This is a genomic window from Latilactobacillus parafuchuensis (genome assembly GCF_055271665.1).
This window is the reverse complement of sequence record NZ_CM143875.1, coordinates 1,843,925-2,074,610: the sequence shown is the minus strand read 5'-3', so window position 1 is coordinate 2,074,610 and position 230,686 is coordinate 1,843,925. Positions and strand designations below refer to the sequence as shown.

At 41.4% G+C, this 230,686-nt stretch carries 215 protein-coding genes, 1 tRNA gene, 1 other RNA gene, 2 pseudogenes, 1 CRISPR repeat array, 1 riboswitch and 2 other annotated features (2 of these 223 cut by a window edge); of the genes and pseudogenes, 93 read left to right on the top strand and 126 right to left on the bottom strand.

Translation table 11 applies throughout. The annotated features are described in order from the left end of the window. On the top strand, window positions 1-789 hold the 3' portion of the coding sequence (gene pepT / locus ACVPPQ_RS10240) for a peptidase T (protein ID WP_463494500.1). It extends 453 nt beyond the left edge of the window; the window shows 789 of its 1,242 coding nt (coding positions 454-1,242); its start codon lies off the left edge, out of view; it ends in the stop codon at window positions 787-789. Window positions 790-851: 62 nt separating this feature from the next. On the opposite strand, the gene aroD is transcribed toward pepT, so the two are convergent. Next, a complete protein-coding gene (gene aroD, locus ACVPPQ_RS10235; protein WP_463494498.1) occupies window positions 852-1,580 on the bottom strand; it encodes a type I 3-dehydroquinate dehydratase in 729 nt (242 codons plus the stop codon). A 205-nt stretch (window positions 1,581-1,785) separates the two neighbouring features. Between aroD and aroE the strand changes: the two genes are divergently transcribed. The 9 genes from aroE to ACVPPQ_RS10190 all read left to right on the top strand — a co-directional run bounded on the left by aroE (window position 1,786) and on the right by ACVPPQ_RS10190 (window position 10,251). Continuing rightward, window positions 1,786-2,649 carry a shikimate dehydrogenase gene (gene aroE / locus ACVPPQ_RS10230; RefSeq protein ID WP_463494496.1) on the top strand — a complete coding sequence of 288 codons (864 nt, stop codon included), beginning with the start codon at window positions 1,786-1,788 and terminating at the stop codon, window positions 2,647-2,649. A gap of 2 nt (window positions 2,650-2,651) precedes the next feature. Continuing rightward, window positions 2,652-3,647: a 3-deoxy-7-phosphoheptulonate synthase gene (gene aroF, locus ACVPPQ_RS10225; protein WP_463494494.1), complete on the top strand. Its 996-nt coding sequence runs from the start codon at window positions 2,652-2,654 to the stop codon at window positions 3,645-3,647. Between the two features lie 7 nt (window positions 3,648-3,654). After that, complete coding sequence (gene aroB, locus ACVPPQ_RS10220) at window positions 3,655-4,722, top strand: 3-dehydroquinate synthase (protein ID WP_463494492.1); 1,068 nt, start codon at window positions 3,655-3,657, stop codon at window positions 4,720-4,722. A gap of 11 nt (window positions 4,723-4,733) precedes the next feature. Beyond that, on the top strand, window positions 4,734-5,909 hold the full coding sequence (aroC, locus tag ACVPPQ_RS10215) for a chorismate synthase (protein ID WP_463494490.1): 1,176 nt from the start codon (window positions 4,734-4,736) through the stop codon (window positions 5,907-5,909). Window positions 5,910-5,922: 13 nt separating this feature from the next. Continuing rightward, on the top strand, window positions 5,923-7,221 hold the full coding sequence (gene aroA / locus ACVPPQ_RS10210) for a 3-phosphoshikimate 1-carboxyvinyltransferase (RefSeq protein ID WP_463494488.1): 1,299 nt from the start codon (window positions 5,923-5,925) through the stop codon (window positions 7,219-7,221). Continuing rightward, on the top strand, window positions 7,222-7,782 hold the full coding sequence (locus tag ACVPPQ_RS10205) for a shikimate kinase (RefSeq protein ID WP_463494486.1): 561 nt from the start codon (window positions 7,222-7,224) through the stop codon (window positions 7,780-7,782). A gap of 118 nt (window positions 7,783-7,900) precedes the next feature. Beyond that, a complete protein-coding gene (locus ACVPPQ_RS10200) occupies window positions 7,901-8,527 on the top strand; it encodes a TetR/AcrR family transcriptional regulator (protein ID WP_463494484.1) in 627 nt (208 codons plus the stop codon). A gap of 209 nt (window positions 8,528-8,736) precedes the next feature. Continuing rightward, a complete protein-coding gene (locus tag ACVPPQ_RS10195; protein ID WP_463494482.1) occupies window positions 8,737-9,183 on the top strand; it encodes a GNAT family N-acetyltransferase in 447 nt (148 codons plus the stop codon). A 132-nt stretch (window positions 9,184-9,315) separates the two neighbouring features. Continuing rightward, window positions 9,316-10,251, top strand: a complete 936-nt coding sequence (locus tag ACVPPQ_RS10190) for an alpha/beta fold hydrolase (RefSeq protein WP_463494480.1) — start codon at window positions 9,316-9,318, stop codon at window positions 10,249-10,251. On the opposite strand, the gene ACVPPQ_RS10185 is transcribed toward ACVPPQ_RS10190, so the two are convergent. Continuing rightward, the gene (locus ACVPPQ_RS10185) at window positions 10,248-10,421 is read right to left on the bottom strand and encodes a hypothetical protein (RefSeq protein ID WP_463494478.1); all 174 of its coding nucleotides are present in this window, start codon (window positions 10,419-10,421) and stop codon (window positions 10,248-10,250) included. The two genes, ACVPPQ_RS10190 and ACVPPQ_RS10185, sit on opposite strands and share 4 nt — an antisense overlap. A gap of 129 nt (window positions 10,422-10,550) precedes the next feature. Here ACVPPQ_RS10185 and ACVPPQ_RS10180 point away from each other — a divergent pair, with 129 nt between their 5' ends. The 4 genes from ACVPPQ_RS10180 (at window position 10,551) to ACVPPQ_RS10165 (ending at window position 14,609) form a co-directional block, all read left to right on the top strand. Next, window positions 10,551-11,150 (top strand): superoxide dismutase, encoded by a 600-nt coding sequence (locus ACVPPQ_RS10180; protein WP_463494476.1) that lies wholly within the window; start codon window positions 10,551-10,553, stop codon window positions 11,148-11,150. Between the two features lie 809 nt (window positions 11,151-11,959). Then, window positions 11,960-12,256, top strand: coding sequence for an ArsR/SmtB family transcription factor (locus ACVPPQ_RS10175; RefSeq protein ID WP_463494474.1), 297 nt, complete (start codon window positions 11,960-11,962; stop codon window positions 12,254-12,256). A 195-nt stretch (window positions 12,257-12,451) separates the two neighbouring features. Next, window positions 12,452-13,822, top strand: coding sequence for an MFS transporter (locus ACVPPQ_RS10170; protein ID WP_463496364.1), 1,371 nt, complete (start codon window positions 12,452-12,454; stop codon window positions 13,820-13,822). 436 nt (window positions 13,823-14,258) lie between these two features. Continuing rightward, window positions 14,259-14,609: a hypothetical protein gene (locus ACVPPQ_RS10165; protein ID WP_463494472.1), complete on the top strand. Its 351-nt coding sequence runs from the start codon at window positions 14,259-14,261 to the stop codon at window positions 14,607-14,609. Window positions 14,610-14,742: 133 nt separating this feature from the next. Here ACVPPQ_RS10165 and ACVPPQ_RS10160 read toward each other — a convergent pair whose 3' ends face one another. After that, on the bottom strand, window positions 14,743-15,213 hold the full coding sequence (locus tag ACVPPQ_RS10160; protein WP_463494470.1) for a hypothetical protein: 471 nt from the start codon (window positions 15,211-15,213) through the stop codon (window positions 14,743-14,745). Window positions 15,214-15,470: 257 nt separating this feature from the next. On the opposite strand from ACVPPQ_RS10160, the gene ACVPPQ_RS10155 reads away from it, so the two are divergent. After that, window positions 15,471-17,483: a hypothetical protein gene (locus tag ACVPPQ_RS10155; RefSeq protein WP_463494468.1), complete on the top strand. Its 2,013-nt coding sequence runs from the start codon at window positions 15,471-15,473 to the stop codon at window positions 17,481-17,483. After that, on the top strand, window positions 17,471-18,091 hold the full coding sequence (locus tag ACVPPQ_RS10150; RefSeq protein WP_463494466.1) for an ABC transporter ATP-binding protein: 621 nt from the start codon (window positions 17,471-17,473) through the stop codon (window positions 18,089-18,091). The genes ACVPPQ_RS10155 and ACVPPQ_RS10150 overlap by 13 nt, the downstream gene beginning before the upstream one ends. 608 nt (window positions 18,092-18,699) lie before the next feature. Here the strand turns inward: ACVPPQ_RS10150 and ACVPPQ_RS10145 are convergent. Beyond that, complete coding sequence (locus tag ACVPPQ_RS10145) at window positions 18,700-20,136, bottom strand: C69 family dipeptidase (protein ID WP_463494464.1); 1,437 nt, start codon at window positions 20,134-20,136, stop codon at window positions 18,700-18,702. A 132-nt stretch (window positions 20,137-20,268) separates the two neighbouring features. Here ACVPPQ_RS10145 and ACVPPQ_RS10140 point away from each other — a divergent pair, with 132 nt between their 5' ends. The 4 genes from ACVPPQ_RS10140 to ACVPPQ_RS10125 all read left to right on the top strand — a co-directional run bounded on the left by ACVPPQ_RS10140 (window position 20,269) and on the right by ACVPPQ_RS10125 (window position 22,725). Next, window positions 20,269-20,460 (top strand): 2-hydroxymuconate tautomerase, encoded by a 192-nt coding sequence (locus tag ACVPPQ_RS10140; protein WP_025084036.1) that lies wholly within the window; start codon window positions 20,269-20,271, stop codon window positions 20,458-20,460. Window positions 20,461-20,590: 130 nt separating this feature from the next. Continuing rightward, window positions 20,591-21,502, top strand: coding sequence for a hypothetical protein (locus ACVPPQ_RS10135; RefSeq protein ID WP_463494461.1), 912 nt, complete (start codon window positions 20,591-20,593; stop codon window positions 21,500-21,502). Between the two features lie 32 nt (window positions 21,503-21,534). Continuing rightward, window positions 21,535-22,272 carry a metallophosphoesterase gene (locus ACVPPQ_RS10130; protein WP_463494459.1) on the top strand — a complete coding sequence of 246 codons (738 nt, stop codon included), beginning with the start codon at window positions 21,535-21,537 and terminating at the stop codon, window positions 22,270-22,272. Between the two features lie 162 nt (window positions 22,273-22,434). Further along, window positions 22,435-22,725, top strand: a complete 291-nt coding sequence (locus ACVPPQ_RS10125; protein ID WP_413476212.1) for a hypothetical protein — start codon at window positions 22,435-22,437, stop codon at window positions 22,723-22,725. Between the two features lie 109 nt (window positions 22,726-22,834). Here ACVPPQ_RS10125 and ACVPPQ_RS10120 read toward each other — a convergent pair whose 3' ends face one another. Further along, window positions 22,835-23,821 (bottom strand): FUSC family protein, encoded by a 987-nt coding sequence (locus ACVPPQ_RS10120; protein WP_463494456.1) that lies wholly within the window; start codon window positions 23,819-23,821, stop codon window positions 22,835-22,837. Window positions 23,822-23,912: 91 nt separating this feature from the next. Then, complete coding sequence (locus ACVPPQ_RS10115) at window positions 23,913-24,455, bottom strand: cysteine hydrolase family protein (RefSeq protein WP_463494454.1); 543 nt, start codon at window positions 24,453-24,455, stop codon at window positions 23,913-23,915. A 121-nt stretch (window positions 24,456-24,576) separates the two neighbouring features. Between ACVPPQ_RS10115 and ACVPPQ_RS10110 the strand changes: the two genes are divergently transcribed. Next, on the top strand, window positions 24,577-24,981 hold the full coding sequence (locus ACVPPQ_RS10110) for an Lrp/AsnC family transcriptional regulator (protein WP_463494452.1): 405 nt from the start codon (window positions 24,577-24,579) through the stop codon (window positions 24,979-24,981). 8 nt (window positions 24,982-24,989) lie between these two features. On the opposite strand, the gene ACVPPQ_RS10105 is transcribed toward ACVPPQ_RS10110, so the two are convergent. Beyond that, window positions 24,990-26,015: a zinc-binding alcohol dehydrogenase family protein gene (locus tag ACVPPQ_RS10105; protein ID WP_463496363.1), complete on the bottom strand. Its 1,026-nt coding sequence runs from the start codon at window positions 26,013-26,015 to the stop codon at window positions 24,990-24,992. A 169-nt stretch (window positions 26,016-26,184) separates the two neighbouring features. Between ACVPPQ_RS10105 and ACVPPQ_RS10100 the strand changes: the two genes are divergently transcribed. Continuing rightward, window positions 26,185-26,535, top strand: coding sequence for a winged helix-turn-helix transcriptional regulator (locus ACVPPQ_RS10100; RefSeq protein WP_463494448.1), 351 nt, complete (start codon window positions 26,185-26,187; stop codon window positions 26,533-26,535). A gap of 109 nt (window positions 26,536-26,644) precedes the next feature. Further along, window positions 26,645-27,562 carry a zinc-binding dehydrogenase gene (locus ACVPPQ_RS10095; RefSeq protein ID WP_463494446.1) on the top strand — a complete coding sequence of 306 codons (918 nt, stop codon included), beginning with the start codon at window positions 26,645-26,647 and terminating at the stop codon, window positions 27,560-27,562. Here the strand turns inward: ACVPPQ_RS10095 and ACVPPQ_RS10090 are convergent. From ACVPPQ_RS10090 to ACVPPQ_RS10080, 3 genes are all read right to left on the bottom strand, one after another. Continuing rightward, window positions 27,551-28,435, bottom strand: coding sequence for a helix-turn-helix domain-containing protein (locus ACVPPQ_RS10090; protein WP_463494444.1), 885 nt, complete (start codon window positions 28,433-28,435; stop codon window positions 27,551-27,553). The two genes, ACVPPQ_RS10095 and ACVPPQ_RS10090, sit on opposite strands and share 12 nt — an antisense overlap. A gap of 284 nt (window positions 28,436-28,719) precedes the next feature. Then, window positions 28,720-28,911 carry a hypothetical protein gene (locus tag ACVPPQ_RS10085; RefSeq protein WP_463494442.1) on the bottom strand — a complete coding sequence of 64 codons (192 nt, stop codon included), beginning with the start codon at window positions 28,909-28,911 and terminating at the stop codon, window positions 28,720-28,722. 160 nt (window positions 28,912-29,071) lie between these two features. Further along, window positions 29,072-29,878 carry a Cof-type HAD-IIB family hydrolase gene (locus ACVPPQ_RS10080; RefSeq protein ID WP_463494440.1) on the bottom strand — a complete coding sequence of 269 codons (807 nt, stop codon included), beginning with the start codon at window positions 29,876-29,878 and terminating at the stop codon, window positions 29,072-29,074. 135 nt (window positions 29,879-30,013) lie between these two features. Between ACVPPQ_RS10080 and ACVPPQ_RS10075 the strand changes: the two genes are divergently transcribed. The 3 genes from ACVPPQ_RS10075 to ACVPPQ_RS10065 all read left to right on the top strand — a co-directional run bounded on the left by ACVPPQ_RS10075 (window position 30,014) and on the right by ACVPPQ_RS10065 (window position 32,202). Continuing rightward, window positions 30,014-30,361: a metal-sulfur cluster assembly factor gene (locus ACVPPQ_RS10075; RefSeq protein ID WP_025082550.1), complete on the top strand. Its 348-nt coding sequence runs from the start codon at window positions 30,014-30,016 to the stop codon at window positions 30,359-30,361. Between the two features lie 77 nt (window positions 30,362-30,438). After that, a complete protein-coding gene (locus tag ACVPPQ_RS10070) occupies window positions 30,439-31,221 on the top strand; it encodes a class I SAM-dependent methyltransferase (protein ID WP_463494438.1) in 783 nt (260 codons plus the stop codon). Between the two features lie 18 nt (window positions 31,222-31,239). Further along, window positions 31,240-32,202, top strand: a complete 963-nt coding sequence (locus ACVPPQ_RS10065) for an ABC transporter permease (protein ID WP_463494436.1) — start codon at window positions 31,240-31,242, stop codon at window positions 32,200-32,202. A gap of 58 nt (window positions 32,203-32,260) precedes the next feature. Here the strand turns inward: ACVPPQ_RS10065 and fni are convergent, their stop codons facing one another. From fni to mvk, 4 genes are read right to left on the bottom strand one after another with little or no spacing between them, the layout of a single operon-like run. Then, complete coding sequence (gene fni / locus ACVPPQ_RS10060) at window positions 32,261-33,310, bottom strand: type 2 isopentenyl-diphosphate Delta-isomerase (RefSeq protein WP_463494434.1); 1,050 nt, start codon at window positions 33,308-33,310, stop codon at window positions 32,261-32,263. An 11-nt stretch (window positions 33,311-33,321) separates the two neighbouring features. Continuing rightward, window positions 33,322-34,392, bottom strand: coding sequence for a phosphomevalonate kinase (locus ACVPPQ_RS10055; RefSeq protein WP_463496362.1), 1,071 nt, complete (start codon window positions 34,390-34,392; stop codon window positions 33,322-33,324). 56 nt (window positions 34,393-34,448) lie between these two features. After that, window positions 34,449-35,426, bottom strand: coding sequence for a diphosphomevalonate decarboxylase (mvaD, locus tag ACVPPQ_RS10050; protein WP_463494432.1), 978 nt, complete (start codon window positions 35,424-35,426; stop codon window positions 34,449-34,451). A gap of 26 nt (window positions 35,427-35,452) precedes the next feature. Beyond that, the gene (gene mvk / locus ACVPPQ_RS10045; RefSeq protein ID WP_463494430.1) at window positions 35,453-36,397 is read right to left on the bottom strand and encodes a mevalonate kinase; all 945 of its coding nucleotides are present in this window, start codon (window positions 36,395-36,397) and stop codon (window positions 35,453-35,455) included. A gap of 145 nt (window positions 36,398-36,542) precedes the next feature. Here mvk and ACVPPQ_RS10040 point away from each other — a divergent pair, with 145 nt between their 5' ends. The 7 genes from ACVPPQ_RS10040 to nth all read left to right on the top strand — a co-directional run bounded on the left by ACVPPQ_RS10040 (window position 36,543) and on the right by nth (window position 50,257). Then, the gene (locus tag ACVPPQ_RS10040; protein WP_463494428.1) at window positions 36,543-40,097 is read left to right on the top strand and encodes a PD-(D/E)XK nuclease family protein; all 3,555 of its coding nucleotides are present in this window, start codon (window positions 36,543-36,545) and stop codon (window positions 40,095-40,097) included. Continuing rightward, window positions 40,090-43,806 (top strand): helicase-exonuclease AddAB subunit AddA, encoded by a 3,717-nt coding sequence (gene addA / locus ACVPPQ_RS10035; protein ID WP_463494426.1) that lies wholly within the window; start codon window positions 40,090-40,092, stop codon window positions 43,804-43,806. The genes ACVPPQ_RS10040 and addA overlap by 8 nt, the downstream gene beginning before the upstream one ends. Before the next feature lie 227 nt (window positions 43,807-44,033). Further along, the gene (locus ACVPPQ_RS10030) at window positions 44,034-46,862 is read left to right on the top strand and encodes a helicase C-terminal domain-containing protein (protein ID WP_463494424.1); all 2,829 of its coding nucleotides are present in this window, start codon (window positions 44,034-44,036) and stop codon (window positions 46,860-46,862) included. 77 nt (window positions 46,863-46,939) lie between these two features. Next, entirely contained in the window at window positions 46,940-47,416 is a 477-nt protein-coding gene (locus ACVPPQ_RS10025; protein WP_463494422.1) for a cell wall elongation regulator TseB-like domain-containing protein, read from the top strand. A gap of 121 nt (window positions 47,417-47,537) precedes the next feature. Beyond that, window positions 47,538-48,836, top strand: coding sequence for an asparagine--tRNA ligase (gene asnS / locus ACVPPQ_RS10020; protein ID WP_025082559.1), 1,299 nt, complete (start codon window positions 47,538-47,540; stop codon window positions 48,834-48,836). 129 nt (window positions 48,837-48,965) lie between these two features. Continuing rightward, on the top strand, window positions 48,966-49,589 hold the full coding sequence (locus ACVPPQ_RS10015) for a DnaD domain protein (protein WP_463494419.1): 624 nt from the start codon (window positions 48,966-48,968) through the stop codon (window positions 49,587-49,589). Between the two features lie 17 nt (window positions 49,590-49,606). Continuing rightward, entirely contained in the window at window positions 49,607-50,257 is a 651-nt protein-coding gene (gene nth / locus ACVPPQ_RS10010) for an endonuclease III (RefSeq protein WP_463494417.1), read from the top strand. A 58-nt stretch (window positions 50,258-50,315) separates the two neighbouring features. Here the strand turns inward: nth and ACVPPQ_RS10005 are convergent, their stop codons facing one another. Further along, window positions 50,316-52,583, bottom strand: coding sequence for a transglycosylase domain-containing protein (locus tag ACVPPQ_RS10005; RefSeq protein WP_463494415.1), 2,268 nt, complete (start codon window positions 52,581-52,583; stop codon window positions 50,316-50,318). 5 nt (window positions 52,584-52,588) lie between these two features. Further along, entirely contained in the window at window positions 52,589-53,224 is a 636-nt protein-coding gene (recU, locus tag ACVPPQ_RS10000) for a Holliday junction resolvase RecU (protein WP_106483217.1), read from the bottom strand. 75 nt (window positions 53,225-53,299) lie between these two features. On the opposite strand from recU, the gene ACVPPQ_RS09995 reads away from it, so the two are divergent. The 15 genes from ACVPPQ_RS09995 to ACVPPQ_RS09925 all read left to right on the top strand — a co-directional run bounded on the left by ACVPPQ_RS09995 (window position 53,300) and on the right by ACVPPQ_RS09925 (window position 66,240). Further along, entirely contained in the window at window positions 53,300-53,860 is a 561-nt protein-coding gene (locus ACVPPQ_RS09995) for an SLOG family protein (RefSeq protein ID WP_463494412.1), read from the top strand. Between the two features lie 61 nt (window positions 53,861-53,921). Beyond that, complete coding sequence (gene gpsB / locus ACVPPQ_RS09990) at window positions 53,922-54,314, top strand: cell division regulator GpsB (RefSeq protein ID WP_463494410.1); 393 nt, start codon at window positions 53,922-53,924, stop codon at window positions 54,312-54,314. Window positions 54,315-54,352: 38 nt separating this feature from the next. Next, an RNA gene (gene rnpB / locus ACVPPQ_RS09985) (RNase P RNA component class B) lies at window positions 54,353-54,714 on the top strand. 78 nt (window positions 54,715-54,792) lie between these two features. Further along, on the top strand, window positions 54,793-55,935 hold the full coding sequence (locus tag ACVPPQ_RS09980) for a THUMP domain-containing class I SAM-dependent RNA methyltransferase (protein ID WP_025082565.1): 1,143 nt from the start codon (window positions 54,793-54,795) through the stop codon (window positions 55,933-55,935). 107 nt (window positions 55,936-56,042) lie between these two features. Further along, complete coding sequence (locus ACVPPQ_RS09975; protein WP_463494408.1) at window positions 56,043-56,996, top strand: NAD(P)-dependent oxidoreductase; 954 nt, start codon at window positions 56,043-56,045, stop codon at window positions 56,994-56,996. A 361-nt stretch (window positions 56,997-57,357) separates the two neighbouring features. Further along, complete coding sequence (locus tag ACVPPQ_RS09970) at window positions 57,358-57,729, top strand: GntR family transcriptional regulator (RefSeq protein ID WP_463494406.1); 372 nt, start codon at window positions 57,358-57,360, stop codon at window positions 57,727-57,729. Continuing rightward, window positions 57,722-58,594 (top strand): ATP-binding cassette domain-containing protein, encoded by an 873-nt coding sequence (locus ACVPPQ_RS09965; RefSeq protein ID WP_463494404.1) that lies wholly within the window; start codon window positions 57,722-57,724, stop codon window positions 58,592-58,594. Before ACVPPQ_RS09970 ends, ACVPPQ_RS09965 begins: the two co-directional genes overlap by 8 nt. Continuing rightward, the gene (locus ACVPPQ_RS09960) at window positions 58,587-59,366 is read left to right on the top strand and encodes a hypothetical protein (RefSeq protein WP_463494402.1); all 780 of its coding nucleotides are present in this window, start codon (window positions 58,587-58,589) and stop codon (window positions 59,364-59,366) included. Before ACVPPQ_RS09965 ends, ACVPPQ_RS09960 begins: the two co-directional genes overlap by 8 nt. 60 nt (window positions 59,367-59,426) lie before the next feature. Beyond that, window positions 59,427-60,149 (top strand): ABC transporter ATP-binding protein, encoded by a 723-nt coding sequence (locus ACVPPQ_RS09955; protein WP_463494400.1) that lies wholly within the window; start codon window positions 59,427-59,429, stop codon window positions 60,147-60,149. A gap of 4 nt (window positions 60,150-60,153) precedes the next feature. After that, complete coding sequence (locus ACVPPQ_RS09950) at window positions 60,154-61,521, top strand: FtsX-like permease family protein (protein ID WP_463494398.1); 1,368 nt, start codon at window positions 60,154-60,156, stop codon at window positions 61,519-61,521. Between the two features lie 96 nt (window positions 61,522-61,617). Next, a complete protein-coding gene (locus tag ACVPPQ_RS09945; protein WP_463494396.1) occupies window positions 61,618-62,499 on the top strand; it encodes an ABC transporter ATP-binding protein in 882 nt (293 codons plus the stop codon). After that, window positions 62,496-63,260: an ABC transporter permease gene (locus ACVPPQ_RS09940; RefSeq protein ID WP_463494394.1), complete on the top strand. Its 765-nt coding sequence runs from the start codon at window positions 62,496-62,498 to the stop codon at window positions 63,258-63,260. Before ACVPPQ_RS09945 ends, ACVPPQ_RS09940 begins: the two co-directional genes overlap by 4 nt. A 43-nt stretch (window positions 63,261-63,303) precedes the next feature. Next, window positions 63,304-64,071, top strand: a complete 768-nt coding sequence (locus tag ACVPPQ_RS09935) for an ABC transporter permease (RefSeq protein ID WP_463494392.1) — start codon at window positions 63,304-63,306, stop codon at window positions 64,069-64,071. Window positions 64,072-64,112: 41 nt separating this feature from the next. Continuing rightward, window positions 64,113-65,495, top strand: a complete 1,383-nt coding sequence (locus ACVPPQ_RS09930; RefSeq protein ID WP_463494390.1) for a hypothetical protein — start codon at window positions 64,113-64,115, stop codon at window positions 65,493-65,495. Between the two features lie 37 nt (window positions 65,496-65,532). Continuing rightward, window positions 65,533-66,240 (top strand): ABC transporter ATP-binding protein, encoded by a 708-nt coding sequence (locus ACVPPQ_RS09925; RefSeq protein ID WP_463494388.1) that lies wholly within the window; start codon window positions 65,533-65,535, stop codon window positions 66,238-66,240. A 165-nt stretch (window positions 66,241-66,405) separates the two neighbouring features. Here the strand turns inward: ACVPPQ_RS09925 and ACVPPQ_RS09920 are convergent, their stop codons facing one another. From ACVPPQ_RS09920 to cls (ACVPPQ_RS09900), 5 genes are all read right to left on the bottom strand, one after another. Next, entirely contained in the window at window positions 66,406-67,419 is a 1,014-nt protein-coding gene (locus ACVPPQ_RS09920; RefSeq protein WP_463494386.1) for a lipoate--protein ligase, read from the bottom strand. A gap of 105 nt (window positions 67,420-67,524) precedes the next feature. Further along, entirely contained in the window at window positions 67,525-68,490 is a 966-nt protein-coding gene (gene nrdF / locus ACVPPQ_RS09915) for a class 1b ribonucleoside-diphosphate reductase subunit beta (protein WP_463494384.1), read from the bottom strand. Window positions 68,491-68,541: 51 nt separating this feature from the next. Then, complete coding sequence (gene nrdE / locus ACVPPQ_RS09910) at window positions 68,542-70,713, bottom strand: class 1b ribonucleoside-diphosphate reductase subunit alpha (RefSeq protein ID WP_463494382.1); 2,172 nt, start codon at window positions 70,711-70,713, stop codon at window positions 68,542-68,544. 90 nt (window positions 70,714-70,803) lie between these two features. Next, window positions 70,804-71,034, bottom strand: coding sequence for a glutaredoxin-like protein NrdH (gene nrdH / locus ACVPPQ_RS09905; protein WP_463494380.1), 231 nt, complete (start codon window positions 71,032-71,034; stop codon window positions 70,804-70,806). 321 nt (window positions 71,035-71,355) lie between these two features. Then, entirely contained in the window at window positions 71,356-72,813 is a 1,458-nt protein-coding gene (gene cls, locus ACVPPQ_RS09900; protein WP_463494378.1) for a cardiolipin synthase, read from the bottom strand. Between the two features lie 221 nt (window positions 72,814-73,034). On the opposite strand from cls (ACVPPQ_RS09900), the gene ACVPPQ_RS09895 reads away from it, so the two are divergent. Next, entirely contained in the window at window positions 73,035-73,445 is a 411-nt protein-coding gene (locus tag ACVPPQ_RS09895) for an EbsA family protein (RefSeq protein ID WP_463494376.1), read from the top strand. An 80-nt stretch (window positions 73,446-73,525) separates the two neighbouring features. Here ACVPPQ_RS09895 and ACVPPQ_RS09890 read toward each other — a convergent pair whose 3' ends face one another. Next, entirely contained in the window at window positions 73,526-73,741 is a 216-nt protein-coding gene (locus tag ACVPPQ_RS09890) for a cold-shock protein (protein WP_463494374.1), read from the bottom strand. 156 nt (window positions 73,742-73,897) lie between these two features. Between ACVPPQ_RS09890 and ACVPPQ_RS09885 the strand changes: the two genes are divergently transcribed. The 17 genes from ACVPPQ_RS09885 (at window position 73,898) to ACVPPQ_RS09805 (ending at window position 92,203) form a co-directional block, all read left to right on the top strand. Continuing rightward, complete coding sequence (locus ACVPPQ_RS09885; RefSeq protein ID WP_463494372.1) at window positions 73,898-75,571, top strand: formate--tetrahydrofolate ligase; 1,674 nt, start codon at window positions 73,898-73,900, stop codon at window positions 75,569-75,571. A gap of 69 nt (window positions 75,572-75,640) precedes the next feature. Continuing rightward, complete coding sequence (lspA, locus tag ACVPPQ_RS09880) at window positions 75,641-76,096, top strand: signal peptidase II (protein WP_463494370.1); 456 nt, start codon at window positions 75,641-75,643, stop codon at window positions 76,094-76,096. Then, window positions 76,089-76,994: an RluA family pseudouridine synthase gene (locus ACVPPQ_RS09875; RefSeq protein ID WP_463494368.1), complete on the top strand. Its 906-nt coding sequence runs from the start codon at window positions 76,089-76,091 to the stop codon at window positions 76,992-76,994. The genes lspA and ACVPPQ_RS09875 overlap by 8 nt, the downstream gene beginning before the upstream one ends. Window positions 76,995-77,166: 172 nt before the next feature. Continuing rightward, window positions 77,167-77,715 carry a bifunctional pyr operon transcriptional regulator/uracil phosphoribosyltransferase PyrR gene (pyrR, locus tag ACVPPQ_RS09870; RefSeq protein ID WP_463494366.1) on the top strand — a complete coding sequence of 183 codons (549 nt, stop codon included), beginning with the start codon at window positions 77,167-77,169 and terminating at the stop codon, window positions 77,713-77,715. A gap of 150 nt (window positions 77,716-77,865) precedes the next feature. Next, window positions 77,866-79,170 (top strand): solute carrier family 23 protein, encoded by a 1,305-nt coding sequence (locus ACVPPQ_RS09865; protein ID WP_463494364.1) that lies wholly within the window; start codon window positions 77,866-77,868, stop codon window positions 79,168-79,170. After that, complete coding sequence (locus tag ACVPPQ_RS09860) at window positions 79,163-80,101, top strand: aspartate carbamoyltransferase catalytic subunit (RefSeq protein WP_463494362.1); 939 nt, start codon at window positions 79,163-79,165, stop codon at window positions 80,099-80,101. Before ACVPPQ_RS09865 ends, ACVPPQ_RS09860 begins: the two co-directional genes overlap by 8 nt. Next, window positions 80,085-81,374, top strand: coding sequence for a dihydroorotase (locus ACVPPQ_RS09855; protein WP_463494360.1), 1,290 nt, complete (start codon window positions 80,085-80,087; stop codon window positions 81,372-81,374). The genes ACVPPQ_RS09860 and ACVPPQ_RS09855 overlap by 17 nt, the downstream gene beginning before the upstream one ends. Window positions 81,375-81,377: 3 nt before the next feature. Continuing rightward, a complete protein-coding gene (locus ACVPPQ_RS09850) occupies window positions 81,378-82,454 on the top strand; it encodes a carbamoyl phosphate synthase small subunit (protein WP_463494358.1) in 1,077 nt (358 codons plus the stop codon). 19 nt (window positions 82,455-82,473) lie between these two features. Then, window positions 82,474-85,656 carry a carbamoyl-phosphate synthase large subunit gene (gene carB / locus ACVPPQ_RS09845; protein ID WP_463494356.1) on the top strand — a complete coding sequence of 1,061 codons (3,183 nt, stop codon included), beginning with the start codon at window positions 82,474-82,476 and terminating at the stop codon, window positions 85,654-85,656. Window positions 85,657-85,723: 67 nt separating this feature from the next. Next, window positions 85,724-86,509 carry a dihydroorotate dehydrogenase electron transfer subunit gene (locus tag ACVPPQ_RS09840; protein ID WP_463494354.1) on the top strand — a complete coding sequence of 262 codons (786 nt, stop codon included), beginning with the start codon at window positions 85,724-85,726 and terminating at the stop codon, window positions 86,507-86,509. Window position 86,510: 1 nt separating this feature from the next. After that, window positions 86,511-87,431: a dihydroorotate dehydrogenase gene (locus ACVPPQ_RS09835; RefSeq protein WP_463494352.1), complete on the top strand. Its 921-nt coding sequence runs from the start codon at window positions 86,511-86,513 to the stop codon at window positions 87,429-87,431. Then, window positions 87,432-88,148: an orotidine-5'-phosphate decarboxylase gene (gene pyrF, locus ACVPPQ_RS09830; protein ID WP_463494350.1), complete on the top strand. Its 717-nt coding sequence runs from the start codon at window positions 87,432-87,434 to the stop codon at window positions 88,146-88,148. It abuts the gene before it with no gap. After that, a complete protein-coding gene (gene pyrE / locus ACVPPQ_RS09825; protein WP_463494348.1) occupies window positions 88,148-88,786 on the top strand; it encodes an orotate phosphoribosyltransferase in 639 nt (212 codons plus the stop codon). Before pyrF ends, pyrE begins: the two co-directional genes overlap by 1 nt. A 203-nt stretch (window positions 88,787-88,989) precedes the next feature. Next, window positions 88,990-89,487: an RNA polymerase sigma factor gene (locus ACVPPQ_RS09820; protein ID WP_463494346.1), complete on the top strand. Its 498-nt coding sequence runs from the start codon at window positions 88,990-88,992 to the stop codon at window positions 89,485-89,487. Continuing rightward, on the top strand, window positions 89,477-90,157 hold the full coding sequence (locus ACVPPQ_RS09815; RefSeq protein ID WP_463494344.1) for a zf-HC2 domain-containing protein: 681 nt from the start codon (window positions 89,477-89,479) through the stop codon (window positions 90,155-90,157). Before ACVPPQ_RS09820 ends, ACVPPQ_RS09815 begins: the two co-directional genes overlap by 11 nt. A 20-nt stretch (window positions 90,158-90,177) precedes the next feature. Next, the gene (locus ACVPPQ_RS09810; RefSeq protein WP_463494342.1) at window positions 90,178-91,053 is read left to right on the top strand and encodes an ABC transporter ATP-binding protein; all 876 of its coding nucleotides are present in this window, start codon (window positions 90,178-90,180) and stop codon (window positions 91,051-91,053) included. After that, complete coding sequence (locus tag ACVPPQ_RS09805; protein WP_463494340.1) at window positions 91,046-92,203, top strand: ABC transporter permease subunit; 1,158 nt, start codon at window positions 91,046-91,048, stop codon at window positions 92,201-92,203. The genes ACVPPQ_RS09810 and ACVPPQ_RS09805 overlap by 8 nt, the downstream gene beginning before the upstream one ends. A 71-nt stretch (window positions 92,204-92,274) precedes the next feature. Here ACVPPQ_RS09805 and ACVPPQ_RS09800 read toward each other — a convergent pair whose 3' ends face one another. Further along, entirely contained in the window at window positions 92,275-93,990 is a 1,716-nt protein-coding gene (locus tag ACVPPQ_RS09800) for an NFACT RNA binding domain-containing protein (RefSeq protein ID WP_463494338.1), read from the bottom strand. A 142-nt stretch (window positions 93,991-94,132) separates the two neighbouring features. Between ACVPPQ_RS09800 and ACVPPQ_RS09795 the strand changes: the two genes are divergently transcribed. Both ACVPPQ_RS09795 and ACVPPQ_RS09790 read left to right on the top strand, forming a co-directional pair. Then, on the top strand, window positions 94,133-94,555 hold the full coding sequence (locus tag ACVPPQ_RS09795) for a MarR family winged helix-turn-helix transcriptional regulator (RefSeq protein WP_056949984.1): 423 nt from the start codon (window positions 94,133-94,135) through the stop codon (window positions 94,553-94,555). Window positions 94,556-94,654: 99 nt separating this feature from the next. Then, window positions 94,655-95,524 (top strand): DegV family protein, encoded by an 870-nt coding sequence (locus tag ACVPPQ_RS09790; RefSeq protein WP_025082595.1) that lies wholly within the window; start codon window positions 94,655-94,657, stop codon window positions 95,522-95,524. 42 nt (window positions 95,525-95,566) lie between these two features. On the opposite strand, the gene ACVPPQ_RS09785 is transcribed toward ACVPPQ_RS09790, so the two are convergent. Beyond that, window positions 95,567-96,094 (bottom strand): DUF1836 domain-containing protein, encoded by a 528-nt coding sequence (locus tag ACVPPQ_RS09785; protein WP_025082596.1) that lies wholly within the window; start codon window positions 96,092-96,094, stop codon window positions 95,567-95,569. A 152-nt stretch (window positions 96,095-96,246) separates the two neighbouring features. Here ACVPPQ_RS09785 and trhA point away from each other — a divergent pair, with 152 nt between their 5' ends. From trhA to thiT, 5 genes are all read left to right on the top strand, one after another. Then, window positions 96,247-96,894, top strand: coding sequence for a PAQR family membrane homeostasis protein TrhA (trhA, locus tag ACVPPQ_RS09780; RefSeq protein ID WP_463494335.1), 648 nt, complete (start codon window positions 96,247-96,249; stop codon window positions 96,892-96,894). A gap of 29 nt (window positions 96,895-96,923) precedes the next feature. After that, complete coding sequence (locus ACVPPQ_RS09775; protein WP_463494333.1) at window positions 96,924-97,766, top strand: DegV family protein; 843 nt, start codon at window positions 96,924-96,926, stop codon at window positions 97,764-97,766. 285 nt (window positions 97,767-98,051) lie between these two features. Continuing rightward, window positions 98,052-99,458, top strand: a complete 1,407-nt coding sequence (locus ACVPPQ_RS09770; RefSeq protein WP_463494332.1) for an NAD-dependent succinate-semialdehyde dehydrogenase — start codon at window positions 98,052-98,054, stop codon at window positions 99,456-99,458. Window positions 99,459-100,175: 717 nt separating this feature from the next. After that, window positions 100,176-101,237: a tyrosine recombinase XerS gene (xerS, locus tag ACVPPQ_RS09765; protein ID WP_463494330.1), complete on the top strand. Its 1,062-nt coding sequence runs from the start codon at window positions 100,176-100,178 to the stop codon at window positions 101,235-101,237. A 69-nt stretch (window positions 101,238-101,306) separates the two neighbouring features. Next, window positions 101,307-101,403, top strand: a riboswitch (TPP riboswitch). Window positions 101,404-101,450: 47 nt separating this feature from the next. Further along, complete coding sequence (gene thiT, locus ACVPPQ_RS09760) at window positions 101,451-102,056, top strand: energy-coupled thiamine transporter ThiT (protein WP_463494328.1); 606 nt, start codon at window positions 101,451-101,453, stop codon at window positions 102,054-102,056. 49 nt (window positions 102,057-102,105) lie between these two features. On the opposite strand, the gene ACVPPQ_RS09755 is transcribed toward thiT, so the two are convergent. From ACVPPQ_RS09755 to parE, 7 genes are all read right to left on the bottom strand, one after another. Next, window positions 102,106-103,911: a heavy metal translocating P-type ATPase gene (locus ACVPPQ_RS09755; RefSeq protein ID WP_463494326.1), complete on the bottom strand. Its 1,806-nt coding sequence runs from the start codon at window positions 103,909-103,911 to the stop codon at window positions 102,106-102,108. Window positions 103,912-104,046: 135 nt separating this feature from the next. Next, a complete protein-coding gene (locus tag ACVPPQ_RS09750) occupies window positions 104,047-104,976 on the bottom strand; it encodes a manganese-dependent inorganic pyrophosphatase (RefSeq protein WP_463494324.1) in 930 nt (309 codons plus the stop codon). Window positions 104,977-105,030: 54 nt separating this feature from the next. Continuing rightward, window positions 105,031-105,996 carry a LysR family transcriptional regulator gene (locus ACVPPQ_RS09745; protein ID WP_463494322.1) on the bottom strand — a complete coding sequence of 322 codons (966 nt, stop codon included), beginning with the start codon at window positions 105,994-105,996 and terminating at the stop codon, window positions 105,031-105,033. Between the two features lie 125 nt (window positions 105,997-106,121). Continuing rightward, complete coding sequence (gene pflA, locus ACVPPQ_RS09740) at window positions 106,122-106,931, bottom strand: pyruvate formate-lyase-activating protein (RefSeq protein WP_463494320.1); 810 nt, start codon at window positions 106,929-106,931, stop codon at window positions 106,122-106,124. A 112-nt stretch (window positions 106,932-107,043) separates the two neighbouring features. Further along, entirely contained in the window at window positions 107,044-109,305 is a 2,262-nt protein-coding gene (pflB, locus tag ACVPPQ_RS09735) for a formate C-acetyltransferase (RefSeq protein WP_463494318.1), read from the bottom strand. Between the two features lie 282 nt (window positions 109,306-109,587). Continuing rightward, entirely contained in the window at window positions 109,588-111,996 is a 2,409-nt protein-coding gene (gene parC, locus ACVPPQ_RS09730) for a DNA topoisomerase IV subunit A (RefSeq protein ID WP_463496361.1), read from the bottom strand. Window positions 111,997-112,061: 65 nt separating this feature from the next. Continuing rightward, complete coding sequence (gene parE / locus ACVPPQ_RS09725) at window positions 112,062-114,071, bottom strand: DNA topoisomerase IV subunit B (RefSeq protein WP_254680084.1); 2,010 nt, start codon at window positions 114,069-114,071, stop codon at window positions 112,062-112,064. 201 nt (window positions 114,072-114,272) lie between these two features. On the opposite strand from parE, the gene plsY reads away from it, so the two are divergent. Continuing rightward, window positions 114,273-114,899 carry a glycerol-3-phosphate 1-O-acyltransferase PlsY gene (plsY, locus tag ACVPPQ_RS09720; RefSeq protein WP_463494316.1) on the top strand — a complete coding sequence of 209 codons (627 nt, stop codon included), beginning with the start codon at window positions 114,273-114,275 and terminating at the stop codon, window positions 114,897-114,899. Between the two features lie 8 nt (window positions 114,900-114,907). Here plsY and ACVPPQ_RS09715 read toward each other — a convergent pair whose 3' ends face one another. Then, window positions 114,908-115,687 (bottom strand): ABC transporter permease, encoded by a 780-nt coding sequence (locus ACVPPQ_RS09715; protein WP_025082608.1) that lies wholly within the window; start codon window positions 115,685-115,687, stop codon window positions 114,908-114,910. Beyond that, window positions 115,671-116,330 carry an ABC transporter ATP-binding protein gene (locus ACVPPQ_RS09710; protein ID WP_463494313.1) on the bottom strand — a complete coding sequence of 220 codons (660 nt, stop codon included), beginning with the start codon at window positions 116,328-116,330 and terminating at the stop codon, window positions 115,671-115,673. Before ACVPPQ_RS09710 ends, ACVPPQ_RS09715 begins: the two co-directional genes overlap by 17 nt. Window positions 116,331-116,480: 150 nt before the next feature. Between ACVPPQ_RS09710 and thiD the strand changes: the two genes are divergently transcribed. After that, a complete protein-coding gene (thiD, locus tag ACVPPQ_RS09705) occupies window positions 116,481-117,281 on the top strand; it encodes a bifunctional hydroxymethylpyrimidine kinase/phosphomethylpyrimidine kinase (protein ID WP_463494311.1) in 801 nt (266 codons plus the stop codon). A gap of 226 nt (window positions 117,282-117,507) precedes the next feature. Here the strand turns inward: thiD and ACVPPQ_RS09700 are convergent, their stop codons facing one another. The 8 genes from ACVPPQ_RS09700 to hisS form a co-directional block, all read right to left on the bottom strand. After that, entirely contained in the window at window positions 117,508-119,361 is a 1,854-nt protein-coding gene (locus ACVPPQ_RS09700) for a DUF2207 domain-containing protein (protein WP_463494309.1), read from the bottom strand. Further along, window positions 119,358-120,260, bottom strand: a complete 903-nt coding sequence (locus ACVPPQ_RS09695; protein ID WP_463494307.1) for a deoxyribonuclease IV — start codon at window positions 120,258-120,260, stop codon at window positions 119,358-119,360. The genes ACVPPQ_RS09700 and ACVPPQ_RS09695 overlap by 4 nt, the downstream gene beginning before the upstream one ends. 130 nt (window positions 120,261-120,390) lie before the next feature. After that, on the bottom strand, window positions 120,391-120,972 hold the full coding sequence (locus ACVPPQ_RS09690) for a tyrosine-type recombinase/integrase (protein WP_463494305.1): 582 nt from the start codon (window positions 120,970-120,972) through the stop codon (window positions 120,391-120,393). 339 nt (window positions 120,973-121,311) lie between these two features. Then, window positions 121,312-122,151: a YitT family protein gene (locus ACVPPQ_RS09685; RefSeq protein WP_463496360.1), complete on the bottom strand. Its 840-nt coding sequence runs from the start codon at window positions 122,149-122,151 to the stop codon at window positions 121,312-121,314. A gap of 108 nt (window positions 122,152-122,259) precedes the next feature. Continuing rightward, window positions 122,260-122,778 carry a peptide-methionine (S)-S-oxide reductase MsrA gene (gene msrA, locus ACVPPQ_RS09680; protein WP_463494303.1) on the bottom strand — a complete coding sequence of 173 codons (519 nt, stop codon included), beginning with the start codon at window positions 122,776-122,778 and terminating at the stop codon, window positions 122,260-122,262. Beyond that, window positions 122,778-123,209, bottom strand: a complete 432-nt coding sequence (gene msrB, locus ACVPPQ_RS09675; RefSeq protein WP_463494301.1) for a peptide-methionine (R)-S-oxide reductase MsrB — start codon at window positions 123,207-123,209, stop codon at window positions 122,778-122,780. Before msrB ends, msrA begins: the two co-directional genes overlap by 1 nt. A 340-nt stretch (window positions 123,210-123,549) precedes the next feature. Continuing rightward, window positions 123,550-125,331 (bottom strand): aspartate--tRNA ligase, encoded by a 1,782-nt coding sequence (gene aspS, locus ACVPPQ_RS09670; protein WP_463494300.1) that lies wholly within the window; start codon window positions 125,329-125,331, stop codon window positions 123,550-123,552. Then, complete coding sequence (gene hisS / locus ACVPPQ_RS09665) at window positions 125,331-126,635, bottom strand: histidine--tRNA ligase (protein WP_463494299.1); 1,305 nt, start codon at window positions 126,633-126,635, stop codon at window positions 125,331-125,333. The genes aspS and hisS overlap by 1 nt, the downstream gene beginning before the upstream one ends. Window positions 126,636-127,024: 389 nt before the next feature. Between hisS and ACVPPQ_RS09660 the strand changes: the two genes are divergently transcribed. Then, a complete protein-coding gene (locus tag ACVPPQ_RS09660) occupies window positions 127,025-128,353 on the top strand; it encodes an N-acetylmuramoyl-L-alanine amidase (RefSeq protein WP_463494297.1) in 1,329 nt (442 codons plus the stop codon). 51 nt (window positions 128,354-128,404) lie between these two features. Here ACVPPQ_RS09660 and cls (ACVPPQ_RS09655) read toward each other — a convergent pair whose 3' ends face one another. From cls (ACVPPQ_RS09655) to ezrA, 20 genes are all read right to left on the bottom strand, one after another. Then, complete coding sequence (cls, locus tag ACVPPQ_RS09655) at window positions 128,405-129,841, bottom strand: cardiolipin synthase (protein ID WP_463494296.1); 1,437 nt, start codon at window positions 129,839-129,841, stop codon at window positions 128,405-128,407. Between the two features lie 12 nt (window positions 129,842-129,853). Beyond that, the gene (locus ACVPPQ_RS09650) at window positions 129,854-130,651 is read right to left on the bottom strand and encodes an amino acid ABC transporter substrate-binding protein (protein ID WP_463494294.1); all 798 of its coding nucleotides are present in this window, start codon (window positions 130,649-130,651) and stop codon (window positions 129,854-129,856) included. 4 nt (window positions 130,652-130,655) lie between these two features. After that, window positions 130,656-131,291 (bottom strand): amino acid ABC transporter ATP-binding protein, encoded by a 636-nt coding sequence (locus tag ACVPPQ_RS09645; RefSeq protein WP_463494292.1) that lies wholly within the window; start codon window positions 131,289-131,291, stop codon window positions 130,656-130,658. A gap of 12 nt (window positions 131,292-131,303) precedes the next feature. Continuing rightward, complete coding sequence (locus tag ACVPPQ_RS09640; RefSeq protein ID WP_463494290.1) at window positions 131,304-131,948, bottom strand: amino acid ABC transporter permease; 645 nt, start codon at window positions 131,946-131,948, stop codon at window positions 131,304-131,306. Window positions 131,949-132,104: 156 nt separating this feature from the next. Next, window positions 132,105-132,328 (bottom strand) — a binding site (T-box leader). A gap of 48 nt (window positions 132,329-132,376) precedes the next feature. Then, window positions 132,377-133,171, bottom strand: coding sequence for a septum site-determining protein MinD (gene minD / locus ACVPPQ_RS09635; protein WP_056950026.1), 795 nt, complete (start codon window positions 133,169-133,171; stop codon window positions 132,377-132,379). A 2-nt stretch (window positions 133,172-133,173) separates the two neighbouring features. Beyond that, window positions 133,174-133,845, bottom strand: coding sequence for a septum site-determining protein MinC (locus ACVPPQ_RS09630; RefSeq protein WP_463494288.1), 672 nt, complete (start codon window positions 133,843-133,845; stop codon window positions 133,174-133,176). Window positions 133,846-133,861: 16 nt separating this feature from the next. Continuing rightward, window positions 133,862-134,392, bottom strand: coding sequence for a rod shape-determining protein MreD (gene mreD, locus ACVPPQ_RS09625; RefSeq protein WP_463494286.1), 531 nt, complete (start codon window positions 134,390-134,392; stop codon window positions 133,862-133,864). Window position 134,393: 1 nt separating this feature from the next. Further along, the gene (gene mreC, locus ACVPPQ_RS09620; protein ID WP_463494284.1) at window positions 134,394-135,254 is read right to left on the bottom strand and encodes a rod shape-determining protein MreC; all 861 of its coding nucleotides are present in this window, start codon (window positions 135,252-135,254) and stop codon (window positions 134,394-134,396) included. 154 nt (window positions 135,255-135,408) lie between these two features. Further along, on the bottom strand, window positions 135,409-136,413 hold the full coding sequence (locus tag ACVPPQ_RS09615) for a rod shape-determining protein (RefSeq protein WP_413476280.1): 1,005 nt from the start codon (window positions 136,411-136,413) through the stop codon (window positions 135,409-135,411). Between the two features lie 162 nt (window positions 136,414-136,575). After that, a complete protein-coding gene (gene radC / locus ACVPPQ_RS09610; protein ID WP_463494281.1) occupies window positions 136,576-137,232 on the bottom strand; it encodes a RadC family protein in 657 nt (218 codons plus the stop codon). A gap of 75 nt (window positions 137,233-137,307) precedes the next feature. Next, window positions 137,308-137,955: an HAD family hydrolase gene (locus ACVPPQ_RS09605; RefSeq protein WP_463494279.1), complete on the bottom strand. Its 648-nt coding sequence runs from the start codon at window positions 137,953-137,955 to the stop codon at window positions 137,308-137,310. Continuing rightward, window positions 137,948-139,261, bottom strand: coding sequence for a bifunctional folylpolyglutamate synthase/dihydrofolate synthase (locus tag ACVPPQ_RS09600; RefSeq protein WP_463494277.1), 1,314 nt, complete (start codon window positions 139,259-139,261; stop codon window positions 137,948-137,950). The genes ACVPPQ_RS09605 and ACVPPQ_RS09600 overlap by 8 nt, the downstream gene beginning before the upstream one ends. A gap of 127 nt (window positions 139,262-139,388) precedes the next feature. Next, window positions 139,389-142,037 carry a valine--tRNA ligase gene (locus ACVPPQ_RS09595; RefSeq protein WP_463494275.1) on the bottom strand — a complete coding sequence of 883 codons (2,649 nt, stop codon included), beginning with the start codon at window positions 142,035-142,037 and terminating at the stop codon, window positions 139,389-139,391. 56 nt (window positions 142,038-142,093) lie between these two features. After that, window positions 142,094-142,306 (bottom strand) — a binding site (T-box leader). Window positions 142,307-142,341: 35 nt separating this feature from the next. Further along, window positions 142,342-142,968 carry a redox-sensing transcriptional repressor Rex gene (locus ACVPPQ_RS09590; protein ID WP_463494273.1) on the bottom strand — a complete coding sequence of 209 codons (627 nt, stop codon included), beginning with the start codon at window positions 142,966-142,968 and terminating at the stop codon, window positions 142,342-142,344. Between the two features lie 80 nt (window positions 142,969-143,048). Then, window positions 143,049-143,525 (bottom strand): universal stress protein, encoded by a 477-nt coding sequence (locus ACVPPQ_RS09585; RefSeq protein WP_463494271.1) that lies wholly within the window; start codon window positions 143,523-143,525, stop codon window positions 143,049-143,051. Between the two features lie 427 nt (window positions 143,526-143,952). Further along, the gene (locus tag ACVPPQ_RS09580; protein WP_463494269.1) at window positions 143,953-144,456 is read right to left on the bottom strand and encodes a hypothetical protein; all 504 of its coding nucleotides are present in this window, start codon (window positions 144,454-144,456) and stop codon (window positions 143,953-143,955) included. 93 nt (window positions 144,457-144,549) lie between these two features. Next, complete coding sequence (locus ACVPPQ_RS09575; RefSeq protein WP_463494267.1) at window positions 144,550-144,903, bottom strand: hypothetical protein; 354 nt, start codon at window positions 144,901-144,903, stop codon at window positions 144,550-144,552. 223 nt (window positions 144,904-145,126) lie between these two features. Continuing rightward, entirely contained in the window at window positions 145,127-146,344 is a 1,218-nt protein-coding gene (thiI, locus tag ACVPPQ_RS09570; RefSeq protein ID WP_463494265.1) for a tRNA uracil 4-sulfurtransferase ThiI, read from the bottom strand. A gap of 24 nt (window positions 146,345-146,368) precedes the next feature. Beyond that, on the bottom strand, window positions 146,369-147,517 hold the full coding sequence (locus ACVPPQ_RS09565) for a cysteine desulfurase family protein (RefSeq protein ID WP_463494263.1): 1,149 nt from the start codon (window positions 147,515-147,517) through the stop codon (window positions 146,369-146,371). A 133-nt stretch (window positions 147,518-147,650) separates the two neighbouring features. Then, window positions 147,651-149,354, bottom strand: a complete 1,704-nt coding sequence (ezrA, locus tag ACVPPQ_RS09560; protein WP_463494261.1) for a septation ring formation regulator EzrA — start codon at window positions 149,352-149,354, stop codon at window positions 147,651-147,653. 360 nt (window positions 149,355-149,714) lie between these two features. Here ezrA and rpsD point away from each other — a divergent pair, with 360 nt between their 5' ends. After that, window positions 149,715-150,326: a 30S ribosomal protein S4 gene (gene rpsD / locus ACVPPQ_RS09555; RefSeq protein WP_463494259.1), complete on the top strand. Its 612-nt coding sequence runs from the start codon at window positions 149,715-149,717 to the stop codon at window positions 150,324-150,326. A 65-nt stretch (window positions 150,327-150,391) separates the two neighbouring features. Here rpsD and ACVPPQ_RS09550 read toward each other — a convergent pair whose 3' ends face one another. After that, window positions 150,392-150,991 (bottom strand): DUF1054 family protein, encoded by a 600-nt coding sequence (locus ACVPPQ_RS09550; RefSeq protein ID WP_463494257.1) that lies wholly within the window; start codon window positions 150,989-150,991, stop codon window positions 150,392-150,394. Window positions 150,992-151,056: 65 nt separating this feature from the next. Between ACVPPQ_RS09550 and ACVPPQ_RS09545 the strand changes: the two genes are divergently transcribed. Continuing rightward, complete coding sequence (locus ACVPPQ_RS09545) at window positions 151,057-151,506, top strand: YueI family protein (protein WP_463494255.1); 450 nt, start codon at window positions 151,057-151,059, stop codon at window positions 151,504-151,506. A 187-nt stretch (window positions 151,507-151,693) separates the two neighbouring features. Here the strand turns inward: ACVPPQ_RS09545 and gshAB are convergent, their stop codons facing one another. After that, a complete protein-coding gene (gene gshAB, locus ACVPPQ_RS09540) occupies window positions 151,694-153,976 on the bottom strand; it encodes a bifunctional glutamate--cysteine ligase GshA/glutathione synthetase GshB (RefSeq protein WP_463494253.1) in 2,283 nt (760 codons plus the stop codon). Between the two features lie 118 nt (window positions 153,977-154,094). On the opposite strand from gshAB, the gene ACVPPQ_RS09535 reads away from it, so the two are divergent. The 3 genes from ACVPPQ_RS09535 to ACVPPQ_RS09525 all read left to right on the top strand — a co-directional run bounded on the left by ACVPPQ_RS09535 (window position 154,095) and on the right by ACVPPQ_RS09525 (window position 156,527). Further along, complete coding sequence (locus ACVPPQ_RS09535; RefSeq protein WP_106483185.1) at window positions 154,095-155,369, top strand: replication-associated recombination protein A; 1,275 nt, start codon at window positions 154,095-154,097, stop codon at window positions 155,367-155,369. A 318-nt stretch (window positions 155,370-155,687) separates the two neighbouring features. Further along, window positions 155,688-155,963 (top strand): hypothetical protein, encoded by a 276-nt coding sequence (locus ACVPPQ_RS09530; protein WP_025083651.1) that lies wholly within the window; start codon window positions 155,688-155,690, stop codon window positions 155,961-155,963. A gap of 72 nt (window positions 155,964-156,035) precedes the next feature. Beyond that, window positions 156,036-156,527: a universal stress protein gene (locus ACVPPQ_RS09525; protein ID WP_025083652.1), complete on the top strand. Its 492-nt coding sequence runs from the start codon at window positions 156,036-156,038 to the stop codon at window positions 156,525-156,527. Window positions 156,528-156,605: 78 nt separating this feature from the next. On the opposite strand, the gene ACVPPQ_RS09520 is transcribed toward ACVPPQ_RS09525, so the two are convergent. The 3 genes from ACVPPQ_RS09520 to ACVPPQ_RS09510 form a co-directional block, all read right to left on the bottom strand. Next, complete coding sequence (locus ACVPPQ_RS09520; protein WP_463494250.1) at window positions 156,606-157,454, bottom strand: helix-turn-helix domain-containing protein; 849 nt, start codon at window positions 157,452-157,454, stop codon at window positions 156,606-156,608. Between the two features lie 274 nt (window positions 157,455-157,728). Continuing rightward, on the bottom strand, window positions 157,729-158,382 hold the full coding sequence (locus tag ACVPPQ_RS09515; protein ID WP_463494248.1) for an HAD family hydrolase: 654 nt from the start codon (window positions 158,380-158,382) through the stop codon (window positions 157,729-157,731). Between the two features lie 26 nt (window positions 158,383-158,408). After that, window positions 158,409-159,383, bottom strand: coding sequence for a DUF2785 domain-containing protein (locus tag ACVPPQ_RS09510; RefSeq protein WP_463494246.1), 975 nt, complete (start codon window positions 159,381-159,383; stop codon window positions 158,409-158,411). A gap of 198 nt (window positions 159,384-159,581) precedes the next feature. Between ACVPPQ_RS09510 and ACVPPQ_RS09505 the strand changes: the two genes are divergently transcribed. After that, window positions 159,582-159,962, top strand: coding sequence for a YxeA family protein (locus ACVPPQ_RS09505; RefSeq protein WP_463494244.1), 381 nt, complete (start codon window positions 159,582-159,584; stop codon window positions 159,960-159,962). Between the two features lie 228 nt (window positions 159,963-160,190). Further along, complete coding sequence (locus tag ACVPPQ_RS09500) at window positions 160,191-160,793, top strand: nitroreductase family protein (protein WP_463494242.1); 603 nt, start codon at window positions 160,191-160,193, stop codon at window positions 160,791-160,793. Between the two features lie 235 nt (window positions 160,794-161,028). Here the strand turns inward: ACVPPQ_RS09500 and ACVPPQ_RS09495 are convergent. The 4 genes from ACVPPQ_RS09495 to ACVPPQ_RS09480 form a co-directional block, all read right to left on the bottom strand. Next, window positions 161,029-161,118, bottom strand: a tRNA-Ser gene (locus tag ACVPPQ_RS09495). Window positions 161,119-161,247: 129 nt separating this feature from the next. Further along, window positions 161,248-162,057: a Cof-type HAD-IIB family hydrolase gene (locus ACVPPQ_RS09490; protein WP_463494240.1), complete on the bottom strand. Its 810-nt coding sequence runs from the start codon at window positions 162,055-162,057 to the stop codon at window positions 161,248-161,250. Between the two features lie 135 nt (window positions 162,058-162,192). Then, window positions 162,193-162,969 (bottom strand): PhzF family phenazine biosynthesis protein, encoded by a 777-nt coding sequence (locus ACVPPQ_RS09485; protein WP_463494238.1) that lies wholly within the window; start codon window positions 162,967-162,969, stop codon window positions 162,193-162,195. Between the two features lie 3 nt (window positions 162,970-162,972). Beyond that, on the bottom strand, window positions 162,973-163,935 hold the full coding sequence (locus ACVPPQ_RS09480; RefSeq protein ID WP_463494236.1) for an ornithine cyclodeaminase family protein: 963 nt from the start codon (window positions 163,933-163,935) through the stop codon (window positions 162,973-162,975). 92 nt (window positions 163,936-164,027) lie between these two features. Between ACVPPQ_RS09480 and ACVPPQ_RS09475 the strand changes: the two genes are divergently transcribed. Then, a complete protein-coding gene (locus ACVPPQ_RS09475) occupies window positions 164,028-165,422 on the top strand; it encodes an aminotransferase-like domain-containing protein (protein ID WP_463494234.1) in 1,395 nt (464 codons plus the stop codon). Between the two features lie 54 nt (window positions 165,423-165,476). Here the strand turns inward: ACVPPQ_RS09475 and ACVPPQ_RS09470 are convergent, their stop codons facing one another. From ACVPPQ_RS09470 to folB, 7 genes and pseudogenes are all read right to left on the bottom strand, one after another. Next, window positions 165,477-166,031, bottom strand: a complete 555-nt coding sequence (locus ACVPPQ_RS09470) for a cob(I)yrinic acid a,c-diamide adenosyltransferase (protein ID WP_463494232.1) — start codon at window positions 166,029-166,031, stop codon at window positions 165,477-165,479. 129 nt (window positions 166,032-166,160) lie between these two features. Continuing rightward, a complete protein-coding gene (locus ACVPPQ_RS09465; protein WP_463494230.1) occupies window positions 166,161-166,547 on the bottom strand; it encodes a DUF805 domain-containing protein in 387 nt (128 codons plus the stop codon). Window positions 166,548-166,695: 148 nt separating this feature from the next. Continuing rightward, complete coding sequence (locus tag ACVPPQ_RS09460; protein ID WP_463494228.1) at window positions 166,696-167,202, bottom strand: NUDIX hydrolase; 507 nt, start codon at window positions 167,200-167,202, stop codon at window positions 166,696-166,698. Continuing rightward, a complete protein-coding gene (folP, locus tag ACVPPQ_RS09455) occupies window positions 167,199-168,284 on the bottom strand; it encodes a dihydropteroate synthase (protein WP_463494226.1) in 1,086 nt (361 codons plus the stop codon). The genes ACVPPQ_RS09460 and folP overlap by 4 nt, the downstream gene beginning before the upstream one ends. Next, on the bottom strand, window positions 168,274-169,602 hold the full coding sequence (locus ACVPPQ_RS09450) for a bifunctional folylpolyglutamate synthase/dihydrofolate synthase (protein ID WP_463494224.1): 1,329 nt from the start codon (window positions 169,600-169,602) through the stop codon (window positions 168,274-168,276). The genes folP and ACVPPQ_RS09450 overlap by 11 nt, the downstream gene beginning before the upstream one ends. Window positions 169,603-169,611: 9 nt before the next feature. Beyond that, a pseudogene (folE, locus tag ACVPPQ_RS09445) lies at window positions 169,612-170,677 on the bottom strand (GTP cyclohydrolase I FolE). 2 nt (window positions 170,678-170,679) lie between these two features. Beyond that, window positions 170,680-171,045 (bottom strand): dihydroneopterin aldolase, encoded by a 366-nt coding sequence (gene folB, locus ACVPPQ_RS09440; protein WP_463494222.1) that lies wholly within the window; start codon window positions 171,043-171,045, stop codon window positions 170,680-170,682. A 288-nt stretch (window positions 171,046-171,333) separates the two neighbouring features. On the opposite strand from folB, the gene ACVPPQ_RS09435 reads away from it, so the two are divergent. Further along, complete coding sequence (locus tag ACVPPQ_RS09435) at window positions 171,334-171,990, top strand: hypothetical protein (RefSeq protein WP_463494220.1); 657 nt, start codon at window positions 171,334-171,336, stop codon at window positions 171,988-171,990. Between the two features lie 18 nt (window positions 171,991-172,008). Beyond that, complete coding sequence (locus tag ACVPPQ_RS09430; protein WP_463496359.1) at window positions 172,009-172,842, top strand: DNA/RNA non-specific endonuclease; 834 nt, start codon at window positions 172,009-172,011, stop codon at window positions 172,840-172,842. A 198-nt stretch (window positions 172,843-173,040) separates the two neighbouring features. On the opposite strand, the gene ACVPPQ_RS09425 is transcribed toward ACVPPQ_RS09430, so the two are convergent. Next, window positions 173,041-173,802, bottom strand: coding sequence for a LytR/AlgR family response regulator transcription factor (locus ACVPPQ_RS09425; protein WP_463494218.1), 762 nt, complete (start codon window positions 173,800-173,802; stop codon window positions 173,041-173,043). Between the two features lie 161 nt (window positions 173,803-173,963). On the opposite strand from ACVPPQ_RS09425, the gene ACVPPQ_RS09420 reads away from it, so the two are divergent. Further along, the gene (locus tag ACVPPQ_RS09420) at window positions 173,964-174,800 is read left to right on the top strand and encodes a helix-turn-helix domain-containing protein (RefSeq protein ID WP_463494216.1); all 837 of its coding nucleotides are present in this window, start codon (window positions 173,964-173,966) and stop codon (window positions 174,798-174,800) included. Window positions 174,801-175,049: 249 nt separating this feature from the next. On the opposite strand, the gene ACVPPQ_RS09415 is transcribed toward ACVPPQ_RS09420, so the two are convergent. The 30 genes from ACVPPQ_RS09415 to ACVPPQ_RS09270 all read right to left on the bottom strand — a co-directional run bounded on the left by ACVPPQ_RS09415 (window position 175,050) and on the right by ACVPPQ_RS09270 (window position 204,885). Continuing rightward, window positions 175,050-176,318: a sensor histidine kinase gene (locus ACVPPQ_RS09415; protein WP_463494214.1), complete on the bottom strand. Its 1,269-nt coding sequence runs from the start codon at window positions 176,316-176,318 to the stop codon at window positions 175,050-175,052. A gap of 285 nt (window positions 176,319-176,603) precedes the next feature. Further along, complete coding sequence (locus ACVPPQ_RS09410; RefSeq protein ID WP_463494212.1) at window positions 176,604-177,875, bottom strand: glycosyltransferase; 1,272 nt, start codon at window positions 177,873-177,875, stop codon at window positions 176,604-176,606. 166 nt (window positions 177,876-178,041) lie between these two features. Then, window positions 178,042-179,166: a non-hydrolyzing UDP-N-acetylglucosamine 2-epimerase gene (wecB, locus tag ACVPPQ_RS09405; protein ID WP_463494210.1), complete on the bottom strand. Its 1,125-nt coding sequence runs from the start codon at window positions 179,164-179,166 to the stop codon at window positions 178,042-178,044. A gap of 231 nt (window positions 179,167-179,397) precedes the next feature. After that, window positions 179,398-180,732 (bottom strand): SpaA isopeptide-forming pilin-related protein, encoded by a 1,335-nt coding sequence (locus ACVPPQ_RS09400; protein ID WP_463494208.1) that lies wholly within the window; start codon window positions 180,730-180,732, stop codon window positions 179,398-179,400. A gap of 171 nt (window positions 180,733-180,903) precedes the next feature. Then, window positions 180,904-182,640: a SpaA isopeptide-forming pilin-related protein gene (locus ACVPPQ_RS09395; protein ID WP_463494206.1), complete on the bottom strand. Its 1,737-nt coding sequence runs from the start codon at window positions 182,638-182,640 to the stop codon at window positions 180,904-180,906. Window positions 182,641-182,935: 295 nt separating this feature from the next. After that, window positions 182,936-183,577, bottom strand: coding sequence for a hypothetical protein (locus tag ACVPPQ_RS09390; protein ID WP_463494204.1), 642 nt, complete (start codon window positions 183,575-183,577; stop codon window positions 182,936-182,938). A gap of 22 nt (window positions 183,578-183,599) precedes the next feature. Next, the gene (locus ACVPPQ_RS09385) at window positions 183,600-184,238 is read right to left on the bottom strand and encodes a hypothetical protein (RefSeq protein ID WP_463494202.1); all 639 of its coding nucleotides are present in this window, start codon (window positions 184,236-184,238) and stop codon (window positions 183,600-183,602) included. Between the two features lie 55 nt (window positions 184,239-184,293). Then, window positions 184,294-184,914 (bottom strand): hypothetical protein, encoded by a 621-nt coding sequence (locus ACVPPQ_RS09380; RefSeq protein WP_463494200.1) that lies wholly within the window; start codon window positions 184,912-184,914, stop codon window positions 184,294-184,296. Between the two features lie 24 nt (window positions 184,915-184,938). Beyond that, window positions 184,939-185,595 carry a hypothetical protein gene (locus ACVPPQ_RS09375; RefSeq protein ID WP_463494198.1) on the bottom strand — a complete coding sequence of 219 codons (657 nt, stop codon included), beginning with the start codon at window positions 185,593-185,595 and terminating at the stop codon, window positions 184,939-184,941. A gap of 22 nt (window positions 185,596-185,617) precedes the next feature. Next, a complete protein-coding gene (locus ACVPPQ_RS09370; protein WP_463494197.1) occupies window positions 185,618-186,244 on the bottom strand; it encodes a hypothetical protein in 627 nt (208 codons plus the stop codon). Between the two features lie 34 nt (window positions 186,245-186,278). Then, the gene (locus ACVPPQ_RS09365) at window positions 186,279-186,938 is read right to left on the bottom strand and encodes a hypothetical protein (protein ID WP_463494195.1); all 660 of its coding nucleotides are present in this window, start codon (window positions 186,936-186,938) and stop codon (window positions 186,279-186,281) included. Window positions 186,939-186,960: 22 nt separating this feature from the next. Further along, a complete protein-coding gene (locus tag ACVPPQ_RS09360; RefSeq protein WP_463494193.1) occupies window positions 186,961-187,599 on the bottom strand; it encodes a hypothetical protein in 639 nt (212 codons plus the stop codon). 42 nt (window positions 187,600-187,641) lie between these two features. Then, complete coding sequence (locus ACVPPQ_RS09355) at window positions 187,642-188,271, bottom strand: hypothetical protein (protein WP_463494191.1); 630 nt, start codon at window positions 188,269-188,271, stop codon at window positions 187,642-187,644. 34 nt (window positions 188,272-188,305) lie between these two features. Then, window positions 188,306-188,962, bottom strand: coding sequence for a hypothetical protein (locus tag ACVPPQ_RS09350; RefSeq protein ID WP_463494189.1), 657 nt, complete (start codon window positions 188,960-188,962; stop codon window positions 188,306-188,308). A 22-nt stretch (window positions 188,963-188,984) separates the two neighbouring features. Further along, window positions 188,985-189,449, bottom strand: a complete 465-nt coding sequence (locus ACVPPQ_RS09345; RefSeq protein ID WP_463494187.1) for a hypothetical protein — start codon at window positions 189,447-189,449, stop codon at window positions 188,985-188,987. 216 nt (window positions 189,450-189,665) lie between these two features. After that, entirely contained in the window at window positions 189,666-190,328 is a 663-nt protein-coding gene (locus ACVPPQ_RS09340) for a hypothetical protein (RefSeq protein ID WP_463494185.1), read from the bottom strand. A gap of 3 nt (window positions 190,329-190,331) precedes the next feature. After that, the gene (locus tag ACVPPQ_RS09335; RefSeq protein ID WP_463494183.1) at window positions 190,332-192,086 is read right to left on the bottom strand and encodes a T7SS effector LXG polymorphic toxin; all 1,755 of its coding nucleotides are present in this window, start codon (window positions 192,084-192,086) and stop codon (window positions 190,332-190,334) included. Between the two features lie 5 nt (window positions 192,087-192,091). Next, complete coding sequence (locus ACVPPQ_RS09330) at window positions 192,092-192,358, bottom strand: hypothetical protein (RefSeq protein ID WP_463494181.1); 267 nt, start codon at window positions 192,356-192,358, stop codon at window positions 192,092-192,094. 24 nt (window positions 192,359-192,382) lie between these two features. Beyond that, a complete protein-coding gene (locus ACVPPQ_RS09325) occupies window positions 192,383-192,706 on the bottom strand; it encodes a hypothetical protein (protein ID WP_463494179.1) in 324 nt (107 codons plus the stop codon). A 3-nt stretch (window positions 192,707-192,709) separates the two neighbouring features. Further along, window positions 192,710-193,036 carry a DUF4176 domain-containing protein gene (locus tag ACVPPQ_RS09320; RefSeq protein ID WP_463494177.1) on the bottom strand — a complete coding sequence of 109 codons (327 nt, stop codon included), beginning with the start codon at window positions 193,034-193,036 and terminating at the stop codon, window positions 192,710-192,712. A gap of 22 nt (window positions 193,037-193,058) precedes the next feature. After that, window positions 193,059-196,991, bottom strand: coding sequence for a type VII secretion protein EssC (gene essC / locus ACVPPQ_RS09315; protein WP_463494175.1), 3,933 nt, complete (start codon window positions 196,989-196,991; stop codon window positions 193,059-193,061). Window positions 196,992-197,000: 9 nt separating this feature from the next. Next, window positions 197,001-197,558, bottom strand: coding sequence for a hypothetical protein (locus ACVPPQ_RS09310; protein WP_463494173.1), 558 nt, complete (start codon window positions 197,556-197,558; stop codon window positions 197,001-197,003). Next, the gene (gene essB, locus ACVPPQ_RS09305; protein WP_463494171.1) at window positions 197,542-198,699 is read right to left on the bottom strand and encodes a type VII secretion protein EssB; all 1,158 of its coding nucleotides are present in this window, start codon (window positions 198,697-198,699) and stop codon (window positions 197,542-197,544) included. The genes ACVPPQ_RS09310 and essB overlap by 17 nt, the downstream gene beginning before the upstream one ends. Then, complete coding sequence (locus ACVPPQ_RS09300) at window positions 198,683-198,961, bottom strand: EsaB/YukD family protein (protein ID WP_463494169.1); 279 nt, start codon at window positions 198,959-198,961, stop codon at window positions 198,683-198,685. The genes essB and ACVPPQ_RS09300 overlap by 17 nt, the downstream gene beginning before the upstream one ends. Window positions 198,962-198,963: 2 nt before the next feature. Further along, window positions 198,964-199,452 carry a hypothetical protein gene (locus ACVPPQ_RS09295; protein WP_463494167.1) on the bottom strand — a complete coding sequence of 163 codons (489 nt, stop codon included), beginning with the start codon at window positions 199,450-199,452 and terminating at the stop codon, window positions 198,964-198,966. Then, the gene (gene esaA / locus ACVPPQ_RS09290; protein ID WP_463494165.1) at window positions 199,427-202,684 is read right to left on the bottom strand and encodes a type VII secretion protein EsaA; all 3,258 of its coding nucleotides are present in this window, start codon (window positions 202,682-202,684) and stop codon (window positions 199,427-199,429) included. The genes ACVPPQ_RS09295 and esaA overlap by 26 nt, the downstream gene beginning before the upstream one ends. Window positions 202,685-202,761: 77 nt before the next feature. Further along, window positions 202,762-203,052 carry a WXG100 family type VII secretion target gene (locus tag ACVPPQ_RS09285; protein ID WP_463494163.1) on the bottom strand — a complete coding sequence of 97 codons (291 nt, stop codon included), beginning with the start codon at window positions 203,050-203,052 and terminating at the stop codon, window positions 202,762-202,764. A gap of 193 nt (window positions 203,053-203,245) precedes the next feature. After that, window positions 203,246-203,716 carry a GAF domain-containing protein gene (locus ACVPPQ_RS09280; RefSeq protein WP_463494161.1) on the bottom strand — a complete coding sequence of 157 codons (471 nt, stop codon included), beginning with the start codon at window positions 203,714-203,716 and terminating at the stop codon, window positions 203,246-203,248. A 65-nt stretch (window positions 203,717-203,781) separates the two neighbouring features. Then, window positions 203,782-204,150, bottom strand: a complete 369-nt coding sequence (locus ACVPPQ_RS09275) for a hypothetical protein (RefSeq protein WP_463494159.1) — start codon at window positions 204,148-204,150, stop codon at window positions 203,782-203,784. Between the two features lie 18 nt (window positions 204,151-204,168). Continuing rightward, window positions 204,169-204,885: a DNA alkylation repair protein gene (locus ACVPPQ_RS09270; RefSeq protein ID WP_463494157.1), complete on the bottom strand. Its 717-nt coding sequence runs from the start codon at window positions 204,883-204,885 to the stop codon at window positions 204,169-204,171. A gap of 143 nt (window positions 204,886-205,028) precedes the next feature. On the opposite strand from ACVPPQ_RS09270, the pseudogene ACVPPQ_RS09265 reads away from it, so the two are divergent. Next, window positions 205,029-206,404, top strand: a pseudogene (locus ACVPPQ_RS09265) (amino acid permease). Between the two features lie 147 nt (window positions 206,405-206,551). Here ACVPPQ_RS09265 and ACVPPQ_RS09260 read toward each other — a convergent pair. Continuing rightward, window positions 206,552-207,097 carry a helix-turn-helix domain-containing protein gene (locus tag ACVPPQ_RS09260; RefSeq protein WP_254680292.1) on the bottom strand — a complete coding sequence of 182 codons (546 nt, stop codon included), beginning with the start codon at window positions 207,095-207,097 and terminating at the stop codon, window positions 206,552-206,554. A 261-nt stretch (window positions 207,098-207,358) separates the two neighbouring features. On the opposite strand from ACVPPQ_RS09260, the gene ACVPPQ_RS09255 reads away from it, so the two are divergent. Next, window positions 207,359-208,648 carry a D-serine ammonia-lyase gene (locus tag ACVPPQ_RS09255; RefSeq protein WP_463494155.1) on the top strand — a complete coding sequence of 430 codons (1,290 nt, stop codon included), beginning with the start codon at window positions 207,359-207,361 and terminating at the stop codon, window positions 208,646-208,648. Window positions 208,649-208,665: 17 nt separating this feature from the next. Further along, entirely contained in the window at window positions 208,666-209,994 is a 1,329-nt protein-coding gene (locus tag ACVPPQ_RS09250; RefSeq protein ID WP_463494153.1) for a GntP family permease, read from the top strand. Window positions 209,995-210,097: 103 nt separating this feature from the next. On the opposite strand, the gene ACVPPQ_RS09245 is transcribed toward ACVPPQ_RS09250, so the two are convergent. The 6 genes from ACVPPQ_RS09245 to ACVPPQ_RS09220 form a co-directional block, all read right to left on the bottom strand. Then, the gene (locus ACVPPQ_RS09245) at window positions 210,098-210,868 is read right to left on the bottom strand and encodes an ABC transporter permease (RefSeq protein WP_463494151.1); all 771 of its coding nucleotides are present in this window, start codon (window positions 210,866-210,868) and stop codon (window positions 210,098-210,100) included. Between the two features lies 1 nt (window position 210,869). Beyond that, a complete protein-coding gene (locus ACVPPQ_RS09240; protein ID WP_463494150.1) occupies window positions 210,870-211,796 on the bottom strand; it encodes an ABC transporter ATP-binding protein in 927 nt (308 codons plus the stop codon). After that, window positions 211,793-212,107, bottom strand: coding sequence for an ArsR/SmtB family transcription factor (locus ACVPPQ_RS09235; RefSeq protein WP_025083919.1), 315 nt, complete (start codon window positions 212,105-212,107; stop codon window positions 211,793-211,795). The genes ACVPPQ_RS09240 and ACVPPQ_RS09235 overlap by 4 nt, the downstream gene beginning before the upstream one ends. A 254-nt stretch (window positions 212,108-212,361) precedes the next feature. Continuing rightward, window positions 212,362-213,243 (bottom strand): DNA/RNA non-specific endonuclease, encoded by an 882-nt coding sequence (locus ACVPPQ_RS09230; protein ID WP_463494148.1) that lies wholly within the window; start codon window positions 213,241-213,243, stop codon window positions 212,362-212,364. A gap of 30 nt (window positions 213,244-213,273) precedes the next feature. Continuing rightward, window positions 213,274-213,711: a GNAT family N-acetyltransferase gene (locus ACVPPQ_RS09225; RefSeq protein ID WP_463494146.1), complete on the bottom strand. Its 438-nt coding sequence runs from the start codon at window positions 213,709-213,711 to the stop codon at window positions 213,274-213,276. 226 nt (window positions 213,712-213,937) lie between these two features. Further along, the gene (locus ACVPPQ_RS09220) at window positions 213,938-214,366 is read right to left on the bottom strand and encodes a GNAT family N-acetyltransferase (RefSeq protein WP_463494144.1); all 429 of its coding nucleotides are present in this window, start codon (window positions 214,364-214,366) and stop codon (window positions 213,938-213,940) included. Window positions 214,367-214,593: 227 nt separating this feature from the next. On the opposite strand from ACVPPQ_RS09220, the gene ACVPPQ_RS09215 reads away from it, so the two are divergent. Beyond that, window positions 214,594-215,466, top strand: a complete 873-nt coding sequence (locus ACVPPQ_RS09215) for an alpha/beta hydrolase (protein ID WP_463494142.1) — start codon at window positions 214,594-214,596, stop codon at window positions 215,464-215,466. 265 nt (window positions 215,467-215,731) lie between these two features. Here ACVPPQ_RS09215 and ACVPPQ_RS09210 read toward each other — a convergent pair whose 3' ends face one another. Next, on the bottom strand, window positions 215,732-216,940 hold the full coding sequence (locus ACVPPQ_RS09210; protein WP_463494140.1) for an MFS transporter: 1,209 nt from the start codon (window positions 216,938-216,940) through the stop codon (window positions 215,732-215,734). A 275-nt stretch (window positions 216,941-217,215) separates the two neighbouring features. Between ACVPPQ_RS09210 and ACVPPQ_RS09205 the strand changes: the two genes are divergently transcribed. Next, window positions 217,216-217,410, top strand: a complete 195-nt coding sequence (locus ACVPPQ_RS09205; RefSeq protein WP_025083923.1) for a helix-turn-helix transcriptional regulator — start codon at window positions 217,216-217,218, stop codon at window positions 217,408-217,410. Between the two features lie 23 nt (window positions 217,411-217,433). Beyond that, window positions 217,434-217,805, top strand: coding sequence for a hypothetical protein (locus tag ACVPPQ_RS09200; RefSeq protein WP_463494138.1), 372 nt, complete (start codon window positions 217,434-217,436; stop codon window positions 217,803-217,805). Between the two features lie 409 nt (window positions 217,806-218,214). Here the strand turns inward: ACVPPQ_RS09200 and sufB are convergent, their stop codons facing one another. The 10 genes from sufB to cas9 all read right to left on the bottom strand — a co-directional run. Further along, window positions 218,215-219,624 carry a Fe-S cluster assembly protein SufB gene (gene sufB, locus ACVPPQ_RS09195; RefSeq protein WP_025083926.1) on the bottom strand — a complete coding sequence of 470 codons (1,410 nt, stop codon included), beginning with the start codon at window positions 219,622-219,624 and terminating at the stop codon, window positions 218,215-218,217. Then, window positions 219,624-220,115, bottom strand: a complete 492-nt coding sequence (gene sufU / locus ACVPPQ_RS09190; RefSeq protein WP_025083927.1) for a Fe-S cluster assembly sulfur transfer protein SufU — start codon at window positions 220,113-220,115, stop codon at window positions 219,624-219,626. The genes sufB and sufU overlap by 1 nt, the downstream gene beginning before the upstream one ends. Then, window positions 220,102-221,340: a cysteine desulfurase gene (locus tag ACVPPQ_RS09185; RefSeq protein ID WP_056950202.1), complete on the bottom strand. Its 1,239-nt coding sequence runs from the start codon at window positions 221,338-221,340 to the stop codon at window positions 220,102-220,104. Before ACVPPQ_RS09185 ends, sufU begins: the two co-directional genes overlap by 14 nt. Beyond that, on the bottom strand, window positions 221,321-222,622 hold the full coding sequence (sufD, locus tag ACVPPQ_RS09180; protein ID WP_463494135.1) for a Fe-S cluster assembly protein SufD: 1,302 nt from the start codon (window positions 222,620-222,622) through the stop codon (window positions 221,321-221,323). Before sufD ends, ACVPPQ_RS09185 begins: the two co-directional genes overlap by 20 nt. 11 nt (window positions 222,623-222,633) lie before the next feature. Then, window positions 222,634-223,416: a Fe-S cluster assembly ATPase SufC gene (gene sufC, locus ACVPPQ_RS09175; protein WP_025083928.1), complete on the bottom strand. Its 783-nt coding sequence runs from the start codon at window positions 223,414-223,416 to the stop codon at window positions 222,634-222,636. Between the two features lie 178 nt (window positions 223,417-223,594). Beyond that, entirely contained in the window at window positions 223,595-223,810 is a 216-nt protein-coding gene (locus ACVPPQ_RS09170) for a hypothetical protein (RefSeq protein WP_025083929.1), read from the bottom strand. Between the two features lie 20 nt (window positions 223,811-223,830). Further along, a CRISPR array of direct repeats spans window positions 223,831-224,724; the repeat unit is 36 nt; unit sequence GTTGATGAACTCATTGATTTGATACTCTTCTAAAAC. 1 nt (window position 224,725) lies between these two features. Next, window positions 224,726-225,421: a type II-A CRISPR-associated protein Csn2 gene (gene csn2, locus ACVPPQ_RS09165; RefSeq protein ID WP_035439041.1), complete on the bottom strand. Its 696-nt coding sequence runs from the start codon at window positions 225,419-225,421 to the stop codon at window positions 224,726-224,728. Beyond that, the gene (gene cas2 / locus ACVPPQ_RS09160; protein ID WP_056950500.1) at window positions 225,418-225,723 is read right to left on the bottom strand and encodes a CRISPR-associated endonuclease Cas2; all 306 of its coding nucleotides are present in this window, start codon (window positions 225,721-225,723) and stop codon (window positions 225,418-225,420) included. The genes csn2 and cas2 overlap by 4 nt, the downstream gene beginning before the upstream one ends. Then, window positions 225,701-226,606, bottom strand: a complete 906-nt coding sequence (gene cas1, locus ACVPPQ_RS09155) for a type II CRISPR-associated endonuclease Cas1 (RefSeq protein WP_463494131.1) — start codon at window positions 226,604-226,606, stop codon at window positions 225,701-225,703. Before cas1 ends, cas2 begins: the two co-directional genes overlap by 23 nt. 246 nt (window positions 226,607-226,852) lie before the next feature. After that, window positions 226,853-230,686, bottom strand: partial view of a type II CRISPR RNA-guided endonuclease Cas9 gene (gene cas9, locus ACVPPQ_RS09150; protein WP_463494129.1) — the 3' portion only. 261 nt of this gene lie beyond the right edge of the window; 3,834 of the gene's 4,095 nt are visible here — the last part of the coding sequence; its start codon lies beyond the right edge, outside the window — the gene reads right to left on this strand; its stop codon occupies window positions 226,853-226,855.

Here is a 230,686-nt window from a genome sequence, read left to right as displayed (position 1 = left end):
GAAGTCATTACCGCCATGGATTATTTAATCCAACATCCAGAAGTTAAACATGGCGACATCAAGATCGGCTTAGGACCAGATGAAGAAATCGGCACTGGCGCTGATCACTTTGATGCTAAAGATTTCGCCACTGATTTTGCTTACACAATGGATGGTGGTCCAATTGGTCAACTTGAATATGAAACATTTAACGCCGCTGGGATGAAAGTTGATATTCAAGGTAAGAACGTGCATCCTAGTGAAGCCAAGAATATCATGATTAATGCGATTCAGGTTGCGGTTGATTTCCAAGATGCTTTGCCACAAGATGAAGTCCCTGAAAAGACTGATGGTCGTCAAGGGTTCTTCCATTTATGTAACTTAGAAGGCACGGTTGATGAAGCTCATATGGATTACATCATTCGTGATTTCGAACGAAATGGTTTAGAAGCTCGGAAAGCAGTTGCCAATAAGGTCGTTGATCAAATGAACGCTAAATACGGTGAAGGCCGTGTCGTTGCCACTATTAAAGATCAATATTACAACATGGCTGAAATTCTTAAAGATCATATGGACGTGGTTAACTTGGCAAAAGATGCCATGGAAGCCATCGATATCAAACCATTGATCGAACCCGTACGTGGTGGGACAGATGGTTCTAAGATTTCATTCATGGGGATTCCAACACCAAACGTCTTTGCCGGCGCTGAAAACATGCACGGTCGTTACGAATTCGTTTCAATCGAAACGATGGAAAAAGCGGTTGATACAATGTTGAAGATGAACGACTTAAACGTTGAACGTAACTAAAAATAAAAGTTAGAAAAAGCCTATCTCGAACTTGAGGTAGGCTTTTTTGGTTGGATTAAAGGTTAAAGTAAGCTTTTTAATTGGTCAATCGGTAACTGGCCAGAGGCGCTTGGTGTCTCAAGATACCCAAACGTTAGACAACTGCCAAACTGGCCACCGAGAATTCGAGAAGCTTGGCCCAGTTCCGACATCGCCATCGTAATTAATGGATGCGGATCTTGTTCAGTGAATTGGCGCGTGACGTCTAAGAGGCGCATTGTATCACTTTTAGTTTGAGCAGTTGTCGCCAGCTTAACGATGTCAATCACCGGTTCGGCGGCCATTGCGGCTAATTCTTGTTGTAAAATGGCCGTTGGTTTAGTCGCAACTAAATCGTGTTGGCTTAAAATCACTTGGTAGCCTGCAGTTTGTGCGAGTTGACCTAGACTTTGGCGCGTTGCGAGTGGAACGTGCCATTCAAGGTCAATTAGTTGACCGATATGTTGTTTGATTAACGTTTGATAAAGTGTTTGATAGGCCGCTAGATTACCGTTAAATTGGCCGCCGTCATGTTTAGTACGGATTGTCAGAATCAACGGCCGATCAATTTGATTAATGAGTTGTGCCGCGGTTAGTAGATCAGCGGGAACTTGCCAAGCATCTAACCGCCATTCAACGAAATCGATGGCGCTTAGTTTAGCGGTAACTTGTTGAATGAGTCTGTGACAATCCACCAAATTTTGGGGACTGATTGAAACGGCGGTTTGGATTGTGCCGGTTTTAAGTACGGGTTCGTGAACATTTAGAGTCATCTGTATGACTTCCTATCCTTTTTAATAGTTTTCATGAAAATTTCTTTTAAGCTAAATTAAGGCTCGTCTTTATTTTAGCGAAAGAATCGGGAATAGGCAATTTAAAGATTAATGAGCGTTAAATAGTATAGCCCCCTAATGAATTCTAAAAAGGGATTTAAAAAATAAGCAAATTACAGTATGATAGTGGGTAGAGGTATTCGCAATGATATCAGGTCAGACAGCTCTTTACGGACTAGTTGCACATCCTGCGCGACATAGTTTATCCCCAAAAATTCAGAACCAATGGTTTTCAGAAAAACAGATTGATGCGCGCTACGCCGCTTTTGATACCCAAGCAAGTGCTCGCGAAGTGGTTCAAGCGATTCAGACACTCGGGATTGCCGGCGTTAATTTATCGATGCCCTATAAACAGGCGTTGTTTCCGTTGATCACTGAATTAAGTTCAACGGCCCAATTGATTGGCGCCATTAATACGGTTAAAAATCAAAACGGTTATTTAAGCGCAACTTCGACTGACGGTGCTGGTTTTTGGCAAGCCTTTAAACGGGTCAATCCTAACCAGCCAGTTCAACAGCTAGTTGTTCTGGGGGCTGGTGGTGCTGCGCTAGCGGTAATCGAAGCGGCCGGTCGAGCAGGCGTGCAACAGGTGACCGTTTTTAAACGGCAAAATGCAACTTTTGCGCAGGTTCAAGCGCAATTACAAGCGATTAGTCGCTATCATGATTTAACGATTGAAGTTGTACCCTATGAAGCAACTGCGCTGATGACAACTGCTTTAAAAACGGCTGATTGTGTGGTTAACGCCACCAATATTGGCATGGCGCTAACCCCTGGCTTACCAATCGAAGCGGCATTGATTGACCAGATTAAACAACAAGCCGTCGTCGTCGACTTAATCTATGCGCCACAAGCAACCGCCTTTTTAAACAAGTGTCGGCAACGGCAATTAGTTTGTCAGAACGGGTTAGGGATGCTCATCGAACAAGCCGCGTTGAGCTTTCAATTCTGGATGGGCCAAACAATTGACACCACCAATATGTACCAACAATTAATGGAGGAATTTTAATTATGATTATTCAATTTAAAACTAGTGCGCCCCAAACTTTAATTCAAGCCTTTTGTGACCGCCAAACAGCGGCCGAGAAAGTCGTTTACCAAGTGAAACACCATGTCGCTATCATCGGTGCTAAAGCAGTCACGTTAACTGATGACGAACAGGCCAATGTTGATTCTATCAGTAATGATGATCCCAGCGCGGTATTAAGCAGTCGTTTGTTCCAACCGGAAGAGACGATTATTAAACTACCCCACACTGAAATCGGGGGTCGTGAATTTACGATGATGGCGGGGCCTTGTTCCGTCGAATCAGCCGATCATATTATGGCGATGGCCAAAGTCGCTAAAGCCGGTGGCGCCACGTTACTCCGTGGGGGTGCTTATAAACCGCGGACATCACCTTATTCATTCCAAGGAATGGGCGAAGAAGGCCTAATCGCATTACGCAAAGCGGCCGATGCCAACCAGATGGACGTGATTACCGAAGTCATGGACGAAACACATGTCGATTTGATTGCTAAATACACAGATGTTTTCCAAATTGGTGCCCGAAATATGCAAAACTTCTCATTATTAAAAGCAGTTGGTAAAACCAACGTTCCCGTCGCTTTAAAACGCGGGTTAGCAGCCACCGTTGATGACTTATTAAACGCGGCCGAATACATCGCCGCCAACGGTAACCAACAAATCATGTTACTCGAACGCGGGATTCGGACGTTCGATAATAAATATACGCGGAATACGTTCGATTTAAACGCGGTACCGGTGTTACAAAAATTAACGCATTTCCCAGTGATCGTTGATCCAAGTCACGCCACTGGCGAATGGGACCTAGTGACCCCAATGGCGCGCGCAGGTGTCGCAACGGGCGCTAGTGGGATGATGGTCGAAATTCATGACGATCCCGAACACGCTTTTTCGGATGGTCCCCAAGCCTTGAAACCAGCGACTTATTTGAAAATGTGCGAACAAGTTCAAGCGATTCATACGTTAATGCAAGAATGGTAGGCTGATCATGACAATTGTGGACGTTCAATTGACCCATAAACAATATCAAGTTAAAATTCAAACCGGTCTTGCGGCTCAATTTGGGACTGAAGTGGCCGCCGTTTGGCAACCATGCCGCATTGCTTTGGTGACCGATACGACGGTTGGTCCGCTGTATCTAGTGCAAGTGCAAACACAATTAACCGCGGCTGGCTTTCAGGTCTTACCAATCACGGTCCCCGCGGGTGAAAAATCAAAATCGTTGGCACAAACAGCGTTATTGTATGAACAACTCTTAACCGCGGGTTTTAATCGTGGTGATGGTGTGATTGCTCTCGGTGGGGGTGTCGTTGGCGATTTAGCCGGCTTCGTGGCCTCAACTTATATGCGCGGGATTCGCTTCATTCAAATCCCAACGTCTTTATTAGCACAGGTCGACAGTAGTGTTGGTGGCAAGACGGCGATTGATTTACCTGCTGGTAAAAATCTAGTCGGGACTTTTTATCAACCGGATTTAGTGTTGATTGATCCAGAGATGCTGGCGACGTTAGCACCCCGCCATTTGGTGGAAGGGTACGCCGAAATTGTCAAAATGGCCGCTTTAACGGGTGGCGATTTTTGGCAACTGGTTAACCTGATCCAAGAGGCAACTGGAATTTTGGCGCATGCTGAAGCGTTAATCACTAAGAGTATTGCGTTCAAAGCGCAAATTGTGATGGCCGATGAACAAGAAGGTGGTCAACGCCGGATTCTAAATCTGGGCCATACGATTGGGCACGCCGTTGAAGCTTTAGCGGACGGCCAATTGATGCACGGTGAAGTAGTCAGTATTGGACTGGTCGCCATCGCGCGAATTTTCGAACAAAAAGGGTTAAGTCCACAAGGATTAACTGATCAACTAATTAATTTATTACAATCGGTTGGCTTACCCGTAACGACGCCCTATTTAACGGATTCACGGTTATTGGAACGGATTAGCCATGATAAGAAGAATCAAGGCCAAGGGTTACATCTGATTTATTTGGCGCAAGTCGGCCAACCACGGGAAATTGTTGTCCCACAAACCGATGTGCAAGCTTATTTAGGGTTAGATTAGGAGAAAATGATATGCGCTATATGACAGCTGGCGAATCACACGGCCCGCAATTAACTGGGATTATCGAAGGCTTTCCGGCCGGATTAACCATTGATATCGATTTGATTAATCAACGCCTGGCCCAACGTCAAGGGGGTTACGGACGTGGTCAACGGATGCAGATTGAAGCTGATCAAGTCGAAATCATGGGTGGTGTACGCCATTTGGTTACATTAGGTGCACCGATTTGTTTGGTGATTCAAAATCGCGACCACGCTAATTGGGGTGTGATTATGGCGCCAACCGAAACGGGTGATGCGGTGCAAGACCGCAAACGTTCCATTAGCACGCCACGGCCCGGTCACGCTGATTTAGTTGGCGGTCTTAAATACCAACAGACCGACCTGAGAAACGTCTTAGAACGTTCCAGTGCGCGGGAAACAGCGATGAGAGTGGCGATTGGCGCATTGTGCGAACAATTGTTAGCGCAACTCGATATTTCAGTGTTAGGTTATGTCACGGGGATTGGTTCGTTTACAACGCAACCGGTCGACTTATTAGCCCCTGATTTAGCTGAATTACGGGCCAAGATTGAACATAACGACTTACGGTTATTGAACGACTCGGATGATCAATCGGCCATCGCTGTGATTGAAGCTGCCAAAGCAGCACGGCATACGCTCGGTGGGACGGTTCAAGTGTTAGCGACGGGGTTACCAGCCGGACTCGGTGATTATACGACTGTAGGTTCAAAACTAGACGGTCGTTTGGCGCAAAGCATCAGTAGTATCAACGCGATTAAAGGCGTCAGCTTTGGCGATGGTTTTGCATTAGGTCAGCTAGCCGGCAATCAAGCGCAAGACCCTATCGAATGGGCCGCGGCAACAGGCTATACCCGAGCTTCGAACCATTTAGGCGGTCTTGAAGGTGGCATGACTAACGGCTTGCCACTCGTGATTAATGCGGTCATGAAACCCATTCCGACTCAGATGAAACCGTTAGCGACCGTTGAGATTAACCAACATCAACTGGCCGCAGCCTCGACGGAACGTTCGGACGTGGTCGCGGTGACCGCCGCCAGTGTCGTGGCCGAAGCGATGACCGGCATTACGTTATGCGAAGTGATTTTGGAAACGTTTGGTGGTCAAACCGTCAGTCGGTTACAAAGTCGCATGAAAGCCTATCGACAAGAACTACTGGAACGCTAATCGGAGGACGACTATGACCCACGTTTTAAATCAGTTTCCCCAACAATTAAATGGTCAAATTCAGGTGCCCGGTGACAAAAGTATTTCTCATCGCGCGCTGATTTTTGGTGCGGTCGCAAACGGTCGAACAACGATTACCAATTTATTGCTCGCCGAAGACACCCGCAGTACGTTAACGGCGTTGCAAGACTTGGGCATTCAGATTGAACAAAAGGGGACGCAAACGATTGTGACTGGTCAAGGTGGCTTTACCTTTCGGCCACAACAAACCACGTTGCAAATGAACAACGCCGGTACCGCCACCCGCTTGTTATTAGGGTTATTAGTCCGGCAACCACAAGCTTTAACGTTGATTGGTGACCAATCATTATCACAACGGCCAATGCAGCGGGTATTAGCGCCACTCAATCAAATGCGACAGCAAGTAGCGGATAACAAAACGGTTCATTTGCCGATCATAATTCTGGCTAATCAACAACTTGAACCGCTTGATTATCAATTACCAGTGGCGAGCGCTCAAGTTAAAAGCGCTCTGATGTTGGCGGCGATTCAAGCTCCGGGGACCAGCCACATCACGGAAATTGCGCAAACCCGCGATCATACCGAACGACTATTGCGCCAATTTGGAGGGCAGGTGACGACTACAGGGTTGCAGCATACTTTAACCGGTCCCCAACAATTGACGGCCACGGATGTGATCGTCCCAGGCGATTTCTCGGCGGCGGCCTTTTGGTTAACGGCTGGCCTGTTGGTGCCTAATAGTCGAATTAACTTGCCGCAAGTCGGCGTCAACCCCACTCGAACCGGTTTTTTAACGGTCCTAGCGTTAATGGGCGCGACTATTGAACAAACCCAACTATCGGGACCAGAATTTAGCGAACCATTTGCTGACTTGTCAGTAGAAACTCAAGCTTTAACCGGGATTGAAGTATCAGCGACATTGATTCCGAATGTCATCGATGAATTACCGTTAGTCGCTTTATTAGGCACCCAAGCCAGTGGTCAAACGATTGTCCGCCATGCGGCTGAATTACGGGTCAAAGAAACCGACCGGATTTGGGCAATCGTGACTGAACTGCGAAAGCTCGGTGCTAGTATTGAGGAATTACCAGATGGGTTTATCGTGACTGGTCCAACAGTCCTGCATAAGACGAGTCAAGTGCCGCTCAATAGTCATGGCGATCACCGAATCGCGATGATGTTAGAAATTGCTAGCTTACTGACGCCAGATACATTACAATTAGAAGCAACTGATGCAATCGCCATTTCGTATCCAAATTTTGAAAATGATTTACAGGGGTTGATTAACTAGATGCAGCTGATTTTAATTGGATTTATGGGGTCTGGTAAAACGACCATCGCTCGGAAAGTCGCCCATTATTTTAAGTCTCAATGGGTCGATCTTGACCGTTACATCATCGAGGAACAACAAATGAGCATTAATGATATTTTTGCGTTGAAGGGTCAATCAGCCTTTCGCGAAATGGAATTTAATGCGCTCCAACAATTGATTAAACAAGACGGCGTGATTGCAACCGGCGGCGGGATTGTCGATAATGCACAAACCCGTTACTTGTTGCAACAAAGCGGGATTCCCGTCTTTTATTTAAATGGCACCTATGAAGCCCATTGGCGCCGAGTCTCACGCAATGATCGACGACCACTGGTCAACGCGTTAGGCCACGATGGGTTACGGGAGTTATATTACGAACGACGGCCCAAATATTTTCATATGGCGGACTACACGATTTATTTCCAACATAAAACGCCCAACATGATGTTAGCCGAAATTGAGAAACAATTACCCAGAATCGTACAAAAACACGCCAAGAGATTGGCGAAAAAAAGTGCTAAAAAAGTGATGTCAAGTTAATGGTAATGATCGAATAGTCTAAAATAAGGGCTATTTTTTTTGTGGCGAAGAACGAGACAGTGCTGTATGCTATAATTAAACAAACCGACAGTCTGTTTAATAGGGAGGTGTCTATCAGTTGGCTAGAAATAAGTATCCGGAGAAAACTGTTGAAAAAATATTAACCGTTGCAAGAGACCTTTTCTTTCAAAAAGGGTACGATCAAACGACAATGCAGGATATTATTGACCAAGGACTCAGCAAAGGGGCGATTTACCATCATTTCAAATCGAAAAAAGAAATATTTGATCGAATGATGGTGAATCTTGAACAAACCGTAGTGCCAGAAATGAATCAATCACAGAATGCTTGTGAGCAGTTAAAACAATTATTAGGGCAACGGCTGATTGATACGACTAAAATTAATTTATTAAAAAAGGCCCAATCGTTATTTGAGGACCCAAAAGTTTTTGGTGAGTTATATTTTCTAAATATGCAGCAAACGACGCAACAGGTTCAACAATTTATCGTTGCTGGTAATCAAGATGGTTCGATGCATTGTGAGTTTCCGCAAGAAACAGCAGAGTTAGTGGTTCAGTTTTTTAGTATTTGGATTGGCACAGGATTGTATACGGTCACTCAAACACAATTTGAACGAAAAGTACGCTACTATCAAAACTTATTTCATTATTTCGGGGTTGAATTATTAGATGAACATCTGATGGATGAATTAAATCAGTATTATCAGAAGTTCACAGCTGTTTAGAAGCTGTTTGAGTTTTGGACTGTATAATTGAGTAGTAAACTTATTCATTAGCGCTCTTAATTTCATTTGAATACAAAATAAATTCTGGGGAAAGTACGTTCTTGTACTAGATTAATTTTAATTTTTTAGCATGTTTTGAGATCAATCTATCTTTTTGAAATACCAATGATTTTGGATTAATAAAAAATTATGAATTGAGGGTATGGTGTATGTTAAGAAAGATGAAAATGAGTGATTTAGAAAGTTTAAGAGAGTTAAATGCTACACAACTAGGCTATGATGTACCTTTAGAATTGACGAAGAGGCAAATGAAAAAATTACTTGCTGATACTGAAAAACATTTTTTTCTGGTGTGTGAAGATGATTTATTAGGTGAGGTAGTAGGCTATGTTCATGCAGAGCTCTATGAAAACATTTATTCGGAATCGATGTTCAACATATTAGCTTTAGCAGTTTCAAAGAAGTCAGAGAAAAAAGGTGTTGGTAAATCTCTGATGTATGGTGTTGAAGATGAAGCTACTCTTAGAAATATTTCAATGATTAGGTTAAATTCTGGAGAAAACAGAATCGAAGCACATCAATTTTATGAACATATAGGTTACCATTCAGATAAACTTCAAAAACGTTTTTTGAAAAATCTGAATGAATTAAAATAAGAAAGGGACAAGCATGATTAGAAGGAAGGAGAAGATTGAATCCAGAATTAGTAACGGCTATTTAGAAGCCGTTTAATTTTTAGATTATACAAACCGCTAGTCTGTATAATCCATATGTATGGAGGGATTACGATGATAAAAAAAGAAGTCATTAATATTAAAGGTCGAAAATATGGCTACCTATTGTGTGAACAAGCACCGTTTAACCACCCCGTGATTTTATATCTACATGGTGGTCCGGGCAGTCCTGAATATCCAATTTTTCAAACACGGTTAGATAGTGATTACTTACAAGCCTTCAATGTTTGTTACTACGATCACTACGGCTGTGGTTTATCATACGTCAAAAAGCCAACACTGACATTCAATGACTTAATCCAAGATGTGGCGGTGATGGCCACTTACTTGATTCAAAGATATCAGGTTGGCAAAGTATTATTAGTGGGACATTCGTTTGGCTCATACATAGGCATTCAAGCAGCCTATCAATATCCAGAATTATTTAGCGCCTATGTCGGGATTGCCCAATTGGTTAATTCACGTGAATCGGAAGCCAAAATTTATGAACACTTATTAGCGTTATGTCAGACACAAGGCGACTTCAAAAATGTTAACCTATTAAGAAAAAACCAACAAGCCGTTAAAGACCTAACATCGCATTATTTAGCGAAAGTTAAGGGACGCATTATTGCACAATATGGGATTGGACTAACCGTTAAACCGCAAGAACCACATTTTATGATTCGGAATCTACTTAAATTTCGAATCTATTCGGTTAAGAATAAACTTGAGTATATTAAGGGGTTACTGGCAACTTCAAGTATTTTATTACCAGACGTTAAAGAAATTAATATATCGGCTATTCAGCAATACAAAATACCTATTTATTTGATTCATGGACAACATGACTATCAAATAAATAGGGGAGTGACGAAGACTTATTACGCATCAATTAATGCGCCCTTTAAACAAATGATTCACTTCAACCATTCTGCGCATTTTCCAAATTACGAAGAGCCCGAACGGTTCAATCAATTAATGTTATCTATTCAGGCCATGTTTAATTAAGGGTGACGAGTACCCTGATTTTTAATCGCTAAAGTAAAGGCGCAGATGATCAGAATTAAGCCACTAATGAAGAGCGGGGCTGCCCAGTTTTTTAACAGTGTCGTGCCAAGAACGGGTAGGATACCGCCTAACAGTGCTAAGATTACGATGACTGATTTACGAGATTTCATAATGGTACACCTCCTATTGATTTATCATTAGTATAGCACTGCGATGATAGCGTTTACAATTAATGAGCGTTTGATTAGCGCTTTCATGATTAATTTTAGTACAATAAGGATAGAAGAGGAGGGCTTACTATGACATTTAAATTACCAGCGTTACCGTATGAATATACGGCGCTAGAACCGTATATCGACTCTGAAACGATGCACCGCCACCATGATAAACACCATAAAGCGTATGTGACTAAGTTAAACGCAGCACTTGCTAAACATCCCGACTTAGCGGGAAAATCATTACACGATTTACTAAAACATATTGATGATCTACCCGAGAAGTTACAAGCACCAATCCGTAACAATGCAGGCGGGCACGCTAATCATACCTTATTCTGGCGGATGTTAACGGCGGATGCACCACAAGCGCCAACTGGCGAATTATTGGCACGGATTGAAGCCAGATTTGGCACGTTCAAAATTTTCCAAGAAGAATTTACGGCGGCCGCGATGGGTGTTTTCGGTTCTGGCTGGGTGTGGTTAGTGTTAGATCAAAATCATGAATTACAAATTATGACGACCGCTAATCAAGATTCACCAATCATGACCGGCAACTTGCCAGTATTAGCGCTCGATCTTTGGGAACATGCTTACTATCTGAAATACAAGAACGAACGCTTAGATTACGTCCAGAATTTTTGGAAAATCATCAATTGGCCATTAGTGGCGGAATTGGTTTAATGTTAAACGTGAAACGCCTTTTACCGATTTGGGTAAAGGGCTTTTTTTGACGGACGAATTTACAATTGAAGTGCAACTAACCCAATAAATCGACTTATGTCACAGGTTCTATTGATTTTTTAATTGTTGTTCATAGTTTTTAACACAAATTTTAGTATTATTTGTAGCCAATAACTTCACAATAATTACAAAAGTTACAGTAATAACATTTAAGGAATTACATGGATTAACAACGCTTTAAGCAAAAGTGGCATTGGAAAACCAAGAGAAATAGTAAATATGATAAGGATGCAGAAAAAGAAAACTTGTGCTAAATTTTTTTCAAGATTGTTTTGAAAGACATCATTCAAATCCGCCATTTCTTTAATACTTCAAGTACTTATTATTATAATGTTTCAGGCTTTATTACCAATGAGAATTCCGACTTACTTTTCTTTCACTGGAAGGATAATAAACTACTATTCGTATCATACGAAAATTTTATTTCCCAGTATATTATGCATACTTGCTATTACGGTTTTGAATTTTGGCACATTGAGATTGGAATCAATTTTTAAGAACAATGATTTTCCACTCGCTCTATTATTTAGAAAAGTGATTACAGTTATCAATATTTGGATTCAGTTATTCTCATGGATATTATTATTTTATTTCTTTGATTATATTCAAGCAGGCAGGATTGCTTTTTCAATTATTAATTTTGGTATGTTAACTGCAATCGCAATTAAAATACTAAAGTTCTTTAAAACCTATTTAGCTGGTGATGGTTAATTCTTGAAAAAAATTTTTTTTCAAGTAGAATATTAGGCATGCAGATAAATATAGACGATAATTCATTAGAAAAACAAAGCATCAATATTTTTAAGGCTTTAGCTGATCCGGTTAGACTTGCAATTATTAGTTATTTAAATAATTGTGATCGGGAGATTGCTTGCGGGGAGGTCGGAAAAGCGATTAATATTAGTAAATCTTCGGGATCGTATCACTTTAAATTGTTGCAAGACGCGGGTCTGATAACGGCTAGAAAAGAAGCGCGCGAAAAATATGTACAATTAAACTATCAAACATTTGATAAGTTTGTCATAGGTTTTTTCGATAATATTTAGAAGTACTTAATTTAAATTTTGAGAGCAATTCATTAGTAACCATACTAAGAATTGTTCTTTTTTTGTTGGTTCTATATTGCCATGAAAAATAAAGAGTGGTATTGTTAGATAGTTCAAAAACCTTTGAACTATTTAACAATAAAAAACAGCGCTGATTTTTATTGCAAAAGCAATTCCGATAAGGAGTATACAGAAATGAATAATAGCAAAGTGAATACGACATGGATTTTAGGATTAACATCTTTGGGGTTCTTTATGTCAATGATGGATTCAATGATTGTCACAACGGCCTCAACGGCAATTAGAAATGATTTTAATATTTCTGTCAGCACGCTTCAATGGGCACTAAATGCGTATAATATAACAATTGCCGCAGTTTTATTAGTTGGTGTAGCTCTAGGCGAAAAGTTGGGTAGAAGAAAAGTATATAATTGGGGCATCTCAATTTTTACGATTGGCTCAATATTATGTGGTCTGTCAGGCAGCATTCAATTTTTGATTGTTGCTCGCATTATTCAGGCGATTGGGGCTTCTGTAATGACGCCAATGTCAATGGCAATTTTATCAAATACGTTACCTGTGGCCGAACGTGGGAAAGCGTTAGGAATCTGGAGCGGTATCGGTGGCTTAGCACTAATTGTTGGCCCCTCATTGGGTGGCTTGATTGTCGCCAAACTTGCCTGGCAATGGATTTTTTGGATCAATGTGCCAATTGGCATCGTTGCGGTTTATTTATCGCATAAAATACTTCCGGAAAGTATTGGTAATAAAAATAAAATTAATATTCTTGATGCCATATTAATAATAGTGACTTTTTCAGGAATAATTTGGTCGTTATCAGAAATGACATCAAATTCAATTAGAAGTATTCCCATGATAATCGGCATTATCAGTATTATTTTTGGAATCATTTTTGTGTTTAGACAAAATATTGAAGAGACGCCAATGGTGCCATTAAACTATTTTAAATCAGGAACATTTACTGGGGGAAACATCGCTACTTTTCTTTTATACGCTTCAATGTATGGTGTTGTTTTCTTCCTTCCACAATATTTACAAATTGTAAATCATTCAAACCCGCTCGTAGCAGGGTTACAATTGTTACCTTGGACTGGGACGTTAGTGATTATCGCACCCTTTGCAGGAGCGGCTGTTGATAAATTTGGTGAGCAGTTGATTGCGACTGTCGGTTTAGGATTGCAAGGATTAGGCTATTTATTGATTGTGCTACTTTTAAAACATAATGCCAACTATTACAGCATGATAATGCCGCTTGCTATATCCGGTTGTGGTCTTTCAATGGCGGGCCCAGCATTACAAAAGAGTGTCTTGGGGTCTGTCGATAAAACTGATATTGGTAAAGCATCAGGAATCTATAACGTCTTTAGATTACTCGGTGGCGCGGTTGGTACAGCAATTTCGGTTATTGTATTCTACCGGTTTGGCAGCATTATTAATGCATTGATGGTCACAAATGGTTTTGTTGCGGTGATGTTGTGTTCTGCGATATTATCATTCAGCGGTGTTTTGTTTTCAATAAACTTTAGAATGATGGCTTTTAAATAACACACTAGTCCAATTCGAAGAAGATACGTTATTGACTAACTAGCATATGAAAATAACTGGCACTAATCAGTTATAAAAGTCACTTTATAAAAATTGGTCTGTGTCGTAAATTGAGTCAGTCAGTCAGTCAGTCAGTCAGTCAGTCAGTTGCAATCACTAACTAAATGATTGTTAATTCGCTTTATTTTTATTAAAAATAGTAATTTGGTAGGGTTGATATTCATTTAGGCTGTCAATATGAAGTTCAGATTAACAAGTTTTAAAAATAGAATAGACCAATGATTAAAGGTGGATAGACTGTCAACGTCTTTAATTATATATGTATAATTAATTTGTGATTTTAGATTGCTATTTAAATGAAAATAGTTGTTATTTAATGGTGTAACACGCCTTGAATAGTAACCCTAAAAATTGACTAGTGGAGGATTAATGACGCATGATTAAAAATATTGAAATGGTAAATACAACGATGGTTGGCATCATGCAAAGCTCAAATGCTGGTTCGCCAGTCGTTGACGGTGCATTGAACGCGATGTTATTGAAGCAATTAAAAGACGGATTAGGCCAAGCGATTGTCAAAACGATGACGATTAAGATGGTTGATGTTGACGAATTAAAAGTAGATTCAAATAATGAAACCTTGGTTTTGATCAACAATCGGGTCTTAAAAAGTACCACAGTCCCAGCAGAATTACTGGGAAATCACTATTTAACGTATGATAATGAAGATTTAGAAAAGAATTCGTTTGAAAACTTTATTGAGAATGTTAAGAAAATGTTGTCGTAGGTTCATTGTTCAAGAACAAAAAAATTGCTGATATATAAAAAAGAACGCTATATTTGAACATAGCGTCTCACTGTTTGTAAACCATAAAATAGCTGATTCTTGCGAGATGACGGCTATTTTTTTGTGATCAAAATCAATCAAATATATTAAATTTCTTTCGATTAGCGCGAACGAGCCGCTTATGTTTGTAATAGATCATTAGAAGCACTGCCAGAAGAACGGTGTTAATGATACGGAGAACTAAAGCGATATAAAATCCAACCTCAACCCCCGCATGAACTTGCCAAATCTTCGTAATGAAAGTGAAGTAAAAGAAAAAGACTTCGGATACCCATCCCGTGACAATACTAATCGTAGTGATATTCGTTTTATAACCGATTAAATAAATAAAAAAACTAGCAAGAAAAAGTAAAACGATAATAAGGGCGGAAGTGACTTCAGCAAACAATGCCATAATACTTAAAAACCTCGAAACACCAAAAATAACATACAACTCTAAAACATTAAAAATGGCGACCACAATCATTATTGTCCGTCTGATTAATAACCAACGTCCTGAAATAAATGATTCAGGTGTCAAGTTATCGAATAAGCCTTTAAACATCAGTGAAGACCTCCGGGTTAATAAAATAAATCAATTGTTAAATTATACCATAGTGAAATTTAGGGTTTAATCAGGATGATTTAACGCTGTCTATCTTTTAGAAAATAATCTGTCCGTTTGATTCGGGACAGCACTGCAATAAAACGCTTGCAATCTAATTTTAAACGAGTTATATTTTTGCTATAATTAAATCTATTTTCCAGTTGTTGACATCAATTGAACTCAATATTTTGGCAATATTGAAGGTGGGGGTCGTTATGAAGTGGCTTAAAAATATTTTGGCAGGACTCGTATTGTTGATTGCAACATTGTTATTAACGCAATTTATGAGTGGGAAAGCGACTGAACAATATCTCTACCAAAATACGACGCAGTTAAATGTGGTTTATGACGCCAATCGGTTTGATTATCAAAAATTTATCAAAACCGTAGAAGATTTGAAGAAAAATAATATCACGGTTTCCCAGTATAACTTTACATCTGAAAAAAGTTTGATGATCTATACGAATAATCCCGCGAAGTTTAAGGGCAATCAACGTGGTGAAATGGCGATTAAAACGTATCCCTTCAAAGCAATTAATAATATTGGAATCGGGACGGTTTTTTATATTCGAGGGAATGCCCAAAAAGTAGTGAATGAATTGAGTCAGTTTGGGCAAGTCTCTGCTAGCCCGATGAATCAAGCTAACATTACTAATTTTAGCGTTATGACTCTCGTTGTAGGTTTGTTTTTAATCATCTTATTGGTTATTTTGATTGTCATCTTAATTCAAAACAATAAAAAAATGATTTTAATTCAAAAAACACTGGGTTATGGGGGGCTTGAGTCGCTAAAAGTCTCAATTAACCAGAATAAATGGTTCATCATCAGTTTATTAATGGGTGGCTTGTTGGGAGTCATTACTGGTAGGTTATCTGGGTATCGATTACCACTAAAATTCTATGGTCTATTGTGGCTTGCAATCGGATTGTTGACACTATTGGTTGTCATGTTCCAAGCGAGTCTCTTTTTAATCTATTATCACTTTGTCGGTTTTGAACAACAGCAACAAGCTACTAAAAAAGGCTGGTTGCTCATTTTAATGCTCGTTTTTAGTGTCTTCATCGCACTTTCTTTTCAGATGGTCAATCCAATTGTTACGTCGTTAAATAAAGTTCAGACTGAGCGTCGAGGGATGAAGCAGTGGCAAGCAACTAAAAATTTGTATAAAACGAATGTCACCAATCAATTGAACCGAGATAATCAGTCTGAAGAACAGGCGTATATAAAAAAAGCCGAAGCTTATTACCATCAAATTAGTCGAAAAAAGCGCACATTTATTATGAGTGCTCATAATTTTTCAGTGATGGAGATTGATGCAACCACTAAGTTGCCCGTCTATATTGGCCAGCGAACAATGCCGAATGAAACGTTGGTCGATTATATCACCAATCCGTTTGGTAATTCGGTGATGGCGGATACCAATTATTTAAAACGTCAGAAAATTAAAATTAACGATCCACATTTTTATCAGCATCAGTTTGATGGTGATATTGTATACTTGCTGGTTCCTGAAAAGTATCAACGGTACGATCCAAAAATTATTGAAAATTACACGAGTGATGCAAAAGCGGGAATCAAATATCGACGGGTACCACAATTCAAAATTGTTCATACAGCAAATCAACAAGCTTATTTTACGTACAATGTTGACTTGGGTAATCCAGATAGCGGGAATCAAATAGTGGACCCAATAGTAGTTGTCTTCAATCAACATTTAGTAGATCAACAGACTTTTGGTAACTTAATTACAGTGGATGGGGGCCTTTTCTATCAAACACAAGACGGTGCGCATGCTTTTGACAGTTTATTACCAACCATTAAACAGGTGGGTCTTAGTAATACGCTGAATGCTTCGATTTCTGTTTATCAAGCTCATAGTCAGTATCTAGCCACGTTAAAAGCGACCTTACTTAATGGCGTATTGAACCTGATTTTGTTAATACTTATTGATAGTTTACTCGTCAAAGAGTTAATCACGTTTTTTATTGAACTAAATCAGAAACGCTTAGTGGTTAAATGGGTATTAGGGTATCCAAAAATAGCTTTATTGGTGGATAGTGCATTTTGGCCAATATTGATTATTTTAGGAATTGCTGTGGGGTATCAAATAATCGCTTTTAACATTGCGAATTTTGCGTTAGCGATATTTTTAATCGTGATCAGCTTGTTGCTTTATGAGTACTTGTTAATGCGTCTATTGAGGAGGAATCAGCCATGGTCGAACTAATTGTCGATAAGATTAGTCAAAAGATTGATGGAAAATCAGTTTTAAATCAAATTTCTTTTGAGGTGCATGCTAATGATTTTGTGGTAATCACGGGTAGGAGTGGGTCTGGGAAGACAACGCTCTTAAACGTCATCAGTGGTTTGACACGGCCTGATTCCGGTCAAGTTTATTTAGATGGTCAGTTAATTGGAAAAAATATGCAAAAGATTTGGCGTAATCAAATCGGGTTTATTTTTCAGAATAATTTACTTTTGGAGAAATTAACGGTTAAGCAAAATATCTTAATGGGTGCTAAATTTAATAAGTCTCTATCAGATCAAGAAATCCGCGACTTATTGGCAAAAGTTGGGATGCCAGACGTTGACATCTCGCAGCGTGTCAGTACACTAAGTGGTGGGGAACAGCAACGCGTCGCGCTATTGCGAACGTTAGTCAAAAGGAATGAGCTTGTTTTTGCTGACGAGCCAACTGGTAATTTAGACGATGAAAATGCCAGAAAGTTAGTCGAAATCCTTAAAAACTGGAGTTTGGTAGAACAACATGCGGTCGTCATGGTGACACATAACCTAGCGTTTATCACGTATGCGACAAAGCACGTGGCAATATGATAATGAGCGCATAAATCTATAGAAATAGCCCATTCTCGATGTCGTAAAATACATTGGGAATGGGCATTGTTTTATTTAATTAAATGGGCTAAGTACGTTACTAGTTGGTTCTTACCCTTAGTGTAACTATCCTGTTTCAAAACAACTTAAAGTAGCGCTATTTAAGTCGATTCGAAGTCAGTTAAGGGCCATCAATAAAAGAAGGAACCGACACCCACAGTAAAGAAAACAACAGCAAATAGCAGACTATTTGATAAGGATAACATAATAAAGGGAGAGGTCTGCTTACTACCTTCGACTTTAAGTTTAGTAAAAGTTCGCCAGGTGATTGCTAATTGCCAGATACCGATCAATATGAAAATAATACCAAATATAGCCATAATATGAACATCTCCTTTGTGATTAATATAACATTTATAAAAAGTACTATCAATACTAAAATAATAATATTCATATGGTTTTATAATATATTTTTATTAAATTTTGTGAAATGTTATACTTATTTATAAACCTACTAATATGCTTTACAAACTAGTGGGCTGAACAGGGATTAAGCATCATACAAGCAAAAAAAACAGCCTAATTATAGATTAGGCTGTTTTTTTATTTTATAAATTAATATCTGTTGTAAAATTCAATGGTGACAAACCGGCACTATCCGTAATTAATTTTGCGGTTAGACGTTCCATCTCGTGTTGTGCGAGCGCCGCGGCTTGCGCGGAACCTTTAGTTAGTATGGCTGTTCGTTGGGTTGCGTCGGTCACGTTAGCGACGGCCTGATCGGTTTTAACAATCGTTTGAACCATTAAGCTGTTAATCTGTTTTTGAGTTTGTTCTAAATCTTTGGCGAATTTGGCATAGTGCGCATCGACTAAGATGCCGGCCAATTTGTACGTCCAATAAATTGAATCGGTTGAATAATCTTTGGTGCCTTTTTGGTAATTGACGGGCACGTCATCGGCACCGGCATAGAATGGTACGTAGACACTTTGTGCGGTGACGCCCATCGCTAACCAGTGCAAACCGCTGACATCAACCGGCAAGTTAGGCCGTATTTGTAAGATATGTGATTCTTGCGTTTTAGCTAAACTGACGGGTCGGAAAGCGTGTTTCTCCTGGGGTGTGCCATGGCCGATTGGATCATAAACAGTGCCTTCATAATGCGATCCGAGAATTTTAGCAACATCTTCAACTTGAATGGGAGCATCAGCTTGCCGTAAGAAAGGTAGGTTAAAGTCTTGTGGTGTTTGTTCAACAGAAGGCGTCAACAAGTGTTGGCCGTACCAAACCCGTGGCGTGTTATAGATTAAATCACTTTGATCTTTTGTACCAAAAATATCGCGGAAGTTAAACGGCGTTCCCGGTTGCCATAAATGATTATTGGCAGCAAAGTCTTGAATGCCATCAGAGAACATAAAGTGTTCGGGTTGGTTGAAATCAACGACCTGAATCGCGAGTTGATTGGCGACGACGGCGTAACTATCATCAGGAATCCGTTGGGCCATCCAATGGTGGCCACTGCCGGTTTCTAAATACCAAACTTCATCAGCGTCGGCGAATAAAATCCCATTGCTTTCTGTTGTTCCGTATTGACTAACGATATCACCGAGTCGTTGCACACCTTCGCGCGCGGTTTTGATATAGGGTAAGACAACGGTGATTATTGCTTCTTCAGCAATTCCATTAGTGACGTACGGGTCAAAACCTAAGACACGACTATTGCTATACGCACTTTCGGTACCACTCATTGACACGCCGTATTCATTAATGCCGTCTTCTTCAAACAAACCAAATTCATCAGTCCATTCTGGTGTAGCGGTGTATTTGGCACTTTCGAGTGGGAGATCAATGGTAAAACCCGTGTCTTTGGAAACAAAGTGGGGTGCTTGTTGAACGGTTTGCCGGGGATGAATCGTTAAATGTTTTGGCCAAGCGGCTTGGCTGTCTTCGTTGCGGGCAATCATTGTGGAACCATCCGCAGTGGCTTTTTTACCGACTAGTACGCTGGTACAAGCGGTTAATTGACGATAAAGAGAGGTACTCATAATCATTCCTCCAATTAAATTTAGATTTCTACCTAAGTATAACGCCTTTTACGTGAAAACACAGTAATAACCATTGCTCAAACCGGGAAAAAACGGCATAATAAAAGGAACACAGTAAAAGGAGGCAGACACATGCCATTAGTACACATTGACCTAGTTGCTGGTCGGAGCCAAGCGCAATTGAAACAATTATGCATCGACGTGACCGAAGCAATCTCTAAGAATACCGGTGCGCCTGCAGAACACGTTCACGTGGTCTTAAATGAAATGCAACCCGATCGTTATTCAGTCGGCGGCGTTTTGAAAAGCGACGAAGCTAAATAATGAACTGAAAAGGCAGCCTTTATGGGCTGTTTTTTTAATCTTTTAATACAATGCTTACTTCTCAGTAGATTGTGAGATACTTAGTGTAAATAAAGTGCGAGTTAAGGCAATTAAAATAAGGAGTAAATCAATGAATAATGAGAAGATGGTCATCAATTGGTTGAAGCAATGTCAAGCAACCGGCGTTTTACCTTGGGAGTATGATTTTAAGCAAGAGGTTTTTGGTCAAAAATCTTGGACACTAGTTTTCAATGAGAATCCAGTTAAAAGGGTTTTAGAAAAAGATAGTGGCTTTTACGGTAATCCGAGTTGTGAAACGGAAGATTCGATGTTAGCACAAGCTATCTATCAGATTGTCTGGCAAACCTATAGTAAAAATGTGATTCATGAAGTGCCAGGTGACTGTGGTGCAGATGTCATGAATTCATTTTGGATGTTATTTAAAAATTTTACAGTTAATCAGGGGGGTTCTTTTTTTGAAGCAGCACAAGAAATCTATCCTAGATCTCGGTTCCCCAATAAAGGCGTATTCAGTGATGAGGACGAAAAATCCAGAAGATTATTGGCAGCTTATCAGCTATATGGGGCTAAGAAAGGTGATACTTGGAGTTCACTGATATTAAAAAACTATGAAACTGAATTTAAGGTGCTCGATAATCAAAATTTACAAAAACTTGCAAAACTCTCACATACGATTGGCAATTTTACGCCAACGCCTAAAGGATTTAATTATACTGGGACAAATGAAAGGCATTTAAAACACAACGATTCATACAATACATGGTCTGAAGCCCTGCATAATTTGAAAGACCTTGACGATTGGAAAACGCAGCGCTATCTAGACTGCTCAAGTTGGGCTGAGTATTGTGAGAAGTTCTTAATGGCTGATTATGAAACAGAATATGCTTATGAAAAAAGACCTGAGCAGCAAGATGCATTTTTAGAACAAATTAATCTGGCAATCGAAAATCGAGGTAAGCAGATTATTAAGATACTTTGTGATCAGTTGGGTTACAAATACTTGGAAGCTAACGATTTTTAGAATAGTTATTTAAACCCTAAAGGAGTGAGTCTATGGCAACTTATGTGATTTCTGATGTTCACGGCGAATATCAAAAATTGACCGATATGTTGGTTAAAATTGATTTCAAGGATTCCGATACGCTTTATCTACTGGGCGATATGATTGACCGGGGGAAACAAGGGCTAAAAGTTGTCCAACTTGCCATGCAAATGCCTAATATTGTGACACTCATGGGTAACCATGAATACATGGCAATCAAGCCAATCAATTGGTTATATCGAAATGATATGCAACAATTCGCCAATATGCCAACTGACTTAAAAGAAAACTTTGTTGAATGGTTAAATATCGGCGGTCAGTCAACCATTAATGAGTTTCAAGCAATTAGTCATGCTGAACAAGGCGGCCTTTGCCAATTTCTAAGTCAGTGTTTACCGTCTAAAGAATTAACCGTTAATGGCCGTCAATTCGTGTTAGTACACGCGGGGATCGATCATTTTGCACCGACAAAAGCACTAAGTGATTACCACATGGAAGAATTGATTTTTAATAAACCAGCTTACTACTTAACCTACTTTGACGATCGATATTTGGTGACCGGGCACACGCCGACCAGATATATTATGGAAGAAGAATTAAATCTTGCGCGCGGCGTTGTTGATCGAAGTGGGCACCAATATGATAAAATTGTTAAAATGAACAATCATATTGCAATCGACTGTGGTTGCGGGTACGGCGGGCGACTCGGTGCCATTCGATTAGATGATTTACAAGAATTCTACGTTTAAGAAATAAGTAGTAATCCGCTATATTTGATAATGAGTCAATAAAACCGTGAGGCCTAAAATAATGGCTTGACGGTTTTATTTAATTTGTTTGCAAAAACGTTTACAAGGTGCTATGGTGACGTTGGATAATGTAATCATATCATTAGTAAAGGTGGGATTATGATGAAAACACGTGTTGTACCAGCAATTAGTGAGGTCAATCTCTTGCCAAATTTATTTATCGCGATTAATTATCAAAATGGCATTACTAAGTATGTCCGGAGTACATTTAATCAAAATGAAGTGACTAGTTTACGACAGGGAATCCACAATGGGTTTGGCGCCACGCAACTGACACCGGAGTATTACTGGATTGGCAGTGAGATTAAGATTAATGAGGATAACACTTTTACGGTTAACGGCGAACAGTATGATGGCAATCACCTGTACCGCGAAGGGTTAAATCATTATTAACAGGGCACATATTTCTAATGAAGTCCTTAAAATTCATTAATTAGCGACTAAATCTAAAAGGCCGGTTATCCCGAATTAATGGGATAACCGGCCTTTTAGTATGAATGTGTTAAATACTTTCAGGATCAATTTGTTTGGTTTGATACTCGTAAAGCATAATACCAATCACACCAATTAAAGTACCTAATAGGATTGACAGGATTCGTGAGCGAATGAGGACTAGCCCGGATTCTGGTTTAAGTAATTTAAATAGAATGAGGGCAATTGGTGTTGTAAAGAAATTACCCAATAAATAACTTTTCGGCATTGTAAAGCAGATTAAGCCCATTAAAATAACGGCCAGAACCGATAGAATCAAAACGGAGTCGATGGTTAAATAGATGGCTAGGGAGGCTGTGCAACCGATAATCGCCGCCAATACATAGTGTTGTTGTCGTTGTTTCGCCGTGGCCACATTTTCTGATTGGAGAACGGTGATCGCCGCGACTAACACCCAATAATAATTGGGTAAGTGTAAATTATAGCCACAATAATAGGCGATGAAGGCAAACGAAGCATAGTTTAACGCTTTGATTGTGACTTGGCGATTGTGTGCGAACCAGCGAATGTTGGTTGGATTAATCGGATATTTTTCATAGCGGTGATTTTCAAATAGAATTAACAGTGCTGAAATCAATGTGCCGATTAACGCAAAAACGACTAACATGAAGCGTTGTTTGAATGGTAATGCAGATAAACTGGTCAACATGCCATTAATCATCAGTAGAAAAAAGCCACCGGGTCCGACGTAATGGTTGATGGCCATTAGGTATTGGACGGTAAACGCTAAAACGCCAATCCAAATGAGACCCACCCAAGGGATTGCGGCAAGGATGATGCTGATTAAAAATGAAGTCAGCGCCAGTAGATCGATTAAAATAATTTGGTCGATGGTTTTTTCTTGATTGGCGGGAACGTAATTCATGAGTAGTAAAGCGCCAAAACAAGCCATGACGGATAACCAATTATTGTGAAATAGTTGGCCTAATATCAGTGGGATAGCCATTGAAAGCATTCCCAAAAGGGTGTGAACAGAACGACGTGAACAATTAAACATAGATAGACTCCTAAAAAATCAAATTTTAACAGCCTAACATAAAAATAGGGGGTAGGTCAAGGGCTTTTTGAAACGGTCTGGCTAGTTATTGCTATTGACTTAGGAAATGTTGAGTTGTCATTACTTGGGCGAAAGGTTGCAGAGCGGACAGAAATGCACTTTGGACGTTAGCAGCGGAAACTTCAAGGCCATCATATATTAAATTTTTAGTGGCTGTCGTATCTGCAATCAAAATTGGTTGGTAGCCCAATTCTTGACTGGCACGAGTGGTTGAATCAACACACATATGAGTCATCATACCGGTAATCACTAATTGTGTGACGCCAAGTTCGGTCAGCGTTTGTTGTAGGTTTGTTTGGTAGAAGGAATTGGGATAATGCTTTTCGATGATAACTGAAGTTGGTTGATTGTTTAATGCGGGCTGTAATAAACTACCGGTGGTTCCAATACCAAAGAAGTCCGCATTCGAGTTATTTTTGAGATGTTGTATATAAATGATTGGTAAATGATTCGCTAAAAAATGTTCTTCTAATCGATTGATTTGATGTAATGCTTTTTCAGGTTGGGCAAGTGTCATTTTACCACCTTTAAAGTAATCATTTTGAACATCAATAATTAATAAACCTTGTCGCATAAAGGCCACCTAATTTCGTTATTATTTGATATAGTTGAGTATAACAATCTGCTTTGATTAAGTAGAGTAGCTACTGAAAGGAATAATCTCGATATTCTTTCAAGATGAAAAGGTGACTTTAATGGATAATATTGATCAACAGATTTTAGAAATATTAAACAAAAATAGTAAACTAACGAACAAAGAAATTGGTGCAACCGTCCATTTGACGGGTCAAGCGGTAGGTAGTCGTATTTTAAATTTGCAAGACAAAGGGATTATCAAGAGATTTTGCATCGAAATAAATTATCCGCAAACCCAGTTTGTTCGACTTTTTATGGATTCCAATCAATATGCTAAAATCGAAACTGAAATTAATCGTTATCCTGAGGTAACTGGTTTATATAAAGTCACGGGCCAAGCCTGCTACATGGTTATCGGGCATTTTTCAGAATCGGCTTTGGCGATGTTTATTGAGACCATTTCTAAATGGGCGCGATACAGTGTTGAAACGGTTGTGGCGGATAAAATCAATAAAATGGTTTAAAGTTCTATTTAATCATCCCAGCCAACTAGTGTGACTTTACCAACCATTCGACCGGATTCAACATCGGTATGGGCCTTACGCATTGTTTCAGCATTGATAGGTGAGTATGTTTCTGTTGCAATGGGTGCTAACTTTTGTTGATTGTACAGTTGACTAATATGGTCTAAAATCGTATGTTGACTAACCATGTCAGTCGTTTGGTAGTAAGATTTACTGTACATCCATTCCCAGCTGAAGGTGGCTCGTTTTTTAGTGAGCTGTTGTAAATCAATCAATCGATGATTTTCGGTAGTCGCAGCGATTTGGCCATCAGGTTTAATGAGTGTGGCAATTTCATGCCAATGAGCATCAAGATTGTTTAGATTTAGAATGTAATCAACCTCTTTAAAACCTAATGATTGAACTTGAGAGACTAGATCCTGATGATGATTGACATTGAAATCTGCACCTAATTTTTGAACCCAGTCGATTGAGGTCGGTTTTGAAGCTGTTGCAATCACGGTTAATCCTGCTAGTTTTGCTAATTGAACAGCAATTGAACCGACACCACCGGCACCATTGATAATTAAAATTGTTTTATGACGATTATCAGCAATGGACCAACTAATCCTTAATTTTTCAAAGAGTGATTCGTAAGCTGTTAAACCAACCAGTGGCACTGCAGCAGCCTGCTTATCTGTTAGTTGACTGGGCGCGTGGCCCACCAAGCGTTCATCAACAACTTGAAATTGTGCATCACTACCAGAACGCTTAAAATCACCGGCATACCAAATACGGTCACCTGTTTGAAAGAGCGTACTTTGACTGCCAACAGCTATCACAAGTCCAACGGCATCCCAACCGATTACTTTGGGATGTACCAAGCGATTATGACGGCCATTTTGACGAACAAAAGTATCAACTGGATTAACTGAAACACCAGTCACCTTAATGAGTAAATCATGCGCTTGGGGTTCAGGAATTGTCAGTAGTAGATCTTCGAAACTGTCCCGATTGTTAATTGGTAAATGTTGATAGAAACCAACTGCTTTCATTTTTGTAGTCATTTTGATGCCTCCTAATATAATCTTATCTTAACTGTTTTTAGCACATTGTTAAGACGTGAATTTAAAGACACTAGGTGCAGTTTAATGCACCTATAATCAGATTAGAGATGGTGGTATGATGGTAATAATTATCTGGTTCTAGACAACGGAGGTTCATATGACGAAACTATATGATTGTGATTTAGGCTGTCCTGTTCAAAATACCTTACAATTTATCGCTGGAAAGTGGAAAAGTGTGATTTTATACCATATTTTTCAAAATAACGTGCTCCGTTTTTCTGAACTTCAATCTAAATTGCCATATGTGTCAAAGCGAATGTTGGCGAGACAGTTGGCTGAATTGGAACAAGATGGGATTATTAACAAACGCATCTACCCCGTGGTTCCGGTTAAGACTGAGTATCGTATGACACCGTTTGGTCAAACATTATTGCCAGTAATCACGGCAATGGAACGGTGGGGGAACAATTATACAAAGCAAGTCAGCGCAAATAAAGACTCAATCTGAAATTAAGATTGGGTCTCTATTTGGCTAATTATCAGAACTCTGATTATTCTTTTGGTTGATAATTTTGTATGGTTAAGGGGTTCAAAATATTAATCAGGAGTTGAGTGTGATGCAACAGATTATTCAAACCGATTTCAGTGGGGTTGATGGGCTTCAAATTAAGACCGTTGCCGAAAGCCACTTGACGCCGTTGTCCGTTAAAGTTAACACCAAATACATCCCAGTTTTGCCGTACGATTGGATGACTGAATATGGTCTGTTAAAGACGATTCGACCGGTTAAGTTGCCGATGGTGATTGGCTACGGATTCGGCGGAATCGTCGAATCAACTGGCTTGTTACGCGATCATCAGTTAGTGGGTAAAGCAGTAATTGGGGTCCAACCGACGGGCTCGGCGCAAACCGTGATTAATGCGCAACTGCCCCCCTTACTTTTTGAGGTTCCGCCAAAAGTGGCCTTAAAAGATGCAGTGACTTTAATTGGTGGGGCGGACGCCGCCTTGCACGCTGTTCATTCGATTAAGGCTAATTCAACTGATGTCGTACTAGTGACCGGTGCATCAGGGGGTGTCGGGAAGTATCTGATTCAACTGTTGAAATTAGCCGGCGCAACGGTGATTGCGTTAGCCAATCCAGATAATCGTGTCTTTGTTCAATCGCTAGGGGCGGATGTTGTTTTGAATTATCAAGCGGATTTAGCGGGCCAATTGACTGGAACAATCGTGCCTAATAAAGTGATTGATACGGTTGGCCGCCCAGAATTACTCCAAACAATTACAACCGTTTATGAGCAGTTGACGATTTTTTCGTTATCCTTGACTAACTTTAATCCGCCGAAACCGAACCAAAGTTTTAAGTTTAGTAATGGTTCAATCGGAATTAGTGGGTATCACCAACTGTTGGACTTATTAGCGACTGGTCAGATTCAGGCGCAGATTCAAACTGTTTATCCGTTTGAAGACGTCAAAAAAGCCCATTTAGCTGCTAAAAATGGGCATGCACGTGGGCGAATTCTATTAGCGTTCTAAATCGTGATAGGGTGCTGTCTTGAAAATTGTGCTCAAGGTCTGACTCTGGTTCAGCGCGCGTTGTGCTTCAGGAGACTGTTGATTGGCTGTATAGAGTTGTGCCAATAGAAAAAAGAGGTCAACCAACATGTAATGTGACTTGTGCTGTGTAATCCATTCGACACCCTGATCAATCAAAATAATTGCTTTCGCATCAGCATGTGATTGATGTAAGCGTAAAGCGAATAAGTAATAGAGGCTATTTAGATTTTCATCATATTGTGTGACTGGTTGCTGTTCGAGCGCGGTGAGCGCCAATTCAAAATAAGCCCAACCACTTTCGATTGTCGCCACTGGTTGCGTCGGTTTGGTTTCAAGAAAAGCGATACTGGCTAGAATCAAAATTTCAGTGGGGGTCATCAATGTTTTTTGCGTTGGATGGGTATATTGATAAGCCAGATGTAAATCGCGCAAACTAGCTTGCGTTGCATGTAAGGCCTGTTCCGTCGCGATAGCTTGATAATAGTAATAGGTTTGTAAATCTTGATCAGTGAATAATCGATCAACTAAACCATCTGTTGCTAAATAGGTCAGCATCTCCGCATAATCGTGTTGATCGCACAGGGTTTTAATCGTCACGTTGAAACTTGATAGTGCAGTCACTTCGGGATAGTGACTCAGCATGATCCGATCCATAGAAATATGGAGTTTGGTACAAATTTTGGCGAGCAGGACTGCATTCGGGATGTAACGCCCTTTTTCAAGGCTGCTGATCATCGATTGCGCACAAATATCGGCCGCTAATTGTTGTTGCGACAGATGTTGCTGGTTGCGTTCAGTTGCAATTCGTTGACCGAGTAATTCTGCCATTGTTTGTTCGGATTCAGTTGCCATCTGTATCACGCCTCATCTCAATTTTAATCTAACGGTACCATGTTAATGTCAAAAATGAAAGTAGGTGATGATGATGCCTGTTTTAATCCTGATTTTAGTAGTGATGTTGTTTTTTAAAACGAGTCTCCAACAAATGAGTATTCTGGTATTAGGGGGTCTTGCGGGGCTCTGGTTAATCAGAGCTTTGTTAATTATATTGGTGGTTTTAATTATTAGTGTCGTACTGAAAAAGAAATTCGGCATGCGATAGAGACTCACATGCCGAATTGATTATTTTTAAAATATCACATAAAGAGCGTGTACAGACCAACAATCGCCAAGATGACCCCAATCGAAATCCCTGAATATAATGCGATTGGCATGAATGGTGAGATGTCTTTGTCGGCAGATACTTTTAATTCTTTGAAAGCCCTATAAGTGGCATAAATTTCAAAGAGTCCGACAGCGAGCATAAAAATACTAATAAAGTTGTTCATGATAAATTCCTCCAGTTCAAACATTTTAATAAAGCGTTCCCATGGCGCTGTCTTTAATATAGAGCCACTGTTAGTGATTGTCAACTTTAAATATCCATAATCGCAAATAAATAAAACACTCCTTATGAATTAAATAAGGAGTGTTTTATAGTGTTTGTGTTTAAGCTAAATTAAAATACTGAATCAAGTAATTCGCAACGCCATCTTGTGCGTTGGTCAATGGTGTCACATCGTTGGCGATCGCTTTGATCGGTGCAATCGCATTATGCATGGCGATCCCTAAGCCAGCATAGTCGAGCATTTCTAAATCGTTACTTTCGTCACCGAAGGCCAAAATATCATGTTGATCAATCTGATAATAATCAGCGAGATGGGCAAGGCCCTTAGCTTTTTGGATACCATGGTGGACAATCTCTAAAACGCTGGCGGGACCACCCCAAGTGTTGACGTCGACTTGTGGAAATTGGTCCAGAATCATTTGGCGTAAAGCTACTTGATCACTGCGTTCGACAAAGACCGTAATCGCGGTTGGATCTTGTTGCAATGAATCGCGGGTTAGTAATTCGTCGCGTTTTAGGGTGGCGGGGAAGAACGAAAAAGTATTCGGATAAGCTTGATCTGCGAGAAACATGGTTTTACCTTCAGCGGCAACCATTTGAATTTTGAACTGGTCTTTGAGTTGTAAGAGTGCAAATACGATGTCTTTATTGACGGTGTATTGATATTCGTCGGCCCATTTTTGACCGGGAATGTGAGCGAGTGCCCCGTTGAAGTTGACCATCGGTGAGGTTAAGCCTAATTGTTGATAGAAGTTTTGACTCAACCGGTTAGGCCGGCCAGTGACGATACTGACAATGTGACCAGCAGATTGAAGTTCGGTTAAGGTTTGTGTTGTTTTAGGACTTAATTGTGCGTCCTGATTTAATGTGGTGCCATCTAGGTCCAGTGCGATTAATTTGCGTTGCATATGGCCCTCCTTAAAAAATGTCTATAGCTTATTATTCTAGGGTTTAATTGAACATCTGTCAATCAAACTAAGTTGTATCTACGGGCGCTAACCAGTATAATAAAGCTCATAGAGTGATTGTAGGAGGCAGAATTAATGGCTAATGAACCAATCGATAACGCACAAACAGATACCGCCGTTGAAGAATTGAAGGATCGGATTCTGACGGCGCTTGAAACCGTGATTGATCCGGAACTGGGAATTGATATTGTTAATTTAGGCTTAATTTACGGGTTGAACTTAGATGAGAACGGCCTTTGTACCATTGATATGACGTTAACGACGATGGGTTGCCCTTTAACTGATGTTTTAACGGATTCGATCCATAAGGCTTTGGCAGATGTCCCCGAAGTGAAAGAAGTCAGTGTTAATCTTGTTTGGTATCCAGCTTGGGATACGAGCAAAATGTCACGGTATGCCCGAATTGCGTTAGGCATTCGTTAAGCGGCTTAAGTAAACCTGCTCTTTTTGGAGGAGGTTTTTTCTAATTGAGGTCAGTTTAATCAGGATGGGAACAACTTATGCAAAATTTAACCTATGAACAACAACTAGAACAAAGCCAAGTTTGGTTTCAAACGGTGCCAGCGATTCAAAACCAGATTGACGCGATCCAAGTCAGTTTACAACATTTAAAACAGCGTCAACTACCGCTGCATAATTTGCCGGTGCTGGGAATTGATGAAGCATTATATTTAGAACTGTTATTGCAAGCGGCACAGGGGGCTTGGTCAACGGTGACTGAAGCCCAGTTATTGGCCCGAATTCGCCAAACAGACCATTTATTACGCAATTTTCGGCAATACATTCAAAATCAATTCGGGATGTGGGCCTATGTGACGCAAGATTTAACCCAAACGATGGTCCAACAGTTACCGAATTGGCGGTTTTTAGAGATTATGGCCGGTAATGGCTATATTAGCGCGGGATTGCGCGCTGCTGGCGCTGAAGTGGTCTGTACGGATAGTTTAGCGTGGACGGCTGAAAACGAGACAGGGCGCCAATTGGTGACCACCGTTGAGGCCTTGGATGCGCAACAAGCGATTGCGCAATACGGTTCGTCAGTCGATGCGGTTTTGATGTCATGGTCGCCGAATGGGGTGCCAATTGATAATGTGATCTTAGAACAACTCCGGCAAATGCCAGTACGACCGGTTTTATTATGTCTAGGGGAACGTTTTGGGGCCACGAATAGTACCGAATTTTGGCAGAATGCTCAATACCATAATGATCGACGAATTTCACAGATTAATCGGTATCTACGGCCGTTTGATTTAATGCGCGACCGGTTTTATTGGATTAATTAGGATAGAGGAGGAATCGATTTGCGTTATAAAAAAATCGCACTCGATATATTATTAGTAGTGGTCACCTTGTTAGGCTTGTTAGTCATCAGTCAACGGGCGAAGGCCAACTACAGTCAGCGGTTAAACCACAACAGTTTATCGCAAAAAGCGGTGATTTTTAAACCGAAAACGAATCAAACGATTCAAACCACGTTACAAGCAATTGAGAAGGCTAAATTAACCAATTTCCAAATTCAATTTAACGTTAACCAACGTTTTTCATATATTTATGCGCAAGGCAAGGTGTCATCGGTGCCGATTAAAGAAGGCCGTTTCTTCTCGAGTTATGATTTTAAATCGAGTGTGCCAGTCGTCGTGGTCGGTCAATCGCGCGCGGCTGATTTATACCAACCGACGAGCCAGGCCTACTATCAATATCACAAACAATATTTGTCAGTTATCGGCGTTGTTGGGACCAATCAGGCAACGTCACTTGATCAACACGTCTTTGTTTCGGCGTCACCTAAATACGTGATTAATGATCGGCCGCTCAGTGCGGTCACGGTTTTAGTCGATGATCAACAGATTGGTGCTCATCTTAAAACGTACAAGAAGATTTTCAAGACAACTAAGGTCAGTTATTTAACGCCGAAGAGTACGCCGCTATTAGGTTTAAATTGGTTGAAGAGTAATAGTCCGGTTATTCTAGGGTTGTTGGGCTTAGTCTTAGTATTGTTAATCATCACCCATCTCTTTGCTAAAGTTGTCAATGGGTATCAAACGCAAAAGGGCTTAGATCAAGCCTTGTATCGGCGCTATCGAAGTGGGCAAACTCAATTATTTGCCGCCCATTTATTGGTTAGCACGCTGATTGGTTTTTCGATTGGCGCTTGGTTCTTTTATTTGACCCAGCAAACCGTTATTTTCGGAGGGCTGCTGGTGATTGATTTAATCGCAATCGGTTATTTCTATAGCCGGATGCGGCGTTTGACCAGTCAATAACTTAAAAAGCCAATACTTAATTCTCGATTGAGAATTAAGTATTGGCTTTTTTGATGTTTTATAACGTTAAATGGCGTTCATTTAGATAGTGGCGTAATTCGGGTGATACGATTAGTGGCGCTTGTTTGAGTTCGGTTAGGTTATGCACCCCGAGCATCGCCATAATCGCTTGAATTTGGGCTTGCCACGCTAAAAGCTTTTCAGCCGTTACCGTGGGGCCGTCTTTTAGAATCATGTGCAAGAATTGACCGGAAACCCCGACGGCTGTCGCACCGAGGCGCAACGCTTTAATCACGTCGAGTGGGTTACGAATGCCGCCAGAAGCGAGAATCGTCAGGTCATTTTGAAACCCTTGCGATTCAAAGAGTGATTCAACGGTTGATTGACCCCACCCTTCGAGATAGTCGTAGGCTTTATCGGGGCGGCGTTCATTTTCAATCGTCACGAAGTTGGTACCGCCACGGCCGGAAATATCAATCGCTTGGACCCCGATGGATTGGAGTTGCGCCATCGTTTCAGCGCTCATCCCAAAGCCGACTTCTTTGACGATGACGGGGACCGTCAGTTGGTCGACAATCTCAGCAATTTGATCGAGCCAGTAGAATTGGCGATCACCTTCGGGCATAACGATTTCTTGGGTCGTATTGACGTGGATTTCTAACGCATTGGCATTGGTCATCGCCACAGCTTGTTGGGCTACGGCTAAATCGTTACCAGCACCAATATTACCGAGGACAAAACCTTCCGGATTGTACTCACGAATAATGGTAAACGTATCAACTAAACTCGAATCTTTAACCGCCACGGATTGCGAACCAGTCGCCATCGGTAAACCAGTAATTTGGGCGACTTGGGCGAGCTGGGCGTTAATTTTCTTAGTTTGTTGGCTACCACCGGTCATCCCGTTGATGTAGAAGGGACTGTCCCAGTGATTGGGACCAAACTGCGTACTAATATCAACGTCGGCAATCGCAATTTCTGGTAAGCTTTGGTGAATAAAACGCAGACCGTCGAAATCATTTTGACGCGTTTCTTCATGAAATTTTTCAGCCAAAAAGACGTGTTCATCTTTCCGGTGTGATTGGATGGATTGTTTAGGTCTAACCATTGTTTGAACTCCTAGTCAACGAGATGAACGGCGAGGTTCAATCGTTCAATTTGATTGTCGTGCCATTTTTGGAAAAGGGGGGCAGTTTCGATTGCGCGATCGATAATCACAATCCCGCAATCGCCACCACCAGCGCCAGATGTTTTGGCTGCGCCACCGATTTCTTCGGCAAGTTTCCCCATTTTTTGAAGAATCCGAGTCTCAATCGCCACGTGGCTAAAATTAGCTAACTGTTGTAACAAAACCCGGTTATGGCGTAATTCAGTTTGGATTTTCGTTAAATCTTGTTGGTGGAAACCAGTGATCATTTCGTCTAAACAAGCTTTACTATCGTTTAAGAAGGTTTGGTAGGCCGCTTGTTTTTCAATTTTAGCCAAGGCAATTTTATCGACTAAATGCGAGGTTGAAGCCGGCGAACCCGTCCAACCAATCAGGAGCGATAATTCTGCCGGTGGCGTTAATAATTCGATTGAAAGTGCGGGCCACGGCATTTTTAACAACTCTTTTAACGTCGTGGTTGGTCGAACTTGAGCCAACCATTGTTTATCGAAAGATCGGTAAGCGACCCAGCCACCATAGACGCTAGCTGCAATGTCGCCTAAAGAACCATTGCCTTGGACATCTAAATGGGCGATGGAAGCGAGCTTATAGAGTTCATCGTTGGTTAATTGTAAGTCATAGAACGCGCAGAGTGCTTTAATGGTAGCGACGGTAACGGCAGCCGAACTGCCTAAACCGTATTTTTTACCGTCTTCGGAATCTAAATCGCTGTTGACCCGTAAGTGGTAGACACTCAGTGTTTTCCCAACCTGGCGCGCATATTGTTCGGTTAATTTAATCGCTGATAAAATGTAATGGAAGGGATTATCCCGATTATCAAAAACCATTTCGTCGCCTTGTCGTTGCCAAAATAAAGAATTTTCTTGGTATTGTTTCGAAACAATACTGCCGTATTCATGACTCTCTTCAATTGAAACTGTTACAAATTGATTGAGCGCCACAATAATAGCCGGAAAACCTGTTTCTACTACCGCGTATTCGCCGGCAATGTAGAGTTTTCCGGGTGCTTTAGCCGTTATCAAACCATCAGAACCTTTCACATATCATCTTTAATAGTCATTTTAAGTGTTGCCGCGTGTCATTGTTGAATTGTAATCCCCGGCCCAGGTTTAGCAACTAAGAGCTGTTCGGGTTTAAAATAACGTCCGAGCGCTGTTAGAATCTGGGGGGTTTCTTGGCTGGTACAAATCACTTTTACGTTGGGACCAGCGTCCATAGTATAATAGCAAGAAATACCCTGTTGGCGCAACTGCTGTACGACTTGAATCGCTTGGAGGGTTTCTGGTTCAAAATAAGTGAAAGGCGGTGTCGCACTTAGGGTTGTTGCGTGCATTTGCATCGCGCTTTGTTCGGCCAATTGACCGACTAAATTTATATCTTTCTTAATGATTGCATCGCGCATTTTCGGCATCGCGGTTTCAGCCGTTTCGACCCAACTAGGGTAGTAGGGCGAGGTTGCAACGACATTGGCCATCCCAGCGCGACTGGCAACGGCTTTTTCACGGTCATTTAAGACAATCGCGATCATTTGAATGTCCCAATCAACCGTTTCTTGTAACGGGACGGCAAAAGAATCGGTATCGTTGGTGCCCCGTTGCCATTCGACAAAGCCGCCGTAAATTGAACGGGTCGCTGAACCAGAACCGCGACGAGCGAGTCGGGAAAGTGCGCGCCGGTCTAAATCGAGACCAGCCGCTTTGCTAGCGGCCGCGGCTAGTGCGGCGTAACCGGAAGCAGAAGACGCTAAGCCGGCCGCATTCGGGACGTGATTGATGGTTTCAATTCGTGCGTGTAAGTCGAAATGGGCTTGTTGGCGAATTAAATCGAGAAACTGGCTCATCTTAGTGTTGGTGGCCGCATCTGCAGGTGCTTGATTGAACAGGATTTGATCGGCTGTCAATTCAGTAGAGAAAGTGACCGTTGTATCCGTATAGAAATGGTCGAGGGTCATCGAAAGACTGCTGTTGTACGGAATAATCAGTTCCGGATTTTGTTTACCCCAATATTTAATTAACGCAATGTTTGTATGTGCTCTGGCAGTGGCTGATTGCCCCATAAGTGTTTACCCCAATTATTGTTAAGTTAGTTTTGTAAATCTGGTAGTGCTTGAATCCAAGTTTGAATAGCGCCAGCGTTCGTTAAGGTTTGTGCTAAGTGGTTAGCCGCTTCTTGAGTGTCCGCTAAGGCAATGATGCAGCCGCCACGACCACCACCGGTTAATTTAGTGCCGAGACTGCCAGCTTGATTGGCAATTGTGATTAAGCGGTCCAGTCGTTGATTACTAACACCGAGCGTTCGTAAATCAGTTTGCGCAGCGGTCAGATTTTGACCTAATTCACTGAGCTGATTATGCGCAATGTTGGCGGCAACGGCCGTCGTTAGTTGGCCAAGATGGTCAATCACTGGTTGCGTTTGGGCTGGATTACCTAATAAGCGGTTCTGGACGCTTTGAACGGCCGTCCCCGTTTGGCCTTTTTGACCACTGTCAGCGATTACCAGGTAACCATTTAAGTTGATGGGTAACGGCTGCGGTTGTTGGCCTTTAACGTACCATAGTGGCGTGGTGGCGCCAGTGGTGGCCGCGTCGATGCCACTTGGATTACCGTGAATCATATTTTCAGAAAGGGTCGCCAATTTTAGAAGTTGCTGATGATCGATTGGCCGGTTAAAACAATCGGCCAATCCGCGAATAATGGCAATCGCCGTTGCGGCCGAGGAGCCCATCCCGCGTTCGGGGGGCAGTTGACTATCAATCGTTAATTGAAACGGGACTTGGCGATCGTTGAATCGTTGCCAGAGTTGCTCAATTAAGTATTGAATGCCTTTCATCTGACCGAAAGCTTGGCTGAGTGGGCCCGTATAATAGGCACTTTGAATTTGGGGTTCAGCCAATCGTTCGTCGACGGTCACCGTGACTTTTGCTTGGACCGCAAAAATGGGCAGTGCGATGGCTGGCTGACCGTAAACGACGGCGTGTTCACCGATTAAAATAATTTTAGCGTGACTTAAGCCCACACCAGTTTGCATAAATATCACCTATCGTATTGAATTGACGAATCTAATCGTTACTTTACTACTATACTGCAAATTATAGAAGACGGCTACTGGCTGTTTGAAAATGACATAATGTGACTCCTATGTATGGTAAAATAGCTGCAAAGGGGTGGTAGTCGTGAGTTTAAAGTTTATTCTAGGCCGAATTAGTGCCGATCATCATCAAACATTGGTCACTAATTTAAAACAATCTTTAGAAAAAACACCGAATGATCGGTTTTTTTATTTAGTACCGAACCATATTAAATTTGAATCGGAAGTTTCGATTCTAAAAGAATTACAAGGTGACGAAGTTAATTACGTTGCCTCTTCACAAGTCCAAGTTTTTTCATTCACCCGATTAGCTTGGTATTTTATGAAGAATACACCATATTATCAAATTCCCCGGATTTCAACGGCCGGGTTAAATATGTTGGTTTACCGCTTGTTGCAAGAACACGCTGACGAATTGGTCTTATTTGGTGGCGAGGTCAATCAAACGGGGTTTGTCGCACAACTCACCAAACAATTACTCGAATTGAAAGTCGGTTGCATCACGCCGGCGGATCTGACCCAGATTGCAACCAACCTAACGGAACGCCAAGTTGAGTTAACGGCTAAGTTGCACGATTTAACCATTATTGCGACCGCTTTTGAAGCAGCGATGCAAAAACAATTTATCGAAAATACGGCGATTATTGACGCGCTAGCCGACTATTTACAACACCAAGATTTACATAATTGCCATTTCTACGTCGAAGGCTTTGCGCAATTAACGGCCCAAGAACAAGCTTTAATGAAGGTCTTGATGCAACAAGCTGATTTATCGGTGGCGCTCATTTTAGACCAGCCGTATGTCGATCAAAAACCGGATGCCTTGAATTTTTTCTATCAAGCGGGGCAGACCTATTATCAACTTTACCAACAAGCACGCAATAGTCAGGTAGCGGTGTTATTAGACCAGGTGGCTAGTGTTAAACGGGTATCGCCTAGTCTACAAGCGCTCGATGATTACTGGGTCAGTTCCCAAAACTTCGGGCAGTTGCCGACACCCCCAAGTGACGTTGCTAAACAGATTAAAGTGGTGGCGGCCGACAATCGTTATAGTGAACTCCGCTTTGTGGCGCGTCAAATTCGTGAATTAGTGCGGACCGGTCAATATCGGTATCGTGATTTCTTAATTTTGACGCGGCATTTAACGCCTTATCAGAACATGATTACGCCAATTCTAACCGAATATGAAATCCCGTATTTCTGCGACTTACCGGAAACGATGGCGGCGCATCCGCTCGTTTCAATGTTAGAAGCCTTATTCGCGGTCAAGGATCACTATTATCGTTACGAAGATGTCATGGCGTTATTGAAGACCACCTTATTATTGCCTAAGACGGCGACGGGTGACTATCAAGCCGTCGCCGATTTTAGAGCGGATCTTGATTTGTGTGAAAATTTAATCTTAAAAAGTGGCTATGAAGGCCATGACTGGTTAGCGGATCGCGATTGGCAATTTTACCGATTCGGTTCGTATCAAGAAGGGACGCGCACCACGCAAGATGAGGCTTTAACCGAACGAATTAACCGGATTCGTCATTTTGTGAAAGAGACATTACCGCCATTTTACCGGCGTTTAGATGCGGCGAAAAATGGGCGCCAAGCCGCGCAGCTTTTATATCAATTTCTAGTCGATCAAGGAGTTGATCAACAACTTTTGGCGTGGCGGGATCAAGCGTTAGCAGACGGCCAAGTGGCCCAAGCTGGTAAACCAGAACAAACCTGGACGACCTTGATGCAGATGCTGGATGAATACGTGACGTTATTGGGGGAAAGACCGTTTGATGTGACCGATTTCTGGAAGCTCTTATCGGCCGGATTTGCTCAAGCACAATACGCCCAGATTCCATCGACGCTTGATCAAGTCGTCTTATCGGAATCGGGGATGGTTCAGACTAAGCAACGACAAATCACGTTTATGATTGGTTCGACTGATCAGGTGATGCCGGATATCGTTGAAGATAGCGCACTCTTAACTGACCAAGATCGGTTAAATCTGGTGACCGGATTAACGGCGGACCAATTCTTAGGGGAAGCCAGTCAAGCGCAGATGCAATTCGAACCCTATTTGAACTACTTAGCTTTTTTAAGTAGTCAACAAGCGGTTTATTTTACTTACCCATTAAGTAGTGGTGATGGGACTAATTACCAACTATCACCGTACGTTCAACGGATTCAACAACACTTTAAATTAAGTACGGAGCACGTGTTAGCCGAACCAGCCCTGGCGACGCAACCGGCGATTAGTGGTTCGTGGCGCAGTTTATTAAGTGATTTGATTCAAGTCAGTCGTCAAGCACAAGAACAGCAGTTACCGATTCCGACTGACTGGTTGGCGGTTTATCAATTATTAGTTCAAAAGCCAGCGAGTCAGTTTTTAACGCAACAATTATTACAGAGTTTACAATACCGCAATCAACCCGTCGCTTTGACGCCGGAGATTGTCACCGGATTGTACGGTCAAACGATTCATACCTCGATTTCTAAATTAGAAGAATTTTACCAAAATCAATACGCTTATTTCTTGAAATACGGGTTGAAGTTGAACGAACGGCCCGTTTTTGAATTAACACCAGCCAACACGGGCGATTTCTACCATCAATTAATGGATCAATTTATTAAAGGGATTCAACAGCAAGCCTTAACGTTACCGCAATTGGATGACGCGCAGATTAATACGTTAGTTGACCAATTATTACAAGCGGCCTACGAACAACCTGAATTTAAAATTCTCACTAAGACGGCGCGGATGGGTTATATTCGCCAACAACTTAGTCAGACGATTAAACGGGTCGGGTTAGCGCTGCGTGACCAAAGTCAACGGACGCAATTGACGCCGTTAGCGACGGAAGTGCTCTTCGGACAAGTCGGAATTGATACGGGCTTGCAGGGGTTAGACTTTACGTTACCGGATAATCATCAAGTCAAAGTCCGCGGTAAGATTGACCGGATTGACCAATTAACGATTAACGGTCAAGCTTACTTAGGGATTGTTGATTATAAATCGAGTCAACACCGTTTCAATTTCCGGGATGCTTATTACGGACTGGCGTTACAAATGTTGACCTATTTGGATACCGTTTTGCAAGATCAAGGCGCGATTTTACCGGCCAAGACGGCCGTCAAACCGGCGGGAGCTTTTTATTTACACCTCCAAAACCCAACGTTAACCTTAAAACAGTTAACCAAACAAAAAATGGCGCAACTACAACAAGGCCAACTCGATCAACTATTATTGGATCAGTTCAAATATAACGGCCTGATTTTAAACGATGAAGAATTATTGACCAATTTAGATACGGCGTTAGAAAGCGGCCAATCACCACTATTTGCCTTTAGCAAATTGAAGAGTGGCAAATTTAGTTCCAAGCAACTGGTCACGATGAACGAATTAGAGTTATTGATTGCCCATAATGAAAATCTCATTCGAGAAGCGGGTCAAGCCATTTTTGCGGGGGCCAACGCCTTGAATCCGATGATGCGTCCGGATCGGACCAACGCTTTAACGCGGTCACCGTTTAAATCAATCTTCCAGTTCGATGCGATGTTACCGGAAAATAATTATCGACAACTGGAAGCTTTAGAAGCCAAAGATATTTTGCAAAAATTAACCGAGAAAAATGAAGGTGATCAACATGAGTAAACGGCAATTTACACCAACCCAAGCAGCGGCAGTCACGCATAGCGGTCACGATATTTTAGTTTCTGCATCGGCCGGTTCTGGTAAAACGACGGTGCTTGTCGAACGCGTCATTCAAAAAATTCTGAAAGGGACCAACGTTAACGAATTGTTGGTCGTCACCTTTACTGAAGCGGCCGCTTCTGAAATGCGGCAACGGATTCAAACCGCTTTACGCGAAACGAGTTTAGCAACGGATGATCACGCGGTGCAACAACGCTTACGCCAACAATTGAGTTTAGTGGCCACGGCCCAGATTAGCACCTTACACGCGTTTTGTTTACAAGTCATTAAACGGTTTTATTACGTGATTAAACTCGATCCGGCTTTTCGATTATTAAGTGATGAAGCGGAACGACTATTATTAGCCGATCGGGTCTGGCAACAAGTGCGTGAGGGGTATTACGAAAAAAATGATGCGTTATTCTATGATTTAGCCCAGAATTTTTCGAACGATCGCAACGATGACGGTTTAACGACGATTGTTTTTGATTTATTGAATTTCGCCAATGCCAATCCAGATCCATTAGGGTGGCTACACGCGTTAACGACCCCGTATGCCGTTCCGGAAGCCGGTATTACAAGCAGTGACTATTTCCAACAGGCGATTTTACCGACGTTACAGCGGACGATTAGTACTTGTTTAGAAGATTTGAAGGAAGCGGCCGAACTGAGTACCACTAGTGAGAAGCTAACGGTATATGCGGAACAAATTCAAACCACACAACAATTATTGACCGCGATTCAAACCGATTCAGCGCAATTAACGTGGGCCCAGTGGAAAATGCAATTGACGGATGCGCAGATGGGCCCCGCCAAGCGGACTAAAAAATTAGACGAGACTGAACAAGTGGCCAAAGACCGGCTCAAAGATGATTTAGACCACGTTAAAAAGAGTCTCGAAAATTTATTGAACACCTATTTTGTCTTTGACGAAGCCCAAACAACCACGATTCAAAAATCAGCGGGGCAGTTAGTCGGTAAATTAGTTGAAGTGACCTTAGCCTTTCGCAAAGCATTCCAAGCTGAAAAGAAACGGCGCCATCTATTAGATTTCGGTGATTTGGAACATTTTTGTTTAGCAATACTGACTAGCGAGACGGCGGAATCGCAAGCCGCTCGTCAATATTATCAACAACAATTTAGTGAGATTCTAGTGGATGAATACCAAGATACTAATCAACTGCAAGAAACGATTATTCAAGCCGTTTCATCAGCCGAACCCCGCAACGTCTTCATGGTTGGGGATGTGAAACAATCGATTTATGCCTTCCGCTTAGCTGATCCGAGTCTGTTTATCGGCAAGTACGAGGCTTTTGCGCAACCGAATCAGGACGGCGAACGGATTATTCTCGCTGAAAATTTCCGTTCACGCCGTAATATTGACGATTTCGTCAATTTAATTTTCCAACAAATTATGGATGTTAAATTGGGCCAGATGACGTATGACGAAAATGCCCAGTTGGCCTACGGTGCGACCTATTATCCGGACGAGATTCCGACTGCGCCAACCGAATTATTGTTATACGAAACCAAACCAGCCGAGCTGGCTAGCGGTCCCGCCCTTGACAAGAGTGAAGGCCAAATCATTGCGGTCGCCAAACGGATTAAATCGATGATTGACCAACAAGAAACCATTTGGGATCGCAAAACGCAAGAATTGCGGCCGATCACGTATCAAGACATTGTGTTGTTGACCCCGACGCGCAGTAATAACTTGCTGATTCTGGATTATTTCCAACGGTTTGGCTTACCAGTCGTGATTAACGATGCCCAAAATTATTTTCAAACGACTGAGATTCAGATTATGTTGTCGTTATTGAAAGTGATTGATAATCCTAATCAAGATATTCCGTTGGTCAGTGTCTTGCGTTCGCCGATCGTCGGTTTGAACGAAAATGAACTGGCCTTGATTCGGATTAACGATAAAACCGATGATTATTATCAAGCAGTTTTTGATTTTATTGCGAATTTTAATGACCAAAAGGTCGGCCAACTCGGCCAACAAGTGATGCGCAAGTTAACCAACTTCCAACAGTTGTTAACTGACTTACGGGCGATTGCGAGTCAACAATCACTAGTTGAACTGATTTGGACGATTTATCAGAAGACGGGTTTCTTGGATTACGTCGGTGGGATGCCAGCTGGTCGGCAACGGCAAGCTAATTTGCACGCGCTCTATCAACGTGCCGCGACCTATGAAGAAAATGGCTTTAAAGGGTTGTTCCAATTTATTCAATTTATTGAACGCCTCCAGAAACAGGATAAGGATTTAGCCCAACCGACGAGTCTTGAAGATCAAGATGCAATTGCCGTCATGACGATTCACGGGAGTAAAGGGTTGGAATTTCCAGTCGTCTTCTTGATGGATGCCAGTCATCAATTTAACGAACAAGATTTACGGCAGAACTACGTTTTAGATGATCATTCGGGACTGGGTATTGTTTATTTAGATAACGCTAAACGACTGAAGGTCCCAACCTTGCCAGAACTGGCCATCGTTGCCCAGAAACGACAAAAATTACGCGCTGAAGAAATGCGGAAATTATACGTGGCTTTAACGCGAGCGGAACAACGACTGATTATTGCCGGCAGTTGTGATAATCAAGCACAACTGATGCAACAATGGCAAAAGGCGCAAAATAGTGGTTCATTAATCTTAGACGTTGGCGTCCGCAACGCTAGTAATTCGTTGCTAGATTGGATTGGATTGAGTTTAATGCGCCATTCACAGGCCAAAGACTGGGTCGACCAGTACCAACCGTTCTTACCGTTGAGTGGTGACCAAACCGAATTTGAACTGACTTTTGTCAATCAAATCGGCCTCGGTATGGTGCCGGGCAGTCTGCAAAAAGATCAAGATTGGGGCAAGCAACGACAAAAAGCGCTGCAAACGATTGATTTAACGACTGAACAAGCCCAAGCGGTGGTCGCGCAACTTGATTTCACGTATCCAGATCAGGTTGCGACCGCAACGACGGCGTATCAATCCGTTTCGGAAGTCAAACGATTGTTTGATGATCCGGATAATTTGAGTTTAGGCCAGTTAACGTTTGCCGCGGAGGAAGCCCAAGAAACGCACCGCTACGTTAATGATCAGTTAGCTAAACCGCAATTCCTGCAAACCGTCGTGCAACCGACCGCGACTGAAATTGGGACGGCGACGCATTTAGTGTTGCAAGAACTCGATTTAACCGCGCCAATCACCACGTCCAGTGTGCAAGCCTTAATTGATCAATTGGTGTTGGCCAATATCTTAGCCGCCACCGTTGCTGCTAAGATTAATGTGGCGCATATTTTGACCTTCTTTGAAAGTGCGTTAGGCCAGATTATTTTAGCGAATCCAACGCAAGTTAAACGGGAAGTGCCGTTCTCACTCTTATTACCGGCTGCGACCCTTTTCAAAGGGATTCAGGAGTCACCAACGGATTCGGTCTTAATTCATGGGATTACGGACGGCTATGTTTTGACCGATGACGCTTGTTACTTATTCGATTACAAAACCGATTATGTTGATTCGCAAAATCAAACCGCAGCCATCGCACAAATTAAGGCCCGGTATGCCGGTCAATTAAATCTGTACAGTGCAGCTTTAGCCCAGATTTTAAAACGGCCAGTGACTCATCGATACCTTTATTTACTATCGATTGGTGAGCTTGTGGTGTTAGATTAATTTTGAATAGCAAACGCGGGCGGGAGCAATCCCGCCTTTTTTGATGGGTCAATCCAGACCACGACCCAGTTTCCGGCTTTCAATCCGGAATAGTTCCATGTATAATCATCTTAGAGAATAATGGCGTCTTCAGATCACCAGTCCTGTGGAAACGGAATGGACTGTTCAATCTTGAAACGGCATTGTATAATTGTTCATAATTAATTCAGTAAAGTATTGGTGACAGCATGAATCGAGAGACGATATACGCCGTTGTCGATTTAGAGACAACCGGCACGAATATTAAAGACGGGGATCGCATTATTCAATTCGGGTGCGCCCTTGTTCAGAATGGGAAAATCATTCAAACGATTTCCCAAGATGTTAATCCATTAAGAGATGTTCCTAATAAAATTCAACATTTAACGCATATCAGTGCTGATCAATTGGAATTTGCACCGATTTTTGAAGATTTAGCGCCGACCTTAGTTGAAATATTATCGGGTACTGTTTTTGTGGCCCATAATATTAACTTTGATTTACCCTTTTTAAATGGTGAACTGGCCAGAGTCGGGCAAGAACCGTTAGAATTGGACGGGATTGATACCGTTGAATTGGCCCAAATTATCTTGCCGGAAGCCCCTAGCTATCGGTTACAGGATTTGACCCAACTGTTGTCGATCGAGCACGACAATCCGCACCAAGCCGACAGTGACGCCCTCGTAACCGCTAAATTATTGTTGAAACTGATGGCCCGTCTACGCGAGTTGCCACTAGTCACATTGGCGAAATTGAGTGAACTCGGAACGGGGTTATTACGCCAGACGGGGGATTTGTTTACCGCCATCTATGACCAGATGCAAGAACAATCACAACCGTTAATCCCAGAATTACTGATTCGCGAAAACATTGCGTTACATAAAGATCAACCGACAGACTTTGCCCTTTATCCAGGCGAACAATACGCTGCCGAATACCCACACGATGAAGCCGCTAAAAAGGCGCTTTTAAAACCGCACCTAAAATGGCGGAAGGCCCAAGCGACCATGATGGACTTTATCGCCGATAATTATCAATCCGAACAACCACAACCGATCCTAATTGAAGCGGCGACTGGGTTAGGGAAGACCTTAGGGTACTTGTTACCGTACAGTTATTTGATGTCTAGCACGAAAAAATTAGTCGTTGCGACGTCAACCACGCTATTACAAGACCAGATATTAACCCAAGCACGGCCGTTATTAGAGAAGTTGATTGGCCGCCCAGTATTGGCCGAAGTGGTCAAAAGTCCCCGCCACTATATCGATTTGCACCGGTTTACGTTATCGTTGCAACTCCCACATAAGAATCGTTTAACCCGGTTACTCCAGATGAAAATCTTAATCTGGTTGACCCAAACCGTCACCGGTGATTTAGACGAGTTGAACTTAACCAGTTATCAAACGCCGTTCTTTATTAATATTCGGCACCGTGGCGTGGCCTCACTCGATCCGCAGGCGCCATTCTATCAAGATGATTTCTTGCGTCGGTTAACCAAACGCCAACAACAAGCAGAATTATTAGTGACCAACCATGCTTATTTAGCGGAACATGCTGGTGACCAACAAACATGGGGTGAACGCCCTTATTTAGTGGTCGATGAAGCCCAAAGTATGATTTTTAACGTCCAATCGATTGCCCAACAGACATGGTCATTATCCCGCTGGCAATTGTGGGCGCAAAAAGGGCTCCAATACACAACGACCACGCAGAGTAACAATCTAGCGACCTTATTTCCACCTAAAACGGCTGAAAATCGTTCGTTAAAATATCTGCATAAAACATTAACCAAACTGACTCGTACACTGACGGCGCTCGAGACCTATTTAAAAACGAGTTTTGATGTGCGTGACCAACAACGGCCGATTACGGATCGGTATTTGAATCCTGATGAAGTCATCCAATTCGTCAACGGTTGTCAACGTGAGTTTAAACAGTTGAACCGGGAATTATTGACGATTCAGGACCATTTCTTAGCGTTGCGCTATAGCTTGGAGCAACAACTCGAACGGTATGCGGCGAGTGATTTAAGTGTTTGGCAAGCCTTTGAAAATGAAATCAATTTATTGTTGGCCGATGTTGAACATTACCAACGGTTTGAACAGTTATTCATTGCGGTTAAGCCGCAGGAACAACACGCTTTGTCGATTCAAAGCATTCAACCGGCGCAACCCAGCCAACTACCACAGTTTAAGCTCCAATGGCAATTGGTTTCGGCTGGCACTCAGATGCAGTCGTTGTTACAACATTTCGAACCCGTGACCTTAACCGGCGCGACACTGGCGGTTAATGGCCAATTCACGTATTTGAAACGTGAATTTGGTTTCGATGACGATCAACCATTAATGACTAAGAAATTACGGAGTCCGTTCCGTTTCAAACAACAAGCCCGTTTCTTAATCGCCACAGATGGTCCGGTGCAAAAAGAGTTAACGCCTAACGATTATCAACGCCAAATTGCGCGCCAAATTTTAACGCTAGTCACCAATAATCCGCACCAAACATTGATTCTGTTTAATGCGAATCAAACGCTTGAACAAGTCTATTACGCGTTGGCGCACGCCGGATTAAGTTTGGATCGCGAAGTGTTAGCGCAGGGGGTCACCGGGAGTGCTGAAAAAATTACCAAACGGTTTATGTTAGGGCATGACGCCGTCTTGTTAGCGACGAGTAGCTTCATGGCGGGAATTGATTTTCCGGAATCAGCGCTTGAAATGGTGATTTTAGTCCAATTGCCCTTTGATGCACCCAATGCGGTACAGACCAAAGTTCGATACGCGCAATTAACGGCGCAAGGGCAAAATCCGTTTAAAGCCGAAGCGTTGCCTAAAGCGACGATTCGATTCCGGCAAGCATTCGGTCGGCTAATTCGCACGTCGGATGATCGCGGCGTCTTTGTTTGTTTAGATCCACGCTTGTTGACGACCCAGTATGGTCAACAGATGTGTCGGGCTCTGCCGGCTAGTTTGCCACAAAAAGCGGCCCCGGTAACCACGATTCGTGAACTAATTGATCTGTTTTGGTTAAATTCAGACTAAATTCGCTTGATTTGGCAAAGTAAGCCTTGCATTTTTGCTATAATAAAATTATCCGAATAAACGGGGAGAGAAAACACGTGCGTAAATACAAAAAATGGCTCTGGATTGTCCTGCTACTCGTTGTGATGGGCGCCATGTTGATGATTTATCATCAAGCTAGATTACCAGACACGACAGCCGAGAAAAAGGCCGTTGCGATTGCTGAAAAATATGCTAAATTAAAGAACCCCGATGATTTCTACACGTATCATCGTAAGAATACGTATTATACGGTTAGTGGGCAAAATAGTGAGGGCCGTGGGATTTACGTCTTGATCAATGAAAAGGGCAACCACGCCACGGTTTATCGCCAATCAGCCGGGATGACCAAAAATGAAGCACTCGAGAAAACTTGGTCGACTAAAAATCCTAAAAAAGTGTTGAATATTAATTTTGGGATGTTCAAGAATAAACCGGTTTGGGAAGTGGTTTATCGGACGAATAAGGGCCGTTTGTGTTATTTAACGTTAGATTTTAAATCGGGCGATACCGTTCAATTGATTGAAAATATCTAAATTTTTTTACGAATAAATGCCAATTTAAGCTGTGACAATCAGTGTTTTGTTATATAATGATGATTATCAGTTATTTTTGGACTGTTTTATTGAAATGAATAGACATAAGGAGACCGAGTAGATGGTTAAACAAATCAGTATTATCGATGCTAAAGACCATGTCGATGAAGAAGTCAGAATCGGCGGTTGGTTAACTGACAAACGTTCAAGTGGTAAGATTTCTTTCTTACAATTGCGTGACGGCAGTGCCTTTTTCCAAGGGGTTGTGGTTAAAAGTCAAGTCAGCGAAGAAGTTTTCCAATTAGCGAAAGATTTAAAACAAGAATCAAGTATGTGGATTACGGGTGTGATTCATGAAGATACGCGGTCACATTTCGGTTACGAAATTGAAGTGTCAAACATTGAATTAGTCGGTGAGAGTGGCGATTATCCAATCACACCTAAAGAACACGGTGTTGAATTCTTATTGGATCACCGTCATTTATGGTTACGTTCGAAACGGACTTTTGCAATCATGCAAATCCGGAATGAAATCATTCGGGCGACTTATGAATTCTATAACCAAGAAGGTTTCATCAAGATGGACCCACCAATCTTGACTGGTAGCGCGCCAGAAGGCACTACTGAATTATTCCACATTGAATATTTCGAAAACGATGCTTATTTAACGCAAAGTGGCCAACTATACGCTGAAGCGGGCGCCATGGCATTCGGAAAAGTCTTTACGTTTGGCCCAGTTTTCCGGGCTGAAAAATCAAAGACGCGTCGTCATTTAACTGAATTCTGGATGATTGAACCCGAAATGGCCTTCATGAATCAAGACCAAAGTTTAGAAGTCCAAGAAAAATACATCGCTTATTTGGTTCAAAACGTCATTGATCATTGTGAATATGACTTGAATTTATTAGATCGTGATATTGATCAATTAAAGAAATATACACAACTCCCTTATCCACGAATTTCGTACGATAAAGCGATTGAAATGTTACAAGCAGCTGATTTTGACGTTAAATGGGGCGATGATTTTGGTGCGCCTGATGAAACTTATTTATCAGATCAATTCGAACAACCGGTCTTTATCATGAACTATCCAAAGGCCATCAAACCATTCTACATGAAACCACATCCAACGCGTGATGATGTCTACTTATGTGCTGACTTGTTAGCACCAGAAGGTTACGGCGAAATCATCGGTGGTAGTGAACGTGAAACGGATTACGATAAGTTAGAAGCTGAAATCGTTAAAATGGGCTTAGATTTGAAAGACTACGAATGGTATTTAGACCTTCGTCGTTACGGTTCAGTCCCACATTCTGGTTTCGGTTTAGGACTAGAACGGGCGATTACTTGGATTTGTGGTATTGATCATTTACGTGAAGCCATTCCATTCCCAAGAATGATTAACCGGATCCAACCTTAATCCCTTTTAAATCGGACAACCAACAAGACGCATGATGGTCCTCAAGTGAGGATTATTCAGACGTCTTGTTTTTATGTGGTAAGATTGGTTACAATGATAGTAATGACACTGAATAAAGTAGGCTAGAATATGAATGAATTAAATGCGTTTTTAAACGGAGGCCAAGTGAGCATCTCACGACTACTGTTGCAGGAGTATCGAACACTCAAGATGTCAACCGATGAACTAACCGTCTATTTGCAGCTCACTGATTTTGCTAGCCAAGGGGATCAGTTCCCGGATTTAGCGTTGATCGGCGAACGGATGCAGTTGCCGGCAAAGACAATCTACGAGTTAGTCCATCGTTTGATTCAAAAAAAGTTAATCACGTTAGAATCGCGTGAAAATGAACAAGGTCAGGCCGTCGACCGCTATGATTTAACGCCAACACTCATGAAATTGAGTATTCTTGCGATGCAAGCCGAACAAGCGGTCCAGGCTGATTTAGATCAGAATCAACGCGCCATGATTTTTAATCAAGTCGAACAATTATTCGGCCGACCATTATCACCGTTAGAAACGGAGATTATTGCTAATTGGTTGGATTTAGACCGGTACAATCCCGATTTGATTCAATTAGCGGTGCGCGAGGCTGTTTTTAATCAAGTTTATTCATTGAAATATGTCGATCGTATTTTATTAAATTGGCAAAAGCAAAATATTAAAACCAAGGATGACTTGCAGTATTATCAGCAGAAACATCCCCGATTTTAATTGAAAGGGTGAGTTAAATGTTATCTAAAACAAAAACGCGTTGGGCTTTTGGCCAATTGTACACGTTAATTCCGGATGCTAAAGGGGCATTGGTGGCTGATTCACCATTTCAGTTGTTAATCGCGGTGATGTTGAGTGCGCAGGCGACCGACGTATCGGTTAATAAAGTGACCCCCAAATTATTTCGGGATTTCCCGACAACAACGAGTTTTGCAAACGCGTCTCTGCAGTCGATTGAAGCGGACATTCACTCAATTGGGTTGTATCATAACAAGGCGAAACACATTAAAACCTGTTGCCAACAATTGATTGCCGATTTTGGTGGCGAAGTGCCCCAAACCCATGCTGAATTAGAACAACTCGCCGGCGTCGGTCGTAAGACCGCCAATGTTGTTCTGGGTGATGCGTTTAACGTGCCCTCATTTGCTGTTGATACCCACGTCACTCGAATTGCTAAACGGTTGCGAATCAGTGCCCAGAATGCGTCAGTCACTCAAATTGAACGTGATTTTCAGGCTAAGTTACCCGAAAGCGATTGGGTTAAAGCCCACCACACGTTAATTTTATTTGGCCGGCAATATTGTACGGCACGGAATCCAAAATGTCAGCAATGTCCTTTATTGACAATTTGTGCTGCCGGTCAACAATATTTAGCCGATCGTGGTTAGCACAATAGCACCATAAAAATAAGCTAGGCCATTCAGACGAATAGGCCTAGCTTATTTTTTATTGGCTTGGTGTGGTTGATAGGTCGCCACCAGAAGTTGATTGAGAGCTTGAAGAGGTGCTTACTGAATTAGTTGGTTCGGAGCTCGTCGATTCGGCAACCGATGAGGAACTGGTCTCAACCGGTTCAGAACTGCTCGTTTCAGCAACACTACTTTCGGAACTACTTGAACTCGTTGACGAACTCGTCGAAGAGCTACTCAATATACTTTCAGAGAAGCTAGAACTACTACTTGAACTACTGCTTTCTGTGGTGGTTGTCCCTTTAATATACAATTCGCCATTTTTAGCAATGACGTTGCTAGGCATCGTCCAGTCACTGTTGGTACTATTTTGAGCAAGATAGACCATCATTGAACGATAGATATAAGCCGCAACGTTTCGTTCACTCATCGTTAAACCGTTCTTTAAAGGTTCATCATAACCGGTCCAAACCGTTACCGAGTAATCCTTGGTGTAACCGGCAAACCAGCTATCCTTAGCTAAGTCAGAGTTAATGGCGCCAGCTGAGTTGGTGACTTCTTCGTCAGAATAATTGGTTGTCCCGGTCTTAGCGGCTTGGTATAATCCAGAAATTTGTGCGAGTGTCCCAGAACCTTTGCTGATAACGTCTTTTAACATATCGGTAATCATGTAGGCTGTTGAACTCTTCATGGCCTGAGTGCCCTCAGAATCGTAATTATGGGTAATGCCATCGGCCGTCACGACTTTGTTAACATAGGTTGGTTTATAATAAGTCCCACCGTTTGCAAAAGCACCGTAAGCGGCTGATTCTTGCAAGGTTGACACATTGCCGCCAATCCCATAAGAGAACCCAGCATCAGTCGGGATTGTAATCCCAAGACCTTCCACAAATTGGCTCGCTTTCGTCATCCCGACGTCGGCCAATAATTTAATGGCAGGGACGTTTCGTGAATTAGCTAAGGCGTTGCGGGCAGTAATTGTCCCGACATATCGGTTATCAAAGTTATGCAATTGAACACTTGTCCCCGGATAAGTGTAGGGTTCATCGACCAATTTGTAGCCGGTTGAATAATTGAGATATTCAATCGCTGGTGCATAATCCATCAGTGGTTTCATCGAAGACCCGTTACTACGACCGGCTTGAACGGCGCGATTATAACCGAGTTGGACATTCCCAGTTTTCCGACCACCAATCATAGCGACGATTTTACCATTATTGGGATTGGTAATCGTGACCGCGGTTTGCAATTTATCATCAGGGAAGGGAATACTACTATCATCGTTGACAGTTGTATAGAGTTTCTTCTGGGCATCCATATCGATGTTGGTATAAACCTTTAACCCATCAGTATAAGGATTGTAGCCTTTTTTCTTAAGATCGGTAATGACTTCTTTCACGTAAGCATCGGTTGCTTTATCGTCGGTTGACGTATTAGCGGCGTCTTTCTGGGCAACTAAACCAGTCGCGATTGGGACGGCTTTAGCCGCTGTCGCTTCGGCGGCCGTGATTTTATCATTACGAACGAGCGCGTCTAACACTAAATCACGCCGGGTTTTAGCGGCTTCTGGGTGTAAATAGGGGTCATAGCCAGCCGGTGATTGTGGCATACCAGCCAATAATGCCAATTGCGGTAAACTCAATTCTTTTAAAGTTTTACCGTAGTAATAGTCGGCGGCCGTGCCCATTCCGTTGACACCATTATTCATATAAACCTTATTAATGTAAAAAGTTAATATTTGATCCTTAGAATATTGCCGTTCAACTTGTGCGGCTAACCAAGCCTCTTGCGCTTTACGTTTGAAAGTTTGGTCGGATACTTTTGTAGAAAAAACGGATAGTTTAACGAGTTGTTGGGTCAGGGTACTACCACCTTGTAAACCAAGCGATGATTTCCCCGTAACGTTGGAAACTGCCGCCGAAGCAATCCGAATCGGATCGACCCCGAATTTTTCTTTATAGAACCGGCGATCTTCAATTGAGACGACGGCATCTTTGAGCATGGTTGGAATCTGTTCACTTGATGCGCGGGTGCTATTGGCGAGTCCTAATTTCTTGAACGCTTTATTATCACTTGTATAGAGGGTTGATGAATTGACACTCTCAAGATCTGACTGGGTTAATTTGGGCGCATCTTTAGCATAATAAGCAAAGAGCCCAATTCCCGCGAGGATTAGCACAACAACGGCTAAAATGCCCCATTTAATAATGCGCCAGAATAACGACTTCTTTTTCTTGGTAGTTGGTTTCTGGTTGGTTTTCTTGTGTCGTGCGACACGTGAGTTACCGGTATTTTTATCGGACATGATGATTAGTTACTCCTTTTGACTTGGTACGCAATTAATTGATCAACCGCGCTTAGATAGGGAATTGTGGGATTAAGTTGATAATTAATCTCGTAGCCCTGTTTAATCACAATTTCAAGTGGAATTGATTTACGAGCGCCGTCTGCTTGCGCGTCCCAGCGGGTAATGAGTTCACTAGCGGGCAATAGGAACAACCGTTGCAAGGGAACGAACTTCATAATGACAAAACAGATACCACCTTGTTGTAAGCAAGCGCGAAAATGTTCAATTTGATGCTGATGAAAATTACGAAACGGGAAGGCCGTTTTATTTTTGGTTTCTTTGGCTTCGAAATCAAGATAACGCCCTTGATAAATCCCGTTATAATCGGTCGTTGAAGCTTGTTTAAAATAGGCCTCTTTAATCACGGCCTGGCTACGCGCTGGATAATCGACCTTTACAATTTGAATCGGGGTCGGTTTCTTATAGACGACAGCCATTGATTGGCTTCGATAATATTGATTACTATCGTTTAATTCTTCTTCAAGCGACATACCCCGCTTACCAAATAACGTGGTTGCTTTTGGTCGGGTAGCTTGCTTTTTAGACTGCGGTACTTCATTATTTAAGTAAGGTTGTCCGTTTGGATAATGAAAGGCCATCGAAAATCACGCTCCTGTGCAATCATTATAGCAATATTCAGGTGATTTTAAAATCATTAGGTAGGAGGCAAGACCATGCAACGTTTATGGGTCACTGGCTATCGAAGCTATGAATTAAGTGTTTTCGGCGAAAATGATGAAAAACTTAAAGTTATTAAATATTCTTTAAAAAAACAATTAACAAATTTCTTAGATGACGGTTTGGAATGGGTAATTACGGGCGGTCAAATGGGGATTGAACAGTGGAGCTTAGAGGTTGCCCAGACATTAAAGGCCGATTATCCGGATTTAAAAACGGCGTTGATGTTACCATTTAATGATTTTGGTCAACAATGGAATGAGCAAAATCAAGCTAAGTTGGTGCAGTTAAAGGGCCAGGTCGACTTTTGTGAGCCGGTCTCGAATGCGCCATATTCTGGGCCACAACAATTGAAACAGTATCAGCAGTTCATGTTAAGTCATACCGACGGCGTGCTGTTATATTACGATCCGGAAGCAGAAGGTAAACCTAGCTACGATTATCAAGCGATTGGCCAGTACCGAGGTCAGACGGATTATCCGTTAAACCAAGTCGATTTCTTTGAATTACAGGATGTCGCGAATGAATTAGCGGAGCTAGAGAATCTAAAGTTTTAATTCTAGGTTATCTTTGCTATAATTACATGTATGAAGCGTTTATTATAAATGAGGTGTCAATATGGATAATCAAATCAAAGTCGAATTAGACCCAACTGAAATATTAAAAAAAGAATTTAAAACAAAGATGCGCGGTTATGATTCAGAGGAAGTCGATGGTTATTTAGATTTAATTATCAAAGATTACCAAAGCTACCAAGAAGAAATCACGCGCTTGACGGCTGAAAATACCCGTTTATTTAACAAGGTTGAAGAATTAAACAAACAGTTGAATGCTTCTGATAGTGTTAAAGAAAATGCACCACAACAAACATCAGCAGCGACGAACTATGATATTTTGAAGCGTCTTTCTAATTTGGAACGCCACGTTTTTGGTGCTAAGTTAAGTGATCAAAATCAAGCAGGTCAAACAAGAGTTCAAAATCATTCTCAATTTAATGATACAAATATGTAATAGTGTGGTATAATAGTTTACATTGATTAAACATTGTAAATCTTGAGTAATCGCGGTCTACATCAGTAGGCTGAGGAAGGTCCATGCCCGCACAGGCTGAGATGCTTGTAGTGTTCGTGCCTGGCCCAATAAGCCAGGGTACCTTAATTGGTAACGGCGGAAAACGCGCTAAAACTTCGGTCATGCGTTAATATCCTTAAATAGTGCCACAGTGACGGAGCGGTTGGGGAAACCCAAACGATGGAACGAGGTAAACCCCGCGAGCGAGTAACCCAAACTTTGGTAGGGGCGTCTCATTTATGGAAATGAACTAAAAATGAGAGTTCGTAAGAACAGATAGATGATTACTGAAGGAACTTTCTTCCTGGGAAAGTTCTGGAACAAAACATGGCCTATAGAGGTTTACAATCAGGTGGCTTGGGCTTTTGCCCAAGCTCTTTTTATTTAAAAAATATTTTCCTAAGGGGATCTTTAAAAAATGACTTACCAACTATATGCAACGATGGCAAGTGGTATTGAATCAATCACGGCAAAAGAATTACAAGATTTAGGTTATGAAACACGTTCTGATAACGGTCGGGTTTATTTCGAAGGTGATTTAACCGATATCGCCCGGACCAATCTTTGGTTACGAAGTGCTGATCGGATTAAGATTGCGATTGGTCAATTCGAAGCAAAAACCTTTGATCAATTATTTGAACAAGTTAAGGCGTTACCTTGGGATGACTTTTTGCCATTAGATGCTGCTTTTCCAGTTGCTGGTCGGTCAGTCCGGTCAACACTTCACAGTGAACCAGACGTTCAAGCCATCACGAAGAAGGCGATCGTTGATAAGTTAAGTAGTGTTTATCATCGGCGGACGCGTTTAGCTGAAACCGGGTCAACTTATCCGTTAGAAGTCAGCATCCTAAAAGATTTCGTGACGATCAGTTTAGATACGACTGGGGCTAGTTTATTTAAACGGGGATACCGTCTTGAAAAAGGGGAAGCACCTTTAAAAGAAAACTTTGCGGCATCATTAATTCTCCTATCACGTTGGCACAATGATATGCCATTTGTCGATCCAACGACTGGTTCAGGTACGATCGCGATTGAAGCGGCCTTAATGGGCCATAACATTGCACCCGGTATGCAACGCCAATTTGCGTTTGAAGAATTTGATTGGCTAAAACCAGAAATTCTAGCGAATGTTAAAGAAGAAGCGCAATCACTCGTTAAGATGGATGAACCCTTAGAAATCTTCGGTTATGATATTGATCAAAATATGATTGATATTGCCCGTTTAAACGCCCAAAAAGCCGGGGTACTCCATCAGGTTGAATTTAAACAATTAGCCGTTAAAGATTTTAAAACCGATTTAACCAACGGGGTTTTAATTGCGAATCCACCTTACGGGAAACGGATGAGCGATCAAGAACAAGCACGGGCATTATACAAAGAAATGGGTGACACTTATCGTTCAATGAAGACTTGGAGTAAATACATTTTAACGAGTGATTTACAATTCCAAGAATCTTACGGACAACGGGCCACTAAGCGTCGGAAGCTCTACAATGGTCGGATCCAAACTGATTTATTCCAATACTGGGGTCGTCCAGTTTGGCCACGTGCTGAAAAGTAATAAATATAATTATAAAAGTATTCCACTAAATTTAGGCGGAATGCTTTTTTATTTGGTAGAAATCTATTATACTTAAGATTACTTCAATACAAGGTGAGGAATTTATCGTGACCAATATATTAGCAGCGGAAAATATTCCCGAAACAGCACGCATTGAATTAGCACAACAGGGTTTAATGATTATCAATCGCGCGGACGTATCGCAAGCGCAATTGGCGGAAATTGATATTATGTTTGGTTGGAATAAGGTGATTGGCCCCCAAATTTTGGCAATCCCTAATCATCGGTTGAAATGGATTCAAACCGCGACTTCTGGCATTGACTATTTGCCATTGCAAACATTGATTGACCAGAACATTTTAGTGACGAATGCGCGGGGCATGCACGCCGTACCGATTGCCCAAACCGTTATGAGTTATTTATTGTATTTTACACGCGGTATTTATCAAAGTTTAAATGCGCAGCGTCAACATGTTTGGGATCATCATCCAATCGGGCAAAGTACCATGACACTTGAAGGTCGCACGATTTTAATTTTTGGGACTGGTCAAATTGGTGAAAAAGTTGCCCAGTATGCGCAAACGATGGGGCTTAAAACCATCGGCGTTAATCGTAATGGTGAATCCATTAATTATTTCGAACAAATCGTGACGACTGAAACGGTTGATCAAGTTTTGGAACAGGCCGATTTTATTGTCAACGGTATGCCACTCACGCCTGAAACCACCGATTATTTTAACGCTGATTTCTTTGCAAAATTAACGGCTGGCACTTATTTCTTTAATGTCGGCCGAGGAAAATCGGTCAACGAAGCCGCATTAATGGCTGCTTTGAATGCCAAACAGTTGGCCGGTGCAGCGATTGATGTTGCCCAAAATGAACCGTTAGTCGCTGATTCACCACTCTGGTCAACGCCTAATTTAGTCATCACACCGCATATTTCTGGTTATATTCCAGATTTGCACGATCGGGTGTACACCATTTTTGCCCGTAATTTGCCCACTTTTTTAGCAGAGGGTCGTTTAACCTACAATACGGTTAGCTTGACGGAAGGTTATTAATTGAGTGCCCACACCCGCGGTTTGATTCTGAGCATTAGCCTAGTTTCGTGAATAAGTCCGGTTTATGGGCTTGTTTACGAAACGTCGCTAAGCACAGGAATCAGTGGGTGTGGGCACGTTATCAATTGCCTATCAAGTTGAAAAATCCGATTATCCTAAACTTAGGGATAATCGGTTTTTTTGATTTGAACGGAAATTGATGAGTTTTGGTGCGCGTCAAAAATATTGTTCGGTTAATATCAGAATACGACGACTGATGTCATAACTTCTTTTTTTGATTGCATAGTTGACTTTTGAAACTTTGCTGTTATAGTTAGTTACATAACCAACTAACCGAATAACGTAAACAGGAGGTGTTAGCGTGTTATTTGAATTTAATAACGACGAACCACTCTATCGTCAAATTGCGAACCAGATTGAAGAGGGCATCTTTACCGGCATTTTCCCGCCGGATAGCCAAGTGCCATCGACGACCGAATTATCGCGGCAATTCAATTTAAACCCGGCGACCGTGTTGAAAGGCATGAATCAATTAGTGACGGCTGGCTTGATTGAAAAGAAAAGAGGACTCGGGATGTTTGTGACTGAAACAGCACCAGCACAAATTACAGAAAAAAGACAAGCGGCGTTTTATCAACAACACGTCCAAGCCTTAGTCAAAGAGGCCAAACAACTGAACTTAACAAAAACGGCGCTACTGGCCTTAATTGAAAGAGGGTATGATCATGAATGAGCTAAAATTAACGCAAATTACGAAACAATTTGGCCACCAAGTTATTTTGGATGACATTAATCTAACGTTTAAACCAAATACGATTTATGGTTTATTAGGCCGTAACGGGGTCGGCAAAAGTACCTTATTGAACATTATCACCAATCGGATTTTTGCCAGTAGCGGGACGATTAGTTGGCAAGGTCAATCACTAACTGGCCGCGATCATCCGGTACAAGCGTTCTACTTGATGTCAGAAACCAACTTGTTCTCTAAAGAAGAACGGCTTCAAAAAATTATTAAAAATACCGCTTTGTTACAAGGCCAGTTTGACGAAACTTTATCAGCAGAAATGATGACGGCTTTTGGCTTGAATCCGAAGAAGAAGTTAAGTCAATTATCTACCGGTTATCGAACGATTTTTAAAGCGATGCTCGCCTTATGCGTGCCAGCCGAAGTTGTCTTTTTGGACGAACCGATTCTGGGGTTAGATGCGAATCATCGCGAAATGTTGTACCAATTCATTTTAAAGGCGTACGAAGAACGGCCACGGACGATTGTCTTAGCGACCCACTTAATCGAAGAGATTGCTAATTTAATCGAACACGTTGTGATTTTGAATGAAACCCAAGTCATTATTGATGAACCTCTGGAGACAGTGCTAGCGAAGAGTTATCGGATTAGTGGTCCAGAGGAAGTCGTCCAAGCGTATTGTCAGGAATTGAACCAACTGGCAACGGAACAGTTGGGAACGTTGTATATCGCTTATATTTACGATCAATTGCCAACTGAACGTGAGATTCCAGATCGACTAACAATCGAACACGTTGATTTACAACAAACCTTTATTAAATTAACTAACGAACGGGGGAATCGTGATGTTTAAAGCCATGTTACGTTACAGATTAACAGAATTATGGAGTACCGTGCTTAAAACGCTACTCGGTGTATTCATGACAGTGGTTGTGGCCGCGATTATCGCCGTGGGTGTCAGTCTGTATCAACACGTCGATTTTAGCTGGATAGAGTACGTGAGATTTATTGCTTATGCCATGGTTTTTGGTGGGCTAATTGCCAGTCAAATTGTAATCGTGATTGCTGCATTCACATCTGTTAGACCATTTTTTGAATTTGGAATTCAAAATGGCGTCTCCCGGCAAACGAGTTACGCCACACAATTGGTTACTTTGTTTAGCACACAAACCGTTACCTTCTTAATCGGTTACTTATTAGCCGTCTGGATGAATTATAATGCCTCATTAGCTTTTCTATTAGCGCCACGAATTGTCATCATGGTAATCCTAGTTGGCTGGTTACTTTTAGCCAGCGCCCTTCAAATCAGTAGCTTCATGACGTTATTTGAAAAGAAAATGTGGTGGGTCATCTTCGTCATCTACATTGTTTGGTCCGTCGTCTATAATCAATATCTTGCACCCATTCTGACGAGCATTTTACCAGCGTGGGCCAAAGCATTATCATTTGACGTTGTTGTCATCTTTGGTGATACACAGTCGGCTGATAGTATGCTTCACGCCAGTCAACAACCTATGGCTTGGATCAACTTACTGATTAGTATCCTAGTGCCACTCATTATCGCAGGTGTGTGCCAACATTTCATGCAAACTCGGCGGTTAGCGTTTACGTTAAGAAAAGACTAAACTGCAAGTGCCTGTTAATAGGGTCCCTGATGGACATCCAATATAGGGAGGATTACTACTATGAAAACAGAAGTCATTACTGCTCAAGGTGTTTCGAAAGAAATAGCACTGGGTCATAATCAGCTTATTAGTATCTTTAAAGATGTTTCACTAGCGACCTATGCGGGAGAATTTTTGAGTATCGTTGGACCGTCTGGTAGTGGTAAATCAACATTATTAAAAACATTATCCGGGTTATTACCACCAACTTCTGGTGAAATCAGAATCAATCAAATCGATCCGTATCAATTACGACCCTCACAAGTCGCTAAAATGCGGCGAAGTGACATCGGTTTTATTTTCCAGTCCTATAATTTAGTGCCAGCCTTACCAGTTTTTGAGAATATCGTGTTGCCAATGCGTCTGTCAGGTCAAAAAATTGATCGACAAGTGGTGGCCGATTTATTGAAAGATATGCGGTTTAAGGCTGATATGAATAGTTTCGTTAGTAGCTTGTCAGGTGGTGAACAGCAAAAAGTCGCGATAGCGCGAGTCTTATTAACCAAGGCCAAAATTATTTTTGCGGATGAACCAACCGGCGCAGTCGATTCAGTATCCAGGGAGATTATTTTCAAGTTACTCAAAGACTTGGCCAATAATGGCGCCTGTGTTGTGATGGTGACACATGATATTGAATTGGCGACCAAGACCGACCGGACAATGGTGTTAAAAGACGGTTGTATCAAACCGGTATTCACTAGGCCTAACAGTCAGGCGCTATTGAATGCTATTGAAGCGGGGTAATACGATGTTTAATTTAATCCGATTACAATTCAGATATTCGGCCTCAAAATGGCTGGGCACCTTATTTGTATTTAGTGCCGCAGGAAGCATCATTGGTTTTAGTTTGATTGGGGTCGATTCAACAGTGACGGCTCATTTGGATAAAGGTCTTAATAATCCGATTATCTTTTTTACATTACCAACGATGTTTGGCGTGCTGACACTGATTCTAATCATTAACGGCATAACTCGATTATTAATCAATAATTTTAAAACTGAATATACTTTATGGACGACAGTTGGCGCTAATCCAAATCAATTATCACTATTAATTAGCGGTCAAATGACAATAACCAGCCTGATAGGCGCGATAATCGGTTATTTTTTAGCGTATCCAATTGTGGTTAGTGCTTATTCATGGATTCGAACAACACCTGGTATGTCAATTTTTCCAAGGATGCAATTTCAATTTTCTATACAATCATTTACACTGACCTTGTTAGCTGTTGGCGTCATTAGCGCCGTGATGAGTTTTATTGATGCTAGAAGGATTTTCCAAAAGAGCGCAGTAAGTTCTCAAAAATCAAGAAATAATAGTCGATTTTGGTTAACCAACATTTGGCGCTGCATCAATGTCAGTGGACTCATTTATTTATACAGTTTGTTTTATAGAAACCCGAGCATTGTTCGTCAATTATTTGCAGAAGATAATCATGATTCATTAGCCAATAACTATACACAGCTTTTTATCGGGATTACAATCTTAACCAGTGTTACGTTTAGTTTGGTGGCCCCAATCCTATTACCGAGTGTTGTTCAATTAATCTCTAAAATAGTGCCCAGCCGTTTAATGAGAACTGCTAAGACCGCCTATTGGCAGGTGATTGGCAAGAAAACGTATCTTAGTTCACTGGTCGTGCCGTTATTTATGTTATCGTTGCTGACTTCCTTTTTTACCTATTTAGCATTTGATTTAGCAAATATCGCAGCTAAACGAAGTTTGTCAGAAATCATCGGCACACTAGCCTTGTTTTTAGGGGGGCCACTGTTAATCATTATTGCTAATATTATTTCAATCACGATTATTACAAGCGAACAGCGTAATGCCAGTTTACAGCAACTGCAGATTTTAGGGTTTACTTTTAAAAATTTGATAGCTGAAAAATGTGTAGAAGCCCTGTTCTACGGGGGCGTAATTTCGATAACCGGGATACTTAATAATGCATTTTTATTTGGCGCTATATTAAAAGCTGCTCGGAATACCAACATCACTGTCAATGATAGTTGGTTATCAATCAGTTATTGGCCGCTTCTAGCAGGTATCGTTGCGTTTATATTCGTGATCACGATTGATTTGAGCCACATTTATCGAATTAGTATTAAACCAGCATGACTATTAGTGATTTCAAGATCACTAATGATTGAAATGAACCCCATAGCTTAACTGTCTGTAGGGTTCTTTTTTATATCCAGAATAGGGGGGTCCGGTATGATAACCGTTAAAAATATAGTTGTTTCTTTTTCGAAAAGACAGGTGATTAAAAAGGTTTCTTTTCAGGTCAAAGAGGGGGCCGTTGTCGGTTTGATCGGTCCCAACGGTGCTGGTAAAACCACCATTATGAAAACGATTTTGGGTTTATTGAAGTTTGAAGGGGCGATCCAAATTAACGGTAGTGCGGTAACGGTTAATAACCATCAGGCTTTAACCAAAGTGGGCGCCTTGATTGAACACCCCGCCATTTACCCCTTTTTAACTGGTCGCCAAAACCTGACGCTTTATTGTAAAAATCAACAGGACGTGCTGGACCTCGTCACTTCGTTGGAAATGACGGCCTATATTGATGATAAATCTAAGCAATATTCATTAGGGATGAAGCAAAAATTGGGGATTGCGATTGCGTTACTAAATCAACCTGAGTTTGTGATTCTGGATGAACCGATGAATGGCTTAGATATTGAAGCAACGATTCTAGTGCGTCAGATTATTAAAAAATATGCGGATGGGGGAACCTCATTCTTAATTTCAAGTCATATCTTAAGTGAACTCGAAAAAGTGATAACGGATGTTGTTTTAATTAATAATGGTGAAATATTAGTTGAAAAACCCATTACCGAACTCATTCAAAATGAGCATCAGCAATATAAACTGGTGACTAATAATCTGGCTAAGACGGTTGCACTATTGGATGCTAACGGCATTAAAAGTGAGAACAACGAAACCTATTTAACAATCGACGCGAGTCGTATTTTAGAAATACAACCAATCATTTATGCGCACGGTATTCAGTTATTGGAATTAGCGCCTATTACAATTGACTTTGAAGAAGTGGTTGTTAACGTTTTGAAAGAGCGGGAGGTCAACCCGAAATGATGCGAAATTTGGCGCAGGAATGGTTTAAGGTCAAACATCAAAAAAGTTTTTACTATGGTATTTTGATGCTGTTTGGCCTGATGCTTTTTACGGTATTGATGGATAGTGACGATCAAGTGTCGTTTCTGATTGTTCAAGGCTTTGGTGCTAGTCAATGGATTGCTTTGATTCTAGTCGTGTTTAGTGCAAACTTATTTGCAATGGAGTATCAGAATAACACGTTGCTGACTTTATTTTATAAAAGCCCAACGAAAAGGGCTATTTATTGGGCTAAATTGATGATTATTTTAGGCTATAGTGGCATTTTACATGTTTCATCAATCGGCTTTACGATTCTGCTTAAGCTGTTTTTCTATCCCAATCAATATCATTGGTTTTCGACAGTGACTGGCAACCATTCTTTATTGAAAACGCTTTTAAAACTAACAACGATCAATTTGATGGCCTCGCTCTTAATGATTTCAATGACTATTTGTCTAATCTGTTTATTTAAAGTGAACGTCGTTGCAATCAGTATCGGCGTGGGGATTGTCTTCTTAGGTCAAGCAATTTCAGGCGGACTCATACAGTCAGCCGGAGATTTAGTGTCGTTACTCAAGTGGAATCCGTTTAATATGTTGAATTTATTAGGGCAATTGGCTGATCCCAGTTTTAGGGCGATTACGAAATTGAATAATCCTCAAATCATGATTGGGACGGCAGGCTATACGCTACTGTTTCTAGGGTTAGGGTATCGACTGTTTAAACGAAGTCACAATTAACTTAATAAAGACCCAATACTAATCGTCAAAAAGGAGCTAGATGATGGCAGATAGTTTATTTCAAGAATACTACAAATTTTTCCATAAAAAGATGGTCTGGTATGCCCCCATTCTATTAATACCGTTAATGCTTTTGGCATGGCTGTTATTTAAATTTGAATTCAGTCGTTACTTAGTGATTAGTTCCTTTCTAGCGGGGCCGTGGATTGAAATGCTGTTAGTAGTCATTGGTGCGGGCATCTTTTCAATGGAGTTTCAAGAGGGCACCATTCTGACATTGCTGTATAAAGCGCCGAATAAACGGGACATTTATTTTTCAAAATTTTTAGTGATTTTTTGCTACGATGTTGTTTTACACGTAATTGCTTTTGGCTTAACAATTGGCCTATCATTGATCATCTTTCATGGCCAGGTTGATTGGTTCGCAGTTTATCAGTATCAGCAGCCACTGATTGTTAATCTGATATTAACCCTGTTGGTGGGGCTAGTGGCGTCACTTTTGACAATCGCTTTGCTTTTTTTCTTTTCAAGTCTATCTAAAAACAATTCGTTAGCGGTGGTCATCAGCTTTGTGCTGATTTTTATGGGCCAGGGTTTGTCGGATAATTTATTAAATAAATACGAGACCTTCGATTTTATCATTAAATGGAATCCGCTAAATATGTTGAACCTACAGAATCAGTATACGACCTACGTTGTTTACCATGAGTTAACACAATTAAGTAATCTGCAAATTATCGGTGGGGCTTTATGTTATACGCTCGTATTTCTCGAGTTCGGGTACTTAATCTTTAGCCATCGGAAATTTTAAATAACGTTAAGTCGTCAATCAAAATAGGTCAGGAGGGCATCATGCTTAAATTAATAGTGAAGTCATTTATCAAGCATTGGCAGATTTGGTTAGCCGTATTACCCCTTTTTATTGTTTCGGGATTCGTTTTTAGTACGATATTGACCATCTTGAATGCCATCAAACTGGTTGGGCCGAATACCTTAAGCGCCGAATTTGATTATGGCGTCTTTTTTGAAATGCCAATGTTTGTTGGGAGTCTCGTCATATTGCTACTAGCAAGGAACGCGATGAAACAATGTATTGATCTTTTTGATGAGACGAACGATATCTTAATGCTTTTGGGGGTTTCACCACGTCAATTGAGCGTTATTATGACTGGACAAATGTTATTGGTTGGGCTGCTGGGTGCGCTGATTGGCAATCTCTTTGCTGTCAAAGGGGCGCAAGCTTTTATTAATGGCTTACCAACGATTGATCGCCACGCACTCGCGCAAATGCCCTTGCAATTTTCAGGGCAGGTGGTCTACGTGACCCTATTGCTACAAGCGATGCTGATTACGATTACGAGCTTGTTGTATTGTCTTAAAAACTATCAACAACGAAAAGGCCGATTATCGGTTACTAATCAATTGGCCAAACAACGGCACCCTGGCTTGTTTAGTGGTAGCGTATCGCTTTTATTCTGTCTAGTTGTAACCGTCATGCTATATATCAAAGCAGTGCCTAATCCAGCTGACGTTAAAGCTTATACCAGCAGTATGGCAAGTTCAATGAATCTATTATTGCCGGTCTGGCTGGCGTTACTAATCGGGATGAACTTTTTAATTCGACCCCTTTTTAAAGGGATCGTGAAGCGCATCGTTGATTTACCAAGTATCACAAAACAGCCTATGTTACGTTCAGCTTTTGATAATATGCAATACAATGTCGAAGGTTTAATTAAATTAAGTCGGCCCGTGATTGTCATTACGTTATTAGTCGGCAATTTTATTGCGTTATTTCTCAATACTAAATTATTGATTGATGGTCAAAATAGTGGAGACTATCTATATGATTTAATCTTTAATCTGTTGTTTGTATTTGGCGCACCAATCATCATTAGTCTTGCTAACGTACTGACTTCGATTGGTTTGTTTAGACTAAAAACCAGAACAGAATCAGCCCAATATTTCTTTTCGGGTTGTCCGCCAAATTGGCTATTTAAATTAAAATTAATTGAAATCGGAACGGCGTCGTTGATTTCAGTTTTAATCACTTTGTTCGGGACATTTCTGTTTGCAATTCCGCTATTACGGGTGACGTTTTTAGGGGGCGGCAATATTTTTAAAGCCAATTGGACCGTTAATTGTGCACTCACGTCCGGCGCATTCTTGCTCTTTTTTGGCTGTTTTACTCTAATTGACGGATTAGCGTTACGGACGACTAAAAAATATATTGAATGAACCAAGTAAGCAAATTATTTAAAGGGAGCTGATCAGCATGCATCAAACCGTGATTTCAATGACGCATCTCAAAAAAGAAATCGAACTGGCTAAAAATAAACAATTACTCGTACTTGATGACCTTTCTTTTGACGTTCAAAGGGGTGAGTTTATCTCAATTGTCGGGCCATCAGGTTCTGGTAAAACGACGTTGCTCTACTGTATTTCAAGTTTATTACCGCCAACGACTGGAACGGTCTTGATTAACGGACAGAATCCGTATGATTGGAACGCAACAAAACTAGCAACGTTTCGGCGCAAAGAAATTGGGTTTATTTTTCAACATTTTCAGTTAATTCCCGCGCTAACGGCTTACGATAATCTGGTATTACCGGGAACGTTAAACGGCCACCGGATTAAACCGGCCACCGTTGCTGCTTTGACCAAGCGATTAGAACTGAAGGCTGAGTTACATCAATCAATCGATGCCTTATCAGGTGGGGAACAACAAAAGGTGGCGATCGGTCGCACTATTTTGGCAGATCCTGATATTATCTTTTTAGATGAACCGACTAGCGCCTTAGACACGCATTCTCGGCTGTTGGTGATGACGCTCTTACAGGAATTAGTGACAACCGGGAAAACCATTGTGATGGTAACGCACGATTTAACGCTAGCGAGTCAATCTTCGCGGGCAATTGTGTTAAAGGATGGTCATATTCAAAAAATAGTTGAAGCGCCGACACTGGAGACGCTGATTTTCTAACTAACTAAAGAGTTTTTGATATAAGTCGCAATACGCTTCTTTATCGCGCACCAGAACTCATCAATTTCCGTTCAAATCAAAAAGTCGTCTATCCTTAGTTCGGGATAGGCGACTTTTCAACTTGATACTCAATTGATAACCGAGTTCTGTTACAGCTTTTTTGATTTATTGGGCTAACAATGTCACTAATTCGGTTTTGGGAATTCCCGTAAAATAGGGAGTGGTATCAATATCAGCCAAGGCTTCAGTTAAGTGTTGGCGATCATAAATTGTCCCTTGTAGTTGCTTAGCTAATTCATTCGCATCACCAGACCCGAAGAAATCGCCATAGAACTTCACGTTAGCGATTTTACCCTGTTCGATGAGTAAACGGGCATCAATCGTGCCAAAATCGAAATGCTGGCGTTTCTGGACGGTTGAGTTGGGTGATTTACCATAAACCCAATCCCAGTTACTATAGACGTCGTTAAAGAGTTGATCGATACCTGTTTGGTCAGCATCGGTTAATTGATATTGGCGCTCACTGATGGCGGCTAAATCGGTGGCGTGGAATAAGTTTAATAATAAAACATCCCGAAATTCTTCGGTCGTCATCTTTTGATATTGTGGATCAACGTGCGGTTTAAGATTTGTCACGCGTTGGCGAATTGACTTAATCCCTTTCGAGGCGATTTTATCCGCTGGCACGTTGAGGGCTTGGGTTAAAACATCTAAATCGACATCCCACGAAAGCGTGCCGTGTGAGAACGTTTTGCCATTCTTGGTGTACATTGCATTGCCGGAGAATTTCTTACCCGCAACTAACATATCATTACGACCAGAAACTTCCGCCGAAGTCGCGCCCATCTGGTGGAGCGCATCAACGATGGGTTGCGTGAAGGATTTAAAGTCGCCGAATTGTTCTGAATCAGCATCCACCACAAAACTAAAACAAAGGTTGCCTAAATCTTGATAAATCCCACCACCACCGGATAATCGGCGGGTAACGGTTATCTTGTGGTCTGCTACGTATTGTTGATTGATTTCTTCAAACGTATTTTGATTGCGGCCCACGATGATGCAGGGTTTTTCAATATAAAAGAGCAACAAAGGTTCATCGAAATGTTTTTGATTCATTAAATATTGTTCAGTCGCCAAGTTGCGACGAATATCATTAGATTGCATAACAACGTAATACATCAAACAGGACTCCCTTCATGATTAACACGCTTTCATTATACCTTAGTTGGCGATAATCGGGGATTAAAAAAGACCGAAATTCACTTGGAATTTCAGTCTAAGAATTTATTCGAAATGGTAGTCGCTATCACTCATGGCCTCAACATTACCCAGACGGTAACCATTACCGACTTGGGAGAAGAAATCATGGTTGGCGGTCGAGGTTGACATCCCGTTTAAAATTACGGGATTGACGTCTTCAGCGGTATCGGGGAAGAGCGCACCTTGGCCAAGGTTCATTAAAGCTTTGTTGGCGTTATAGCGGAGATAAGTTAGGACTTCTTCAGTCCAACCAGTCCCGTCGTAGACTTCGTGCGTGTATTTCTCTTCGTTGGCGTAGAGATCGTACAATAAATCGTACATCCAATCTTTCAAACTATCCTGTTCGGTGGCTGGTAATTCGTTAAACCCTAATTGGAATTTATAACCGATGTAAGTACCATGGACGGATTCATCGCGGATAATTAACTTGATGATTTCAGCGACGTTGGCCAGTTTGTTATTGCCTAAATAATAGAGTGGGGTGTAGAAACCGGAGTAGAATAAGAAAGTTTCTAAGAAGACACTGGCAATTTTTTGTTGGAGTGGCGTGCCATTTTGATAAATATCATTAATCTTGTTGGCTTTATATTGGAGATATTGATTCGAATTGGTCCATTCGAAAATTTCGTCAATTTCACTCGGTGTATTCAAGGTTGAGAAAATCGATGAATAACTTTTAGCGTGGACCGATTCCATAAATTGAATGTTATTGAGGACGGCTTCTTCATGTTGGGTCCGGATATTAGCACGCAAGCTCGCCATCCCATCTTGTGATTGAAGGGTATCAAGTAAGGTTAAGCCACCAAAGACGTGGCCAACAATCCATTTCTCTTGATCGGATAGGTCACGCCAATCGTCTAAATCGTTAGATAATGGAATTCGGGTATCTAACCAAAATTGTTCGGTTAATTTTTCCCAAGTGGCTTTATCGATTTGATCTTCAATTTGGTTCCAATTAATTGCAATGTAATTCTCTGAATTTACTGTCATTTCAATTGACTCCTTTTAGTATGTATCCGGGGCAAGTTGCCCCTTGACTGACTAGATGGTACAGCTTTCACAAGCATTTGCGCCAACTTCATTTTCATCATCAGTGTATGTCCGGATGTAGTAAATTGATTTGATGCCTTTATGATGCGCATAGTTTCTTAAGATGTTTAAATCACGGGTCGTCATCTTATCCGTGCGGCCATCTTTCCATTCGTATAAACCGGCCGGAATCGTTGAACGCATGAAGAGGGTCATACTCATGCCTTGATCGACGTGCTTTTGAGCAGCGGCGTATATATCAATGACCTTGCGCATATCAATATCGTAGGCTGATTCATAAAATGGCATCGTTTCGTTTGAAAGACCGGGAGCTGGATAGTAAATCGTTCCAATTTTCTTTTCTTGGCGGTCTTCAACGCGGTTGACAATTGGTTGGAGACTAGCAGAGGTATCGTTAATGTATGAAATTGAACCATTTGGTGCAACAGCCAAGCGGTTTTGATGATATAAACCGTCCGCCATAATGGCATCGCGTAAAGCTATCCAATCCGCTTTAGTGGGGATAAAGATGCCTTCAAAGAGGGCTTTAACTTGTGTTGATTGTGGGGCCCAGTCTTCATTCAGGTATTGGTCGAAATAAGTGCCATCAGCGTATTTGCTCTTATCAAAGTTGGCAAAGGTTGTATGGCGTTCTTTCGCAATCTTATTCGAAGCTACGAGTGTCCAATAGTTGAGTAACATGAAATAATTGCTGGTAAAGTCGATTGATTCGGGTGAACCATACAACATTTGGTGAGTCGCAAAATAGGTATGCAAGCCCATGCCACCTAAACCGATGGTGTGCGCCAGTTCGTTACCATGCGCCACTGATGGCACTACATCGATATCTGAATGATCCGTGACATAAGTTAAGGCGCGGACCATGGCTTCGATTGAATGCCCAAAATCAGGTGACGTCATCATATTGGGGATATTCGTCGAACCTAAGTTACAGCTAATATCAGTCCCTAAGACGTCATATTCTTGACGGTTATTGATTTGTGAAGGGGTTTGAACTTGTAAGACTTCTGAACAGAGGTTACTCATGATGATTTTACCGTCAATTGGATTGGCTTTATTGGCCGTATCAATATTGACGATGTACGGATAACCTGATTCTTGTTGTAATTTACTGATTTCATTTTCTAAATCACGGGCTTTAATCTTCGTTTTCTTAATTTGATCGTTAGCGACTAAATTATCGTATTCTTTGGTGATGTCGACGTATGAGTAAGGGACACCGTATTCTTTCTCAACACCGTAAGGGCTGAAAAGATACATATCGGCATCGTTGGCAACCAGTTCGTAATACTTATCTGGCACGATTAAACCGAGTGACAGGGTCTTTAAACGGTACTTCTCATCGGCATTTTCCTTCTTAGCCCCCAAAAAGGCAATGACATCGGGATGGAAGGCGTTTAAATAAACGACACCGGCCCCTTGACGTTGACCGAGTTGGTTAGAATATGAGAATGAATCCTCCAATAATTTCATGACCGGTAAGACACCACTAGCAGCGCCATCAATCCCTTTAATCGGATCACCAGCACCACGTAAGTTAGACAGGCTAATCCCAACGCCGCCACCAATTCGGGATAATTCGAGTGCAGAATTAATCGTCCGGCCGATGGAGTTCATGTCATCAGTGGTTTGGAGTAAGAAACATGAAACCAATTCACCCCGGCGTGAACGTCCGGCGTTTAAGAAGCTAGGGGTGGCCGGTTGGTAACGTTGATGCACCATTTCGTCTGCTAGATTCATGGCTAAAGTTTCATCGCCATCTGCGAAATACAAAGCGTTGACGAAAATCCGGTCTTTAAAATCTTCTAAATAGAAACTATTATCATTTGTTTTCAAAGCATATTGTGCGTAAAATTTATAGGCAGCCATGAAAGATTTGAAATGAAAATCTTGATCAATCAAATATTGATTGAGTTGGTCCATAAAAGTGATTGAATAAGCTTTAAGAAAATCAGCTTCATAATAGTTTTCAGTGACTAAATAATCTAAACGGTCTTGAAGGGACTTAAAAGTCACCCTATTGGGTTTAACGTTTTGGTCTAAGAACGCATCGAGCGCTTCTTGATCCTTATGTAACGGAATTTGACCGTCAACCGGAATATTAATTTGATTATTGAGTTCATAATAGGTGACATCTTCAGTACGGATTTCTTTTAAAGACATTGTTAAGCACCACTTTCTGCGAAATTAAGGTTTAAAAAAAGGGAAAGACTAACTCAAAATACGAGTTAGTCTAACAAAAGGGGAAAAGAATTAGATTGCTAGTTTTTGTAGTTCAGCAGGTCTAAAACCAGAAAAGCTTTCAATTCCGTCAGCTTCTAAAACGGGAACGGCTTGAAAGTCGTTTTCGCGTAAGTAATCGATATATTGGGGTTCGTCGTTAATATTATGTTCAATAAAAGTAACGTCGTGTGTTTCCAAAAAGTGTTTCGTCATCCGACATTGGGGACAACCGTTTTTAGTGTATAACGTAATGTTTGCCATGTTCATTTAACTCCCTTGATAAAACTAATTGATAAAAATAGTATACCGTTTAGAAAATCAAGTTGCAATGATTTAACACCATATATTGTGTTTAAATAAAAAACAGCCCCTATTGCTAGGGGCTGTTGCCGAATAATTAATTGAATCTCACTTGAACTGTTCACTTATAAAGTTAACCATAATCACTACTAAAGTCAATGGCTATTTTTAAGTTTTGAACCGTCAATATTGATTAAACCGTGTGGCACTAGTATTTAGTTTACAATAAAAAATGATGAGCAACTTAATAACTAACAATTTAAATATTTTTACCCGAACATTTTATAAAATGGGGGAGAGTAATCGTGAAAATTTCTGTTTAAAACGGAGCCATTTAGATTGTTCGCTGATTATTTCGTCGGTTAATAACTGCGCGTGTTGCATGTCGGCTTCGTAGATGGTTTCGAGTTGGGCAGCGACTTTCGGATCATAGATGAACGCGTTGGCTTCAAAATTGAGTTTGAAACTGCGAATATCCATATTGGCCGAACCAACCGTACTGATATGACCATCCATCACCACCGTTTTGGCGTGTAAGAAACCATTTTGGTAACTATAAATTTTAACCCCAGAGGCGTGTAATAACTGACTATAATATTGCGTTGCCCGGTAGATGAACGGGTGATCTGGCATATTAGGAACCATAATCCGAACGTCGACACCGGACATTGCAGCCGTCGTTAGCGCATCAATAATACTATCATCTGGAACTAAATAAGGGGTTTGGATCCAGAGCCGTTTTTTAGCGGTACTAATCATTTTCAAATAGCCGAGTTTAATTTGTTCATCGAGTTTATCCGGCCCACTGGAAACAATTTGCATGGCCGCCGATCCCCGTTTAGAGACGACTTCTTTTGGAAATAAATCTTGAGAATAGGGGAGTTGCACCTTGGTCTCAACACTGGCGTTCCAATCCATTAAAAAACGAACCTGTAAGGCTAAAACGGCATTCCCCGTGACACGCATATGGGTATCACGCCAATTACCGAATTTCTGGCTGCGCCCGAGATATTGATCGCCGACGTTAAAACCACCGATGTAACCAATGTTACTATCGACGACGACCACTTTCCGATGATCACGGAAATTTAGCCGGAAATCAGTGATCGAATGTTTAGAACTGAAGAAGGTGCGGGCGTGACCGCCAGCTTGTTCGAGTGGCCGCCACCATTTTTGCGTTGCCCCTTGAGAACCCCAAGCATCGTATAAGACGTTAACGGTGACGCCGGCGTTTGCCTTTTCAACTAATAATTTTTGTAAATCATTGCCGATTTGATCGTTGTAGATGGTGTAATATTCAATATGGATACTTTTTTGAGCTTGGCGGATGTCATTGAATAGGGCCGCGAATTTTTCTTGACCATCCGTGTATAACGTCACGTGGTTGTCTTTTAAGACGGGGGCGTTGTTAATATTTAAGAATAAATTGACCATTTCAGTTGCTTCACTAGAGAGCATCTTTTTAGGCAATAATTCATTTTTACGATTTTCTTGACGTTGAATATCAACCAACGCTAAAATCCCATCGTTAATCTGAGATTGACTTTGAAAAATCTTTTTACGTGATAAGCCACGCCCGGTAAAGAGGTATAAAATAAAACCACCAACCGGTAATAAAATTAAAACTAATAACCAAGCCCACGTTGCGGCGATGTCCCGTGGTTGGCGTAAAACAGTTATGATGGCGAGAACTGCGTTAATAAAAATAACTAAACTACCAATTTCGACTATTAATGCCAAACGATCACTCCTTTAATACGATTAAACTTCTTTAACAGTTTACTAAAAAAATGGTGAAAAAACCACGACTTAGACTGAAGCGTTGATGTTAAACAGTAGAATGTCACAATCAAAATTATCGTTAGTTTCATTATATAGTTTAATCATTCTTAAAGTTTATCGCAATCCGCTGACAAGCCGACGTTATTAATGGTACTATGAAAACACTAAGGAGTGTGCTCATGCAAAAATCGCTAACAATCCGTTATCAACCAGGTTACGCTTATTCGATTACGACGTGGTCTTGGATTGGCTTTATCTATCTACTGGCTTTAATCGTCCAACTCGAACTCATTAATTTAAATTGGCAATCAATTACGATTGCGCTGATTGCGGTTATTTTAACCATTGTTAATATTGGGGGATATCAAGTGAAAGTGACCCCAACAACAATCAATTTAAAACGACCGGTATTTAAACGGCACCGCACAATTGATCGTGAGAAACTGACGCAAATTACGGTCCAAAAACACGGCCTTTTAATAACAACGACTGAATTAGACTATCAACCTGAACAATTATTGTTACGGGTAAAAAGCAAGCAACGGTTAGTGACCGCTTTAAAAGAAGCCGGTTGGCCAGTTGTCGAATAAATAAAATAGGCAACGCACCCATTTTTAGGGTGCGTTGCCTATTTACATACATTTAATAATGAATCATCGTTAATTATCAATTAGTCTTGTGGGGGTTCAATTTTTTGGACATTGGCTGCTTGTAAGCCGCGGGCGCCTTCTTTGACTTCGAATAAAACCACGTCATCTTTATTGAGGGACTTATAACCATCAGTCTGGATTGCGGTAAAATGAACGAAAATTTCCTCACCATCTTGGTAACTGATGAAGCCGTACCCCTTAGCATTGCTAAACCACTTCACGATTCCTCGTTCCATCACAATCCCTCCTTAAAATCCACGCATTAACAGCGCACCCTTATTCTACCACGCTGGTTGACAACTGTCGAAGATAAACTTTATTGAAACTAATCTGCCAATTCCGTACGAAATCGGCTATAATATGTTTATCGTCAATAAAAGGAGTGGGCCAGCATGTCAGATATTCAAATTGCACAAGCAAATGAAGCAACTGAAATTAAACCAATTACAGCAATTGCCGAACAAATCGGGTTACAAGCTACGGAATTGGAACAATACGGACCTTACAAAGCAAAAGTGAACTTTAAAGCCATTCAACGGCTAAAGGACCAACCAAATGGTCAACTGGTTTTAGTGACCTCGATTAATCCAACGCCAGCGGGTGAGGGTAAATCAACCGTCACGGTTGGTTTGGGAGATGCTTTACGGCAATTAGACAAGTCTGCCGTGATTGCCTTACGCGAACCGTCATTAGGGCCTGTGATGGGAATGAAGGGGGGCGCAACTGGTGGTGGCTATGCGCAAGTCGTTCCAATGGAAGATATTAATCTTCATTTTACCGGCGATATGCACGCCTTAACATCAGCGGTCAATACCCTTGCGGCTTTAATCGATAATCATATTCAACAGGGTAACGTTTTAAACATTGATCCTCGCCGGATTATTTGGAAACGGGCTTTAGATATTAATGATCGGGCCTTACGCCAAGTTGTCATTGGTTTAGGCGGTCCGGTGCAAGGGATGCCTAGACAGGATGGTTTTGATATTACGGTGGCCAGTGAATTAATGGCAATCTTATGTTTAGCAACCGACATTACCGATTTAAAAGCCCGAATTAGTCGAATTGTGATTGGTTATCGTTTCGACCGTGAGCCAGTAACCGTTGCTGACTTGAAGGTCACGGGTGCGATTACGATGTTATTAAAAGACGCGTTGAAACCCAATTTAGTCCAAACGCTTGAACATACACCAGCGTTAGTCCACGGCGGCCCGTTCGCCAATATTGCGCACGGCTGTAACAGTATTTTAGCGACACAAACGGCTTTGAAATTAGGCGATATCGCGATTACCGAAGCCGGCTTTGGGGCTGATTTAGGTGCTGAAAAATTCTTGGATATTAAAGTGCCACAATTAGGCCAGACACCGGATGCTATCGTGATTGTCGCGACGATTCGGGCTTTGAAATATAACGGTGGGGTGGCATTAACCGATTTAACCACTGAAAACTTAGGCGCGTTAGAATCTGGTTTTAGTAATTTGGCCAAACACATCGCCAACATGCAACGTTATGGTGTGCCGGTTGTCGTGGCCGTTAACGAATTTACAAGCGATACCGAAGCTGAAATCAACTTATTACAAGAACTTTGTGAACAAAAAGGCGTTAAAGCCGTGGAAACCAGTGTTTGGGCAAACGGCGGTCAAGGCGGATTAGCATTGGCGCATGAAGTACTCACTGCATTGGACCAACCGAAAGATTTCCAACCTTTATATGATGCTCAAGCGGATATTAAAACCAAACTCAATACGATTGTCACTAAAATTTATGGTGGCCGTGAGGTGGTCTTTGAAGGTAAAGCCATTAATCAATTGAAACAAATTGAAAAGAACGGTTGGGGCCAACTACCGGTTTGCATCGCTAAAACCCAATATTCATTATCGGATAATCCGAAAGCCTTAGGGGCACCAACTGATTTTACCGTTCACGTCCGTGAACTAATTCCAAAACTTGGGGCTGGGTTTATCGTGGCGATGACCGGTGCCGTTTTAACCATGCCCGGTCTACCGAAAAAGCCGGCCGCTTTAAACATGGATGTGACGGCGGATGGCCAGATTTCTGGGTTATTCTAATATTCGAAAGTGATTGACATCAGTGCTGTTTTTAAGGACAATGTTAATCAGTACGAATAGGGGGAAACCGTGGTGTTATATTTAATTTTAGTTTTTTTAGTAATTGGTAGCGATCAACTACTAAAGAGCTGGGTGGTTGGCCATCTTAGTTTTGGCGCGTTTAAAACAATCGTACCCAACGTTTTTGGATTAACGTATGTTCAAAATGATGGGGCGGCTTGGAGTATTTTACGCGGGCAACAATGGTTCTTCTATCTGGTCACCATCGTGGCGGTTGGCGTGATTGGGTACTTATTTTACACCTCTGAGCGGTCTGAAAGATTATATCGCATTGGGTTAGCATTAATGCTGGCCGGTGCGATTGGGAATTTTATTGATCGGTTACATCTAAAGTACGTTGTTGATATGTTCCAACTAGATTTTATTAATTTTCCAATCTTTAACATTGCGGATATGGCGTTGACCTTTGGCGTACTCTGTGTGTTAATCGCAATTATGGTGAAAGAGAAAGTGACTCATGACTGAAAAAAAACAAGTAACAATTACAACTGAAACGGGCCGAATTGATAAGATTTTGCCCCAACTACTGACTGATTATTCACGGTCACAAATTCAACAGTGGTTTAAAAAGGACTTGGTGCAAGTTAATCAAAAACCTTGTCAATCTAAATATAAAGTCGCTGCTAACGACGTCGTCACCATTGAAATCCCGGATCCCGTAGCGCTTGATTTGGTGCCCGAAGATATTCCGTTAGACATTGTCTATGAAGATGATCAAGTGTTAGTCGTTAATAAACCCCAAGGGATGGTGGTGCATCCCTCAGCGGGACATCCCAACGGCACGTTAGTCAATGCATTGTTAGCCCATACGCCGTTATCTGAAATCAACGGCGTTTTCCGGCCCGGAATTGTGCACCGAATTGATAAAGACACCTCTGGTTCATTGATGGTGGCTAAAACCAACGAAGCGCACGAATCGTTATCGGCTCAATTAAAAGCCAAATCGAATTTGCGCGAATACGTGGCGTTAGTTCACGGTAATTTCGAAGAGGATGAAGGCACCATTGACGCGCCAATTGGCCGTTCAAAAGTTGATCGGATGAAACAGGCGATTGTGCCTGATGGTCGTCCAGCGGTCACTCATTTTAAGGTCGTTGAACGTTTTAATGATTTTACGTTGATTAGATGTCGTTTGGAAACCGGTCGGACCCATCAAATTCGGGTCCATTTAGCGTATATCAACCGCCCGGTCGCCGGCGATCCCGTCTATGGTCCGCGTAAAACATTACCTGGCAAAGGCCAATTTCTGCACGCTGCCATTCTGGGCTTTAAGCATCCCGTTACTGGGGAACAACTTAAATTTGAAGCGCCATTACCCGCTATTTTCGAAAGAACTTTGCAGCAATTACGCGAAAACAATTGACATTTAAACAACAATTCGATATGCTAATAACAACATAAATAGAAACCTTTAAATTGGTCCCGTGAGGCCCAGAAGGTACGGTGAATAAGTGGTGACGACGCAATCTGTCTAGAAGCCACAACTGTAACCTCCTGGCTAACTGGCCGGGAGGTTTTTTGTTTGGAAGGAGCGGATGATGATGGTTAAAGAAGTTGTTGACAGTACGACTATGAAACGCGTTTTTACCCGAATTACGTATGAAATCATTGAACAAAACAAGGGGATTTCAGACCTTGTCTTAGTGGGCATCAAAACCCGCGGCGTCTTTATCGCTCACCGGATTGCCAAGCGGTTAGAACAATTGGAAGGTATTACGTTACCAGTTGGGACGCTCGACATCACTTTGTATCGTGATGATCAACATGATTTGAATTCGCAAAATGAACCCCAAATTAATGGCAGTGATATTCCGATTGATATCACCAATAAACACGTCATTCTAATTGATGATGTTTTGTACACGGGTCGGACAATTCGCGCAGCACTCGATGCGCTGATGGATCTTGGTCGCCCTAAAAAAATTTCCTTAGCAGTTTTGGTTGATCGCGGTCATCGCGAATTACCAATTCGGCCTGATTTTGTCGGTAAAAATATTCCAACCGCTTTGACGGAGCAAATCAAAGTCGCAATGGAAGAAATTGACGAACATGATGGCATTACGATTGAAAAATTAACTAAATAATCATTAACCGTTTAATTGACTCCAGAGAGAGCAAAAGGGTTTGTTCGAAATCGTAGCGTGCACAGCACACTGTCCTTTCAGCAAGCAAAAGACACGCTCTCAAACTAGTAGCGTGTCTTTTTTTACGGTTTAATAGTTGGAGGAAGCAATATGACAAAAGAATCTTTTAGAAATCCAGACGCCGTGTTAGACATTAATGAACGACCAAGTACCGGGAAATGGATCGGCTTGTCCATTCAACATATGTTTGCGATGTTTGGTTCAACTGTCTTAGTCCCAATTTTAGTTGGGTTAAACCCCGGGATTGCCTTATTCAGTTCAGGGGTCGGCACGTTAATGTATATCATGATTACTAAAGGTAAAATTCCAGCTTACATGGGTTCCAGTTTTTCATTCATCGTGCCCATGCTGGCCTTGATGAAAACCACCGGCTATCCCGGAATTGCACAGGGGACGATGGCGGTCGGTGCAGTTTACCTGATTGTTTCAGTCATCGTCGGGTTAATCGGCTCAGGCTGGATTGACAAGGCCTTACCACCAATTGTAGTCGGACCGATTGTGATGGTCATCGGCTTATCCTTAGCAGGGACCGCCGCTAAACAAGCGACTATCGATAGTGCAGGCCATTATGACTTGAAATTCTTCGCGGTCGCCATCATCACCTTACTGATTACAATTGCTTTCAATATGTATCTAAAAGGGTTCACGAGCTTAATTCCAATTCTTCTCGGAATCGTTTGCGGCTACATTGTCGCAGTTTTGTTCGGGATTGTCGATTTCCAACCGGTTATGGAAGCGGCTTGGTTCAAACTACCCGATTTCCAAATTCCATTTGTCACTTATAAGCCCGGTCTATACTGGGGCGCCATTCTCAGTATGGCACCAATCGCGTTTGTCACAATGACGGAACACATGGGGCACATCATGGTCCTCAATAAATTAACCAAACGGAATTTCTTTAAAGATCCTGGTTTGCACCGGACATTAGCGGGGGATGGGACAGCTTCCATCATCGCGGCTTTCGTCGGAGGTCCTCCCGTTACAAGTTACGGTGAAAACATCGGTGTGTTAGCCATTACCAAGGTGCACAGTGTCTGGGTATTAGGCGGTGCCGCCTTCTTCGCCATCATCTTCGGTTTTATCGGTAAACTAAGCGCGTTAATTCAAAGTATTCCCGGACCAGTCATTGGCGGGATCAGCTTCTTACTCTTCGGGGTCATTGCATCAAGTGGCCTTCGGGTTCTGATTGATAATCAAATCGATTTTGATCAGAAACGGAACTTAATGATTGGCTCATCAATCTTGGTCATCGGGATTGGCAACGCCTATCTGCAACTCGGCCAATACCAATTTTCTGGGTTAGCCATCGCAACGGTCTTAGGGATTGCATTAAACTTAATCTTACCGCAAAAAGCAAAGAGTGAAATCGAATTGGAGGAACAACAAAATGTCTAATCAAGCCGCATTAGTATCTGTTGAACAATTAACCAATCAAGAAGTGTTAACCTTAATCGAAAGAGCTGAAGCTTTTAAAGCCGGCGCAACGTGTCAATTAACCCGACCGGTCTACGCAATGAATTTATTCTTTGAAAACAGCACCCGGACTAAATGTAGTTTTGACATGGCTGAACGCCGGATGGGCTTGACAGTCCTTCCGTTTGAAGTTGAAACCAGTTCGGTTAATAAAGGTGAGACACTTAGTGATACACTAAAGACAGTCCAAGCGATTGGCGTCGATTTAGTCACGGTTCGTCATTCGAGAGATGCTTATTACAAACCATTATTAGCCGATCCTAACTTCCACATGGCTTTAGCCAACGGCGGCGATGGCAGTGGCCAACATCCTTCCCAATGTCTACTGGATGTTATGACGATTTACGAGGAATTTGGGTATTTTGAAGGATTAAAAATTGTCATCTGCGGTGATTTAACGCATTCAAGAGTGGCACGTTCAAATATGCAACTCTTAAAACGCTTAGGCGCACAACTTTATTTTGCGGGACCTGCCGAATGGTTCACCGCTGAGTTTGAACAATACGGCCAACATGCCGCTTTGGACACAGTCTTATCGGAGGTTGACGTCGTGATGTTACTGAGAATTCAACACGAACGTTTCCAATCAGCTGCACCAATGACGGACCAACAATTCCACGATGCTTACGGGTTAACCAATGCCCGCGCTGCTAAATTAGCCCCACACGCCGTTTGGTTACACCCAGCACCAGTCAATCGGGATGTTGAAATTGCGGATCAACTCGTTGAAGCACCACAATCACGAATTTTTAAACAAATGAATAATGGCATGTACATGCGCATGGCAATCATTGAACAATTATTACAACAAAAAGGTTTGATTCGGGGGTCAGCAAATGTATCGATTGATTAGAAACGGCCAAGTATTAGTTGACGGCCAGTTAGTGCAACGGGATATTATGCTAAATGCGCAGGGGATGATTACGGCCATTGAAGCAATGATTAATGTGACTGATTACGACGCGTCGACGATTTTTGACGCGCGCGGCCATTTCGTGAGCCCCGGCTTAATTGATGGCCACGTTCATTTCAGAGATCCGGGTTTCACGGATAAAGAAACGTTAGTTACTGGCAGTCGAGCAGCGGTGCACGGTGGTTTTACCAGCGTGATTGCGATGCCGAATTTAAACCCAGTCCCCGATAACATCACGGATTTTAAAACATTAGTTAGCCGTAACGCGACAGAAACGGTTAGCCATACGTATCAATTTGCACCCATCACCACGGGTTTGACTGAAGAACAACTGGTTGAGATGCCCTCATTTAAAGCCGCTGGGGCCGTCGGGTTTACGAATGACGGTCACGGCGTACAAACCGCACAAACCATGTATCTCGCCATGCAACAAGCACAAGCGCTTGATTTACCAATCGTCGCCCACGTCGAAGACATGTCACTGGTCAACGGTGGGGTCTTACACGATGGTGCAGCCGCTAAACGGTTGAACTTACCTGGGATTCCGAGTGTCAGTGAATCGGCCCAAGTTGCACGGGATATTGAACTCGCGCGCGCAACCGGTGTTCATTACCATATCTGTCACATTTCAACTAAAGAAACGGTTAATTTAGTTCGCCGCGCCAAAGCCGATGGAGTCAACGTGACTTGTGAAGTCTCACCACACCATTTGTTACTCGATGATTCGATGATTACGACTGATAACGCGATGTTCAAGATGAATCCGCCACTGCGTAGTTTAGCAGATCGCCAAAGTTTATGGGCCGGCCTGTTAGACGGCACGATTGATATCGTCGCGACCGACCACGCACCACATACCGCAGCGGAAAAAGCCCAATCAATTCAAAAAGCACCGTTTGGGATTGTCGGCAGCGAAACCGCCTTTAGCTTGCTCTACACAAACCTTGTGGTCAACGGGCCCTTTAGTTTGTCGCAATTAATCAACTGGTTGGTAACGAATCCCGCTAAACTGTTTAACTTAAGCCAAGCGGGACAACTAAATGTCGGTGATTTGGCCGATATCGCCATCTTTGATTTAGAAACACCCACAATGATTCAAGCCACTGATTTTCAATCAAAAGGGCATAATACGCCATTCATCGGGACCACTGTTTTAGGAACGACCGTCTTAACCTTGGTTGCCGGTCAAACAGCTTATCAAAGGAGCGAATAATAAATGAAACGTTATCTGATATTAGAAGATGGTAGTGTTTTTAATGGTTTTGGTTTTGGCGCGCCCACCATCACAACCGGTGAGATTGTGTTTAACACCGGTATGAGTGGTTACCAAGAAACGATTACTGATCAATCTTATAATGGTCAAATTATCACTTTTACATACCCGCTAATTGGTAATTACGGGGTCAATCGGGATGATTTCGAATCGATTACGCCAACTTGTAAAGGCGTCGTCGTTCACGAAGTGCCCCGGTTGGCGAATAATTGGCGCATGAATATGAGCTTAGATGCCTTCCTAAAACAAAAAGGAATCCCCGGTATTTGGGGTGTTGATACGCGCGCTTTAACCCGCCGTTTACGCAATAAAGGGACGATGAAAGCCAGTATCGTTGATGCGGCTGATGATCATGCTTTTGACCAATTGAAGGCTTTGGTATTACCTAAAAATCAAGTCCAACAAGTGTCAACGGCTAAACCGTACCCGAGCCCCGCAACCGGTCGCAACATTGTCGTCGTCGATTTCGGTTTGAAACACAGTATTTTACGCGAACTATCTAAACGCAATTGCAATCTAACGGTACTACCTTACAACGCAACGGCCGAAGATATTCTGGGCCTCGATCCAGATGGTGTGATGCTGACCAACGGCCCTGGTGATCCAGAGGACGTGCCCGAAGCCATCACGATGATTCAAGGGATTCAAGGCAAGGTCCCGATTTTCGGAATTTGTTTAGGCCATCAGTTATTCGCCCTCGCTAACGGCGCCCAAACTTACAAGATGAAGTTTGGCCATCGCGGTTTTAACCATCCGGTTCGTGAAGTCGCGACCAACCGGATTGATTTTACTTCTCAAAATCACGGTTTCGCAGTCGCGGCGGATTCAATTGATAATGATCGGTTATTAGTGACCCATATTGAAATTAATGACCAAACGGTTGAAGGGTTGCGCCACCGTCAATTCCCAGCCTTTTCAGTCCAATTCCATCCAGACGCTGCCCCTGGTCCCCACGATGCTGTGCATATATTCGATGAATTCATGGATATGATTGACGATTTTAATCGACGCGAAAAATAAGAAAAAAGGGGTTTTAAAGATGCCAAAAAGAACCGACATTCAAAAAATATTAGTGATTGGCTCTGGTCCAATTGTCATTGGTCAAGCCGCTGAATTTGATTATTCAGGCACCCAAGCCTGCTTAGCGTTAAAAGAAGAAGGGTATCAAGTCGTTTTGATTAACTCGAACCCCGCAACGATTATGACCGATCAAGCGATTGCCGACACGGTTTATATCGAACCCATCACTTTGGATTTCGTCACTCAAATCTTACGTAAAGAATTGCCAGATGCGATTTTACCAACCTTAGGGGGTCAAACCGGGTTAAACATGGCCCTCGAACTCGCTAATTCAGGGTTGTTAGCTGAATTAGATATCGAATTATTAGGGACTAAGTTAAGCGCGATTGACCAAGCTGAAGATCGTGAATTATTCAAAAATTTAATGAACCAATTAAATGAACCCATTCCCGAATCAGCGATTGCCCATTCACTAGACGAAGCGCAAACTTTCGTTAATCAAACCGGATACCCCGTCATTATTCGCCCGGCCTTTACGCTTGGCGGGACCGGTGGTGGGATTGCTGAAAATCCCAATCAACTTGAAACGATTGTCGCTAACGGTTTAAGCTTATCGCCAGTCGGACAAGTCTTAGTTGAACAAAGTATCGCTGGTTATAAAGAAATTGAATTTGAAGTCATGCGCGACCGGAACGACAACGCACTGGTCGTCTGCAACATGGAAAATTTCGATCCCGTTGGTATTCACACGGGCGATTCAATCGTGATGGCCCCAGTCCAAACCTTAAGCGACCGTGAAGTCCAAATGCTCCGGGATGCTTCCTTAAAGATTATCCGCGCTTTGAAAATCGAAGGCGGTTGTAACGTTCAACTGGCACTCGATCCCCATAGTGAACGCTATTACATCATCGAAGTTAATCCACGGGTCAGTCGTTCATCAGCTTTGGCTTCTAAAGCAACCGGTTATCCAATCGCCAAGATGGCCGCTAAAATTGCGGTCGGCTTAACTTTAGATGAAATTCATAATCCGATTACCGGCACCACCTATGCACAGTTCGAACCGATGCTCGATTACGTCGTGGCCAAGATTCCGCGCTGGCCTTTTGATAAATTCAATAAGGGTGACCGCCGTTTAGGCACTCAAATGAAAGCGACCGGCGAAGTGATGGCGATTGGCCGGAATATCGAAGAAGCGCTCTTAAAAGCGGTCCGGTCACTCGAAATTGATACTGAACATTTGATTGAACCCGCCTTAACCGCCGTCAGCGATAACGATTTAGTCCAACGGATTATTCATCCCCAAGACGACCGCCTTTTCTATCTCGCCGAAGCGCTCCGTCGGGGCTATTCAATTCAAGAACTAGCTGAATTAACGAAAATTGATTTATTCTTCTTAGATAAATTGAGTCACATCGTGGAATTAGAAGAACAATTGCGTACCGATAAAGGCGATGTTGAATTACTTGAAATCGCTAAGAAAAACGGGTTTGCCGATAGTGAAATTGCTAGCCTTTGGCAAATCACCACCGCCCAAGTTCGTAAATTGCGGCAGGAAAGCGGGATTCTACCAGTCTACAAGATGGTGGATACTTGTGCGGCCGAATTTGAATCACAAACACCGTATTATTACGCGACCTACGAACAAGAAAACGAGAGTATCGTGACTAAGAAGCCCTCAATCTTAGTGATTGGTTCTGGTCCGATTCGGATTGGGCAAGGGGTCGAATTCGATTACGCCACCGTCCACTGTGTTCAAGCCATTCAAAAAGCGGGTTACGAAGCGATTATTATGAATAGTAATCCCGAGACGGTTTCAACCGACTTTTCAATTTCGGATAAGTTGTACTTTGAACCATTAACGTCAGAAGATGTCTTAAACGTGATTGACCTTGAAAAACCAGAAGGTGTGATTGTTCAATTCGGTGGTCAAACCGCGATTAATCTGGCTGAACCGTTATCCGAAAATGGCGTTAAGATTTTAGGAACGAGTGTTGAGAGTTTAAACCGCGCCGAAGATCGCGATTTGTTCGATCAATTAATCACCGAATTAAAGATTCCACAACCAGTCGGCGCCACTGCGACCAATACACCAGACGCAATGGAAATTGCCGAACGCATTGGTTATCCCGTTTTAATTCGGCCTAGTTTCGTCCTTGGCGGTCGCGCAATGGAAATTGTCCATACGACTGAAGATTTAAAACACTACATGCAAGAAGCCGTAAAAGTCTCAGATGATCATCCGGTATTAATTGACCGCTACCTAATGGGTAAAGAATGTGAAGTCGATGCGATTTGTGACGGTCATGAAGTCTTAATCCCAGGCATTATGGAACATATCGAACGGGCCGGCGTCCATTCCGGTGATTCAATGGCGGTTTATCCGCCACAAAACTTAACCGATCGACAAAAACAAACGATTGTTGAATATGCAACGAAGCTCTGTTTGGCCCTCGATTGTCGCGGATTACTCAATATCCAGTTCATCATTCAAAACGACGAAGTCTACGTGATTGAAGTCAATCCACGGGCCAGTCGAACCGTGCCGTTCTTGAGTAAAGTCACGAAGATTCCAATGGCGCAATTAGCCACGCAATTAATCTTAGGCAGTACCTTAGCTGAATTAAAAAGCCCGACTGGGTTATTACCAGCCGGACCGCTGATTCACGTCAAAGCACCCGTTTTCTCATTCTCGAAATTAACCCGCGTCGATAGTTTACTCGGACCTGAAATGAAATCAACTGGGGAAGTGATGGGCACCGATGTTACGATGCAAAAGGCGCTCTACAAGGCGTTTGAAGCCAGTGGGATGCATTTGCCGAATCATGGCAACGTCTTGATGACGGTCACTAACCAAGATAAAGCTCAAGCACTTGAATTAGCAAAACGTTTTAGAGAAGTGGGTTATCAAATTTTAGCAACTCCTGGGACGACTCAAGAGTTTAAAGCCGCTGGTATTCCAGTTCGGCAAGTGTCTAAGATTACGGCCACGTCTGGTGAATTATTAGACCGGATTAAAGCCGGCCAAGTGCAACTCGTCATTAATACCACCGGGTTAAACGAAGCACCCCAAGTCGCAAAAGATAGTATTGTGATTCGCCAAACCGCGATTGAACACGGCATTCCGTTATTAACTTCGTTGGATACAACCAACGCAATTTTAACCGTTTTAGAATCACAATCGTTAATGACCCAACCACTTTAGTCTTTTCAAGAGTCAGCAAGTGATTGCTGGCTTTTATTACATAAAAATTTAGAGGAGTCGACGTTTATTGTCAGTAGAAGCTACTTTAACCATTCAACATCAAACCCAGATCGCCCCCAATATCTATGAATTATGTTTAGCGGGAAGCATGGCTGAACAACCGGTTACGCCAGGGCAGTTTGTCGATATCAAAATTCCCAGTGACGCCTTATTATTGCGCCGACCATTCGGTGTCGCTAAAGTGGACGCCGACCAACAAACAATCACGTTGCTTTATCGAGTTGTTGGCGAAGGCACCACGATTTTAAGCCAAACACCAGTTGGTACTGAACTATCGGTCTTAGGCCCATTAGGTAGCGGCTACCCAATTGAGCAATTGATTCCTGGTCAAAAGGCGTTAATCATCGGTGGGGGAACGGGTATTCCACCCTTGTATGAATTATCGCGCCAATTGGTTGCCAAAGGGGTCCACGTCCAACATCTATTTGGTTTTGCGACGCAATCCGCGATTTTTTACCAATCTGAATTTGAAGCATTGGGTCCGACCGCATATGCGACTAACGATGGTTCTTACGGTTATCAAGGTCACATTGGCTTATTACTAGACGCTGAATTTGGCGACGCGCTGACGACTTATGATGCGATTTACGCTTGTGGCCCTAAAGGACTGTTAATGGCGGTGGATAATCGTTTTGCCGATCATCCTAACGCCTATATCTCGTTAGAAGAACGGATGGCTTGTGGGATTGGCGCGTGTTATGCCTGTGTCACCAAGCTTCGAAGTAACCCTGACGTTCAATTAAAAATTTGTGATGACGGTCCCGTCTTCAAAACAAACGAGGTGTTGATTTAAAATGGTTAATTTAGCGGTTAATTTACCTGGTCTTCAATTAAAAAATCCGATTATGCCGGCTTCAGGCTGTTTTGGTTTTGGTCAAGAATATAGTCAACATTATGATTTAAACCAACTAGGGGCCGTCATTATTAAAGCGGCCACTCAAGAACCCCGTCTTGGGAATGCAACGCCGCGGGTGGCGGAAACACCTAGTGGGATGCTAAATGCGATTGGGTTACAAAATCCGGGTGTTACTGCCATTATGGCTGAAAAACTCCCGTGGTTAGCCCAGCATTATCCCGAGTTACCGATTATTGCGAATGTGGCGGGCAATACGTTAGATGATTACGTCAGTGTTTGCCAAATCATTAGTACGGCCCCGAATGTGCACGCCATTGAACTCAATATCTCGTGTCCAAATGTGGCCCATGGTGGTTTAGAGTTTGGCACGAATCCGGATTCAGCCGCGCAATTGACGGCAGCCTGTGTGGCTGTTAGTCAAGTGCCAGTCTACGTTAAGTTGTCGCCGAACGTCACGAATATTCGGCCGATTGCCCAGGCCGTTGAACAAGCAGGGGCGGCTGGTTTCTCACTGATTAACACCTTGGTTGGGATGCGAATTGATATTCGGACCGGCGAACCAATTTTAGCGAATCAAACGGGCGGTTTATCCGGCCCGGCGATTAAACCGGTCGCCGTTCGATTGATTCACCAAGTCCGATCCATCTCGACATTACCGATTATCGGGATGGGTGGTGTGCAAAACGCGACGGATGCGTTAGAATTAATGGCAGCTGGTGCTAATGCGATTGGGGTTGGCACCGCCAACTTTAGTGATCCGTTTGCCTGTCCCAAAATCATTGAACAGTTCCCCGGTGAAATGGCTAAGTATCAGTTAACTGATTTAAACCGTTTCGCCGTCAAACAGGAGGTTAGATAAATGACAAAACCAGTAATCATCGCATTGGATTTCCCGGATTGGGAAACGACTAATGATTTTCTAAAACAATTTCCGTCATCAGAACATTTGTTCGTTAAGGTGGGTATGGAATTATTCTACCGGAGTGGGCCTGAAGTGATTCGGGAACTTAAATCACGGGGTCATCGAATTTTTTTAGATTTAAAACTGCATGATATCCCGAACACGGTCCAAAGCGCTTTAACCGTGATTGGACAACTAGGTGTCGATTACACAACGATTCACGCCGCTGGGGGAAGTGAGATGCTCAAAGCAGGTGTCGCTGGGGTTCAAGCCGGCGCTCAACAAGCCAACATTAAACCGGCTAAGTTGTTAGCCATCACCCAACTGACCTCAACTAGCCAAGACCAAATGCAAACGGAACAACTGATTCAGGCGACTTTACCAGAATCCGTTACGAATTACGCCCAAATCGCCCAACAAGCCGGGTGTGACGGCGTGATTTGTTCTGTTCAAGAAGTCCCCTTAATTCAAACTAAAACCGGAAAAGACTTTGAATGTGTCACGCCGGGGATTCGGCCAACGACGAGTCAAACCAATGATCAAAAACGATCAGCAACGCCATTGGAAGCCGCCCAAGCAGGCAGCAATGCGATTGTGATTGGTCGGCCAATTACACAAGCCGCTAATCCGTATCAAGCCTATCAAACAATCAAAGCAGAATGGGAGCAGAAATAATGCCAGAAATCGCTAAAGAAGTCGCACAAGCTTTAATTGATATTCAAGCCGTCAGTCTAAGCCCAAATGAACCTTTTACGTGGGCCAGTGGCTTAAAAAGTCCCATTTATTGTGATAATCGCTTAACTATCGGCTATCCAAAAGTCCGCCGGCTAATCGCTGAACATTTAGCGCAAGCCATTCATGATCAATATCCAGAAGTTGAAGTGATTGCGGGCACCGCAACTGCGGGCATTCCGCACGCCGCTTGGATTGCCGAATTATTAAATTTACCACTCGTTTATATTCGCGCTAAGCCCAAAGATCATGGTCAAGGTCGTCAAATTGAAGGTCCCTTTACAGCGGGTCAAAAAATGGTGCTCATTGATGATTTAATTTCAACCGGTGGTAGCGTGCTCCAAGCCGCACATGCCGCGCAAAAAGAAGGGGCCGATGTTTTAGGTGTTTTCGGAATTTTCTCATACCAGTTAGCCGCTGGCAAAAAGAATTTTGCAGAGGCGCAATTATCATTGACGACCCTGTCGAATTTAGAAGCCTTATTAGCGATTGCCCAAGAAGCCGACGATTTAACGGCTGAACAACTCCAATCACTACAAACATGGAGTCAAGACCCACAAGCGTGGTCAGATCAACATTAATCGAATCAAAAAGCCTTAAATGATGCGCATTATACGCATGCATCTAAGGCTTTTTTAATGCATAGATTGAAAAGAACCGTATCTTTAGTAGAATTAAATATGAAATACATATCTTTTTTTAAAATTTGTCAAAAAGTTGTAACGCATCAGTCATTTTATGGATAGATGTATGATTATTAAATTAATAGCTAAGGAGGCCAATGGTGAACACTGAAAATATATATGAAGATTACGGCAAGTTTATCTTTCGTTATTTACTGACCCTGACCAAGAACGAACAACTTGCTGAAGAGTTGACGCAAGAAACATTTTATCAAGCATTAAAGTCAATTGATCATTTTGATAATAACGGTCAGGCGAAATTTTCGACTTGGTTGTGTCAAATTGCCAAGAATCTATGGCTACAGGAATTGAATCATCATCAAAAAAGAACCCGATTGAATGAATCGTTGCTAGCAGATGACCCAATCACCAATAATTTAGAAGAAACTTTTTTCAAAAATGAAGCCAAGATTGCTTTTTTTAAACGGGCCCATCATCTAAGTGATAAGCACCGAGAAATTCTTTATCTAAGGTTACTCGGTAATTTATCCTTTAGAGAAATCGGTGCGGTGTTTGGTGAAACTGAAAATTGGGCGCGAGTCACTTTTTATCGAGTCAAACAACAATTACGGAAGGATGCGACAGACAATGAATCATAATCTTTTTAAGGATTTAGTCCCAAACTATCTAGAACATTTAACCAGTCAAGAAACGAATGAACAAATGAGCCAACATATGGCGGAGTGCGAGGACTGCCGCCAGTTTCTCAATAGTATGCAAAAAGACTTAACGGTCACGACAACTTCCGAAAGCAAGCAGGAAACGGTTGACATTGACGCGTTTAAAAAGGTAAAAACGCAGCAACGGCGAAAAATAAGAACAATTGTTTTATCCCTTTTAACCCTGTTTATCGTCTTAATAGCTGGCTATTATTTTTTGTTTGTTCACATGTGGTTGGCCAACTCTAATGATGTCCAGCCAACGATTACCCAACAAGGTAATGATATCACGCTGACTTTTGAAACTAAGAATGAGCACCGCTATTTGATGTTGATCAATAGTGAAATGCCTAAAAAAGGGTATGAAAATTCATTAATCATGTATGAAAAAACGGATGATTTTTCCAGGGCGAATACCATATTAAAGAAGGGGACGTCCGTAGAATATACTTTTTTGGATCGCAACACATTATTATTGCCTAAAGGCAAAGAATATAACGGTCAAAAATATCACTTAACCGATAAAGATGTCATTCGTATTAAGTATCGAGATAAAACCCAAAAAATTAAATTAACAGATTTATATGATACCGCATCGAAGAAAAAATAACTTTGAGGAGGTCAATCCGTATGAAATTAGAAATAAAACATATTCAAAAAAGTTATGCGCAAACAACGGTCTTAAATGAGTGCTCGTTCACATTAACACCCGGTGTTTATGGCCTATTGGGGGCTAATGGCGCCGGCAAAAGCACCTTATTTAAAATAATTTGTGGCTTAACAAAAGCTGATAGTGGCAATATTTACTATAACGGCAACGCTATTAGTGAATCACAAAATAAATTTAATCCAATTCTAGGGTTCTTACCACAAAAAATTGCTTTTTATCCCGAATTTACGGGACTGGATTTTCTACTATACATTGCAACCCTAAAGGGAATTGATCGGCAAAGTGCCAAGGAGAAATGTCTAGCACTTTTAACGACTGTTGGGTTGATTGATGTTCAACATAAGAAGATTAGAAAATATTCTGGCGGGATGCAACAACGTTTGGGCATCGCGCAAGCCATGTTGAATGACCCCGAGATATTAATTTTAGATGAACCAACTGTTGGCCTAGATCCAAAAGAAAGAGTTAAATTTAGAAATCTAATTAGTTCCTTTTCGGACGAAAAGATAGTTATTCTATCAACACATATTGTGTCTGATGTCGAATACATTGCTGATGAAATTCTGATTTTGCAAAAAGGGGGTATTCAAGATAGCGGTACGCCGTCAGAATTAGTTCAAAAAATAGCAGAACAAGTATGGGAATGCAGCGTACCACATGACTTAGTCGCAAAATTATTGGCCACTTATACGATTAGTAATCAGAAACATGAAAAGAATAACGTTATCCTAAGAATTATTGCAGAAAAGAAACCATTAGAAAATGCGGTTCAGGTCACGCCAACATTAGAGGATTTATATCTTTATTATTTTAGAGAGGCGGTTCACTATGATTAGTATTATACGTTTTGAAATGGCGAAAATTGTTAAAACCAAACGATTTATTGGCTCATTGTTGATTTCTATATTAGTTCTGTCAGGCATCTTTATTATTGGTTTTCACTATTCGCAACTTGGTGCCTCAGAAGTGCGTAATCAAGAATTGGGATTCAACCAATTCTCACAAAAAAAAGCTAATGCACACGCTGGGGTTTTTAATGATCAAACCGTACGCTTAATTTTAGCGGATTACATTGCAGATTATCAGAACAATTCTGGCGGAGAACAGCCGTTTGATCAATTTTCTTATAATATTGCTGATACTTTCTTTCCAAAAGACAGAGATATTTATTTAGAGATGATTGCCGCTAATAAAAAGAAACAAACGCTAAAAATTGACCAAATCAAATTAACGCCAATCAAAAGAATTGGTTTTTCAAGTTTTTCTAAACCATTGATAATTGGTAGCTATTCAAACTGGAGTGACCTTTTTAAGGTTACCGGGAGCGTCTTTATTCTAATAAGCGTGCTAGTTATCATTACCGGTTCGACTGTCTTTGCGGAAGATACCGCCAAAAAGATGAATCAATTATTGTTCATCACTAAATACGGTCGGACTAAAATGCTGCGCGCAAAGATATATACTGCGACAGTTTTATCCATGTTCATATTTTTAGTGATTCATGGCCTAACATTTGGTTATTTTTATTATCATTATTATGGTATGGACGGTTGGAATGGTAGTATTCAGACCAATTTTGATTTAAAACTCTTCAATTTTCCGCTTGAACTCAATCATTTTCAAATTTATTTAATGATTCTAATATTGCAATTGGCTAGTTTGCTAATGATTGTCGGGATAACATTGTTAATCTCGGCAATCGCCAAGACACCATTTAGTGCGGTTATAATCGCAACCGGTATTTTTTTCTTACCAAAAGGGTTAATATTGATATTTACATCGGGGGTGCTCAACAAATTACTATATCTATTACCGATTAACCTGTACGATTCTGAAAAAATGTTGACACTAATGTCTGCTAAGCAAGGCTTCTTCTTTAATCAGTTCAACCAAAACTTTATCATGACGATCTGTATTTTATTACTAACTAACCTTATCAGTAATTGGTTTACGTATTACAAATTGCAACATACTTATATCGAATAGGCAGCATTAAATTTAACAGAGACCAATAAAAATAGTCCAGCAGCCACTTAATTAGGGCTGCTGGACTATTTTTAGGCTTGGCTTGGTTTTTGTCGTAATTTTTGGACGAGTGCTTCATCCGGTGTGCTATAAAGGGTTTGTTGACCTTCATAAATCACAAAACCGGGTTTGGCCCCATTCGGTTTGCGAATCCGTTTGACTTGAATGTAATCAACGGGTACAGAGGCCGATAGCCGGGCTTTAGAGAAATAAGCGGCTAGTTTACTAGCTTCTTCTAAAGTTGTCTCAGACGGGTTACTAGCGTCAATAATCACGTGTGAGCCGGGGATGTTCTTAACATGCAACCAAATATCAGTTTTCTTCGCTTTTTTGAGGGTTAACTGATCGTTTTGATAGTTATTTTTACCAACAAAAATCCGAGTGCCATCGCTGGCGTAGAATGTTTCGGGTTCACTAATTTTATAGCGCTTTTGTTTCTTAGCACCAGACTTTTTGGCCTTTAAATAGCCTTCAGCTTGCAATTCTTCTTTGATATCGACTAAATCTTTGGGCGCAGCAATTTCAATTTGGGCCATAATCGTGTTGAAATATTGCAGTTCCGCTTCCGTTTTAGCCATTTGATCGTTAACGTAAGCGACTGAATTGCGGAGCTTTTGGTACTTAGAGAAGTATTTTTGAGCATTTTTAGAAGGGGTCAATTGATTCGATAACGTAATTTTAATCGGTTGGTTATCCGCATAATAATTATCGAGTGTAATTTCGGTCATACCGCGTTCGACTTGGCGCAAATAAGTGGTTAGAATTTCACCTTTAATCCGGTAATCATCGGCACTATCAGCCGTCTTGAGGGTTTTTTGCAGTTTTTTAAGTTTCTTTTCATCCTTTTGAATTTCATTACGGATAAAATGAATCAAGGCGCCACCTTGTTGTTGGACCCGATCACGTTGCGCTTTATGCAAATAGTATTGGTCTAACAATTCACTTAGTGTTGGCAGTTGCGTTTGTTCACCAACTAATGTTTGATACGCTGCCACGGTAAACCAAGATTTTTTAGGGCCAATCGTTAACGTCGGCGTGGCTTGGTTGTATTGATCGAAGAAATCCTGGACAATCGTCAAATAATGATCATGATCCAGTAACCGATGTTGTAATTCGATTGCACTTTCACGGCCCATTCCTTGGAATTGCGTTTGTAACCAATGCGGTTGCTCAGTTTCAGGTAGGTTATAATAACTCAGCCAGTCTAGGTCGGTTAAGTCGGCCGTAAAACCGTTGACGCCGGAAGCAGCGGGCGGATTAACGTAGTCCGCACCCGGCATTAAGAAGCGGTAACGGTTCTGCGATAAGCTAACGTGCCGAATCAAATCAAGAATCTTATTGGTTTCTTGGTTAACCAAAATCACGTTACTGTGCCGGCCCATTAATTCGACGATTAGACAGAGTTGTTGCAAATCACCTAATTCATTCCGCGATTTAAACGTGAAACGCAGGATCCGATCACTTTCAACTTGTTCAATTTTTTCTAGAATTGAACCATCCAGGTATTTTCGTAACGACATCGCAAAATTAGGGGGCGTCGCTGGATTCGCGTAAGGCACGCGAGTAATTTGAACCCGGGCGTAGGAAGGGTGCGCCGAAAGGAGTAGGGGATAGGTCTTTCGATTAGCCCGAATCGTCAAGATGACTTCATTGGGGTAAGGTTGTTGGATTTTAGTTATTTTACCGTCGGCTAACGTCGTATTTAACTCAGCGACAACGGCGTGGGTCATTAAACCATCAAAGGCCATTTAAATCACACTTTCTCTATATAGATTGTCTTACTTATTGTAACGGTTTTAACCGTTAAGCTCAAAGGAATTTACTTATCAGTCAATCTATTGTATAATACAATTATTTTATTGCATTCTACAATAAAGGAGCGAAAAACGAATGAATTCAACTTTAACGACGTTTAACCAACTTAATTTATTGTACCAAGAGCAAAAGAAGCAATGGGCCCAACGGTTGAATATTAAATTAGCACAAGTCAATATCCTCATGTTAGTTGCCCCAGAGCAAGCCTTACTCTCACACGCAGCCTTAATCGATAGTACCAAATTAGACGCGTCAACTTTAAGTCGTCAGTTAAATGGCATGGCGCAAGAGGGCTTATTAGTGAAGACTAAAGGCACCGAACCTCGTCAGCGCGTTTACACCTTAACCGAACATGCTCAACGAATTGCGACTCGTTTACGGCAATGGCAAACTGAACTTGAACAACAAGTCCAAGATAATTGGAGTGCAGAAGAACAACAACTGCTAAAAATACTGTTAAATCGGTACTACCAAAGCTTTATCCGTTTTGAAAAGTGAGATGCCCTATACGTTTTTCAAGGAAATACAGATAAATGCGGAATTAGCCGATTATTTATGATATAGTTATTAGCGAATAATAAAAAAGTAGGTGTCTCCATGAAAATTGCTGTAGTCACTGATAGTACTGCTTATCTCACAGAACAGCAAGTGAAAGATAATCATCTTTACGTCGTGCCAATCCCGGTGATCCTAGATGGCCAGGTCTATAATGAAGGCGTCGATATTACAACTGAAGAGTTCTATCAAAAGTTAAAAACATCTGAAACTTTCCCTAGTACGTCACAACCACCATTAGGTGAAATGTTGAAGTTATATGAAGATTTAGGTAATCAAAATTACGATGCCGTGATTAGTATTCATTTAGCAAGTACCATTTCTGGTTTCGTCACCACGTTAAAAAATGCAGCAAGCACGATTGATAATGTTCAAGTCATTCCTTATGATTCTGGGATTACAGTGATGTTAATGGGCTATTTAGCAATGGAAGCGGCTCGAATGGCCAAAGAACCCGACGCAACGGTTGAACAAATTATTGCGCGGTTAGATGATCTGAGAAGTACAATTGATGAATGTTTCATTGTTAATGATCTACAGAACCTGGTTCGTGGGGGCCGTTTATCAAACGCTTCAGCCTTCATTGGCAGTGTTTTAAAGATTAAACCCTTGTTGACATTCGATCCGGTTTCTAATAAAATCGTCGCTTTTGAAAAGGTCCGCTCTTTAAAGAAGGCCTATGCGCGAGCGGAACAAATTTTTGCTGAGAACATTGAAAAAGCGGATTATCCGATGCGGGCGCTACTGATTCACGCCAATGATGAAGCTGCGGCCGTTGCCTGGCAAACTAAATTACGGGTTAAATACCCCGACATGCCAATTGATATTGGCTATTTTGGTCCCGTTATCGGGACCCATCTCGGTGAAAAGGCGATTGCCTTATCCTGGATTAAAGATTTCACTAAAGCATAATACGCATAGACCCTCAAAGCCGCGGCCTTGAAGGTCTATTTTTTATTCCGCGGGAGGAATGGGCGTTTCTTCTTTAAAATCGATTAATTTAGTCCCAATAATTTTATAAATAACGGATTTGACAGCCATTTTTTGAATAATCGTTAGGGGCGCTTCCGTAAAGTTAAAAGCATTAACGGCATCCGGCGCATTGACGTTAGCAATTTCAGCATTGAATAGTTCAACGAAGTGGTTGTAAGCAATACCTGCAGTATCTTGTTCTAATGATTGTTGAATCCCTTGTTTAACGACATCGAGCGGGAAAGAAAACTTAATCACACTGACGACAATTAATTCCGCCAAGTGATTACGATTATAACGTTTTTTCTCGGGACGTTCGATGATGCCCATCTTAACGTAACTATTAATCATCGTTTTTGTGATTTTAACGTGGAGTAGGGGATCCAGTGACCGATTGACCTCACTAATCACTTGGTCCATATATAATTCTAAATCTGGGAAGTCCGCCCATAAGGGTAACCGGAATTGTTGGAACTCATTAAGCCACGTTTCAAATTTTTCTGATTGCATTTAAATAACTCCGATCGACTGATTTTCAATAAGGTTATTATGCCACAAATGAAATGGTTTGTCACTTATGTAGAATTGAATTCTATTTTTAGTTGACTTCCATTCTATTTTTAGTTTATAATACTGGCAAATAGAAAAAAGGAGCGTTTATTATGCAAATTGCAGCGCCTAATCGGCATCAAAAAATTGTTTATGAGATTTGGAACGCGATTACTCACGGTATCGGATTCTTTGGTAGTTTAACGTTGGTCATCTTATTATTAATCAAAGGCGTTCAGCGGGATTTAACCCCAGTCGCCTTAGTCAGTCTCATCATTTATAGCGCAACGCTTCTTTTACTTTATTTAGCGTCAACGCTGTTCCACTGTTTAGCGTTTACCCGAGCGAAACGGGTTTTTCAAATATTTGATCATTCAAATATCTTTTTGCTGATTGCCGGTACGTACACACCCTATTGTTTAATCTTTGTCGGGCACACGATGGGCATCAGCCTCTTGATTGCCATCTGGTTATTAGCGATTGGTGGCATTTTGACCCATATCTTTAGCCATGGTCGCCATCAAAGAATTGAAACAACCATCTATGTTATTATGGGGTGGTTATGTATGTTAGCCAGCAAGGCCCTCTACACAAATTTAAGCCCGACCGGGTTCTGGTTATTAGTCAGTGGGGGCGTGGTCTTCACGTTAGGGGCTGTCATTTACAGTTTCCCACGGATTCCGGGACTACATCTCATTTGGCATTTCTTTGTGATGTTAGGGACGACCTTAATGTTCTTTTCAATTTATTTAAACATTTAAGAGAATCACTTTAAAAAAGGAGAATTATCATGACTATTAAAATCGTAACCGATTCATCGATTCAACTCACACGTGCAGAACGTGACGCTTATCCAATTCATATTGCGCCCTTAACGGTTCAATACGCGGGTGAAACTTACGTCGATGGTAAAACCATCACCCGTGAAGATTTTCTAGCCAAATTAACCGCAGCAACGACTGAATTTCCAACGACCAGTCAGCCAACCGTTGGCAGTCTAGTTGATTTATATGATCAATTAGGGGCTGATGGCAGTCAGATTATATCCATTCATTGTACTGGCTTACTAAGTGGCACGGTTGAAGGGGCGCATACCGCCGCCCAACAATCAAACAGTGATGTGGTGGTCCTCGATAGTAAGGTCATGGATCGAGGTTTGGCTTATCAAGTGATTGCCGCTGTACAAGATGCTGAAGCTGGCCTTGATTTAGAAGCAATTTTAGCCCATTTAGATGAAATTCGTTCTAAAACTGAAACTTACGTCTTCCTAGATTCATTAGACGCCATGCAACGTGGCGGTCGAATTAGTCGGGTCGCCGGATTACTCACGAAACTGATTAAATTAAAAGTCGTTGTTCGATTAACCGATTCACAGTTACAAATTGTCGCTAAAGGTCGGGGTTCTAAAGCATTTAGTAAGGTATTAAACGAAATGCAAGCCACCATTAGTCAACAAACGTTAGTAGACGTTGGCATCTCACACGTCGGCGTTGAGGAGGATGACCTGGTTAAGATTCAAGGTATTTTACAACAGGGTCAACCCGATGTGCCATACACCGTTGCATTAACGAGCCCAGTTATCATGAGCCACGTTGGCCTGAAAGCATTTGGCATTATGTATCAAACTAAATAATCTCACAAAGATAATCGTGCGTCTTCGCCGATTATCTTTTTTGTGTAAATATTAAAGTGGTCTATCTAATAAATATAAATATTCAACGGATAATTCGCTAATTTATTGGCATTTATCGGCATAGAAACGCCATAAGATTAAATACTGGTCTAATTGACAAGATGGTGTTAACATTTCAGGTATACACAAATAAAGCGCTACCTAACAGACAATCAATTAGCCATTTTAAAGAGAGGCCTCTGTTGGCAAAACAAGATTAGCTTTATTTAAGAAAGGTCGATCAATATGAGTTATCAAACAATTAATCCACTAACCGATGAGGTCCTTAAAACTTATCCGAATCATGACGCTGCCTATGTCGAACAGGCGCTTGTTAAAGGTGATGTACTGTACAAGCAATGGCGGAATGATCCGGTTGCTAGCCGAAGTCCAGTGTTAAATAAAGTGGCTGATTTAATGGCCGCTCAAAGTGATGCACTAGCTAAAATTTTAACAGTGGAAATGGGCAAACGGTTTGTTGAAGCCCAGGGTGAAGTGGCACTTTGTATCTCGATTGCCCGGTATTATGCTGAACACGCGGCTGATTTTTTGAAACCCGAACACATTAAATCTTCAATTGGCACAGCGCAAGTTATTTCTAGACCAACCGGAATCTTGATGATGGTGGAACCATGGAATTTTCCATACTATCAAATCATGCGTGTTTTTGCCCCTAACTTCATGGTAGGTAATCCAATGCTTTTAAAACACGCCAGTAACTGTCCCATGGCCGCTGAAGCCTTTGAAAAGATTGTGATCGCGGCGGGGGTGCCTGAGGGGGCTTTCGCTAACTTGTACATTACTTATGATCAAGTTAACCAGATTATTGCGGATAAGCGGGTCCAAGGCGTCGCTTTAACGGGTTCTGAACGCGCGGGCCAACTAGTCGCTGCTGAAGCTGGCAAAAATATGAAACAAAGTTCCCTAGAACTAGGGGGGAGTGATCCCTTTATCGTCTTAGATGATGCCAATTTAGCAGAGATTAAAAAAATTATTAGTGGGGCTCGTCTATTTAACGCCGGCCAAGTCTGTACTTCTTCTAAACGGTTTATCGTTACCGAAAAGAATTATGAGCAAATGTTAGCGATGTTAAAAGAAGCTTTTGCAGCCGTTAAACTAGGCGATCCAATGTTAAGCACCACGACGTTAGCGCCCTTAAGTTCTTCAAAAGCAAAACAAAACTTAGCACGGCAAGTACACGCTGCAGTCGAAAATGGTGCAACTTTGGCTTTTGGTAGTCTGGCACAAAACAAACCGGCCGCATTGTTTGAACCAGTCATCTTAACGAATATTACCAAAGAAAACCCAGCATTCTATCAAGAATTCTTTGGTCCAGTTGGTCAGATCTATCGGGTACCAGACGAAGCCGCCGCAATTCGCTTAGCTAATGATTCACATTACGGTTTAAGTGGTGTTGTGTTTGGGGGTTCGCCTGAACACGCCACTAAGGTCGCCAGCCAATTAGAGACTGGTTCGGTATTTGTTAATAGCTTCGGGGGTACTTTACCAGAATTACCGTTTGGGGGCGTTAAAAATTCAGGTTATGGCCGTGAATTAGGCCGTTTCGGGATTGAAACCTTCGTCAACAAAGAAACGATTGTCACCAAGCACAATCCAATCAATCTAGATGATGCCTTTGGTGGCTTTGTTTAAACGGATTATCAAAAAGTTATTCTGAAATGACCGACATTCAGAATAACTTTTTTGTAGATTAAAGGCTTAAAAAAGTAGGTAGGTGGGCACCGATTTTAAGCCTGAAAAAGATTAATCTATTCTAGTTTACATAATATATATTATACGAAGTTGTATCATAATCATCAAGAGAGGCTTCTTTAATCGATTTAGTCTGTTTAATGCACTTGTTTTAAACCACCAGATTGACTTAATCAATTTAGTGACCGATAATTCGTTAACCGAATTGCGTTTTCAGTTCCATTCTGAATTGCTGCATGACTGCTTGCCGTGTGATTCAGCCTTAAGATTCAACTACCATAGTCCAGCCAGTTGATCAATCGTTGAGTTGGATTCGTTAGCATGAACTTTAAAAACCATTAAATTAGCCTGAAAATACCGTAAATTAATGATTTTAAACCGATATTCAGCTCATTTAGATGCTCATTAAGTTGATTTGAGCTAAATTGTAGCTATTTAGCGGGTAAAACACCTAGGTTACGTGGCAAAAGCGTTGATATACCGGTATTTATCTATAATCAGCAGTCGATTGCAAACCACCAATGTCAACCTGATCAGCTGGGGCGCTATTTTAAGATTAAACAAGTGTTGTTAAAATTATGGTTTTAACAACACTTGTGGCATTTTCACCTTTTCTTTGCTAAAATTAAGTTATTCGGTTTCTAAGGAGTTTTAATCATGGATCAATTACGTTATCTAGAATTATGTGAACAACGTTTAACTAGCTTGCCCGATTACGTTCGTAAATTTTATATCAATCGACAGGCTAACGCCTATTCCTCGGCGACGCTCTATCAATACCTGCAAGAATACGTACGCTTCTTCTCTTGGCTGATTGACGAGCAGATCGTAACGGTTGCTGAACCGAGGTTAATCCCCCTCACCGCGCTTGAGAAGATGAAATTAGAAGATATTGAACTCTATAAGATCTATTTGATGAACAAACGCAAAGCTAATCACCACAAGCTCTCCTTTCAGGCCGTTAATCGCTCAATTAACGCTTTAAATGCACTCTGGTACTTTTTAACGATTGAAGCGGAACAAGCCGATGGTGAGCCTTATTTCTATCGTAACGTGATGAAGAAGGTTAAATTACTGAAATCATCCGAAACTATGGCGACCCGTTCACGACACATCGGTCAGAAGCTATTAACCGGCACTAAAAAACACGATTTTATTGATTTCATGCAGATGACCTATCCAAAACAACTTTCTAATCGGCAATTAGCCTCTTACCAGCAAAATTGTGAACGCGATGTCGCCATCTGCGTCTTAGCATTAACCACTGGCATTCGCTTATCCGAATTGGCACAAGCTAATTTAGCGGATCTGAAATTAGAACAATTAACCGTGACCGTTATTCGTAAAGGCGGCCAACAAGATACGGTCCCAATTGCACCCTGGGGCCAACCCTACTTACAAGAATACGTTCAAATTCGTCAGACGCGTTATGCAACAACCGCCAATGAGCACGCATTATTCGTAGCGAAATATCGTGGTCAGGCGAAACGGATGAGTAATTACGCTATTGAAAAATTGGTGGCAAAATATTCTGAAGCTTTCGGAGTGCGCTTAACGCCGCATAAATTTCGGCACACTTTAGCAACTGATTTAATGACCGCGACGCATAGCGAAACAATTGTGGCAACCCAATTAGGCCAAACCACGACCCAAGCCACCCATTTATACACGCACGTTGTCGATGATGAACAACGCGCAGCCATGGATAAAATGGAATGAGTCGAAATCGATTACTTGACACGGGTGCTGATTCAGGTATACTGAAAACGTTCTTAAAATTAAATATTAACCATCACAAAGGGGAGCCATTGGCTGAGAGTGATAATAATCAGACCCTTCGAACCTGTTTGTTAAGACAAGCGTAGGAATTGTGATGGAGTTGAATATAACAACTCCTTTTTTGTGTTGGTTGACCAGAAAAGGGGTTTTTCTATGCGTCATCAGCGTTTATTGATTCAAATTGAAGGAGCAATTTTAGCGGCCTTTGCAGTTGCTCTGGAATACGTACCACATACTGTTGGGCCATCTGCAATTGAAGTTTCATTTGGTCTTATTCCTATCGTGATCTACAGTCTACGGCGCGGAGCCGTGCCAGGCATGATTGCAGCGTTTATTTGGGGGACGTTAGATTTAATTCTTCGCGGACTTGGCAGCGGCAGCGTGTTAAACGTTTGGCAAGGACTCTTCGAATTTACGGTTGCCTTCATCGTGGTTGGCCTTGCTGGTATCTTTCAGCATCAAGTTCAAACCAGTATTCGGCAACACCGAAAAGTTAAAACGTTAGCATTATTGTGGTCGGCCGCGCTAGTCGCCAATTTCGCTAAATATTTCTGTCACTTTATTGCCGGTGTGGTTTACTGGGGCTCTTATGCACCCAAAGGAATGAATCCGTGGTATTATTCGCTCGTGATTAATGGTGGTAGTTTTATCGTGACCTTCATTTTGACCGGGATTGTCGCAGGCGTGTTATTCGCCATGTTACCGACGATTTATTTACCCAAAGATATGGCGTTTGATCAACAAGCTGCTAAATCATAACATCAAAAAAACCGTCACCTAAAATCAGGTAACGGTTTTTATTTGCCTATTATTTGAGTAATGGTCGATCTTTACGAGCCTTCAGTGAATATAAAATTGAAACTGTATCGACGACTTCTTGGAACATCGCCCCAATTAAGGCGGGCACAATTCCGGTACTAGCAATCAGCATCAAGACGACACAGATGGCAATCCCAATTAATACGGATTGGCGGGCAATACTCATTGTATCCCGAGCAATCTGAACGGCACGACTAACCCGGTTTAAATCATCTTTTAAAATCACAACATCGGCTGATTCACTGGCAGCGGTTGCGCCGTGTGCGCCCATTGCAATCCCGACGTCGGCCGTTGCCAATGACGGTGCATCGTTGACCCCGTCACCAACCATCACAATCGGGCGGTTAGCTGGTGCGGTCTGTTCGAGCAGATGAATCTTATCAATTGGTAGACAACCGGCGTGAACATCCGTAATGCCGACTTGTTGGGCAATTTGATCCGCAGTCGCTTGTTGATCCCCCGTTAGCATGGTCAATTGATGGAACCCCAAGGTTTGTAATTCTTGAATCGTCTTGGGTGCTTCCGAACGTAAGTGATCAATAAATGTGATATAACCCGCATATTGATCATTAACCGCCACGTGAACGGCCGTTTGATCCAATTGCATTGACTGTTCTGGTGCCACAAAATTAAGTTTACCTACTTTAACCGTTTGTTGAGTAGCCGCAAAGGTGGCAATTACCCCAGCACCGGTTACTTCTTGTAAATCAGTTAAGGGTAATCTAGTTGTAGCGTCACTACCCGCCACTAATGAGCGTGCTAAGATATGGCTTGATTCTTGTTCAGCACTTGCCGCTAATTGTAGCAGCTCATCTTTTGAAAAACCACTCTCTGGAACAATCTGATCCAACGTTAGTTGACCATTGGTAATGGTCCCCGTTTTATCGAAGGCAATGGCTTTTGCGCCGGCTAATTTTTCAATCGTCGTACCGTTTTTAATGATAATCCCGTTTCTGCTCGCTCGACTCATACCAGAAATTAAGGCAATCGGTGCCGCTAAAATTAAGGGACATGGTGACGCCACAACTAAGACTTCAGCAAAACGGACTGGATCTTTAGAGACCCACCAAGCAATCCCCGCAATGATGTAAGCGACTAGTGTAAATGGTACGGCATAGCGATCCGCCATCCGCACGAATTTCGCGGGTTGATTGGCCGAAGCTTCAACTAATTTAACAATCGCTTGGTATTGACTGTCCGCGGCTAACTGGTCAACTTGCATCGTAATTGAGGTATCACCGTTAACTGAACCAGACATCAGTTCATCTTGTGGCGCCTTTTCAACCGGTTGAGATTCACCAGTCAGTGATGATTCGTCAAATAATGACTGCCCATCCAGAATATGCCCATCAACTGGGACCAACTCACCTGGTTTAATTAAGACTTGGTCATTAATTTGCAATTGATCAACAGAGACGTCTCTCAGACCACCTGCCTCGATTAAATGGGCCGTCTGCGGTGAATTATCCAATAATGCTTTTAATTCCCGCCCAGCCTTGTGTGCAGCATAATCTTCAAGTGAGTCACCACCCGTTAACATGACCAGCACCATCAATGCCGCCCAGTATTCACCAACAGCTAAGGTTGCGATGATAGCCGTAATCGCTAATAAATCAATTCCGTATTTTCCAGATTTCAAGGTTTTAACCATTTCAATCATCATGCTCAACGCAACGAGGCTGCCGGCCATCGTAACGATAATTTGTGCCCATAACGGTTGTTTGAATAGAAATGCGGTAACGAGGGCAATTAACCCAATCAATAATGTCAGTGAGAATTTCAATGTATGTTTCATCAGTAATCAGACCTTTCATATTACTCGTTTGATTAACATCAGTATAGCATGTTTCCAACTAGATTAGAATGATTATTAATTAATAATATACGTAAAAAAATAAAACCTCCACAGAGATTTTATTTTTTACGCATATTACGCCTTAAAAGCTTCAGTTAATTGTGGGACAACTTGTTTCTTACGTGAAACCACACCGTCTAATTGTGCGCGATGATTGTTTAAAGTGACGTTAAACGCCTTTTCAAAAGCGGTTACGGGTTCGCCGATGACCAAGGCTTCTGAGTTACTGTTTAAGATATCAGTAATTAATAAAACAAATAAGTCATAACCGTTGGCTTGGTTATCAGCTTCGATTGCCGCTTCAAAGGCAGCTTGACGTGCAAAGACTGCGTCGATATCAACCGTGTTAACTTGGTCAATCCGCACTTTTTTGCCAGCCATTTCAAATGTTTTGGCATCTGATTCAATTAATTCAGCTTCGCTCTTATCAGCTAAGTTAGTCCCAGCTTTAAGCATTTCTAAGCCGTATGATTCAAAATCAACGTCGGCGATTTCAGCAAGTGTCTTGATGGCAATTTTATCGTCATCAGTCGTCGTTGGTGATTTCATTAATAATGTATCAGAAATGATGGCACTCAACATGAGACCCGCTAATTGAGCTGGAATTTCAATTTTATATTCGTTGAATAATTTCAACATGATGGTGCTGGTACAACCGACTGGTTCAGCACGGTAGAATAATGGGCTAATCGTTTCGAAATTCGCAATCCGATGATGATCAACGACATGTGTGACGGTTAAATCTTTAATGTCTGCCACACTTTGTTGGGCTTCATTGTGATCAACTAACATCACACTGTCAACTTCATTCGCCGCCGTCTTAATAATCCGTGGTGTACTAGCAGCAAAATGGCGTAATGCAAAGCTAGTTTCTTCGTTAGGTTCGCCTAACGCAACGGCTTCAACGTCGTGACCTAATTGTTGTTGTAGGTATGCAAACGCCATTGCGGCAACGATTGCATCCGTATCGGGATTTTGGTGTCCAAAAACTAATTCTTTACTCATTAATATACAGACCCTTCTTTATCAAAATTACAACATTTATTATACCAGAAAAGATTAGATAATCTGGCGGTTTTGTTCTTTAATCCGAGTTAAATAATCTTTTTCAGCAAGATATTGATCGAATTCACGGAAGAAGTTATCTATTCTTGGAATGGCTTCTTTTTCTTTACGGAAAACAAAAGCCAATTCGAATTGAATAGTGGGATCAAATTGAACAGCGTGCGCCGTCACACCCAAGTTATGAGCTTCAAAGAAACTGGTTGGCAACGCTGTACTTAATTCAGTCGCTTCAGCAAAACGGAGTAATTCAAATGGTGATGTAAATTGAGCAGCGCTAACTGGACGATCGACCATTTGGTTTTTATAAGCTTCATTAATGAACTGGTGTAAGTAGTATTCATCTGGATAAGTCACCCATTTTTGGTCTAACGTATCTTTAAAATGAATTTTTTTACGTTTTTTAAGACTTGGATCATGGCTTAAAAAGACCAAACTTTCGTCCGCAATCTTTTTAGATTTATAAGGTTTCCAATTTTTAATGCTGTCATCTGGTAAATACATAATCGCGAGATCAATTTTATTATTCTCAAGACGATCCCAGATTTCTTTTCGCGTTAACAGATGTAAACTAACTTCAATGTCTGCAAATTGTTGATAATATTGAATTAAGAACTGTTCAATCACGCTAACTTCCATCGATGCCAAAACACCAATATGAATTTTACCTTGTGTGGCACTAGTGGCGCTTTGAATTTCATCAGTTGCGGTATTTAAGAGGTCATAAATTTGATGAGTAGCTTCTAGCATCGTACGGCCAGCATCCGAAATGTGGAGTTTTTTACCCACGGAATAAAAAAGGGGGGCACCGACCGTGCGTTCTAATTTTTTAATTTGTTGGGTTAAAGCTGGTTGGGTAATTCCTAGTAATTGAGCGGCTTGCGTATAATTCATCGTTTCAGCTAATTGCAAAAAGTACGTCAAAGTCTTGGAGGAGAAAATATTTTCTTGCTTTGTTTTCATGTTCAATCCTCATTCCTAAGTTATTTTTAGAATCACTTATCATTATAATAATAAAAAAATAAAGAAAGAGCAACCTTTTTGCGCTCTTTCTTATTATTCGTTTAAATTTAGCTTATGTTGGCGGTTTATTTATGGTAGTCAGCCGTATGCAATAATTTTTCAGCGTTGACAACCCGATCGTGCGTTGGGGGTTCAATCCCTCTGAGTGGGTAATTAATCCCCATTTTTTCATATTTAACAATCCCCATCGTATGGTAAGGCAATACTTCGACCCGATCCACATAATGTAACGTTTGAATGTAATCGCCTAATTTCTTCAAATAGACATCATAGTCAGTCCGTTGTGGAATTAAGACGTGGCGAATCCACATATGATGACCATGATTAGACATGTATTCAATCATTTCTAGAATCCGTTCGTTCGAAAAACCTGTTAATTTTTTGTGTTCAACGGGATCGATATGTTTAATATCGACCATTGAAAGATCAGTGTATTTCATGAGTTCTTTGAATTTACTGAAGAACGGTTCTTTATACGTAAACGGTTGACCACAAGTGTCTAGACACGTATTAATCCCCTGTTCTTTACACTTCTTGAATAAATCGATTAAAAAATCAATTTGAATGAGTGATTCGCCACCACTACAAGTGATGCCGCCTTCTTTGCCCCAGAAGGCTCTGTAGTCTAAAGCCTTAGTAATTAATTCATCGGCAGTGTATGGATCGCCAGTGCCGATATTCCAAGTATCCGGGTTATGACAGAATTCGCAACGCATCCGACAGCCTTGCAAGAATGCGACAAATCGAATTCCAGGGCCATCGACTGAGCCGAATGTTTCGATTGAATGCACGTAACCTACTGGGTCCTTAACTGGGACGACTTCCGTTGGTGTTGCTGTTTCAGTTGACAAGTTAGTTGTAAATTTAATATTCATCTCTTCCACCTCTTAAAAAAGCACACTTCCTAGCAAAACGGTCAATTGTGATTGGCCGCTTTACAAGAAAGGGGGATAAGCATGGCGCTTATCCCCCTGCCCGTATTAATCTTTACATTTCATCAAAGAAAGTTCTTGAAATGACATCATCTTGTTGTTCCTTCGTTAAATCAGCGAAGTAGACACAGTAGCCAGAAACCCGAACCGTTAATGTTGGGTATTCTTCTGGATGTTTTTGAGCGTCCATCAATGTTTGTTTATTGAAGACGTTGATGTTCAAATGCATCCCTTGGTTCGTCATATAACCATCAACCATGTTAACCAAAGCGTCTTTACGCGCGTTGTCATCATGACCTAATGTGTTAGGTGTCACACCAAATGTATTTGAAATCCCATCAGTTGCGTAACGATAAGGAATCTTGGCAGTTGATAATAATGATGCCAAAGCCCCGTTCTTTTCAGCACCGTATGCAGGGTTAGCACCAGGTGAGAATGGTTCGCCAGCTTGACGGCCATTAGGTGTTGTCCCGGTATTCTTACCATAGACAACGTTTGACGTAATTGTCAAGACAGAAGTTGATAATTTAGAACCACGATATAAATGATGGGTGTTCATCTTGTTGTAGAATGTCTTCACTAACCATTTAGCGATATCATCAGCACGATCATCATTGTTACCATAACGTGGGTAGTCAGGGTTTTGGGCTTCGAAATCAATAGCCATGCCATCTTCGTCACGAATAACTTTAACTTGACCATACTTAATCGCTGAGATTGAATCAACGGCGTGTGATAAACCAGAAATCCCAGTCGCAAATGTGCGATCTAAACGACTATTCTTCAAAGCAAGTTGTGCTGATTCATAATAGTATTTATCATGCATGTAATGAATTGTATTTAAAGTATTGACATAGATATCAGCTAACCAATCTAACATCTTATCGTATTTACCCATGAATTCTTTGTAATCAATAATCTCACTTGAAATTGGTTCGTAAGCTGGGCCAACTTGTTTCTTGGCTAATTCATCAACCCCACCATTGATGGCGTATAGAATTGTTTTAGCCAAGTTAGCACGAGCGCCGAAGTATTGAACACCGGTTGCAATTGGTTGTGCAGAAACACAACAAGCAATCCCGTAATAATCAGTACCCCATTGGTTACGCATTAAGTCGTCATTTTCGTATTGAATCGTTGAGCTCTTGATTGAGACTTCAGTGGCATAACGTTTGAAGCCTTCTGGTAAGCGATCTGACCAAAGTAACGTGATATTTGGTTCTGGTGCAGCCCCCATGTTTTCAAGGGTCTTCAAGACACGGAAAGCAGTCTTAGTGACGTGATGACGGCCATCCATCCCAATCCCACACATTGATAAGGTTGCCCAAATTGGATCACCTGAGAATAATGAATTGTAATCTTCAGTTCTGATAAAGCGAACCATCCGTAATTTCATAACGAAATGATCAACCATTTCTTGAGCTTGTTCTTCAGTAATCAAACCGCGATCTAAATCACGTTGGATGAAGATATCCATCGTCGTATCAATCCGGCCAACTGACATCGCAGCACCATTTTGAGTCTTGATGGCTGCTAAGTAACCAAAGTAAATCCATTGGATGGCTTCTTGTGCATTTTGCGCTGGTTTAGAAATATCAAAACCGTAGCTAGCAGCCATCTTCTTCATATCTTGTAACGCACGATATTGTTCATTGATTTCTTCACGTAATTGAATCACATCATCGGTCATTTCGCCGTCGCCAATATTATCAAAATCGCTGAATTTTTCAGCAGCTAAGCGATCAATCCCGTAAACAGCAATCCGTGGTAAATCGGGAATAATCCGGCCACGAGCATAAGCATCAGGAAGACCAGTGATAATCTTAAAGTGACGTGCTTTACGCATATCAGGTGTGTACGCATCGAAAACCCCTTGATTATGAGTTTTACGGTATTCAGTAAAAATCTTGTGTTGTGTTGGATCAACTTTGTAGCCGTATGCTTCGAGCGCATCTTCGGCCATCCGAATCCCACCAAATGGCATGAACGCACGTTTAAGTGGTGCATCAGTTTGCAAACCAACAATCTTTTCAAGATCTTTGTTTAAATAACCAGGGCCATGAGAGATGACCGTTGCAGGAACGTCGTTGTCAGCATCTAAGACACCACCAGCTTCACGTTCTTTTTTCTTCAAGTCCATTAATTGGTCGTTTAAACTAGTTGTTGCATCAGTTGGACCAGCTAAGAAACTTTCGTCACCTTCATATTGGGTATAGTTATGTTGGATAAAGTCGCGAATGTCGATTTCTTCTTGCCAGTCGCCTTTGTTAAATCCATCCCAAAATTCTTTTAAATTGATTTTTTCAGTTTTTGCCATTAGGATTGCCTCCGTTAATTGAATTCGTTTATAACAGTTTTTACAAATATAGTATAACACGTCACAAAGTTTTTGCAAACCCTTTCTTTTTATATAAAAGATTAATCAGACAAGTAGGTTAAGAGACTAACCCCACGGTCTTTTATAAAAGAGTTATCACAATTTCAATCGAATTAAAATTGTGCAAAATGTAGTTATCTGTTATGATACAGTTTCGATTTATATCCAGTTTTTATATAACAGAAAAAGCCACCCATGGCGGATGGCTTTAATCAATCAAACTTAATTCTGATCATTGGTTTCCGGCATAACCGGCAAAATAAATTCAGGTGTTCCGACTTCATCAATATCAAAAATAAAGCTCCCGTTAGAATAACGATCACCTGTCACATGAGTCTGCGGATTAATCGTGATTAACTGTTGATCAGTTTGAATTAACAATTCAGCTCCCGGTGTAACCAGACTCATCGCTACCACTCGGTGTGGATCGCGTTTCAATTCACGCAATATCAGCACGCCACGACGCGCGCGACTAGTTAAGGTAACTTCACTCAGCATCATCCGTTTAAAGGCACCACGTTGCGTTAAAATCGCAACTGAGGCTTGTTTACGGTCTGGATTGAATAACGTAAAGTTAGCAACGAAATCATCTGGTTTAAGATCCATCAGTTTAACACCGCTAGCTTTAGCCCCCGATACGGAGACTTCAGCCAATTCAAAGCTCAAGCCATAACCATGGTAGCTCGCACTAAAGACGGCCGTCTGAGACTCATCATTGGCAGCCACCCAATAAACGTTCGTGACTTTAGCGTCTGCATGTAACTTGATACAATCTTGGGCTTTAGAACGATACGTCCGACTCGGTAACAAATCAGCAAATTCGGTTTGTTTAATGTACCCATCGGTCGAGCCAATGACGAAATGACCCGCATGTTCGTTTTGGTCAAAGGCAAAGGCGGCAATAATCGCTTCATCAGCCGCTAAACCAATTGATTGCGAAATATGTTCGCCCATGTCCTTCCATTTCAAGTCCGCAATTTCGTGAACGGGCCGTTGGATTAAATGACCATAGTTGGTAAAGAGCATCAATTGATCTAGGGTTTGCAGTGGCTTTTGTAAAATAGCAAAGTCGCCGTCTTTCAAACCACTATTCCCATCTGAAGCTTGATACGAGCGTAAACTACTCCGTTTAAGATAGCCATCATGACTGATTGAGACCATGACGGTTTCATCAATAACGGTGACGCTCGTATCAATTTCAAGCGTTTCAATTTCAGCTTCAATGGCTGTTAGTCGATCGTTACGATAGGCCTTGACTACTGAGCGCAATTCAGTCTTCACAACCCGGGCTAATGCTTTCGGATCACTTAAAATTGCGTGATAGGATTCAATGGCTGCAGTTAGGTCGGCCGATTCGGCCTCGAGTGCCGTGACGTCGGTATTGGTTAATCGATACAGTTGTAAGGAAACAATCGCTTCGGCTTGGGCTTCAGAAAAATCAAACTGGGCCACCAAATGATCCTTGGCGTCTTTTTTATTTTTACTGCTCCGAATCGCCGCAATCACTTGATCCAAAATCGACAAAGCTTTGATTAAACCAGCAACGATGTGTTGCCGATCCAAGGCTTTTTGCAAACTATACTTCGTTCGGCGGGTAACGACGTCTTCTTGATGATCTAAATAGGCGTGTAGAATCTCCAATAACCCGACTTGCTTAGGTTGCATCTGTGAAATAGCGACCATGTTAAAGTTATACGTAATTTGTAAATCGGTGTTTTTGAAGAGGTAATTTAAAATTCCTTGGCTATCCGCTTGTTTCTTGAGTTCAATGACGACGGAGAGCCCCATTCGATCACTTTCATCCCGGACTTCAGAAATGCCATCGACTTTTTTAAGCACACGGAGTTCGTCAATCTTCTTGACCATTTGCGCTTTATTAACTTCATACGGAATTTCGCTAATGACGATTTGTTCCCGGTTACCGCGTAATTGTTGAATGGCGGTTTTAGAACGAACCGCAATCCGACCACGGCCGGTTTCGTACGCCTTACGAATCCCATCAACCCCTTGGATAATCCCACCAGTCGGAAAATCAGGGCCCTTAACGAAGGTCATCATCTTGGTTAAGTCCGCGTTGGGATGATCGATTAAATAGAGTAGCGCATCCGTAACTTCACCCAAGTTATGCGGTGGAATTTCCGTTGCATAACCGGCTGAAATCCCGGTCGCACCGTTGACCAATAAGTTCGGAAAACGGGCTGGTAAAACGGTTGGTTCTTCAGCGGTGTCATCAAAGTTTAAAACAAAATCGACAGTCTTTTTGTCGATATCCTTCAACATCTCACTAGCAATCTTGCTTAACCGCGCTTCGGTATACCGCATCGCTGCTGGTGGATCGCCATCCATTGACCCATTATTACCATGCATTTCAATCAACGGTTCGCGTAACTTCCAGTTTTGACTTAAGCGGACCATCGCTTCATAAATCGAGCTATCACCATGCGGATGAAAATTACCCATGACGTTCCCGACCGATTTAGCGGATTTTCTAAAGCCTTTGTCGTACGTATTGCCGTCAATCGACATCGCGTATAAAATCCGGCGTTGCACGGGTTTTAAACCATCGCGAATATCGGGTAAAGCCCGTTCTTGAATGATGTATTTTGAATAACGGCCAAAACGGTCGCCCATTACTTCTTCAAGCGTTAATTCTTGAATTTTTTGTGTGTCATTAGCCAAATTATTCACTCACTTTTCTATTCGTCTAATTGTTCAAACAAATCAATATTAGTTGGTTCAGTTGGGGTACTGGCTGGGGCGTTAGTGTTCTCTAAAATACTACCATCTTCGGTTAATGTAAATTTGACGTTTTCTTCAATCCATTTCCGCCGTGGTTCAACCTTATCACCCATCAACGTGGTCACTCGTCGTTCAGCTAAGGACGCATCATCAATCCGCACTCGAATTAACGTCCGAGTCGCCGGATCCATCGTTGTGTCCCATAACTGGTCGGCGTTCATTTCACCTAACCCTTTGAAACGTTGTAAACTATAACCTTTACCCATACCCTTGGTTAATTTATCAAGTTCTTCGTCGGTCCAAGCATATTCAATCTTGGTTTTAGCACCGGCCCCTTTTTGTAACTTGTACAGAGGAGGGAGGGCAATGTAGACTTTACCGGCTTCAATTAAAGGCCGCATATAGCGATAGAAGAAGGTCAACAATAGAATCTGAATATGCGCACCATCGGTATCGGCATCGGTCATAATAATAATTTTATCGTAATTACTGTCTTCAACCTTGAATTCAGCGCCAACACCGGCCCCAATCGTATAAATCATCGTATTGATTTCGGCGTTCTTGAGAATTTCTGGTAACTTCGCTTTTTGGGTATTTAAAACTTTCCCCCGTAACGGTAGGATCGCTTGGAACTTCCGATCCCGGCCTTGTTTGGCAGAACCACCGGCAGAATCCCCTTCGACTAAATAAAGTTCATTTTTAGCCGCATTTTTAGATTGCGCTGGCGTTAATTTACCGGATAACAGGCCGTCAGAAGCTTTCTTCTTCTTACCGTTCCGACTTTGTTCACGCGCTTTACGAGCTGCTTCACGCGCTTCGCGGGCTTTTAACGATTTACGGACCAAGGCTTGCGCAAATTCGCCGTTTTCTAACAAGAAAAAGCTCATTTGTTCATAAATCAAGCTATCAACGGCGGTTCGTGCTTGTGGTGAGCCCAGTTTTCCTTTAGTTTGGCCTTCGAATTGTAATAATTCTTCCGGAATCCGGACGGACAAGATGGCACTCAACCCTTCACGAACGTCGGAACCTTCCATGTTCTTATCCCGTTCTTTCAGCAAATTAACTTTGCGCGCATAATCATTAAACGCTTTCGTTAAACCAGCCTTCATCCCGGCTTCATGGGTCCCTCCATCACTAGTGCGGACGTTATTGACAAAGGACATGATGTTTTCAGAATAGCCGTCGTTATATTGACCGGCAAATTCAACTTCGATGTCTTCTTTAGTGCCTTCAAAGTATAGCTTATTGCCAATCGTATCTTTGTCTTCATTCAGATAATCGACGAATGATTGAATGCCTTCCGGATAATGGAAAATCTCTTCTTTGGCCGGATCAACCCGTAAATCAGTTAACGTGATTTTAACGTCTTTTAATAAAAAGGCTGATTCCCGTAATCGTTCCGCTAACGTATTGTAGTTATAGGTGATTGATTGGAAAATCGTGGCATCGGGTTTAAAACTAATTAACGTCCCATCGGTTTCCTTGGTCTTCCCGACCTTTTGCAAGGTGCCCACTGGATGGCCACCCTGTTCAAAGCGTTCTTCATAAGCTTGACCATCGCGTACAACGCGGACGGTTAACCATTCAGATAAGGCGTTGACGACACTCGCACCAACCCCATGAAGCCCCCCCGAAGTTTTGTAACTATTCTGGGTAAATTTACCACCGGCATGCAATACAGTTAAGATGACTTCAATCGTGGGGATCCCGGATTGATGCATCCCAGTCGGCATCCCGCGACCATGATCGCGAACACTGATACTGTTGTCAGCGCCAATTGTGACGTTGATTTCAGCACCGAACCCCGCTAAGGCTTCATCGACCGCGTTATCGACGATTTCGTAGACCAAATGGTGCAAGCCACGACCATCAGTTGACCCAATATACATACCAGGTCGTTTGCGAACTGCTTCGAGCCCTTCTAAGACTTGAATCGAACTATCGTTATAATCTTGTTTTTTTGGCATTCAAGAATGACTCCTTCGTTTAAAAATAAACAGATAAGTTATATTATCAACAACTTTTAGTGATTTGACAATCCCTAATTTCAAATTGATTAAACATCCAAATGTATGTTCGTAGCAATCTATTCTAACATACAATATTCACTTTCCTTTGTCAAAATGATAGAATGAATAAAACAAATCGGTTTACTAGGAGTTTTTTATATGAAATTAGGTCTTATCTTTATCTTAGCTTATTTAATCGGTGCCTTCCCATCCGGGGTGATTATTGGCCGGGTTTTCTGTCATAAAGATCCGCGCGATGCCGGCAGTCATAATATTGGGACCACCAATTCCTACCGGGTTTTAGGCCCAATCGCCGGGACAGTCGTCTTATGTTTAGATATTTTAAAGGGGACGTTGGCCGCTAGCTTGCCAATCATCTTTAATTTACACTGTCATTCGTTAATTCTGATTGTCGGGATGGCGGCGGTCTTCGGCCACGCCTACTCTATCTTTATTAAATTTAAAGGGGGTAAGGCCGTTGCGACAAGTGCTGGGATTCTACTCGCGTATAACCCACCCTTCTTCCTAATTGCGAGTGCCATTTTTGTGAGTTTGATTTTAATCACGAGTATGGTCAGTATTGCGAGTATGTTGGGCATCACCTTGGTAACCATTATTGCCTTTACGTATTATCAAGATCCGCTATTAGAAGTGATTACCCTGATTGTCTTACTCTTCTTCTTCTATCGCCATCGTGAAAATATTCAACGGATTAGAAAAGGAACTGAAAATTTAGTCCCCTTTGGTCTCTATTATTGGTTCAAAAATAAAAGCAAAAAAGATTAGGCGTTGGCCTAATCTTTTTTATTTGTCGTCATATCAATCAATTGTTGTTGTTGATTGTAGAATGAGTGGTAGGCTAAGTAACAAGCAATCACGGAACCTAAACTCGTCGCCGATAACAACATAAACGTCACCAAAATTTGGTACATAATGGCTTTGACCGGATCAATCCCCGCAAAAATCAAACCGGACATCATCCCCGGTAGACTAACCAATCCGACAGTTTTAGCTGAATCAATCGTCGGTGCCATCCCCGTTTTAATACTATTACGGACAATCGCAATCGAAGCTTGCTTCAAAGTAGCCCCCAACGCTAACCGTTCTAAAACGGCTTGGCGTTGATCTTTAAAACTGGTCAACATACTCCGATAGCTGAGCCCAATCGCGACCATCGAATTCGAGGCAATCATCCCCGTAATTGGAATGATTTGCGCCGGCATAAACTTAATCGCCCCAGATAACACAAGTAGACCCAACGTCACCCCGGTACTCGTCATAATGGCCATTAACGAAATATAACCGGCATTGCGTAAACCAGCCGCTCTCTTACGCGCATTCAACGCTGCGTTACCGATAATAATCAGCATCATGATTAACGTCAGCCAAACGTGATCGATGTGAAAAATAAACTTTAATAAATAACCAACCACGATTAATTGAATCACGGCCCGAATAACACTGAAAACGAGATCTTTTTCTAAACCAATCTTTTCATGGAAACTGATGATTAACGCGACAAAAACTAAGGAAATTGCAAAAGTTAACGATAACGGATTAACGGCTAAATTCATGAGTAGTTGCCCATTGGCCAGCAACCATGGTTAACTGGCGGCCCTTTCGTTGTAATTCTTGTTGATCATGGGTGACACTGATGACGGTCACCCCTTCAATTTCGTTATAATCAGTAATTAATTGATCAACAATCGCTTTATTAGCGGCGTCTAACCCTGTGGTAACTTCATCGAGTAACAAAACTTCCGGTTTAAATAATAAATTACGAATCAAAGCCACGCGCTGTTTTTCACCGCCAGAAAGGGCGGTCACCTGCTTGGTTAAATAAAGGGCGGTCAAACCAACTTGCTGTAACCGTTCTAAAATTAAATCATTGTCAACTGGTAATTGGCGAATCTCGAACGGAAAATTCAGATTATCAGCCACTGTTTCCCCAAATAAAGTCGGCTGTTGAAAACAATAAGAAACCCGCTTGCGGTATTCACTAGGCGTGATTGTCTCAATTTGACAATCATCTAACTGAATCGTGCCACTCGTCGGTGTTAATAAACTGGCAATTAACTTCAATAAGGTGCTTTTACCACTACCGGACGGCCCCGTCAGCGTCACGTATTCGCCCGATGCTACCGTTAAATCAAGCGACTTTAAAATCGGTTGCTGATCAACGTTATAACTGACGTCTTTAATGCATAGTTGTCCCATAATTTCCTCCAGATAATAATTATTATAATCTATATCGTTAGTATACCCGAAACTAGCGCAATTAGGGTAAATAATGTTTGTGATTTAGCAATAAACGCTTATACTTTAAAGTATGTTCCTCAAGTCGTTAAAAAGAGAGAGGTTGCCCTAATGCTAAATGATTTTCCCCAAGTAATGACCATCGCTGGTTCCGATTCTGATGGGAGTGCCGGTGCTCAAGCCGATTTAAACACTTTTTTAGCTCGTCATGTTTATGGGATGAGTGTTTTAACCGCCTGTGTGGCTGGTAATTCATACGGGATTCACGCCAGTCATTCTTTGCCGAATGCGTTTATCGATACTGAATTCCAAGCGATTGCGGATGATTTTAAAGTCCGGGCTTGTAAGACTGGGATGTTAGACGATGCCGCGATTATTGAGACGGTTGTTGCTAACTTAAAGCAATATGATTTCGGACCATTAGTGCTAGATCCGGTGATTGTCACGAAACACGGTGCTTTATTACTCGAAGATGCCGCGTTTGAAACTTTAAAAGCCCAATTAATCCCGTTGGCAACTGTTATCACACCCAACTTCTATGAAGCTCAAAAATTAACCAATCTCACGATTGAGACCCCCACCGATTACCAATTAGCGGCCGATCAATTGATGGCGATGGGCGCTAAAAACGTCATGATTAAAGGCCAACACACTGAAAACCAAACGATAATTAGTGATTACGTCCAATTAGCGGATGGTCAACAGTTCTGGTTAACCGAAGATTATATTCAAACGACCCATATTAACGGGACTGGTGATTCTTTATCGGCTTGTATCTGTGCCGAAATCGCTAAAGGGGCTTCGGTGGAAGCTGCCATCCGAACCGCTAAAAAATTCGTCCATACGGCGATTGCTAATCCAATTGCCGTTGGTCACCGTTTCGGACCGATTAACCATCACGCCAATTTTTAATCAGTCACACCAAAAAAGCTGATTATCCTGACAATTCGGGATAATCAGCTTTTTTTAACTTGATAGGCAATTGATAACGTGCTTCTCAGCCAACTTCTTCCGTCTAGCTACGAATCGCAAATCATGACTAAAACCAGTCATAATTCACAATTCTAGGCTATACTCAGAATCAAACCGTGGGTGTGAGCACTCGGTTGCTAACCGCAACTCAACACACTTACTCAATTTAGAATGTGCCACCGCCAGAACCGCCACCGAAGCCACCTGATGATCCGCCGGAGAACCCGCCGGACCCCCCTGAGACACTAGTAGCGTTAGCAACACTGAAGGCCGTACTAAAACTGTGATCGAGGGCTTGATTGAATGATTGCCCCATATTGACGCCATAGAAGCCACCATAATAATAACCAAGTGGCATGGTCGCAATGACTTCAGTACTGAATTGGACTTTTAACGCTTTAATCACGCGATCAGCCACCCCAAAAGCAGTCGCATAACTGAGATAACGGTCCCACAAAATGACATCTGTCACCGCCGCCATATCAAGACTCGTAATATCCTTGAGCATTTGCTTGAACCCTAACCATTCATAGCGCTTTTGATCGCCAATTGTTGACCAGAGCTTTAGATGTTTGAGTTGCCAAGCACAATAACCAACTAGTATAACGCTACTAAGGATGCTCCAAGGTAACAGCAAACCAATTAACGAACCACCAATGCTAGCCACTAATAAAACAATACTAACGACTAACCAGCCCGTGACATACGTCACTGTGGATTGTGCTTTAGCCAGTAGCCAACCCGTTTGGACCGCTTCTTCTTGAACAGCCGTTTGCCAAGCTTTGTACGCTTTCAAAAAGCGTTCTTGGTTATGTTTCTTAGGATAGGCCTCAACTTGTTCCAACGTGACTTGGCCTTGATCACCAATGATGTCAAATAACCAATGCACGAGTGACTGTTCTGATTGCGTTAGTTGTGTTTGATCAATCAACTGTATTTGATAGGTCACTTTATTTTTATGAAACAGGCCCGTCGTTGCGGGAACTTCTTTAATCGCCAAGTGACGCCGCGCGACTAAATCTAAAATTGTCGCTGACAAACTATCGGTTTTGGTATCTTTAGGTCCCGGATAATTCAATAAATATTGAACGACAGCGGGCCCATTTTTATCTGGTAATTCATAAACATGCTCGGGATGATTGGTACTGTAAGATTGTTTCGGTAACGCCTTTTTGACGTGCCGCGCAATCAACCAGATGCCAATTGGGGCAATCACAACCAGTATCACCGAAAGAATCACAACCATTTTACGTTGCATTTGGCGTTGTCGATTCGCTTTTTCGGCTAAGGCCTTTTCAGCTTTCAAAATCGCTGCCCGTTTATTTTGATCAACCCGATTCGGATTAGTCGCCGTAACACCCGTTGGGAAAATCAAATGACTTTCCAACATTTGATTGGCCGGGTTGCTATCTAGCGTGATTTTAACCTGACCTTTAGCTGCATCAACAACTTGCTGGCCGGCTAAATCACCATGCGTCCATGATTTCAATTGATCTTTAGCCAACTTTTTAGGCAGTTGAATAGTGATTGCGACGTTGTCTAAATCGCTATCCCAACCAGTCCCAATCACCCGCCAATTCAGTTCGGCCGTATCGCGATAATTGATGATTAAATTGGTTAAACGGTATTTTAGAACCACGTTTAACGTATCGCCATCGGTTGCCGGTTGATAGAGTTTAAAACGATAAACCTGTTGATCATTGGTTAATTCGTATTGTCCCGTTTGATTACCACCGGCCGTAAACGCTTGTTGATTGACGCTAATTTGCGGTTGTTCGAGCTGTTTTGTTTTGCCAGTTTTAGTGCTTAAATCCTGATTGATGTAAATCCCGTTAATATCGTCTTCAATCTTGAATCGAATCCGCTGTTCCACCTGCGCACTCCCATCCGATTGGACATTAACCTGGGTCTGGTATTGGTTAATCTTATAGGTATCAGCGGCTTGGACTGGTTTTATGCCGTTCGCGAGGAAGACGAATCCCAATAAACTGAGCCAAGTAATCAATCGGCCGGTTTTCATAGCTGACCTTCATTGGCTTCGATTGTTGTCAATAAACCTGGATCGAATTGCCCCGCTTTAAGCATCGCAATTTCATAAGCATAGGGTGCAAAATTATGTTTCTTATCCGCACCAACGTAGGGTGTTTCAAGAATCTTAGGCACGTTGGTTAATTGGGGATGGTGACAAATTGCATTTAAAGCATCGAAGCCAATTTCACCAAAACCAATATTAGCGTGCCGGTCTTTGTGCGCACCCATTGGATTTTTAGAATCGTTTAGATGGACGACTTGTAAGCGGTCAAGACCGATAATCTGATCAAATTGATTGAGCACCGCATCAAAATTATTTTTAACATCGTAACCCGCATCATTTGTGTGACAAGTATCAAACGTCACCGATAGTTTTTCGTTATACGTGACACCGTCAATCATTTTGGCAATTTCGTCAAACGACCGCCCGACTTCGGTCCCCTTACCCGCCATCGTTTCTAACGCAATGTGCGCCGTCTGCTCTGGTCGGAGTACTTCGTTTAACCCTTTGATAATTTGTTGAATACCCGCGTCAGCACCTGCACCAACGTGAGCGCCCGGATGTAAGACGATTTGAGTTGCCCCAACGGCTTCAGCTCGCAAAACTTCTTGTTGCAAGAATTCAACGGCGAACTTAAAGTTCTCAGGTTTAATCGTGTTGCCTAAATTAATGATATAGGGCGCATGCACCACGATTGGGCCCAATTGGTGTTCAGTCATATACGATTTCGCAGCGTCAATATTCAGTTCTTCAATCGGTTTCCGCCGGGTATTCTGAGGAGCGCCCGTATAAATCATAAACGCATTGGCCCCAAATTGAGCGGCATCTTCGGCTGAACCGAGTAACATCGGTTTGCCTTTCATACTAACGTGACTTCCTAATAACATAATACAACCTCCATGAATTGCTTGATACTTTGATTGTCACAGATAGCGGTTTAAAATGCAAGATTTGACCTATAAAAAGGGACTGATTTTAAAATAAAATCGGCCCCTTTTTGAATACTTTCCTATTAAATTACAAACCAATCAAGAGTTGTTGTTTCTTCTGTAGCACTTCATCTTGGGTAATCCCAATATAATGCAACGTAATTTCCTGTGAAGCGTGCCCAAAATCAATCATTAACGATCGCACGTCACCATATTTTTTGTAGAACCAATAACCATACGTTTTCCGCATTGTATGGGTCCCGATATCATGCCGACCTAATTGGTCCGCTGCGACGTTTAAAAAACGATAAACGCCGTTACGCGTGATATGGCCGTCACCGACGCGACTTGGAAATAACCAGTCGGCATCAGCTAGTCCCGCTTGCTCCAGATAACTCATAATATAGGGTCGCAATGCTACTAAACTAATTTGCCGCCACTTGCCCGTTTTCTTTTCACGAATTAACGGATTATCCTGTTTAACCGTCTCGACTTTAAGTTCAACAATATCCGAACAGCGTAAACCGGTATTGATGCCGACCAGAAATAATAACTGATTACGGGGGCCCATCGTCATGTGTCGTAAAATAACTTTCATATCTTCAATATCGTCATTTGTCCGTAAAGGTTGGACATTGATCGTATTGTGTTTTCGTCTTTTTTTAGCCATAATTCTCCTTGGTTTTAACGCACGCTTTTACTCATTATTATTATAAACCGTGCGGTGACTTTTTGCACGCCTTATAATCGTTGATTTAACAGCTTTTTAAGCGCACGCTTTTATCCAAAAGCGTGCGCTCAAATTACTTAAATTCATTTCTGACAGAAGGTTGATGCACCGGCGTTGTTCAACACTGAATGCTGAGAGACGGATTTTAAGCCCGTTTCAGATTTAAATTTGATACCTTGTCAATTAACCCATCCATTCGTTAAATTAGTTAGCCCCACAAAATAGTGTCATTAAAAAAAGCCAACGCATCCGTTAAGATGAATTGACTGGTTAAATCGTTTATTTAATTTTAGCTTCGTAGAAATGACCCATAATTTTGACGGCCTCGGTAATACTGACGAAGGCGTGATCATCCGCCTTTTTCATGACGGCTTCTAAATCATGCATTTCAAACCGTGAGATGACCGTAAAGAGCATTGTTTTTTCTTCACGATTATACGCCCCTTCAACATCATGAACAATCGTAATCCCGCGACGCATTTCGTCTTGAATCATTTGAATCACGACTTTGGGATTATCGGTAATAATCATAACCTGCATCTTTTGTTGACGCGTATAAACCATGTCGATTACTTTACCATTAACAAAGATACTCAAGATACTGTAAAGGGCATGTTCCCACCCGAAGATGAAGCCAGCGGCGAAGACTAAAATCACATTAAAGATAATGTTTATCGTCCCCACCGAACGCCCGGTCTTCTTTCGCAGGACAATCCCAATAATATCGAGTCCACCGGTCGAGATATCATTTTTCAACGCCGTCCCAGTCCCGAAACCGTTAATGACGCCCCCGAAAATCGCACAGATGATCGGATTAGTCGTTAATTGGGTCAATGGCATAATCTGAACCATAATACTGGAGAAGACAACGGCAATAAAAGTGTAAATTGTAAAATGGTGCCCAATTTTAAACCACGCAATAACAAATAGTGGCACGTTTAGCAAGAAAATCATCAAAGACGTTGATAATGTAAACGGCATAAAACGCCCCGTTACCGTATGAATAAATTGCGCGAACCCGGTAATGCCCGAGGCGTAAACGCCACCTTCTTCCCAGAAAAAATTCAATGCAATTGAGACACAAATCCCGTATAAAATGGCCGCCGAAATCTTGGCCATATTTTGATGTTTCCGTGCTAGATCGTCCACTTAATAATCACCTATCATTCACTTTTGATGTCTACCATTCTAGCACATCATCAGTTAATACTAAAGGTTTTATTAGAATTAATCGGACCAATTCTCATGAATAAATTTTTTGCGTTGAATTTCACCCAATTCAGCTCTGAATGGGTTTTTCTGATAGAAATCTTGGTGATAGTCTTCCGCTGGATAAAACGGTTTGGCGGTTTCGATTTGAGTCACAATTGGCGCTTGAAAACGACCACTCTCCACTAATGCTTTTTTAGAATCCATCGCAATCGTTCGTTGGGCTTCTGAATTGACAAAGATGACCGGTCGATAACTATCACCGCGATCTTGGAACTGACCCATCGCATCGGTAGGATCAGTCTGTCGCCAATAAATTTCGACTAAATCCGCATAAGTGATAATGGCCGAATCAAAAGTAATCTCAACGGCTTCAGTATGGCCCGTTTGATGGGTACAGACTTGTTCATAGGTTGGATTGGGGACGTGGCCGCCAGTATAACCGGAAACGACTTTTAAAATCCCGGGTTGTTGGTCAAACGGCTGCACCATACACCAAAAACAACCTCCTGCAAAGATTGCGGTCTCGACTGCCATCATGCACGACCTCCTTCAAATAGCGATTGGTATTGGCCGAGACCAGCTTGTTCTAGCTCAGCCAACGGAACAAATTTTAAAGCGGCCGAATTAATGCAATAGCGTAACCCACCTTGTGCTTGGGGTCCGTCGGTAAAAACATGGCCTAAATGGGACTTCGCTTGACGACTACGAACTTCAACGCGTTCCATGCCGAAGGATTGATCGCGTTTTTCGGCCAGCTTTTCAATCGGTTTCGTAAAAGACGGCCAACCACAGCCGGCATCGTATTTATCGAGTGAACTAAATAGCGGTTCATGACTGACAACATCGACGTAGATGCCGGGTCGCTCGAATTGATCATATTGCCCAGTAAACGGCGCTTCAGTCGCACCTTCTTGAGTGACTGCATATTGTTCTGGTGTTAATTGGTTTCTTAAGTCTTCTGACATCACACAACACCCCTTTGTGTTCCTAATTATAACCATTCAGCGGTGAATTACGATTAATCTGCTCAAAAAAGGGCCAAGCTGTGACAGAAATCTCAGTATTCTGATCTAAACGAACATTTCTCGTTAACACGCGTCAGAACTCATCAATTTCCGTTCAAATCAAAAAATCCACTTATCCCTAAATTCAGGATAAACGGATTTTTCAACTTGATAGGCAAGGATAACGTGTTTTTGAGTTGCAACAACCTCCGCTTAACCTAAAATTATCCAGTTATCTTAAAATCAAGATAACTAGATAATTTTCTGTTAATGCTCGATTGCTACCCGCAACTCAACACACTTACTTGTCTAATTCTGCCCTAACTTCTGGTTCAACTTCCAAACCTAATTCATCTAATTGTGCGTCAGCCACTCGGCTAGGTGCACTCGTCATTGGTTCTGAGGCGTGTGAATTTTTAGGAAAAGCAATTACGTCGCGAATGTTATCACGATCAGATAATAACATGGCGAAGCGATCTAAGCCAATCGCAAAGCCACCATGTGGTGGGAAACCATAGTCCATGGCACTTAATAAATGACCAAATTGTTCTTCGGCCGTTTCAGGCGTAATATCTAACGCTTTAAACATCTTTTCTTGGACATCACGTTGATAGATACGGAGTGAACCGCCACCTAATTCGTAACCGTTTAAAATAATATCGTATGATTGCGCGTGGGCTTTATGCGGATCCGTTTCTAATAAATCAATATCGGTATCGTTCGGACGCGTGAAGGGATGGTGAGCTGCAATCCAGCGACCAAAACCTTCGTCGTATTCGAATAATGGCCAGTCAACGACCCATAGATAGGCGAATTGTGATTCATCGACTAAGCCCATTTCATGGGCAAAATGTTTCCGTAAATAACCTAAGCTATCACAAACGACTTGGAATTTATCGGCAACGAACATGATTAAATCACCATCTTTGGCCGATAATGTCGTTAATAATTCACTCGTTTGTTCCTTTAAGAACTTAGCGGTTGGACCGGTTAATTCACCATCGGCCACTTTAACCCAAGCGAGGCCTTTAGCACCGTAACGCTTGATGTAATCCGTTTGTTCGTCCATCTTTTTACGAGAATACTTTTCAGCCCCACCAGGAACAACGATGGCGCGGACCAGGTTACCATTATTGGCAGTCTCACTGAAGACCTTGAATGAGCTGGTTTTCATCATGTCGGTTAAATCTTGAATTTCTAAATCAAAACGAATATCGGGCTTGTCTGAACCATAACGGTCCATCGCATCTTGCCAGTTCATGCGTTTGAATGGTGTTGGCACATCAATTCCCATAACATCTTGCATGACTTGTTTGATGATACCTTCTGCTTGCGTTTGAATTTCTTCAGCGCTCATAAACGACGTTTCCACATCGATTTGCGTAAATTCAGGTTGACGGTCACCACGTAAATCTTCATCACGGAAACAACGGGCCATTTGATAATAACGATCAAAGCCAGCATCCATTAATAATTGTTTGAAAACTTGGGGAGATTGAGGTAGCGCATAAAAGCTCCCTGGATAAACCCGTGAAGGCACCAAATAATCCCGAGCGCCTTCTGGTGTTGAACGCGTTAAATTAGGCGTTTCAATGTTTAAAAAGCCGTTGTTATCCAAGTATTTATGGGCCGCTTGGGTAATCTTTGAACGACGGATGATGGCTTGTTGCATTTCAGGCCGACGTAAATCTAAATAACGGTATTTTAATTTAGTTTCTTCAGCCGTTGTAATACCATCTTTAATTTCAAACGGTAAATTCTTGGCTTCATTTAAAATCGTTAATTCACTAACGATCACTTCAACTTTACCAGTCTGCATATCCGGATTAATCGCAGCTGCATCACGAGCTTGAACTAAACCAGTGACTTCAATCACGTATTCATTCCGCAACGTATTGGCCAAGGCTAATACTTCAGGTTGATCCTGATTGAAAACCAATTGAACGATGCCTTCGCGATCACGAAGATCAACGAAGATTAAATTGCCTAAACTCCGGCGTTTTTGAACCCAACCGTGTAAGGTCACTGTTTGACCGATAAAACTGTCATTGACTAAACCATTGTAAGTTGTCCCTGTTTTCATTATGCATTCTCTCCTTGGGCAGCAATTTGTGCTTGGACTGCCTTAAAATCAGTTAGTAAGTCAGCCATGGCTACCGTAATTTCAACACCACTGACCATATTTTTAACGTGTGCGCTTTGTTCTTCTAATTCTGATTCACCAATCGTAATCACTAATTGAGCGTTGAGCTTATTAGCCGTTTTAAATTGCGCTTTGGGTTTGCGATCTAAATAATCACGATCCGCCGTAAAGCCGGCTTGGCGAATACTTTCAACAATTTGTAAAGTCGTTGGACTGGTTTCAATTCCAATCCCAACTACGTAAGCATCTAATGGTGTTTCAACCACCAGTTGGTCATTTTGGGCGTTCATTAGGAGTAATAAGCGTTCAACGCCTAAACCAAATCCACAACCGGCCATTGCAGGACCGCCAAGTTGTTCGACTAGCCCGTTATAACGACCACCCGCTAAAATTGTCGTATAACCACGACCGAGCACCTTATTGTTGGTCATGATTTCAAAAATGGTATGGTTATAGTAATCCAGACCGCGCACCATTTCAGTATCAATTTCATACGGAATCTTTAGCGTATCCAATAGTTGTTTAACCGTCGCGAAATGCGCCTTAGCGTCATCCGTCAAGTAATCCAAAATCACCGGTGCGTCTTTCACAATTTCTTGATCCTTGGCATCTTTACTATCTAAAACCCGTAATGGATTTTTGTACAATCTAACCTTAGAATCAGCACTTAATTCGTCAAAATGGGGTTCTAAATAGCTGACGAGCGCTTCATGATAAGCCGCGCGACTATCAGCATCACCCAACGTATTAATCGCGAGTTTCAAATCGGTAATTTGGTATTCGCGCAACAAGGTCATCGCCATGCTGATGACTTCGACATCTACTGCGGGACTATCAGCACCAAAGGCTTCGACCCCAATTTGATGAAATTGACGTTGACGGCCTGATTGGGGTCGTTCATAACGAAACATCGGTCCCATGTAATAGACCTTGTAAGGTTTTTGATGTTCAGGACCGTAGAGTTTGTTTTCAACAAAGGCCCGGACAACGCCGGCAGTTCCTTCAGGACGGAGCGCGATGTGGCGGTCCCCTTTATCCATAAAGTCATACATTTCTTTACTGACAATATCGGACGTATCACCCGAACTCCGTGAGAAAACATCATAGCTTTCAAAAAGCGGTGTCCGAATTTCCTTAAATTGATAACGATTAAAAATATCACGTGCGGTTTTTTCGACAAGTTGCCATTGGCTGGATTCGCCAGGTAAGATGTCAGCAGTGCCTTTTGGCTTTTGATAGCCCATCTTTCATTCCTCCAAAATAGATACCAAACAAAAAAGCACCCCTGTTGTTGAACAAGGGTGCTTAATCTGCACGGTACCACCTTAATTTTTGCTTGATCATAACGTTGTTGCCAACGGTGTTTATTGCTAAACACGAACCTCAAAAGCTGTCAGGTGCCACGTGATTTCTTTCAGCATTGAAATCTCTCTGTTTGGGTGGTTTATTATTGCTCCATCAACGGTCATAAGTTATTCTGTTGCTATAAGATTAACGTTATTTCCGCCAAAAGTCAATATTTCTTGAATTTTTTGTAATTTTTTTAGCTTATCCCTTTAGAATACGCGGATTTTTGCTATAATTAATAATATGAATTACCTACTAAAATAAATTTAACAAAGGTGTTGAAGAAATGCAAAAACCTTTGAATTGGCTGAAACGCTATCCAGCCGTCATATTGTTGCTAATCATCGTTGGTGTAGGCCTTTTTGCCACACACGTCTTAGCAACTTATCAGCAGATTACAATCAAAGCAAACGTCGTCAATGTTCGTCAGGGTCCCGGATTATCGTATGATGTGATGGAACAAGCCAGTAAAGGCGAATCTATGAATGTCATTTCCCAGAAAAATAATTGGTATCAGGTCCGTTTAAGTGGTGATAAAATCGGTTGGGTCGCGAGTTGGTTAGTCGACAATACCGAAGTCAGTGCGACCTCTAACCGGGTGGCCAAGGTCACCTATACGTTTGCCAATGTCCGCAAGAGTAGTAATTCGACTAGTCAGTTATTGGGGAAACTAAATAAAGGCGATCAAATTACCGTCTTATATCAACAGAATGGTTGGAGTCAGATTAAATATAATAACGCCGTTGGTTGGGTCCAAAGTAGTTTAATCAGCGTCACTAATGACGCCCCAACGACGGTTCAAAAAACAACCACCACCGCTGATTCTAGTTCAACCACGCAAACATCGACCGATATTCAATCAGTCACGACGCAGTTGAATGATACGAAGTTACGTAGCGGTCCCGCCACGACTTACGACTATTCCAAAACCTATGCCGCCAATACCAAGCTAACCTATGTTAGTAAAAGTGGTTTATGGTATCAGGTCAAGGATGCTGACGGTAATACCGGTTATGTTGCTAGTTGGGTCGTGACCCCCTCATCAACCAATGAGGTCGTCAAAACAAGTGCCACTTCCCTTTCTGAAGCCACAATCGTCTTAGATGCCGGTCATGGTGGTAGCGATGTTGGTGCCCTTTCAACGGGTGATAAGTATGAAAAAACTTACACGCTTGAAACGGTTAATGCAATTGCGAAGAAATTACGGGCGGCTGGCGCAAACGTCGTCTTAACGCGCTCATCTGATAAATTTATCGATCTCGCTCCCCGGCCGGTTGTCGCCAATAAAATTAAAGCGGATGCGTTCATCAGTATTCATTTTGATTCGAGTACCAATGCCAATGAAGCCAGTGGGACCACGACCTATTACTATTCAAGCAGCAAGGATAACACGCTGGCTAAAGCGATTAATGCGCAGACGAAAACCTTGCCGTTAACTAATCGGGGGATTGAATACGGCAACTATCAAGTGCTCCGTGATAATAAACGCCCTTCTGTCTTACTTGAATTAGGTTACATCAACAACGATACTGATTTTAATTACATTAGTAGCAGTAGTTACCAAGAACAAGTCGCCACGGCCGTTTACAACGGTTTAACGAATTACTTTAAATAATCAAAAACAGCGAACCGTCCAATCAATCTTGGATGGTTCGCTATTTTTGTTTTATAAAATCGGTGCTAATAATCTAGCGAGGTCTTGTCTCATCCGTTGACCCGTCGTCTGTTGTGCCAAGCGCTGTTTAGTCAATGGCAAGCACAACTTGAGATCAATTTGAAAATCTTGTTCTAATTGGGTCGTTAAGGATGGATCGTATAAGAAACAGGTCGTTTCAAAATTCAACTTAAAACTGCGGATATCTAGGTTAGCCGTACCGATTGCTGCTAGTTGACCATCAATCATCATTGCGCGCACGCGGAAACCACTAGACTGGTATAGATAGACCTGTCCGCCGGCTCTCACAATTTGGCGTGCATAGTAGAGATTGGCCTGATGGACTAGTCGGTGTTTCGGATTTTCAGGAATCATAATTTTAACCGTGACTCCCGAATTAATCGCTAATACTAAGGCTGCCAGTACCGAATCATCCGGAATAAAATACGGTGTTTGAATCCACAGCCGTTTTTTAGCGGCCGCAATTGTTTTTAAGAAACCTAATTTAATTTCAGGCAGTTCTCGATCGGGTCCCCCAGAAACGAGTTGCATATTAGTCGTCCCGTGTTCAGCCGACGTTGGAAAATAGGCTGGGCTATAATAAACTTTGGATTGACGCGTTGCAGCGTTCCAGTCCATAAAAAAACGGGCTTGAAAGGACAATACGCCATCACCGGTGATCTTTAAACGGGTATCCCGGGCTAATGAGCCACGGTAATAATTAAACTGGTTAAAATCGCCTAAAAACGCGGTATTACCGTCAATAATCGCAAATTGCCGATGATTTCGAAAGTTAAACCGAAAATTAATGAACCGAAATTTGGAGCTAAAAAACGGTGTCACCTGTCCGCCCGCTTTCAGTAAGGGTTTAAAAAAATGCCGCGAAATTTTCTGAGAACCAAACGCATCGTAAATTACGCGGACCTTGACCCCCTGTTGGGCCTTATAAGCCAGTAAGTTGACCAGTTGCTTCCCATGAGCGGATTCAAAGAAGGCGTAGTATTCGAGATGAACATGGTCACGTGCACTGTTAATATCAATTAATAAGCGTTGATACGCCTCAGGTAGTTCCGTTAAGACCGACACCTGATTTTCGCGCGTTAAAACCGCCGTATTCGACACCAAGAAAAGATTAATCAGACTTTGGATTTCAGGGGATAGCGTTGGTTCAGCTTGCGTTTTCAATTCTCGCATCCGCGCCTTTTGTTCAGTCACTCGTTGGTCAATTCCGAGCCGAGCTTGCGTTTTTAAATCATAAATTTTTTCTTCGGATATTTTTTGACCAAAAAAGAGGTACAAAATAAAACCAACAATTGGCAATAAAATTAAAACTAATAACCACGCCCAAGTCGCCGCAATATCCCGTTGTTGCCGAAATACCGTGATAATGGCCCCAAACGTATTCACCACAACAATGATGACGATGCCCCAAATAACGATGGCTGTCATGCTCACTTCACCCTACTTTTTAAACCATTTTGCTTGAATCTTTGCTAGTTGTCCGTTGGCTTTCAAGGTCGCGTAGCGCTGATTAATAAATTGGCGTAATTTTTTATCTTGAGGTCGCATGCCAACCGCAAATTGTTCAGCTGCAAACGGCGATTTAATCGCTTGAAAATCGGCCCCATTTTGACGCGCTTTAATTTCAAAATCAGCATAGACTTCATCGATTAACAACCCATCAATGCGCTTCGCTTGTAAATCAATAAACGCGTTATTATAAGTATCATATAAGATTGCTGTCTTTTGTGCAATCTTCTGCTTCAGAATTGTTGGCCGACTATCCAATTGTTCCATACCAGAAGAACCGGTTTGAACGCCTAATTTTTGGCCCGTTAAATCGGCAATCTGATTAATTGGTTGGCTTTTAAGTGAGACAATCATTTGGTGGTTGGTTAAATAGGGTGTACTGAAGGCCACTCGTTTAGCCCGCTGCGCCGTTTTAGAATAACCACTCCAAATCAAATCGATCGTTTGATTGTTGAGTTCAGTTTCCTTCATGTCCCAATCAATCGTTTGAAAATCAATTTTAATCCCACTGCCTTTAAAAATGGCGCGCGCTAACTCAATATCAAAACCGGTTAATTGACCATTTTTAGCCCGATAAGTCATCGGGACAAAACTATCGTCGATCCCAATCACAATTTTTTGTTTTTTTTGAATACTGGCCCACTGATCTTGTTGGTGGTTTGGCCCACATCCGGCCAGCAACAAGACACTGCCGAATAAGATGGTCAATAACGTTACTATTTTCTTCATATTGTTAAACCTCGTTTGGCTGTAATTCGAAGATTTGATCCGCAATCTTATGCGCAAATTGAATATCATGAGTGACGACAATTTGAGTCATTTCACGTTTTTTTAAATCCAGAATTAATTGCGCCACACTTTCAACTAGCGATGGATCTAGTGCACTGGTTGGCTCATCATAACAGAGAATCTCAGGTTGCATCGCAAGTGCTCGCGCAATCGCAACCCGTTGGCGTTGGCCACCTGATAATTGAAATGGATAAGCGCTGCTCTGGTTTGCTAAGCCTAGTTGGGTCAATAGCTGTTGGCCAGCCGTTTGCGCCGTTGCTTTCGCCATTTTTTTAACCATTTTAGGGGCTAATGTGACGTTTTCTAAAACTGACAAATGTGGAAATAGCCGGAAATCTTGAAAAACAACGCCGATTCGACCTTCTTTTTCAGCCGCACTCGGTTCGTAGGCTTCGCCATCAATGATAAATTGACCGCTATCCGGTTGGTCTAACCCACTCATCAACCGTAATAACGTTGATTTACCCGCACCACTGGGCCCCACAATTGCCAGGATTTGGCCACTTTCGACCGTTAAATTTAAATCGGTTAAAATTGGCCGACCTTTAAAAGATTGATTAATATTGACTAATTGAAACATCTGAAACCCTCCTTAACGGTAATAGCGATAGTAGCGTTCTAATTGACGCAAAACCCCGGTACAAATCGCAGTTAATAATAGATAAACAATCGCCACTAGCACCAGTGGTAATAAATTGACATCGCGCGCACTGGCAACATTGCCGGCCCGTAGCAAATCGCCAATCCCAATCACATACACTAGGGATGAATCCTTGATTAAGTTAATCACTTCATTGCCGACGGACGGCAACACAATTTTAACCGTCTGGGGCACGATGATTTTACGAATTGTTTGTGGGTAGGTTAAACCTAACACATGAGCCGCTTCAATTTGATTGCCATCGACGGCTTGAAACCCACCGCGGAAAATTTCGGCAAAGTAGGCCGCATAATTTAAGATGAACGCAATCAATGCTGCATCAAAACGATCAAAGACAATCCCGACGACCGGTAGCCCGTAAAAAATAAAAATCAGTTGCAATAGTAACGGCGTGCCCCGCATCAACCAAACATAGATATTCAATAAATAATTGAGCGGTTTAAACTTGGCTAATAACCCTAAGCTTAAAAACAAGCCTAACGGAATCGAACCTAAGACGGTTAAACTGAAAATGGCGAGGGTCATCTTAGCCCCACTTAATAATGCTGGTAAAATCGATAAACTATATTGAATCATATTGTGCTCCTTTCAAGCGTTCAAATAAAAAAGCCCTCTTCGTGCCTAAACACAAAGAGGGCGACTAATCGCGGTTCCACCTCAAATACTTGTTGACCTTACAATCAACAACTCACGTAGTTCTAAATGCAACAAAAAAGTCCCCTCGGATTACTCCAAGAGGACGAATTTATCGCGGTTCCACCTCAGTTTAATAAACGACTCACATCGTCTAAACTTATGTAGTTTTAAAACTACAGCGATAACGGGCTAACGGATTATCTTACTATTGGTTCAGATAATCAACTCACGGATGTGCCATTAATTTTAACGGTCTGACTTCCACCAAACGTCAGCTCTCTGTTTCCCTTAAATTAATTTGGTCCGTTCACAGTTTCAAGTATTGTGATTATTCTAGTCGATATTTTCTGAAAAGTCAACCAGTTTAATTATTTACGACCGAAAAGGCGTGCCCAGAAGCCGACTTTCCGTTCCTTTAACGTCATCAATGGCACGGTTTCACCTAATAAACGGCGGGCAATGTTGCGGTAGCCTTGGCTCGCTGAATTTTTAGGATCTAAAACGATTGGTTCACCCGCATTGGACGTCTTAATGACCGCATCGTCATCAAAAACAATCCCCAATAACGGAATCGATAGATGCTTCGTAATTTCATCAACATCCATCGTTTCGCCTTCATTCATCATGTGGCGGCGAATTCGGTTGATCACTAAGCGGGGTGCAATTTGCATTTCATGTTCTTCTAACAAACCAACCACCCGATCAGCATCACTGACGGAAGAAATTTCTGGGGTCGCAATTACAATCGCCCCATCAGCACCAGCAATCGCATTTTTAAACCCGGATTCAATTCCGGCTGGACAATCCAGAATCACGAAATCAAATTCTTCTTTAAGTTCATTGACAATCGCCGTCACTTCTTCGGGTTCAAGCGCTTCTTTATCCGCATTTTGAGCAGCGGGCAATAAATATAGTTTTTCATCAAAACGTTTGTCTTTGATTAAAGCTTGGTGTAACTTCGCGCGACCCTGTGCAACATCCACGATATCATAAATAATCCGGTTGCTGAGGCCCAAAACGACGTCTAAATTACGCAAACCAATGTCTAAATCAAGCAGACAAACTTTTTTATCTAAAAGGGCTAGTGCGGTCCCAATGTTCGCACTCGAAGTTGTTTTACCAACGCCACCTTTACCCGATGTAATCACTAAAGCAGTTCCCATAGTTATTGCTCCTTCATTTTACGATATAATTTTGGATTGATTTGTTTTAAATCCGTTATCGCTCCATAATCAATCACGTGTAAATCATTAATGTAACTCATACTTTGCGCAGTGAATTGATTTTTTTTATGATCAAGAATTTCCACCGCATCCGCAATTCGTAATTGCACCGCGTGTGATAAATCCCCAGCAATCACAGCTTCTGGATTATCAGGATAACCAGCATGAACAATCCCAGCGACTTCCCCGAGAACAAAAATACTCCCTGAGGCTTTAACGGTTGCACCTTGATGTAAATTGCCGACAAACAACACGTCGCCGTCGTAGTTCACTTCCTGGCCACTCCGTAACACATTTGGTTCAACGTGGAGCCGATCAGCTTCTCGTTGCGCCGTCGCTTCCTCAATCGTCATCACTAATGATTGAATCCGATTGACTTGGAATTCTGGAAAGCGTGCTAGCGTCGTTTGCAAGGCGGCTTCTTGTGCTTCGTTTAACAGCCGTAAGCCAGTCGTTAATTCCAATTCAATTTTGTCGGAGCCCAATGTTGGTTGTTCCTGACGGATTTTGGTTAATAATTCGGCCAACGCCAACAAGGCCTGATCGAAATCAGCCCCTGCGTCAATATTTAACTCAAATCCTTCTTTGCGTCCTCTTAATGTGACTGCATCCATAAAAAAATCAAACCCCTTATCGTTCTGATTTTAATTTTAGCAATAAATACTTGATAGGCAAATATAAAAAGATAAAAAATACTAAATTCAAGGCAATCGTTGGCGCTAAAACGTTGCTGATAAAGTCAACTGGAATCGTCGTCACAATGCCGGCCATTCGATTGAACAAGTAAATGACGGTTTCTAACAACGTTAAACTAATCAGATAAACCAACGCGATAAAAAACGGCGAGTCTGGTAAATATTGTTTTAAATACCGCACAATGTACATAATCAATGGTACGGCAAATGTGTACATCCCGAGCATCCCCGTATAATACAAATCATAAATTAAACCAATCCCGATTGCATACCATGGTAGTCGCGTTTCTTCGGGCAAGATAAACGCCGCTAAAACGAGCACCAACATGAACAACCGACTAATAATCGTATGATCTGGTGTGTAAAGCCAAGTTTGGCCTAAAAGACTAATTGAACCATCGAGATAAAAAGCGACCATTATATAAATGGGTAATAAATAGCGATTTTTCAAGTGGGCTGTCGCCATCTTACTCACCTTCAATCGTACGTTTAATCACGGTCACGACGGTTAAATTATTTAAATCAGCCGCGGGTGTGACGTAGACCGTTAAGGCTAGACCATAATCATCTTTTTTAACGGACGCGACTTTACCAATATACAACCCTTTAGGCGTTAAACCACCTAAACCAGAGGTAATCACTTTATCACCCTTTTTAATATTGGTGTCAGTCTTAATTTGACCTAGTTTTAATTGTTTACGATCAGCATTGTAACCGGTCATGATACCGTTGACTTGTTTACCGTCTTTCGTATCAACAACGGCTGCAAAACCGTTACTTGAACCGCTGGTACTTGAAACTAATTCAACTTTCGAATTCGTTTTATTGACTTCAGTGATGCGACCAATAATTCCAGATTCAGACATGACGGGCATGTTCTTCTTCAAACCAGCCAAAGCGCCTTTATTAATCACCAAGGCGTTTTGCCAGTTGTCCGGATTACGCGATAAAACCGAGGCCGTCACCGTCGTATAATCGGTTAGCGTCCCTTTTAATTTTAATTCCTTTTTTAAACTAGCATTTTCTTCTTTTAACGTTTGCGTTTGCACCTTGGTTTGAGCTAAATCATCCAATTGTGCTTTTAAATCTTTATTTTCTTGATAAGTGTTCACTAGATCTGTTAAGGCGTCGACGCCGTGACCAATACCGTTCGCCGGAACGCTCACGACTTGGTTCGTAATACCGACGACATCATTGCCGAATTGTCGCACAAAATTGGGGGCTTTTTTACTATTACGCAAGCCAACTGACATTGCGACTAGTCCCATGCAGACAATTAACGTGACTAATAAAACAATTAATTTTTTATTCGAGAAAAACTTTTGCATGGTTTCTTCGCCACCATCCATCTTTAATAGCCTAAATGTGGGACAAAAAACGATTAGGCGGTTTCTAAACTAGTCTCGTGATTCACAACCCGAATCAGTCTCTAATTTAGGTGTTCCACAAACTAACCACTTCTTGTCCCACTTTTAAGATTGTTTAATTTTTTTTCATAACATCGATGTTCTTAAGTGATTCACCAGTCCCGACCGCAACACAATCCAATGGATCTTGTGCGATGAATACTGGGACCTTAGTGGCATCCGAAATAACTTCTGGCAAATGTTTCAATAAAGCACCACCACCCGTTAAAACAATCCCGTGATCAATGACGTCAGCGGCAATTTCAGGTGATGTTTCTTCAAGGGTTTCTTTAATCGCTTCGATAATCGCAGTGACGACTTCTTTAATCGCTTCAGCAATATCAACGGCTTGAATATCAACCGTCTTAGGTAACCCAGTCACTAAATCACGACCGCGAATACTCATTGGTTCGATTTCTTTAGCGCGTTCAGGTGATGCTGAAGCAATTTGGAATTTGATTTGTTCAGCAGTCCGTTCACCAATCAATAAATTACTGTTTTGACGAATATATGAAATAATCGCATCATCTAATTTATCACCGGCCATCCGAATTGAACGACTTGAAACAATCCCACCTAATGAAATCGTCGCAACGTCGGTTGTACCACCACCGATATCAACAACCATGCTACCCGTTGGATCCATCACTGGAAGACCGGCACCAATTGCTGCGGCAAATGGTTCTTCAATCACGTAAGCATCGCGAGCGCCAGCGACTTTAGTTGCGTCGATAACGGCCCGTTTTTCAACTTCTGTGACACCACTAGGGACGCAGACCATGACAAATGGTTTGCCAGATGAACGACCTAATGATTTTTCGATGAAATATTTAAGCATCGCTGCAGTTGTATCATAATCAGCAATCACGCCATCTTTCATGGGGCGAATCGCAACAATATTGCCAGGTGTTCGGCCAATCATGTCACGTGCTTCAGAACCAACGGCAATGACGTCACCAGTCTGTGTATTTTTAGCGACAACAGAGGGTTCTCTTAAGACGATATCTTTACCGTCCATGTATACGAGCGTATTTGCGGTACCTAAGTCAATACCGATGTTTTTAGTCCCTAATCCGAACACTATTTTTCTCTCCTTTGATAACCAAACGTTTTTATAGTCATTGGCATTATATCATAATTTTTCATAATAAAAAACGCAATGTAACTACATGTTAACGGATTTTCATGATTATTTTCATCTCTATACCAAAATTAAAAGATTCTTAACCAAAATTTAAACGCCTTAATCCGTTAAATAACCCTCCTCACGCAAACTTAAATAGTGCTGGCTACCGATAATCAGATGGTCCAAACAAGTAATCCCCATTAACTCTCCACAGCCGGTCACTCGTTTCGTAAAGGCGATATCCTGAGTTGAAGGCGTTAATTGGCCACTCGGGTGGTTGTGGACCAAAATAAATTTGGCGGCTGAATATTGCACCGCTAATTTAAAAATTTCACGCGGATGAGCGACCGAACTATTTAAGGTCCCAACATAAATTTGTTTAATTTGAATCACTTGGTTTTTAACATCCAATAACACCACTAATAGCTGTTCTTGCGTTTCGCCCGCCAATAAGTCGATCATCCGCTGACCGACCATCTGACTCGAAGCAATCACCCCAAAGCGAATCGTGCGTTGCATTTGCAATCGATGACTTAGTTCACAGATTGCTTGGAGTTCCATCGCCTTAACCGGACCAATCCCGGTCAAACGCACCAATTCTGTTAAACTGGCTTGTTCTAAATCGCGAAAATCTGGATATTGTTTTAACAGCGATTGCGCCACTTCTTGAACCGTCGCTTGTTGATTGCCAACACGTAATATCACAGCAGCCAATTGTTCGTCCGTTAGACTAGCAGCGCCGTGTTGCATGAGTTGTTCCCGTGGTTTAAACATCGTTACCTCCCATCAAAAAAAGCAGTTCAGCTGAACTGCTTTTAGTCCTTCTCTCAATCATACGTGAGAAGTTGATTATTTTTTGAGGAACGGAATCACTTCTGCTAAATTAGCCACCGTTGCGAGCGTTTGTTGGTTCGTGATTGCAGTTGGGGCCACCATATCCGGAATCATAATCACCGGAATATTCGCGCGGCTAGCCGCTAACACACCATTGGGTGAATCCTCTAAAACCAATGCTTTAGCAGCTGGCACGGCTAGTTGGTCTAGCGCTTTCAAAAAGATTTCCGGATTGGGTTTACTGTGAGTCACTTCATCCCCGGTCACAATGCGTTCAAACCGATTTCTCAGACCGGTGCTTTGCATAAAATCTTCGACCATGTTTCTGAAATTACTGGACGCAATAACCCGATCAATCCCTTGATCATCACAGTAGTCCAATAATTCAACCAACCCAGGTTTAATCGCAACACCGTCATTTTGGACGACTTCTTCGACCTTAGCGTAAGATAACGCAATAAACTGGGTCATCTTATCAGTTGAGCCGAGTTTCGTTTCAAAATATTGACGCATGTACTGATCGGTTGTCCCCAAAATCGCGTGTTGATCATCGGCCGTTAATTCAAAACCCATCGTGTGGGCGGCCATTCGATTTGCTTGGTAGTACACTTTTTCTGAATCGACCAGTAAGCCGTCCATATCAAAAATAATCCCGTTAGTCATCAATTATCTCTCCTTTAAAATAGCTCCGAATGGCGCTGATTAAATACAGTGAACCGGTAATCACCAACACGTCATCGGTTGAAATATCGGCCAATATACGAGTTAGGGCGACCGGCCAATCCGGTTCAATCGCAATTTCTGAATCGACCTGCGCATACTGTTCTGGCGTTGCGGCGCGGGGATTGTCCGGCACCGTCGTCAATAATAAGGTGCTGGCCACTTTTTTAAGCGGTGGTAACATCTGTGCCAAGTTCTTATCGCCTAATGCGCCAAATAACAACCGAATATCACGGCCTTTAAATTGGTGGCGAATCGTCTTAACCAGTTCCGTAATTCCTTCCGGATTATGCGCCCCGTCCAGAATAATGAGCGGTTCATCATTGATTTTTTCAAAGCGACCGGGCCAGGTCGCTTGCTTCAACCCCCGTTTAATCGTCAAAATATCGACAGGCAGGTGCTGTTGTGCTAGATAAGTCAAATAGGTTTGTAACGCAACCGCCGCGTTTTGAATCTGATAATCACCCATTAAGGGGATTTGTAATTGTTGTAGTCGATTAGCTTGATTACTAAAGATTAATTGTTGACCCCAAGTTGGCAGGGTCTTCGTCAAGCGGGCTTCGAAATCGACCCCATTGATGGCTAGTGGACTCGCTAAACGTTCGGCGGTTTCCGTAATCACAGCTTGCGCTTCACTCGGCAAACGCCCAATGATGACCGGGTGGTGGCCTTTAATAATCCCCGCTTTATGGGTGGCAATCGCGCCTAAGGTTGGTCCCAATAAGTTTTGATGATCTAAGCCAACTGAGGTAATCACGGCAATCTGCGGCGTTAGGACGTTCGTTGAGTCGTATAAGCCACCAATCCCAACTTCAATCACCGCGATATCAACGGCTTGTTGTTTGAAATAGTCAAACATGACGGCCGTAATCGTTTCAAATTCCGTCACCGCAAATTCCGAATCAGCCGCTTGTAACCGTAAGACTTGTTGCTCAATTTTTTGGACCTCAGCGACTAATTGCGCATCGGGAATCGGGGTTTGATTGATGGCAATTCGTTCGTTAAATCGGGTAATGAACGGCGATGTAAACCGGCCGACATTTAACCCCGTCGCTTCTAGCAAACAAGTGACCATCTTAACGACCGACCCTTTGCCATTAGTCCCGGTTACGTGAATGAACTGTTGGCCTTCTTGCGGGCGCCCCAATGCGTCTAATAAGGCCCCAATTCGGTTTAAATTAGCTTCTTTATGTAATCGTGGTCGGGAATGGATATACGCCAATGCCGACTGGTAATCCGTAACTGTCATGACTTGTTTCTCCTTTATTGCACTGCTTTCATTTTAGCATAGAACACGATTGACCCCCATTAAAAAGTTAGAATAACACAAAGAAGTCCCAAACCACGATTAAGGTTTGGGACTTCTTCGATTGTGCTTAACGCGCTGCTTTTAATTCAGCTAAGCGTTTTTCAGTTGATTGATATTGTTGTTCATAATCAGCTTGTTTGTCGCGTTCTTCTTGGACGACTTTTTCAGGGGCCCGATCAGTAAAGCCTTTATTCGACAATTTACCTTGCGCACGTTTAATTTCACCTTGTAGTCGTTTCAATTCACCGCTCAGACGCGTTATTTCTTCGTCTAAGTCGATTAATTCAGCCAATGGAACATAAACTTCCGCCCCACTGATAATCGCTGTCTTAGCCAAAGCGGGCGCTGTTAAGCCAGCCGCAATTTCTAATGACTTAGGATGAATAAAGCGTTCGATGAAATCTTGATTCGTTTTGAAAATCGCCGTCAATTTAGCATCTTGAATGTTGATTAAGACGTCAATTGGTTTTGATAATGGCGCGTTAGCCTCTGAACGAATATTACGAACACTGCGAATTAAATCAATAATCGCGTTCATTTGTTCCGTTGCTTCAACATCAACTAATTCGGCATGCACTTCTGGGTAAGTCGCGGTCATGATTGAATCACCATCATGCGGCATACTTTGCCAAATTTCTTCCGTAACAAATGGCATGACGGGGTGCAATAAACGTAACGTTTGGTCTAAGACGTAGGCCAAATTATAACGTTTGTTGGCAATCGCTGTTTGGTCTTCACCATAGAGCACTTCTTTTGCCATTTCGATATACCAGTCACAGAAATCGTTCCAGATAAAGTTGTACAAGGTCCGATCAGCTTCACCAAATTCGAAGTTGTCGTATAAACGAGTGACTTCAGCAACCGTTTGATTCAATTGATTTAAGATCCACTTGTCCGTTAAATCTAAATTAGCGGCTTCTGGGATGTGCGTTGGTGCCGGTGTGTCTTCTAGATTCATGATGACAAACCGACTCGCGTTCCAAATCTTATTGATAAAGTTCCAAGCCGCATCCATCTTCGTATAACTGAAACGCGTATCTTGTCCGGGGGTTGAACCACTCGTCAAGAACCAACGAAGCGCATCCGCACCGTATTTTTCGATGACTTCCATCGGATCAATCCCGTTGCCCAATGATTTACTCATCTTACGACCTTGTTCATCCCGAATTAAACCGTGAATTAGGACGTGTTCAAATGGGCGTTGTTCCGTAAATTCCAGACTTTGGAAAATCATCCGTGAGACCCAGAAGAAAATGATATCGTAACCCGTAACCAACGTGTTAGTTGGGAAGTAACGCTTGAAATCAGGCGCTTCTGTATCTGGCCAGCCCATCGTTGAAAATGGCCACAGGGCACTACTAAACCAAGTATCTAACACATCAGAATCTTGGGCCCAGTTTTCAATATCCTTAGGTGCTTCTTCACCAACGTACATTTCACCCGTTTGTTTGTGATACCAAGCCGGAATTTGATGACCCCACCATAATTGACGTGAAATCACCCAGTCATGCACGTTATCCATCCATTGGGTAAAGGTGCCTTCAAAACGTTCAGGGACAAAGTTAACCTTTTGATCAGTTGCTTGGTTCTTCAACGCCATTTCAGCTAACGGTTGCATCTTGACAAACCATTGCGTTGATAAGCGGGCTTCGACTTGGACACCCGTTCTTTCAGAATGACCGACACTATGGGTCATTGGATCAACCTTCAATAAATAGCCGGCCGCGTCTAAATCAGCAACAATTGCTTTACGGGCTTCGAAACGGTCCATCCCGTTATATTTACCAGCATTTTCATTCATACTAGCGTCTTCGTTCATGATGTTAATCCGTGGTAAATCATGACGATTACCAACTTCAAAATCGTTAGGGTCATGGGCTGGTGTGATTTTAACCGCACCCGTTCCGAAATCTTGCGTGACATAGTGGTCCGCAATGATGGGAATTTCACGATCCATCAAAGGCAGAATCGCTGTTTTACCGATTAAATCCTTATAACGCGGATCATCGGGATGAACGGCAATCGCCGTATCACCCGGTAACGTTTCTGGACGAGTCGTGGCAATTTCGATGTCGCCAGAACCATCAGATAGTGGGTAACGAACGTGATAGAACGCCCCTTCGTCATCTTGATGTAAGACTTCAATATCTGACAAGGCCGTCCGCGCTTTCGGATCCCAGTTGATGATGTATTCGCCACGGTAAATGAGCCCCTTATTGTAGAGCTTCACAAAAACCTTCCGAACGGCATCTGATAAACCGTCATCTAACGTAAAACGTTCCCGTGAATAGTCTAATGATAAGCCTAACTTAGCCCATTGATCATGAATCGTTGCGGCATATTCATCTTTCCATTCCCAAACTTGGTCGATAAATTTTTCGCGACCTAAATCATAACGTGAAATGCCTTCTTCAGCTAATTTCGCTTCGACTTTAGCTTGAGTGGCAATCCCCGCATGATCCATCCCTGGTAACCATAAAACATCGTAGCCTTGCATCCGTTTTTGACGGATTAACATATCCTGTAAAGTGGTATCCCAGGCGTGGCCTAAATGTAATTTTCCCGTCACATTGGGTGGGGGAATAACGATTGAATAGGGTTTGGCATCCGGATTAGCGTTGGGTTTAAAGGCATCTGCCTTTAGCCATTCTTGGTAACGGCCGGCTTCGACCTGATTAGGATCGTATTTAGTCGACATCTCTTTTTGATTTGTCATCAGCTTGAACTCCTTTTATATAATTGCGTTTTATGACAACAAAAAAGCATTCATCACAATAGGACGAATGCTTTTCGCGGTACCACCTAAATTGAGACACAAAGGTCTCCAACTCATACTTGTTAACGGACGGTTTGTCCGGTCATCCCTACTAAGATTCAAGACAACAGCTCACAAGCTACCGCTTAGTAGTGCCTCGGAAGAAGTTGCAGCAAACCTTCTTCTCTCTGGACGAGTTCCTACTAATCGCTCTTGTTCAACGCGTTGTTAATAGTTTAGCTGAGAATCCGTGAAAGGTCAACTCTCATTCTTCAAATAATAACAACGTTTGTAATTCAGCCGTTAAATCTAAATAGCGAACATTGATATGGTGTGGTAATTGTAACCGCGTTGGTGCAAAATTCAAAATGGATGTCACACCAGCTGCCACCAATGTCTCCGCCACTTGTTGGGCCACCTGACTCGGCACCGTCAGAATGGCCGTTGTGATTTGGCGGGTTTGAACCTGCATCGCTAACTCTTGACTCGCATAGACTGGTACGGTGTTCAAGGTTTGCCCAATTAAGTCTGGCTGCTGATCAAACGCACAACTAATCACTAAATTGGGATTACGTTTAAAATTATGTTCAATTAGAGCTCGTCCTAAATTACCGACCCCGACGACGGCGATTTTAGTCGTGATATCCGTTTTTAAAACTTCTGAAAAAATCTTGATGAGATAACTCACCTCATAACCATAGCCACTGCGACCGAGATCCCCCAAATAGGAAAAGTCCCGCCGAATCGTGGCCGATGGAATCGAGACCAGTTTGGCCAGCTGTTCAGATTTAATCCGTTCAATGCCGTCTTCATCCAGTAATTTAAAGTACCGATAATAAATGGGAATTCTGCGCGCAACCGCTTCTGGTAAATTTAACCGTGGCGTCTTCATGGGGCTAACCTCACTTTGCTAATTGATTTACTTAATCATAGCATAAGCGCTTACATTTTTGTGAATTATTTCATTAATTCTTACTTTTCTTCAGCTGCTACCGGTTCTTGAAGCGTCCGTTGCTTAACCAACATCACGTTGGTCGTTGAATGCCGACTCACATACTGAGCAACCGAACCCACTAATAGTCGTTGGATAACACCCTTGCCCGTAATCCCCAGCATAATCAGATCAATATGGTAATCGACTGGTAGGGTTTCGGCCAACGCTCGACGGGGATCAGCCACCCTGACAATCGGCACCACTTTAGTCACACCGTGTTCTTCCGCATAACGGGTCGCTTCGTGCACCCGTTTTTCGGCCTCCGCAGTTTCCGCATCAATCATTTGCATCGATGCCCCGACGGCCACCGAAGCGTATTCGTTGTCCGGCACGATGCTCGCAATAAACAGCGCTGCCCGGTTCCGTTTAGCCACGGCCACGGCTTCCTCAAACGCTTGCTGGGCAATCGTTGACCCATCCAATCCGACCAATATTCGTTGATAATTATCTGCCATCTTAATCGCCTCCTAATTGATTTAAGTTAAGCGTAGCATATTGCCTAAATATTGCGCTATTTTATTGCCCTTAAAAAGAGTAACCACAAAAATACGCCACTCATATAGAATGACGTTTAAACTTTGATATTGGGTAATCAACTAGCATATCAGTTAACCACTTCTCAGTAGCCGCCAACTCGGAAATTTTATACCCGTACTTTAAATATATTAATTTAGCCAACTGATCACTACCGCAAACATTATAATCATATGTTTAATCACTACACTGGTAATTGCGGATAGGAATACCAGAAACCACCCATACTAATTCATTTTTACTACCTTTGCAATTAGCAAAATAATACTTACAGCATATAAAAATCCCATTTAAATTACTCCTTTATTTTTTATACTAAAAAAGACAGCCTAAGCTGCCTATAATCGCTTATTTTCTATCAGTTCCAAAATCATTTCTATGATATATTGCATATTTTTTTGATCTAATTACCATACCATCTTGTAATGTAACATAAGGATATGCTCGAATAAATTTATTTTTTTTAGGAAAATAATCGTACCAAATAAAAAAGAATGAACTACTATATGAATCTTGAGGCGACAAAGTTTCAAAGCTATGTCCATCTTCAACTAATTTAACATTCTCACTCGTAAGCTCTTTCTTAAATATACTATCGGATGTAAATTTAACGCCTAATCTCTTTATCCGCATCGGCACTCCGGAATTATTGACCACTTCATAGATCAAAGTTCTTTCGGTTAAATCGTTTGCAAGCTCACCCTCTTTTGTAGCCTGTAAATAAGTCGTTAACTCTAACTTTGGTCTTTTAGATTCTTTGTTAAGTTGCATTGTGTATAAAATACCAGCTGTCGTAGCAATTCCGCTAACCCAATCAGCCCAGCTACCTACTTCTAACCCCAAAAAAGTCATTCCATCACCTCTAATGTAGATTTTACAAAAACTCTGTCATAATGCTAGAACATCTTGAGAGTATTAAATATGACTGCATAGGCTGACAATTCGTTAATCTTTAACTCTTGGATAATCAAAATACACATAGTCTATAAAATCATATGCCTTATGATTCATGTTTTTATAGCTCAATCGTGAACCAGCCACATCATGAAGTACTGCATCACTTAAATATTCGTAATACTGCTTAGCAACGGGATTACTCTTAATTGCTTTTTGAACATAATTTGGGCTGTACTTCTTGTGTTCTAGCTTACCAAGCTTTATAATCTCTGATGCAATTCTAAAACATATTTTTAGGTCTTCACCCTTCATCACAATATGAGCATTATCGCGATACCAACGAATCCTTTCATCCATTTGTTCATCGCTCGGCATGTTATTAATAAAATCAAACGGTTCCAAGCTCTCACCTCCACACTGTAATACCCGCTAAAATAATATGTTCACCTTGAACCTATTTCGCCACTGTAATTAGATCCAACAGCTTACGGGTCAGTAAATTTTATGCACGGGATTCATTATGTATATATGAACAATCATCACAATACTTCACCTTAAAAGTTCTACAATATGATTAATATCTCCAAACAAAAAAAGCCCAATCAATAGGCTTTTAATACAGAGACTATAGTAATTCCGAAATAATTTCTTCGTCTTGGTTCAAGAATTGGTCGCCGGCTTTAATTTCCGTGACCTTGATACCGGCCAATGAGCGCTCTAGTAACGCTTCAACGTCGATATTCTTTTCGTAGAAGCGCGTTTTATCTAAGCGTGGACGCGTCTTTGGTGCAGGTGGTGCAAAAATGGTACAGCAATCTTCGAATGGCATGATTGATAATTCGTACGTATCGATATCCTTAGCAACGGCGATGATTTCATTTTTATCCATCGTTGCGACTGGCCGGATAATCGGGGTCGTTGAAACGTCATTAATCGCTAGCATACTTTCTAGCGTTTGCGAAGCGACTTGGCCAACTGATTCGCCATTAAAAATTGCAAGACCATTCCGCATTTCGCGAACCCGATCCGTTAAGCGCAACATCATCCGGCGCTGAATGGTCATTAAATACCCTTCTGGTACGGAATGCTTGATTTCTTCTTGGATTTCAGTAAATGGCACTTCGATAAACTTGATACTGCCCACGTAAGGAACCAGTTTAGCGGATAGTTCTTTGGCTTTATTTAAAGCATTATCACTCGTATAAGGCGGGCTGAAGAAATGGACCATTTCGATATCAACGCCCCGTTTCAAGGCTAAATAACCGGCAACTGGTGAATCAATCCCACCAGAAAGCATCAACATCCCTTTACCAGCTGTGCCGACCGGTAAACCACCGGCCCCTTGAATCACTTGGCTCGTCAAATAAATCGCATCTTGGCGCACTTCAACGCGGAACGTGATGTCTGGTTTTTTCATTTGAACTTCTAATTCAGGCAATTCATCTGATAAATAACCACCTAATTCACGGTTCATTTCATTCGTATCTAAAAAGAATTTATGATCTGAACGACGTGTGTTGACTTTAAAGGACATCCCGGGTTCACTAATTTCTTGCATCATCGCCAAAGCGGTCGCTTTAACCGCGTCCATATCCCGTTCAACTTGAATACTAGGTGAGAAATTTTGAATCCCGAAAACGTGGCGTAAACGTTCAATCACGCCATCCGCATCGTCACCATTCAAGACGATGTGCATCCGGTCACGTTTCGGATGAATACGGAGGTTGGTGTATTCATGTAACGCCTTAGTCACATTCCCGTTTAAACGACCGATAAAGTCGTTGCGGTTCTTACCCTTAGTCGATAATTCGCCGTAGCGAACCATAATTTCAGTATATTGCATGTTGATCTCCCTTAATCTTGTGGTTTATGAATTAATTTTTCTAAAACGGTCATTGATTCGGTCAAACGATTGAATAAAAGCGTCGGCTTCAGCCAACGTGTTATGTTCGTCCAATGAAATGCGAACTGCGCTGGTCGCAATTTTTTCATTGATATTCATCGCTTTGAGCGTACTAGATTCCGTGCCTTTTTTAGAGGAACAAGCGCTGGTCGTAGAAATGTAAATGGCATCTTCTTCAAAAGCGTGTACGATGGTTTCACCACGCACCCCTTTAATCGCAAAACACAGTACGTGGGGTGCAAACTCTGGCGTCATTTGTGAAAACATCACGGTTTGATTGGCTTGACTGATATGGTCGTACAGCCGTTGTCGAATAGCATTTTGTTGTTGGACCTTGTTTGCTTCATCGGTTAACAATAACCGCAAGGCTTTGGCCATCGCCGCAATCGCTGGGACATTTTCGGTACCAGAACGCAAATCATGTTCTTGTCCGCCACCGGTTAAGAGTGGCGCGATGTGCCGGCCGCGTTTCTTATACAAGATACCAATCCCGCGGGGGGCGTGGAACTTGTGCCCGGATAACGTCACAAAATCAACGCGTTCGTTAAAAATCGACGATTGCATCCCTTTGCCAATCCCTTGAACGGCATCGACGTGAAAATGAATGTTGGGGTAATCCGCTAAAATCGTCGCAACTTCATCTAATGGCTGCCGACTACCAATTTCATTATTAACCGCCATGATGGACACCAAAATCGTATCCTTGCGAATCGCGGCTTTCAAATCAGTCGGGTTAATCCGGCCGAGTTTATCGACAGGGAGATAAGTGACTTCAAAACCGAGTTTTTCCAATTGTTGCATCGATTTAATGATCGCCGGATGTTCAACACTGGTCGTAATCAAATGTTTACCGAAAGCCTGCTTCTCAATCGCAGTCCCTTTGAGTACCCAGTTATCGCCTTCAGTCCCACCGCTAGTGAAAAAAATCTCGTCTGATTGAACCCCTAATAAAGTGGCAATCTGTTGACGTGATTGTTCCAATATATGGAAGGCTTTCTCACCAATCGCGTGTAAACTCGATGGATTACCGTAAAATTGCTGACTAACCGCTTGGTAAGTCTCTAACGCGCCTGGTGCAATCTGTGTCGTTGCACTATTGTCAAAATAAATCATATCGATCCTTCTTACTAAAAATTAGTATTTTTGTTTTTCATTATAACAAAGTGAATTTGAAACGCTAGTTATTAATCTTAACAGCTTCATACAAAAAAGACTAGAAACAATTCTAGTCTTTGACCTAAATTGGCTAAACTTCTTTTTGTTGGAAATAAGTTTTTTCGATTTTAGTATAAGCCCCTGGATCCACTTTTTCTAGCGCGGTCGCTAATGTATCCAACGCTTTTTGGTAGTCCCAGTCGTCATTAAAAATGGCTTGGGTTTCAACGCAAGCGGCTTGAATTTCAGGGAAATCAAGCCGGTAACGGTTCGCGTATTGCAAGAGCTGTTCCGTCATGAGCGCGCTGTCGACCAAATCGTTGGTCTTTTGTTTCAATTCATCTAGGTCTTCTTGCACTAAAATCAATTGTTTCGCGATTTCGTCTAAATTAATTTTGATCTGGTTCAAACTGTTGTCCAAAGCCTTAATTTCATCTGACACGACAAAGAAAAAGTCTAGATAGCTTTGTTGCAAACCAGGTAAATTTAATTTTTCAACAGACCGTTTAGTACTCCGTAATTCTAATTCAAATTGACGTAAATTATCGTTGGCGACTTTTTCACCATCGTGTAAGTCGGCCACTTGATCATGAATGGTCTGTTGTTGTTCTTCAATCTTAGTCAATCGGGTCTCAATCGCCACTAATTCTTCAGCAATGGCTGAATAGACGGCTTCATGTGCGCCAATCTGATTCTGAAAGCCAGTTAATAGCGCGGTTTGTTCGCTAATTTGATTGCTTAAATCCTTGGTCGTGGTTAGCTCATCGTGGGTCAGGGCGTAACTTTGGTTTAAATGATCCAGTTCTAATAATAATTCGCGATTTTGTTCCTTAGCATGTTCGGCAAACGTTAAAATCGTTGGCATCTGTTGGTCAACGGTTTTCTTAGCCACAATTTCAGCTTCTAATTGGTCATATAGTTGATCAATGCCGTGGGCAATCTCAGCGTTATTGGCTTCAACCGCCTCTATGTCTAACTGACTCATCAATGTTAAACTCTTATCGGATTGATCTTCTAATTGTTGTTGCTTAATCGTAATTTGTTCATCGACAAAATTATAATGTTCCGTCCGCATTTTTTGATCAATCTCAGCGATTTCAGCCAACTGTTCTGGAAATTCGTTGGCTAATTCATTGTAGCGTTTCGGGATGCGTTCCATCCGATTCTCTAATTGATCCGTTTCGGTCATTAATTGTTGTAAAATCGCTTTGGCGCCTAAGTGATCGCCCGCCGTCGTCAATTCATTGGCGCGATCAAAATCAACTTCTAGTCGACCAAGTGTTGCTTCTAGTTGATCGAGCGCCGGCCCAAATGAGAAGCTCTTGGTCAACAAACGTTTACGCAATTGTTGGTACTTCTCACGTAACCGTTGAATTTGTTGTCGGGTATCAGCTTCATTCGCCAATAAATTTTCAAGTGCGTCTTGGACGTCAACCAAATCTTGATCCGTTTCCGTTAAGTACGCCCGCAGTTGTTTTAAAATACGATTAACTTGTAAGAATTGATATTTCGTGTTGGCCGTTTCCGCATCAAATAGATACCCTTCGACCGTCGCAAAATTATGATTCGTTAATTCATTATACTGTTTCTCCCACCGTTTAAAAGTGTCTAAACTTTCACCGGTTAAGTGTAATGACCGCAATTTCGTCAACCGTTCTGGAATCGGTAACGCCATTAAATCGCCCTTACGTTCTTCTAATTGTTTAATTTGTGTCACAAAGTGTCGCTGGTATAAAATAACGCCCATATATAAGATAAGCGCGATAACTACGATTCCAATCAGAATGTAAAACATCCAAAGACCCACCCTTTTGCGATTTAACTGAATTTTAAAATATAGTCGATACTATTAAGCTATTCTGATTATAGCATGAATACGGTGTCGGTTCAGCATAAATTGCCGATAAGTTCAGAAAAAACAAGCGTTCTCGTCCTTAAAAAGCTTGACGAGTTTCCAATTGATACGTTATACTAGCCATTGTGTAAAATAATGCAGCAGTAAACGGTAAAGCCGTCAACAGTTTGTTTGCCCATATTTTTTGGTTCAATTGCGTAACCTTGCGGCTGCAAAGGCGAAGATTGTTAAACAAACTGAACGATTACTAAGTTTACATCGGATTATTTTACTCCAAAACATTTATTGGAGGATTTATTTATGTCACGTTACACAGGCCCCAAATGGAAACTTTCTCGTCGTTTAGGTATCTCACTTTCAGGTACAGGTAAAGAACTTGCTCGTCGTCCTTACGCCCCTGGCCAACACGGTAATGACCGTCGCGGTAAAGTATCTGAATACGGTATGCAATTACGCGAAAAACAAAAGCTACGTATGATGTACGGTTTAAACGAACGTCAATTCCAAAACTTATTCGTTCGCGCTGGTAAAATTCGCGAAGGTAAGCATGGTGTTAACTTGATGGTCTTACTTGAACAACGTTTGGATAACTTGGTTTACCGTTTAGGTTTAGCAAGCACACGTGCTCAATCACGTCAATTAGTTAACCATGGTCACGTTACCGTTGATGGCAAACGTGTCGATATTCCTTCATACGAAGTTAAACCTGGTCAAGAAATTTCAATTCGTGAAAAATCTAAAGACCTTGTGATCATCAAAGCCGCTATCGAAGGCACTGTTGGTCGTCCTTCATTCGTTAGCTTTGATGCTGATACAATGAAAGGTTCATTAACTCGTTTACCAGAACGTTCAGAATTAGAACCTGAAATCGACGAAGCACTTATCGTTGAATTCTACAACAAGAAACTTTAATCCGTTTCATTGGTTGTCTAAAAAAGCATCTCCTTTACAGGAGATGCTTTTTTTGTGAGACGAATTTATTTAACGAGCTTGTATAGATCAGTCATTTTTAAGAGTCGTGTTTGAATATCAGCCATCAATTTCTCAGGCGTTTCAAACAACGGATCATCTTGATAATAGACTTTACCTAGCAACCACTCCCCTTTTTTGGTCGTGGCAAATTTAGTATTGATCAATGCCAAGTTATCGGTCGACATCGGGAATTGTTGTTTAGTCATGTGATCATAGCTTAGATCAAAATCGACAAATTCGGTTAACAGCTGGTCAGTCTGTTGCGCTAAGATCGGCGCATAATCCGTTTTGTTCGGCATCTCGGCCATCAGTGCAAACCAAACAAAAATCCGATCATCCCAAAAACCGACTTCAAAATGCGGTAACATCTTGTAACCCCGTGAACTTTCACTAAGGGCCATCCACGTGTTCATCGGCGGATTCTTAAACCGGCGTAAATGCTTAGCGATGTGCAGACTAAAGTCTAAATCGGCTTGCGCTTTAAACGCGGTTTGTAATTGTGCCCCAAACGTCTCGAACTTCGGATCCAATTGCGTATATATTTTATCTAAACGCCCCTTGAGCGTTTCATCGTTAAAAATCGTAAAATCAGTTTGAGTAAACATCTTATTCCTCCTCATGCTATACTGATAGTTATAATATAGCATAATTTACAAATGAGGTGACCTTTTTGACAGACAACGATCAACTTCAACAACATTTAGAAAGTGCCATGCACGGGACGCCCCAAACCAATCCCGATGAACGCCGGCGCTACCTCGGTTCATTACGAGAACGTGTTTTCCTTAGCATGACCAATCAACAACTGGCCCAAGCTGACTATCAAAAATTATTCGAAAGCCATTTGACTGCATTCAAAGGCTACCAAGTATTGTTAAACGGTAAAAATTCGGCGGCGACTGGTTATTTAGCCGCCCTCTCCGCTAAAAGCATCCCCTTTACCCTCGTCAATAACGAAACGGCCCACACCGATCCGACCGCCTTTGGTTTGTTGGTCGTCGCTGCCGATGCGATTAATTGTGACCCGATTGCGATCGAGCTTAAATACCCGACAACCACCACGAATAAACCAGTCGAAAAACCTGAAAAAGATAGTTTCTTTAAAAGATTATTCGACTAATTAAAACAAGCTGTGACAGAAGTCTTAGCATTCTGGTATTAAGTCAACATGCTTCTTCGACGCGCGCCAGAACTCATCAATTTCCGTTCAAATCAAAAAAGCTGATTATCCTGATAGTTCGGGATAATCAGCTTTTTCAACTTGATACTCAATTGAAACCCGAGTTCTGTCACAGCTTATTATTTGATTACATTTCAGGGAATAATAATTCGAGTACTTTCTTAGTCACGCGCCGACGCTTGCCCATCATCGGGAACAGATGAATCAACATTGCTGGATTGTAATTGGCTTCCAGTACCACCGCCATTTCCGGATGTTCCGGATTATACGTTTGGTATAAATTAGGCATAATAATATCGATTCCGGCAATGTTCAGATTCAGAACCTTGGCCGCTTGTTCCGCAATCGCAAAGTAACTTGGATCAACTTCATCCGTCACATCAACGGAATCGCCACCGTTAGAAATATTTGAATTTTGCAATAAGAAGATTTGACTACCACGGGCCGGAATGTCGGTCACTTGATAACCCTGCTGTTTCAAAATTAATTGTTCCCGTTCGCCTAAGCGAATATTTTGGAGTGGTGTCAGGTGTTCCTCACCGCGCAACGGGTTATCATTTTTCTTGGCGACTAACTGTTCAATCGTTAACCGACCATCAGCGACAACATTGGCCGGCACGCGTTCAAGGACGGCCTGGACTTTTTGATCCATCACCAGGAAACGGTATTCCGAACCAGCGATATATTCTTCGACCAATACGCGTGAATCGTAAGCTTGCGCTAATTGGAACGCTTGTTTGAAATCAGCCTCGGTTGGTCGGGTGACAAAAGTCGTAATCCCGGCCCCCATATTGCTCGATTTCGGTTTGACCACTAACGCTCGTTGACCAAACGCCACTTGGTAATCCGCAACGGCCGCTTCGACATCGGTATACTCAGCACCCGCGGGTACCCGCATCCCGTGATTCGCTAACAGAATTTTAGTGACCACTTTATTATCGACTAACGGTAAACTGACTAATTGATCCAGACTCGTCATATTACCATTTTTAACCAATTCGTGGTGTTTTTGATAGGTTAGCTCAACAAACTGATCCGAGCGATCCAAGACAGCCACGTGCAACCCTTTTTGAAACGCATCAAACATCAACATCTGCGTTGATAATTCCATATCTGTATAACCCTGCAATTGATAGGGTTTAGCCAATAGTGCCTGTTTCATCGACTGCGCTTGCTTGAGACCAAACGCCGTTAATGAATGATCTTGAATCGCTTGCGCCAATTGATAACTGGTCGTTAACTGATAATCAAGCACTTGTTGATTCATCACATTCCAGGCCGCTAAAAATCGTGGTTCGAAATGATAATCCAAAATAAACTGATGCAAATCAGCCATAATTTGAACGAGAATCGCCTGTTGACTTGACGGTTGGTTCGGATTTTCCAACGCGATTTGTTCATTGACCGCTTGCCCTTGTTGTAATCGTTCGCTGAGCGTGCCCGCTTGCTTAGGTAGCGCCAATAAATAGGTGAAAAATAAATGGAGAAAATCAAGTTGGTTTTGCGTCATACCGGTAATGGCGAAGGGATTTAAATCAAAGCCTCTAAATTCGAGGTAATCAATCCCAGTAGTCGCCATGGCCGTCAACGAGTGGCTCCGCAACCGGACACTACCGTAAAATTCTCGTTCAGAAATCAACTGTCCCGCTTGAATCGCGGTTTGCATCGACGTGACATATGCCGATACGGATTCAAAATCAATCTTAGCCGTATGATTGGTGTATCCAAACAGTTGACTCGCCCGCAAACTACGCACTGGATGATCCGGTGCCGCTTGACCAGCCGTCAAAAAGCCGGCTTCTGCAATCGGGCTCGCCCCAAATAAGTAAGTCAGGACAAACCGGTATTGTTGATAATTTTGAGCAAGTTGCAAATAAAGTGCATCGCTAAAATCACTCAACTGCGCATATTGATCATGATAATATTCACCATACAAGCGCGTTAATAACGTTGGATCTAAACTAAAGTTATAGTGAATTCCGGAGACCATTTGTAAGCGGCGACCGTAACGTTTAGCGAGGTATTCCCGATAATCCTGGACGTCTTTTGTAAAATGAGCCAGTGGAATCTGGGTTTCATCAGCAGGAAGCACTGGTGGCATGCTCAACGGCCACAAATAATCGCAGTCCGGCAATGACGCTTGTAACACTTGTTCTAATGCGGACAGTTGCTGTTCAACCTCAATCGTATTATCAAACTGATCACTGACAATTTCCGTCTGCGTTTCGGCAAAATCGGTGCCGATATAGGGATGAAATTGACGGTCGCCCAAAATATCAGGATGGGCTAAGGGACTCAAATGACCCTGGCCATCAATTCGTTGACCTTCTTTTTCAATCCCAAAAACACCACGATTCAATAGTGGTGCTAGATTAAGTTGTTGAATAGTTTCAAAAAGTTGATTCGACATGACGCTAACCTCTTTTTACTCGGAGTTGTACCATCATTATACACATGCTTCACCATTTTTTAAACGATAGTTCACTAACATGTTATACTAGTATCAAAATAACCTAAGGAGGACCATCATGCAACAACCCCTTGCTTACCGCATGCGACCGACTAATATTGATGAAATTGTCGGACAAACTCATTTAGTTGGTCCCCAAAAAATTATTCGGCGCATGGTCAACGCCAAACTACTCTCTTCAATGATTCTATACGGACCGCCTGGTACGGGTAAAACCAGTATTGCCAGTGCGATTGCCGGCAGTACCCAATACGCTTTTCGAATGTTAAACGCCGCGACTGATAGTAAAAAAGACCTGCAAATTGTCGCTGAAGAAGCCAAGATGAGTGGCACTGTCATCTTATTACTCGATGAAATTCATCGGCTCGATAAAACCAAACAAGATTTTCTGCTACCGCATCTTGAAAGTGGTCGCATTATTTTGATTGGCGCCACCACCGAGAACCCCTATATCAGTATCAATCCCGCTATTCGGAGTCGTGCGCAAATCTTCGAGGTTAAACCCTTAGCTGAAGCCGACATCCACGTCGCACTCCAACGAGCACTAACGGATAAAGAAAAAGGTCTAGGTGATGAGCCAGTCGCACTCAGCGAAGTGGCTGAACAGTACTTAGCACGCGTCACCAATGGCGATTTACGCAGTGCACTCAACGCTTTAGAACTGGCGGTGCGTTCAACCCCTAAAGATGCTGATGGCGTGATTCAAATCGATATCGACGTGATTGAAGAATGCGTCCAACAAAAAGCGTTAACCCACGATAAAGATGGCGACGCACATTACGATGTGATATCCGCCTTCCAAAAGTCGGTCCGCGGCAGCGATGTCGATGCGGCCTTGCATTATATGGGCCGGTTAATTGAAGCCGGCGATTTACCGTCCATTAGTCGCCGTTTAATGACGATGGCCTACGAAGATGTTGGTCTCGCTAATCCGCAAGCCTGCGCTCGGACGGTTGAAGCGATTGCCGCTGCCAAACAACTCGGCTTTCCGGAAGCTCGGATTCCCTTAGCGGTCGCCGTGATTGATTTATGTCTATCGCCGAAATCGAATTCAGCGATTTCGGCAATCGATAACGCTTTAGCCGATATTCGCGCTGGCAAAGCCGGCGAAGTCCCCGCACACCTTAAAGATGCGCATTACGTTGGCGCTGACAAACTCGGCCGCGGCGTTGACTATAAATTCCCGCACGATTATCCCAACGATTGGGTCGCCCAAGATTACTTACCCACTAAACTGGCCAACGCGCATTATTACGAGGCTAAAGAAACTGGTAAATATGAACAAGTCTTAAAACAACAATTAATCCGGTTACGCCAAGCCAAGCGTTCTTAAGACACCGGTTACAAATCGTTTGCATCACATTCCTAATCATGCTACTATGAATATAAGATTTCTAGGGTGTTCGCGTCTTCCCACCTTAGGTTGACCGATCAAGTAATTCGTTAATGGGACGGATGAGTTATTAACTAGTGTATACTTCTTCACGAAGGAACCAGTGTTAATAATAATCTGACCCACCTGCACTTTTCGCGGGCTCAACTATCGGGAAGCATTTACGGCACTATTAGATTTCTCAAAGTCCAACGACTTTGTTAGGGTCAACGTTTTCGTTGGCCCTTTTTGTTGGATTAAATTTAGGAGGATTGACCTTTGATTCAAACTGTTATCGTTATTTTTCTCATCATTATCGCATTACTCGGATTGGTACTCTATCGTTATCATAATCAGCAATTCATGATTTTTGATTTAACCGAAAATACGCGACTCGGCCACGTACTCTTGATTGCCGGTATTTTATTGATCATTACGGCCGTCTGTGGTCTGTTAATTTTACTGTTGCTACCAGTAATTTGGACCTTGATTACCGTGATTATCGCTAGTCTAATCGCTGGTTTTGTCGGTATTTGCTTCGCCACTAACCTATAAAAGCCTTTTCTTTTTACATTTACCCGCTGGATAGCGTACAATAAGGTTGTAAAACTAAATGAGGTGATGAATATGTTACAACAATACAAACACATTCTAGTGGCAATTGATGGTTCTTATGAAGCTGAACTCGCTTTTCGTAAAGCGGTCGAAGTTGCACTTAGAAATGAAGGCCATTTGCATTTGATCCATGTCATTGATACCCGGGCTTTCCAAAATATCTCGAGTTTTGATTCTGCGATGGTTGAACAAGTCACCGAAACTGCGAAGAAAACAATGAATGAATACATCGTCACTGCCAATGATTTAGGCTTAAAAGACGTTGATTTCAGCATTGAATATGGCGCACCCAAGAGCTTAATTGCCAAAGAAATCCCAGAAAAGAAAAAGATTGATTTAATCATGATTGGTGCGACCGGTTTAAATGCCGTTGAACGACTATTGATTGGTTCAGTCACTGAATACGTGACTCGCACCGCTGTTTGCGACGTACTAGTCGTTAGAACTGATTTGGCCAACAAACCAGCTCTTGCTAAGAAAAAGAGCACCATCGGTCAAGATTAATCACTAATCGACTTAAAAACAACAATAATTAAAACGAGCGCTCATCCTCTACTAATACGGATAAGCGCTCGTTTTAATTTATTTAGTAACCATTAACTGATCTTTAACCTGTTCTAAAATCCCCGTGTGTTGTCGAACAGTCGCTAGCGTTTGGGCAGTTGCTAAATCTGCTAAGGCTTGTTGTTGATTGTCGACTTGTTCTGATTGTCCTAAAATCAAATAAAGATAGTCTAGTAAGTACAAACTTTTTTGGCCGACCGCGCGGTCAATCGCTTGATGCGCGTATTTAGCAGCGTTGGTTTCTTCATGTAATTCGTGAAAAATAGCGGCCAAGCTGCCATAAATGGTCAATTCTAACTGTAAATCCACCGCAACCGTCAGCTCAATACCGGTCAAACTTTCGACAGCCTGTTGCACATACAACCGCGCACGATCAGGTGCGTTCTTCAATAAATACGAACGACTGATACCAATTGTACATAACACCCCATATACATCGGTCGGTGAGATGATATATTGATTGAACGCCCGATTAAAGAAAAATAGCGCGTCATCTGGTTTTTGATCAGCTAGCAGTTTTAATTGGCCTTGGTAATAATAATACCGTTTATAATCGTCTGCTGATACTAATTTGTGAACCGAAATCGCCTGAATCACGGTTTCGCCCTGTTTAAAATCACCATCAAATAACAACCCTTGTACTTTATCGAGTAATTCATGCACCTCATCGGTTTCATTTGCAATCACCATCGTCATGGGAACGCCTAAGCGCTGACAAATACTGAGCAATATCTTAGTACTTGGAACTTGGCCCTTTTTTTCAATCAAACTAATCGTCGCTTGCGTACAAATCCCCGCTGCTAATTCTGCTTGGGATAGGCCGTTAGCTTTACGAATTTCTTTTAATTTTGTCCCTAATATTTTCATCACTAAAACTCCATTATATCCGTATTTAGATAATTACTTTTAAGTATCATCTATTTACATTCATAGTTATTATACCCGATGAACTAATTATAATGCATCAATTATTTATCGATTTGACCCATCTTTATATTGTATGGCTAACAATTATCTCATTGACATTTTTGCCTCATTATTAATTTATTACTAAAAAATAATGACCTATTTCATAAAATAAACGACAAAAGAGCATTGCTAGAGCCCGTTAGTTCGGACTTAGCAATGCTCCTTGGTTGTTTCAAATCGTTAACTGGGCAAGTACCGTTGGGACTTCCAACAATGAACTAACCCGATAGTCGGCCGCACTTTGATCAATTTCGTAATTAGGATCTAATGGTTGCAACGCAATTACGGTCATCCCTGCGGCTTTCCCCGCAGCAATTCCTAGCGTTGAATCTTCAATCGCTACCGCTTCATTTGGCGCAATTTTTAAGGCAGCCAGCGCTGCGAGATAGACATCGGGCGCCGGTTTATTGTGGGCCATTTCAGCACCACTAATGATTGTTTCAAAATACGGTGTTAACGCAGTTTCGGTTAACATCCGGTTGATACCAACACGTTCACCCGCTGAGGCTAAACCAATCTGGTAATCCGCACAAATCCGTTGCAATAAAAGCGGTGCATCCACGTTCAACATCGGTTTAAATTGCATTGGATGCGCCGCCTTAAAGGCGGTGTAACCCGCTTTAATCTCATTGCGCTTAACTAATGATGCTTGTGGAAAAAGCTGGGCTAACACCGCGTTCATATTTGAACCAATAAAGCGCCGATTTGCTTCAAGTGATAACGTCACGCCAATCGCGTTTAAATAAGCTAAACGTTGTTCAAAATAATAAGGTTCACTGTTGACCAAAATCCCATCAACATCAAAAACAATTCCTTTGACTGTCATTCAATCTTCAATCCTATCTCTCTTAATTAAAATAAATCCGATATTTTACGTAAATAATCGTCAATTTCAGTGGGTAATTCCGGTTGGAGCATCAGTGATTGTAAAAAACGATTCCGATTATACCAACGATTCCAAAAAGCGATGGAATCTTCGGGAACGATATTCAACAAACTCTTTTGCCAATCTTGCAGTACGGTTAAGAAATAATCGGTATATAACTGGTTCTTCTTGAGTAACACCATTAAGACATTCGCTAAATGGCTGTCTTCGCCATATGCCAAAGCGTTATCTGAAAAGCGATAAGCCTGAATTAGGACTGCCATCATCAATAATTTATCGGCTCGTTGTAATTCTTGGGTTTCATTCAATTCTGACCAGACGTTGATAATGTGGGTTAACGCATGCGCCCAACCTTTACCCGCGACGTAACCGCGAGAATCTAGTTCAATAACCGCGTACGCCATCACTCGGAGTTCAATCGCCACTAATTCAGCTTCAGTTAAGACGTGGTAGTGCGTCCGATTAGCGTACAATATGCCCGCTAAAAACATCACACTAAACGACCGTAAAAAGATCCCGTCGTTCTCAGGTTCTAAGATGTGCGCAAATAGATAGTCATCACTAATCAAGCGATCTTTGACCCACACAACTTGTTGCGCCGTTAGCACGTATTTGCGCAATAGGCGGTTGAACAAATTAAAAATACCTTTGTCTCTAATTTTCGTATTCGGACTAACAATGTGTTGTAAAAGTTGATCTAATTCGAGATCAGTCACCGTCGCTTTCTGATCATCTTGATTCAACCGCTGATTAATCGTTTCGAGTAACGTCATAATCTGAGATTCATCATCTGGGACAACAACGTGGGTCCGGCGACTTTTATAAGTGACATCATCCATGATCGTCAATATTTTTTCTGGCACAGATTGATAGATAGTGCCTTGTCGAAGCGCCATTCTGACGTCGATTAATTGTGTCACGACTGCTTGAACTTCTTTCAAAAGATACTCACCCACTTTTCAATGTCTCTTCTATCAAATCATTATAAAGGATTATCGACCGAACATAAACCGCTAGTTATGAAACGACCTTACAAAGTTGTTCGACCGACCATGGGCTTTTACAACTTCAGACCGACTCAATCCAGTGTTCACGCCTGCTAAACTAAATCTATTCAAATGAAAAGGCGGTTAAAAGTAATGAAAAAAGCAGTACTGTTAGTTGCAACAATTATTCTATTTATCGGAGGTCTTCCCGTTATCGGCTCTGCGTTAACACCGAGCACCAGCAATGGCGAGTTAGTCCAACAGTGGGATCGTTTTAATTTATTAATTCCGAAAGAACCGGTTTATCTAAAAACAGCTGATCGTTATGGTCAAATTCAAAGTCATGGCGATTATCTTTACACGCAAGAAGCTTACCGGGCAAACGGCACTCATTATCAAATTACTTTCCAAGCCCCACAAAAGCTTAAAACTAATCATTATTTAAAATTAGAGGCAAAAGGCCGTTTCATTAGTGGCTGGGCTGCGGTTAATCAAGCAGATTTACCGCATAAAGTAAACTCAATTATTGAATAGTTGCAAAATACAAAAGACGAAAATAGCGTTATTGTAAATTACAATAACGCTATTTTGGTGTCCATTCACTGGCTGTTCCGCTAACGTTAGCGCACTCTTAACAATCGAATCTCAAGTAATCCTCGATTAAATTTAAAATTTAACACAAAAGTCTTTACTTACATTTTGTAAGTGTGTTATATTTAAGGCGTTGAAATACAAACTCATTTTTTTAAGGGAGAATTACTGATGACAAATCTATTCGATTTACAACAAACGCGTCGTTCAATCTACGCACTTGGCAACCATATCAATCTTTCAGAAGAAGCCGTTTCTGATTTAATTTTTAAAACCATTAAAGAAAGCCCCTCTGCTTTTAACTCACAAGGTTCACGGGCCATCATTTTATTCGGTGATGCTAGCAAAACATTGTGGAATGACATCACTGCCAATGCTTTGAAACCATTGACACCTGCTGATAACTTCCCTGCTACGCAAGCAAAACTCGCATCATTTTCAAACGGGGTCGGCACCATTCTATTCTTTGAAGATCAAGATGTCATTAAAGGCCTTCAAGCAAACGTGCCATTATATGCTGATAACTTCCCAGTTTGGGCTGAACAATCAAACGGTATGGCCCAATACGCCACTTGGATGGCGTTAGCTGAAGCCGGCATTGGTGCCAACTTACAACATTACAATCCAGTGATTGATGATGCTGTGACTGAAAAATGGAATATCCCCGCTAACTGGAAACTTCGGAGCCAAATGCCATTTGGTTCAATTGAAAACCCAGCTGATGCTAAAGACTATAACAACGATACTGATCGTTTCACAACTTACGACAAATAAACAGGCTAAAAGCGAATCGCTAAGATTCGCTTTTTTAATTGCTTATTATATAAATTTTTAACTTAATAGGCAATTGATAACGTGCAGTTACTCACAGTTTCCTGTGCTTAGCGCCGTTTTGCAACCACCTCCACTTAACTACAAAATCCCCCAATTATCTTAAAATCAAGATAATTGGGGGATTTTAGGTTAATGCTCAGTTGCTACCCGCAACTTAACACACTTATTTCGATTAAGGAGAATGAGAGATTCGAACTCTCGCGTGGTTTGACCCACCTGACGGTTTTCAAGACCGTTCCCTTCAGCCAGACTTGGGTAATTCTCCATATTGCACGCTATACTGCGTTTCAACGTTTATAATAGTATCAAGATTCAGAATATTTGTCAAGATACTCTCATTTTTTCAACAACCAAAAAGGTCAGAACCATTAGGAATCTGACCTGTTACGACGCATTAAAAAATAAATTGATCCAACGCCTGAGCAATCCCGTCATGATCATTATCGGTTGTGATAAAATCGGCGTGTCGCTTAGCCGCGGCCGAACCATTGCCCATCGCAACGGCAGTTCCAGCAAAATTAAACATTGGAATATCGTTTTGTTCGTCACCAATCGCCATAATTTCTGCTGGTTGTAATTGTAGATGCGTCGCTAACTGTTTTAAAGCGGCTCCCTTATTAACCTCTCGGTGCATGACTTCTAAAAAGCGACTCCCCGCACGCACAACGTAATTTTCCCGTCCAAATTGATCCTTGACCGGCGCTTCATGCTGATTGAGGACTGCTGAAGGCCCCGTAAAAACAGCTTTAATCATTTTAACGTCCGATTTCACTTGGTCCGGTTGTCTAATTAACAGGCCAGCTTCATTCTCCCAAGCTTGCACGACCGTAATCGGATCGACGTCCAAATTACTCGTATAAATCGTGCTATCACTATCCAATACATTATAAGCCAGCTGATTAGTCTTAGAATACTGATCAACAGCGCGATAAGTTTCATGCGTAATGCCAACTTGTTGAATGATTTCACCAGCAGCCGTTTCAATCACACTACCATTAAACGTCACAACGTACTGCCGATCGCCGGCAATCCCTAACTGCGCTAAATATGGCGCGACACCCGCTAATGGTCGACCAGAACAGAGTACAATTTTAACGCCTTGATCAAGGGCCTTTTTTATTTGGCTTTTAGTACTGTCTAAAATCTGGTGTTGCGTACTCAATAAGGTATCATCAATATCAATTGCAATTAATTTAATCGTCATCTATGCTCATCTCCTATTTCGTTTTACTAGAATAGCTTAGCATGCCCCTTTTAAGATGTAAACGAATTCACTGTTTATGGGAAAAGTACCACCAAAAAAACACGTCATTAAACGACGTGTTCTAACCAAAAAAAATTAAAAATTAGCTTCACATTGCGCGTATAAAGTCGCCTGACCGCCGATAATCACACGTTCGCCCTGCAGTTGACAGTCCAAAACGCCACCACGCGGTGAAATTTGATGGGCGGTCATTTGATTTTTACCTAAGACTTGTGCCCAATAAGGAATCAAGTTCGAATGGGCCGAACCACAAACTGGATCCTCATTAATCGTTAACTTCGGGAAAAAGGTTCGCGACACAAAGTCGGCTTGGTCGCCTGGGGCCGTCACAATGACACCAACCCCTAATTCAAAATTCAGCATTTCCGTATAATCAGGCGTCATTTTAGCAATCGTCGCCTCATCGTCACAAACAAAGAATAAATCTCGGCCTAAATAGGCCGCCCGAATCTTAGCCCCAATCACCGCTTCATATTCCGGTAAAATTGGCGTTGATTTCGGCATAATCGTTGGGAAATCCATATAATACGTCTCAGCCTTGCGCGTCACGTATAACGGACCACTTTGACTACTAAAAACCAATCGATCAACCGTTTCGCGATATTGCTTGAATAAAACGTAGGCCGTTGCTAAAGTTGCGTGACCACACAAATCAATTTCTCGATCGGGTGTAAACCACCGTAAATCGTAATGGTCACCATTTTTAACGGTAAAAGCCGTTTCAGATAGGTTATTTTCAATGGCAATTTTTTGCATCATTTGATCATCTAGCCACTGATCCAGTACAAAGACCGCCGCGGGATTACCATGAAAAATCGTTTCAGTAAACGCATCAACAATATAATATTTCATCAGTTAGCCCTCTTTAACGAGTTGATAGACGTATTCGGCGCAACATAAATCTTCGACTGCTAAACCGACCGCATCAAAAATCGTGATTTCTGTTTCATTTTGACGACCTTGGACTTGCTTAGTTACTAATTCGCCCAGTGAGCCTTGCAGATGATTTTTGGTAATCACTTGTTCAGTAAGTGGGATTAAATAATCGCCACTTTCATTATTAGCCGCTTGATAGTCGTCAACGAATAATCGACTCGCAACCATTAAATCGCTCGTAATTTCGCGAGTAGTTGGTGTGAAAGTGCCAATCGCATTAATATGAACGCCCGGTTTAACCCAATCTTTTTCTAAGAATGCTTGTTTGCTAGGGGTCAATGTACAAATAATATCGGCATCAGCAACAGCCTCTTGCACCGAATTCGCCGCAATAAACGTGACTGCTGGATAAGCGGCTTGCATTTGTTGAATTGACCGTTCAACTTGAGCCGCGTTCAAATCAAAAACGTGCACCGTTTTAATCGGACGAACCGCTAACATCGCAGCTAAATGGGAATGTGATTGTTGACCGGCACCAATCAACGCTAAATCTTGTGCCTCTTTTTTCGCTAAGAAGTCAGTTCCTAATCCAGTCACCGCAGCTGTGCGAATATACGTAATCGCATTGGCATCAATTAACGCCACCGGTTGACCGTGCTGGCTATCAAAGAGCATCACTTGACCCATGTGGGATTGATATTCAGTCCCAGCATTTTTCGGAAAAGCGGTAATCACCTTACTGCCAAAGACTCGATCTGGACCTAAATAGGCGGGCATCATCGCAAACAGATTCTGTTGATCACCATCTGGCAATACTTGGACCACCCGTGGTGTTTGACTAATCTTGCCTTGCTCGAAATCGGCAAAACAAGCCTTCATCACCGCAATTGTTTTTTCAATCGGTAAAATCGCTAACGTTTCTTCAAAATTGACAATTTTCATATTATTCGCCTCCATAATACTAAATTACCGCTGACAAGTGGTACATTCAATAGTATAATTGTATGCAATACAAAAAACGTGAGGTCCTTAACTTGTCAATTAATTCATACGAACAATACCCTTTATCCTGGCAACCTGACCGCACCCAACTGACGCGGCCCTATTACCGGTCGCTAGTCCAACAATTAGAAGCCGATATTTTATCCCACCGACTTCAGAAAAATACCCGCTTGCCGTCTCAGCGTGAACTCGCTGATTTTTTAGACATCAATTTCACCACGGTCGGTCGCGCCTATAAATACGGGCTTGAAAAGGGCTTATTATATACCAATATTGGCAGTGGCACGTTTGTCTCACAAAACGCGTTTAACTCCATTACCATTTCGAATCACAATGTTGATCATCATTTAATCGATTTGGGCTTAGTCAGTTCTTTTGAAGAATGCAATGACTTGGTCACCCCCTATTTAGCGCGGGTTAGTCAACAACCCAACGTTCAAGCACTGTTAACCTACCAAGATCCTTTAGGCACGCCACAGCAACGCCAAATAGCGACTGAATGGTTACAAACCCAAGGTCTGCTAGGCATTGATCGCGATAATGTCGCGATTGTGGCCGGGGTTCAAAACGGACTCGCGATTACTTTAGCTGGCCTATTTAACCCTGGTGATCGGATAGCGGTCGATCGTTATACCTATTCAAATTTTATTGAACTCGCTAATTTACTCCAAATCGAAATCGTTTTGATTGATGGTGATCAAGATGGCATGTTACCAGAATTATTAGCGACTGAATGTCACAAGAAGAAAATTCACGGCGTCTTTTTGATGCCGGCTTGTAATAATCCGATTGGTTTTCAAATAACCACCGAACGTCGGCTTGCATTAGCGACCATTTTTGCAACTGAATCCCTATTAGTCATTGAAGATGATATTCATGCCTTCTTAACTAATTTCGCAATTACTAACCAACGGCCCACTTTCCAAAGCTTGCTACCGCAACAAACGATTTATCTTGCAAGCATGGCGAAGTTCATCAGTTCTGGATTACGGGTCGCTTATCTTGTTTACCCCAACAACTATCGGAGCCGCATTGAACGGAGTATCTTTAATATCAACGTTAAAACTTCAGCCTTCAACGCTGAAGTCGTCACCCAAATTTTACAAAATCCCACAGCTAAAACTATTTTATCCCGTAAATTAGCCCTGACTGAAGAAGCTAACCAACTTTTCGACCAATTATTCGACCAACCCCGTCCGACTAATCCGGTACCCTTTTATCGGATTCTGCCAGTTAGTCCTAAAATTGATCAATCAACCATTGAAAATTATTTCTTAGATCAAGGCGTTCGGATTTACCACTCCAACCGTTTTACCACTAAGAAACAACCCGATCCATTCATCCGAATTGCGTTGTCATCCAATCATATAGATTTATTGGAACAAGCCCTCTTGGTCATTGAACAAAATATCGGACAGTTTCAATAACAATCAAAATACCCCGTAACTGATTAAAAGTTACGGGGTATTTTTGATTGTTAATTAATGAAAAATCTGCTTATTCCGCCGATACTTAGTCTCGATGACGCCAGTTTTAAAATTAACGTAGCGCGCAATTGCGTACAGGTAGTCCGATAAACGATTCAAGAAAACTAGAACAGCTGGATTAATCTGTTCGACTTCTTGCAACGCCACCACCTGGCGTTCAACTCGCCGGGCAATTGTCCGACCGTAGTGTAATTTAGCGGCAATTGGAGCGCCACCCGGCAAAATAAACTCAGTCAAAGCTGGTGGCACGTCAGCGTATCGGTCAATCTGAAGTTCCAACCAAGCCGTATATTCCGATTTCGTTCGGTAACCACGCGAATCGTCCGGTGTCGCTAAATCAGTGCCACAATCGAAAAGAATTTGTTGAATTTCAATCAATTGTTTTTTTAAATCTGGATAGGCGTCAATTTCACTAATAATTAAACCAACATATGATGTCAATTCATCAACATCGCCATAAGTAGCTACTCGTAGTGCATTTTTACGAACCTTACCACCGCCGATAATTCTGGTTAACCCTTTATCGCCGGTTTTCGTATATAATTTCACGATTATTCATCCCTTTTAATTCATTAACGGTGCTCTTTTAGCTTAGCAACAATTTAATTAAATAACCAGTCATCACAATATAAAAAGTGCTTAATCCGATAATCCGGATTAAACACTTTTAGCGTATTATTAACGAACTTCTGATTGATTTGCTGGCCAACGATCATTGGCTTTCGATGGTAAAACGAGTAAGATGAAAAGCCAAATCTGACCAATAATTGGAATGATACTAATGAGGATCCACCAGTTACTGTGGTTGGTATCATGTAAGCGCCGTGCTCGAATGGTGAAGTTAGCAAGCCAGACGAGTGTTAAAATAAGTGCAAAAATCATTGAATTTGCATTCCATGCCATTTGATAACCACCACTGGCATCAAAATATTGAGACTGATTCGTTCCAATTGCGTATAACCCGACGACAATATAATTAATAATAACGGCCAACCAATACTGTGCACGAGTAGCTGTTGCATCAAAGACAAACATTTTTTGCCAATAAGCACGATAGTTTTGCATCATATAACCTCCTCTATAGTTCAAGGATAGCAAAATGCCAACAGAAATGCGCTGATTATGCTCATGAATAGCTTATCATTTCGATTGGATTTAAGTATCAAAAATTCTTTTTCTAAAAATTGGATTGTCTTAGTATAGCGGACCACTGCTAAACTTTCAATAGTTCAAAATAAGGCCGAAATTCGGCTGGCGCATCAGCCATCGAGACCCAACACGTCACTAATTCCGCAGTCTCCGCAACTTGAAACGTTGATTGAACCCAATAACGGCAATCAACGTGTTGGTGCGCCGGCTCATGCTTGACCGGATTGACCGGAATATTAATCAGATTGATGTCGACTAATATCGGATTAACCCCGTTTAGACCTGTTTCTTCCAGTAACTCGCGTAGCGCTGTGGCGAACGGTGCTTCATCACACTCAACATGCCCAGCTGGCAATAACCATTGGTGCAAATAGGGATGTTTGACCATCAACAGTCGCCCGTCCTTAAAAACCACCGCACTCGCTGACAAATGCATACCAGCATTTAATCCGCGATAAAGTGGTAATTGCTGTCTACTGAGTTGTTGCTCAATTGCTTGATATTTAGACTGGTCATTAAACGAACGCTTTCCCAAGGCTAACGCGTGTAATTGTGCCATTAGCGCGGTCATGGTTTAGCCGCCATTAATAAATTAGCTTGTTGGTAACCTTGAAATAGATGCAACATCTTTTGCGTCGCTGCCACATCGTGGACTCGTAAAATACGGGCGCCTTGTTCAACCATTAATTGTTCGAATAACAAGGTGGCCGTCAACCGTTCCACCATCGGATAATCAAATTGTTTCTCCATAAAACTTTTGCGCGAAATGGCCGCCATTAACGGCGCTTGATACTGCGTTGTCGGTTGGATACTCTTAATCTTAAATAAATCTAAGGACGCCGTATTTTGCGCATTCGAAAAACCAACCCCCGGATCCAATGCAATTTGCGACCGTGTTAGCCCGGCGTGTGCCAGTTCAGTCAACGTTTCCTGATAGAATTGGTCTAACGTTGTAAAAGTATCATCCGCAAAGTGGCGACCATTGTACATCGTTACCACACTGGGCCGGTGTTGCGCAACCACGGCTAACTTCGCAGCTTGATTAAAACCATCGACGTCGTTCAAAATAGGCACACCACTCATCACTGACCGACGCATCACCTCGGCATTATTAGTATCAACCGCCAAGATGGCAGCCGGCCATTCCTGCTGAACCGCTTGAATGACCGGCGCGATTCGTTGCCATTCTTCATCCGGCGTTAATTCTTGATACCCCGGTCGAGTTGATTTACCGCCAACTTCAATCACCGCTGCCCCATTGGCTAGATTAGCTTCGATTTTAGTCAGGATTGGTCCTAACTGCTGACTGGGTTGCCCATCATAAAAAGAATCCGGCGTACAATTGATAATCGCGTAAACAATTGGGTTGACGGTTAAATCGAATTTAAAACCGGGCCCCGACCAAATTAATTGTTTGCCCTGCATCATTTTCTGTAATGTTTGATGGACTTGGCCAAAATAAAACGACCAACGTTGCTGTAATCGATTTAATTGAAAAATGGTAAACTGACCAAACCATTGGTCCTCTAATTGTTGAATAGTCGCGTCAATCTCTAAACATAATCGTTGTAGTTGCTCAATCTCGGCACTTGTCCCGCTAAATTTCAAAAGTGTCCGATTAAACTGGTGGGGTTGCGCTTCACTAATTTGCATTGGAACCTCCTTGATTTAAAACTAATTGGCGGACTGTTTTTAACAAATAAAATGACCCCACGACTAAAATAACACGTGGTCGTTGGCCTAGTGGTTGTTGATAGGCCTTCGTCAAAGCCTGTTCAATCGACGAACTACTGATTACCGTCTGGTGCGTCAGTTGTTCATATAACATAACTAATTCCGCTACCGGTAATTGGCGTTGATCCGGATTTTGGGGTTCCGTTAAAATAAAAGTCGCCGGTAATTGCGTTAACAGCTGCAAGCAATCGAACACCGCTTTATCTTTTAGAAAACCCGTGATAATCGTCAATTCATAATCAGCATATCGCTCTTGCACACTCGCTACGAATTGGCGCATCCCATCTGGATTATGCGCCCCATCAATCACGATTAACGGTTGATTTGACAGTCGTTCAAACCGTCCCAATAACTGAATATGCGCCAAAGCCGTTTTTAAAATAGTGCCGTCTAACTCGTGATTTTGGTCCTGACAGAATTGTCGATACCACGTTAAGGCCGTCGCCAAATTTTCCAACTGATAAGTCCCGGCTAACGCTAAGGTAACCGTGATAGCGGGTTGATTAGGCATTGTTAATCGAACAGATTGCCCACTCGGGGTCAGTTGATTCAAACGCAGCCAATCGGTTGTCGCCATCGTGATGGGCGCTTGTTGGCGTTGCCCTTCTGCCTGCAAGACTTTTACCGCCGCTTCCGCTTGATTGGGCGCAATGATGACGGGTGTTTTGGACCGGATAATTTTGGATTTAGTGGTAGCAATCGCCGTTAAACTGTCACCAAGGATTGCAGTATGATCCAAACTAATTTTCGTAAAAAGAGTATAGGCCACCCGATCAACCGCGTTGGTGGCGTCTAACTCACCGCCTAACCCACATTCCCAAACTACATAGTCCACGGATCGTTGCTTGAAATAGACCAGCGCCACTAAAACGAGCGTTTCAAAGTACGATAGATCGGTATCCGGCGCTAATCCCATTTCTTGCAGCGCCCGTTGAACGGTTTGTAGCGTTTGATTAAAGGCTTCAGACGAAATCTCAGTTTGATTAATTTGAATACTTTCTTCGACTGACATCACCTGGGGACTGCTGAATAAACCGACTTGATACCCCATTGTTTGTAAAATGCTGGCCACCATCGCACTGGTTGAGCCTTTACCATTCGTACCACAAACGTGAACGATTTGAAACGCGTGATCCGGTCGGCCCATTTGCTGTAAAATCCGACTCAATAGCGTGACCCTAGCTTGATCACCATACAACATTCCGGGTAAAGCTTGCACCATTTCCGTATCCAACATGCTTTTCACCTACTTTAATAATTGTAAAAATTCATTTCTTAATTGCCGATCCGTTTTAAACTGACCGCTATAAAAAGTGGTTAGGGTTTGACTATTGGCTTTCTTAATCCCGCGCATTTCAACACACATATGCCGCGCCGTGACTTGAACAGCCACACCTTGTGGCGCTAGGATCTGATTTAGAATTTGACCGATATCTCGAGTTAAATTTTCTTGAACGCTCAATCGTTTCGACACAAAATCAACTAAGCGCGGAATTTTACTCAACCCGATAATCCGCCCTTCTGCTGGTAGATACGCCACATTGACCTGTCCAAAAAACGGTAACATATGGTGTTCACACATCGAATAAAACGGAATGGCTTGCATCAAAACCAGCTGATCATCATCCACAATTTCGGTCTTAAATAATTTATAATCTTTAAAATCAGTTTGCCCTTGATAGGCTAAAACTTCTTGATACATTTTAGCGACACGTTGCGGCGTTTCAAGCACCCCCGCTCGCTGCGGGTCATCCCCGACTTGCTTTAAAATGTCTCGAACATCTTTTTCAATTTTTTGGACTGTTTTATCGACCATCATCAACCTCTTCTAATCGTTTAATCGCTTGTGTTGCCGTTGCTTGTAACACGTTAATTTGGTGTTCAATTGTTGCCTTTTGATAGAAATCTGCTTCACAGATTTCAAGAATCGGGACTAAGACAAACAGTCGGTTGAAGGCTTCCGGATGGGGAATGGTTAACACCGGCGTCTGAAATTGCGCCTGATTGAAAAAAATAATGTCCAAATCTAACGTGCGTGGTCCCCAGTGAACCGTCCGTTGCCGTAAACACGTTTGTTCAATTGCTTGTAAAACGGCTAATAACTCGGTAGCCGCGTAATCGGTTCGCAACTTTAAAGCCCCATTCACAAAATCAGCCTGACTAACAGGCCCAACCGGCGTCGTTTGATAAAACGCCGACTGCCGTTCAATTCTAATCCGTGAATCAGCCGCTAATAATGCTAGCGCGTGTTGAATGTTAGCCTGAATATCGCCGAGATTACTGCCATAACTAATATAAACTTGATTGTGCACCACTAGCCCTCCATTTCAATCTCAACGTTTTCAAAAATCCCGTCAATGGGTACCGCGATTTTACGAACATTCACTTGAACCAGTCCGATTCGGTTGGCATCTAACTGATGGATTGCTTGAATGATATCGTGCGCTAAGGTTTCAACTAGGTTGACCCGACTACGGTTAACCAGTTGCTCTACAACTTGGTAGAATTCGGCGTAACTAACGGTGTCGTCTAACTGATCGCCTTGATACGGCGTGGTCATCGTGACTGCTAGATCAATTTCGATCCGTTGCCCTAATTCTTTTTCAGCTTGAAAGACGCCGATATGTGAATGAAATTGCATTTTATTAATTTTAATCCGATACATCATGACTGCCTCCATTATCCGTTCAATATTCCGTCGATGAATATAATTGTACGTCTTTTAAATAAATAATACTATTAATAAGCGGATTTTCAACTTAATAGTCGGTTTTATCATGGGTTTTTAACGATAATCCGCTTTCTGGCAACATTATCGTTCGTTATTTAAAATAAGAATGCTTTTCTATTGATAATCTTGGTATACTTAATCAGTCGACTTTAATCACGCAAACCAGTTAATTATAGTATCATCACTCACTATTTCTAGGGACTAGTGAATCCGTTAAATTTATTTTGGAGGAATTTCATGATCAATATCTTAGGACTGCTATCTGTTATCATAGGCGCTAGCGCCGGATACTATTTAATCCGTCGTAAAATAACGAAACAATCATCATCGTCTTTAAAAACCCTATTATTAATCAGTTTAACAATCACCACTGTCGCTTTAATCGGATTAAGTCTAGTGACTAGCAATCAACCAGTCCACCAACCGCAAGCGGCTAAACAAAGCAGCATCACCAAGGTCAAAAAATTATCGACTAAAGATAAAAAGGCCGTCTTAGTCACTTCCAGCTCTTTAAAAAAAGAACTCGCCCAAAAGCAAGAAGAAGCTAAAAAGCTCACTAAAAAATTAACCAAGAAACAAAAAACCTACAAAAAACAAGTTAAGATTGCCTCTGAATCAACTTCAATCGCACAGGCTAAGGCGAATTCTGAATCTCAAGCTGCTGCTAGTCGTGCACAATCACAATCTATTAAACAAGCAGCTGAAGTAGCGCAACAATCACAGGTGACTGCCACTGAACAAACGCAAAACACAGTCTACGTTGCTCCTGATTCCGGTCGAAAATACCACAACGATCCTAACTGCCGTGGTCTCAGCCAAGCGAATACTGTCGTCCCAATGTCATTAGCCGATGCACAAGCGCAAGGCTACACGCTTTGTGGCTGGGAAGATTAGGAGGAGAAATGAATGACGATTAAAAAACAGCTTAAACAACTCACAGTTGGCCTAGCCTTAATTGGTTGTGTTGCCTTAACACAACCGCAACCAACTTTTGCCCAAACCAAAGCAGCCGAATTGACGCAAAAGAAAGCCCATCAAATCCAGGTTAAGAATCGCAAGAATACACAAAAACTAACCAAGCTTCAAAAGAAAATCAACCAGTTAAATCAAAAAATCGCGAAATTAGATCAAAAATTAAACACAACGCCCAAGACAAAATCATCGACAACTCAACTAGCAGCGTTAACCTATGCTGATCAAAATGAAATCGTCGTTAATAACAATCAACCCACGTTTAATGCAGCCGACTTAGCAACCACGAAAGGCGCTTGGCAGACTTTTAGTGACTTGGACCAACTCAATCGGGTTGGCACGGCCAACGCACTATTAAATAAAGGACTCATGCCCACTGCTAAACGTGAAGGACTATCTTGGAATCCGACCGGCTGGCACAACAAACGAATTAGTTCCGGTTGGCTCTATAATCGCAGTCATTTAATTGGTTATCAATTAACTGGTCAGAACAATAATCCTAAAAATTTGATGACCGGCACTCGCCAACTAAATGCCCCCGAAATGTTAGCTCATGAATCCGACATCGCCTACTTCTTGAAACAAAATCCGAAGGCCTATGTTCGTTACCGGGTCACCCCAATTTTTAAAGGGAATGAATTGCTAGCTCGTGGCGTTCAAATGGAAGGCCAATCAGTTGGTAGCGACGCAATCCAGTTCAACGTCTACATTTTCAACGTTGAGAATGGGGTTACCTTAAACTACGCTGACGGCACTAGCACGATTAAAAAATAACGATTAATCCATCTTAAAAAGGGAATCGTGACATAAGTCGTGGTATTCTGATATTAAGCGAACATTTCTCTCCGACGCGCGCCATAACTCATCAATTTCCGTTCAAATTCAAAAAACCGTTTATCCTTAGTTCAGGATAGACGGTTTTTTGAATTGATACTCAATTGATAACCGAGTTCTGTCACAGCTTGTTTTTGTTTAATCCGGTTGAGCGGTGGCAATTAAATTCATTAGACCCGTGACTTTCCGATAGGAGATATCGCAACTATCCCCGTTATCAAACGCCACTCGCCGCTTCAGTTTATCAATCTTCACCACTTTTTCAGGATTAACCAAGATACTTTTGTGGGCCTTATAAAATTGCGGTAATTGCTTCTCGATATCAATCATTTTAGCACTGAATTCAATCACGCTACTATCAGCATGGACTAGAATATGGCGAACTTGCTGGGCCGTTTCAAAATAATTAATTTCATCTAATTTGATTTTTTCTAAAATCAACCCGTTGTTATATTCAAAATAGGCCGCGCCCTCTTGTTCCGGTAACTGCTTATCATGTAGTTCGATTGCCGTCATTAAGGTTTCTTGAATCATCGCGCGAACGCGTTCTCGTCCATCTTCCTTATAAATAAAATTAAGAATATTAATCCGACGTTGAATCGTTTCTTTTAATAACTCTTCATGCGTTGAGATGAAAGCAATTTGGGCATACGAATCAAGTTTTCGAATTTCAAGCGCCAAGTCAATCCCGTTCAACTGATCATTCGCTAAATCAATATCCAGAAAATAAATACCACCTTGAGTGTGGCTTTCTTTTAGAAATACTAATAATTCATAACCATTTTTAGTTTTTAAAGTAATTTCCGTTGTATTGGGGTGCGACTGCGCGAAATTAGTGACAATTTCACTATAATTTTTGAGGAGCGTTGGTTCGTCATCACATAAAAAAACTTTAATCATCTTAGTCCTCCAGTTTTAAATCCCACGAAATAGATAGTAATCATAGTTTACCATCATTCGCTTAAAAATAATCATTTCAACATAAACGTATACATATTTGCTTCAAGCGTTTATAATTAATAGTAAATATATATATATAATTTCTATATCGGAGGTCTACTATGTTCTTAGGTGATTTGATTCACGAAAGAAGATTAAAAAAACAACTGACACAATCCGAATTGGCAGCTGGCATCTGTACGCAAAATACAATCAGTAAGATTGAAAAAAAACAGATTCCCCCAACCATTCCAATTCTTACCAAGATTTGTTTACGGTTAGATTTAACGCTCAATGATTTATTTACAGAGTTTAATTCAATTGATACGGCAACCGATCAAAATACAATCAATGCTGAAATTGCCCTATTAAATGGGCATACCCAACTCGCCTTAGATTGCATTCAACCGATTGACTTTGCTAGTAGCCAACCGAATACGTTTCCTCCAATTTTCTATTTCTTCCAAGGTTATACGAGCTTTTTAAATCAACAATCTGAGCTACAAGTCTTTTCTGCTTATAATTCTTTTACGGCAGCGATTGGGGATGAAACGTCCACCCTGAAACTCTTGCTTAACACTGGGATGGGCTTAATCTACCAACAAGCGGATGAACCGCTCGCTGAATTTTATTTCAATAAGAATCTCCTATTAATTCAACATTTAGACCATTTAAATACCATTGATTTACATCGGGTTTTATTCGCCATCTATCACACGGCACAATACCTATTAGTCAGTGATCAAAATAAAGTAGCTAAAAAATTATTGGAGACTGGAATCGAATTAAGCCAAAAACACCATTTTATCGATCAATTGGCGCAAATTCTCACGCTTAAAGCTAAAACGCTTGGTAAAAATGCCCCAGAATACGCTGAAACCCTGACTCAAGCGCTAGTTTTTGCTAAATTCTTAGAAGATGACCAATTAAGTGCCGAAATTGAACAGTTACAAGATTAACTAATAACCGACCCAATCCCCCTTCAACTTTTAGGGGGATTTTTTTTATTGCCCCAATCTCAGACAATAAAATGGGGCGGACATAAATCTTAGTATCCTAATTTTAACCGAATAGTTTTCATTGACGCGCGCCAGAACTCATCAATTTCCGTTCAAATCAAAAATACTGGTTATCCTTAGTTCGGGATAATCAGCATTTTCAACTTGATACTCAATTGATAACCAAGTTCTGTCACAGCTTGTTTATTTCTAATCTGCAACACTTAGTTGCGCAATAAATTCATTTGAAACTTGTTTGACTGACAGGTAGAAATTGCCGTGTTGATCAACAATTTCGCGAACCGTTGTTAAGCCTAATCCGCGGTTATCCCCTTTGGTTGAATAACCCCGTTGCCAAATCTTGGCAATATTAACTGACCCATTAATTCGATTTTTAACCAAGTAGATTAAACGCCCCGATTCTCGGAAAATGCTGACAACCACTTTGGCTTGATTAACCGCAATGGCGGCCTCTAATGCATTATCTAATAAGATGCCCAATATCCGCAATTCATTAAAATATTGTTGCTGACTATCAAATAAATCATCACTCACTTCGACCGTCAATGAAATGCCTTGTTTTTGAGCTGCGACGTATTTGCTAAAAATAATCCCCTTAATATAGGTATTATTGATATTCGCAAAACGGCCAATCTCACTACTGAATATTGCATCAAAGTGATATTGTTGCATTAATGCCTGCACATCGGCAGTCAGTAGCGCATCATCACTTTCGTCAATTCGGATTTCAAGGGCAAGTAACGCGTTCTTAATATCGTGCCGAAATTGACGGACCTCATTATAATTTTTTTCGAGTTGGTCCGTATACATTGCCAAGTTGGCCTGGTTCGTTTGTTCCCGTTCGATCTTAGCCTGTCGCAATAAGATTCGGATAAACAACCAACAGCCAATTACCACGAAGAACAAAGCCGCTACAATGGTCAAAACCATTAAAGTTAGATAGCCGGTTGGCACTTCCAGATAAGTAAACTCATCCACCAACACGATAACCATAATCGTACTGCCCAATAACCCACCGATTACAAACGACAAATCACGATAACCATACCGGCCAATTGCTTCGTTTAAAATTATTCTTAATTTGACCGAAATCAGTAAAATTAAACTGCCCATTAGTAGTTGAATAGCAGAACAAGCAAAAGCCAGCCCCCACGTAAAAGAGAGTCCAGATATCGAGAATAATTTCATAATAATCAGCTCGGTTAACAAGGTCGAACTAATCGTTGTCAAATAAGCAAAAGCACCTGCAACAATCACTTGCAACCCTAACTTACGCCGATTCGTACTCGCTAATAATTCTTTGGTCATCAGTAAGGCCAAAACGACAATCAGCATTAACTCTTCATATCGCATAAAACCAATGATATCAAAAATTTGAATTATTCCAACGCCACTTAGAATCTGCCACCAACTATTCACCCGTAATTTTTGTAGTAAATAAAGGTATGCCGTTAACATGAATGTATAGGCAGTAACGTTAATTAGTAAACTCTGCCCTGCAGCAATATCAATCAAACAATCTCACTTCCTAATCAAAAAGGTCCATTATCCAAGTCCATAAACGGAATAAACTAATCATATCAGTCACCTCCTTATTTATAAATACCCTCAACTAATGCTACTGAATTTTATCAATAATAATCGGAAAATACAACCACCTTAACATGAACGTTGTGTTTATTGTCATGTACGTTAACTTTATATCATACTTGTACGTACACAAATATTTTATTGTACAACTAATTAGTTGCGTTTAGTTTTAATCCAATCATTTTGTTTCATCAATTTTCGATAGAATGCCAAAATGATACTGAAGAAAAGAATGACGTACATATAAGATACGAAAAGCGGTAATACCATTAAATGGCGCTTGGGTGGCACGTCTTCGTGAAAATGGCGCAACGTTTTTCGATAATTTAAAGTAAAGATGATGCCCAAAACGAGTGACGCTCCAAAAACCCCCAATAATAATAACCCACTGTTTAGCCAATTGGTGTTTGGCACGGTGACAAACCGATAAAGCATATCGCTAAAAAGAATAATGATGACACTATCAGAAACGAGATTTAAATACGGTTGGGTTAAAAAATAGAGAATACTCACCCATTGTGACTTCCGTAAATGGCCCTCTTTCCACAACGGTTTGACATACTTCAGACAATCTAAGTTCCCCTGCACCCAACGACTACGTTGCTTAATCAGCCGTGGGATTGAAAATAGCGCTTCTTGATAAACGTAAGCATCTGCGACATAATCTACTTTTAAATGTTTAATCATTAATTTTAACGTTAACTCGTAATCATCCAACAGCGCTCTGCCCCAAGGCCGTTTACCAATGCGATCCAGAATTGGTTTCAATCTAAAAAACTGACCATTCCCACTCAAACCGACACTTTGAAACAACTTACGGGCGATTTGATCATAATTATTAATCGTAAAAAATTCGGCATCTTGGGCCACTTGGAGCGCATTTTTAAAGGGCGCCTTCATCTTGACCCGCAATTGAACCGCAGTGCTGCCCTCAAAGTAAAAAGATTTAGCGACCGCGTCTAAGGCGTTATTCGATAGATAGGCATCTGCGTCCAATACCCCAACGACGACTCGCTCAGGCGCCAACTGCTGTTCTTGGCAAGTGGCTAACACTAATTGCAACGCATCGTTTAACGCTTCACCTTTGCCCTGTTGCGCATTTGGTAACTGCCTCTGATGCAGACTAACCCGCGCATCTTTGACTTGCCGAACACAATCAGCCGTTCGATCAGTAGAACCATCATCAATCACAATCACTTGCCCATCAAAATTAAAAGAACATAGCCGCGTCACCGTTTCTTGAATGACCTGATCTTCATCAATACACGGAATTAAGAAAAAATAAACCAATGGTTCTTGCGTTGTCATGGCCATATAATCACTGGTTGTCCGTCGCTCAACGTACATCGAACTAAAAACCGTGGTTAAAACAAACGTGTAAAATAGCACCATGATGACAAAATATAGATCAATTACTAACTGCATATTTAGTGGTTCCTTCCACGCTTAATAGAATCCATGATAATCATTAATAACGTAATGGTGCCCGCCAAGACAACACTTGCCACAATTAATATCAATATTGGTATTAATAATTTAATCAGCTGTTGTAACACCATTTTAAAACTCCTCACTTAAATCAATCATTCCGTTAACCAATATCGGCTAAGCCGAATTCACGTGCCATAATCGTTAATATCCGTTCAGCAGCCCGGCCATCACCGTACGGATTTTGGGCATGCGCCATTTCTTGATAGCAGACTTGATTTGTTAATAATTCATCGACTGCTTGTTCAATTGCGACCGGCTGCGTCCCAACTAACCGTAAAGTGCCGGCCTCAACGCCTTCTGGTCTTTCAGTCGTCTCTCTAAGTACCAAAACTGGCACACCTAAAGCGGGTGCTTCTTCTTGAACACCGCCCGAATCGGTCATGATTAAATAACAGCGCGCCATTAAATTATGGAATTCATCAACTTCTAAGGGCTTAATTAATTGAATCCGATCATGGTTGCCTAACTCTTCTTGGGCCATCAATTGAATGCTTGGATTCAAATGAACCGGATAAATCAGCACCGTATCAGGATGACAATCAATTATTTGCCGAATTATTTTAAAAATACTGCGCATCGTTAACCCTTGATTTTCCCGGCGATGCATCGTCAATAAAATAAGTCGCTGTCGCTCCGTCACCCCTTCAAGAAATGGTAACGTTGCTGTTTGATCAACCGTTGTTTTCAAGGCATCGATCACCGTATTACCAGTCACGTAAATGTGCGCATCAGTATGGTGTTCTTGCAATAAATTCTGTTGACTCGTTTTGGTCGGTACAAAATAAATATCTGCCAGTACATCGACCAATTGCCGATTCATTTCTTCTGGAAACGGCGAATACTTTTGCCAAGTACGCAAACCAGCTTCAACGTGTCCCAATTTGATTTGATGATAGTAGGCCGCCAAGCTTGCCGCTAATGTGGTGGTCGTATCCCCATGAACTAAAATAATATCTGGCTTTTTCTGACAAATCACCTGGTCCAACTGACTTAAAACCGTCGTTGTAATCGTCGTTAAAGTTTGATTAGGCCGCATGATATTTAAGTCAACATTCGGTTTAATCGCAAACAGCTCTAATACAGCGTCTAACATTTGTCGGTGTTGCGCGGTCACGACCACAATTGATTCAAATCGTTGATCCTTTTCTAATGCCTTAATAATTGGGGCCATTTTAATCGCTTCCGGGCGTGTGCCAAAAATAGTCATCACTTTCAGTGCTGCCATTATGATTCCTCACTTTTATTTTTTAATAGGAGACCTTTAATTCATCCAAATAGCATTAAAAAACGCGTTGCCAATTAAATTGGAAACGCGTCTTTGTGCTAATCAATTGCAGTAATTACTTTGGAGGAATAATTACTACTCAATCATTATACCGCGTTTAATATCGAAAAAACAATAAAAATATAGTATAAAGATGTTTTCACAACATTTAAAACACTATTTATCTAATGATTAACAACCGTGATGGCCGCCATGGTGACTGCCGTGGTGACAACCATTGTGGTGTTCGCCGTGGTGGCAATCGTCATGGTGGTGATGACAGCCGTGGTGGTCGTCGGTATCACATTTCTTATCAGTGACTGTTACCGTTGGTGTTTGTTGGTCAGCCGTAATTGAGAAATTAAAATGATTCCGATTCAAAGTGTAACCAGTTGGTGCTTTTGTTTCGACAAAATAGTAATCACCTGCATCTAAATCACCGACAGTAATGACACCGTTCCGGTTAGTTGTTAAGTTAGATTGAACGAGTTGCCCATTTGACCGGTATAGTGAGAAAACAGCGCCGGCTAATAGTTGCCCGCAATCAGCATCTTTTTTAATTAAAGTGACTTGACCTTTAATCACTGGTTTTTGATCACCAGTCCCATTACCTGAACCACCCCAAGCAACTTCTGCTTCAACACTAGCGGTTTGGTTGCTACCGTTAATATCGGCTGAAATATCAGCTTTGTTGGTCCATTTTTGGTCAGCATTCAACCCGGTAATTTGTGATTGATAAGTGACGTTAACCGCTTTTTCAATATGGTCAAACGTAAACACTAATTGGCCATTAACTTCAGAAATCGTCGTTGGTGTCACCGTACCACCATCAGCGATGAAATCGCCATTGGCATCGAATTGACCCGTCTTAGCCACTAATGAGCCTGCGACATATTTTTGATTCGCACCCAATGTGTCATTAATCACGACCTTGTTCATCGTTTTACTAGCCGCATTGAAAGCGACGTTCCAAGTAATCAGATTAGGATGATCATTCACTAATTTATCATCTGAGATCCAACCAATTTTGTTTAATAACCAGTCATTCATGATATTCTTGTCGTCATCCTTACCAACCGTCATAAGCGTTAAAGCACCATGGCGATTCAAGTTATGCGTCACAAGATAATCGTTAAACGTAATTGTTCCGGTTTGTGAACCAGCAGTGATCTTAAATTGACCAATGACCGCGTGACTTTGAATATCATATAAATCAAATTGATAATCTTCACTCGTCACAACGTTGTTTGGTAAAGTAACGGTGCTCGTATCGCCAGCGTGTAAGTCAACGTTATCGGCCATTTGCCATTGATAAGTCACTTTGAAAGCTTCCCATTTACTCAAAGTCGCCGTGTGCGACATGACATTATCATTCGTATCTGTAATAACGGCGCTATTCGCGTCTAACCCCGTAATGTTCCCAACCGTCGCAGCTGAGACGGTCCCCATTTTGAAGCCCATCAACATAATCAATCCCATACATAAGTATAGAATTTTAGTTGAAATTAACTGTCTTTTCTTTTTCATACCTAACACTCCTAAAATTAAATTTGATCAAAGTAAAACGTACCATTATTCTTATTGGAAAATCACAACCTCTCAATCAAATTGAATATAATATATTTGTGCACGTTTATATTATAAATAATATCTATAATTTTAGCAAGAAAATATCGTATTAATTGTATTGATTCTAATTTATCTGGTACGCATTCGGTAATCACCGCTTAAATAAGCGACCATGCCAATTAACGTCAACCCAAGAATGACCAGGTGCCAATCAGATTGAACTGACGTCTGTGGTAATTGCTTGGCCGGTTGTTTTTTCGACGTTGTTTGCTTAGCCTTATTAATTGGTTTAGGTGTTTTGGTGAGTGGTTGTGCTGGCACTTCGGGTTTAGGCTTAGGTACCGGCCGTAACTGATTATATTTAACAACGGTCACCGCTAATTGTGCCTGGCTAATTGTAAAGCTAACCGGCGTTGCATCTAATTGATAACCCGCTGGTGCCTGGGTTTCAACAAAACAATAATCACCGATTGGCAATTGTCCTACCACAATTTGGCCATTTTTATCCGTCTCTAAATGACTCCGCACGACTTGTCCATCCGCCGTTCTGAGGTCAAATAGCGCACCAGCTAATGCTTGATGGGTAGTCTGATCTTGTTTATGCAACGTGACTTGCCCGAGAACCACTGGTTGATTCGTCTTAACCACACTGACACGCTGATCTTGATTGGCAATAATCTTGAACTGAACCGGGGTTGCATCAAGTTGATACCCGGCTGGGGCTTGAGTTTCAATAAACTGATAGTCGCCAACGGCTAATTGAGCCACCTTAATTTGACCAGATTGATCGGTCACCAAATCACTTTTAACAATCTGGCCTTGGTCGTCGACTAATTTAAAGTGGGCGTTTTTTAAAAATTTCGTTGCATCGGTGGCATCTTTTTTAGTTAAAACAACACTTTGGTTTGTGCCAGAACCGCCACCATCACCACCGGTCGCTGCCGTGTGCACCGCAACGGTCGAGGTTTCATATTGGTCCCCAATTAAGCTAGCTTGGTTGGTGTAACTGGCCGCAGCACCACCATCAGTGGCCCGTGAATCATAATTAACCAAAACGGTGTCGTCTAAAGTCCCTAAGTTAATTTGAAACGATTGTTGATTATTAATTGTGATTTGACTGCTAGGGACTTCGCCAATTACTGTATATTGATTGCCTTCACCGTACACGACATGGCTCGCACGAATCGTATTTTCAATTAACGTTTGATTCGGTCCTAGCGTATCGGTCAACACCGCATTTTGAATCGTTATGCGTTGATAGTTAACACGCATCGTCCAGTGAATTAAGGTCGGATCATTGGCATCAATCGTCCCCCATTTCCATAACTGTTCGTTACTATCTGGTTTAGCATTCGGTCCGACATAGACATTCGTAATCCCTTGATTACCCCAATTAAGCGGTACTTCGGTATCAATCGTAATATTATCTAAATTCCATTGGGTTCTGATATTAAACGAGCCCTCACGATTAGTCGGATGACTGGTGTAATAATCCGTAAACGTGATGAGCACCGTGCCCGTTGCTTTGTCGACAACCGCGTTAGCAATCACGACGCCATTTTCATCTAAAATTTCAAACTGAACATCCCCACTGACCACCAGTTGGGTCGGTAACGTGACTTGCATCGTATCGCCAGCTTGAACGGCTTGTCCGTCCGGAATTTGAAAATCATAGTGGGCCTGAGTCGTGTCAAATTCGCCAACATTTGTGGCGGGATTGCCCGCGTCATCTAATAAAGCGGCGTTGGTAATGAATTGATCGCCAAACTGAGTACTCGCCATAACCGGATGCGCCTGCCATAAACCTAGCGCAAACGTTACTAAACACCCGAGTGTTGCGAACAATAAAATTAATTTCTTTTTCACTTTTTTTCCTCCATTATTCGATCACACATCTCCTAAAATAAATGGTAACCCTTATTAACAATCATTATAATGGGCCTTAATTCAAGATTAAAGGCCTTATCACCAACGTCCGATATCCAGACGTAAACGTTATTAATTATTAAATAAAATGATAATTAATTACAACAATCACTATAAAAACACCTTCCGATTAAAATTTTAATTTGATGCGCACCCTTTTTGACCAATAAAAAGGCAACGAACGACGCGTTAATCGTCATTCGTTGCCTGTATTTTTCGAATTTTTTTATTATTCTTATTTATTTCGATCACGCCGTGTTTTAAGACGCGCTGGATAATCCTGAACAAGTTGTTGCTGAATCGCATAGGTCCAAACCGATTTTTCAAACCATTTTGGTATTTTGATTAACAGGTAAAACATAAGGATAAATACTAACAAACTAAAATTATCAAAAATCGATATTTGACTCATTAACATTCCTAAAGACAGTGATGAAAATATTAAGCCAACTAATAATGTTATCTGGGAAAAACCATAAATATTATTATTTGAAAATGTCCCGCTGATAATCTCTTTTGTTGCCTCTAATTCTTTCACCGGCATCAGCTCTAAATCTGCTTTACTTGTAAAAGTTAGTTCCAAAAACCCTATTATGCCAACTACCAAACCGACCACGCCTGGTACAGCTGATAACAGTATTGCTAATAATACGGTATTACTATACGCATAATGCACACCGACTATTAGTCCAGATAAAATACTGCCCAATAAGTAAGTCACTACACTCAACATTGTAAAGATAAGCGCACTCAACGTTCTATTTTGAGCCGAATATCTAGACATGCCATACATAAAAAAAGCTAGCACAACCAGATAAACACCTATGAACCAAAATGAGTTACTTGTAATCCCTGGAACTATTTGTTGTACTTTCATAAATTAGTCTCCGGTTTTAAGTTTAAATAAATTTGTCGACATACTGCCGAAACCATTTCGGAATCTTGACCAATAAGTAGCCTGGAATTCCAAATAATAACACCAATTCAATCAATCCCATGATATGAAAATCATTCGAATTTGTTTGTGGCTTAAAATACAGCATCGTCGTTATCACTAAAAAGAAAGAACCAATTAACCCGAGCATTAATCCGGCAATCCCAGTATTCCAACCTCGATTATTTTCTAAATAAAAATCAATTTTCTCTTCAGCCGACTTATTACTCTGCTTGACACCTTTCAATAAATAACCCCAAGCGATTATTATCAATGAAAAGCTAAAAAACATGAATGATATTGATAAGTTAACACCTATTAAATAAGAATTTAGCTTTGGGTTTACCAAATAATTCAAATTTGTTCCTGAAAATATGATAGTTACTAATAAAAGAGCATCTACAAATAATAACTCTTTTAATTTTGTCAATTGTTGTTCTTCATTTCTGGTGCCATTTAACGTTTCGTCATTAACACTTTTTTTCGAGTACCATAGGATAACGGGAAAAAAGATGCTGCTCATAATTATTAATTTACAAACTAGAAATAGTTTGCTCTGTTGTTGATTTCCAGCAAAGAATTCAACGATGTCTAACCAATCCATACTACGCTCCTTCAAATTTTTTTAAATTGACGTTAACTATATATGTCGTATTAAATTAAATAAATTTGTCGACATATCGGAGGAACCATTTGGGGATTTTAACTAGAAGATACATCGGAATCGAAAAAGTTAATATTGCTCCCAACAATCGAACTGGATGCCATTCGATTGATTTCTGTGCCGGTGGTGTCGTCGATACGAATATTACTGTAACTATCATAATAACGCCAACCATCCCCAACATTAATCCCATTATACCTATGCCAAATGTCAAATTATTATTAAGCGGCAGACTCTCTTTCTCCGTCGCCGATTTCGAACTCTTTTTAATATTTATTAATAACACGGACCAAGCAATTATCGGCCAGCCAAGACTTAAAACAATCCATGTTCCAAAGAATATCATTCCCGATAAGTACGAATTATGATTAGGATCTATCAAACTATCTAAATTACCAATCAAAACAAGTGTTATCAATATCCAACTAAAGATTGTTAAGCATAACCATCCTAAAGCCCTTCCTAGTTGGTTATTATTTAACGAGTTCTTATTAACATTTCTAATTGACGATGAGGTCATCATTACTAAACAACTAATAATACAGACTACTATTTTTAACATTAGAAATAAACCCGATTGTTGTGCTGTCCCCATTAACCAATCAAATATTGCCATCCTAAACCTCTATCTAACCTATTTTTATTTATTTCGATCACGTCGTCTTTTAAGACGCTCTGGATAATCCTGAACAAGTTGTTGCTGAATGGCATAGGTCCAAGCCGATTTTTCAAACCATTTTGGTATTTTGATTACCAAATAAAATAAAACGATAAACGGTGTAAAATAAATGAGTGCCAATGGGTGAGACTCCCCATTATCCGGTATTCTAATCATGATTTCCAATATGCCCATTAATGCAATTGCTGTTGATATCAGGCCAAAAAGCATTGTCATTTGAGCAAATCCGAATACATAATTATTGGAGAATGATATTTCTATTCTTTCTATATCTCGATTTTGATAAATAACTTTTTTTGTTACCTTTGTGAGTACGGCAAAGGTGCTGAGACAACAAATAATACCAACAATACCGGGGACACCTGATAAGAGTAAGCCTAATTTTTCACTATCATCGGCGTAAAAATGAACGCCCAATATTGCGCCAGAAATCAATCCACCAACAAAATAAACAACGATACTTAATATAGCCAACAACATAGAACTCCCAATTCGACTCTTTTTACTAATTAGTTCGTAAAACATACCCGCCATTGACAATCCTAAAACAATTAAATAAACACCTATGAACCAAAATGAGTTACTTGTAATCCCTAATACGATATGTTGTGCTGCCATTAATTAATGCCTCTACTTTAATTTAAATAAATTTTTCGACATATCGCCGAAACCATTTCGGAACCTTAATTAATAAATAGATTGGTACAATAAATATTAAAATTAGTACTATTATTCTGATCGGATGAATTTCAACTTGTTTAGTCGCCGGTGGTGTCAACTGATTAAAAAGCATTATCATCAACATCATGCAACTCACTATTCCGACCATTAACCCCGTGATGCCTGCGTTAAACGTTAAATTGTTATTCAGATAAAGTTCTCTTTTATCAGCGGCCGGTTTTTCGCTTTTCTTAACATTAGCCAATAGAAAAGACCAGGCGGTTATTGTCCAACAAAAGCCTGAAATGATTAACGTTATGAAAAAAACTGCGCCAAATAGATCAGATTGATATTCCGAACTCATTAAATTATTTAAATTAACCGCAAAAATGATCGTTGCTCCTAACCAACCAACGACCGTTAAAAACAACCAACCTAACGAAGTCCCTAATTTGCTATTATTCTTATTTAAAGAATCTCTGTTAACATTCTTTAACGATGATAAAATAACCGCTACTAAATAGATCCCGATGCATAAAATCATTTTGAATACTATCCATAAAACTGATTGTTGTGGTGTGCCCATTAACCAATTGATGACTGTCATCTTAAACCTCCAAATATTGAATTTCTATTTTTTCTTAATTTCGATTACGCCGTCTTTTAAGACGCGCTGGATAATCCTGAACAAGTTGTTGCTGAATCGCATAGGTCCAAACCGATTTTTCAAACCATTTTGGCACATTAAATTGTAGATAGACTCCTAAAATATAGGGTATCACTGCTAATAAGCCAATCCAATGCACTTCGTTATCATTCGGAATTTTCAAAAGAAGATCAATTATTGCACCAGATGGAAACGCCGTTGAAATGAGCCCCATCAATAACGTCAATTGTGAAAATCCAAAAACATAATTCTTGGAAAAACTACTTTCGATTGTTGATTCTATATCTTGTTTATCGCCATCTAATAGTCTCCGACAATTAATAACTAAAAATGTAAAAGAAAGCAATGAACATAAAAGCCCCATTATTCCTGGTACACCCGATAAAAGTAATCCCAATCTTTCACTATCCTCATAATAAAAATGAACGCCTAGAATTAAGCCCACAATTACGCCACCGACTAAATAAACGACGATACTCAACACGGTGTCGATCATCAGAAACGTGCTTCGGTTCTTTTTATTCGTCAATCCATAATACATACCAACCATTAATAGTCCTAAAACAACTAGATAAACACCTATGAACCAAAATGAATTGCTTGTAATCCCTAATACGATATGTTGTACTGCCATTAATTAATGCCTCTACTTTAATTTAAATAAATTTTTCGACATACTGCCGAAACCATTTTGGAATCTTGACCAAAAGATATAGTGGAATCGCGAATTGTAAAATAATTGCGATCAATCCCAATATATGAAATTCATTTGATTTTGAATGCGGGCCAAAGTACAAAACTAGTGATATAAATAAAAATAACGAACCGATTAATCCCAACATTAAACCAGCAATGCCAGTATTCCAGCCACGATTATTTTCTAAATAAAAATCAGTTTTTTCTTCAGCCGACTTACTACTCTCTTTGACATTTTTCAATAAATAACTCCAAGAAATTATCATCAATGAAAAGCTAAACACCATGAATGATATTGATAAATTAACACCTATTAAATCTGAATTTAACTTTGGATTTAATAAATAATTCAAATTAGCACCTGAAAATACGATGGTTACTAATAAAAGTGCATCTACAAATAATAGTCCTTTTAATTTAGTCGTTTGCTGTTCTTTATTTCGAGTACCATTTAACATTTCATCATTAACACTTTGCTTCGAATAGCGTAGGATAACGGGAAAAAAGATGCTGCTCATAATTATTAATTTACAAATTAGAAATAATTTGCCCTGTTGTTGATTTCCAGCAAAGAATTCAACGATGTTTAACCAATCCATATTAGTTTCCTTCAATCTTTTTAACAATTATTATTAGCTATATTAAATGAATTTTTCGACATATCGCCGAAACCATTTCGGAATCTTGACCAACAGATACAGCGGAATCGCGAATGATAATATAAAACCTACGATTCTTAATGGATGAAATTCAAATGTTTTACTAGTTGCCGCAATTTTATCAGGACTACCAAATACCATTGTTAGCATAATAACACCAACCATTCCAAACATTAATCCCATTATTCCGGCATTCAATGTCAAATTGTTATTAAGATACAAAGCTTCTTTCTCCGTCGTCGATTTCGAACTCTTTTTAATATTTATTAATAACACGGACCAAGCAATTATTGTCCATCCAAGACTTAAAACAATCCATGTCCCGAAAAAAAGCAGCCCGGATAAGTATGAATCATGGTCAGGATTTATTAAACTATCTAAATTACCAATCAAAACAAGCACTGAACCTATCCAACCAACAACTGTTAAGACTAACCATCTTAAAGGCATTCCTAAATGGCCATTATTTTGATTTAACGAGTCCTTATTAACATTTTTAACTGATGATAATGTAATAGTTATCAAATAAATAGTAGCGCAAATCGTTATTTTTATTATCAAAAATAAAACCGATTGTTGTGGTGTCCCCATGAACCAATCAAATATTGCCATCCTAGACCTCTATCTAACCTATTTGCTAATTTTTTTATTTATTTCGATCACGCCGTCTTTTAAGACGTGCTGGATAATCCTGAACAAGGTGTTGCTGAATGGCATAGGTCCAAACCGATTTTTCAAACCATTTTGGTATTTTGATTAACAAATAAAATAAAACGATAAACGGTGTAAAATAAATGAGTGCCAATGGATGTGATTCCCCATTATCCGGTATTCTAATCATGATTTCCAGTATGCCCATTAATGCAATTGCTGCAAACGTAAGACCACTAAACAGCGCTATTTGGGCAAATCCGAATACATAGTTATTGGAAAATAATGTATTTATTTTTTCCACATCTCGACTTTGAAGAACATGCTTTTTCGCTTCCTTTGTAAGTACCATAAAAGTAACAATACTACATATAATACCAACAACACCTGGAACACCTGATAAAAGTAGCCCCATTCTAGCACTATCTTCAGCGTAAAAATGAACTCCCAGAATTAAACCAACAATTAACCCACCAACTAAATAAACGACGATACTCAGTACAACTAACAGCATAATGATGATAATTCGATTTTTTTTGCACTGTAACTCGTAAAACATCCCTGCCATTAAGGCCCCTAACCCGATTAAATAAACACCTATGAACCAAAATGAATTACTTGTAATTCCTGGAATTATTTGTTGTACTTTCATAAATTAGTCTCCGGTTTTAAGTTTAAATAAATTTTTCGACGTACTGTCGAAACCATTTGGGAATCTTGACTAATAAATAGACTGGAATCCCAAATAATAATATTGCTTCGATTAAACCCATAATATGAAAATCATTTGAATTTGTTTGTGGACTAAAATACAGAATCATTGACATGACAAAAAACAGAGAACCAATTAACCCAAGCATTAGTCCGGCGATTCCAGCATTCCAACCTCGATTATTTTCTAAATAAAAATCAATTTTCTCTTCAGCCGACTTATTACTCTGTTTGACGCCTTTCAATAAATAGCCCCAAGCAATTGCCATAAACGAAAAGCTAAATACCATGAATGATATTGATAAATTAGTTCCTATTAAATAAGAATTTAGCTTTGGGTTTACTAAATAATTCAAATTAGCACCAGAAAATATGATAGTTACTAATAAAAGAGCATCTACAAATAATAACTCTTTTAATTTTGTCAATTGTTGTTCTTCATTTCTGGTGCCATTTAACGTTTCGTCATTAACACTTTTTTTCGAGTACCATAGGATAACGGGAAAAAGATGCTGCTCATAATTATTAATTTACAAATTAGAAATAATTTGCTCTGTTGTTGATTTCCAGCAAAGAATTCAACGATGTTTAACCAATCAAATATTGCCACCCTATACCTCTATCTAACCTATTTGCTAATTTTTTTATTTATTTCGATTACGCCGTCTTTTAAGACGCGCTGGATAATCCTGAACAAGTTGTTGCTGAATGGCATAGGTCCAAGCCGATTTTTCAAACCATTTTGGCACATTAAATTGTAGATAGACTCCTAAAATATAGGGGGTCACCGCTAATAAGCCAATCCAATGCACTTCGTTATCATTCGGAATTTTCAAGAGAAGATCAATTATTGCCCCGGATGGAAGTACGGTAAAAATGAGCCCCATCAATAACGTCAATTGTGAAAATCCAAAAACATAATTATTGGAAAAACTACTTTCGATTGTTGATTCTATATCTTGATTATCGCCATCTAATAGTCTCCGACAATTAATAACTAAAAATGTAAAAGAAAGCAATGAACATAAAAGTCCCATTATTCCTGGGACACCTGATAAAAGTAATCCCAATCTTTCACTATCTTCATAATAAAAGTGAACGCCTAGAATTAAGCCCACAATTACGCCACCGACTAAATAAACGACGATACTCAACACGGTGTCGATCATCAGAAACATACTTCGGCTCTTTTTATTCATCAATCCATAATACATACCAACCATTAATAGTCCTAAAACAACTAGATAAACACCTATGAACCAAAATGAATTACTTGTAATCCCTAATACGATATGTTGTGCTGCCATTAATTAATTCCCCATCTCTGCATAACTTCTATAAAACGAATTTATAATATTTTTAGCACTATCTAAACTTGAAGCTTGATAACCATGTTCTGCCATTTCCCGATAATTATTAATAACTCTTTGTGCTACCTTAGGTGACTTTCCTTTACTTGACGATTTTACTAAATCATCAACTGCATTCGTTGTTGTATTAACAGTCTGATCACTTATTTTTTTTGCTTTTGTCACTTTAGTAATCCCTTTATTAACACTTTTATTAATCGTTTTGTTGATGGCCATACTTGTTAAGCTATCAGATTTATTATCACCCATTATTTGTGTCGATAAACCATCCGCTACTTTATTACTTATTGCCGAAACAATTGGTTTTGCGACCGTGTCATAGGTCACTTGACGAAGCCCTTCTTGGGCATACGTTTTCCCGATTTTAGTGATAATAGTTGACTTTCCAACAACGGCACCATTTTCTTTCATTGATTCAAATAACACACCACTTTTAGGTTTGATTCCTTGTTTAAAGAACCACTGCGGTTTAACCGCTGATACATTGCCTTTGGCGGCCTTTAGCGCCGCTGTCGCATCTTCTTTAATAAACGTTTTTAGAATTGGTTTTGCCTCACTTTTAGCGGCGGTTAACACGCCTTCTTTTGCTAATTGCTTATATGCACCCCCTGCACCAACTAAATTAGCAACAAATTCGGTGCCTCCATACACCGCATCAGTATTCTTTCCTAAGATAGGACGTACAAGTTCTTTTAAATAATTTTTTCCCCTACCATTTTTACTAAATACAGCCGTTCCATCTTCAATTAAATCAGTTGCTTGGAATATTAATCCTGGTGCCATCATTAATAATGGCGCTGCGCCTAAACCACCAGTTAAAATACCGACAACAACCCCACCCACTAAAAAGCCTAAATCCAACCAAAAACTTTTCTCGGCTTGCTTTTTTTTGTTAGCGATTTCGGTTTTCTTCTGTTTCGCCACCGCTTTTTCGTATTGCTTTTGGCTAGTACGAATTTGGCTAAGGCTCTGTCTGGCTTGCTTATCCGCAGCGGCTCGACTCTGGTTCATTGTGCTGACACTCGCTAGCGCGTTCGTATATTGCTCACCCGCTACCAAATTAAAACCACCGTCTTGATAGTCCGCCATTGTTGGCACGGTACCACCCGCGTATTGACCGACGAGGCTATTTAATTGGCCAATTAGTGTGTCTAAACTCGCAAAATCATTGGCGTGATCACTTTCGTAACGATGCCAGTCCGTTTGCTGATCGAACGCCAGCTTTTTCATGGTCGCCAAATTATCAATCACCGCCGAACTGTTCTTAGTGACTTTCGCTAAACCACTCGTTGCTTTAATGTGCGTAACCTTGGTCATCGTCTTGGTAGCGCTCGTAAAAATTTTATGATAATCGCGGCTGCGATTAGCGACTTCTGTTTGGTGCTTCGCTAGATCGTCATCGATCAATTTAAAAACAACGCCGTTTTGATCAACGGCTGGATAACCGATCACGTAGAAATCGAGCGTTTGTTGCAGATTGTCAACCGCCTGAAGCAACCCGTTAATCATACCGTTAATGTGGACCTCTTGTAAATATGCTGTGATATTAGTCGCGGCTGTTCCTTGAAAATTCTCCGAAGTCGCTAAGTTCTGGAGCGCTGTTTTGAGTTGTTCTAACTTTTCTGTTCGGCGCTTGAGACCATCTGTCGCGCGCTTTTGATAATCCGTTAATTTTTCATAATACAGTTTTGCCACGTGGTTCACCGCTTTCCGTTAGCATTGTCGAGGGTCACTTGGTTATCGGCCGCCGCTGAAAAGCGACTAATATCGTGACTAATCACATCGGCATAGGCGTTGATCGCCTTCGTTAAATCAGCATACTTAATTTGAAATTGCTTAGGAAAATTGGTTGAGAGACTGCCTTGAGGGGCATTTAATCCGTTCCCACCGTCAAGACGCTTGGCAGCCGAGTTGGCCTTCGTTAAATCCGTGTTATACGCCACTTGATCTAAATGTTGTTTAACCATTGGTTACCTCCGATTGACTGTCCGCTAATAGGGACTATTAATTTGATATTTTGCGACCGTGCTGTATGCACCTGCGTATAAATCAGCGCTGAGCGCATCGATTTTACTTTGATAATCACTAATTGCTTTCTCAATTCCGGTATTTATTTTACCGACAGCTTTTTGAAGATCGCTTAATTCATCGATAAATTTCATCTGTTGACTGCCCGCCCACTGTTTGGTCCCGGCCGTCACCAGTTTACTAACGTCTAACGCCGCGATTGCTTCTTGATTCACACGTAATTTAGCTATCGCCGCCGATAACTTGTCTATCTTAGCTTGTTTAGCGGCATCCGCTTTTTTCCCCATTGACTATTCCTCCCGTAGGCTTGCGAATGGATCCGGCGCGCCGTCCTCATCCAACGTTTGTAATATCCGATTCAGCTCGCCCACAATTAAGGCGTCATCTTCATCCCGATAGCCTTCAAAGATTACTTTTAGAATTTGTTCATGATTAAAATAGACGAGCTGGTCTTCAACCAATCCTTCTGGATAAAGAATCGCCCCGTAATCAAAATAATGTGGCGCCCCGCCATCGTCGCTTGGTAACTGAACACCGCGTTGCGCGATTGATAATTTCTTAACGGTTCCTCGTAGAATGATAATTGAGCCTAATGGCAAAAATGCAACCTGTTCCATTTGATAAGACTTCCTTTATTGATTATTTTTGACCGGCAAATCTCATTTTGGCGTATTTGCGGCCCTTGGATTCAAAGTAATAGGCTTCATTTTCAGCCAGTTGGCCCGCCATGGTTGAGCCCGTTGCTTGAATCAGGTTGGTCTCACTGAGCTTCGCCATGACCAGCCCAGCACTGACGATTTCTCGAATCCCCGGTGCATACGGATCAAAGCTACGGCCAACATAGTTTTCTGGACTCTGGATAATGATTGATAAGCCGGCTTTACGCCCTTTTTGAATCGTCAGTTTGAAATCGGCTAAATTAAAGTTGGTCCCTTTAAAGAATTGTTCTAAATCCGCAATATACATCATGGCTGATTCTAATCGCTGATTCTCAGTCGCTGCTTGCACATAATCAGCCATTAATTGTTTTAAAGCCGCGATATCTTCTAAATCATTCGTAAAGACTTGGTTAAACAAGTCGTGCTGCTCTTTTAATTCCGATTCCAAATCAACTAAGAAAAGCGCCTTGGTTTTCGCTAATGCTTTAAATTGCGCGAACAATACTTTTTGAATATTGGCTAACTGTTCCTCCGTACTGTGGGCAATCAAGAAGAATGCTTGTTGATCCGGAATAAAGCCTAATGGCGCCGTGTCACTTAAGGCCAACCCGAGTGGCAATTTGCCAGCGGCTACCCATTCAACGACCCGTTGATCGTGATTGAAGGTTGCTAGCTCAAATTCACTGGGCACAATCGGTAACACCGATGGCCGTTCACCTTGCCAACTGGCCGTCATGACGGTCACATCCTCTTTAAGCCGTTGTAAAATCGCCAGTGTTTCAGTTTCAGGATTCGGCGTATAGATTTGAATCGCATTCACCTGCTCATCAACGGCCAACTGCCCACGACCATTAAAAGCTTGTTGCTGAATATACTCGCGGCCCATAATGTTCCTTAATTCATCATTATCAATTAAGAACAGCGGTAACTGGGTCGCCATATTGCTCAACATCGCCATTCTGATGCCTGAACTGCGACTCGTCGTCATCACTAGGTAAATGCCTAACGAATTGCCTTCTCGTAAAACTTGCATCAGTGTGCTATCAATCGCATCGCGCTGATGATCTTCCAGCGCGGCATCGTAACTATCAATGACGTTGACAATGATTGGTAACTGTTTTTTCGTACTCATTTCATATTGCGTGAGGCTTGCCACCCCGACTTGTTGAAAGGCTTGTTTGCGGTCATCAAGTTGTTCACGAATTCGTTGCAACATTTTCGTTAATTTTTCGACTTGTTCCAAATTAACGAGATCGGCCACGTGGGGTAAATCCTTCAACGGTAATAAACCGTTCGTGCCAAAATCCAATAGATTAAATTGCATTTGTGCTGGCGTATTTTCCTTAGCAAAGTTGATCAATAAGGTTTGTAACGCCGTGGTTTTGCCAAAGCCAGGACTACTATAAATCAAGGTGTTGCCCTGTGTTTCAAGATCAAAATTAAACGTAACTTGCGCTTGTTTACTCGGCACATCCAATAAACCGAGTGGCGCCGCGGTCGTTCGTGGCTGTTGCCAGTTGGTTCTAAAATCAATCTGCGGCGTGGCAATCACGGTGTCTAATGGCGGTAACCACGGTTTATCCGGCAGAACGGCCTTCGTTTCGGTGGCGATTGCGGCAATTTGATCCACGATTGCTTCTAATTGTGTTTTTTCAGCTTGTTGATTGGTCACTTGAACGACTTCATCTTCGGATAAATCGGCCGTTAATAATTCAGTCTGCCCGTAATCATTAATCAACCAAAGTCGTTCATCAATTTTGACTTCCTGACTTTGATTGGGATCATACTTGGCACCACTCCACGCACTCTGGAATAATTCGTAAATTTCATTATTCCCAACTTGTAAATAGGCCCGACCAGGTTCAACAATACTCGCGGCATCCGGTGTCTTTAAAATTTCGTTCGAATCAGCAACATCTTGGACTTTTAAGGCCAATTTAAACCGGGAATTCGACCAGATTTGATCATCGACAACTCCGCTTGGTTTTTGCGTCGCGAGAATCAGATGAACCCCCAGCGACCGTCCAATTCGAGCGGTTGAAACTAATTCGGCCATGAATTCGGGTTCATTAGCTTTCAATTCAGCAAATTCATCGGACACTAAGAAGAGATGGGGTAACGGTTTCGTCGGATAGTTCGCCTTTTCGACTGGGTCGCTGACCAACTTACCGGCTTTATACAGTTTGGTATAACCGTTAATATGATTGACCCCGAACTGACCAAATAGGCGTTGACGTTTTTGCAATTCAGCTCGAATACTGGCTAAAGCCCGGGCCGAACTGGCGCCGTCCAAATTGGTGATGGCGCCGAGTAAATGCGGCAGCTTCGCAAATAAATTCGCCATCCCGCCACCTTTGAAATCAATTGGCAAGAAACCGACATCTTCCGGTGCGAAATTGACAGCCAAACTCAATAGATAACTTTGCACCGTTTCAGACTTACCCGAACCAGTGGTCCCCGCGACCAAACCGTGCGGCCCGTGCGCGCGTTCGTGCAGGTTTAAATAAACAAGTTCATCTTTGCCGCGTAAGCCTAGAGGCACCGCTAATGATTTAGAGGTGTTTGCTTTTTGCCACCGTTGTGCAATCGCTAATTGAGCCGTCGTTTGCACGTTATACATTCCTAAGAAGGTAACCGATTCCGGAATCGCATTTTTTTCGACTTCCAAGTGGTTCAAGTTCGCTAAATGACTAATCAGCACCGGTAAGCTTTGTTGATTCGCTAACCGGTAAGGTTTAAAACTTTTAGCAACATACTGTCGATCTTCATTGATCAGTTTAGCTGCTGCCAAACTGTCATATTCAATGAGTGTCGTGACGGTTTCCGGCAACATAGCAGCGCCTTCTTTCCCCCAGATGACTGTGACTCCGTATTGACTCATATCTTCTGCCAGAAATTCATTTAATCCGTGACCGGCTAACCAACCGTCGTCAAGAATTGTTAAAATGTAATGCGGACTGAACGTCAATTGCTCGTGGCTCTTTTCGGAAACGAGCTGGCGGCGCTTATTGAGTAATTGGTAGAAACTGTTTAAGACCATCTCTTTGGTTTGAACATTGTGTACAATCCCGCGCAGGTTTAATGCGTGGATTTTGAAATGGGGTAACCACCGCCACTGTGCCCAATCAGTTGCGTAGGTTTGTTCGGGCACTAAGGCCAGCATTTCGACATCGTGATACGAATGAAACGTCGCAATTTGCAAGAGCAAGGCTTGAACGACTTCGCTCAACTGTCGTTCCACCCCCACTAAACCAATCGTTTGATTCAAAAGAGGCGTTGTCACCGGCGCATCTTGCAAATACTGATAGGGTTCAATAATCGTTTCGCGCGCCAATTGCATTAAGGGATCGTTTTTTTGTTGCTCATCATCTTTAAAATCTAATTTGAAACTAGGCGCGATTGCCCCAGTTCCCAACATAACTTTCAAATAATCTTGATGATTACTCGTCTTTTCATAGATCCGCGGGCTATAATTTAAAATTAAATCGGCCAACGCCGGCATCGCTGGATAATGATAAGCCAGTGCGTGCCGTTGCGTGACCGCCAACTGGTTAACCTGCGCCGCTTTTTCGACAATGTATTCTTGATAATGACTCGTTCTTAATTGGGCTTGCTGACCGGCCGTCTTTTTATTCGTGAAGAATGACGAAATCGATATCCCCATCGTCATTAAACTAGCGCTCCCCATCCCAAGCATCATAACCGGATTGCGACCACTTAGAATCGCAGTCGCAAAGCTAGCGGTTAACATCCCCAATGGCGGCAGGATGGTTTTGAACAAATCATTCTTTTCTTGGTCTCGTAAATTTTCTGGTTTGTTAATCGTGATTTTATCTTTGGGTTCTTGCAACATGATTCGTGGACTTCTTCTGAAATCCGGAAAATCAATTGGATATTCCGGTTGATAGGGCACCGTCCGTAACTACTTAAACAACGTTTGCTGTGTCAAATCCGTGATTTTAAATTGGTGTGGTCGCCGTTCTAGCATCAGTCCTGCGACTAACACTTGATCGCCGACTGCGAAATTAGTGGTGATATTGGTGATCCGTTTTTGATTCAAATAAATGGCCTGCTCACCGGCCATCAGTGTAATTTGATAGCCATCAGCCCCTAAGGGTGTCACAACAACCCGTGCCGAGTCTTGGATTTGCAAATTTGCTTTGTCATCAGCGGCAATCACCAAGCGATTAATTGGCGGTAAACAACTGACCGTGGTTAACGACGAATGCCGGACAATTAATAATTCAGCAATTCGGACACTCGCCTGCTTGAAGTCAACTGGTTGCGCATCAATCTGTAACTGCCCCGCGACTGTCGTCAACTGATGGTGGCCGACTTGTCGCTGTTGATTCGCGGTCATCGTGACGTGCAATAATTGATCTTCGGTCAGAAAAATATCAAAAGCTATTTCAGGGGTCGCCACAATTTGATCGTCTAAATTACCAACTTGCGGATAAATTGGCTTATTTTTCAAGACCATTGGCTTTGCCCCCTAACTTCTTAACATATTTTTGAATGCTCGCCTGATATTGTTTCAACTGTTTTTGCTTTTGGGTCCCATCCATATGATCGTCAGCCTTCGTGACATCGTATAGTTTAGTGTAGGCGTACAACGTTAATTGATTATCGCCGAGATTCTTGGCGAGACTGAGTGCCGTTTTAAAGTCGCCCCGACCGGTATTAATCCAGTACAACAATGTATTGGTATCACTCTGTGGAGATATCTGATTTAGCAATGTTTTCTTTTGCTGATTGGTTAAATTATCAAGATTAATGTAGCTAGCGGCTAACACGTATTGCGCCGATTTCGCTAAATGTTTCGGATTGTCAGCCTTCAAAATATCAGTGGTTTGATTGTAATCTTTGGTCATAAAGGCCGCCTGACTATTAATCACCCGCGTTTGTTCGGGGGCCTTAACCCCTGACAGATAACCGACACTGCCCGCTAGCACCAAGGTACTAATCGCGAGCACCCCAAATCCCCACCGCAGCCAAGTATAGCGACTCTGTTTAACGGGGACTTGATTCAGCGTCATCTGCCGGTATTCGGCTTGTAGAGTTTGGGTGATGGCTTGAACAGTCTCCGCTGCGACAATCGATTGTTCAAGCGGATTGCGCATCGCCGCCGAGCCATTGACCAACGCCACGTATTCGTATTTCGGATTGAGTGTGTTGAGCACTAACGCTTTATACCGCGCTAAAAATCCCCCTGAATCTTGTTGTTCGGGGATCACGATGCCTTCAAAACCACGATGGGCCATTCTAATCTGTTGTTCAGTGACCCAGATATTTTGGGGCGCTAAGAATAAATTAACATTCTGGCCCTGCCAATGGCCTAAGACGTTCAACATAATCGCTAAGCGCAACCGTTCTTGTTGATTGGCCGCTTGACTAGCAGCTTGCAGCGTCTGCCCCCATTTCGGTAAGGCATATTGAATCATTAACTCATTATTCTGATTGACCGTTAATTGACCAGGCAATAAGGTCGGCGCTTCAGCCAATAACGTTTCAATAAACGCTTGTTGGCCAGCTTGGTATTGATTGGCTTTTAACGTCACTTCAAATTGACCCGCTTCGATTCGAACTTCAATTTGATTTTGACCATCATTGATTTGTGTCATGCTTATTTTCCACCACTTCTTGAATTATAAATTGATCGCCATCACTGACTGGGTAATTAGCGAGCAGTTGATCAGGTGCTAGTCGCAGTTGCTTGCCTTGCAAACTCAAATGCCACTGTTGCGGTAATTCAATCTTGAGTTGTTGTAAATTTAACGCGATTAAGCTTTCTAAACGCTGAGTTGTCACATAGCGTGGTACCTGTAAATCAAAGGATTGCCTTTGATACTGTAATGCAATCGCGATACTGGTTTTTTTAACCATTTTCAATCGTGCCTCCTAAAAAAATGTGCTTGTTGTTTTCCAATATAGACGCCTAGCAAACTTGCAACTATCACCGCTATGCCGCCAATTAGCCACCATAACCAGGTTGGTAGACTAGCTGTCGGCGCTTGATTAGTCGTGGTCGCCGACGTCTCTGAGGTCGCAACTTGTTTAAACGCGATTTGTCGTTGCACCTGATGATCGGCTTTTTGGGCAACCTGGTGTTTGGTTTGAAAATCAACGGCTTTCGCTTGTTGAATTTCAGCCTGCACCGCTTGTTTCTGGCGCTTAACCGTCGTCGTTTTAGCCGTTAAGAACAGATCGGGTAGGACTTGATAGGCCATACTGACTTGTTGTTGCGCTTTTTGATTGTTGGTTTCAATCACTTGATCATTAATTTTAAGCGAACTGCTCGCGCTAACCGGTTTGCACAACGTGAGTAGCAAACCGATTGCTACAACGCCACTAGTCAGCCATTGTTTGTTGACCACGTTGCACCTCTTTTCGATCCTTTAAACAGATGATCAATACACATAAGCTAACCATCACTAGCAATAACAGTAAGATTAACAGCTGCGCAATCGTTAACGGTTTGGTCAATAATTGTCGATAACCATTCTCTAAATTTTGTAAAGGTGACCCTTTAAATAGCCAGAATAAAACTGACTTGGTTTGAATGTTGATGCCTAAAATCGGCGTTAACATTAGGTAACCACCGATTAGAATGCCGAAAAGATACGGTGCCACTTTCGGAAACAGCCGCCAACAGCAATAGGTCACTAAAACACTGATTAAATTGACGCCGGCGGTATAAAGTGACCAACTACTACGTGAATAGGCATCACTAACCCCGAAGGTCGCATTCGCCACGACTAAACTCGCCAATAAACTCGTGACCGTTAAATAACCAACTAATCGCCAACTATTCTGAATCGTCGTCTTTTTGGCGTAACTAATGGCCAATAATAAGGTCATAATCACGGACAAGATCGTCATTAAATACGGAATCGCTGACGTGTTTTGTGCGGTTGTTTGCGAAGCCCCCTTTTTAATCAACGGATTGGCTAAAAAGTTAAAGACGCTTTGATTATCCGCACCACCCGTATGCGTATTCTGTAAAACACTGTTGAAATCGGCTGCGTATTTGCGATTGGCCGCTTGCTTTTTAGCCGAACTCGACACTAATTGATTCGTGTTCTTTAAAACTTGATTCGCATCAGCATTGGTCTCCGTCGTTGTTTTGACGAGGGTTTTAAATTGATCGGTTAAATTACCGATTTTGGTAGCGCCAGTGCTGGTACTTTCGACTTCTTGTTTGGTGCTCGTATTCAATTCTTGGAACGCATCGGCTAACGAATCACCGGTCCCATCGTCAAAATAAAACTCGCTAATATCATCATGGGTGCCTTCCTGATATTGTTGGCGACTAGTCGTTAATTGTGGATTGTCCTGCCATTGTTGATAGGCCGACTCAAGAGCACTGTTGCTTTGGCGATACCAACTGGTTAATTTTTGTTGTTGCTCGTTTAACACTTCTGGGGTCCCCGCCATGCTGGTCAACGTCGCATTTAAAGAAGTGCCATCGTCGTTGTTTAGTACAGCGTCTAAATCGGCAATCAAATGCGTGACTTCGTTCCAGACTAAGTGACCTTGTTGCCCATACTGTTTAACATAGTAATCGGCAATCGTGTCCTGACTTAAATAATCATATTTGTTATAAACGGAATCAGGGCTCGCTAAAGCACTCATTTTAGTTTGTGCATTCTGTTGTTTCAACCAAGCATTAAACGTGGTTGGTGTTAACTGCTGGGTCGTCCCAAAAATCGTGACGAGTCGTTGACTGAGATTGGCCAACGTATCAAAGTTCGCCGTGATCGCGCCAAAATCACTTTGCAACGCTTGGGTTTTAAGCGTGTCATTGACGAAACAACTCAACGTCCCCTTTTGAACTTGATTGTTAGCGGCATCCGAATCTTGATAACGAACTTGATAGTTCAATGTCCGGTAGGCCGTCTTGTTATCCGCATCATTAAACGTCCAAGTGACCGGTAGTTTTAATTTGAGAATGATTGATTCCGGTATTTTGGTTTGCGCTTCACGCGGTGTTTTGAACCGAATCTTAATCGCTTGCCCTTCCAAGGTCGCTACGCCTTGATAAGGTGCCAGTTGCTGATTTAACGCGGCCAACTCTTCCGTAGTCAGCGCTAATGCCAACTGTTGCTGATTCGTCGCAGTGACTGTGATCGTACTTTCCCGATTAGTCATCACCTTAACCGTGTTCTCAACCGTCGCTTTGGTTTGTTCAGGCGCGACCGGATTCGTCGTGTTCAACCAAATTAATTTAGAATCACTCGTCGGCATCGCTTGCCCCAAATCCGTTTCAGCATAGCGTTTGACAATCTCATATTCAGCTTGTAATTGATCGTGTTGCGCTTGGCTAATTAACTTAGCGGCCAACAACTGTTCAATCAGCGCGGGTAACTGACCATCTAAGCCAGCCACCTGTTTTTTAATATCATCCGCATTTAAATAATCGGCCATCGGTAATTTTGAAGGACTATCAACCGGCTGCATGATTTTTTTCACTGATTCGCGAATATCCGCATCCGTCACTGCCCCTTGGCTTGGGTCTTTACCATTGAAATAATGCGTTTCAGTTTGCGTTTTAAGTAATTCCAGATGCGCTTTTTGTTGCGTTAATGCCGTAATTTGTGCTTTTAAATCCGTCATCCGTTTTTGTTGCGCTTCGGAAAAGGCTTGGCCAACCTCAGCCATATTCGCCAATAACCCGGATTGATTGCCCGCTGTATCCTGACTGGCTAGCTGATCAAAATTAACTAAGCGCACATCGTTATATTGCTGATAGAAATCTTGATAGACTTTCGTATCGGTCGTTGACTGCTTAGCCACTAAGGCATTCGCATGGTTCAAATTCAATTCACCAATTTTATTTTGCAATATCACGTATTTAGCTAAATCTTCGGCCGTACTTTCTGCAGCCGCGCTATTTGCTTGCAACATGGTTTGAGTCGCTTTGGTGAAATCAGTCTGTTGCGTTTGCCAATCCGCGTTTTGATCATTCAACCCTTGGGCTGCGGTGACAATTTCCGTTAAACTAGTCGGTAACGTTTTAAACGGCGTCTGAATCTGATTGGTCAACGCCGTTTGGGCCGTTTGATTTCCCGCTGTTATGCCAGAGACATTTCGTTGTGCTTCAGAGAGATTCGCTAACACGCTTGAAAAATACATTTTGATAATCTTTTGATTAAATGAATTTATGATAGTCCCAATTTTCGCTTGGACTAATCGATTCGTTTTTTCACTAGCCCCTTTTTTAACTTTGTATGTAATTTGCGCTTTTTGGGGATTCATACTCTCCAAATTCAATAAACGCTGCGAGAAATTCTGGGGTAAAATAATTTCAACATCGTAGGTGCCATTCTTAAAACCGGCTTCGGCAACGTTTTGTGAAGCGACTTGCCACGAATGTTGATGATCTTGATTAACTAAATTGATAAAGTTCTTTCCCAAATTGAGTGTCTTATTTTGATATTTCGTACCCAAATCTTCGTTAACCAGCACATAATGCACCGTACTAGCCTGTTTATTCGATAACTGGTGTAAATGCTGATTATTCATCCCAACTTTAATCAATAAACCGCTGACGGCTAAAATTCCCGCCAGAATAAATAAAAAGCCACTGATTTTATTAAACTTTTTCATCCATTTTCCTCCACAAAATAAAACGACGTTAGCATTTTTTTGCCAACGTCTGTTTGTTTCCTATTTATGCTAGCTGATTAGAAGCCAAAGCCCTTAGCATCTTGTGCATCCCGTTCGGCAACAGTATTGGCATATTTATTCAATTGCACGTTGATACTTTCCAATAATTCTTCAAACTTGGTCACTTGACCATACAATTGATTGTATTGTTCTAAGTAGGATTCAAACGCGGAACCTTGCCATTCTTCGTGAATTGTTTCATTCATCGCATTGACCGTTTGAATCTCTCGTTCAATCCCATCCTTCGCGCGTAGATAAACTTGCGATTGTTGTTGTAGCTGTTCTGGTGTGACGGAAATTTGTGCCATAATGATTCACTCCTATTGTTTAATTATTATTTGAACACTTAAAAATTTAACATATAATTTAAATTTAATCAATAATTTATATGCATTTTATCTATATTTAAATGTTATTGTCGCCACAACATCTATTTAGAAAACTTATTTAACGCGCAAAAAAAGCCAATCCTCTACGAGAATTGACTTTCTAAATATAGATTTAATTGGCCATTAAAATAGCCACATACTGTTCTAAATAAGTTTGATCGATTGCATCATAATCAGCGACTAGCTCACTATCAAGATCTAAAACCCCAACTAGCTGATTATCTTGAAGCATTGGTACCACAATTTCAGACCGCGCCCGCGAATCACAGGCGATGTAGTTCTGCCGTTGCTTCGCATCAGCCATGATGACCGTCACTTGGGTTTCAGCAGATTCACCACAAACCCCTTTGCCCAGCGCAATGTGGACGCACGATACATTACCCTGAAAAGGCCCAAGAATCAATTCACCATCTTGATATAAATAAAAACCGGCAAAGACCGTGTTCGGTAATGTCTGATTCAATAGCGCCGAAGCGTTCGCTAAATTTGCAATCAAATTCGTTTCGCCCGCTAATAAAGCTTTTTGTTGCGCCAGTAGCATCTCGTACGCCGCGACCTTCGTATCTTGATCTTTAAATACCATCTCAACCACCCCTTTTGAGGTAGTATAACGAAACTGACTGTTTTTAACAATTTTAGTGCTGGCCCTTAATCAGTCACCGCTAATGTGGTTTGCGCGACGGTCTGCCCGTTGACGATTAACGTCACTTGATGAACGCCTGGATAATGTTTGCGCGTCGTTAAATCTTTAAAATTAAGTTGGCGTTGGCCAACTAACGGCACAACGCCATTAACCGGTTTATCGAGTAACTTAAAGAGCTTCCGCGATGTTTGCCCGTTTGCTTTAACGTAATCCACGGCGTATTCAATTCGGATAAATAATGCGTCCTCAGATCGTAGTTCGACCCTGTACTGTAATAATGTCTTCGCCCCAATCGCAACAGTTGTCGGATTAACCATTAAATTAGCAGATTGTACCAATGGTCGATTGGGTTGATCGCTCGCATAACCAAACAAGCCTTTAACCGTATCAAACTACTTACGCAATAAAGTGCGACAGCCATGACGAATAATCCAATCAGTTTCGACGGATTGCCCTTGCCAGCGTTTGGCAGTCGCAATCACTAGGTCCGGATGGTCTTTGGCGATATCGTTTAAATTGTTGGCAACACTTTTACGAACATACAAGGCCGGATCATTTTTTAATTGTTCTAACAACGCCAAGACAGGTATCGGATCTGTTTTAAAAATCGGTAGCGACTGACCCCAAGGTAATCGGGGTCGGCAGCCTTCCGTCGCTAAACGCCGTACATGTTGATGATCACTTTGTGCCCAACGGTTTAATTGAGCCATCGCACGCGTTGGGTCCGCTAAAATAAACGTCCGAATCGCAAATTCAGCCGATGACTGTTGCGTAAAACATTCTAAAGCTTTCATCGATAAGTCCCAATCAGCTTGCACATCACCATAAACGACCACGAAGTCCGGAAAAAAGAGATACGGAAAACCGTGGCATTCCGGCGCTATGGTCATCAACACATCAATAGCCTTCGCATACGACTGGGGTAAATAGTGGCCCAAAACCATCGCTATTTTGCGCGTCCGTTGTTTCAACGCCAACTCATCCCAGGGTTGCGTCAAAATGGTCGTCACAAAATCAACCGTATTAAAAGTTGGTACAACTTTTTGTACTTTGGCCGCAAAAGTCGTTAAAAACTCTCGATGGTAAATATCCTTTAATAATTCTGCCATGAGCACCCTCCATTAATCATTCATCTTTATTATACCAAAATTATATAAAAATAAGATTGTTCACAAATATACAAACAAAACCTTGATTTGTCACTAAACTGTCGATATGATTAAATCAATACATAGAAAGTGAAGTGAAATATATGGCAAAAGATAACAATTTAAGTCGTAGTCTATCATCCCGTCAAATTCAGATGATCGCCCTCGGTGGCACAATTGGGGTGGGGCTATTCATGGGTTCGGCCGCCACGATTAAATGGACAGGCCCTTCAGTCTTGCTTGCTTACGGCTTAATGGGCATTATTCTGTACTTAATTATGCGAGCCCTAGGCGAAATGCTCTATCTGGATCCTTCCACCGGTTCATTTGCCACATTTGGTAGCAACTATATTCACCCGGTCGTCGGTTATCTGACCGCGTGGAGTAACGTCTTTCAATACTTAGTCGTTGGGATTAGCGAAGTGATTGCGGTCGGCACCTATTTACATTATTGGTGGCCGAACCTGCCCGCGTGGATTGCCGGCGTTGTTGTGATTGTCACGCTATGCTTGGCCAACCTCACTTCGGTTAAAGCCTATGGTGAATTAGAATTTTGGTTTGCTCTGATTAAAGTCGTCACCATTATTCTAATGATTATTCTCGGGCTACTCGTCATTATCTTTGGCTTAGGCAATCACTGGCAACCAATTGGCATTAGTAATCTTTGGAAACACGGCGGTTTCTTCACCGGTGGCCTGTCAGGCTTTATCTTTGCGCTGTCAATTGTCGCCGCGTCTTATCAAGGTGTTGAAGTGATTGGCATTACCGCTGGCGAGGCGGCCGATCCGCAACATAATATCGTCAAAGCGATTCAATCAATTGTCGGTCGGATTTTAATTTTTTATATCGGTGCGATTTTCGTGATCGTCGCCATTTATCCTTGGAATCAATTAGATGCCGTTGGTTCACCGTTCGTGGAAACCTTCTCGCGTGTCGGGATTACTTTCGCCGCCGGAATTATTAATTTCGTCATGTTATCTGCCGCGATGTCTGGTTGTAATTCTGGATTTTCAGTTCCAGCCGAATGATGTATACTCTCGCCCAACGTGGTGAATTACCCAAGTCATTCATGAAACTTTCGAAACACCAAGTCCCTTATTGGCCCGTCGTTACAATTTCAATCGGGATTTTAATTGGCTTAATTCTAAACACTTTAGCCCCAATAATTTTCCCTAAAGCAACCGATTTATTCGTCGTTGTTTATAGTTCCAGTGTCCTGCCCGGTATGGTGCCTTGGTTTGTAATTCTAATCAGTGAACTCCGTTTCCGGAAAATGTATCCCGAAAAAATCGTTGACCATCCCTTCAAAATGCCATTCTATCCTTGGAGTAATTATATCGCGATTGCCTGTTTAATCGTGATTCTAATTTTCATGTTCTTGAATCCAGATACACTCATTTCAGTCATTATCGGGATTATCTTCCTCGTCGTCATGACGGGTGTCTACTATTTACAATACGGCCGTCAAAAACGCGCCTAATTAAAAAAAGTTCGGTTACCGACAAGTCAACGTCGCTAACCGAACTTTTTTTGATTTAATATTGAATCTGTCATTTCTCTAAATAAAGCCACATTCGTCCAGCAACTTAAGCTGAATATAGCTTTATTGGGTTCAGTACTTGACTGCCTAGAATGATGGTGGTGTCACAGAAAAAATAACCTCAACTTCAACTGCTTCGATATTTTCCCATTTATGCGTCATATAGGCTGGGATTTTAACACTATCCCCTTTTTCTAAAACATATAACTGCTTGTCTAAATATAAATTAACCTGACCGGTCAAAACATAGGCAATCTCTTCACCATTATGGCCCATCGGTTCATCCGATGAAGTAACCCCCGTTGGAATTCGTAAAATCATCGTTTCTAACTCACCTGAAAAATCTGGTGATAATAACTCATACGATAAATTTTTAACAACCATTTTTTTATGATCGTTTTTTCTCGTGATTAATCCCTCAGTTGTTTTTTCTTCTAAGAAAAAATAAAAAATCGGAACCTCTAAAATACGAGAAAGCACTTTTAAAGTTTGAATCGAAGGATTAGCGGTCCCCCGTTCAATTTGACTTAACATAGACGGTGTAATGGCACCCTTATTTGCTAAATCGCGCATCGTGTACCCTTTTTCTTTTCTAAATTTTGCAATCTGATTGCCAATATTGACTGTATCCATCTCGCACCTCTTACGTTAAATTATATTAAACAAAAAGCATAAAAGTTAAATGTGATTTGACAAAATAATTTTAATAGCTTACAATCCTTTTATATTAGTGTTTAACAACGAAATGAAATCGCTACCTTTTGTCTTTGTTTGATTAATCATCTTTAACATACCACTATTCATTATAGATAATTTCATTTAACTTTAAAAGGATTAAATTCTCGTTGACAACCACTAGTTACCACTAAAACTGCTATAGAAAGAGGTTTTATGATGACAATTGAAATGGATCCATTCTTAACTGATTTACAAAATTGCAAAGAAGTTTGCTGGAAAAATCCAAATTTAGGCAAGGACACCAAAACTTATTTCACCGTAGCAGATATTCAAGATGCTTCCGATCGTTTAGATCGTTTTGCGTCCTATATCGCTACCGTCTTTCCTGAAACTCAAAAAACAAATGGCATTATTGAATCACGTTTAACTGAAATCCCTGATATGCTAGAAGTTTTAAAAGAAAAAGAATCAATTGTCACCGATAGCCAATTATATTTAAAATGTGATAATGATTTACCAATCTCCGGTTCTATTAAAGCACGTGGTGGTATCTATGAAGTCCTAAAATTTGCTGAAACAGTTGCTTTAGAATCTGGACAATTGGCATTAACCGACGACTACGCTAAATTAGCAAACGAAGAATTCAAAACCATGTTCTCAAAATATGCGATTGCGGTTGGTTCAACTGGTAACTTAGGTTTAAGTATCGGTATTATGGGCGCAAAACTCGGTTTCCACACAACTGTTCACATGTCGAATGATGCAAAACAATGGAAAAAAGAGCTATTGCGTAAACGTGGTGTGACCGTTGTCGAACATGAAGGCGATTTTAGTAAAGCTGTCACGCTAGGCCGCAAAGCGGCTGAAAAAGACCCACAATGCCACTTTGTTGATGACGAAGGCTCACGTGATTTATTCCTTGGCTATTCCGTCGCTGCATTAAGATTGAAGAAGCAATTTGAAGAACAAGGGATTGAAATTACCGCTGAAAAACCTTTATTTGTTCATTTGCCATGTGGCGTTGGCGGTAGCCCCGGAGGTGTCGCTTTTGGATTAGTAACAATTTTTGGTCCTAATGTTAAAATTGTTTTTGTTGAACCCACACATGCACCTTCTATGTTACTAGGTTTATATACTGGTTTGAACGATGGCATTTCGGTTAATGATTTAGGCATTGATGGCAAAACAGCCGCCGATGGGTTAGCCGTTGGACGCCCTTCACGTTTGGTGGGCACGGTGATTAATCCAATTTTATACGCCGCGTCAACGGTTCAAGATGATCGTTTATACCAATATTTAACGCTTTTAGCCGATAGTGAAAACATCTATGTTGAGCCTTCATCAACCGCCGGAATTGCTTCATTTGTTAATCTCAATCAAAAATTAGTCTCAACAGAACCTTCAATTCAAAAAGGAACCCATCTAATCTGGGGAACTGGTGGCAATATGGTTCCTAAATCAGAAATGGCCTCATATTACGAAAAAGGACGTTCTTTATTAAAGTAACGATTAGGTGAAACTAAATGGAAATGATCGTTTTACTCTTAGCAATCAGTTGCTTAATCTTTCTAAGTGTTAAAGTAAAGTTGCATCCCTTTTTCACACTATTGACCGTTTCTTTTATCTATGGTCTACTCTCCCATCTTAGCTTTATTCAGATTTTAAAGCTTGTTAAAGAAGCTATGGGCTCAGCAGTATCGAGCCTGGGCTTAATCGTTTTGGTTGGGACTGTCACTGGTGGCCTCCTCGAAATTAGCGGAGCAACTGATGTCATTGCCAAAAAAATAGTTGCTTTAACGGGTAAAAAGCTCTCACCGATTGGTCTGGCTTTAACGGGTTTATTGGTTTCGATTCCAGTTTTTTGTTCATCTGCTTTCATTCTTTTAGCCCCATTAGCGAAAAAAATGAGTAAAGAGGCCCATATTAATTATATGGTGATGATCATTGCGCTAAGTATGGGCTGTCTGATTCCAACGACGTTTATTCCACCCACGCCCGGACCACTAGCTGCAATGGATATCCTATCCTTGAATATGGGAAAAGTGATGTTTATCTCTCTGATATTTGGTTTAGTATTAATTCTAGTTGTTTTTGGTTGTGCTAAATGGCTTGGTCATAAATACCCTTACCCAACCGATAATCTCGAAGAATCAGACGAAAGCAACAAACAACCTAAGTTTGGGTTTGGCTTTGCGATTTCACCAATTATCGTCCCCGTCTTTTTAATCATGTTAAAGACTTTCTTAATTGGTTCAATTAACTCCCATACCTTTTATTATGCGATACTAGAGACGCTTGGCACAACAGAAATTGCGTTAATCATCGGGTTACTGTTAGCACTTAGTTTATGTTGGCAAAATAAAAAAGATGCCAGTGTCTGGCAATTCGATGGTGTTTTTGGTCAATCGCTACAAGCCGGCGCCCAAATTTTAATCATTATTTGTGCCGGCAGTGGTTTTGGTGCTGTCTTGCAGGCAACCGATTTAAAAGATGTTTTAGCAAATTTACTGGTTGGTTCATCGCTAGGTCTATTAACCCCATTTTTAATTGGGGTCATTTTCAGAACAGCAATTGGTTCGATTACCGTCTCTTTAATGACTGCTACATCTATTATTGCCCCTATTATTCCGGCGATGGGTTATGATGGCTTCATCGGGACCACTCTAATCTTTTTAGCTTGTGCTTCCGGTGCTTTCATGGTCTTTCATGGCAATGACGATATGTTTTGGTCAGTAACCACGGCTGCTGATTTAGACTCTAAACTAGCCTATAAAGTGCTACCGATTGCCAGTATCATCATCTCATTGACCAGTTTTATATTAGTCTGTATTTTAGCTAAAATTCTGCTGTGAAACCAATCCTCCTCTATTAAACTAAAGCACATTCGGTATTTATACCGTCTCAAAAAACCTTATTGGGCGAGCCCAATAAGGTTTTTTGTATTAAATCTTTAAATTAACTTCTTAATCCCGTTCCTTTATCAATCAAGTACCAACAAATCGTATATAATACGATGATGAATAGCACTAGAATCGTGATTGAGACCGCAATCGACACATCCGCGACCCCCAAGAAACCGTACCGAAAACCAGAAATCATATAGACAATCGGATTGATTTTTGAAACCGCCTGCCAAAAAGGTGGCAACATTGAAATCGCGTAAAAAACCCCGCCCAGATAGGTTAACGGTTGTAACACAAACGTCGGCACGATCGACACATCATCATAAGATTGTGCAAAAATACCATTAATCAGACCGGCTAATGAGAACAAAATCGCCGTCATTAAAAAGGTGACAATCACCATCAACCATGAATAGACGTGTAATGGTACGAAGAATAAGGAAATCATCGTCACCAAGGCCCCAACTAGGATACTACGACCAAGCCCGCCAATCACGAATCCCCAAATAATAATGTGGGTCGGCACTGGTGCGACCAGCAATTCTTCAATATTCTTCTGGAATTTTTGCGAGAAAAAGGACGATGATACATTGGCGTACGAACTCGTAATAACCGACATCATAATCAAACCGGGCACAATAAAGGCCATATAAGAAAAACCACCCATATTACCAATCCGGCCGCCAATCATCTTGCCGAAAATCACAAAATAGAGTGAGGTCGTGATGACTGGTGGGACTAACGTTTGGACCCAAATTCTTAAATAGCGGTTTGTTTCTTTGACCGCTAAACTTTTTAAAGCCGTTAAATGTAAATTCGTCATCCTAGTTCGCCCCCGATTGGTTTTCTGTCGTAATTTTCAAAAATAAAGCTTCTAGGCGATTCGACTGATTCCGCATCGACAGCACTTTAATCCCTTGCGCACTTAACTGTTCAAACAGCGCATTAACCCCTTGATGGCGTTCAACTTCCACCACCAAAGTCTGGGCATCTTCCAAGTGACTCTGATAACCCTCAATTTCAGGGTTTTGAGTCCCTTCAGCCAGATCAAAGATAAAGGTTTCAAACTGTAATTTTGCCAGCAATGCTTTCATACTGGTATTTTCAATCAACTCGCCCGATTGAATAATCCCAATATTGCGACACAGCATCTCGGCTTCTTCTAAATAATGCGTCGTTAAAATAATCGTTGTCCCACTGGCATTCAATGCGCTTAAAAAATCCCACATTTCACGTCTTAATTCGATATCAACGCCCGCAGTTGGTTCATCTAAGATTAATAAACGCGGTTCATGCATCAAGGCCCGCGCAATCATTAAGCGGCGTTTCATCCCGCCGGAAAGCATCCGCGCGCGCACGTTGCGTTTCTCCCATAGATCAGATTGTTTCAAATATTTTTCACTGCGAATCAAAGCTTCCTTGCGGGGCACACCGTAGTAACCCGCTTGATTGACCACAATTTGTTGGACCGTCTCAAACGGATTAAAATTAAATTCTTGGGGGACTAAACCGATTTGTTGTTTGGCCCGAACTAAATCCGTATCGAGATCATGACCAAAAACTTGAACGTGCCCAGCCGTTTTATTGATCAGCGAGGTGACAATCCCAATCGTCGTCGATTTACCCGCACCGTTTGGCCCCAAAAGCGCATAGAAATCCCCTTCGTCAACCGTTAAATCAATCCCGCGCAATGCTTCAACACCCGATGAATAGACCTTTTTTAAACCTTTAATTTCAAGTGCAGCAGTCATTTAATCAGCAACTCCTTTTTATCTATTCTCTTTTCTGAATCTAACTTAAAAATTTGAGCTGTTAGTGCTTGAAATTCTGCCAGCCGTTCTGGCACCAGTGAATAGTACTGCCATTGACCGGCTTTACGCGCCGTTACTAGTCCCGCTTCCATCAAGACTTTCATGTGGTGTGAAAGTGTGGGTTGTGTAAAATCAAAATGATCTAAAATTTGGCACGCACACTTCTCACCAGTCGAAATCACATCTAATATTTGCAGACGATTCGGTTCGGCCATCGCCTTCATTATCTTTGATAAACGTAAATAATCCATCATGCCACTCCCTACATAGATAACTGTCTATCTTTAATATAGATGACCATCTATCAATTGTCAACAACACACCAGACTAAAAAAAACTGCAATATAAGTCTAAGCATCCTGATATTCAATAACATTCTTCTTCGACGCGCACCATAACGCATCAATTTCCGTTCAAATCAAAGAAATCAGATTATCCTAAATTCGGGATAATCTGATTTCTTAACTTGATAGGCAATTGACAACCGCGTTCTGTCACAGCTGGTTTATTTAAAAACGTCCGTAATACTTTGAATAATTTTCTGAGGTTGTTTGATCGATTGCTTCGCTTTTTCAACAATTTCATTGGTCGAAAAGCCGCTGACCTTGGTTGTCGCATCGCTGGATGATCGGCCAGTTGCATAATCAAACTGCAAGCCCGGTTCAATGTTCCAGACATAGTCATTAAAGTTGAGGGACCCATCACTCGAGATGGCTTGCACCCAATAACCCCGCGGCATCAATTCATTGCCCCGAAAAACTGTCGTGACTTGATAGATGACTTTTTGCTTAGCCGCTAGTGCATCACGCACCTTTTCTTCAAAAATTTGCATCGTTTTTTGATTACTATATTCGGACTGAGTCGCCAGATTTAACGGATTATCCAGACTACCTTCCGCGCCTTGCTGATAGTGACCGTTCTGGTCAAAATTAAACGTGATCGTGTAGGCCAATAAGTGCCCGCGATTCTGAGGCGTCATTCGACGGCCATTAATCGTGACCGGTTGATTATGCCAGCCCGTCGGTTGCCAGTTCTGACTCGAACGCCCCTCCGATTTACCCAAATTACGATTCGATAAATACCCAGTAACCGTCGTTGTCCGGTTTAACGCATCTAAGGCGCCGTAATCAATTTTTTCAGTCTGCCAATTAGCAATCGACAAGGTACTTTTACCGTCATTCACCGGTAAATAAGCCGCATCCCCCGATTTAAAATCCCGCGCCGCTAGTGTGCTGTATTCAGACGCAATATTTTTGGACGTCGTCGGACTCGAAGTACTGGTCCTTTGACTCGCTTGATTAGTGGTCGGATTGGCCTGGCCGTAATGGTAACCCACTGCTAGCGCGGCCACAATTGTAGCCGCACTCGCTAATTTCTTAAACTTCATCTTCTAACCTCAATCCTCTTTCGTTTCTTTCTAAAACTCAATCGCGTACAAAACGGAATCATCCAGTTTGGTAAACGCTAATTTCTGGTAGAATTTTTCAGCCGGCATCCCACGATCAGTATCCAAAATCATGGCGTGCACGTCGTTAGCAACTAGTTCAGCTTGCAGCGCCTGAACCAAGGCTTTGCCGTAGCCTTGACCTTGCTTCGCCGGATCAATACACAATGTATCTAGTTGGTATTCTTCTCCCCGATACCAAGAGCGCACAAAACCTAAGGCGATCCCGATGATTTCATGATCAACCTCTAAAACCCAAGATTGTGCTGTATTCATCGACATCAACCGTTGAAAATGACGTTCAATATCCGCAACTTGATTGTCTTCTGACCAAGGCGCCTGCTGAAACGTTTTAACGTATAATTCAGCGGCCGATTTGATATCAGTCGGTTCGAAATTTCTGGTAAGCATACTGACCTCCCTGTTTGTTGATTGTTATAGTATACCAACAAACTACCTTTGAAAGATTACTTAATCGTTTATTATTAATCTAACTTCTCAATATAGTGTTGCGGATACTGGTGCCAATACGCCGTATAAACACTATCTGTTTTATTATTAAAATTTAGTTGATACATCCGAAAAGTGACAACTCTATTTTTAGGCTGCCACAACTCTTGGTAGGTGTATTGGTAAATTAAACCATTTTCTGCATAACTTTCCCACTACCAATATTATGAATATCATGTGTCGCGGTAACAAATGTCATCGTCGCCTTCAAAGAATCAAGAACGGCCTTGCTAGCCTCAGTCACAATCCCTTGTCCCCAAAATACTTGCATTAAACCATAACCGAAATCATGACTATCCTCCCCACTAACTGTGACATACCCAATCGGAAGATTGTTCGCTTTTAAACAGATTGCAAAATAATACCCCAATTCTGCTTGATATGTTGGTAATATATGCTGATTGTAAAATTCAATGGCCTGACTTTTCGTCGTTAACGGGTACCACGGCAAATATTGATTGACTTTTTCATCCGAAAAAATCGAAAATAACGCCCGCATATCAGTTTCATTAACCTCGAAAGGTCGCAATATTAACCGCTTCGTTTCAATAATCATTTTTTAGTCTTCCAAATCGCTTTTTAATTAATAGCATACCCTTTAATCAGAAATTTAGCACATTGAATAATGCTGATTAATCTTTACTGACTTTAATGATTCCTAAAAATTAAGCCACATCGTCAAAATAAAAGTCACTTCAACCCCTTTTCGTGAGCGTTTACATTTATAATGGTGTTAGCACATTAATTAGGTTTAAAATCTAAAAAAATTAGGAGGTCCAATTAATGCCAAAAATTGATATTCCAGCCATGCGCGCCCAAATGCAAGCCAGCGATCAAAAACGGGATGCCGGTTTAGTGGCACCTGATTCAGTTGAACAAATAACCGATTTGCATTACGGCCCGTACAAAATTGATAACCTTTTTGACATCTATTATCCCAAAGAAACAACTGGCGTTTTACCAACTATTATCAGCATTCATGGTGGTGGTTTCTTTTATGGTGATAAAGAATTATACCGTTTTTATACGCTATTTTTAGCCAGTCAAGGTTTTACAGTGGTCAATTTCAATTACCGTCTAGCCCCAGATTATCAATATCCCGCCCCTTTGGAAGATACCAACACGCTAATGAATTGGCTGTTACTTCATGGTCACGACTATCACATCGACATTAATCGACTATTTCTAGTCGGTGATAGTGCCGGTGCCCAATTAGCAGAGCAATACGCCACTTTAATTAGCAATCAACAATACGCACGATTATTTAATTTGACACCGGCTAACATCCATTTCAAAGCAATTGGTTTAAACTGTGGCGCCTACTTTATTGGTCAAAACAGCGCGATTAACCACGACTTCCCCTTCTATTTTGGCGAAACAATTACACCGCAATTAGCGCAACAATTTCCCGTTGAATCCTTTATCACTGACCAATTCCCACCGACCATGATTACAACGGCTACCCACGATTTCCTAAAAGAAGCCGCCGAACCACTAGCAGCCATTCTACGCGCAAAAGACATCACCACTCACTATCAGTTGTATGCTGATCCGAACGGTCGAGAATTACAGCATGTCTTTCATTTAGACCTCCGTAATCCGGTTGGTCAGCAATGCAACCTCGAAACACTCGCCTTTTTCAAGACATTTATTTGACGCCAACGTCGATTAATGAATTATTAACAACGATGCGAGCATTAAAATAACCCTTACTAAGGAGCTGATTTCGTGAGTATCATTGATGTTTTATTCAATGTTTATGATTTAAGTTGCGCAGCCATTGATTTTATTCGACGTGCGATTAGACTGCACAAATAGGCTAGCCGCCATTCATTAATAAATCGCTTTTTTAAAACTTAATAATAACAAAAGAAACGAGCTACCGATTATCAGGCAGCTCGTTTCTTTTTGTTGTTATAACTCAGTTCGAACTACCTTCTGCAAAGTTTTTAATTTTCTGATTACCGATAAAAAGTACCCCAAAAATAACCATGTAAACAGCGAAGAAAATGATAAACAGTTGCCAATCAATCATCGTTGCAATTTTTCCGAAAAATAATGAGCCAATTGGCAATGGTGCCACGGTTAAGGTGTTAAACGAACTAAAAAATTTCGCCCGTTGTCCTTGAACCAGACTGGCTTGCAGGTACGGCGTTGTGACCACTCGATTAAGTCCTTGGAACATAAAAGCGATTGCCCAAAATCCTAAAAATAGATAATTATTTTTGAGCAAGCATGAAATTATCAAACAAAGGCCCATTCCAAAACAACTAATCGGAAATAAATTACCTAATTTAAAGTGTTTTAATAATAATTTAGCAAACAATGTTGTCCCAATTGTCACCCCAATGGATTCAATTGCTAAAAGCAGGCCATAAAAGCCTGCGCCACCTAATTCTTTACCAATCAAGACGGCAAAAACGGCTAATCCCCCGAAGAAAAAATTGGCGAGTCCACCAAAAAGCGTAATTAATAGGAGATCTTTGCGCGCCCGAATTAATACAATTCCGCTAAAAATTGATGTCTTTTCCCCTTCAGCGCTCGCTATGGTATTTTCAGGCACATCTGGCATTTCAATTTTCATAAACAAAAAGGCACTGGCAATAAATGAAATAATATCAATGATCATTAATGAAAAAACGCTAAATACTTTTAATAAAAAGCCGCCAATCGCATTGCCAACGTAGTCCATGGTGTTGTACGAAAAAGACATGTACATTGAAGCACTTGAAAGCCTATTTTCCGCAACAATCTCCGGCATCAAAACGTCCTGTACCACATAAGCGTTCATCCCAAAAGTGGCAATCAAAAAGGCAAATATACAAATTAAGCTAGCCTTCAGAATCGTATCCATCTGGAATGCAATTAGTAGCATAATGGGCAGTAAGAATAAGCCTTGTCCCAATTCAATAATAATTAGTAGTTTTCTTTTATTGGTTCTTTCAATAAAATCGCCTAAAAGAAAAGAGAATAAATTAGGAATAAATAACGCAAAATTCAATACGCCTACCCAAAGACTGGAATTGGTCAGTGAAAAAATATACCAGGACAAACCAATGGCATATAAACTATCACCAACGTTACTGATGGAGCGACCTATGAATAAGCGTTTGAAATTTTGATTAATCAAATTATTTTCTCCTGCATTGATTTTAAAAATGGCTTTAAGTCAGACAACTCCCGCTTGTTAGGTCCTTCATCCTTTCACATTGAACCTCACTATCAAGCGTCCTTTTCAGCACTCTGGCAGCAACATCATTAAAATACTTTACTAATGATGTTATCAATCGAATTATTAGAAGTCAAGGAGAATTAAATTAGAGAATTTTCATTTTATACCGACTGAGGATTGTCACTTTACTTTTCACCGATTGTTAAGTACGCTTAACGAAAGCGGGTGAGTAAGTGAACAACGACATTCAAAATAGGCGTGAAGCAATCCATTTAAGTCGACAAGCGCTAGCGGATTTAGTTGGTGTCAGTCGACAAACCATTTACTTTATTGAAAATAAACAATATAAACCTTCGATTGATTTAGCACATAATCTGGCGCAAGTATTTCAAACAACTATCGAATCGCTTTTTTTCTTCGACAACTAACCCAAACGAAAGTAGGCTATCTAATGATGAAAAAAGATGAACGTAGTCAACAAAATTACGAACGTAGCGGTTATTATGCCCTGTTATTCTCAATTTTTCTAAATATAATCGGTATGATTGTTCTGCCGATTATTGAAAAAGGCCCTGGATTAGCTTTTATCAGCATTACTACTATTTACGTTTTACAGATGATTTTTTGGATCATCATGAACACGTTATTGATGAGAACAGCGCTGCAGCCTCATAGTCTTTTTTGTTTGATTGGCGCAATTGTCGCACCCCTGATTGGTGCTTTAATATTTATACTCACAAATTATTTATCAATCATTATCGCTAGTTTTATTGTCAGCGGGATGCTTGCTATACTATTTTTCAAACAACAAAAGAAAAATTAACGGGGTCGTACTTATGAGCAAAATTGTTGATTCATTGAAAAAAATGATTAAAAATTCTTTTTATATTGAATTGTCGACGTTTAATTACCCTTCAGACATTGAAGTTGCCAATAGAATAATAGATTACGCAAAGAACAATAACTGTAAACTCATTTTAAAAACACAAACCATGCCCATAAAATTTGAGTTAGAAAATGTATTATATTCTGCAACCCTTCAAATGGGCCGCGGATCGTACTACATTTTATGCACAAAAGAATAACGACATTAAGTCCCACTGAAAAATTCATAGAAACGAGTCAAGTATTTACAAACGGCATCAATTGCTAACGCACGATTCACTTTATCCTCAATAATAAAAAAAGCTTCTAAGTATTGATAGATCAATACTTAGAAGCTTTTTTAAATGCTAACCGACGGACCCTTCCATTTCATAGCTGATCAAGCGGTTTAATTCAACAGCGTATTCCATTGGAAGTTCTTTAGTGAATGGTTCGACGAAGCCCATGATAATCATTTCGGTGGCTTTGGCTTCCGAAATCCCGCGGCTCATTAGGTAATAGAGTTGTTCTTCGGAAATCTTAGAGACCTTGGCTTCATGTTCCATCGAAACGTTGCCATTTAAAATGGTATTATACGGAATCGTATCAGAACTCGATTTTTCATCCATAATAATCGTATCGCATTCGACATGCGCAAATGAACCATCACTATTCCGTTCAAAACGAACCGTCCCACGATAATCAACAGCGCCGCCATCTTTGGCGATTGATTTAGAAACAATCGAAGAAGACGTATTGGGTGCGGCGTGAATCATTCGCGCGCCGTTATCTTGGTCGACGCCTTCACCAGCGACAGCAATGGACAACATCGTGCCGTGTGCGCCTTCGCCATCGAGGTAGATACTAGGATATTTCATGGTAATTTTAGAACCTAGATTACCATCGACCCATTCCATCGTCGCATTTTCTAACGCTTGCGCCCGTTTGGTTTCCAAACTATAAACGTTTTTCGACCAGTTTTGAATCGTGGTATAACGGCAATAACCATCCCGTTTGACAAAGACTTCAACGACGGCCGCGTGTAAACTATCGCTTGAATAACTGGGTGCCGTACAGCCTTCAACATAGTTGACACTGGCGCCTTCATCAACAACAATTAAAGTCCGTTCGAATTGACCCGAGTTTTCGGCATTAATCCGGAAATAGGATTGGATTGGTGTATCAGTCCGAACCCCTTTAGGCACGTAGATAAACGTGCCCCCTGACCAAACTGCTGAGTTCAAAGCGGCAAATTTATTGTCGGTTGGTTTAACCAATGTACTGAAATATTCTTTGACAATATCCGGATATTCTTTAAGTGCGGTATCCATATCAGTAAAAATAATCCCGAGTTTTTCAAATTCATCATGCATATTATGATAAACCACTTCAGATTCATATTGCGCACTCGAACCCGCTAAATATTTACGTTCCGCTTCGGGCACCCCTAGACGTTCAAAGGTATCCTTAATCTTATCGGGCACATCGTCCCAATCACGGTATTGTTTATCGGTCGCTTTTTGATAATATAACATGTTCTCTAAATCTAATTGCGATAAATCAGGCCCAAAATCAGGCATTGGCATTTTTTCGTAGGCGTGAAATGATTTCAAACGAAAATCAAGCATCCATTTGGGCTCTTTTTTCTCGTGTGAAATGGCGCGAACGACATCTTCGGTTAAACCACGACCCGTTGAAAAAACGGGTTCAACATCATCACTAAAACCGTAATCATATTCTTCAAATTGCGGCATCGTTGTTTTTGCTTCTTCTGTCATTAATCTGTTTCCTCCGTTTCTGCATGGTTCACAATCTGGCCGCTAACGGCGGAATGCTGGTCACTGATTAAGGCTTTATGCAGGGCTTTCCAAGCGAGGGTCGCACATTTAATCCGCGCCGGAAACTGTTGGACTCCCTGCAAAATCGCTGCGTCTTCGAGGATTTCCCAATCTTCATCAGGCCGGTCACCAATCATCATGTCTGAAAAACGTTCAATCATCGTTTCAGCTTGAGCGGGTGTCTTACCAAGAACGGCATCGGTCATCATACTGGCTGAGGCTTGGCTAATCGTACAGCCTTCGCCCGAAAAAGCGATTTGGCTAATTTTGCCATCCTGTAGTGCAATTTCAAGTTGTAACACATCGCCACAAGTTGGATTGCGTAATTCAATTTCATGATCCACCGTGTCCAAATGACCATGATGGTGCGGATGTTGTGAATGATCAAGAATCACTTGGCGGTATAAATTATCTAGTTTAGAGAGTGCCATCTTGGAAAAACTCCTTTGCGGCTTGAATTGCTTGAACCAATTTATCAACATCGGCTTCCGTATTATATAAATAGAAACTAGCCCGCGCAGTGGCGGCGACGTTGAGCCATTTCATTAATGGTTGCGCGCAGTGGTGGCCAGCACGAACAGCCACGCCTTCCATATCGAGGGCGGTTGCTAAATCGTGAGGATGTAGATTGTCTAGATTAAACGCAATCACACCCGTCCGGTCTTGCGCATTTTGCGGCCCATAAATCGTTAAGCCATCGATTGTTTGTAACGCTGGAATGGCCTTAGCGACCAGCGCTTGTTCGTGCGCTTGAATCTGTGCCATGCCGATTTGATTTAAATAATCAATTGCAGCGCCCAAGGCAATCGCGCCTTCAATATTCGGCGTGCCACCTTCTAAGCGCCAAGGCAATTCTTTAAAAGTGGATTGTTGCAGTTCGACAAAATCAATCATCTCACCACCATATTCAACTGGCGTGACTTGTTCAAGTAGCGTTTTTTTACCGTATAAAACGCCAATTCCAGTTGGACCGAGCATTTTATGACCGGAAAAAGCGTAGAAATCTGCGTCCAAATCCTGCACATCAACCGGCATGTGTGGGATGGCTTGCGCGCCGTCCACGACTAAATAATTACCAAACTGATGAACCAATTGCGCAATCGCTTGAATCGGATTAACCACTCCGAGCACGTTTGAAGCATGCGTTAAACTGACAATCTTCGTCCGCGGACCAATCTTAGCCTTCGCGTCCGCTAAATCTAATTGGCCATCTGGTAACAAATCGATATAAACCAGCTTCGCGCCAGTCTGTTGCGCCAATTGTTGCCAAGGCACCAAGTTACTGTGATGTTCCATATAACTAATCAGGATTTCATCGCCAGCTTGAACGACTTGCGGGCCAAAATGGCTGGCGACCCAATTCAAACTCTGCGTTGTGCCTTTAGTGAAAATAATCTCAGCACTTTGATCAGCATTGATAAACCGTTGGACCTTTTGACGCGCGGCTTCATACTGTTCTGTCGCCCGTTCGGCCAATGTATGGACCCCGCGATGAACGTTGGCGTTATCAGTCTGATAATAGTCAACAATCGCATCAATCACTGCTTGTGGTTTTTGCGTAGTGGCCGCGTTATCCAAATAAATGAGCGGTTCATCATTCACGATTTGATCGAGAATCGGAAATTCTTGGCGGATGTTATTCAGACTTTTGACCATCGATTAACTTCCTTTCAATCGTCGCCGTCAATTGTTGACGGACCACTTTATCCGGAATTTCGGCTAAAACAGCGCCTAAGAAGCCCCGAATAACGAGTCGTTGAGCCACTTCTTTCGATAGGCCACGACTCATTAAATAGTACATTTGTTGTTCATCAACTCGGCCAACGCTGGCCGCATGACCAGCTTGAACGTCATTTTCATCAATTAATAAGAGTGGATTAGCATCCCCACGCGCGGTTCGAGACAACATCAAAACGCGGTTTTCCTGTTGCGCATCGGCACCCTTCGCACCTTTGATGATGTGGCCAATCCCGTTAAAGGTTAACGTCGCATCTTCTAGGATGACACCATGTTGTAAAATATGACCAATTGACCGCTGCCCAATATTCGTGACCCGCGTATCAATGCCTTGAACCTGTTTACCGGTTGAAATTGCCACAACCTTCGTTTCAGCGTGTGAGCCTTCACCGACTAAATCAGAATCGAAATCACCGATAATATTGCCATCATTCATGAAGCCTAGCGCCCAGTCAATCCGTGCGTCGCGCATTAAATGTCCACGCCGATTTAAATAAGTCGTGACCGATTGACCAAATGAATCAACTGACGCAAAATGGACGTGACTATTATCTTTGGCAATCACTTCAACCACGACGTTCGCTAAATTTTTATGATCGCCGGCGGTTTGTAGATTTTCAAGATAACTAAATTCACTATTGGTTTCAGCGACAATTAAGACGTGGTGGATAAAATCAACCGGTTGCGTGCTATCTTGCACGTAATACGCCGTGATTGGTTCCTTGATGACCACGTTCTTCGGCACATACAAGAAAGCACCACTATTCATCAACGCCGTGTGAAAGGCCGTTAAGCGGTCTTCATCGGGTTTAACCGTAACTTGCATGTAATAGGCTTTAACCAATTCCGGATAATCGCGTAAGGCCGTAAAGATATCGGTAAAAATCACCCCTTGGGCCGCTATCGCTTCTGGTAGATTAATCTTAACCGTCGTTTGTCCGACTTGCACGATATAAGGTTGACTGGCATCTAATTGTTGTGCTGTTTCTGGCACTAAATCAGCACTGGACGTCACTAATTGTGGCGTGTCAGCGGCCATAACTGGCCAATGCTTAAAGTTAATTTTTTCAAAAATTGGGAGTGCTAACGAATCGATTTGAGCGAGTGCGGCTTGACGCATTTCAATAAACCAGGCTGGTTCTTGGTGTAATGCGGCAAAGTCGGCCACTTGTTCGGGCGTAATTGCTAATTGTTTTTTCATCAAATCGCCCCCTACTTGGTTTCTTCGTCAACTAGTTTAAGATCTAACCCTAATTCATCACGCAAACCAGCATAACCTTCATCTTCCAAACGTTGTGCCAAACTAGCATCGCCAGTCGTCACAATTTTACCGCCCATCATAACGTGTACATAGTCCGGCACGATATAATCCAGTAACCGTTGGTAATGCGTAATGATCAGCGAACCAAAATCAGCCCCGCGCATTTCGTTAACCCCTTTGGAAACGACTTGTAAGGCATCGATATCCAAACCAGAATCAATTTCATCTAAGATGGCGAATTTAGGTTCAATCATCATTAATTGTAAAATTTCGTTGCGTTTCTTTTCACCGCCAGAAAAACCTTCGTTTAAATAACGTTCAGCCATTTCTTCAGTCATATCTAAAAAGGCCATTTGTTTGTCTAATTTTTTCAAAAAGGCCATGACTGAGATTTGATCATCTTCAGGACGGCGGGCATTAATCGCAGCACGCATGAATTCAGCATTCGTAACGCCTTGAATTTCAGCAGGGTATTGCATCGCCAAGAAAAGACCAGCGCGTGCCCGTTCATCGACCGGCATTTCTAGAATATTTTGACCATCTAATTTAATTTGCCCTTGTAGGACTTCATATTTAGGATTACCCATAATGGTTTCCGATAACGTTGATTTACCAGTCCCGTTCGGCCCCATAATGGCGTGAATTTCGCCCGTACTCATCTCTAAGTTGACACCTTTTAAAATCTCTTTACCCTCGATACCGACGTGTAAATCGATGATTTCTAATTTAGACATTGATGACCCTCCATGAGCGCATAATCGCGCATTTATACACTTTTCATTTTAAGCTAAATGAGAACGCTTTTCAATAGTAAGAAAAAAGAGCTAGCGGCTAATCCACTAACTCTGCTTATTTATATTTTAAATCTACTTTACTTGTTAGTTATTTATAATAACCATCTTCAAAACTTACTTAACTCAATTTATCGAAAATAAAAGCACGATCGTCGCGATTAATAATTAAACATAGAATAGCACCTACTAGAGCATCGCCTAGTACCGATAACCCATTTCCCACTAATCTATATTGAATAGTACTTGCAACTAACGCACCGATAAAACATAAAAACCAATTACCAATGACGTGCCCCCAACTACTTGATTTCTTGTTAGATTCTTTCCTATTCATGTTTAAGGCCCCTATTTCAAGTTAATAAACCCATTGATTTGATACTCTTCTAAAACCATACATAGGATTATTAAATTTTAGTCTATGTTGATGAACTCATTGATTTGATACTCTTCTAAAACACAAGGCCCGCGCATTAGCGAGCAAAGGAGGTTGATGAACTCATTGATTTGATACTCTTCTAAAACATCTGACCGATTGCCAGAAATTAAGTAGTGGTTGATGAACTCATTGATTTGATACTCTTCTAAAACAGATGTTGAGAATAATGAATATCAAGCCCAGTTGATGAACTCATTGATTTGATACTCTTCTAAAACGGTTTGACCATCAACGATTTCAGCAGCACGGTTGATGAACTCATTGATTTGATACTCTTCTAAAACATTGACTCGCTTAGTCGTGAGAACTGCAAAGTTGATGAACTCATTGATTTGATACTCTTCTAAAACGTTTTTGTACCATCCTTTTATTTTTTGAGTGTTGATGAACTCATTGATTTGATACTCTTCTAAAACGATACAAGGCCATCGAGGCTTCTTTTGTATGTTGATGAACTCATTGATTTGATACTCTTCTAAAACCAATCCTAACGATCGTCTCTGTCAGGTGTTGTTGATGAACTCATTGATTTGATACTCTTCTAAAACTTGATGGCATTGAGAAGAAGGAATTTCCGTGTTGATGAACTCATTGATTTGATACTCTTCTAAAACCTTCGTCATCTCCTTTCTCAAAGAACCCTGGTTGATGAACTCATTGATTTGATACTCTTCTAAAACTAATTTCGGGATTAATACCCGCTTGGTCGAGTTGATGAACTCATTGATTTGATACTCTTCTAAAACAATTGTCTGATGAAATCTCTCATCATGTGAGTTGATGAACTCATTGATTTGATACTCTTCTAAAACGTTATTTTTTCATCATTCCTTCATCTGAATCATAGCGCCACTCAACATAATCAGCGTCGATATGATAATACCGGCATTCTTGGTACCTAGTCGGATTTGAGGTTTCTGAAAATTCGATGATAAAGAGTTTCACATTCAACGTCGCCATTAATCTTACCAATTCATTAAATTGGCTGATACTAAGATAATGAGAAACGTTCATCAATACAATAATTTTAGTTTCATTTAATTCTGAAGCAGTCAATACTATACTCTCTATTATACCATAGGGATCGGTTTGGATATCATTTGAAAACTTTAAATTAAAGTATTTTAGCGCTTTTTGAACGTCCAACTCTAAATCAATATCAAGCGCTAAATCATACATAAAAGCAGCCTCTAAAATAGCGGCCCGCATCTGACTATCAAGCTTAATTAAGTTTTGACGCTGATTATCCGTTAAATCCTTCGCCATTTTTTTAATCAAACGGCTTTGAAATAATTTATTAGGATCTAGCGTTGATATTTCACCACCCCATAATACACTCTTAACAATATCGATTAATTGATATTGGTCATCGCTGATTTTAAGCGTCTCTTGTTGCTCCTTAAAACCTGCAATTAATTTGGTATAAACATCTGCTGAGTTGGTACTAAAAACCGTTATTTTCTGATTAGTCATTTCAAATGGCCGATAAGGATACATTGTAATTCTCATAAAATCAACGTCCTTTCTGCCGAATTACGCACATCATCTTTTGATTCACCGACCAAGAAATGCATTTTATTGTATTGTTGTTCCGTCACCATTAATGTTTGAATCAACCCATCTTCAGGCGTAAATCCCGCGATTCGATTTTCAATGAATTGGGCTGATTGTTTACTGACACAAACGCGGACGTAGACCGAATACTGAATCATCAAAAAACCTTCATTTAGCAATGCTTTTCTAAAATGGCGATATGCTTTTCGTTCAAGACTCGTTTCAGTTGGTAAATCAAACATGACTAATAAGCGCATTATGCGGTACCTCATGACACATGACCACCTTTACTTCTAAAGATTGTTTCGGATTACTCATAAAATTCAAACAATTCTGAACGTGTTTGGTTAACGCATTGCGTAAAATGGTCATATGACCGTTATACTCTAATTCTAAGTTCAATAATTCAACCAGACCAAACTTAACATCAGCCGTTAATTCATTAAACTTTTGGTGAGCCACCCAATAATCAATCACCGGTCGAAAGGGTTCCATCAAATCCGATCCCAAGTTAAAATCATTCATCGCATTGTGATGATGAACCCCAAACTGGGTTAAATAACCGTTACAGACAATTTCGCGATTAACCGCCGATAATAAAAGACTGTAGCCATAGTTTAGCGCGGCATTCGTTGCATTCGCATCAGTCCGTGTGAAATCTTGACCGAACATCTTTTGAAAATATTTACGTGCAATCACCGCTTCTCGATTACTCTGGTCGGCAAACTCAATTTGCTGGGCTTCTAATTTTAAATCAGTAATATCTCTACCCAATAATTCAGCACTTTGAATTTGCATCGCAATTTTAGCCTTCACAACGGTAGTCCAAAGCGTGTCTTTCAATTCAGTTGACCAATCAACTTGTTGCTGAATCGATGCCAAACTACGATTACCTGGATAATCATCAACCACTTCACAAGCTGGATTGCCATCCCGCCCGGTAAAGATAATCTTAGCCCCAGAACTACTTAATTCGGTAATTGCCGTCGCGGTTACTACTGCTTGTGTGGTCGCCACTAATAAAATTTGAATATCATCAATTGGTACCTGATGTGTTGCATCGTTGGTTTGTACCACAATCTTTCGGCCCGAATACGACACCTTTGCATGTTGTGATATCACAACTGTTCGCCACCCCATATTCCTCACTCCAATTAATCATTTTGTAGCCTTGTTTCTTAAAACAAGGCGTGTTATACTTCAGTTGTTGAGCCTGATACTCTCAACCGATAAACTCATTGATTTGATACTCTGGGTTAAAATCAAACGAAACCTTCGGGTTAAGTTTTTACTTCTGAGCCTCGTATGAGGCCTTTTTTTATGCCTTCATTTCAGATAAAAAGCTGGTTCATCATTAATTAAAATGACGAACCAGCTTTTTGAGTTCTATAAATCTTTCAAAGCCACACGTCGTTCGAATAGACCGGTCGGTGATTGGTAGATGATTTTGGTCTCAGGGCTAAGCGATATCCCATTAGATTTTTGAAGTTTTCCAAACGGCGTAGACATATTTAGTGCTTTTAAATCCCCCATCGCTGCATTCGCATGTAATCCAATCAAAATTCGATCTAAAATTGTCTTTTGTCCCACCTGAATTAATTTATGATTCTCCCATTGATCCTGCCATGGTAATTCGTTAAATTTATCACGTCCTACAAATAATTTCTCTCTAAAACTATTCATGTCATACAGTGGGAAATATTTCTGAACTCGTTCTAATATTTGATCATAAACAACTGTTGCCTGTGCCTCCAACTCAGCCTTTGGCAATTGGCCATTTAACACTTGCACGGCTTTTTTATCAAGTACTAACTCTTGCGCATTATTTTTATAGGTAGCTGATGACAATGTTAATTCCTGTCCACCATCGTAGAACCGTTGGTTAATTAAAATTTTCGGTAAGAGCACTTCGAATGGTTTAACGACTGTCACAACTTCATCTTTTTGCTTTTTAGTCGCGGAAAATTGAGGCGTTAATAATGCAGTCAATCTTTGCAGCTTAATCATTGCGTCTTCAATGTGTTCTAGCTCATCGACCCAAGCCGTTTGCACCCCACAAATACGATAAAGATCACCCTTTTTTTCAGTAATGCGCACTAAACACATATAAGCGACTGTTTTACCAGAATAACCACCATAAATTGCCGTTGGTCGGTTTTCTTTAGCTGCAATCAATTGACGACCACCTTGACCACTCGCTTTGTCATCTTTAGCTTTATAGAGCGTCTGATTATACAACGCGCCGTGATTAATATGCACTTCACGCGTCACCAGAATTTTCTTGAAATCATAGATTTTATTCATATAAGCTAAATCATGGTCTTTTTGCCAAATAAGCTCACCCGTTTCAGCATCAACCTGTTGCTCTTGGCGTAAACCATTTAGAAAATTAAAGTTACGCCACTGGTCATTGGCCTTAAAACCTTGTTGGTATTGACCGTAGACGAAATAATGGGCCAATTTAGGGTATTTCTTCAGTAAATAGAGGCCCACAAAAGCCGTTAGATACGCATCAAAAGCGTGATGGTAATTATTTAAATTTCGATTCTTAGGAAAATCAAAATCTTCGCGCATTTGGTGGGTTAAGCCACTTTTAACCGTCACTAACTGCACGTCTTCATCGGCATATTGATCGACTAATAAGTTAGTTGCGAGTTTAATCACTTGCCGGGTTTCAACTAATTGGCGATTGATAAAGCCACTCATGGTGTATTTATTGAGACTATCTGGATTTAACGTTAAATTATTATATTTACGGCGCGTCAGCAAACCGGCCCGTAACATTTGTTCCCACTGACTGCGCATTTTTTGCCCAAATCGTTCTTCAGTAAAATCAAGCGGTACGTGGTCTGATTTACTCCGATTCATTTTTGCCGATACTAATACCCGGTTATCCAACGAATTATCTTTGATAAAGGCTTGCGGTAAAATATGATCAATATCATACTCCGATAACCGATCAATATTTAACGACTCACCCGTATACATATCCCGACCGCCTTGCATGAAATACAAGAATAGTCGATCTTTCGATAAATTAGCATACTGTGGATCGGCCAATTCTTTGTTGAGCTGATCATTATTTAGCTCTTGATAGACTTGTTCAACTTGGCGACGCCGTTGTGTTGATAATCGCGGATTAGCTTGTTTTTCACGCGCAAATTCGATTAAAATCCGAGCCGGTGCTTGCCCCTTCATCGCCTTTTGAATATCGGCCACGACTAGTAATATTTGTCGTAGAGCTTTTTTATTGGAAGGTGACGTGTATAACTCGTTAATTACATCTTGCGTATCATTATCCGCTAATAACATTTGGTTAGCTTGAGTCACGGCCTGATCAAAATCATCAGAATGAATAATCCGCATAAAATTGTCATTGGTATTCCAAAGAATATCGATAATCCGTTGACCATTTTGATCGACAATTTTGGTTAATAGTTTAGTCGATAATTGGCCCCAACCACGGTACCGTTTATTCGATAGTCGCTGGCGTTGTTCGTCCGTTAACCAATTAATTTCACGTAATTTATCAGCAAATATTTTGCCATCCTCAAAAATCGTTGACCATTCAATCATTTTTTCAAAATCGGTTTGCTTATTAGGGTCATCAATCATATCCCCAAAGATTTTCTTAAGATCATGGTAAGTACTCAAACTACTATTAAATTTCTCACCATCTGACAAACCCGTAATGTTTGGTCGACTCGCATACTGCCCCTCAGAGACAAGATAAGCTTGAATATTTTTAACCGTAACATGCGCTTGTTGTATGAATTTATCGTTAAAAATGGCTTGCTTTTGTTCGACCGTAATCGGTTGATCATCGATTTTAATGCCATTCAATTCATTTAATACTTCAAACCGTTGATACAACAAACTTTGCTTTGGCAAAACATCTTCGGCCAACAAATAAGTATCAGTGGTTGTCATTCGTTTAATGAATTCATTCGCGGAAGCTTGGCGGTCGACTTTCTGATCAAAATTCCACGGCGTAATCGCGCCTGGTTCTTTACGAATCATCCATGCAAATTTTTTATTAGAAGTTTGGAACTGTTCTTCAGCCGTAATCATCGGGCCGACGTAATAAGGCACTCTGAATGTCACCAACTCATCTAATTTATAGGGCGCCATTTTTTGCCGTTGTTCATTGGGGTTAATGTCCGCCAACCAAGGATAATATTGTTTTTGATTTTCAATAATTTGATCCAATTCCTGTTGATGTAACTGGTGTGGAATGGCGCCGTTGTCCTTAGTGCGTTGTTTAGGCATAAACTGATCCAATTCAATCAATTTTAGAATTTCGATAATATTTGTATCCTCTGAATCTTTTTTTAATACTTTCGTGATTGCCGCATAGAAATCCTCACGTGAACCGTGCTGCTTATCTTCCGGATGATCAATATAGTCATCATATGCCTTTTCAAGTGCTTTATTTTCTTTATCAGATAATTGTTCGCGAATTGACCGCAACATTATCAGATGTGCTTTATGCGCTTCATACTTATCAATCATCGCCTGTGAAATTGATTGTCCCTCAGGCACAATCCCAGTCAGTAAAACACCTGAATAAAGAGCTCGTAAAATTTCAATGATTTGTACGGCGTCATCATTATCCGCAATATTTAAGTCGCTCAACTTAGCATCAAAATCTTCAGCATTAAAACTTAACGTCCACGCTTTGACATCTTCGACTTCGATACCTGTGATGAGATTAAATTTCGCCTTTAAGCCTAGAATCGCTTTCAATAATTCAGTTGCAATTGCTTTATATTGCTTTTCCGAATCTTTTGAAGCAGCGGTTTGGTAAATTAACGGTAGTGCTTTGCGTTGGCGCACACTAGCGCTTAAATTGTTATCCAACAAAATTGATTTAATCTCATCTAAATTGCTTTCTGATAAACTGAAGCCGACTTCACTAAAGATTGTTCCAAAAATCTGATTTAACGCTGCGAAATCCTTAGCTAAATCAATTTCTCCGCTTTTAAAAGATGACGCGGCAGCTGCGTTCAAAAAATGCCCCCGGTATTTGACAATGTGATGCATCGCCAAATAAATTTCGCGTAAATCAAATTGCCGCTTTTCAGTCATTAACGCGTAGCGCAAATGATAAATTGTCGGATATTGATAGTGAAAATCGCTGTCCAAACGATCATTAAATAAACCAATTTGTGGCTGCTGTTTTTGTAAATCCTTGGGGCTTAAATTCGATTGTTTCTGTCT

Excerpts from the sequence above, each read along its gene's own strand:
- aroD (WP_463494498.1), bottom strand. The coding sequence starts at position 1,580 with ATGACTCTAAATGTTCACGAACCCGTACTTAAAACCGGCACAATCCAA.
- aroE (WP_463494496.1), top strand. The coding sequence starts at position 1,786 with ATGATATCAGGTCAGACAGCTCTTTACGGACTAGTTGCACATCCTGCG.
- aroF (WP_463494494.1), top strand. The coding sequence starts at position 2,652 with ATGATTATTCAATTTAAAACTAGTGCGCCCCAAACTTTAATTCAAGCC.
- aroB (WP_463494492.1), top strand. The coding sequence starts at position 3,655 with ATGACAATTGTGGACGTTCAATTGACCCATAAACAATATCAAGTTAAA.
- aroC (WP_463494490.1), top strand. The coding sequence starts at position 4,734 with ATGCGCTATATGACAGCTGGCGAATCACACGGCCCGCAATTAACTGGG.
- aroA (WP_463494488.1), top strand. The coding sequence starts at position 5,923 with ATGACCCACGTTTTAAATCAGTTTCCCCAACAATTAAATGGTCAAATT.
- ACVPPQ_RS10205 (WP_463494486.1), top strand. The coding sequence starts at position 7,222 with ATGCAGCTGATTTTAATTGGATTTATGGGGTCTGGTAAAACGACCATC.
- ACVPPQ_RS10195 (WP_463494482.1), top strand. The coding sequence starts at position 8,737 with ATGTTAAGAAAGATGAAAATGAGTGATTTAGAAAGTTTAAGAGAGTTA.
- ACVPPQ_RS10190 (WP_463494480.1), top strand. The coding sequence starts at position 9,316 with ATGATAAAAAAAGAAGTCATTAATATTAAAGGTCGAAAATATGGCTAC.
- ACVPPQ_RS10185 (WP_463494478.1), bottom strand. The coding sequence starts at position 10,421 with ATGAAATCTCGTAAATCAGTCATCGTAATCTTAGCACTGTTAGGCGGT.
- ACVPPQ_RS10180 (WP_463494476.1), top strand. The coding sequence starts at position 10,551 with ATGACATTTAAATTACCAGCGTTACCGTATGAATATACGGCGCTAGAA.
- ACVPPQ_RS10175 (WP_463494474.1), top strand. The coding sequence starts at position 11,960 with ATGCAGATAAATATAGACGATAATTCATTAGAAAAACAAAGCATCAAT.
- ACVPPQ_RS10170 (WP_463496364.1), top strand. The coding sequence starts at position 12,452 with ATGAATAATAGCAAAGTGAATACGACATGGATTTTAGGATTAACATCT.
- ACVPPQ_RS10165 (WP_463494472.1), top strand. The coding sequence starts at position 14,259 with ATGATTAAAAATATTGAAATGGTAAATACAACGATGGTTGGCATCATG.
- ACVPPQ_RS10160 (WP_463494470.1), bottom strand. The coding sequence starts at position 15,213 with ATGTTTAAAGGCTTATTCGATAACTTGACACCTGAATCATTTATTTCA.
- ACVPPQ_RS10155 (WP_463494468.1), top strand. The coding sequence starts at position 15,471 with ATGAAGTGGCTTAAAAATATTTTGGCAGGACTCGTATTGTTGATTGCA.
- ACVPPQ_RS10150 (WP_463494466.1), top strand. The coding sequence starts at position 17,471 with ATGGTCGAACTAATTGTCGATAAGATTAGTCAAAAGATTGATGGAAAA.
- ACVPPQ_RS10145 (WP_463494464.1), bottom strand. The coding sequence starts at position 20,136 with ATGAGTACCTCTCTTTATCGTCAATTAACCGCTTGTACCAGCGTACTA.
- ACVPPQ_RS10140 (WP_025084036.1), top strand. The coding sequence starts at position 20,269 with ATGCCATTAGTACACATTGACCTAGTTGCTGGTCGGAGCCAAGCGCAA.
- ACVPPQ_RS10135 (WP_463494461.1), top strand. The coding sequence starts at position 20,591 with ATGAATAATGAGAAGATGGTCATCAATTGGTTGAAGCAATGTCAAGCA.
- ACVPPQ_RS10130 (WP_463494459.1), top strand. The coding sequence starts at position 21,535 with ATGGCAACTTATGTGATTTCTGATGTTCACGGCGAATATCAAAAATTG.
- ACVPPQ_RS10125 (WP_413476212.1), top strand. The coding sequence starts at position 22,435 with ATGAAAACACGTGTTGTACCAGCAATTAGTGAGGTCAATCTCTTGCCA.
- ACVPPQ_RS10120 (WP_463494456.1), bottom strand. The coding sequence starts at position 23,821 with ATGTTTAATTGTTCACGTCGTTCTGTTCACACCCTTTTGGGAATGCTT.
- ACVPPQ_RS10115 (WP_463494454.1), bottom strand. The coding sequence starts at position 24,455 with ATGCGACAAGGTTTATTAATTATTGATGTTCAAAATGATTACTTTAAA.
- ACVPPQ_RS10110 (WP_463494452.1), top strand. The coding sequence starts at position 24,577 with ATGGATAATATTGATCAACAGATTTTAGAAATATTAAACAAAAATAGT.
- ACVPPQ_RS10105 (WP_463496363.1), bottom strand. The coding sequence starts at position 26,015 with ATGAAAGCAGTTGGTTTCTATCAACATTTACCAATTAACAATCGGGAC.
- ACVPPQ_RS10100 (WP_463494448.1), top strand. The coding sequence starts at position 26,185 with ATGACGAAACTATATGATTGTGATTTAGGCTGTCCTGTTCAAAATACC.
- ACVPPQ_RS10095 (WP_463494446.1), top strand. The coding sequence starts at position 26,645 with ATGCAACAGATTATTCAAACCGATTTCAGTGGGGTTGATGGGCTTCAA.
- ACVPPQ_RS10090 (WP_463494444.1), bottom strand. The coding sequence starts at position 28,435 with ATGGCAACTGAATCCGAACAAACAATGGCAGAATTACTCGGTCAACGA.
- ACVPPQ_RS10085 (WP_463494442.1), bottom strand. The coding sequence starts at position 28,911 with ATGAACAACTTTATTAGTATTTTTATGCTCGCTGTCGGACTCTTTGAA.
- ACVPPQ_RS10080 (WP_463494440.1), bottom strand. The coding sequence starts at position 29,878 with ATGCAACGCAAATTAATCGCACTGGACCTAGATGGCACCACATTAAAT.
- ACVPPQ_RS10075 (WP_025082550.1), top strand. The coding sequence starts at position 30,014 with ATGGCTAATGAACCAATCGATAACGCACAAACAGATACCGCCGTTGAA.
- ACVPPQ_RS10070 (WP_463494438.1), top strand. The coding sequence starts at position 30,439 with ATGCAAAATTTAACCTATGAACAACAACTAGAACAAAGCCAAGTTTGG.
- fni (WP_463494434.1), bottom strand. The coding sequence starts at position 33,310 with ATGGTTAGACCTAAACAATCCATCCAATCACACCGGAAAGATGAACAC.
- mvaD (WP_463494432.1), bottom strand. The coding sequence starts at position 35,426 with ATGGGGCAATCAGCCACTGCCAGAGCACATACAAACATTGCGTTAATT.
- mvk (WP_463494430.1), bottom strand. The coding sequence starts at position 36,397 with ATGCAAACTGGTGTGGGCTTAAGTCACGCTAAAATTATTTTAATCGGT.
- addA (WP_463494426.1), top strand. The coding sequence starts at position 40,090 with ATGAGTAAACGGCAATTTACACCAACCCAAGCAGCGGCAGTCACGCAT.
- ACVPPQ_RS10030 (WP_463494424.1), top strand. The coding sequence starts at position 44,034 with ATGAATCGAGAGACGATATACGCCGTTGTCGATTTAGAGACAACCGGC.
- asnS (WP_025082559.1), top strand. The coding sequence starts at position 47,538 with ATGGTTAAACAAATCAGTATTATCGATGCTAAAGACCATGTCGATGAA.
- ACVPPQ_RS10015 (WP_463494419.1), top strand. The coding sequence starts at position 48,966 with ATGAATGAATTAAATGCGTTTTTAAACGGAGGCCAAGTGAGCATCTCA.
- nth (WP_463494417.1), top strand. The coding sequence starts at position 49,607 with ATGTTATCTAAAACAAAAACGCGTTGGGCTTTTGGCCAATTGTACACG.
- ACVPPQ_RS10005 (WP_463494415.1), bottom strand. The coding sequence starts at position 52,583 with ATGTCCGATAAAAATACCGGTAACTCACGTGTCGCACGACACAAGAAA.
- recU (WP_106483217.1), bottom strand. The coding sequence starts at position 53,224 with ATGGCCTTTCATTATCCAAACGGACAACCTTACTTAAATAATGAAGTA.
- ACVPPQ_RS09995 (WP_463494412.1), top strand. The coding sequence starts at position 53,300 with ATGCAACGTTTATGGGTCACTGGCTATCGAAGCTATGAATTAAGTGTT.
- gpsB (WP_463494410.1), top strand. The coding sequence starts at position 53,922 with ATGGATAATCAAATCAAAGTCGAATTAGACCCAACTGAAATATTAAAA.
- ACVPPQ_RS09980 (WP_025082565.1), top strand. The coding sequence starts at position 54,793 with ATGACTTACCAACTATATGCAACGATGGCAAGTGGTATTGAATCAATC.
- ACVPPQ_RS09965 (WP_463494404.1), top strand. The coding sequence starts at position 57,722 with ATGAATGAGCTAAAATTAACGCAAATTACGAAACAATTTGGCCACCAA.
- ACVPPQ_RS09960 (WP_463494402.1), top strand. The coding sequence starts at position 58,587 with ATGTTTAAAGCCATGTTACGTTACAGATTAACAGAATTATGGAGTACC.
- ACVPPQ_RS09955 (WP_463494400.1), top strand. The coding sequence starts at position 59,427 with ATGAAAACAGAAGTCATTACTGCTCAAGGTGTTTCGAAAGAAATAGCA.
- ACVPPQ_RS09950 (WP_463494398.1), top strand. The coding sequence starts at position 60,154 with ATGTTTAATTTAATCCGATTACAATTCAGATATTCGGCCTCAAAATGG.
- ACVPPQ_RS09945 (WP_463494396.1), top strand. The coding sequence starts at position 61,618 with ATGATAACCGTTAAAAATATAGTTGTTTCTTTTTCGAAAAGACAGGTG.
- ACVPPQ_RS09940 (WP_463494394.1), top strand. The coding sequence starts at position 62,496 with ATGATGCGAAATTTGGCGCAGGAATGGTTTAAGGTCAAACATCAAAAA.
- ACVPPQ_RS09935 (WP_463494392.1), top strand. The coding sequence starts at position 63,304 with ATGGCAGATAGTTTATTTCAAGAATACTACAAATTTTTCCATAAAAAG.
- ACVPPQ_RS09930 (WP_463494390.1), top strand. The coding sequence starts at position 64,113 with ATGCTTAAATTAATAGTGAAGTCATTTATCAAGCATTGGCAGATTTGG.
- ACVPPQ_RS09925 (WP_463494388.1), top strand. The coding sequence starts at position 65,533 with ATGCATCAAACCGTGATTTCAATGACGCATCTCAAAAAAGAAATCGAA.
- ACVPPQ_RS09920 (WP_463494386.1), bottom strand. The coding sequence starts at position 67,419 with ATGTATTACGTTGTTATGCAATCTAATGATATTCGTCGCAACTTGGCG.
- nrdF (WP_463494384.1), bottom strand. The coding sequence starts at position 68,490 with ATGACAGTAAATTCAGAGAATTACATTGCAATTAATTGGAACCAAATT.
- nrdE (WP_463494382.1), bottom strand. The coding sequence starts at position 70,713 with ATGTCTTTAAAAGAAATCCGTACTGAAGATGTCACCTATTATGAACTC.
- nrdH (WP_463494380.1), bottom strand. The coding sequence starts at position 71,034 with ATGGCAAACATTACGTTATACACTAAAAACGGTTGTCCCCAATGTCGG.
- ACVPPQ_RS09895 (WP_463494376.1), top strand. The coding sequence starts at position 73,035 with ATGCAAAAATCGCTAACAATCCGTTATCAACCAGGTTACGCTTATTCG.
- ACVPPQ_RS09890 (WP_463494374.1), bottom strand. The coding sequence starts at position 73,741 with ATGGAACGAGGAATCGTGAAGTGGTTTAGCAATGCTAAGGGGTACGGC.
- ACVPPQ_RS09885 (WP_463494372.1), top strand. The coding sequence starts at position 73,898 with ATGTCAGATATTCAAATTGCACAAGCAAATGAAGCAACTGAAATTAAA.
- ACVPPQ_RS09875 (WP_463494368.1), top strand. The coding sequence starts at position 76,089 with ATGACTGAAAAAAAACAAGTAACAATTACAACTGAAACGGGCCGAATT.
- pyrR (WP_463494366.1), top strand. The coding sequence starts at position 77,167 with ATGATGATGGTTAAAGAAGTTGTTGACAGTACGACTATGAAACGCGTT.
- ACVPPQ_RS09865 (WP_463494364.1), top strand. The coding sequence starts at position 77,866 with ATGACAAAAGAATCTTTTAGAAATCCAGACGCCGTGTTAGACATTAAT.
- ACVPPQ_RS09860 (WP_463494362.1), top strand. The coding sequence starts at position 79,163 with ATGTCTAATCAAGCCGCATTAGTATCTGTTGAACAATTAACCAATCAA.
- ACVPPQ_RS09855 (WP_463494360.1), top strand. The coding sequence starts at position 80,085 with ATGTATCGATTGATTAGAAACGGCCAAGTATTAGTTGACGGCCAGTTA.
- ACVPPQ_RS09850 (WP_463494358.1), top strand. The coding sequence starts at position 81,378 with ATGAAACGTTATCTGATATTAGAAGATGGTAGTGTTTTTAATGGTTTT.
- carB (WP_463494356.1), top strand. The coding sequence starts at position 82,474 with ATGCCAAAAAGAACCGACATTCAAAAAATATTAGTGATTGGCTCTGGT.
- ACVPPQ_RS09835 (WP_463494352.1), top strand. The coding sequence starts at position 86,511 with ATGGTTAATTTAGCGGTTAATTTACCTGGTCTTCAATTAAAAAATCCG.
- pyrF (WP_463494350.1), top strand. The coding sequence starts at position 87,432 with ATGACAAAACCAGTAATCATCGCATTGGATTTCCCGGATTGGGAAACG.
- pyrE (WP_463494348.1), top strand. The coding sequence starts at position 88,148 with ATGCCAGAAATCGCTAAAGAAGTCGCACAAGCTTTAATTGATATTCAA.
- ACVPPQ_RS09815 (WP_463494344.1), top strand. The coding sequence starts at position 89,477 with ATGAATCATAATCTTTTTAAGGATTTAGTCCCAAACTATCTAGAACAT.
- ACVPPQ_RS09810 (WP_463494342.1), top strand. The coding sequence starts at position 90,178 with ATGAAATTAGAAATAAAACATATTCAAAAAAGTTATGCGCAAACAACG.
- ACVPPQ_RS09805 (WP_463494340.1), top strand. The coding sequence starts at position 91,046 with ATGATTAGTATTATACGTTTTGAAATGGCGAAAATTGTTAAAACCAAA.
- ACVPPQ_RS09800 (WP_463494338.1), bottom strand. The coding sequence starts at position 93,990 with ATGGCCTTTGATGGTTTAATGACCCACGCCGTTGTCGCTGAGTTAAAT.
- ACVPPQ_RS09795 (WP_056949984.1), top strand. The coding sequence starts at position 94,133 with ATGAATTCAACTTTAACGACGTTTAACCAACTTAATTTATTGTACCAA.
- ACVPPQ_RS09790 (WP_025082595.1), top strand. The coding sequence starts at position 94,655 with ATGAAAATTGCTGTAGTCACTGATAGTACTGCTTATCTCACAGAACAG.
- ACVPPQ_RS09785 (WP_025082596.1), bottom strand. The coding sequence starts at position 96,094 with ATGCAATCAGAAAAATTTGAAACGTGGCTTAATGAGTTCCAACAATTC.
- trhA (WP_463494335.1), top strand. The coding sequence starts at position 96,247 with ATGCAAATTGCAGCGCCTAATCGGCATCAAAAAATTGTTTATGAGATT.
- ACVPPQ_RS09775 (WP_463494333.1), top strand. The coding sequence starts at position 96,924 with ATGACTATTAAAATCGTAACCGATTCATCGATTCAACTCACACGTGCA.
- ACVPPQ_RS09770 (WP_463494332.1), top strand. The coding sequence starts at position 98,052 with ATGAGTTATCAAACAATTAATCCACTAACCGATGAGGTCCTTAAAACT.
- xerS (WP_463494330.1), top strand. The coding sequence starts at position 100,176 with ATGGATCAATTACGTTATCTAGAATTATGTGAACAACGTTTAACTAGC.
- thiT (WP_463494328.1), top strand. The coding sequence starts at position 101,451 with ATGCGTCATCAGCGTTTATTGATTCAAATTGAAGGAGCAATTTTAGCG.
- ACVPPQ_RS09755 (WP_463494326.1), bottom strand. The coding sequence starts at position 103,911 with ATGAAACATACATTGAAATTCTCACTGACATTATTGATTGGGTTAATT.
- ACVPPQ_RS09750 (WP_463494324.1), bottom strand. The coding sequence starts at position 104,976 with ATGAGTAAAGAATTAGTTTTTGGACACCAAAATCCCGATACGGATGCA.
- ACVPPQ_RS09745 (WP_463494322.1), bottom strand. The coding sequence starts at position 105,996 with ATGAAAACAAAGCAAGAAAATATTTTCTCCTCCAAGACTTTGACGTAC.
- pflA (WP_463494320.1), bottom strand. The coding sequence starts at position 106,931 with ATGAATATTAAATTTACAACTAACTTGTCAACTGAAACAGCAACACCA.
- pflB (WP_463494318.1), bottom strand. The coding sequence starts at position 109,305 with ATGGCAAAAACTGAAAAAATCAATTTAAAAGAATTTTGGGATGGATTT.
- parC (WP_463496361.1), bottom strand. The coding sequence starts at position 111,996 with ATGGGCGACCGTTTTGGCCGTTATTCAAAATACATCATTCAAGAACGG.
- parE (WP_254680084.1), bottom strand. The coding sequence starts at position 114,071 with ATGCCAAAAAAACAAGATTATAACGATAGTTCGATTCAAGTCTTAGAA.
- plsY (WP_463494316.1), top strand. The coding sequence starts at position 114,273 with ATGAAATTAGGTCTTATCTTTATCTTAGCTTATTTAATCGGTGCCTTC.
- ACVPPQ_RS09715 (WP_025082608.1), bottom strand. The coding sequence starts at position 115,687 with ATGAATTTAGCCGTTAATCCGTTATCGTTAACTTTTGCAATTTCCTTA.
- ACVPPQ_RS09710 (WP_463494313.1), bottom strand. The coding sequence starts at position 116,330 with ATGGGACAACTATGCATTAAAGACGTCAGTTATAACGTTGATCAGCAA.
- thiD (WP_463494311.1), top strand. The coding sequence starts at position 116,481 with ATGCTAAATGATTTTCCCCAAGTAATGACCATCGCTGGTTCCGATTCT.
- ACVPPQ_RS09700 (WP_463494309.1), bottom strand. The coding sequence starts at position 119,361 with ATGAAAACCGGCCGATTGATTACTTGGCTCAGTTTATTGGGATTCGTC.
- ACVPPQ_RS09695 (WP_463494307.1), bottom strand. The coding sequence starts at position 120,260 with ATGTTATTAGGAAGTCACGTTAGTATGAAAGGCAAACCGATGTTACTC.
- ACVPPQ_RS09690 (WP_463494305.1), bottom strand. The coding sequence starts at position 120,972 with ATGGCTAAAAAAAGACGAAAACACAATACGATCAATGTCCAACCTTTA.
- ACVPPQ_RS09685 (WP_463496360.1), bottom strand. The coding sequence starts at position 122,151 with ATGGCCAAGATTTCGGCGGCCATTTTATACGGGATTTGTGTCTCAATT.
- msrA (WP_463494303.1), bottom strand. The coding sequence starts at position 122,778 with ATGGCAGTCGAGACCGCAATCTTTGCAGGAGGTTGTTTTTGGTGTATG.
- msrB (WP_463494301.1), bottom strand. The coding sequence starts at position 123,209 with ATGTCAGAAGACTTAAGAAACCAATTAACACCAGAACAATATGCAGTC.
- aspS (WP_463494300.1), bottom strand. The coding sequence starts at position 125,331 with ATGAAAACAGGGACAACTTACAATGGTTTAGTCAATGACAGTTTTATC.
- hisS (WP_463494299.1), bottom strand. The coding sequence starts at position 126,635 with ATGGGCTATCAAAAGCCAAAAGGCACTGCTGACATCTTACCTGGCGAA.
- ACVPPQ_RS09660 (WP_463494297.1), top strand. The coding sequence starts at position 127,025 with ATGCAAAAACCTTTGAATTGGCTGAAACGCTATCCAGCCGTCATATTG.
- cls (WP_463494296.1), bottom strand. The coding sequence starts at position 129,841 with ATGACAGCCATCGTTATTTGGGGCATCGTCATCATTGTTGTGGTGAAT.
- ACVPPQ_RS09650 (WP_463494294.1), bottom strand. The coding sequence starts at position 130,651 with ATGAAGAAAATAGTAACGTTATTGACCATCTTATTCGGCAGTGTCTTG.
- ACVPPQ_RS09645 (WP_463494292.1), bottom strand. The coding sequence starts at position 131,291 with ATGTTTCAATTAGTCAATATTAATCAATCTTTTAAAGGTCGGCCAATT.
- ACVPPQ_RS09640 (WP_463494290.1), bottom strand. The coding sequence starts at position 131,948 with ATGATTCAATATAGTTTATCGATTTTACCAGCATTATTAAGTGGGGCT.
- minD (WP_056950026.1), bottom strand. The coding sequence starts at position 133,171 with ATGGGAACTGCTTTAGTGATTACATCGGGTAAAGGTGGCGTTGGTAAA.
- ACVPPQ_RS09630 (WP_463494288.1), bottom strand. The coding sequence starts at position 133,845 with ATGGATGCAGTCACATTAAGAGGACGCAAAGAAGGATTTGAGTTAAAT.
- mreD (WP_463494286.1), bottom strand. The coding sequence starts at position 134,392 with ATGGCGACAGCCCACTTGAAAAATCGCTATTTATTACCCATTTATATA.
- mreC (WP_463494284.1), bottom strand. The coding sequence starts at position 135,254 with ATGCAAAAGTTTTTCTCGAATAAAAAATTAATTGTTTTATTAGTCACG.
- radC (WP_463494281.1), bottom strand. The coding sequence starts at position 137,232 with ATGTTTAAACCACGGGAACAACTCATGCAACACGGCGCTGCTAGTCTA.
- ACVPPQ_RS09605 (WP_463494279.1), bottom strand. The coding sequence starts at position 137,955 with ATGACTAACGGGATTATTTTTGATATGGACGGCTTACTGGTCGATTCA.
- ACVPPQ_RS09600 (WP_463494277.1), bottom strand. The coding sequence starts at position 139,261 with ATGACAGTTACGGATTACCAGTCGGCATTGGCGTATATCCATTCCCGA.
- ACVPPQ_RS09595 (WP_463494275.1), bottom strand. The coding sequence starts at position 142,037 with ATGACAAATCAAAAAGAGATGTCGACTAAATACGATCCTAATCAGGTC.
- ACVPPQ_RS09590 (WP_463494273.1), bottom strand. The coding sequence starts at position 142,968 with ATGAAGACGCCACGGTTAAATTTACCAGAAGCGGTTGCGCGCAGAATT.
- ACVPPQ_RS09585 (WP_463494271.1), bottom strand. The coding sequence starts at position 143,525 with ATGGCAGATAATTATCAACGAATATTGGTCGGATTGGATGGGTCAACG.
- ACVPPQ_RS09580 (WP_463494269.1), bottom strand. The coding sequence starts at position 144,456 with ATGACTTTTTTGGGGTTAGAAGTAGGTAGCTGGGCTGATTGGGTTAGC.
- thiI (WP_463494265.1), bottom strand. The coding sequence starts at position 146,344 with ATGCAATATACTGAAATTATGGTTCGCTACGGCGAATTATCGACTAAG.
- ACVPPQ_RS09565 (WP_463494263.1), bottom strand. The coding sequence starts at position 147,517 with ATGATTTATTTTGACAATAGTGCAACGACACAGATTGCACCAGGCGCG.
- ezrA (WP_463494261.1), bottom strand. The coding sequence starts at position 149,354 with ATGTTTTACATTCTGATTGGAATCGTAGTTATCGCGCTTATCTTATAT.
- rpsD (WP_463494259.1), top strand. The coding sequence starts at position 149,715 with ATGTCACGTTACACAGGCCCCAAATGGAAACTTTCTCGTCGTTTAGGT.
- ACVPPQ_RS09550 (WP_463494257.1), bottom strand. The coding sequence starts at position 150,991 with ATGTTTACTCAAACTGATTTTACGATTTTTAACGATGAAACGCTCAAG.
- gshAB (WP_463494253.1), bottom strand. The coding sequence starts at position 153,976 with ATGTCGAATCAACTTTTTGAAACTATTCAACAACTTAATCTAGCACCA.
- ACVPPQ_RS09535 (WP_106483185.1), top strand. The coding sequence starts at position 154,095 with ATGCAACAACCCCTTGCTTACCGCATGCGACCGACTAATATTGATGAA.
- ACVPPQ_RS09525 (WP_025083652.1), top strand. The coding sequence starts at position 156,036 with ATGTTACAACAATACAAACACATTCTAGTGGCAATTGATGGTTCTTAT.
- ACVPPQ_RS09520 (WP_463494250.1), bottom strand. The coding sequence starts at position 157,454 with ATGAAAATATTAGGGACAAAATTAAAAGAAATTCGTAAAGCTAACGGC.
- ACVPPQ_RS09515 (WP_463494248.1), bottom strand. The coding sequence starts at position 158,382 with ATGACAGTCAAAGGAATTGTTTTTGATGTTGATGGGATTTTGGTCAAC.
- ACVPPQ_RS09505 (WP_463494244.1), top strand. The coding sequence starts at position 159,582 with ATGAAAAAAGCAGTACTGTTAGTTGCAACAATTATTCTATTTATCGGA.
- ACVPPQ_RS09500 (WP_463494242.1), top strand. The coding sequence starts at position 160,191 with ATGACAAATCTATTCGATTTACAACAAACGCGTCGTTCAATCTACGCA.
- ACVPPQ_RS09490 (WP_463494240.1), bottom strand. The coding sequence starts at position 162,057 with ATGACGATTAAATTAATTGCAATTGATATTGATGATACCTTATTGAGT.
- ACVPPQ_RS09485 (WP_463494238.1), bottom strand. The coding sequence starts at position 162,969 with ATGAAATATTATATTGTTGATGCGTTTACTGAAACGATTTTTCATGGT.
- ACVPPQ_RS09480 (WP_463494236.1), bottom strand. The coding sequence starts at position 163,935 with ATGAAAATTGTCAATTTTGAAGAAACGTTAGCGATTTTACCGATTGAA.
- ACVPPQ_RS09465 (WP_463494230.1), bottom strand. The coding sequence starts at position 166,547 with ATGCAAAACTATCGTGCTTATTGGCAAAAAATGTTTGTCTTTGATGCA.
- ACVPPQ_RS09460 (WP_463494228.1), bottom strand. The coding sequence starts at position 167,202 with ATGACCGCGCTAATGGCACAATTACACGCGTTAGCCTTGGGAAAGCGT.
- folP (WP_463494226.1), bottom strand. The coding sequence starts at position 168,284 with ATGCAAATTAGTGAAGCGCAACCCCACCAGTTTAATCGGACACTTTTG.
- ACVPPQ_RS09450 (WP_463494224.1), bottom strand. The coding sequence starts at position 169,602 with ATGTTGGATACGGAAATGGTGCAAGCTTTACCCGGAATGTTGTATGGT.
- folB (WP_463494222.1), bottom strand. The coding sequence starts at position 171,045 with ATGGAGGCAGTCATGATGTATCGGATTAAAATTAATAAAATGCAATTT.
- ACVPPQ_RS09435 (WP_463494220.1), top strand. The coding sequence starts at position 171,334 with ATGATCAATATCTTAGGACTGCTATCTGTTATCATAGGCGCTAGCGCC.
- ACVPPQ_RS09425 (WP_463494218.1), bottom strand. The coding sequence starts at position 173,802 with ATGATTAAAGTTTTTTTATGTGATGACGAACCAACGCTCCTCAAAAAT.
- ACVPPQ_RS09420 (WP_463494216.1), top strand. The coding sequence starts at position 173,964 with ATGTTCTTAGGTGATTTGATTCACGAAAGAAGATTAAAAAAACAACTG.
- ACVPPQ_RS09415 (WP_463494214.1), bottom strand. The coding sequence starts at position 176,318 with ATGTTAACGGCATACCTTTATTTACTACAAAAATTACGGGTGAATAGT.
- ACVPPQ_RS09410 (WP_463494212.1), bottom strand. The coding sequence starts at position 177,875 with ATGCAGTTAGTAATTGATCTATATTTTGTCATCATGGTGCTATTTTAC.
- wecB (WP_463494210.1), bottom strand. The coding sequence starts at position 179,166 with ATGGCAGCACTGAAAGTGATGACTATTTTTGGCACACGCCCGGAAGCG.
- ACVPPQ_RS09400 (WP_463494208.1), bottom strand. The coding sequence starts at position 180,732 with ATGAAAAAGAAAAGACAGTTAATTTCAACTAAAATTCTATACTTATGT.
- ACVPPQ_RS09390 (WP_463494204.1), bottom strand. The coding sequence starts at position 183,577 with ATGAAAGTACAACAAATAGTTCCAGGGATTACAAGTAACTCATTTTGG.
- ACVPPQ_RS09385 (WP_463494202.1), bottom strand. The coding sequence starts at position 184,238 with ATGGATTGGTTAGACATCGTTGAATTCTTTGCTGGAAATCAACAACAG.
- ACVPPQ_RS09380 (WP_463494200.1), bottom strand. The coding sequence starts at position 184,914 with ATGGCAATATTTGATTGGTTAATGGGGACAGCACAACAATCGGGTTTA.
- ACVPPQ_RS09375 (WP_463494198.1), bottom strand. The coding sequence starts at position 185,595 with ATGGCAGCACAACATATCGTATTAGGGATTACAAGTAACTCATTTTGG.
- ACVPPQ_RS09370 (WP_463494197.1), bottom strand. The coding sequence starts at position 186,244 with ATGACAGTCATCAATTGGTTAATGGGCACACCACAACAATCAGTTTTA.
- ACVPPQ_RS09365 (WP_463494195.1), bottom strand. The coding sequence starts at position 186,938 with ATGGCAGTACAACATATCGTATTAGGGATTACAAGCAATTCATTTTGG.
- ACVPPQ_RS09360 (WP_463494193.1), bottom strand. The coding sequence starts at position 187,599 with ATGGATTGGTTAAACATCGTTGAATTCTTTGCTGGAAATCAACAACAG.
- ACVPPQ_RS09355 (WP_463494191.1), bottom strand. The coding sequence starts at position 188,271 with ATGGCAATATTTGATTGGTTCATGGGGACACCACAACAATCGGTTTTA.
- ACVPPQ_RS09350 (WP_463494189.1), bottom strand. The coding sequence starts at position 188,962 with ATGAAAGTACAACAAATAATTCCAGGAATTACAAGTAATTCATTTTGG.
- ACVPPQ_RS09340 (WP_463494185.1), bottom strand. The coding sequence starts at position 190,328 with ATGGCAGCACAACATATCGTATTAGGGATTACAAGTAATTCATTTTGG.
- ACVPPQ_RS09330 (WP_463494181.1), bottom strand. The coding sequence starts at position 192,358 with ATGGTTAAACAACATTTAGATCAAGTGGCGTATAACACGGATTTAACG.
- ACVPPQ_RS09325 (WP_463494179.1), bottom strand. The coding sequence starts at position 192,706 with ATGGGGAAAAAAGCGGATGCCGCTAAACAAGCTAAGATAGACAAGTTA.
- ACVPPQ_RS09320 (WP_463494177.1), bottom strand. The coding sequence starts at position 193,036 with ATGGAACAGGTTGCATTTTTGCCATTAGGCTCAATTATCATTCTACGA.
- ACVPPQ_RS09310 (WP_463494173.1), bottom strand. The coding sequence starts at position 197,558 with ATGGTCTTGAAAAATAAGCCAATTTATCCGCAAGTTGGTAATTTAGAC.
- essB (WP_463494171.1), bottom strand. The coding sequence starts at position 198,699 with ATGACACAAATCAATGATGGTCAAAATCAAATTGAAGTTCGAATCGAA.
- ACVPPQ_RS09300 (WP_463494169.1), bottom strand. The coding sequence starts at position 198,961 with ATGGTTAAAAAAACCAGTATCGCGATTGCATTACAGTATCAAAGGCAA.
- esaA (WP_463494165.1), bottom strand. The coding sequence starts at position 202,684 with ATGAAAAAGTTTAATAAAATCAGTGGCTTTTTATTTATTCTGGCGGGA.
- ACVPPQ_RS09285 (WP_463494163.1), bottom strand. The coding sequence starts at position 203,052 with ATGGCACAAATTTCCGTCACACCAGAACAGCTACAACAACAATCGCAA.
- ACVPPQ_RS09280 (WP_463494161.1), bottom strand. The coding sequence starts at position 203,716 with ATGGTATTTAAAGATCAAGATACGAAGGTCGCGGCGTACGAGATGCTA.
- ACVPPQ_RS09270 (WP_463494157.1), bottom strand. The coding sequence starts at position 204,885 with ATGGCAGAATTATTAAAGGATATTTACCATCGAGAGTTTTTAACGACT.
- ACVPPQ_RS09260 (WP_254680292.1), bottom strand. The coding sequence starts at position 207,097 with ATGGATACAGTCAATATTGGCAATCAGATTGCAAAATTTAGAAAAGAA.
- ACVPPQ_RS09255 (WP_463494155.1), top strand. The coding sequence starts at position 207,359 with ATGACAATTGAAATGGATCCATTCTTAACTGATTTACAAAATTGCAAA.
- ACVPPQ_RS09250 (WP_463494153.1), top strand. The coding sequence starts at position 208,666 with ATGGAAATGATCGTTTTACTCTTAGCAATCAGTTGCTTAATCTTTCTA.
- ACVPPQ_RS09245 (WP_463494151.1), bottom strand. The coding sequence starts at position 210,868 with ATGACGAATTTACATTTAACGGCTTTAAAAAGTTTAGCGGTCAAAGAA.
- ACVPPQ_RS09240 (WP_463494150.1), bottom strand. The coding sequence starts at position 211,796 with ATGACTGCTGCACTTGAAATTAAAGGTTTAAAAAAGGTCTATTCATCG.
- ACVPPQ_RS09235 (WP_025083919.1), bottom strand. The coding sequence starts at position 212,107 with ATGGATTATTTACGTTTATCAAAGATAATGAAGGCGATGGCCGAACCG.
- ACVPPQ_RS09230 (WP_463494148.1), bottom strand. The coding sequence starts at position 213,243 with ATGAAGTTTAAGAAATTAGCGAGTGCGGCTACAATTGTGGCCGCGCTA.
- ACVPPQ_RS09225 (WP_463494146.1), bottom strand. The coding sequence starts at position 213,711 with ATGCTTACCAGAAATTTCGAACCGACTGATATCAAATCGGCCGCTGAA.
- ACVPPQ_RS09220 (WP_463494144.1), bottom strand. The coding sequence starts at position 214,366 with ATGATTATTGAAACGAAGCGGTTAATATTGCGACCTTTCGAGGTTAAT.
- ACVPPQ_RS09215 (WP_463494142.1), top strand. The coding sequence starts at position 214,594 with ATGCCAAAAATTGATATTCCAGCCATGCGCGCCCAAATGCAAGCCAGC.
- ACVPPQ_RS09200 (WP_463494138.1), top strand. The coding sequence starts at position 217,434 with ATGATGAAAAAAGATGAACGTAGTCAACAAAATTACGAACGTAGCGGT.
- sufB (WP_025083926.1), bottom strand. The coding sequence starts at position 219,624 with ATGACAGAAGAAGCAAAAACAACGATGCCGCAATTTGAAGAATATGAT.
- sufU (WP_025083927.1), bottom strand. The coding sequence starts at position 220,115 with ATGGCACTCTCTAAACTAGATAATTTATACCGCCAAGTGATTCTTGAT.
- ACVPPQ_RS09185 (WP_056950202.1), bottom strand. The coding sequence starts at position 221,340 with ATGGTCAAAAGTCTGAATAACATCCGCCAAGAATTTCCGATTCTCGAT.
- sufD (WP_463494135.1), bottom strand. The coding sequence starts at position 222,622 with ATGAAAAAACAATTAGCAATTACGCCCGAACAAGTGGCCGACTTTGCC.
- sufC (WP_025083928.1), bottom strand. The coding sequence starts at position 223,416 with ATGTCTAAATTAGAAATCATCGATTTACACGTCGGTATCGAGGGTAAA.
- ACVPPQ_RS09170 (WP_025083929.1), bottom strand. The coding sequence starts at position 223,810 with ATGAATAGGAAAGAATCTAACAAGAAATCAAGTAGTTGGGGGCACGTC.
- csn2 (WP_035439041.1), bottom strand. The coding sequence starts at position 225,421 with ATGAGAATTACAATGTATCCTTATCGGCCATTTGAAATGACTAATCAG.
- cas2 (WP_056950500.1), bottom strand. The coding sequence starts at position 225,723 with ATGCGCTTATTAGTCATGTTTGATTTACCAACTGAAACGAGTCTTGAA.
- cas1 (WP_463494131.1), bottom strand. The coding sequence starts at position 226,606 with ATGGGGTGGCGAACAGTTGTGATATCACAACATGCAAAGGTGTCGTAT.